The organism is Cupriavidus sp. SHE (assembly GCF_000812445.1).
Lineage (GTDB): Bacteria > Pseudomonadota > Gammaproteobacteria > Burkholderiales > Burkholderiaceae > Cupriavidus > Cupriavidus metallidurans.
In genome coordinates, this window is sequence record NZ_JWMB01000037.1 from 1 (window position 1) to 175,239 (window position 175,239).

At 65.1% G+C, this 175,239-nt stretch carries 172 protein-coding genes, 1 tRNA gene and 2 riboswitches; of the genes, 57 read left to right on the forward strand and 116 right to left on the reverse strand.

The genetic code is table 11. The features are described from left to right. Positions 1-195: 195 nt before the first annotated feature. Positions 196-1,596 carry a PLP-dependent aminotransferase family protein gene (locus RN01_RS18180; protein ID WP_017514974.1) on the forward strand — a complete coding sequence of 467 codons (1,401 nt, stop codon included), beginning with the start codon at positions 196-198 and terminating at the stop codon, positions 1,594-1,596. Here the strand turns inward: RN01_RS18180 and RN01_RS18185 are convergent, their stop codons facing one another. The 3 genes from RN01_RS18185 to RN01_RS18195 form a co-directional block, all read right to left on the reverse strand. Continuing rightward, positions 1,597-3,006, reverse strand: coding sequence for an amino acid permease (locus tag RN01_RS18185; protein ID WP_024569293.1), 1,410 nt, complete (start codon positions 3,004-3,006; stop codon positions 1,597-1,599). 197 nt (positions 3,007-3,203) lie between these two features. Continuing rightward, positions 3,204-4,721 (reverse strand): CoA-acylating methylmalonate-semialdehyde dehydrogenase, encoded by a 1,518-nt coding sequence (locus RN01_RS18190; protein ID WP_008641802.1) that lies wholly within the window; start codon positions 4,719-4,721, stop codon positions 3,204-3,206. 40 nt (positions 4,722-4,761) lie between these two features. Then, on the reverse strand, positions 4,762-6,093 hold the full coding sequence (locus tag RN01_RS18195) for an aspartate aminotransferase family protein (protein ID WP_017511920.1): 1,332 nt from the start codon (positions 6,091-6,093) through the stop codon (positions 4,762-4,764). 290 nt (positions 6,094-6,383) lie between these two features. On the opposite strand from RN01_RS18195, the gene RN01_RS18200 reads away from it, so the two are divergent. Beyond that, positions 6,384-7,829: a PLP-dependent aminotransferase family protein gene (locus RN01_RS18200; RefSeq protein ID WP_024569292.1), complete on the forward strand. Its 1,446-nt coding sequence runs from the start codon at positions 6,384-6,386 to the stop codon at positions 7,827-7,829. A gap of 17 nt (positions 7,830-7,846) precedes the next feature. On the opposite strand, the gene RN01_RS18205 is transcribed toward RN01_RS18200, so the two are convergent. The 4 genes from RN01_RS18205 to leuC all read right to left on the reverse strand — a co-directional run bounded on the left by RN01_RS18205 (position 7,847) and on the right by leuC (position 11,946). Continuing rightward, entirely contained in the window at positions 7,847-8,434 is a 588-nt protein-coding gene (locus RN01_RS18205) for an acyloxyacyl hydrolase (RefSeq protein WP_029699763.1), read from the reverse strand. A 555-nt stretch (positions 8,435-8,989) separates the two neighbouring features. Further along, entirely contained in the window at positions 8,990-9,868 is an 879-nt protein-coding gene (locus tag RN01_RS18210; protein ID WP_017511924.1) for an alpha/beta fold hydrolase, read from the reverse strand. Positions 9,869-9,881: 13 nt separating this feature from the next. After that, the gene (leuD, locus tag RN01_RS18215) at positions 9,882-10,535 is read right to left on the reverse strand and encodes a 3-isopropylmalate dehydratase small subunit (RefSeq protein WP_017511925.1); all 654 of its coding nucleotides are present in this window, start codon (positions 10,533-10,535) and stop codon (positions 9,882-9,884) included. Further along, on the reverse strand, positions 10,528-11,946 hold the full coding sequence (gene leuC / locus RN01_RS18220; protein WP_024569290.1) for a 3-isopropylmalate dehydratase large subunit: 1,419 nt from the start codon (positions 11,944-11,946) through the stop codon (positions 10,528-10,530). Before leuC ends, leuD begins: the two co-directional genes overlap by 8 nt. Before the next feature lie 134 nt (positions 11,947-12,080). Here leuC and RN01_RS18225 point away from each other — a divergent pair, with 134 nt between their 5' ends. Beyond that, positions 12,081-13,007, forward strand: coding sequence for a LysR family transcriptional regulator (locus tag RN01_RS18225; protein ID WP_017511927.1), 927 nt, complete (start codon positions 12,081-12,083; stop codon positions 13,005-13,007). Between the two features lie 130 nt (positions 13,008-13,137). Beyond that, positions 13,138-14,184 (forward strand): CDF family Co(II)/Ni(II) efflux transporter DmeF, encoded by a 1,047-nt coding sequence (gene dmeF / locus RN01_RS18230; protein WP_024569289.1) that lies wholly within the window; start codon positions 13,138-13,140, stop codon positions 14,182-14,184. A gap of 22 nt (positions 14,185-14,206) precedes the next feature. On the opposite strand, the gene RN01_RS18235 is transcribed toward dmeF, so the two are convergent. From RN01_RS18235 to ribA, 6 genes are all read right to left on the reverse strand, one after another. Continuing rightward, the gene (locus RN01_RS18235) at positions 14,207-15,190 is read right to left on the reverse strand and encodes a quinone oxidoreductase (RefSeq protein WP_017511929.1); all 984 of its coding nucleotides are present in this window, start codon (positions 15,188-15,190) and stop codon (positions 14,207-14,209) included. A gap of 80 nt (positions 15,191-15,270) precedes the next feature. Further along, entirely contained in the window at positions 15,271-15,714 is a 444-nt protein-coding gene (locus RN01_RS18240; protein ID WP_008641821.1) for a GNAT family N-acetyltransferase, read from the reverse strand. Positions 15,715-16,075: 361 nt separating this feature from the next. Beyond that, positions 16,076-16,150: transfer RNA gene (locus tag RN01_RS18245), tRNA-Cys, on the reverse strand. A gap of 84 nt (positions 16,151-16,234) precedes the next feature. Continuing rightward, on the reverse strand, positions 16,235-16,711 hold the full coding sequence (gene bfr / locus RN01_RS18250; protein ID WP_024569288.1) for a bacterioferritin: 477 nt from the start codon (positions 16,709-16,711) through the stop codon (positions 16,235-16,237). Positions 16,712-16,771: 60 nt separating this feature from the next. Beyond that, positions 16,772-16,900: a hypothetical protein gene (locus RN01_RS34920; RefSeq protein WP_255354632.1), complete on the reverse strand. Its 129-nt coding sequence runs from the start codon at positions 16,898-16,900 to the stop codon at positions 16,772-16,774. A gap of 25 nt (positions 16,901-16,925) precedes the next feature. Further along, positions 16,926-17,522 (reverse strand): GTP cyclohydrolase II, encoded by a 597-nt coding sequence (ribA, locus tag RN01_RS18255; RefSeq protein ID WP_008641823.1) that lies wholly within the window; start codon positions 17,520-17,522, stop codon positions 16,926-16,928. 319 nt (positions 17,523-17,841) lie between these two features. Between ribA and RN01_RS18260 the strand changes: the two genes are divergently transcribed. Beyond that, positions 17,842-19,074: a GGDEF domain-containing protein gene (locus RN01_RS18260; protein WP_024569287.1), complete on the forward strand. Its 1,233-nt coding sequence runs from the start codon at positions 17,842-17,844 to the stop codon at positions 19,072-19,074. A 37-nt stretch (positions 19,075-19,111) separates the two neighbouring features. Here RN01_RS18260 and RN01_RS33980 read toward each other — a convergent pair whose 3' ends face one another. The 9 genes from RN01_RS33980 to glmU form a co-directional block, all read right to left on the reverse strand. Then, positions 19,112-19,783 carry a hypothetical protein gene (locus RN01_RS33980; RefSeq protein WP_133258047.1) on the reverse strand — a complete coding sequence of 224 codons (672 nt, stop codon included), beginning with the start codon at positions 19,781-19,783 and terminating at the stop codon, positions 19,112-19,114. Positions 19,784-19,814: 31 nt separating this feature from the next. Next, the gene (locus tag RN01_RS18265; RefSeq protein ID WP_017514067.1) at positions 19,815-23,663 is read right to left on the reverse strand and encodes a pilus assembly protein; all 3,849 of its coding nucleotides are present in this window, start codon (positions 23,661-23,663) and stop codon (positions 19,815-19,817) included. 15 nt (positions 23,664-23,678) lie between these two features. Continuing rightward, positions 23,679-24,293: a hypothetical protein gene (locus RN01_RS18270; RefSeq protein WP_008641827.1), complete on the reverse strand. Its 615-nt coding sequence runs from the start codon at positions 24,291-24,293 to the stop codon at positions 23,679-23,681. Positions 24,294-24,295: 2 nt separating this feature from the next. Then, a complete protein-coding gene (locus RN01_RS18275) occupies positions 24,296-25,543 on the reverse strand; it encodes a PilW family protein (RefSeq protein WP_080672726.1) in 1,248 nt (415 codons plus the stop codon). Next, positions 25,540-26,025 carry a prepilin-type N-terminal cleavage/methylation domain-containing protein gene (locus tag RN01_RS18280; protein ID WP_024569286.1) on the reverse strand — a complete coding sequence of 162 codons (486 nt, stop codon included), beginning with the start codon at positions 26,023-26,025 and terminating at the stop codon, positions 25,540-25,542. Before RN01_RS18280 ends, RN01_RS18275 begins: the two co-directional genes overlap by 4 nt. Beyond that, positions 26,012-26,611: a GspH/FimT family pseudopilin gene (locus tag RN01_RS18285; RefSeq protein ID WP_029699753.1), complete on the reverse strand. Its 600-nt coding sequence runs from the start codon at positions 26,609-26,611 to the stop codon at positions 26,012-26,014. The genes RN01_RS18280 and RN01_RS18285 overlap by 14 nt, the downstream gene beginning before the upstream one ends. Next, entirely contained in the window at positions 26,611-27,036 is a 426-nt protein-coding gene (locus RN01_RS18290; protein WP_017515846.1) for a type IV pilin protein, read from the reverse strand. Before RN01_RS18290 ends, RN01_RS18285 begins: the two co-directional genes overlap by 1 nt. Positions 27,037-27,640: 604 nt before the next feature. Continuing rightward, positions 27,641-29,479 (reverse strand): glutamine--fructose-6-phosphate transaminase (isomerizing), encoded by a 1,839-nt coding sequence (gene glmS, locus RN01_RS18295; RefSeq protein WP_011515093.1) that lies wholly within the window; start codon positions 29,477-29,479, stop codon positions 27,641-27,643. A gap of 14 nt (positions 29,480-29,493) precedes the next feature. Next, positions 29,494-30,858 carry a bifunctional UDP-N-acetylglucosamine diphosphorylase/glucosamine-1-phosphate N-acetyltransferase GlmU gene (glmU, locus tag RN01_RS18300; protein WP_008641833.1) on the reverse strand — a complete coding sequence of 455 codons (1,365 nt, stop codon included), beginning with the start codon at positions 30,856-30,858 and terminating at the stop codon, positions 29,494-29,496. A 287-nt stretch (positions 30,859-31,145) separates the two neighbouring features. Between glmU and RN01_RS18305 the strand changes: the two genes are divergently transcribed. Next, positions 31,146-31,952, forward strand: a complete 807-nt coding sequence (locus RN01_RS18305) for a DUF6279 family lipoprotein (RefSeq protein WP_035834751.1) — start codon at positions 31,146-31,148, stop codon at positions 31,950-31,952. Between the two features lie 29 nt (positions 31,953-31,981). On the opposite strand, the gene ttcA is transcribed toward RN01_RS18305, so the two are convergent. The 3 genes from ttcA to RN01_RS18320 all read right to left on the reverse strand — a co-directional run bounded on the left by ttcA (position 31,982) and on the right by RN01_RS18320 (position 34,280). Continuing rightward, the gene (gene ttcA / locus RN01_RS18310) at positions 31,982-32,926 is read right to left on the reverse strand and encodes a tRNA 2-thiocytidine(32) synthetase TtcA (protein ID WP_024569284.1); all 945 of its coding nucleotides are present in this window, start codon (positions 32,924-32,926) and stop codon (positions 31,982-31,984) included. 115 nt (positions 32,927-33,041) lie between these two features. Beyond that, positions 33,042-33,440, reverse strand: a complete 399-nt coding sequence (locus RN01_RS18315; RefSeq protein WP_024569283.1) for a dihydroneopterin aldolase — start codon at positions 33,438-33,440, stop codon at positions 33,042-33,044. A 21-nt stretch (positions 33,441-33,461) separates the two neighbouring features. Beyond that, positions 33,462-34,280, reverse strand: a complete 819-nt coding sequence (locus RN01_RS18320) for an SDR family oxidoreductase (protein ID WP_024569282.1) — start codon at positions 34,278-34,280, stop codon at positions 33,462-33,464. 16 nt (positions 34,281-34,296) lie between these two features. Here RN01_RS18320 and RN01_RS18325 point away from each other — a divergent pair, with 16 nt between their 5' ends. Then, on the forward strand, positions 34,297-35,493 hold the full coding sequence (locus RN01_RS18325) for a class I SAM-dependent methyltransferase (RefSeq protein WP_024569281.1): 1,197 nt from the start codon (positions 34,297-34,299) through the stop codon (positions 35,491-35,493). Positions 35,494-35,509: 16 nt separating this feature from the next. Continuing rightward, positions 35,510-35,704, forward strand: coding sequence for a DUF2905 domain-containing protein (locus RN01_RS18330; RefSeq protein ID WP_008641842.1), 195 nt, complete (start codon positions 35,510-35,512; stop codon positions 35,702-35,704). 26 nt (positions 35,705-35,730) lie between these two features. On the opposite strand, the gene RN01_RS18335 is transcribed toward RN01_RS18330, so the two are convergent. The 4 genes from RN01_RS18335 to RN01_RS18350 form a co-directional block, all read right to left on the reverse strand. After that, positions 35,731-36,975: a multifunctional CCA addition/repair protein gene (locus RN01_RS18335; RefSeq protein WP_017513840.1), complete on the reverse strand. Its 1,245-nt coding sequence runs from the start codon at positions 36,973-36,975 to the stop codon at positions 35,731-35,733. Between the two features lie 3 nt (positions 36,976-36,978). After that, positions 36,979-37,668, reverse strand: a complete 690-nt coding sequence (locus RN01_RS18340) for a glutathione S-transferase family protein (protein ID WP_017513839.1) — start codon at positions 37,666-37,668, stop codon at positions 36,979-36,981. A gap of 168 nt (positions 37,669-37,836) precedes the next feature. Then, on the reverse strand, positions 37,837-38,859 hold the full coding sequence (locus RN01_RS18345) for a complex I NDUFA9 subunit family protein (protein ID WP_017513838.1): 1,023 nt from the start codon (positions 38,857-38,859) through the stop codon (positions 37,837-37,839). A gap of 100 nt (positions 38,860-38,959) precedes the next feature. Continuing rightward, a complete protein-coding gene (locus tag RN01_RS18350) occupies positions 38,960-40,927 on the reverse strand; it encodes a lytic transglycosylase domain-containing protein (protein ID WP_017513837.1) in 1,968 nt (655 codons plus the stop codon). A gap of 138 nt (positions 40,928-41,065) precedes the next feature. Here RN01_RS18350 and RN01_RS18355 point away from each other — a divergent pair, with 138 nt between their 5' ends. Further along, on the forward strand, positions 41,066-41,674 hold the full coding sequence (locus tag RN01_RS18355; RefSeq protein ID WP_024569280.1) for a 5-formyltetrahydrofolate cyclo-ligase: 609 nt from the start codon (positions 41,066-41,068) through the stop codon (positions 41,672-41,674). On the opposite strand, the gene RN01_RS18360 is transcribed toward RN01_RS18355, so the two are convergent. From RN01_RS18360 to ahcY, 5 genes are all read right to left on the reverse strand, one after another. Then, complete coding sequence (locus RN01_RS18360) at positions 41,671-42,489, reverse strand: Mut7-C RNAse domain-containing protein (RefSeq protein WP_017513900.1); 819 nt, start codon at positions 42,487-42,489, stop codon at positions 41,671-41,673. The genes RN01_RS18355 and RN01_RS18360 overlap by 4 nt on opposite strands. Before the next feature lie 51 nt (positions 42,490-42,540). Next, positions 42,541-42,903, reverse strand: coding sequence for a TfoX/Sxy family protein (locus RN01_RS18365; RefSeq protein ID WP_017513899.1), 363 nt, complete (start codon positions 42,901-42,903; stop codon positions 42,541-42,543). 6 nt (positions 42,904-42,909) lie between these two features. Continuing rightward, positions 42,910-43,740 (reverse strand): methylenetetrahydrofolate reductase [NAD(P)H], encoded by an 831-nt coding sequence (gene metF, locus RN01_RS18370; protein WP_017513898.1) that lies wholly within the window; start codon positions 43,738-43,740, stop codon positions 42,910-42,912. Between the two features lie 47 nt (positions 43,741-43,787). Then, a complete protein-coding gene (locus tag RN01_RS18375; RefSeq protein ID WP_011515080.1) occupies positions 43,788-44,135 on the reverse strand; it encodes a phage holin family protein in 348 nt (115 codons plus the stop codon). 146 nt (positions 44,136-44,281) lie between these two features. Further along, positions 44,282-45,700 carry an adenosylhomocysteinase gene (gene ahcY, locus RN01_RS18380; RefSeq protein ID WP_008641860.1) on the reverse strand — a complete coding sequence of 473 codons (1,419 nt, stop codon included), beginning with the start codon at positions 45,698-45,700 and terminating at the stop codon, positions 44,282-44,284. 138 nt (positions 45,701-45,838) lie between these two features. Continuing rightward, a riboswitch (S-adenosyl-L-homocysteine riboswitch) is annotated at positions 45,839-45,912 on the reverse strand. An 85-nt stretch (positions 45,913-45,997) separates the two neighbouring features. Between ahcY and thiD the strand changes: the two genes are divergently transcribed. Together thiD and RN01_RS18390 are read left to right on the forward strand one after the other, a co-directional pair. After that, positions 45,998-46,828 carry a bifunctional hydroxymethylpyrimidine kinase/phosphomethylpyrimidine kinase gene (gene thiD, locus RN01_RS18385; protein ID WP_024569278.1) on the forward strand — a complete coding sequence of 277 codons (831 nt, stop codon included), beginning with the start codon at positions 45,998-46,000 and terminating at the stop codon, positions 46,826-46,828. A gap of 20 nt (positions 46,829-46,848) precedes the next feature. After that, positions 46,849-47,292, forward strand: coding sequence for a PGDYG domain-containing protein (locus tag RN01_RS18390; RefSeq protein ID WP_017513896.1), 444 nt, complete (start codon positions 46,849-46,851; stop codon positions 47,290-47,292). Here the strand turns inward: RN01_RS18390 and RN01_RS18395 are convergent. The 6 genes from RN01_RS18395 to thiC all read right to left on the reverse strand — a co-directional run bounded on the left by RN01_RS18395 (position 47,289) and on the right by thiC (position 53,325). After that, positions 47,289-47,723 (reverse strand): PaaI family thioesterase, encoded by a 435-nt coding sequence (locus RN01_RS18395; RefSeq protein WP_008648494.1) that lies wholly within the window; start codon positions 47,721-47,723, stop codon positions 47,289-47,291. The two genes, RN01_RS18390 and RN01_RS18395, sit on opposite strands and share 4 nt — an antisense overlap. Positions 47,724-47,859: 136 nt before the next feature. Further along, positions 47,860-48,990, reverse strand: a complete 1,131-nt coding sequence (locus RN01_RS18400; protein ID WP_024569277.1) for a thiamine phosphate synthase — start codon at positions 48,988-48,990, stop codon at positions 47,860-47,862. Continuing rightward, positions 48,987-49,835 (reverse strand): thiazole synthase, encoded by an 849-nt coding sequence (locus RN01_RS18405; protein ID WP_008648498.1) that lies wholly within the window; start codon positions 49,833-49,835, stop codon positions 48,987-48,989. The genes RN01_RS18400 and RN01_RS18405 overlap by 4 nt, the downstream gene beginning before the upstream one ends. Before the next feature lie 7 nt (positions 49,836-49,842). Beyond that, a complete protein-coding gene (thiS, locus tag RN01_RS18410) occupies positions 49,843-50,040 on the reverse strand; it encodes a sulfur carrier protein ThiS (protein WP_017514031.1) in 198 nt (65 codons plus the stop codon). Positions 50,041-50,053: 13 nt separating this feature from the next. Further along, the gene (locus RN01_RS18415) at positions 50,054-51,265 is read right to left on the reverse strand and encodes an FAD-dependent oxidoreductase (RefSeq protein ID WP_223277301.1); all 1,212 of its coding nucleotides are present in this window, start codon (positions 51,263-51,265) and stop codon (positions 50,054-50,056) included. 176 nt (positions 51,266-51,441) lie between these two features. After that, positions 51,442-53,325, reverse strand: coding sequence for a phosphomethylpyrimidine synthase ThiC (gene thiC, locus RN01_RS18420; protein WP_175582377.1), 1,884 nt, complete (start codon positions 53,323-53,325; stop codon positions 51,442-51,444). A gap of 121 nt (positions 53,326-53,446) precedes the next feature. Then, a riboswitch (TPP riboswitch) is annotated at positions 53,447-53,548 on the reverse strand. Positions 53,549-53,777: 229 nt separating this feature from the next. Here thiC and RN01_RS18425 point away from each other — a divergent pair. Next, complete coding sequence (locus RN01_RS18425) at positions 53,778-55,463, forward strand: acyl-CoA dehydrogenase family protein (RefSeq protein WP_024569276.1); 1,686 nt, start codon at positions 53,778-53,780, stop codon at positions 55,461-55,463. A gap of 185 nt (positions 55,464-55,648) precedes the next feature. Further along, a complete protein-coding gene (locus RN01_RS18430) occupies positions 55,649-57,190 on the forward strand; it encodes a methyl-accepting chemotaxis protein (RefSeq protein ID WP_017515121.1) in 1,542 nt (513 codons plus the stop codon). A gap of 51 nt (positions 57,191-57,241) precedes the next feature. Here RN01_RS18430 and RN01_RS18435 read toward each other — a convergent pair whose 3' ends face one another. Then, positions 57,242-58,924, reverse strand: coding sequence for a GMC family oxidoreductase (locus RN01_RS18435; RefSeq protein WP_024569275.1), 1,683 nt, complete (start codon positions 58,922-58,924; stop codon positions 57,242-57,244). Between the two features lie 247 nt (positions 58,925-59,171). Between RN01_RS18435 and RN01_RS18440 the strand changes: the two genes are divergently transcribed. Further along, positions 59,172-60,575 (forward strand): coniferyl aldehyde dehydrogenase, encoded by a 1,404-nt coding sequence (locus RN01_RS18440; RefSeq protein WP_024569274.1) that lies wholly within the window; start codon positions 59,172-59,174, stop codon positions 60,573-60,575. Between the two features lie 45 nt (positions 60,576-60,620). On the opposite strand, the gene RN01_RS18445 is transcribed toward RN01_RS18440, so the two are convergent. After that, the gene (locus RN01_RS18445; protein ID WP_024569273.1) at positions 60,621-61,514 is read right to left on the reverse strand and encodes a Kdo hydroxylase family protein; all 894 of its coding nucleotides are present in this window, start codon (positions 61,512-61,514) and stop codon (positions 60,621-60,623) included. 142 nt (positions 61,515-61,656) lie between these two features. Beyond that, entirely contained in the window at positions 61,657-62,820 is a 1,164-nt protein-coding gene (gene metK / locus RN01_RS18450) for a methionine adenosyltransferase (RefSeq protein WP_008648556.1), read from the reverse strand. Positions 62,821-63,078: 258 nt separating this feature from the next. Between metK and RN01_RS18455 the strand changes: the two genes are divergently transcribed. The 4 genes from RN01_RS18455 to RN01_RS18470 are packed head-to-tail and all read left to right on the forward strand — an operon-like array spanning position 63,079 to position 66,635. Continuing rightward, positions 63,079-63,999, forward strand: a complete 921-nt coding sequence (locus tag RN01_RS18455; RefSeq protein WP_017511587.1) for a lysophospholipid acyltransferase family protein — start codon at positions 63,079-63,081, stop codon at positions 63,997-63,999. Then, positions 63,996-64,889, forward strand: coding sequence for a lipid A biosynthesis lauroyl acyltransferase (locus RN01_RS18460; RefSeq protein ID WP_011515067.1), 894 nt, complete (start codon positions 63,996-63,998; stop codon positions 64,887-64,889). Before RN01_RS18455 ends, RN01_RS18460 begins: the two co-directional genes overlap by 4 nt. 14 nt (positions 64,890-64,903) lie before the next feature. Further along, positions 64,904-65,770: a diaminopimelate epimerase gene (gene dapF / locus RN01_RS18465; protein ID WP_017511586.1), complete on the forward strand. Its 867-nt coding sequence runs from the start codon at positions 64,904-64,906 to the stop codon at positions 65,768-65,770. A gap of 55 nt (positions 65,771-65,825) precedes the next feature. Further along, complete coding sequence (locus tag RN01_RS18470; RefSeq protein ID WP_017511585.1) at positions 65,826-66,635, forward strand: polyphosphate kinase 2 family protein; 810 nt, start codon at positions 65,826-65,828, stop codon at positions 66,633-66,635. Between the two features lie 9 nt (positions 66,636-66,644). Here the strand turns inward: RN01_RS18470 and RN01_RS18475 are convergent, their stop codons facing one another. Both RN01_RS18475 and pyrE read right to left on the reverse strand, forming a co-directional pair. After that, positions 66,645-67,973: a patatin-like phospholipase family protein gene (locus RN01_RS18475; protein WP_011515064.1), complete on the reverse strand. Its 1,329-nt coding sequence runs from the start codon at positions 67,971-67,973 to the stop codon at positions 66,645-66,647. A 47-nt stretch (positions 67,974-68,020) separates the two neighbouring features. After that, positions 68,021-68,698 (reverse strand): orotate phosphoribosyltransferase, encoded by a 678-nt coding sequence (gene pyrE, locus RN01_RS18480; RefSeq protein WP_008647201.1) that lies wholly within the window; start codon positions 68,696-68,698, stop codon positions 68,021-68,023. A 30-nt stretch (positions 68,699-68,728) separates the two neighbouring features. On the opposite strand from pyrE, the gene RN01_RS18485 reads away from it, so the two are divergent. Together RN01_RS18485 and argC are read left to right on the forward strand one after the other, a co-directional pair. Then, entirely contained in the window at positions 68,729-69,505 is a 777-nt protein-coding gene (locus RN01_RS18485; RefSeq protein ID WP_017511584.1) for an exodeoxyribonuclease III, read from the forward strand. A gap of 225 nt (positions 69,506-69,730) precedes the next feature. Beyond that, positions 69,731-70,678 carry an N-acetyl-gamma-glutamyl-phosphate reductase gene (argC, locus tag RN01_RS18490; RefSeq protein WP_017511582.1) on the forward strand — a complete coding sequence of 316 codons (948 nt, stop codon included), beginning with the start codon at positions 69,731-69,733 and terminating at the stop codon, positions 70,676-70,678. 73 nt (positions 70,679-70,751) lie between these two features. Here argC and RN01_RS18495 read toward each other — a convergent pair whose 3' ends face one another. Further along, positions 70,752-71,717 (reverse strand): M48 family metallopeptidase, encoded by a 966-nt coding sequence (locus tag RN01_RS18495; RefSeq protein WP_223277300.1) that lies wholly within the window; start codon positions 71,715-71,717, stop codon positions 70,752-70,754. A gap of 107 nt (positions 71,718-71,824) precedes the next feature. Between RN01_RS18495 and RN01_RS18500 the strand changes: the two genes are divergently transcribed. Beyond that, positions 71,825-73,105, forward strand: a complete 1,281-nt coding sequence (locus RN01_RS18500; protein WP_017511580.1) for a muropeptide transporter — start codon at positions 71,825-71,827, stop codon at positions 73,103-73,105. Between the two features lies 1 nt (position 73,106). On the opposite strand, the gene RN01_RS18505 is transcribed toward RN01_RS18500, so the two are convergent. The 6 genes from RN01_RS18505 to argB form a co-directional block, all read right to left on the reverse strand. Further along, complete coding sequence (locus RN01_RS18505; RefSeq protein WP_017511579.1) at positions 73,107-73,925, reverse strand: acyl-CoA thioesterase II; 819 nt, start codon at positions 73,923-73,925, stop codon at positions 73,107-73,109. 92 nt (positions 73,926-74,017) lie between these two features. Continuing rightward, entirely contained in the window at positions 74,018-74,629 is a 612-nt protein-coding gene (gene metW / locus RN01_RS18510; RefSeq protein ID WP_008647215.1) for a methionine biosynthesis protein MetW, read from the reverse strand. Next, complete coding sequence (locus tag RN01_RS18515; RefSeq protein ID WP_008647216.1) at positions 74,626-75,798, reverse strand: homoserine O-acetyltransferase; 1,173 nt, start codon at positions 75,796-75,798, stop codon at positions 74,626-74,628. The genes metW and RN01_RS18515 overlap by 4 nt, the downstream gene beginning before the upstream one ends. A gap of 270 nt (positions 75,799-76,068) precedes the next feature. After that, a complete protein-coding gene (gene slmA, locus RN01_RS18520; RefSeq protein ID WP_011515058.1) occupies positions 76,069-76,719 on the reverse strand; it encodes a nucleoid occlusion factor SlmA in 651 nt (216 codons plus the stop codon). Beyond that, positions 76,716-77,720, reverse strand: coding sequence for a pyrimidine 5'-nucleotidase (locus RN01_RS18525; protein WP_024569272.1), 1,005 nt, complete (start codon positions 77,718-77,720; stop codon positions 76,716-76,718). Before RN01_RS18525 ends, slmA begins: the two co-directional genes overlap by 4 nt. A 64-nt stretch (positions 77,721-77,784) precedes the next feature. Continuing rightward, positions 77,785-78,714 (reverse strand): acetylglutamate kinase, encoded by a 930-nt coding sequence (gene argB / locus RN01_RS18530; RefSeq protein ID WP_024569271.1) that lies wholly within the window; start codon positions 78,712-78,714, stop codon positions 77,785-77,787. 197 nt (positions 78,715-78,911) lie between these two features. Between argB and RN01_RS18535 the strand changes: the two genes are divergently transcribed. After that, positions 78,912-79,142, forward strand: a complete 231-nt coding sequence (locus tag RN01_RS18535; protein WP_017510821.1) for a cysteine-rich CWC family protein — start codon at positions 78,912-78,914, stop codon at positions 79,140-79,142. 54 nt (positions 79,143-79,196) lie between these two features. Continuing rightward, positions 79,197-80,132 (forward strand): LysR substrate-binding domain-containing protein, encoded by a 936-nt coding sequence (locus tag RN01_RS18540; RefSeq protein ID WP_017510820.1) that lies wholly within the window; start codon positions 79,197-79,199, stop codon positions 80,130-80,132. An 85-nt stretch (positions 80,133-80,217) separates the two neighbouring features. Here RN01_RS18540 and RN01_RS18545 read toward each other — a convergent pair whose 3' ends face one another. Next, positions 80,218-80,706, reverse strand: coding sequence for a copper chaperone PCu(A)C (locus RN01_RS18545; RefSeq protein WP_017510819.1), 489 nt, complete (start codon positions 80,704-80,706; stop codon positions 80,218-80,220). 181 nt (positions 80,707-80,887) lie between these two features. Between RN01_RS18545 and RN01_RS18550 the strand changes: the two genes are divergently transcribed. After that, positions 80,888-82,267 carry an ATP-binding protein gene (locus RN01_RS18550; RefSeq protein WP_017510818.1) on the forward strand — a complete coding sequence of 460 codons (1,380 nt, stop codon included), beginning with the start codon at positions 80,888-80,890 and terminating at the stop codon, positions 82,265-82,267. Then, positions 82,267-82,860 (forward strand): response regulator transcription factor, encoded by a 594-nt coding sequence (locus tag RN01_RS18555; RefSeq protein WP_017510817.1) that lies wholly within the window; start codon positions 82,267-82,269, stop codon positions 82,858-82,860. The genes RN01_RS18550 and RN01_RS18555 overlap by 1 nt, the downstream gene beginning before the upstream one ends. 41 nt (positions 82,861-82,901) lie before the next feature. On the opposite strand, the gene RN01_RS18560 is transcribed toward RN01_RS18555, so the two are convergent. Next, positions 82,902-83,267: a hypothetical protein gene (locus tag RN01_RS18560; RefSeq protein WP_008642831.1), complete on the reverse strand. Its 366-nt coding sequence runs from the start codon at positions 83,265-83,267 to the stop codon at positions 82,902-82,904. A 247-nt stretch (positions 83,268-83,514) separates the two neighbouring features. On the opposite strand from RN01_RS18560, the gene RN01_RS18565 reads away from it, so the two are divergent. Then, positions 83,515-84,042: a YcnI family protein gene (locus RN01_RS18565; protein ID WP_011515050.1), complete on the forward strand. Its 528-nt coding sequence runs from the start codon at positions 83,515-83,517 to the stop codon at positions 84,040-84,042. 76 nt (positions 84,043-84,118) lie between these two features. Here RN01_RS18565 and hslU read toward each other — a convergent pair whose 3' ends face one another. The 4 genes from hslU to RN01_RS18585 form a co-directional block, all read right to left on the reverse strand. Then, the gene (gene hslU, locus RN01_RS18570; protein ID WP_008642835.1) at positions 84,119-85,450 is read right to left on the reverse strand and encodes an ATP-dependent protease ATPase subunit HslU; all 1,332 of its coding nucleotides are present in this window, start codon (positions 85,448-85,450) and stop codon (positions 84,119-84,121) included. Between the two features lie 18 nt (positions 85,451-85,468). Further along, positions 85,469-86,005, reverse strand: coding sequence for an ATP-dependent protease subunit HslV (gene hslV / locus RN01_RS18575; protein ID WP_008642837.1), 537 nt, complete (start codon positions 86,003-86,005; stop codon positions 85,469-85,471). Positions 86,006-86,200: 195 nt separating this feature from the next. Continuing rightward, entirely contained in the window at positions 86,201-87,187 is a 987-nt protein-coding gene (locus RN01_RS18580) for a tripartite tricarboxylate transporter substrate-binding protein (protein WP_011515048.1), read from the reverse strand. 251 nt (positions 87,188-87,438) lie between these two features. Beyond that, positions 87,439-88,338 (reverse strand): alpha/beta fold hydrolase, encoded by a 900-nt coding sequence (locus RN01_RS18585; protein ID WP_008642841.1) that lies wholly within the window; start codon positions 88,336-88,338, stop codon positions 87,439-87,441. A 132-nt stretch (positions 88,339-88,470) separates the two neighbouring features. On the opposite strand from RN01_RS18585, the gene RN01_RS18590 reads away from it, so the two are divergent. From RN01_RS18590 to RN01_RS18615, 6 genes are all read left to right on the forward strand, one after another. Then, positions 88,471-88,980: a Fur family transcriptional regulator gene (locus tag RN01_RS18590; RefSeq protein ID WP_011515046.1), complete on the forward strand. Its 510-nt coding sequence runs from the start codon at positions 88,471-88,473 to the stop codon at positions 88,978-88,980. Positions 88,981-89,030: 50 nt separating this feature from the next. Next, the gene (locus tag RN01_RS18595; RefSeq protein ID WP_017510815.1) at positions 89,031-90,122 is read left to right on the forward strand and encodes a GTP-binding protein; all 1,092 of its coding nucleotides are present in this window, start codon (positions 89,031-89,033) and stop codon (positions 90,120-90,122) included. A gap of 588 nt (positions 90,123-90,710) precedes the next feature. Next, positions 90,711-91,130 carry an RNA polymerase-binding protein DksA gene (dksA, locus tag RN01_RS18600; protein WP_008642844.1) on the forward strand — a complete coding sequence of 140 codons (420 nt, stop codon included), beginning with the start codon at positions 90,711-90,713 and terminating at the stop codon, positions 91,128-91,130. 192 nt (positions 91,131-91,322) lie between these two features. Beyond that, complete coding sequence (locus tag RN01_RS18605) at positions 91,323-92,504, forward strand: GTP-binding protein (RefSeq protein WP_017510814.1); 1,182 nt, start codon at positions 91,323-91,325, stop codon at positions 92,502-92,504. Then, positions 92,494-92,892, forward strand: coding sequence for a hypothetical protein (locus RN01_RS18610; protein ID WP_024569270.1), 399 nt, complete (start codon positions 92,494-92,496; stop codon positions 92,890-92,892). Before RN01_RS18605 ends, RN01_RS18610 begins: the two co-directional genes overlap by 11 nt. A gap of 114 nt (positions 92,893-93,006) precedes the next feature. Further along, complete coding sequence (locus RN01_RS18615) at positions 93,007-95,172, forward strand: TonB-dependent receptor (protein ID WP_017510812.1); 2,166 nt, start codon at positions 93,007-93,009, stop codon at positions 95,170-95,172. A gap of 54 nt (positions 95,173-95,226) precedes the next feature. On the opposite strand, the gene RN01_RS18620 is transcribed toward RN01_RS18615, so the two are convergent. The 21 genes from RN01_RS18620 to RN01_RS18720 all read right to left on the reverse strand — a co-directional run bounded on the left by RN01_RS18620 (position 95,227) and on the right by RN01_RS18720 (position 114,464). Beyond that, positions 95,227-95,778: a GNAT family N-acetyltransferase gene (locus tag RN01_RS18620; RefSeq protein ID WP_017510811.1), complete on the reverse strand. Its 552-nt coding sequence runs from the start codon at positions 95,776-95,778 to the stop codon at positions 95,227-95,229. Between the two features lie 2 nt (positions 95,779-95,780). Beyond that, positions 95,781-96,710 carry an MBL fold metallo-hydrolase gene (locus RN01_RS18625; protein WP_017510810.1) on the reverse strand — a complete coding sequence of 310 codons (930 nt, stop codon included), beginning with the start codon at positions 96,708-96,710 and terminating at the stop codon, positions 95,781-95,783. After that, the gene (locus RN01_RS18630; protein ID WP_008642854.1) at positions 96,707-96,961 is read right to left on the reverse strand and encodes a DUF1289 domain-containing protein; all 255 of its coding nucleotides are present in this window, start codon (positions 96,959-96,961) and stop codon (positions 96,707-96,709) included. Before RN01_RS18630 ends, RN01_RS18625 begins: the two co-directional genes overlap by 4 nt. Next, positions 96,958-97,455, reverse strand: a complete 498-nt coding sequence (locus RN01_RS18635; protein ID WP_008642855.1) for a YbaK/EbsC family protein — start codon at positions 97,453-97,455, stop codon at positions 96,958-96,960. Before RN01_RS18635 ends, RN01_RS18630 begins: the two co-directional genes overlap by 4 nt. Before the next feature lie 34 nt (positions 97,456-97,489). Beyond that, complete coding sequence (locus tag RN01_RS18640; protein WP_017510809.1) at positions 97,490-98,431, reverse strand: glyoxylate/hydroxypyruvate reductase A; 942 nt, start codon at positions 98,429-98,431, stop codon at positions 97,490-97,492. A gap of 149 nt (positions 98,432-98,580) precedes the next feature. Then, positions 98,581-99,618 (reverse strand): biotin synthase BioB, encoded by a 1,038-nt coding sequence (gene bioB / locus RN01_RS18645; protein WP_008642857.1) that lies wholly within the window; start codon positions 99,616-99,618, stop codon positions 98,581-98,583. 40 nt (positions 99,619-99,658) lie between these two features. Beyond that, the gene (gene bioD / locus RN01_RS18650) at positions 99,659-100,423 is read right to left on the reverse strand and encodes a dethiobiotin synthase (RefSeq protein WP_017510808.1); all 765 of its coding nucleotides are present in this window, start codon (positions 100,421-100,423) and stop codon (positions 99,659-99,661) included. Continuing rightward, entirely contained in the window at positions 100,420-101,640 is a 1,221-nt protein-coding gene (gene bioF / locus RN01_RS18655) for an 8-amino-7-oxononanoate synthase (protein WP_017510807.1), read from the reverse strand. Before bioF ends, bioD begins: the two co-directional genes overlap by 4 nt. Continuing rightward, positions 101,630-103,036: an adenosylmethionine--8-amino-7-oxononanoate transaminase gene (bioA, locus tag RN01_RS18660; RefSeq protein WP_052261186.1), complete on the reverse strand. Its 1,407-nt coding sequence runs from the start codon at positions 103,034-103,036 to the stop codon at positions 101,630-101,632. The genes bioF and bioA overlap by 11 nt, the downstream gene beginning before the upstream one ends. Positions 103,037-103,315: 279 nt before the next feature. Next, on the reverse strand, positions 103,316-104,104 hold the full coding sequence (locus RN01_RS18665) for an enoyl-CoA hydratase/isomerase family protein (RefSeq protein ID WP_017510806.1): 789 nt from the start codon (positions 104,102-104,104) through the stop codon (positions 103,316-103,318). Between the two features lie 60 nt (positions 104,105-104,164). Continuing rightward, the gene (locus RN01_RS18670) at positions 104,165-105,094 is read right to left on the reverse strand and encodes a dienelactone hydrolase family protein (protein ID WP_011515032.1); all 930 of its coding nucleotides are present in this window, start codon (positions 105,092-105,094) and stop codon (positions 104,165-104,167) included. 60 nt (positions 105,095-105,154) lie between these two features. Then, a complete protein-coding gene (locus RN01_RS18675; RefSeq protein ID WP_017510805.1) occupies positions 105,155-105,580 on the reverse strand; it encodes a YchJ family protein in 426 nt (141 codons plus the stop codon). Next, positions 105,577-106,260, reverse strand: coding sequence for an HAD family phosphatase (locus RN01_RS18680; RefSeq protein WP_017510804.1), 684 nt, complete (start codon positions 106,258-106,260; stop codon positions 105,577-105,579). The genes RN01_RS18675 and RN01_RS18680 overlap by 4 nt, the downstream gene beginning before the upstream one ends. Then, a complete protein-coding gene (locus RN01_RS18685; protein ID WP_017510803.1) occupies positions 106,257-106,916 on the reverse strand; it encodes a 2-hydroxychromene-2-carboxylate isomerase in 660 nt (219 codons plus the stop codon). Before RN01_RS18685 ends, RN01_RS18680 begins: the two co-directional genes overlap by 4 nt. Before the next feature lie 89 nt (positions 106,917-107,005). Further along, positions 107,006-108,136, reverse strand: coding sequence for an acyl-CoA dehydrogenase family protein (locus RN01_RS18690; protein WP_011515028.1), 1,131 nt, complete (start codon positions 108,134-108,136; stop codon positions 107,006-107,008). Positions 108,137-108,151: 15 nt separating this feature from the next. Beyond that, positions 108,152-108,832, reverse strand: coding sequence for an SDR family oxidoreductase (locus RN01_RS18695; protein WP_017512322.1), 681 nt, complete (start codon positions 108,830-108,832; stop codon positions 108,152-108,154). Between the two features lie 49 nt (positions 108,833-108,881). Then, positions 108,882-110,066: an acetyl-CoA C-acetyltransferase gene (locus tag RN01_RS18700; protein WP_011515026.1), complete on the reverse strand. Its 1,185-nt coding sequence runs from the start codon at positions 110,064-110,066 to the stop codon at positions 108,882-108,884. 41 nt (positions 110,067-110,107) lie between these two features. Continuing rightward, positions 110,108-110,779 carry a carbonate dehydratase gene (can, locus tag RN01_RS18705; protein ID WP_017512321.1) on the reverse strand — a complete coding sequence of 224 codons (672 nt, stop codon included), beginning with the start codon at positions 110,777-110,779 and terminating at the stop codon, positions 110,108-110,110. Beyond that, entirely contained in the window at positions 110,776-112,599 is a 1,824-nt protein-coding gene (aceK, locus tag RN01_RS18710) for a bifunctional isocitrate dehydrogenase kinase/phosphatase (protein WP_008642882.1), read from the reverse strand. The genes can and aceK overlap by 4 nt, the downstream gene beginning before the upstream one ends. Positions 112,600-112,725: 126 nt before the next feature. After that, the gene (locus tag RN01_RS18715) at positions 112,726-113,907 is read right to left on the reverse strand and encodes an isovaleryl-CoA dehydrogenase (protein ID WP_008642884.1); all 1,182 of its coding nucleotides are present in this window, start codon (positions 113,905-113,907) and stop codon (positions 112,726-112,728) included. Positions 113,908-114,029: 122 nt separating this feature from the next. Then, positions 114,030-114,464 carry a MerR family DNA-binding transcriptional regulator gene (locus tag RN01_RS18720; RefSeq protein WP_024569268.1) on the reverse strand — a complete coding sequence of 145 codons (435 nt, stop codon included), beginning with the start codon at positions 114,462-114,464 and terminating at the stop codon, positions 114,030-114,032. 132 nt (positions 114,465-114,596) lie between these two features. Between RN01_RS18720 and RN01_RS18725 the strand changes: the two genes are divergently transcribed. Further along, complete coding sequence (locus tag RN01_RS18725; RefSeq protein ID WP_024569267.1) at positions 114,597-115,676, forward strand: MBL fold metallo-hydrolase; 1,080 nt, start codon at positions 114,597-114,599, stop codon at positions 115,674-115,676. On the opposite strand, the gene RN01_RS18730 is transcribed toward RN01_RS18725, so the two are convergent. The 5 genes from RN01_RS18730 to argS all read right to left on the reverse strand — a co-directional run bounded on the left by RN01_RS18730 (position 115,677) and on the right by argS (position 120,880). Next, on the reverse strand, positions 115,677-116,519 hold the full coding sequence (locus RN01_RS18730; protein WP_017512318.1) for a helical backbone metal receptor: 843 nt from the start codon (positions 116,517-116,519) through the stop codon (positions 115,677-115,679). Beyond that, entirely contained in the window at positions 116,519-117,316 is a 798-nt protein-coding gene (locus tag RN01_RS18735; RefSeq protein ID WP_017512317.1) for an SDR family oxidoreductase, read from the reverse strand. Before RN01_RS18735 ends, RN01_RS18730 begins: the two co-directional genes overlap by 1 nt. Positions 117,317-117,407: 91 nt before the next feature. Next, complete coding sequence (locus RN01_RS18740) at positions 117,408-118,046, reverse strand: thiol:disulfide interchange protein DsbA/DsbL (protein ID WP_011515019.1); 639 nt, start codon at positions 118,044-118,046, stop codon at positions 117,408-117,410. Between the two features lie 145 nt (positions 118,047-118,191). Further along, positions 118,192-118,932 (reverse strand): SPOR domain-containing protein, encoded by a 741-nt coding sequence (locus tag RN01_RS18745; protein WP_011515018.1) that lies wholly within the window; start codon positions 118,930-118,932, stop codon positions 118,192-118,194. A 139-nt stretch (positions 118,933-119,071) separates the two neighbouring features. After that, complete coding sequence (gene argS / locus RN01_RS18750) at positions 119,072-120,880, reverse strand: arginine--tRNA ligase (RefSeq protein ID WP_024569266.1); 1,809 nt, start codon at positions 120,878-120,880, stop codon at positions 119,072-119,074. Positions 120,881-121,057: 177 nt separating this feature from the next. Between argS and RN01_RS18755 the strand changes: the two genes are divergently transcribed. Next, the gene (locus tag RN01_RS18755) at positions 121,058-121,378 is read left to right on the forward strand and encodes a DUF1840 domain-containing protein (RefSeq protein ID WP_008644542.1); all 321 of its coding nucleotides are present in this window, start codon (positions 121,058-121,060) and stop codon (positions 121,376-121,378) included. A gap of 377 nt (positions 121,379-121,755) precedes the next feature. Here the strand turns inward: RN01_RS18755 and RN01_RS18760 are convergent, their stop codons facing one another. Together RN01_RS18760 and RN01_RS33160 are read right to left on the reverse strand one after the other, a co-directional pair. Next, the gene (locus tag RN01_RS18760) at positions 121,756-122,190 is read right to left on the reverse strand and encodes a YqjD family protein (RefSeq protein WP_017513416.1); all 435 of its coding nucleotides are present in this window, start codon (positions 122,188-122,190) and stop codon (positions 121,756-121,758) included. Positions 122,191-122,220: 30 nt separating this feature from the next. Beyond that, complete coding sequence (locus RN01_RS33160; protein ID WP_008644540.1) at positions 122,221-122,385, reverse strand: DUF1328 domain-containing protein; 165 nt, start codon at positions 122,383-122,385, stop codon at positions 122,221-122,223. A 281-nt stretch (positions 122,386-122,666) separates the two neighbouring features. Here RN01_RS33160 and RN01_RS18770 point away from each other — a divergent pair, with 281 nt between their 5' ends. After that, positions 122,667-124,052, forward strand: a complete 1,386-nt coding sequence (locus tag RN01_RS18770) for a CHASE3 domain-containing protein (RefSeq protein ID WP_017513417.1) — start codon at positions 122,667-122,669, stop codon at positions 124,050-124,052. Between the two features lie 79 nt (positions 124,053-124,131). On the opposite strand, the gene RN01_RS18775 is transcribed toward RN01_RS18770, so the two are convergent. The 5 genes from RN01_RS18775 to RN01_RS18795 all read right to left on the reverse strand — a co-directional run bounded on the left by RN01_RS18775 (position 124,132) and on the right by RN01_RS18795 (position 130,055). Next, complete coding sequence (locus tag RN01_RS18775) at positions 124,132-124,539, reverse strand: response regulator (RefSeq protein ID WP_011515012.1); 408 nt, start codon at positions 124,537-124,539, stop codon at positions 124,132-124,134. 160 nt (positions 124,540-124,699) lie between these two features. Next, the gene (locus RN01_RS18780; RefSeq protein WP_011515011.1) at positions 124,700-125,332 is read right to left on the reverse strand and encodes a response regulator transcription factor; all 633 of its coding nucleotides are present in this window, start codon (positions 125,330-125,332) and stop codon (positions 124,700-124,702) included. A gap of 235 nt (positions 125,333-125,567) precedes the next feature. Continuing rightward, positions 125,568-125,906, reverse strand: coding sequence for a hypothetical protein (locus RN01_RS18785; RefSeq protein WP_017513418.1), 339 nt, complete (start codon positions 125,904-125,906; stop codon positions 125,568-125,570). A gap of 305 nt (positions 125,907-126,211) precedes the next feature. Beyond that, a complete protein-coding gene (gene metH, locus RN01_RS18790) occupies positions 126,212-128,959 on the reverse strand; it encodes a methionine synthase (RefSeq protein ID WP_024569265.1) in 2,748 nt (915 codons plus the stop codon). A gap of 28 nt (positions 128,960-128,987) precedes the next feature. Then, on the reverse strand, positions 128,988-130,055 hold the full coding sequence (locus tag RN01_RS18795) for a homocysteine S-methyltransferase family protein (protein ID WP_011515008.1): 1,068 nt from the start codon (positions 130,053-130,055) through the stop codon (positions 128,988-128,990). A 211-nt stretch (positions 130,056-130,266) separates the two neighbouring features. Here RN01_RS18795 and RN01_RS18800 point away from each other — a divergent pair, with 211 nt between their 5' ends. Next, positions 130,267-130,659, forward strand: coding sequence for a rhodanese-like domain-containing protein (locus RN01_RS18800; protein ID WP_017512116.1), 393 nt, complete (start codon positions 130,267-130,269; stop codon positions 130,657-130,659). Positions 130,660-130,777: 118 nt separating this feature from the next. On the opposite strand, the gene RN01_RS18805 is transcribed toward RN01_RS18800, so the two are convergent. The 4 genes from RN01_RS18805 to RN01_RS18820 all read right to left on the reverse strand — a co-directional run bounded on the left by RN01_RS18805 (position 130,778) and on the right by RN01_RS18820 (position 134,088). Next, on the reverse strand, positions 130,778-131,035 hold the full coding sequence (locus RN01_RS18805; RefSeq protein WP_008644526.1) for a DUF3567 domain-containing protein: 258 nt from the start codon (positions 131,033-131,035) through the stop codon (positions 130,778-130,780). A gap of 235 nt (positions 131,036-131,270) precedes the next feature. Continuing rightward, positions 131,271-132,119: a 3-oxoadipate enol-lactonase gene (gene pcaD / locus RN01_RS18810; RefSeq protein WP_017512115.1), complete on the reverse strand. Its 849-nt coding sequence runs from the start codon at positions 132,117-132,119 to the stop codon at positions 131,271-131,273. A 54-nt stretch (positions 132,120-132,173) separates the two neighbouring features. Beyond that, positions 132,174-133,178, reverse strand: a complete 1,005-nt coding sequence (locus RN01_RS18815; RefSeq protein WP_017512114.1) for a DUF3108 domain-containing protein — start codon at positions 133,176-133,178, stop codon at positions 132,174-132,176. A 52-nt stretch (positions 133,179-133,230) separates the two neighbouring features. Then, positions 133,231-134,088: an IclR family transcriptional regulator gene (locus RN01_RS18820; RefSeq protein ID WP_017512113.1), complete on the reverse strand. Its 858-nt coding sequence runs from the start codon at positions 134,086-134,088 to the stop codon at positions 133,231-133,233. 103 nt (positions 134,089-134,191) lie between these two features. Between RN01_RS18820 and RN01_RS18825 the strand changes: the two genes are divergently transcribed. The 6 genes from RN01_RS18825 to rfaE2 all read left to right on the forward strand — a co-directional run bounded on the left by RN01_RS18825 (position 134,192) and on the right by rfaE2 (position 140,129). Continuing rightward, positions 134,192-135,172, forward strand: coding sequence for a fumarylacetoacetate hydrolase family protein (locus tag RN01_RS18825; RefSeq protein ID WP_017512112.1), 981 nt, complete (start codon positions 134,192-134,194; stop codon positions 135,170-135,172). 381 nt (positions 135,173-135,553) lie between these two features. Beyond that, positions 135,554-136,381, forward strand: a complete 828-nt coding sequence (locus tag RN01_RS18830; protein ID WP_008648241.1) for an enoyl-CoA hydratase/isomerase family protein — start codon at positions 135,554-135,556, stop codon at positions 136,379-136,381. A gap of 54 nt (positions 136,382-136,435) precedes the next feature. Continuing rightward, the gene (locus tag RN01_RS18835; protein ID WP_017512111.1) at positions 136,436-137,317 is read left to right on the forward strand and encodes a PhaM family polyhydroxyalkanoate granule multifunctional regulatory protein; all 882 of its coding nucleotides are present in this window, start codon (positions 136,436-136,438) and stop codon (positions 137,315-137,317) included. Between the two features lie 68 nt (positions 137,318-137,385). Continuing rightward, the gene (locus tag RN01_RS18840; protein WP_223277363.1) at positions 137,386-138,570 is read left to right on the forward strand and encodes a patatin-like phospholipase family protein; all 1,185 of its coding nucleotides are present in this window, start codon (positions 137,386-137,388) and stop codon (positions 138,568-138,570) included. 129 nt (positions 138,571-138,699) lie between these two features. Further along, positions 138,700-139,560: a ferritin gene (locus RN01_RS18845; RefSeq protein ID WP_011515001.1), complete on the forward strand. Its 861-nt coding sequence runs from the start codon at positions 138,700-138,702 to the stop codon at positions 139,558-139,560. Between the two features lie 77 nt (positions 139,561-139,637). After that, the gene (rfaE2, locus tag RN01_RS18850; protein WP_008648234.1) at positions 139,638-140,129 is read left to right on the forward strand and encodes a D-glycero-beta-D-manno-heptose 1-phosphate adenylyltransferase; all 492 of its coding nucleotides are present in this window, start codon (positions 139,638-139,640) and stop codon (positions 140,127-140,129) included. 123 nt (positions 140,130-140,252) lie between these two features. Here the strand turns inward: rfaE2 and RN01_RS18855 are convergent, their stop codons facing one another. The 3 genes from RN01_RS18855 to RN01_RS18865 are packed head-to-tail and all read right to left on the reverse strand — an operon-like array spanning position 140,253 to position 142,783. Next, positions 140,253-141,053: an SPOR domain-containing protein gene (locus tag RN01_RS18855; protein WP_017512109.1), complete on the reverse strand. Its 801-nt coding sequence runs from the start codon at positions 141,051-141,053 to the stop codon at positions 140,253-140,255. A 42-nt stretch (positions 141,054-141,095) separates the two neighbouring features. Further along, complete coding sequence (locus RN01_RS18860; RefSeq protein ID WP_011514998.1) at positions 141,096-141,929, reverse strand: type III pantothenate kinase; 834 nt, start codon at positions 141,927-141,929, stop codon at positions 141,096-141,098. Beyond that, positions 141,926-142,783 carry a biotin--[acetyl-CoA-carboxylase] ligase gene (locus tag RN01_RS18865; RefSeq protein WP_017511243.1) on the reverse strand — a complete coding sequence of 286 codons (858 nt, stop codon included), beginning with the start codon at positions 142,781-142,783 and terminating at the stop codon, positions 141,926-141,928. Before RN01_RS18865 ends, RN01_RS18860 begins: the two co-directional genes overlap by 4 nt. 160 nt (positions 142,784-142,943) lie before the next feature. On the opposite strand from RN01_RS18865, the gene RN01_RS18870 reads away from it, so the two are divergent. The 5 genes from RN01_RS18870 to RN01_RS18890 are packed head-to-tail and all read left to right on the forward strand — an operon-like array spanning position 142,944 to position 147,908. Then, positions 142,944-144,074 carry an ABC transporter permease gene (locus RN01_RS18870; RefSeq protein WP_008648923.1) on the forward strand — a complete coding sequence of 377 codons (1,131 nt, stop codon included), beginning with the start codon at positions 142,944-142,946 and terminating at the stop codon, positions 144,072-144,074. Further along, positions 144,071-144,910 carry an ABC transporter ATP-binding protein gene (locus tag RN01_RS18875; protein ID WP_017511244.1) on the forward strand — a complete coding sequence of 280 codons (840 nt, stop codon included), beginning with the start codon at positions 144,071-144,073 and terminating at the stop codon, positions 144,908-144,910. Before RN01_RS18870 ends, RN01_RS18875 begins: the two co-directional genes overlap by 4 nt. Further along, positions 144,910-145,851, forward strand: coding sequence for an MlaD family protein (locus tag RN01_RS18880; protein ID WP_017511245.1), 942 nt, complete (start codon positions 144,910-144,912; stop codon positions 145,849-145,851). Before RN01_RS18875 ends, RN01_RS18880 begins: the two co-directional genes overlap by 1 nt. Before the next feature lie 44 nt (positions 145,852-145,895). Further along, complete coding sequence (locus RN01_RS18885) at positions 145,896-146,534, forward strand: ABC-type transport auxiliary lipoprotein family protein (RefSeq protein ID WP_017511246.1); 639 nt, start codon at positions 145,896-145,898, stop codon at positions 146,532-146,534. Positions 146,535-146,585: 51 nt separating this feature from the next. Next, positions 146,586-147,908, forward strand: coding sequence for a VanZ family protein (locus RN01_RS18890; RefSeq protein ID WP_017511247.1), 1,323 nt, complete (start codon positions 146,586-146,588; stop codon positions 147,906-147,908). A 16-nt stretch (positions 147,909-147,924) separates the two neighbouring features. On the opposite strand, the gene pcp is transcribed toward RN01_RS18890, so the two are convergent. The 6 genes from pcp to pxpB form a co-directional block, all read right to left on the reverse strand. Next, the gene (pcp, locus tag RN01_RS18895) at positions 147,925-148,590 is read right to left on the reverse strand and encodes a pyroglutamyl-peptidase I (protein WP_024569263.1); all 666 of its coding nucleotides are present in this window, start codon (positions 148,588-148,590) and stop codon (positions 147,925-147,927) included. 13 nt (positions 148,591-148,603) lie between these two features. Further along, entirely contained in the window at positions 148,604-149,554 is a 951-nt protein-coding gene (locus tag RN01_RS18900; RefSeq protein ID WP_017511248.1) for a DUF979 domain-containing protein, read from the reverse strand. A gap of 3 nt (positions 149,555-149,557) precedes the next feature. After that, positions 149,558-150,304 (reverse strand): DUF969 domain-containing protein, encoded by a 747-nt coding sequence (locus RN01_RS18905; RefSeq protein ID WP_017511249.1) that lies wholly within the window; start codon positions 150,302-150,304, stop codon positions 149,558-149,560. A 67-nt stretch (positions 150,305-150,371) separates the two neighbouring features. Further along, positions 150,372-151,112 (reverse strand): 5-oxoprolinase subunit PxpA, encoded by a 741-nt coding sequence (gene pxpA / locus RN01_RS18910; RefSeq protein ID WP_011514989.1) that lies wholly within the window; start codon positions 151,110-151,112, stop codon positions 150,372-150,374. 76 nt (positions 151,113-151,188) lie between these two features. Continuing rightward, a complete protein-coding gene (locus RN01_RS18915) occupies positions 151,189-152,208 on the reverse strand; it encodes a biotin-dependent carboxyltransferase family protein (protein ID WP_017511250.1) in 1,020 nt (339 codons plus the stop codon). Beyond that, entirely contained in the window at positions 152,205-152,855 is a 651-nt protein-coding gene (gene pxpB, locus RN01_RS18920; protein WP_017511251.1) for a 5-oxoprolinase subunit PxpB, read from the reverse strand. Before pxpB ends, RN01_RS18915 begins: the two co-directional genes overlap by 4 nt. A gap of 375 nt (positions 152,856-153,230) precedes the next feature. On the opposite strand from pxpB, the gene RN01_RS18925 reads away from it, so the two are divergent. The 4 genes from RN01_RS18925 (at position 153,231) to RN01_RS33985 (ending at position 155,428) form a co-directional block, all read left to right on the forward strand. Next, positions 153,231-153,776 carry a PAAR domain-containing protein gene (locus tag RN01_RS18925; RefSeq protein ID WP_223277298.1) on the forward strand — a complete coding sequence of 182 codons (546 nt, stop codon included), beginning with the start codon at positions 153,231-153,233 and terminating at the stop codon, positions 153,774-153,776. Then, on the forward strand, positions 153,776-154,426 hold the full coding sequence (locus tag RN01_RS18930) for a type VI secretion system amidase effector protein Tae4 (protein WP_017511253.1): 651 nt from the start codon (positions 153,776-153,778) through the stop codon (positions 154,424-154,426). The genes RN01_RS18925 and RN01_RS18930 overlap by 1 nt, the downstream gene beginning before the upstream one ends. After that, complete coding sequence (locus RN01_RS18935) at positions 154,423-155,031, forward strand: hypothetical protein (protein ID WP_017511254.1); 609 nt, start codon at positions 154,423-154,425, stop codon at positions 155,029-155,031. The genes RN01_RS18930 and RN01_RS18935 overlap by 4 nt, the downstream gene beginning before the upstream one ends. A 226-nt stretch (positions 155,032-155,257) precedes the next feature. Beyond that, positions 155,258-155,428, forward strand: a complete 171-nt coding sequence (locus RN01_RS33985) for a hypothetical protein (RefSeq protein ID WP_156149781.1) — start codon at positions 155,258-155,260, stop codon at positions 155,426-155,428. Between the two features lie 62 nt (positions 155,429-155,490). Here the strand turns inward: RN01_RS33985 and lipA are convergent, their stop codons facing one another. The 3 genes from lipA to RN01_RS18955 all read right to left on the reverse strand — a co-directional run bounded on the left by lipA (position 155,491) and on the right by RN01_RS18955 (position 157,795). After that, complete coding sequence (gene lipA, locus RN01_RS18945; protein ID WP_017511256.1) at positions 155,491-156,483, reverse strand: lipoyl synthase; 993 nt, start codon at positions 156,481-156,483, stop codon at positions 155,491-155,493. 76 nt (positions 156,484-156,559) lie between these two features. After that, complete coding sequence (gene lipB, locus RN01_RS18950; protein ID WP_017511257.1) at positions 156,560-157,288, reverse strand: lipoyl(octanoyl) transferase LipB; 729 nt, start codon at positions 157,286-157,288, stop codon at positions 156,560-156,562. 138 nt (positions 157,289-157,426) lie between these two features. Beyond that, complete coding sequence (locus tag RN01_RS18955; protein WP_024569261.1) at positions 157,427-157,795, reverse strand: DUF2917 domain-containing protein; 369 nt, start codon at positions 157,793-157,795, stop codon at positions 157,427-157,429. Between the two features lie 193 nt (positions 157,796-157,988). Between RN01_RS18955 and RN01_RS18960 the strand changes: the two genes are divergently transcribed. Next, positions 157,989-158,945, forward strand: coding sequence for a transcriptional regulator GcvA (locus RN01_RS18960; RefSeq protein ID WP_017511259.1), 957 nt, complete (start codon positions 157,989-157,991; stop codon positions 158,943-158,945). Here RN01_RS18960 and RN01_RS18965 read toward each other — a convergent pair. The 7 genes from RN01_RS18965 to RN01_RS18995 form a co-directional block, all read right to left on the reverse strand. Further along, positions 158,942-160,051, reverse strand: coding sequence for a tyrosine recombinase XerC (locus tag RN01_RS18965; RefSeq protein WP_017511260.1), 1,110 nt, complete (start codon positions 160,049-160,051; stop codon positions 158,942-158,944). The genes RN01_RS18960 and RN01_RS18965 overlap by 4 nt on opposite strands. Before the next feature lie 19 nt (positions 160,052-160,070). Then, the gene (locus RN01_RS18970; protein WP_011514981.1) at positions 160,071-160,742 is read right to left on the reverse strand and encodes a DUF484 family protein; all 672 of its coding nucleotides are present in this window, start codon (positions 160,740-160,742) and stop codon (positions 160,071-160,073) included. 52 nt (positions 160,743-160,794) lie between these two features. Continuing rightward, complete coding sequence (rodA, locus tag RN01_RS18975) at positions 160,795-161,937, reverse strand: rod shape-determining protein RodA (protein WP_017511261.1); 1,143 nt, start codon at positions 161,935-161,937, stop codon at positions 160,795-160,797. Between the two features lie 13 nt (positions 161,938-161,950). Beyond that, positions 161,951-164,332, reverse strand: a complete 2,382-nt coding sequence (gene mrdA, locus RN01_RS18980) for a penicillin-binding protein 2 (RefSeq protein WP_024569260.1) — start codon at positions 164,330-164,332, stop codon at positions 161,951-161,953. A gap of 43 nt (positions 164,333-164,375) precedes the next feature. Next, complete coding sequence (gene mreD, locus RN01_RS18985; protein ID WP_008640831.1) at positions 164,376-164,888, reverse strand: rod shape-determining protein MreD; 513 nt, start codon at positions 164,886-164,888, stop codon at positions 164,376-164,378. After that, the gene (gene mreC, locus RN01_RS18990; protein ID WP_024569259.1) at positions 164,885-165,883 is read right to left on the reverse strand and encodes a rod shape-determining protein MreC; all 999 of its coding nucleotides are present in this window, start codon (positions 165,881-165,883) and stop codon (positions 164,885-164,887) included. The genes mreD and mreC overlap by 4 nt, the downstream gene beginning before the upstream one ends. A gap of 142 nt (positions 165,884-166,025) precedes the next feature. After that, a complete protein-coding gene (locus RN01_RS18995; RefSeq protein WP_008648066.1) occupies positions 166,026-167,069 on the reverse strand; it encodes a rod shape-determining protein in 1,044 nt (347 codons plus the stop codon). A 965-nt stretch (positions 167,070-168,034) separates the two neighbouring features. Between RN01_RS18995 and gatC the strand changes: the two genes are divergently transcribed. The 5 genes from gatC to gatB are packed head-to-tail and all read left to right on the forward strand — an operon-like array spanning position 168,035 to position 173,004. Beyond that, positions 168,035-168,334, forward strand: coding sequence for an Asp-tRNA(Asn)/Glu-tRNA(Gln) amidotransferase subunit GatC (gene gatC, locus RN01_RS19000; RefSeq protein WP_008648047.1), 300 nt, complete (start codon positions 168,035-168,037; stop codon positions 168,332-168,334). A gap of 51 nt (positions 168,335-168,385) precedes the next feature. Beyond that, positions 168,386-169,885: an Asp-tRNA(Asn)/Glu-tRNA(Gln) amidotransferase subunit GatA gene (gatA, locus tag RN01_RS19005; RefSeq protein WP_011514976.1), complete on the forward strand. Its 1,500-nt coding sequence runs from the start codon at positions 168,386-168,388 to the stop codon at positions 169,883-169,885. A gap of 7 nt (positions 169,886-169,892) precedes the next feature. Next, positions 169,893-170,366, forward strand: coding sequence for a hypothetical protein (locus RN01_RS19010; RefSeq protein WP_024569258.1), 474 nt, complete (start codon positions 169,893-169,895; stop codon positions 170,364-170,366). A 33-nt stretch (positions 170,367-170,399) separates the two neighbouring features. Then, positions 170,400-171,470, forward strand: a complete 1,071-nt coding sequence (locus tag RN01_RS19015) for a dienelactone hydrolase family protein (RefSeq protein ID WP_017512891.1) — start codon at positions 170,400-170,402, stop codon at positions 171,468-171,470. A gap of 37 nt (positions 171,471-171,507) precedes the next feature. Then, entirely contained in the window at positions 171,508-173,004 is a 1,497-nt protein-coding gene (gene gatB / locus RN01_RS19020) for an Asp-tRNA(Asn)/Glu-tRNA(Gln) amidotransferase subunit GatB (protein ID WP_369799870.1), read from the forward strand. A 73-nt stretch (positions 173,005-173,077) separates the two neighbouring features. Here gatB and RN01_RS19025 read toward each other — a convergent pair whose 3' ends face one another. Together RN01_RS19025 and RN01_RS19030 are read right to left on the reverse strand one after the other, a co-directional pair. Then, positions 173,078-173,980 (reverse strand): transglutaminase family protein, encoded by a 903-nt coding sequence (locus RN01_RS19025; RefSeq protein ID WP_017512893.1) that lies wholly within the window; start codon positions 173,978-173,980, stop codon positions 173,078-173,080. Then, positions 173,977-175,239: alpha-E domain-containing protein (locus RN01_RS19030; RefSeq protein ID WP_039016714.1), on the reverse strand; the 1,263-nt coding region annotated here is incomplete at its 5' end. The genes RN01_RS19030 and RN01_RS19025, both read right to left, overlap by 4 nt.

Below are 175,239 nucleotides of genomic sequence, written 5' to 3' on the forward strand. Positions count from 1 at the left end.
CTTGGAGCGCTTCTTGGAGCCTCCCATCAACATCACTACACCGCCTTCGGAAGCCGGTTAGAAGTTCCCTTCATCAACCGGCTATTCCGAATACCCCATTATTCATGGCGCGGACTACAATCCCATGCACAGTTCCGAACAGTTTTCATTGAACTGTTCAGTAGTTTTTGCTGACAGTTGCCGCTGCCGCCTCCTATGAGACTCCTACTAGACCCCTCCACCGGCGTACCGCTGACCGAACAGATCGTGCTGGGCGTGAAGGCCTGGATCAGCTCGCGGGAAGCGCTGCCTGGCGCGCGTCTGCCGTCGATCCGGCAAATGGCCGCCGAGCACGGCATCAGCCGTTTCCCGGTTATCGAGGCATACGACCGACTGGTCTCGCAGGGATTGGTCGATTCGCGGCAAGGCTCGGGCTTCTACGTCGCGGACAGCACGCTGGCCGGGCGCAGTGGGCGCGGCTGGTCCGACCCGAGTCTGGCGGAAGACCTGTCGCTCCATATCATCGACCAGTTCCACCACCCCAGTGGCACGCTGAAGCTGGCTGGCGGCTTCGTGCCCGAGGAATGGCGCGACGTGGAGGGCCTGACGCAGGCCATTCGTCACATCACGCGCCACGACATCGACAGCGTGATCCACTACGCCACGCCGCTGGGTCATCCGGAACTGCGCAAGCAGGTGCTGACGCGCGTGCGGCAGGTCGGCATCCAGGCCGAGTTGTCTCAGATCCTGATCACGACGGGCGCAAGCCAGGCGCTCGACCTCGTGGCACGCCACCTGCTCAAGCCCGGCGATACCGTGTTCGTGGAAGACCCCGGCTACTACAACCTGTTTGGCTTGCTGCGCATGCAGGGCGTGCAGCTCGTGGGCGTGCCGCACACGCCGAACGGGCCTGACCCCGAGGCCTGCGAGCGCCTGCTGCGTGATTACAAGCCGAAGCTGTTCTTCACGAACAGCGTGCTGCAGAACCCCACCGGCTCGACGCTGGCGCCACCGGTGGCATTCCGGCTGCTCGAACTGGCGCGCAAGCACAACTTCCGTTTTGTGGAAGACGACATCTTCTCGGACTTCCAGCTCAACTTCACCGACCGGCTGGCCACGCTCGACCAGCTCGAGCACGTGATCTACGTTGGCGGGTTTTCGAAGACGGTGTCGGCGGCGCTGCGCGTGGGCTACATCGTCGCAGACAAGGCGCTGGTCAAGGATCTGATCGACGTGAAGGTGCTGACGAGCGTGGCGGGCTCCCATTTCGCCGAAGCCGTCACCGCGACGATGCTGGAGCGCGGCAACTACCGCAAGTACGTGGAGCGGCTACGCGTACGCACGCGCGAAGTCACGGCCGATGTGGTCAAGCTTCTGGGTCAGTACAACTGGGACGTGTTCTGCGAGCCGGCAGGCGGCAATTTCCTGTGGGCGCGTCCGCGCGGCATCGAGGACTCGCGCGAACTCGTCACGCTGGCCGAAAACCACGGCGTGGCGCTGGCGCCGGGACACTTCTTTCGCCCCGGCGGCGAGACCACGGCGTGGGTGCGCATCAACTCGGCCTACGCGGGCGATCCCCGCGCACGCGCGTTCCTCGAGGACGCCGGCAGCCGCTGATCAGCCCTCGGCGTCGCCGCCGTGGTTGTGCAGCACCGCGTTGCGGCGCGAGTAAGCGAAGTAAATGATCAGGCCCAGCCCGATCCAGCACAGGAATGCGATCCAGGTCAGCGCCTGCAGATGGGCCATCAGGAACAGGCAGAAGCCAACGGCCAGCAGCGGCACCACGGGCACGCCCGGGCAGCGGAAGCCGCGCCGCAAATCTGGGCGCGTGCGGCGCAACACAAGGATCGCGATCGAGATCAGCGTGAACGCGGCCAGCGTGCCGATGTTGATCAGTTCGGCCAGTACGTTCAGCGGCACGAAGGCGGCGATCGCCGCGAACACGATGCCGACGGTCCACGTGGCCGTGTACGGCGTGGCATGAACCGGGTGCACCGTCGATAACGCTTCCGGCAGCAGCCCGTCGCGCGACATGGCGAAGATGATCCGCGTCTGCCCGTAGGTCATCACCAGAATCACAGTGGTCATGCCGAGGATGGCGCCCAGATCAACAAACCCGGCCACCCAGTTCTGCCCTGCGTATTGCAGCGCCAGCGACACCGGATGGTCGACGCCCTCGAACTTCATGTACGGCACGATGCCGGTCATGATGGCCGCCACGGTCACGTAAAGGATGGTGCATACCGCCAGCGAGCCGATAATGCCGATCGGCAGGTCACGGCGCGGGTTGCGCACCTCCTCGGCGGCCGACGTCACCGCATCGAACCCGATAAACGCGAAGAAGACGAGCGCGGCGGCGTTGAAGACGCCGGTCATGCCGAACGGCGCGAACGGCTGCCAATTGGCGGGCTTCACGTGCCAGACGCCGACGGCGATGAACAGCAGCACGACGCTGATCTTGATTGCCACCATCACGTTGTTGAGTCGCGCCGACTCCTTGACGCCGTATGAAACGATCCAGGTGATCGCCAGCATGATCAGGCAGGCGGGCAGGTTGAACAGCGTGTGTTCACCGGGCACAGCGCCCGGCGCGGCAGTCAGCGCGGTCGGCAGATGGATGCCGAACCCGGCGATCAGCGACTGGAAGTAGCCGGACCACCCCACTGACACCGCCGATGTGGCCAGCCCGTATTCGAGCAGCAGGTCCCAGCCGATCATCCACGCCACGATCTCGCCGAGCGTCGCGTAGCTATAGGTGTAGATCGAGCCCGATACGGGGATCGCGGACGCGAACTCCGCATAGCACAGCGCCGCGAAGCCGCAAGCCATGGCCGCGATCACGAACGACACCGTCAGCGCGGGGCCCGCGGTCAGCGCCCCGGTGCCAGTCAGCACGAAAATCCCGGTGCCGATGATGGCCCCGATACCCATCAGCACCAGATCCACCGCCCCCAGCACCTTTCGCAATCCGTCGTGCTCGCTGACTTCCAGCATGGCGTCGATGTTTTTGGTGCGAAAGAGACTCATGGCGCGGCTCCGGCAGAAAGTCCGTGTAAGGACTATAGGTTGTGCGGAATCCGCCGGCGGTCTGGGCTGCGCATCTTTTGAACGGCAGTGGCGCCAGCGAAAGGGCGGCATGATACTCGCAAAAGAAACTCGCAAAAGAAAAGGGCGCCCCCTCAGGGACGCCCGATCCAACCGACCATCGCCGTGCGCTGACGCCGTTACTTCGCCACCGGCATCGTGAACTCCGCACCCTTGGCGATGCTGTCCGGCCAGCGTTGCATCACGCTCTTGTAGCGTGTGTAGAAGCGCACACCTTCCTCGCCGTAGGCGTGGTGATCGCCGAACAGCGAGCGCTTCCAGCCACCGAACGAGTGCCACGCCATCGGCACCGGAATCGGCACGTTGATGCCGACCATGCCCACCTGGATCTGACGCGCGAAAGCGCGTGCGATGCCACCGTCGCTGGTGTAGCACGACACGCCATTGCCAAACTCGTGGCGATTGATCAGGTCCACTGCCTCGGCAAAGTCGTGCACGCGTACCACTGACAGCACCGGACCGAAGATCTCTTCCTTGTAGATCGTCATGTCCGGCTTGACGTTGTCGAACAGCGTGCCACCGACGAAGAAGCCGTTCTCGTGACCGTCCACCTTGTGGCCGCGGCCATCGGTCACCAGCTTCGCGCCTTCGGCCACGCCCTTGGCGATATAGCCCTCGACCTTCGCCTTGTGCGCGGCGGTCACCAGCGGACCCATTTCGGCGTCGTCCTCCATGCCGTTGCGGATCTTCAGCGTGGCCGCGCGCTCGGCCAGACGCGGCACCAGACGGTCGGCCACGTCGCCAACGGCCACGGCCACCGAGATCGCCATGCAGCGCTCACCGGCGGAACCGTACGCCGCGCCAACCAGCGCGTCCACGGCCTGATCGAGATCGGCGTCGGGCATCACCACCAGGTGGTTCTTCGCGCCGCCCAGCGCCTGCACGCGCTTTCCGTGCTTCGTGCCTTCCGTGTAGATGTACTCGGCGATCGGCGTGGAGCCAACGAACGACAGTGCCTGCACGTCCGGGTGCGCCAGCAGCGCGTCGACGGCGACCTTGTCACCCTGCACCACGTTGAACACGCCATCGGGCAGACCGGCCTGCTTGAGCAGGTCGGCGATCAGCAGGCTCGGCGACGGATCGCGCTCGGACGGCTTCAGCACGAACGTGTTGCCGCACGCCAGGGCCACCGGGAACATCCACATCGGCACCATGACCGGGAAGTTGAACGGCGTGATGCCGGCCACCACGCCCAGCGGCTGGCGCAGGTTCCAGTTGTCGATGCCACCGCCGATGTTGTCGGTGAAGTCGGTCTTGAGCAGGTTGGGGATGCCGCAGGCGAATTCCACCACCTCGATACCGCGCGTCACTTCACCCTTGGCATCGGAAAACACCTTGCCGTGCTCACGCGTGATCAGCGCGGCCAGATCGTCGTGATGGCGGTCGAGCAGTTCCTTGAACTTGAACAGGATACGGGCGCGACGCAGCGGCGGCATCTCCGCCCATGCCGGGGCCGCGGCCTTGGCGGCTGCGACTGCTGCCGCTACGTCATCGGCTGAGCCCATGGCCACGCGCGCGGCCACTTCGCCCGTGGCGGGGTTGAACACATCGGCAAAGCGGTCCGTGCCCGCACGGCGCACGGTCCCGCCAACGTAGTGATGGATTTCGGCGATCTGCCGGTTTTCTGCAATGTTCACTGCGGTCTTCCTCGTTGTCTCTGGCGCTCTGGGGCGGGTCTTACTTGATGCTATGCAAGGCTTGGCGCACGGTGTCGAACATCTGGTCGATCTCGGCCTCCGAAATGATCAGCGGCGGCGAGAACGCCAGGATATCGCCCGTGTAGCGTACCAGCAGACCCAGCTCCAGGCATTTCAGGAATGCCTCGTAGGCACGTGCGCCCGGCGCGCCGGGACGCGACTCCAGTTCCACGCCCGCCACCAGGCCAAGGTTGCGGACGTCCTTCACATACGGCGCGCCACGCAAGCCGTGGACGGCCGACTCGAACTTCGGCGACATCTCGGCCGCGCGTTCGAACAGCTTGTCGCGCTTGTAGAGGTCGAGCGTGGCGATACAGGCCGCCATCGCCAGCGGATGGCCCGAGTACGTGTAACCGTGCGGCAGCTCGATGCCGCCTTGCGGCGTGGCGTTGATCACCGCGTCATGCACTTCGCGGCGCACGGCCACGGCGCCCATCGGCACGGCGGCGTTGTTGATGGCCTTGGCCATGGTGATCAGGTCCGGCGTCACCTTCAGACGCTCGGCGCCGGTTGCGGCGCCCAGGCGGCCGAACGCGGTGATCACTTCGTCGAAGATCAGCAGGATGCCGTGCTTGCTGGTGATCTCGCGCAGTTTTTCCAGATAGCCAACCGGCGGAATCAGCACGCCGGCCGAACCGGCCATCGGCTCCACGATCACAGCGGCGATGTTCGAGGCGTCGTGCAGCGCGACCAGCCGCTCGAGTTCATCGGCCAGATGGGCGCCCCATTGCGGCTGGCCCTTCGAGTACGCGGCCTCTGCGATGTTCAGCGTGGCCGGCAGGTGATCGGTGCCGGGCATCACATTGGCCGACCACATCTTGCGGTTCGGCCCGATACCGCCAACGCCCATGCCGCCGAAGCCCACGCCGTGGTAGCCGCGCTCGCGGCCGATGATGCGCGTGCGCTGGCCTTCGCCACGGGCACGGTGATAGGCCAGCGCGATCTTCAGCGCGGTATCGACCGATTCGGAACCGGAGTTCGTGAAGAAGATGCGGTCCAGCCCCTGCGGCATCAGCGACGCCACCTTGGTCGCCGCTTCGAATTCGAGCGGGTGGCCCATCTGGAACGGCGGCGCGTAGTCGAGCGTGGCGGCCTGTTGCGCGATCGCCTCGACGATTTCCTTGCGGGCGTGGCCCGCGGCCACGCACCAGAGGCCGGCGCAACCGTCCAGGATCTGGCGACCGTCATGGGTCGTGTAGTACATGCCGCTGGCCGATACCAGCAGGCGCGGCGCGGACTTGTACTGGCGATTGGCCGTAAAGGGCATCCACAGGGATTCGAGATCGGGGATCACGGTCTTGGCGGCGTCCATACATTCTCCTGATGGCGGTGTGAGGCGTTGTGGGGCGGAGCCGGGCTCATTTCGGGAGTTCGGCCACGGTTTCGGGCAACTCTACCGGCGAGGTCTGGCATCAAGAATATACGGTCGCGAGATCGACGCCGTACCGTACAGTTTAGGAAGCCCAAACCGTACAGGTACATCACATCACACGACACGAGCAAAAGACCCCGTACTGGCACTGGAATAAGGACTCACGCTGCAACGCATCAATCCGTCGTACCCGCTACACTGTACAGATTTCGTTCTCTTGCGGGCGTCGAATGCTCAACCTGAACCTTGTTCGCAGCCGCCGAGGCGGCGAGACGCTGACCGAACAGATCGTCGCCGGCATCGCGGCGCTCGTGGACAGCCGGGCCCTGCGGGCCGGCGCGTTGCTCCCGTCGGTGCGTCGCTTCGCCCAGCAGCACGATGTCAGCACCTTCACCGTCGCCGAAGCCTATGGCCGGCTGACAGCGCTCGGGTATCTCGCGGCCCGCCCCGGCTCCGGCTACACGGTGGCACACCGGCACGCCCCAGCCGGCCATGCGCGCGCGCCGCACTGGGAAGCCCCGGGACTCAACGCGGCCTGGCTGCTTTCCGACGTATTCGCCGACCACTCCGTGCCGATCAAGGCGGGGGCTGGCTGGCTGCCCGGCGATTGGCTCAACGAGGAAGGCTTGCATCAGGCCATGCGCAGCGCGGCGCGCGTGCCGGCCGCGCAGGTGTCTGGATACGGCCATCCCTATGGCTTTGGCGCGCTGCGCGAGCATATCGCCGCGCACCTGAGTCAGTACGGCATTCCGGCGCAATCGCAACAGGTGGTGTTGACCCAGGGCGCCACGCAGGCGCTGGATCTGGTCGTGCGCACACTGCTGCGCCCCGGCGACACGGTACTGGTGGAGTCGCCGTGCTACTGCAATCTGCTGCAGATCCTTCGGCTGGCGGGCCTGCGCGCGATCGGCGTGCCGCGCACGGCTGCGGGCCTCGACACGGACGCGCTCGAAGACGCCATTCGCCAGCACTCGCCGCGTGCGTTGTTCATCAACACGGTGCTGCAGAACCCCACCGGTGCGAGCCTGACCAGCATGAACGCGTTCCGCGTGTTGCAGATCGCGGAGCAGCACCGGCTACTGGTGGTGGAAGACGACATCTATCGCGAACTGGCGCCGGCCGGGTCGCCGATGCTCGCGGCGATGGACGGGCTCTCGCAGGTGGTCTATGTGAACGGTTTCTCGAAGACGATCGCGCCGTCGCTGCGCGTCGGCTATCTGGCCGCAAGCCCGGATCTGGCCAAGGCCTTCGCACGCACGAAGATGGCCGTGGGACTGACGTCCTCGGAAGTGACCGAGCGGCTCGTGTATTCGGTCCTGACCAGCGGGCACTATGGCCGGCACGTGGCGGCGCTCGCCGAGCGGCTACGCGCCCAGCAGGATCTGGTGACCGAGAAGATGGACGCGCACGGCCTGGAGGTCCTGCTGCGCCCCGAAGGCGGGATGTTCGCGTGGGCACGCATGCGAGAAGCCGACGGGCCCGCGCCGTCGGGCAACCGGCTGGCCACGCTTGCGCTGGAACACGGCATCTGGCTGGCGCCAGGCGCCTACTTCGAGCCCGGCGAAGCCGATTCGCCCTGGATTCGCTTCAATGTGGCGACCAGCGACGCACCGCAGCTGTGGGACTTCTTCGATGCGGTACGCACCGATCAGGGCGCGTTGGCGCGCGCCGCCTGATCAGCCGGCCGTTAGAATCAGAAGCGATAGCGCACGTACCCGGTGTACAGATTGGTGCCCGGGTTCGGTTCCTTGATGCCGGCGTTCGAGATGTGCTGGAAGCGCATGCCCACTTCGGTCGCGGCATTCTTGCCGAACCCCACACCCAAGCCGACCATGTCGCCAAACTGGAAGGCTGTGCTGAAATTGTGCTGGTCTGACGTCGACGTGTGCGTCAGCAGGCGCAAGCCCACGCCGGCCTCCAGGAACGGCACGAAGTAGCCGCCGCGCTTTTCCACACGCAGGATCGGCGTCAGGCCGAACTCCATCAGGTTCTGGCGATTGGTGCCGCTGCGCGCGTCCCAGTAGCCCATATTGGCTTCCGCCTGCAGCCTGAACAGCCATCCATCGGGATTGCCGTACTGGATTGGCGTGTTGAAGTTGACCGCGATTTCGTACTTGTTGATGCCATGGTCGGTATCGCGCGCGAACGCGGCCTGCACGGCCGGGTGCGCCCAACCGACCAGTTCCTCGGCGCTGGCCGCCGAACTGGCGCCCGCCACCAGTGCGGCAATGGCCAGAAGGCGTACGGAGGGTAGCTTGCGGGAGAGATTAGCGGGGGGCATGTGATGTTCTTGTTGTTCTGTCTTCTTGTTCATGGACATGGAAGAGAGATTGGCTCGGCAACGGACATCGAAGGGAACTGCATAGGCAGCCATGCCGGCTGAAGCACTCTACCGCTCAGATGGCGGTCAAGCCCAGAGTCGCTCCACCAACCAGCTCGCGGCGACACAAATTCCGAGCCAGACGGCAAGACAGCTTGCAATAAATCGGTACGTCATTGTGAAAACTAACAGCAGTAAAGGGGTCTTGGAATGAATTTTTGCTGCGCATTATACATCCATCCATGAATGTATGTTTGCGCAGGTTGTCGCGCATGTTGACACGACAACATCCGACTCATCAAAGAACCATCTGGCCGCCATCATGCCAGCGTAGGACATATGCTGCACAACAGCGGTTAAACATGAATATCAAAAAAATTGGAGATAGTGCGAGGCGGGATATGGTGGGGCCTACGCGGGCGCGATCGGCGCGAATCACACGCCGATGCCAATAATCCCTCTCCCGGCTGACTGCGGGAGAAGGATAAACATCGCGGAATCAACAGGTTGCCGCGCTCAGGCGCGCAGGAACGGGAGCACTTCCGCCAGCAGTTGCTCCGGGATTTCCTCGGCGATGTAGTGCCCGCATGGCAGTGCATGACCGGTCACACGACGGGCGACCTTGCGCCATTCTTCAAGTGGCTGAAAACACTTTCCGACAGCCCCGTCGGATCCCCACAACGCCAGCATCTCGCATTCGATCATGCGGCCAGCCTCGATATCGGCGCGGTCGTGATCGAGATCGATGCCAGCGCTGGCTCGATAGTCCTCGCACAGTCCATGCGCCGCGCCCGGCTGGCGCAGCCCACGCAGGTATTCGGCCAGCGCCTCGTCGGTGAACGGCGCCAGGCCGGCGCTGCGGCTACCCATGGTCTGGCGCAGGTAAAGCTCAGGGTCGGCCTCGATCAACGTCTCCGGGAACGGCGCGGGACGGATCAGGAAAAACCAGTGATAGTAGGCCCGGGCAAACGCCTCGTTGGTCTGCGCGTACATCGCCAGCGTCGGGGCGATATCGAGCGTCACGACCTTCTCCACGGCCTGCGGATGATCGACGGCCAGCCGGTGCGCCACGCGCGCGCCGCGGTCGTGAGCGAGCACGCGGAAACGCTCGAAGCCGAGTGCCCGCATCACCGCCATCTGATCGGCCGCCATCGTACGCTTGCTGTAGTTGCTGTGGTCCGGCAGACCCGCTGGCTTGTCGCTATCGCCGTAGCCACGCAGGTCGGTGGCCACCACCGTGAAATGCCGGGCCAGTTCACCGGCCACCTTGTGCCAGATCACATGCGTCTGCGGATGGCCGTGCAACAGCAGCAGCGGCGGACCGTCTCCGCCGACCACCGCGTGGATCGCCACGCCGTCGTGATCGATGCGGTGGGTCGTGAATCCTTCGAACATCGTGTCTCCTCCGTCAGCCAGCCATACGGCCGAGCCGTGCCATGGTAGTCGCGGCCACGTCGCGTAGCCAGGGGTTGTCCGCGTGGTGCCGGCTTGCGAATGCCGCAATCGCATCGGCGTGCGTCAACGACATGCCGATGACATCGAGGCCGAGCCGGAACATGTCGAGGTGGCGCGGAGAGAGCGAGAACGCCTTGGTGAATTCGCCGGCACGGACCGTCATGGTCGACAGGTCGATACGGATCGACGCCGGCGCCACGGGGTCACTCACGGCCGCCATGATCTGGTCGACATCCGCCTGCGGCAGCGCCACCAGCAACAACCGGTTGTTCATCGCGTTCGAGTAGAAGATCTCGCCGAAGCTCGGCGCGATGACCGCGCGGATGCCATATTGCTGCAGCCCCCAGACCGCATGCTCGCGGCTCGAACCGCAGCCGAAGTTCGGCCCGGCGACCAGCACGCGCGTGTCGCGCCACGCCGGCTGGTTCAGCACGAAGTCCGCGCGCGGGGCGCCGTTAGCGTCGAAACGCATGTCGTGAAGCAGCCCGCGGTCGAGCCCCGCCTTGTCGATGCCACGCAGGAATTGCTTCGGCATGATCTGGTCGGTATCCAGGTTCGGCAGCGGTAGTGGCGCGCCGACACCTTCGATCGTCGTGATGTCATTCATGTTGGATCTCCAGTTCCCGCACGTCGGTGATGCAGCCAGTAACGGCTGCGGCAGCTGCCATGGCCGGGCTCATCAGATGCGTGCGTCCGGCACGGCCCTGGCGGCCCTCGAAGTTTCGGTTGGTGGTCGACGCGCAGCGCTCGCCCGGCGCCAACACGTCGTCGTTCATCGCAAGGCACATCGAACAGCCGGGCTTGCGCCATTCGAATCCAGCATCGATCAGCAAGGCGGCGATGCCCTCGGCTTCAGCCTGATCGCGCACGGCGCCGGAGCCCGGCACCACCATTGCACGCACACCCGGCGCCACCCTGCGGCCGCGTACCACGGCGGCCACCTGGCGCAAGTCTTCGATGCGGCCGTTCGTGCAGGAGCCGATAAACACCCGTTGCACGGGCAGCCCCTGCAGCGAGGCTCCGGGCGTCACGCCGATGTATTCAAGCGCGCGCTCGGCAGAGACGCGGGCAATGCTGTCCCCGGCATCGCCCGGCTGCGGCACCGGGGCGCTCACAGGAATTGCCTGATCCGGGCTCGTGCCCCAAGTGACAAACGGCTCGACCGCGGCGGCATCGAATGCCAGTTCGAGATCGAAGCCGGCATCGGCATCTGACCGCAGCCCGGCCCATGCCCGGAGCGCGGTTTCGGCCATGTCGGCGTCGATGTCTGGCGCCCGGCGCAGGACATAGTCGATCGACGTGGCATCGGGCGCGATCAGTGCCCCGCGCGCGCCCGCCTCCACGGTCATGTTGCACAGGGTCATGCGCGCTTCCATCGACAACGCGCGGATCGTGCTGCCCGTGAACTCCACCACGTAGCCACGCGCGCCCTGCGCGCTGATGCGCGCGATGATGTGGAGGATCAGGTCTTTCGATGTCGTGCCCGATGGCAGCAGACCATCGACGCGGATACGCATGTCGCGCGCGAGCCGGTAGACCAGCGTCTGCGTAGCCAGCACGTGCTCCACCTCGGAGGTGCCGATACCGAAGCCCAGCGCGCCGAATGCGCCGTAGGTGGTGGTATGGCTGTCGCCGCAAAGCACGACCATGCCGGGCCGGATCATGCCGTGCTCGGGCGCGATGACATGCTCGATGCCCTGCAGTGGATCGTTGGTATCGAACAGCGGAATGCCGTGCAGGTCGCAATTACGTTTCAGGTTGCGGGCCTGCAGCGCCGAGGCGGGATCCTGGATCACGCGCGGGGATTCCGCGTGAGTCGGGATGATGTGATCGACCACGGCCAGGTTCTGGCCCGGCGCCGCCAGCTTGCGGCCCTGCTCGGCGAGCCCGGCGAACGCCTGCGGACTCGTGTACTCGTTCATGATGTGGAGATCCGCGTACAGCAGCACGTTGTCCGCATCGAGCGTGACGACCGTGTGCGAGTCCACGAGCTTCTGATATAGCGTGCGACCGGTCATGGCATTGGCTGGGTGAATGCAATTCGAATGAATGAATGCACGCAGTCTAATCGCGGAATCCATCGCTATAATTTCGCCAAATTACTTACATTCGTGCCTTTAATTCACGAATGCATCACCAATAACCGGCCGCCATGGATGCCTTCTCCGATCTCGCGTTCTTCGTGTTGCTGGTCAAGCGCGGCAGTCTTGCCGGCGCGGCGCAGCAGCTTGGCGTCACGCCGTCGGCGGCCAGCAAGCGGCTGGCGGCGCTCGAGGCACGCCTTGGGGTGCGGCTGCTGAATCGCACCACGCGGCGACTGTCGGTCACGCCGGAGGGCGAGGCATATCTGGCCCAGGGGGGAAGAATCCTGGCCGAGCTCGACGAACTGGAGCAGGGCTTGCGGGGCAGCCGCGTGGCGCCGCGCGGCCTGCTACGGGTCAATGGCACGCTCGGGTTCGGACGCCGCCATCTGGCACCCGCCATCGGTGATTTTCTCGTGGCCTGTCCCGATATCGAAGTGCAGCTTCAGTTGACTGACCGCGCGCTGAATCTGGCCGAGGAAGGCTACGACGTCGGCATCCTGGTGGGCGACCTGCCCGACGCCCGCCTCAACGCCCGACGGCTCGCGCTCAATAGCCGGCTCCTGTGCGCATCCCCCACCTACCTCGCCCGCCACGGCGAACCCGCCTCGCCACGCGCGCTGACGCAGCATCGCTGCATCGTGATCCGCGAGAGCGAGGCCGCATACGGCACCTGGCACCTCCAGCACCAGCAATCCACCGCACGGCAGGAGACGGTCAAGGTACGCGGCATGGCGGCGACCAACGATGGCGAGGTGGCCGTCAACTGGGCGCTGCAGGGCCACGGCATCGTGCTGAGATCCGAATGGGAGGTCGCGCCGCTGCTGCGCTCGGGACGGCTGCGGCAAGTGTTGCCGGAATGGTCCGCGCAGGCCGCCGACATCCATGCGGTGTTTCTGTCACGTGACAAGCTCTCGGCACGCGTACGTGCTTTCGTCGACTTCCTCGCGGAGCGCTTCGGTCACTACGACCCCGCCGCGCCATATCACGGCTGGTAGCTCACGGCTGGTAGCCGACTGCAGCCGGGCAGCCATGTCGACGGCAGGGATGAAGGCCCTGTCGACCGCCCATGCTGCTACCCTTCGCGCATACTTCAAACCCGATCCAACCCATCCGGACTGCACCGCCATGCACACGCAAAACCTCTCCGCGTGGACCCACTCCCACGTGTTCGACGCAGGCAACCAGGCGGCCGAACGCGGCACGCGGCTAGTCATGTGGATCACGCTGGCGATGATGATCGTCGAAATCGCCGCGGGTCTCGTCTTCAATTCGATGGCACTGCTGGCCGATGGCTGGCACATGAGCTCGCACGCGCTGGCCATCGGCCTGTCCGCGTTCGCCTATGCGGCGGCCCGCCGACTGTCGCAAGACGGCCGATTCTCTTTCGGGACCTGGAAGATCGAAGTTCTCGCCGCATTCGCCAGCGCCATCTTCCTGCTTGGCGTCGCTGGCCTGATGGTGTTTGGCTCGGTCGAGCGGCTGTTCACCCCCCAGCCGATTCACTATCAGGAGGCGATGGCGATCACCGTGATCGGCCTGATCGTCAACCTGGCCTGTGCGTTGATCCTCGGCGGCGCACACCACGGCCATGATCACGGGCACGGGCACGACCACGGCCATCAGGCGCACGGGCATGATCACCACGATCATGCTCATGGTCACGGCGATCACGGCCACCGCCATCACGACATCAACCTGCGTTCGGCGTATCTGCACGTGGTGGCCGATGCCGCCACCTCGGTATTGGCGATCGTTGCATTGGCGGGTGGCTGGTGGCTGGGATGGAGCTGGCTGGACCCGGTGATGGGTCTGGTCGGCGCGGTGTTGGTAGGCCGCTGGGCCGTCGGCCTGATGCGCCAGAGCGGGACGGTGCTGCTCGATCGCGAGATGGATCACCCGGTGGTCGAAGAAGTACGCGAAGTGCTGGCGCAGTTCTCGCACGGCGAGGACGGCACGCGCGTGGCCGACCTGCACGTCTGGCGCGTGGGCCGTGAGAAGTTCGCGTGCATCGCCAGCCTGGTCACCCACGACGCCAGCCTGACGCCGCAGCGCGTGCGGCACGCGCTATCGGTGCACAATGAACTCGTGCACGTGAGCGTCGAAATCAATCAATGCGACGATGGCCGAGACGGCCACGATGGCCACGCGGCGCATCGCGGCCACCGTCACTAGGCGGCAAACCCGCTCAGGTCACTCAGGGCAGCAGCAGGATCGCGCCGGTGGTCGCCCGGCCTTCGGCGGCCTCGTGCGCGCGCGCCACGTCCGCCAGCGGAAAGCGCGCGCCAATCTGGACCCTCACGTGACCGGCAGCGATGGCATCGAACAAGTCCTTCGCATTGGCGCGGAAACGTGTCGCATCGGCGTTGTGCGGGAACACCGAGGGCCGCGTCAGGTACAGGCAGCCCTTCTTGTTGAGCAACTCCGGCTCGATGGCAGGTGCCGGGCCGGACGCGCCGCCGTAGAGCACCACCATGCCGAAGGTCTGCGCGCAATCGAGCGAGCCGAGGAAGGTGTCCTTGCCCACGGCGTCATAGACTACGCTCACGCCGCGCCCATCGGTGGCGTCACGCACCTGCTTGACCCAATCGCCATGGCTGTAGTCGATCGCGACGTCGCATCCCACAGCGCGGGCAATTTCGCATTTCGCCGCTGACCCTGCCGTACCGATCACGCGGGCGCCCAGCGCCTTCGCCCAGCCGCTCAGGATCTGCCCGACGCCCCCTGCCGCCGCGTGCACGAGTACGGTGTCGCCCGGTTTCACCGCATAGGTATGGCGGACCAGGTACTGCGCGGTCATGCCCTTGAAGATCACGGCCGCGGCCTGCTCGTCGCTGATCCCATCGGGCAGCTTCACAAGCTTGTCCACGGGGATATTGCGCCCTTCGGCGTAGGCGCCGAGTCCGGCGTTCATGTAGGCCACGCGGTCACCGACCGCGACATCGGTCACACCATCGCCAATCGCCTCGACCACGCCGGCGGCCTCATGGCCCAGACCCGTGCCGACCGGCAGCGGATAGGTGCCGCGCCGCTGGTAGACGTCGATGAAATTGAAACCGATCGCGGTATGCCGCACGCGCGCCTCGCCCGCCGCTGGTGGCGGCAATTCGACGGACTCGAGCCGCATCACTTGCGGCAAACCAAATTCGTGAAGACGGACGGCGCGGACGGTGTTTGGCATGGGGGCTCCTCGATGCTCGTGCAAATTGCGGAGACCCGATTATTGACGCTTTTGCGGAATCCTGCCGACGCTCAAGTCACTCAGGCCAGCTCGCAGCACATGCAAAGCGCGCTGGTATTGCGCATCCGCTGGAACTCCTTGCTTTCGAGAATTTCCGGCGGCAGCTTCGATGCGTGAATCAGCGTGAAGCCATAACGCGCGAAGTAGCTCGGACAAGTCGACGTCAGCAGCACGGCGCGGCGGCTGCCGTTGGCACGGGCGCGCATCATCACGGCGTTGACGAGATGGCTCGCAATCCCCTGGTCGCGCCATTCGCGCAGTACCGCCACCGATCGCACGATGGCGGAGTCGCCGAACAGTTCGGCACACGCGCAACCGACGATCTGCGATTCGAGTACAGCCACATGGAACTCGCCGACGAGTCGCGCCAGGTCGTCCACGGGAAGACCACATCGCTCGAGCACCGCTCCGATTGCGGCGGCATCCGCCGGCTGCGCCGCGCGGATTCGCAAGTCCCTAATCATCTGGAGCCTCTGTATGTCTCATCACGTTGGACGGATACGCCATGGAAGCCCTGCATGGTCAGATAATGTCGCCGGCGGCTGGTACCAGAGCCGGACTTGTCGTACGACGAACGTGCGCCCTTGGCGAGCGGCGAGATGCTGACGTTTGGTGCACGCCCGGTTCGACAGTATCGCAATCGGGGCGGACTTACCAGAGGGAGATGGCCCGATGCGACGCACGCCACGCCTGACCACGCATGACGGTGCAAACCACCTGCCATGCTGCATGAAACGCGCCAGCTTTTATTCACGAACCGGAAGACACCGCAATGACGAAAATGCGTCCGGAGAATGAAAAGGGATTTCGGGGGGATTGGGGAATTGGAGGCGGGGATACGGAATCGAACCGTCGTAAACGGCTTTGCAGGCCGTCGCATAACCACTCTGCCACCCCGCCGTGGGATGCCGGTCCGCGTGTGGGACCGCTCCGAGGTGCGGGGCGCAGTGTATCCGATGTTGGAAAAACCTGCAGGCGATAGGCTTATTCGACGCCGCCCATCGCGCTTTGCTGGTAGTTCTGCAGGCCGATCTTGCCGATCAGCTCGAGCTGCGTCTGCAGCCAGTCGATATGATCCTCGGTATCGGAGAGGATCTCGCTCAGGATCCCGCGCGAGACATAGTCACCCACCGACTCGCAGTACTTGATCGCATCCTTGCTGGTGACCTGAGACGCGAGTTCGAGCTTGAGGTCGCAGCCAAGCATCTCTTCGGTGTTCTCGCCCAGCAGCAGCTTGTCCAGGTCCTGCAGATTGGGCAGACCGTCGAGCATCAGGATGCGTTCGATCAGCTTGTCCGCATGTTTCATCTCCTCGATCGACTCTTCGTACTCGTGCTTGCCGAGTTCCTTGAGCCCCCAGTGACGATACATGCGCGCGTGCAGGAAATACTGATTGATGGCGGTCAGCTCGTGCTTGAGCTGGCCATTCAGTAACTGGATAACCTTTTTGTCTGCCTTCATGACAAATCCCTCCGGAAGACTTTCGGCGTGATTTTCATGGTAATTCCCGACAGCGGAAGATCAAGCTCCGGCGCGGCTTTGCCCGAAAATATCATTGGCGCCAGCGATTATGCGACTGATTTTGATTTCGATTTCGACGCATAAAAGAAAAGGCGCTTCGTCATGCGAAGCGCCTTCGATGTCAGCCATCGGCCGCTTGCCTCAACGCAGTCGATCAGTCCAGCAGGTGCCCCATGCGCGACCGCTTGGTGGCCAGATACTTCTCGTTCTCGGCGTTCGCCGGCACCACATGGCGAACCTGCTCGGTCACCTTGATGCCTGCATCCTCGAGCGCCTTGATTTTGATCGGGTTGTTGCTCATCAGACGGACCGAACTCACACCCCACTGACGCAGAAAATCGGCCGCGAACGCATAGGTGCGCGAATCGATCGCCTGGCCCAGCGCCAGATTGGCATCAACCGTATCCAGTCCGCCATCCTGCAACGCATACGCGCGGATCTTGTTCGACAGGCCAATGCCGCGTCCCTCGTGACCACGCAGGTACAGCAGGATGCCGCGGCCCTCTTCGGCGATCCGCTTCATCGCGAGGTCGAGTTGCTCGCCGCAGTCGCAACGGCAGGAACCGAAGACGTCACCGGTCAGGCATTCCGAATGCAGGCGCACGAGCAGGTTCTCGCCCGAGATTTCGCCCATCGACAACGCTAGATGTTCAGTACCGGTATCAACGCCCTGGAAGGCGTGTGCGGTAAATTCTCCATAGCGGGTCGGCAGCCGGGCAGAGCCGATCAGCTCACTTTCTAGATCTTTCATAGGGTATGCAAAATGCTTGATGCGCCGTGGGGCCCGAGCGGCATGATACCGGGCCGGGGCAGGCGCGCCGGGCGGCGCCGGGCAGGCGGCGCGGACGTGGCACGCCGGCAAGGATACCGCGAAACGCAATTTCCTACCCTGCGCGGGGTTACCTGGGACGGGGCGGCACCACCCCTTGGCGGTTGGCGACCCGACTGAAGACTGTGACGGCGACAGCATGAAACGCTCGTAGAATCGCCCCCGGGCGACCAGCCGTCGCCATCACTTCGCCGGCCCGAACACCCTCGGGCGGCCTGGCTCAAAGCGCACCCCACCCCGCATGCCCGCCGATTTGATGCACACCCTGGATATCAGGACCAGCTATGTCTTTGCGTTCATGGCCCATGGACTGCTGGCCGGAGTACTGGCCAGCTTCTGGCGCGCCGGACGCGCCGAACGCGGCCTGGGCTGGTGGATTCTCGACGGGTTGCAACTCTCGATGGCCACGCTGCTGCTGTTGGCCGCCGGCAAGCTCCCGCCGTGGATGATCCTGGCCGGGTCGAACTTGCTGATCTTCTCGAATGTCGCCACGATCGAAACCGCCCTGCGCGTGTTCCTGCGCGACGCGGTCTGGCCCGGACTGGCGTTGCGCTGGCTTGTTGCGGCGCTGGCCTTTGGCGCATGGTGCCTGACCTGGCAAGGCGGATGGACCTACGCGCAGCGCGCGATCGTCTTCTCCACCGCGTTCCTGATCCAGCTGGCACTGCTGCTGACGTACGTCGTCAGCCTGCGCGACCATGGGCTGCGCTTCGTGCAACGGCTTCTGCTGCTCGCGATCCTGCTGGTGGCCGGTGCGCTATTCGCGCGCATGATCCACGTGCTGCGCCATATGGATACGATCGTGTCCTGGCAGCAGGACACGATGCTACCGCTGCTGACGTTCGCCGCCACCTTCTCGGCGTTCCTGCGCGCCTGCTGCGCGCTGTATCTGGTCCAGAGCCGTACCGAGCAACGGTTGCGCGCGGCAAACCAGGACATCGAGCGGCGCGCAAATTTCGATCTGCAGACCGGCGTCATGTCACGCTCGTTCTTCGAGATGCAGGCACCGGAGGCCATTGCCGCGGCGGGACGGAATGAGACGCCGATGGCATTCGTGCTGATCGACGTCGACCACTTCAAGTCGATCAACGATACGTTCGGCCACCTGCAAGGTGATGGCGTGCTGGCCAGCGTCGGCCAGGTCTTGCGTCACAACACGCGCGGCAGCGACCTCGTGGGACGTCTTGGTGGCGACGAATTCGCCATCGTGCTGCGCGATGTGACGGGCGTCGAAGCCGTGGCGCTGGCCGAACGGATTCGCGTGGAGGCTGGCGCGATCCTGATGCCGGACGGCAGCGCCGTTTCACTGAGCATCGGCCTGTGCGGCCTGCCGCCGGCACAGGGCTTCGAGGCGGCCTACCGCTGCGCCGACGCCGCACTCTATGTCGCCAAGCAGGAGGGCCGTGGACGCGTGGTGGCGCACGACCCGCTGGGTGTGCCGCCCGCGCGGCCGATGCTGCCGGCCGGCGCATGAATGAGCTACCAGCAGCAGAGGGACGTGGCGCCGTTCGTCATCCTGGTGTTGGATTGGCTGCTGGCCCGGCATCCGGACGCCAAGCGTCCCGAGTGACATCGCCGGAAGGTTCAATCTGGAATTCCAGATCCCTGACTGCCGCAACATCCATGCCGGAACGCTTCGCCGGGACGAAGCGCGTCTCCATGAGTATCAACGCTAATCGCGCTGCTGCGGCATGATTTCCTTCGCTGACTCGGATAACTTCGGCGCGCACAACGATGCCGTCACGGTCGACAAAAATACGCAGCATCATCGATGAAGAGTCTGCCACGAGTGCCGTGATGTCCGGGAGCTCGAGCGAGCTGGCGGGCAATGCTGGGCGATCGACTTCGGACGCGGTGTAGAACCGGACTCTTGGAAGATCAGCGGAAGATTGCACTTGATGCACCAGCGCCGCATCCCCTTGCGTCGCGCCGGCCGGCGCACCTATGCCATATGAATCGCTACGCAGCCGACTCGGGGCGGCGACGGATGGCGTCGCCCCCCCACCTTGCGTTGCCGCGGATGTTGCAGCTTCCTCTGGCGCCGGCAACAAATGGACGGACAGCACCTGGCGATCGTCCTGGAGGCCACCCTGTCCAGCTTGCGGCAGCCACAAGCCGGCGCCATACAGGATGGCCAGATGGCCCGCAGCGACCACTGCACACGCAATCCAGGTGCGCCGCATTCCGTCCGCTTCCCCGCCAGTCAGCGTCGCGTCAGTCCGCCGTCGGCACTTCACGCCAGTTGATCTGGCGGATCGCCTGTACCAGCGTCGGGATCAATGGGACGGAATTGATTGCGCTGTTGTCCATGCCTGCCTCAAGCCGGACAGATCCGTTCACATTGAGGTATGACAACTCCACCACCAACCCGCCACTGGTGTAGTAGGGTTGCGGCGTCCCTGTAATGCTGACCACGCGGCTGGCCCCGGTGCCGATATCCAGCGAGAACACGCGGCTGGTCCCCGACGGATTGCAGGCGTCGCCGTTGGGCAGGTTGGCGGCGAAGGAAACCGTGCCGTAGTTTGATACTGGCGACACATTCACCCGCTCTGCGACATTGTTGGTCGATTGGCCAAGGTCGATGTAGTACCCCATCAGTGATTTTGGCGCGCTGCCAATGCCGTTCAGCAGGTTGGTGTCCGCGTTGAGATTCGCACGCTTGATCGGGAACGACACACTGGTGGGCAGATCGGTGCTGCTGTTAAAACGCTGGACTACGCCGTCGTAGATGACGTAGAAGCTCTGCGTCTGGCTGCTGTTGACATCAGTGCTGCCGAGGAGCCGGCCGGTGCCGACCATGACGTAACGCTTGAGCGAGTTCGGTTGGATCTCGATCAACGGCGGGGTCGTAATGGGCTGCGCAGCGCCGTTCGGGTCGGTGAGCGTCGCAATCTTGGTGGCCGCCGGATAAGCCGTCGTTCCAGTCTGCGTCAGATCGAAGCGCCAGACATTGCCAAGCAGGTCGCCAGCGTAGATCGAGTCTGCGGTGTTGTCGGTATAGTCGGCAACGTATGCCGACGCATAGGCAAGACCTGCGGGATTGCTTACCGAGCCGGCCCCGGTCGGGATCGACTCCAGCAAGGCGCCGTTGACCGGATTCACGATGAAGAGCCACCCTTGACCATCGCTGTTGTTGTAGCCCGATGGAAATGCGACGATCCAGCCGTACTTCTTGGTCTTGACTACGATTGGGTCGCCGTAGCTGAAGCCCAGGCTTCCTGCCTGCGAACCAGACGGGCCGCCGAACTCCCACATCACCGCTGACGACAAGGCCTGTTCGGTCGTCAGCGCCGCGGGATTGGTGATATCCAGGGCATAGTAGCCTTTGCCGCCCTTGCCCAGACCTCCGATCAACATCGTGTGCCAGTCCGACGTGCTCGCCGAAGCAGGCTTGGCGCCGCCCGCGCGAGACAAATCGATATCGAACGCCTGCGGTGTGGCATCCACCATTGCATGATGGACAAAGCTGTTGCCAGGCAATCCCAACGAAGCCAGGCCATCCACCGTCGGTGTACAGCCCGAGTTGCAAGGCCCTTGGTAGAGAAAGCTCGGCACATAGGCAAACAACTCGTTGCCACCAGTGGTGGCCAGCGTGCCGTCGAAGGCGTGCATCATGCCGTCGTTGGCGCCGACGTAGACCACCGGATTGCGCGTGGCGTTATTGCTCTTGAATGCCGCATAGCCCGGGTTGGTTGCGCTGGACAGCACCGAGATCGGTGGGCCGACGGCGCTTACCTTCGAGCCAACGATATCGCCAAGCAGACTCGTGCGCTGACGATATACGGCCTTGCCATTCGAACCTTCGTTGCTGCGGTCGCCGCGCAGGTAGTTCAGGTAGTCCTGGTTGTTCCAGTTCTTCAGCGTCGAATTGTTCAACGCGGTCTGATTGGTCGCACTCAGGCTCGCCAGCCTGAACGGCGCGCCCTTCGCGGCCCCCACTGCGGTACTGGTGGCGATAATGCGTTTCTTGTCCCAGCCTGTATTGCTTCCCAAGGCAACCTGGCTCGCCAGTTGCGCCTGCGCGGACCAAGCCTGTTGCTGGATGGGCGTCCCTTTTGTGGGATCGAAACTGAGCGAACTGCCAATGACATCGCCGCTCCAGCTTGCCGAATTGTATGAAGCCGAATACCCGATGTTACCGGTCAGGCTCACGTTGGCCGACGACACCGCCAGCGCCGTGGTGGCGGCCTGAATGTCATTGGATATGTTAAGGAACGCTGAATTCAAACCCTTCACCATCAGGTCAGCCTGGCCGGCCAGATAGTAGTTGTCTGGCATCGGCTTGCCATTGGGGTCGGTATTGGTGCTCGCATTCCATAACGACTGCGCCAGCGCAGTCGTGTTGGTCGGGCTATAGCCGTTGGGGACATTGAAGCCGCCGTACTTCGCGGCCAGCCAGAACTGATTCTGGTAGTAGTAGCTCTGGTATTCCTGGACATCCAGCCAGTAGGTGGAGATGGTCTGGATTTTGGACTTGTTTCCGAGGCTGTCTTTGAAATCGTTCGGGCGAATATCCCGCACGTGCGAATCGTAGGCAAGCCCGGCCATCAGGAAGGTGTTGTTATCCCCACAGCACCACGAGGGCCCGGCCGTATTGAGATTGCCGATCCCTTCCATCTTGCCCACGAGCTTGGTCGCGGAATCAACGTTGACCGTGGAATCGCCCGAGACCTCCGGAGGCAGCGAGGGCTCATAGCTGCTGTTGATGATGGTGCTGCCCGGCAAATTGGCGTCGGCATGTGTATTGACGTCACCAATGCCAAGGATGTAGTTCTTCTGGCAAGAGTACTGGATGGGGTCATCCCACTTCTGTACCACCGGGAACCCATCAATGTAGGTAGCCGTGGTGCTGGCGCTGACGTTTTTGCCGTTCGCGTCCTGCGTCACATTGGAATACGCGGCCACGTTGCCCAGGTTCTTGAAGTAGCGGATGCCTGCGTAGTAGAGCTCGCCAACGGGATCGTACGTCTTGTAGGTCTGGGAAAGCGATCCGAATTTGTTGAGATAGTTCATCACCCCGCTGTTGCTGACACCGCTGGCAGTGGCGTCAGCAGTGTCCGGGTTGACCAACATGGTCCCGTCCGTTGCACTCCACTCCGCTTGCGTATTGCTCTTGGCACTTTGACCGGGAACCGGCTGGGTGGGGCCAATGAACTTCATCTTGGCGCGTAACACCCCCCCATCGCGCATGATGCTCGAGTCGTTGATGTAGCCGAACGCACCGAACCGGATGCGTTGCGAGTACTGCTGCATCAGCCCTTCCGGCTTGTAATTAGTCCCGTACTTGACGCAGTTGTCCTCCCGCTGCGTCGGGTCGCACACCTTGGCTCGCACGATGACTGACCACACACTGGAGGAGCTCACGGACGACGATCCGGGGTTGTAGACACTGACCGAGTCCTTATCCAGATTGCCGCTGTTGGTGAAGTAGAGCTTGTTGCCGGCGCCCCAGATCCGCACACTGATGTTCTTCCAGTTGAACGGTGTGACAGCCGCCACGGTGGTGCTACCGCTGATAGTACGATTCGGGGTTTCGCCAGAACCACCCTGGCCAGACGCCCAAGCCTTCTCGAGAACGGTCAGGGACGCCGTATCCGTGACACGATAGCCGCCCGTCAGCGCCCATCGAAACGGATCGATGGTCTGCATCGTCGCCCAGTTCAGAAACGAGCCGCTCCAATATTTGTTGCCACTGGCGCATTGGTAACTGCTGTCCGCAGCCGCAGCCGGGACAAAATAGTTATTGCTGTCGATCTTGCTGTCGTAGTTGTACGTATAGCACTTGAGCGGATCGAAGTAGCCCAGGTATTTGACCCCCGCCTGATAGGCGCCGACGTACGCAATGCTGTTGGCGGTCGGATACTCCACCGATAACGAGAGCAGCAGGTTGCCGGGAACGGATACGGAACTGAAGAGTGGCTGGTCCGCGAGGTCGGTTTGCGCCGCCGACCCCAGCAATGCAATCAACGATAGCGTGCTGGCAAGCAGGTAGCGCAGGAAAGTCGCGAGGGAAGGCTTCCGTGAAACGCTGGCCTTCCAACCTTGAGCGTGATTGGCGTGCATGGCAATTCGGGCAACTCAGAGAGAAACGGTTGTCTGCAGGAAGGTCTGGGTGCTGCGTGGTCCGTCCACACGTACACTGATGCGGTAGACAGGCACGGAAGGCGGTTGCGCCTGACCGCGATATGGCAAGGCCGTCCCACCCTTTGCGGAACCAATCGAACTGACCACGCAGCCGTTGGCCGGATCGGTCGATCCCGCTGTGGTACACAGGCGGTCGATCATGTAGTAGATCGTGATGCCGTCACCACCATTGATCTTCGTATTCGCTACCGCCGTGGCCAGGCTGACCAGATTGTTCGGTACGCCGTGCTTGTCCGTCGCCTGCATCGTGGCGTAGTAACCGCTGGCCGGCTGATCGCTCTGTCGCGTCGGCTCGGCGCTGAGCGCGCCACTGGTTAGCGCCGTCTTGGCCGCGGCAATCGCCATCTCGCCCCGATTGGTCAAATCCCGTTTGAATGCCAGGTTCCCGGCGTTGAACAGGGCAGCATCGGAAGAGCGAAGAAGCGCAACAGTGCCGATAGCCAGGATGACCATGGCGATCAACGTGACCAGCAGGACAATGCCTGACTGGCGCTGGCGCAATGGACCGCGAGAGCCACGAACCGGACGAACGTTTGGCTTGATCGGCATCGTCAGCGTTGCAACAACGTGTTGCGCAAGGGAATGGTGGTTTCGAAAACGCGGTAGCGATAGTTCTGTTCCGCGCCCTGCAGCGTGCGGGTATAGGACAGACCCGGCACATCGGCAAAAAGCACCAGCGGACCCGGGCTAACGACACCGGTCGCGGTAGCCGCACTGGCACTCCCAATCAACTCCTGCGCCCGCTCGGGCAGAGATGTCCGCAGTATCAGTCCAATACGTACGGCCTTGATCGCGTAGAGGTTCGCCGCGGCAGTCTGGCTGCCGTTCGACAACTGCGCGGCATCGAATGCCCCCGTCGGGGCCTGCCAGCTGATGGTGCCGTTGTTGTTCGGATCGATGCCATATAGCGCATGCATTTCCAGCACCCCATCTGCAAGCGGCACTGTGCCATAACCGTTGCCCCCCGACTGCAACAGGTCGTAGAACATCAGTGTCTGGTTTGCGCCAACCCCGTAGACAGCAAATCCCGGCAGGTTACCCGCGCCGACATTTCCCAAGTTCATGGCGATGCCCGTGGCGGAGATGCTGGTGGCGTCGCCATCCTTGCCAGCCGAAGCGTTGTAGGCCCCCGCAAGCGGAAGTTGTACCGCCACGCTGCCTGTGAAGCCGGTCTGCACCTGGCCTACATAGCAAGGCTGTACGTTGCCTTGTGCATCGTTGCGGTCCGCCACCAACACCAGATTGCCGTCGTTGAACGTCATGGTGTTGACCAGGCTGAGGTTCACCACATTCCCTGCGAGCGCCGGCGCCGTGCCCGAAAACTCGGCGGGAATTTCGCCAAAGCCGGCATTGCCCGCCATCGTGATAAGAACGTCGGAGCTTCCGGTCGCCAAGGGCGTGCCGTTCTGCACGATCAACACAGGTGCCAGCCGCAACCCGCCCAGTTGTGCCGGCAAGCCGGTGAATGGCGCAGCGATGGTCGCCGGCAGCGGCAAAATCTGGTCCCCGTTGAGGTTGACGTTGAGGCGGCAGCCGTAAGTGAGCGGCCAGTTCTGGGAGAATCCCGATCCGGCACTGCGTACCGCCTTGTCAAGCTGGTACAGGGCGAACATGCCACCCTGGTTGATGTCGTTGACGGACATGGTGGTGCGCTTCCGCCCCTCGGAGACACTCATCATGCCGAACACCGCGCCCACGATGATCATGCTGATCACCAATACCACCATGAGCTCGATCAGGCTGAGACCGGTCTGGCGAGCGGTACGCGATAACCTCGTCCGTGATCTTGGGGTAGTCATGGCAGCACCACCTGCGTGACGTACTGACTTGTGCCGCTCATGCCAGCCGCCGCGTTGATGCCACGTGACGGCGCCTGCCAGGTTATCGTGATGGTGGCCGTATTCGTCGCGGCATTGACGGAGACCGTGCCAGTACCATTGGGCAAGCCGCCCAGGCCACTGCCCACCGCGCTCGATGTCGTGGCACTCCTGTAGCTGACATTGGTGGCCACCATCGTTTGCCACGTGGAGACGACCGAGGCTGGCAGGCTGACAGTACGGTTCTGCCACATCATCGTCGCCAACTCGTTAGCCAGCATGGCGGCGCGGTTGCGGTCCTCGGCATCGGACGACATCTGCGACACGCGGGCCTGCGCGATCACCATCGACAACAAGGCAACGGTCAGCAGAATCATCGACACCAGCACCTCGATGAGTGTCATCCCGGACTGCCGGCACCGGGCGCGATGGATGCGGTATGCCTCGCGTCTACGAACACGCATCGGGTGCCCCCTGGGATAGCGACTTGGCGGGATCGCACATGCGAATCGAGCCGCCCAGGCTCACTGTCACATTGAGATTGCGAGCCGCGGTGGACTGGCTGCTGGTCACGCTATACGTCACCACGCCGGTTGCCGGGATGGTGCAGTTATAGGTGCCGTCGTTCAGCGTGGTGAGCCGACCCAGCGAATTGAAGCAAATTGCAGCCGGTCCGGTGATCTGCGCTGCCGGCGACACCGAGCCAAGCGCACCGCTTTGCACCAGCAATGCGGCGCTGCTGTCGGAGCCATCCCCGGCGAGCGTGTTGGCAATGACGTTGACGATCCAGTTCTTGCCATTGGCCTGGGGAGCAGCCCCGGCCGCTGTCGCGCCATTGGTCAGTACCAGTGCCACCTGGCGATGGCGCCGCGCGGCCTCGGCCTGAGCAACGCGCAGGCCGTTCTGCAACGCTTCCGCCGCGGTACGTACCTGCGCATCGCGGATCCAGCTCATGAAATTCGGTGCGGCCATGGCCAGCAGAATGCCGAACACGGAGACCGTGGTAATCAGTTCGATCAGCGTGAAGCCGCGCCGTGTGCCGGCGTACATCAGCACACCTGACCTCGTTTGGTGACCCAGCAGGTATTGGAAGTGTTCCAGCCTGTTCGCGCCGCGGTGGTCTGCTGCACGTTTGCTTCGTTCACCGTATAGGTGAAACCGGCCGTGGGCCCCGAGCCCGTGGCGGTCATGAGATAGCTGTTGCCGTTATTCGAAATCGTGCACGACAACGTGAACTGGGCAACCGCGGTAATCGACTGGCACGGGGGAGAGAACGTCCCGGAAGCCGCGTATGTGCGGTTGTCCTGATAGTACTGCTCCATCTGCGCCCGAATGCCCCCGAGTATGTTGGTAGCATTGGCGAGCTGGCCGCGCAGGACGTAGTCGCTGTAGTTTGGAATTGCAATCGCAGCCAGGATGGCGATGATGGCCACCGTCACCATGACTTCGATGAGCGTAAATCCAGATGCACGCACGATTACCGAACGAGGCCCCCCCCTCCTGATTGAGCGGGAAGCTGCTAAGTCGGAACGGTGCGGCGCGCTTGCGTTGCTGCAGAGCGGCGCGTGCATGCTAGTGTCGCCAGAGAATGATCGACTGCGGACACTGGACGAGTGTTGCCTTGACCCTGTTCATTTTGACCCCCGGTTTCTTCTGACAACAGGCCCCACTCTCTGGCGAGGCGCTGCTCCCAATAACCCGATTATGTTCTTTTGATTCTGTTGTCCGCGACTTCCGGCAAGTGCAATGCCGGGATTGGACGGCACGATAGTGGCCGATGTGACCTACGAGTGTCAATAGCCCCGGATCAACGCGCAACGCTCTTCTGTTGGGTCGATGCAACCATGCGAATGGCGAGCACTCCGGCCGGACACACCGCTGTCTGAATGGGAAATTCGAGGAAGAAAAGAGACGCCTAAGAAACTTCCCATGACTGCCGCAAGGCGGCCCAAAACCGGCCGCAGACGCCGTCCGGCATCTGCGGCTACCGCCCCGCCGTATGAGCGGCACTCATTTGCCCGCACAAAGCCAGACACGTCCGAGATCAAGCAACGATACGGCCTGCCGTCCAAACTGGACTTACTCCACCGTCACCGACTTGGCCAGGTTGCGCGGCTTGTCGACGTCGGTACCGCGTGCGCAGGCGGTGTGATACGCCAGCAGTTGCAGCGGCACCACATGCAGGATCGGGGACAGCGCACCATAGTGCTCCGGCAACCGGATCACCTGGATGCCATCCGACGACTGGATATGCGTATCCGAGTCGGCGAACACATAGAGACGGCCACCGCGGGCGCGCACTTCCTGGATGTTCGACTTCAGCTTCTCCAGCAGCGCGTCGTTCGGCGCCACGGTCACCACCGGCATCGCCTCGGTCACGAGCGCCAGCGGGCCGTGCTTGAGTTCGCCGGCCGGATAGGCTTCAGCGTGGATGTACGAGATTTCCTTGAGCTTGAGCGCGCCTTCCAGGGCGATCGGGTAATGCAGGCCACGCCCCAGGAACAGCGCATTCTCGCGGCGCGCGAAGTCTTCCGACCACGCGATGATCTGCGGCTCCAGCGCCAGCACGCCATGCAGCGCAGCCGGCAGGTGGCGGAGGTTGGTCAGGGCTTCGGCTTCCTGCGCATCGGTCAGGTAGCCGCGCACCTTGGCCAGCGCCAGCGTCAGCATGTACAGCGCGGCGAGTTGTGTCGTGAAGGCCTTGGTCGACGCCACGCCGATCTCGGTACCGGCGCGCGTCAGGAAGCTCAGTTCGGTCTCACGCACCATGGCGCTCGTCGCCACGTTGCAGACGGCCAGCGTGTGCGTGTGGCCCAGTGAGCGGGCATGACGCAGCGCGGCCATCGTGTCGGCCGTCTCGCCCGACTGCGAAATCACCACCACCAGCGCGCGCGGGTTCGGCACGGTGTCGCGATAGCGGTATTCGCTGGCCACTTCCACCTGGGTCGGGATCTTCGCGATCGATTCGAGCCAGTACTTGGCCGTGCAGCCCGAGTAGTAGCTCGTGCCGCAGGCCAGGATCAGCACACTGTCGATTTCCGAGAACACCTGCGCGGCGTTCTCACCGAACAGCTCGGGCGTGATCGCGGAGATGCCTTCCAGCGTATCGCCCAGCGCGCGCGGCTGCTCGAAGATTTCCTTCTGCATGAAGTGGCGGTACGGGCCCAGTTCCACCGCAGCGGCGTGGGCTTCCACCACGCGCGCCTCGCGCTCGACCTCGTGGTCGTGCACGTCGCGAATCCGCGCGCCACCGCGCGAGATCTCGACCACATCGCCCTCTTCCAGATAGATGATGCGGTTGGCGGTGCCGGCCACGGCCAGCGCGTCAGAGGCCAGGAACGATTCGTCCTCGCCCAGTGCCACCACCAGCGGCGAGCCGGCGCGCGCGCCGACCACCACGTCCGGCTGGTCCTTGGCCACCACGGCGATCGCGTAGGCGCCATGCAGGCGCTTGGTGACCGCGCGCACCGCGCCGAACAGGTCGCCTCGCGTGGCGCTGCTCGGGTACGTGTAAGCCTGGTGGATCAGGTGCGCCACCACTTCGGTATCAGTCTGCGATTCGAAACCGTACCCGACCGCGCGCAGTTCGTCGCGCAGCGGCTCGTAGTTCTCGATGATGCCGTTGTGAACGAGCGCGATGGTCTCGTCCGAGAAGTGCGGGTGGGCGTTGACGGTGTCCGGCTTGCCGTGCGTGGCCCAGCGCGTATGCGCGATGCCGATGTGGCCGGCCAGGCCAGACGACTGCGTCTGCGCGTCCAGTTCGGCCACGCGCGATACGGTACGGGCGCGCTCGAGAATACCGTCACGCACCACGGCCACGCCGCAGGAATCATAGCCACGGTACTCAAGGCGGCGCAGGCCTTCGATCAGGACAGGAACGATATTGCGGTGAGAGACCGCCCCAACGATGCCACACATGTTTTGAACCCCTCTTATTTCTTCGGTTGCTTGACCGGACGCTGCCACGCATCCAGGGTCATCTGCTTGGCGCGCGACAAAGTCAGCTTGTCAGCCGGCGCTTCCTTGGTCAGCGTGGTCCCCGCGCCAATCGTGGCGCCGCGGCGCACCGTCACCGGCGCCACCAGCTGGGTGTCGGAGCCGATGAACACATCGTCCTCGAGCACCGTGCGGTGCTTGTTCACGCCATCGTAATTGCAGGTAATGGTACCCGCGCCAATATTGACGCGCTGCCCCACCGTCGCGTCGCCCACGTAGGCCAGGTGATTGGCCTTGCTGTGGTCGGCGATCTGGCTGTTCTTGATCTCGACGAAATTGCCGATATGCACGTCCTGGCCGAGTTCCGTGCCCGGGCGCAGCCGCGCGTACGGTCCTATGCGTCCGTCCGGCCCGACCTTGGCGTCCTCGAAGTGGCAGAACGGCTGGATACGCGCGCCGGCGCCGATCGTCGTGTTGCGAACGACGCAGTGCGCGCCAACGGACACGCCATCTTCCAGGTGCACGCGGCCCTCGAACACGCAGCCCACGTCGATGGTGACGTCGCGCCCGCAGGTTAGCTCGCCGCGCACGTCGATGCGTGCCGGATCTAGCAGCGTGACGCCAGCCTCCAGCAACCGCTGGGCAATGTTGCGCTGGTGAATACGTTCGATCTCGGCGAGCTGGACCTTGCTGTTGACGCCGAGCGTCTCCCACAGCGCGGCCGGCTGGGCCGACACGACCTCCACGCCATCATTGACGGCGCGCTCGATCGTATCGGTCAGGTAGTACTCGCCCTGCGAGTTGTCGTTGCGCAGCGTGGCCAGCCACTGGCGCAGATGCGCCGTCGGGCAGACGATAATGCCGGTGTTGATCTCGCGAATCGCGCGGACGTCTTCGCTGGCATCCTTCTGCTCGACGATGCGCACGATATTGCCGGCGGCGTCACGAACGATCCGTCCATATCCGGTAGGATCGGGCATCTCGACAGTCAGCACGCCCAGGCGCTCGGCGCCGGCGGCCTGCACGAGGCCCTTCAGGGTGTCGACCGAGGTCAGCGGCACGTCGCCGTACAGCACCAGCGTGGGCTGGCTGTCGTCGAGCAGCGGCAGGGCCTGCATCACGGCGTGGCCGGTGCCCAGTTGCTGAGCCTGCTCGGCAAAGGCAACATCGTCCGCGCCAACGGCTTTGCGCACCAGTTCGGCACCATGACCCACCACCACCACGAGCCGCGACGGCGACAGCGTACGCGCGGTATCGAGGACGTGGGATAGCATTGGCTGGCCGGCCACCGGGTGCAGCACCTTGGGCAGAGCGGAGTTCATCCGCTTGCCCATGCCCGCGGCAAGAATGACGATATTCACAAGGAGGTCCCTAAGTGAGTGTGTCTGAGAATAAGCTGGAGAATCCGTGCCTGGGAGCGCCGCGTCCGGCCGTGCACCGAACTGGCTGGCCGCGCCCAAACCGTTGCCACGCTTGGGCTGGCGGGCGATCCGCCACCCCTGGAAACATGCGCGCAGATTCTAGCATGCCCCCCCGGACCGATCTGGCCCGATCACGTCGAGTTACCGTTGTTCACAATTGGTCACGTCGCGTGTTTGTGGCAATCACAACACTTACGTTCGTCGCGATACTTGGCGGTTGCAACGCCATGAAGCTGGGCTACGAGCAGGGGGACCGGCTCGCCTATTGGTGGGTGGACCGCTACGTGGATGTCTCGGATGCCCAGGAGGTACCGACACGCGACGCCATCGCCCGATTCTTCGCGTGGCACCGACGATCGCAGCTTCCGGAAGTCGCCAAGGTCCTTGCAAGGGTCAAGGGCGAGGTGGCCGGACCCGTCGATATCACGATGGTCCGGCAGGCCCAGCAGGACAGCCAGCGGCTGGGACGTCAGGCCTACGAGAACACGATTCCTGACCTTGCAGAATTGATGCTCACGCTATCGCCCGACCAGACCAAGCGGATGGAGACAAAGTTCGCCGAGAGCAATACGAAATATCGCAAGCAGTTCCTCGGCTCCGATGCCGACGCGCGCACCGATGCCCGCTTCGACAAGATCATGGACTATGCCAAGCTGGTCTATGGCAGCTTCTCGCGCGACCAGGAGAAGGCCATCCGCGATGCGATGGGGCCCTATATGCTGAACGCCGACGCCCGTTACAGCGAGCGCGTGCGCCGCCAGCAGGAATGGGTGGCGCTGGCGCGCGAAATCTCGACGACGCGCCCGCCCAAGGCCCAAGCCGAGGAGATGCTGCGCCACTATGCCGACGACTGGCAGCGCCCGGCCACGGGCCAGCAGCGGAGTACCGATGCGGGGATCAACCTGACGGTGACGATCGCCAACCTGACAACGCCGGAACAGAAGGCCCACGCGGTCAAGCGCTTCCAGGGATGGATCGAGGATGTGCAGGCGTTGATGCGCGAGCCCGGGCGCTCGACGCGGGCGTCACAGTAGCCAACCTTTGGGGGAGGCGGGGGGAGGCGTCAGGCCGACGGTTCCGAAGCCTGTTCCGGCGCCTCCTGGACCTTCTGGATTTTGTCGAAGCGCACGAACTCCATCCGGTTCGCCTCGACATTGCCCGTGAAGGTCAGCGCCTGCTGCGTGAACGTGGTCTCGCCGAACAGCGATGCCTCGTCGATCTTGCCCAACCCGGTAGCCAGCCCCGTGAACGGGAACAGGTCCGTATCAGCCAGGTGCGACGGCACCACGTTGCGTAGCGCCGAGAAGATGTTGTCGATCCGGCCCGGGTTCTCGCGCTCCCATGCCTGCAGCATTTCGCTCACCTTCTTGCGCTGCAGGTTTTCCTGCGAGCCGCACAGGTTGCACGGGATGATCGGGAACGCCATGGCACGCGCATACGACGCGATGTCCTTCTCCGCGCAGTACGCCAGCGGCCGGATCACGATGTGCTGGCCGTCGTCGGTGGCCAGCTTCGGCGGCATCGCCTTCATCTTGCCGCCGAAGAACATGTTCAGGAAGAACGTATTGACGATGTCGTCGCGGTGATGGCCCAGCGCGATCTTGTTGGCGCCCAGCTCCTTGGCCGTGCGATAGATCACGCCGCGGCGCAGGCGCGAGCACAACGAGCAGGTGGTCTTGCCCTCGGGCACCTTCTCCTTGACGATCGAGTAGGTGTCCGCCTCGACGATCACATACTCCACACCGAGTGACTTCAGGTATGCCGGCAGCACATGCTCGGGAAAGCCGGGCTGCTTCTGGTCCAGGTTCATCGCAATCAGCTTGAACTGGATCGGCGCCCGTTTCTGAAGCGCCGTCAGCACCGACAGCATCGTGTAGGAGTCCTTGCCGCCACTCATGCAGACCAGCACTGTGTCGCCGTCTTCGATCATGCCGAAGTCGCCGATGGCCTTGCCGGTCAGCGACTGCAGACGGGTTTCGAGACGATAGAAGTTAGCGGAGTGACTCATATGACATACCTGGATCAGTACGGGCGCTGAACAATGGCCCGGTTTCAACGGGCCAACATTCTACTGGAGCCCACCGCCCGGCGCTGCGCGGCCCCGCTCGGGCAGAGCGGCCAGATCAGGCGGGCTTGACGTGGAACACTTCCACGCCGACGGCATCGCAATCCGGGTAGACGTCCGGTTTTTCGGTCGACACGCGCACGGCGCGCACCTTCGGATGCTGCAGCATGGCACGCGCCACGTCGTCGCACAGCGTTTCCTGCAGGTGGATATGGCCATGCGCCATGCGCTCGGCCACGGTGTTGCGCATGAAGTCGTAGTCGACCACTTCCTCGAGCTTGTCGGCCTGCGGCGTGGTCTCGGCCAGCGACACGAACAGGTCGATATTGACGAGCACGCGCTGTTCGCCCTTCTTCTCGAATTCGTGCACGCCAATGTTGATCTGCACTTCATAGTTGCGCAGGAACATGCGACGGCAGTTTTGCAGGCTGGGATGGGAGAGGGCGGCAAAGGTCATGGCTGGCAAATCAGAAACAGCTTATTCAGTAAGGAACATCACGTCGCGGGCCAGCGGCATCAGGTGCTGGCCTCCGTCGACGTACAACGTGGTGCCGGTAACAGCGCGCGCCACGGCCAGGTAGGCCACGGCCTGCGCGATGTCTTCCGGCGTGGACGACTTGCCCAGCGGCGTCATCCCATGGGCGCGGACGAAGCCCGGGTCGGACTGGTCGCCGGACACCAGCGTGATGCCGGGCGCGACGCCCACCACACGCAGACGCGGCGCCAGTGCCTGCGCAAGCTGCACCGTGGCAGTCTGCAGCGCAGACTTCGACAGCGTGTACGACAGGAAATCTGGATTCAGGTTGTTCAGCTTCTGGTCGAGCAGGTTGATCACAACGCCGAGCTGCCCGGTCTCGTTGCCATCGGCGCCAAGCGCCTTGTGCATCTCACGCGCCAGCAGCAGCGGGGCCGCCACGTTGGTGCGCATGTGCGTGTCGAGCGACCCATAGGAGAAGCTCGTCGCCACGTCGTACTGGAACAGCGACGCGTTGTTGACCAGGCAGGCCGGCACGCCAAGGGCGTCGATGCAGGCGGGGATCAACCGGGCCGTGGCGGCTTCATCCGACAGGTCGGCCTGCAGCACGGCGGCGCGGCGACCGAGGCCGCGGATCTGGGTGGCCAGCGCGTCCGCTTCGTCGCGCGAGCGGTTGCAGTGAACGGCAACGTCCCAGCCTTGTGCGGCAAGTTCGAGGGCGATGGCACGGCCCAGGCGGCGCGCGCCGCCGGTGACCAGCGCCACGCCACGAGATTTGACGCCCGAAGCCTGTGAAGTGCCCGTAGTCTGAGAATCTGGCATTGCTACAATTCGCGGTATGCAGAAAGTCGCTAGTCTACCCCTTCCCTCCGCAGATGCGCTGGACGCCTCCGCGGCCCTTTCCATCTGTATTGCCGGCGCCATCGACGCAGCGGGCGGCTGGATCGGCTTCGACCGATTCATGTCGCTGGCACTCTACGCCCCCCGGCTGGGCTACTACAGCGGCGGTGCGGCCAAGTTCGGCCGCGACGTCAACGACGGTAGCGACTTCATCACCGCCCCCGAACTGACGCCGTTCTTCGCCCGCACGCTGGCACGCCAGTTCGCGCCGCTGGTCAGAATGAACCTGCCGCGCGTCATGGAATTCGGCGCAGGCACCGGCCGGCTGGCCGCCGACCTGCTGCTCGCGCTCGAAACCGAGGATGCGCTGCCAGACACCTACCAGATCGTTGAACTGTCCGGTGAACTGCGCGCGCGCCAGCAGGCCACGCTGGACCAGCGGGCCCCGCATCTGGCCGGGCGCGTCACCTGGCTGGACGCCCTGCCGGACCGCTTCGAGGGTGTGGTGGTCGGCAACGAAGTGCTCGATGCGATGCCGGTGCGGCTCTACGCGCGTACTGGCGGCCACTGGCACGAGCGTGGCGTGGTCTGCGCGAAGGATGGAAGGGCAGGCGCCGAGGCCTTCGCCTTCGAAGACCGGCCATTGGAGAACGACGCGATCCCCGCGGTACTGCTCGGGATTCCGGGCGACCACGACATCGTCACCGAGACCCATGCCGAAGCGGAAGGATTCACCCGCGCCGTGGGCGCGCTGCTGGCGCGCGGCGCAGCGTTCTTTATCGACTATGGTTTCCCGGCGTCCGAGTACTACCATCCACACCGTACCGGCGGCACGCTGATGTGCCATTACCGTCATCACGCCCACCCCGATCCGTTCCTCTACCCCGGACTGCAGGACATCACCGCGCACGTGAATTTCAGCGGAATCGCCCAGGCGGCCGTGGAGGCTGGCCTGCAAGTGTCCGGCTACGCCTCGCAGGCGCGCTTCCTGATGAATGCCGGCATCACGGATCTGATGATGTCGCTCGACCCGAGCGATGCCCGCGCGTTCCTGCCGCAGGCCAATGCGGTGCAGAAGCTGTTGTCGGAAGCCGAGATGGGCGAGCTGTTCAAGGTCATCGCCCTCACCCGCGGCATCGACGACGCCATGCCGCTAGACGGCTTCGCGCGCGGCGACCGCAGCTTCGCACTCTAAGGGAGCCCGGGTCGCCATGTTGCGCTGGACGTTCACCATCTTTCTCTGCGTGATCGTGCTGTCAGCCTCGCTGCCGTGGCTGCAGAAGATCGGGCTGGGACGCCTGCCGGGCGATGTCCGGTTCCGCTTGTTCGGCCGCGAGTACGTGCTGCCGTTCGCGTCGACGATCCTGCTGTCGCTGGCGGCGCTGGTGATCGGGAAGCTGCTGTAGGGGGCGGGCCCCCTATGTCTGGCCCCCTATTCCTCCGCCATTCCCAGCCGCTGCGCCACCGCCGCCACCCTGGCCTTGTGCACCCGGTCCTTGATCTGGTCGACGTTGTCCCCGCAAGCCTTGGCAATCGCGCCAGCGTCCACGGATGCCGCCGCGTCGCGCGCAGCCAGCAGGCGAGCCGCCTGCGGGTAGTCCTTATCCGCAAAACCCAGGCGTCCACGCGCATCGGCCTCGCAGGCCAGCAGCGCCTCGGCGAACCGCTCCGGCTTGCGCAGCGCGTCGCAACGCTCGACCAGCCGCGTCAGTGCCGCCGCGCCGAACTCAGTGCTGCGATGGATATTGCCGTGCTCGCGCGCCACCACCAGGGCCAGCTCGCGGCAATCGTTCGGCACGCGCAGGCGCTGGCAGATGGCTTCAAGCAACTTGACGCCACGTTGCTCGTGGCCGATGTGCCGGGGCAGCATGTCTTCGGGCGTGGTGCCCTTGCCGAGGTCGTGCGCCATCGCGGCAAAGCGCACCGGCAGTGATGCGCCGACGCTGGCCGCGTAGTCGATCACCATCATCACGTGCACGCCGGTATCGACTTCGGGATGATATTCCGGGCGCTGGGGCACGCCCCATAGGCGATCGAGTTCCGGCAACAGGTGGGCCAGCGCGCCGCATTCGCGCAGCACGTCGAACATGCGTGACGGCTTTGCCTCCATCAACCCGCGAGACAGTTCCTGCCAGACGCGCTCGGGCACCAGCGCATCCACCTCGCCCGCGTCGACGATCTTGCGCATCAGCGCGACGGTCTCCGGCGCCACCGTGAAATCGTGGAAGCGCGCCGCGAAACGCGCCACGCGCAGGATACGCACCGGATCCTCGGCGAAGGCGTCGGACACGTGGCGGAATTTGCGCGCGGCCAGGTCCTTCTGGCCGCCATAGGGGTCGATCACCGGGCCGACGAGGTTGTCATGCTCGTCCACCGCCTGGGCCATCGCGTTGATGGTCAGGTCGCGCCGCACGAGATCCTCTTCCAGGGTCACGTCGGCGCCGGTATAGAAGGCAAAGCCCTTGTAGCCGACCGCGGTCTTGCGTTCGGTCCGCGCCAGCGCGTACTCGGCCTTGGTCTGCGGATGGAGGAAGACGGGGAAATCCTTGCCCACCGGCTTGAAGCCGGCGGCCTCCATGTCCGCGGGCGTGGCGCCCACCACCACGTAGTCACGGTCCTGGCTCGGCTTTCCGAGCAACTGGTCGCGGACGGCGCCGCCCACTGCGTACACCTGCATGAATCAACCCAAAACGATGATCGCGTCCGGACGATCCGGCTCGGTGCGATACGGTTCATCGGCCGGGACAAAGTCCCGTTCCTCGCGTGCCGCCGCCGCCCATTCCTGCATCGCGGGCAGCGCCAGCACGAAGTCAGCGTACGCCTTGGCGGCTTCGGGCAGATGCACGCCGTAGGTGGCAAAGCGGCTGACTATCGGCGCGTAGAACGCGTCGGCAATCGTAAAGCCGCCGAACAGGAACGGACCCTCGGACGCGTAGCGCGTGCGCAGATCGGTCCAGATCGACGCGATGCGGTCGATGTCACGCTGCACGGCGACGTTCCAGCCCAGCCCCGGCAGCATTGCCGTCACGTTCATCGGCATCTGGCTGCGCAGGTTGCCAAACCCGGAATGCATCTCGGCGCAGATCGAACGCGCCAGCGCGCGCGCGGCGGCGTCCTTCGGCCACAGGGCCTTCTCCGGAAAGCGTTCGGCGACATACTCGCTGATCGACAGCGAATCCCATACCGTCACGTCGCCATCGATCAGCGCCGGTACCTTGCCAGCCGGCGAATAACGCGCGATCTCGGCCGCGAACTCCTTTGTGAACAGACGTACCGCGATTTCCTCGAAGGCAATGCCGGCGTGGCGCAGCAACAGCCACGGGCGCAGCGACCAGGAAGAGTAGTTCTTGTTGCCGATGACGAGCTTCATCGCAGATCCTTGGGGCGAGGGTCGAAAAGGTTTTCGGGCGGTGAACGTGCGGAAAGCGACGCGCGCGCCCCGAACCGGTCATTCTATCGACCTCGCCGGGCGCATTCCAAGCGAATTACGCTCGCAAGCGTGTGAGCCACAATCACATCGATCGGGCGCTAGCCCCGGTTATCGATGCACGCTGCCCCGCATGAACTGCAGCGCGCTGTCGCGATTGCGGCCGGACAGCACGTCGGTCATCACGACTTCCAGGCTGACCGGGCGCACGCCAAGCTCGGCCGCCATCGGGTGCGCCAGCACGTTGTCCAGCCGCATCGAGTCGAGATTGTCGCGCGACAGCACCGTGCCACCGGGCACGTGTTCGAGCACCGCCGCCTGCATCCGCGCGAGCGCGTCGGGTAGCGCGATGACGGGACGGGGATGCCCCGACGCGCGGCCGGCAAAGCGGACGAGTTCCTCGAGCGTGTAGACCTGCGGACCGCCAAGCTCGTAGACCTGCCCGATCGTTTCGGGATGGACCATCGCATTGACGAAGGCCTGCACCACGTCCAGCACGAACACCGGCTGGAACCGCGCATGGGCGCACGCCAGCGGCACCACCGGCGCCATCTGCTGCAACTGGGCGAACAGGTTCAGGAAATGGTCGTCGGGACCGAATACGACCGACGGACGGAAGATCGTCCAGTCGAGCCCGCTTTCGCGCACGATCCGCCCGCCATCGCCCTTGCTGCGCAGATACATCGACGGTCCTTGTGGATCGGCGCCGAGCGCGCTCATATGAAGCAGCCTGCGAACGCCAGTGCGCTTGCAGGACTCGACGACCTGGCGCGGCAGATCGACATGCGCGGCGGCGAACTGCGGCCCATACGGGTCGCCACGCTCGCCATGCAGGACGCCGACCAGATTGACGACGATACCGTCGACGCCAAGCGAGCCGATGGCGTCGTCGAGCACTGCGGCGTCGGCCAGGCCAAGTTCGATCACTTCGACGCGCGGCAGCAGCAGCAGGTGCTGGGCGTGCTCGACATTGCGCGTGCCGACGATGATGCGTTCGGGCGCGATGGGACTATCGGGATTGGAGGCCGGATCGAGCGGCGCGCCAGAGGCGGTGGCTGCGCCGGCAAGGCGGGAAATCAGGTGGCTGCCGATGAAACCGGCGCCCCCGATGACAAGAACATTGCTGGTCTGCATGGTGGGCTCCGTGACGAACACGTTACGCAGGCATCGATGCGCGCGTCCGTGGCCACGGGGCCCACCGCCCCCGTCTGAGTGCGAGAGTGCCTCGTCAGGCTCAGGGGAGGCTGGTCGTCGTGACCGCTGACGGCGCGACCATTCCCAGACGGTCTTTCAGGGACTGGGGCCGGCCACTCATTAAAGCAGCATAGTACGTGGCGTTCGAAAGCACATTCTTCACGTAGTTCCGCGTCTCGGTGAACGGGATCGTCTCTGCAAAGATCGCGCCTTCCACCGGTCGCGACAGGCTGGTACGCCACGCCTTGGGCCGTCCCGGACCGGCGTTGTAGCCGGCGGACGCCAGCGTCCAGGAGCTGTCCAGATCGGTCAGCACCATGCTCATGTAGTTGGTGCCGAGCATGATGTTGATGTTGGGGTCTCCCATCATCGAAGGCGAGAAATCGGTCATGCCGATCTTGCGCGCGACGTACTTGGCCGTGGCCGGCATCACCTGCATCAGGCCATGCGCGCCCGCCGACGAACGCGCATTCATGATGAAGCGCGATTCCTGACGGATCAGGCCATAGGCCCATGCCATGTCGAGGCCGACATCGTCCGTGGCACGCTGCATGATGTCCCGGTACGGCATCGGGAAGCGCTGCGTGAAATCGTGCTCGGCCTTGGTGCGATCGGACGTATTGACGGTACGGTCGAGCAGTTCGATCTTGCGCGCGTACTCGGCCGCGGCCAGCAGGTCACGATCGTTCATGCCGCGCAGTTCCCAGTTCCACTCGCGGTTGCCTTCGAAGCGCAGGTTCAGGTCATAGAACTTCTTGGCGCGCGTGAAGCCGGCGCGCGAGCGCATCGCCATCGCCTCGGCATCGGTGACCGTGGTCCGCGTCGGAATCGTGATGCGGTTGCCCAGTTCCTCGCTGGCCAGCTGGCCATAGAAATTGAACTGGCCGGCGATCGACTGGAACTGCTGCTGGGCATCGCTGCCACGGCCATCGGCCTTGAGCGCGCGCGCGTACCAGTACGTCCATGCCGGATCCTTGGCACGCAGCTCGGGACGCATCGATTCGATGGACTGGCGCACCTGCTTCCAGTCGCCCTGACGCAACGCGGCCCGCACGCGCCATTCCTGCGACTCATCGGACAGCCACTGGTTACCGCCCAGGTCCATCTGGCGACGGTAGTAGCCGGCAGCCTCCGGCATCAGCTTCTTGGCCGCGAACTGGCCAATCACGCCCCAGGCCGCGCCCTGCTCGTCGCGCGACAGGTTGCCCGAGATCGTGCCCATGTATGCGGCCGCCTGCGAGGGATCATTACGTGCCATCTTGACCACGGTGGCCAGCGAATCGCCATCCACGCGCGCATCGGGCAACGCTGCGGCGATCTTGCCGGCCAGCGTCGTGTAGTTCTGCTCCAGCGCCTGGCGTGCCTGGAAAGCCACGTCGCCGCGCTGGATCTGCTGGCTCTGCGCCATGTAGCTGATCAGGTCGACACAGCCGTCGCCGTAGTAGCGCGGATCGACCAGCATCGCACGCGCATCGGCGGCCACGATCTGGCCCTTGAGCGCGCGCGACAGCAGCGCGTAGCACTCCACCTGCGTATCGTCCTTCAATACGAACTGCGGATACTGGACATCGAAGTTGGCCCAGTCGCGCTTCTTGCCCAGCACCAGCAGCCAGTCATTGCGCATCCGGTCGGCAATCGCCTCGCCCTGGTAGCGTTGCAGGAACGCACTGATCTCGGCATCCGGCGTATCGATCAGGGGCTGGCCGCTCGAGTCGAACATCTGCGACTTGATGCGGAAGTATTCGACGTACGACGGAATCGGATAGTCGACCAGCGTGGCCGAGATGGCCGCGGCGCGGTCCGCGTCATTCTTGCGGGCGGCCTCGCGCAGCGCGACGAAGGCATCGTCCGGGTCCGACGGAATCGTCAGGGCGGCCGGTTGCTGCTGTACCGCTTTCTGGGGCGTCGCCGTACGTTTCTGCGCGTAGACTGGGGTAGCCAGCAGCGCACCTGCGAACGCAAGCCAGGCGAAGCGCCCGGCACGGCGCAGATATACTCCCTTCGGCATTCTTGGTATTCCTTGTTGGGTGCGCGCCTGTCACGCGACAGGCACGCAGGATTCGTGATTCATACCACCGGCGCGCATCTTCATTTGCGCGTCCAGCATTGTTTTCAAATGTCTGTTCGATGGCCATTATTGCACGCCATGCCGCCAAACCAAGCACCGGACAACGGGCCGGACAGCCTTTATTTCACGGCCCCTGAGGACCGTCGCGCCTTGCGCCGCCGGCTGCTCGCGCTGCGCGCCGCGCTACCCGATCGAGAGACGGCGGATGCACAGATCGCGGCAGCGCTCGCGCCACTGCTCGAACGTCTCGGCGTGCAACGACTGGGGTTCTACTGGCCGATCCAGCAGGAATTCGACGCACGCGACACCGTGGCCCGATGGCTGGCCGCCATGCCCGGCCGCATGGCCGCCCTGCCCGTCGTGAGCCGGCCCGCCGCACCGCTCGATTTCCATGCGTGGACGCCGGACACAACAATGCGCGCAGGCCAGTACGGCATTCCGGTGCCCGATGGCACCGGCGCCGTGACGCCCGACGCGCTGCTCATTCCATGTGTCGGATTCAGCGCCGATAAGTTCCGCCTCGGATACGGCGGCGGCTTCTACGACCGCACGCTGGCGGCCATGGCTGCCGCGAACGCCACGCCGATAGCGATCGGGATCGGCTTTGCCGCGTGCGAGGTGCCGCTGCAGGCAGCGTCGCATGACCTGCCGATGGACTGGCTGGTCACGGAACTAGGGGCGCGCTAGCTATTGCTACCTGAGCTACCTGAGCTACCTGAGCTACCTGAGCTACCTGAGCCAGCTGGGGCCACCTGGTCGGCCTGGGCGCTCATCAGTTCCTCCACCAGCGTCCGCATCTTGCGCCAGTGCGATCCTTCCCAGAACACGCGCTGGCAATGCGGGCAGGTGACGAAATGCTCATGGCGCTCGAACACCCCTTCCGGCACGCGCCCATCCACATCGGTCTTGCCAATACGACGCAGGGGCACGTTGCAATCGAGGCAGAGCGAGAATGGCCTGGCGCTGCGAGCCAGGTCCAGTCTGGAAAAGATCTCCCTGACCTGCAATGACGACCGGATCGCCCGCACGTAGCAGCCGTGGGTGATGCCGCGACGCTTGAGCAGTTCGCGGTCGCGCGTCAGTACGATGCGCTTCTCGTCCGAGGCGATGCGGGCGATCTCGCTGTCTTCGAAGTGGTTGTCATAGAGCGTATCGAAGCCGGTCATGCGCAGCAGATGCGCCAGGCCGCCGAGATGGGCGTCCGCCACGAAGCGGATTTCGCGCAGCGGTTGCTCGCGGACACGTAGCAGCGGCGCGATATCGAACGATTCGAATTTTGGGTAAACCGCGATGCGGTCGCCGTCGCACACGATGCGCTCGAACGGCGACGACTCACCGTTGACGAGAATCAGCTCCACCTCGGTATGCGGCACGCCCAGCGCTTCGATCATGTGCTTGACCGTGGCGGCGCGCGCGCAGGGGCACGACAGATCCCGGCGACGTTGTGCCGGCGCCAGGAAGTCGTTCAGTTCCTCGTAGAAACGGAATGTGGCGGTGACCATGCCGCCGAGTATGACACCAACGGCCACGCCAGTGACCAGGTGGCCAGCTGGTCAGCGCGCGTTACCCAGACGTAACGCGGCTTCCACGGCCATGCGCGCCCAAGGTGTCATCGCTGCGGGCGATTCCAGGCACGCGGCTGGCAGGCTCAGGTAGTGACGCATCGTCACCTCGCGGCGCGCGGACTGATACCGGAACGGCTCGCTGCCCTCGGCCTCGAAGCGCGCCAGCGTGACGTCATCGGCCTTCAGGAAACACTGGCCGTCACTGATGAGCGCGAACATCAGGCCGTCGTAGAACAGGCCATGCCCGCCGAACATCCGCTTGGCCGTGATGGCCCCGATGTTGGCCGCCAGTGGCGTCATCAGCTCGAGCAGGTGCTCGACGAATGGGTCCGGGCGGCGCGCGGCGGGCATCGGGAATTACAGCTTCAGGCGCTGCCAGATCGCCTTGGTCGCGCCGGCGGCGTTGAGCGTGTAGAAGTGCAGGCCCGGCACGCCTGCATCGAGCAGGCGCGTGCACAGGTCGGTCACCACGTCCAGGCCGAAGGCGCGGATTGCTTCCTTGTCATCGCCGAACGACTCGAGCCGCTTGGCCACCCAGCGCGGCACTTCGGCGCCACACATCTCGGAAAAGCGCATCAGCTGAGAGTGGTTCGTGATCGGCATGATGCCGGGCACGATCGGCACTTCCACGCCCATCGCGCGCACGTCGTCGACGAAGCGGAAGTACGCATCGGCGTTGAAGAAGTACTGCGTGATCGCCGAATCCGCGCCGGCCTTGACCTTGCGCACGAAGTTTTCCAGGTCGTGACGCGGCGAACGGGCCTGCGGGTGGTACTCGGGATAGGCGGCCACTTCGATGTTGAACCAGTCACCGGTTTCCGCGCGGATGAACTCGACGAGTTCGTTGGCATAGCGGAACTCGCCGATCTCGCCCATGCCCGACGGCATGTCGCCGCGCAGGGCCACGATGTGGCGGATGCCGCCATCGCGATAGGTCTGGAGAATCTGCCGGATGCTGTCGCGCGTGGAGCCCACGCAGGACAAGTGCGGCGCGGCCTCGATACCTTCGCGCTGGATCTCCAGCACGGCATCGAGCGTGCCCTGCTGCGTGGTACCGCCGGCGCCGAACGTCACCGAGATGTACTTGGGCTGCAGCGGCGCAAGCTGCGCGCGCGTATTGCGCAGTTTCTCCGCGCCCTCCGCCGTCTTGGGCGGGAAGAATTCGAAGCTGAAGTAACGATCAGTCATGGTTGGCACGCCGCCGTGGCGGCGCCCAGAAAAAGAGTCTCAACGCGTCAGTTGCGCTCGCCCAGCAGCACGCTGGCCAGGATCCACGCAATCACGCTGTACAAGATCGAGCCGAGCAGCGCCGGACCAAAGCCGTCCACGACGAATCCCTGCAGCAGGTTGCCCACGAACAGGAACAGCAGCGCGTTGATGACGAAGATGAACAGGCCCAGCGTCAGCAGCGTGACCGGAAGCGTCAGGATGACGAGGATCGGTCGAATCAGCGCATTGACGAGGCCCAGCACCAGCGCGGCAATCATGGCGGAGCCGAAGCTGCCAAGATGGACCCCGCTGATCAGGTAACCCACCAGGAACAACGCTGCGGCATTGATGATCCATACGGCCAACAGTCTCATTGCAACTCCTTTGTTTTTGGTTGGATGACACTAATTGTGCACGGTCTTGATGACGCCGTGTCGCACGGCCAGCGCGGCGCCCTCTCCCCCGGCGCCGCTCCCGCGCGGGAGCGGGGAGCCGCGCCGGGGGCGAGAGCCGTGGCCGATCAGTAGCGGTAGTGGTCGGCCTTGTACGGGCCTTCCTTCTTCACGCCGATGTAGGCCGCCTGCTGCTCGGTCAGCTCGGTCAGTTGCGCGTTCAGCTTCCGGAGCTGCAGGCGCGCGACCTTTTCGTCCAGGTGCTTCGGCAGCACGTACACGCCAACCGGGTACTTGCCGCTGTCACGTTCGGCCCACAGTTCGATCTGGGCGATCGTCTGGTTGGCGAACGAGCTGCTCATCACGTACGACGGGTGGCCCGTGGCGCAGCCCAGGTTCACCAGACGGCCCTTGGCCAGGATGATGATCTTCTTGCCGTCCGGGAACTTGACGTGGTCAACCTGCGGCTTGATCTCGTCCCATTCGTACTTCTCGACCGATGCGATGTCGATCTCGTTGTCGAAGTGGCCGATGTTGCAGACGATGGCCTGGTCCTTCATCTTGGCCATGTGGTCGTGCGTGATCACATGGTAGTTGCCGGTGCAGGTCACGAAGATGTCACCGTGCTCGGCGGCGTAGTCCATCGTCACCACGCGGTAGCCTTCCATGGCGGCCTGCAGCGCGCAGATCGGATCGATCTCGGTCACCCACACTTGCGCGGACAGCGCGCGCAGGGCCTGGGCGCTGCCCTTGCCCACGTCGCCGTAGCCGGCAACCACGGCGATCTTGCCGGCGATCATCACGTCGGTGGCGCGCTTGATGCCGTCCACCAGCGATTCGCGGCAGCCGTAGAGGTTGTCGAACTTGCTCTTGGTCACCGAGTCGTTGACGTTGATGGCCGGGAACTTCAGTTCACCCTTTTGCGCCATCTGGTACAGACGGTGCACGCCGGTGGTCGTTTCCTCGGTCACGCCGCGAATGGCGGCCAGGTTGCGGCTGTACCAGGTCGAATCCTTGGCCAGCTTTTCCTTGATGGCCGCGAACAGGAAGGTTTCTTCCTCGCTGGTCGGCTTGGCGATCAGCGACGCATCCTTCTCGGCGCGGGCACCCAGGTGCAGCAGCAGCGTGGCGTCGCCGCCATCGTCCAGGATCATGTTCGGCGTGCCGCCGTCGGCCCAGTCGAAGATGCGGTGCGTGAAGTCCCAGTATTCCTTCAGCGATTCGCCCTTGAAGGCGAACACGGGCGTGCCCGACGCGGCGATGGCGGCGGCGGCGTGATCCTGCGTCGAGAAGATGTTGCACGAGGCCCAGCGCACGTCGGCGCCCAGTGCCTTGAGGGTTTCGATCAGCACGGCGGTCTGGATCGTCATGTGCAGCGAACCGGCGATGCGCGCGCCCTTGAGCGGCTGCGCGGCGGCGAATTCGTCGCGAATGGCCATCAGACCGGGCATTTCGGTCTCGGCGATGGCGATTTCCTTGCGGCCCCAGCCGGCCAGGCCGATATCGGCCACGATGTAGTCTTGCTTCAGGTCGGTCACTGCGTTCATACGTCACTCCGTAGTTGAAGTGGTTACGCAAGAAACGGGAGGGCGACAAGATGACGGCTGCCCCGATGGGGTGCCGATGGCCGCGCCAGCACTTGGCATGGCGGGCGGACAGGTCGACTCGCGTCCGTGCGAACCACGGAACTGCGAGCGCCGTTGAAACATTCCGAGCCTGGCGGAAGGCGAGGCCATCCGTTGCAACGCTCCTCGGAGTGGCGGTATTGTAGCGTGCCTGTCCGCGCCTTGCGGCGTGAACAGGCACATTTTTCCGGTCTTTCTCCGTCTCTCCTCACCTTGCACATGCTCCCCACGCCACCCCGCACCCTGACCATCGCCGGATCCGACTCCGGAGGCGGGGCCGGTATCCAGGCCGATCTGAAGACGTTCGCGGCACTGGGATGTTTCGGCATGAGCGCGATCACCGCGATCACGGCTCAGAACACGCTCGGCGTGACCGGCGTCCACGCCATACCGGCCGAGATGGTGGCCGCGCAGATCGACGCCGTGGCCAGCGACATCGGCGTGGACGCGGCCAAGACCGGCATGCTGGGAACCGCGGCCATCGTCGAGGCCGTGGCCGGGGCGGTGGATCGGCACGGCATCCGCAAGCTCGTGGTGGACCCGGTGATGATTTCGACCTCGGGCGCCACGCTGTCCGACGACGCGACCAGCCAGGCGATGGTGAAACTGCTGTTTCCGCGCGCGATGCTGGTCACGCCGAATCTGCCTGAGGCGTCATACCTGCTGGGCCGCCGCATCACGCGCCGCGCCGAAATGGAGGCGGCCGCAGCGGACCTGCTTGCGCTCGGTTGCAAGGCGGTGCTGCTCAAGGGCGGCCACCTGGAAGACGACGGCCCCGGCAGCCTGGGCCTGGACGACCTGCTGATGCTGGCCGACGGCACCGTGCGCGTCTACACCCATCCGCGCGTCGATACGCCGAACCTGCACGGCACCGGCTGCACGCTGGCCGCCGCCATCGCGGCGCAGCTCGCCCGGGACGACGCGCTGCCCGATGCAGTCGCCGCCGCGCTCGACTTCGTCGCGCAAGCCATCAGCTCGGGCGCCCGGCTGCGCCTTGGCGGCGGCAACGGCCCCCTCAATCACAGCTTCGCGCCACGGGCGCTGGGCTGATCGCGAGAATCGCGAAAACCATGCAGACACTGACCAACATCGACCTGCGCGAAGACCGCGCCGCCAACTGGTACGTCAAGGATGAAACGGTGCAGGTGGCCTTTGCCACCGAGCCGGGAGAACTGATTAGCCGCGAGGGCCCAAACCGCTATCAGCCGGGCGACGCGATCGTGACCGGCGCCACCGGCGATCGCTGGGTGGTTTCGCGCGGGCGCTTCGACCCGCGGTATGTGGCGGTGGGGCCGAACGCCCATGGCGAGTCCGGCCCCTATCGCAACAAGCCGGTGCCGGTGCTGGCCAAGGAGATGCCGCACGCATTCGCGATTGCGCGTTCGACCGGCGGCGATGTGCTGACCGGCAAGCCGGGCGACTGGCTGATGCAATACGCGCCCGGCGACTATGGCATCACCGAGCGCGCGCGATTTGAAGCGGTGTACCGTCCGGCGGACGGTCCGAAAGATTAATCGCCGCCTACCAGCTTCACGAGCTTGAACGATGCGCGGGCCACGCAGCAGAGCGTGCCCGTCGCGTCGCGTGCCTCACCTTCGCAGAAGGCGATCTTGGCGCCACGACGCATGATGCGCGCCTCGAACGTCAGCTCGCCGCGTGCGGCGGACAGGAAATGCGTGGACATGTCGATCGTGATGACGCCGGTCTCCAGCGGGGCATGAGACCGTGCCGCACCGCTCAGCGTGAAGTCGAGCACCGCCATCAGGGTGCCGCCATGCACATCGCCCCGGCTGTTCACCACGTTTGGATTGGCCGGCAGACGCGTGCGGCACAGACCCTCTTCCATATGCACGGGCTGCAGGCCCAGCAGGCGCATCAACGGAATGTCGATGCCGAAGTAAGGCTTATCGGGGGTGCCCGGTGCGGCGGGGATGATCTCGTTCACTGCTGTTTCCTCTCTGCAGGGTTCCGTTCCGTAGTGCGGAACCTCAGTCCTTTAATGGTGAGCGAAAGAGGATATGCGCAATTGCCGGGCGCCACCAGCCGGGCTGGCCGGTCAGCGCCCAAAGTCTACGTCCGGGTCAGGCAAACAAGGCGTTGAGCCCCGCCACCGCCGCCGGCACATCGCTGGCTTCCGTGATCGCACGCACCACGGCGGCGCTGCCGACGCCCACCGCCAGCACTTCCCCCATGTTGCCTGCGTTCACCCCGCCTATGCCAACCAGCGACGGGATCACGGGCTGCATCAACGCCACGTAGGACTGGAAGCGGCCCATGCCCTGCGGCTGGGTCGGCATGACCTTGGTGGTGGTCGGGAAGATCGCGCCAAGCGCGAGGTAGCTCGGCGAGATCGCGGCCACGCGCAGCATTTCCGCATAGCCGTGCGTGGACACCCCGAGGCGCAGGCCCGACGCGCGGATCGCGTCGAGGTCGGCGTCGTCCAGATCCTCCTGCCCGAGATGAATCCCGTAGATGCCGCTGTCGCCACCGCAAGCTGCGTGGTGATCGATCGCCACACGCCAGTGATCGTTGATGAACAGGCGCGACTGCGAACCCTTGGCGGCCTTCGCCGCGCGCGCCACTTCATGCTTCACCGCGTCGGCATCGTCTGACTTGAAGCGCAACTGCACGGTCGGCACGGCCAGCGGCACGAGCGTCTCGATCCATGCCGCGCTGGGCATCACGGCATAGAGACCGAGATCGGGCGGACAAGGCGCGAAGGGCTGCGCGGTCTGGCCCGGCGGCACCAGCGCGGCATGTCGCACCTGCGGAAAGCGTGCGAAATCGTTCGGCCAGGCCGTGGCGCCCGGTTGCCAGGCGCGGGCGATGCACAGGGCGTCGTGCGCCGGAAAGTGCAGCGACAACGCGGCACGCAGCACGGCCACGAACGCGGGCGAATGCGGCGTGTCGTCGTCGGCCCGCACGTCGAGCACCCAGGTACCCATCGGTGAGCGCACGGTGTCGATCCAGCGGCCGCCTTCGCGCTCCGATTCGATCAGCACAGCATCGGCGGCCACCACGCGATCGATCAGATCCCCCGTGGCCTCGCCATCGGACAGCACCACGTCATGGCGATCGAGCGCGGCGGGAGCATTCGCCGCCGACCAGATGCGCCATGGCGTTTCGTCACGGCCAAACATCGCGGCGTAACGCGCCATCAAGTCATCGAACAGCGCGGCGTCGATGGCCGCGGCAACACCCTGACGTGTCATGCGCGGTCCTCCGCGCCTTCGGCGTGCCAGAACGGCATCCCCACCACGGGCGTGCTGGCCTGGGCCACCTCGCGCTCGGGCATCGGGCCGGCCAGGTAGGCGGTGCGCCCGGCTTCCACGGCCAGCGCGAACGCGCGCGCCATGTTCACCGGATACGCGGACTGGGCCACGGCCGTATTGAGCAGCACACCGTCGTAGCCCCACTCCAGCACCTGCGCCGCATGCGACGGCAGGCCGAGGCCGGCATCGACGATCAGCGGGGTGTCGGGCAGACGGTCGCGCAGCGTGCGCATCGCGTGCGGGTTCACTGCGCCACGGCCAGTGCCGATCGGGGCAGCCCACGGCATCAGCGCCTGGCAACCGACGTCTAGCAGGCGGCGACACAGCACGAGGTCCTCGGTGCAGTACGGCAGCACCTTGAAGCCTTCCTTGACCAGCGTTTCGGCCACGGCCGGCATGTTGAGCGTGTCGGGCTGCAGCGTGTAGTCGTCGCCGATCAGTTCCAGCTTGATCCAGTCGGTCTCGAATACCTCGCGGGCCATCATCGCCGTGGTGATCACTTCCTGCGCCGTGAAGCAGCCGGCGGTATTGGGCAGCACCGGCACGCCCAGCGTGCGCAGCATCTGCCAGAAGGTCTCGCCGCCGAGCGTCTGGCCATCACCGCTGCCCACGGCGGTCTGACGGCGCAGCGCCACCGTGATCATGGCCGGACGCGAGGCTTCCACGGCCGCCTGCAGCGTGGCGGGGGACGGGTAGCGTGCCGTGCCGAGCAGCAGGCGCGACGCAAACGATTCCCCGTACAGCACGAACGGGTCGCGCAGGGTTTCAGTTGGTTCGAATGTCATAAGGGACTTAGCCTCCCGTCACGGGTTGCACGAGATCGATCTGGTCGCCCGCGGCCAACGGCGTGGCCGCATGGCGGGTGCGCGGGACGAACTGGCCGTTCACCGCGGCGGCGAACGGCGGCGCGATGGCCGCCGCCGTCACCGCGTCCGCCAGCGTGGCGGCTTCGGGCAACTCGGTCGGTCGGCCATTGAGCAGGATTTCCATGGTGTCTGTCTGATTAGTGCAGCAGGCCGCTGCCGGCCCCGGCCCCGGCCGATAGCATCGCGGTGCCACGCTCCTGCACGGCTTCGATCATGCCGGGCCAGCGCAACGCGGCGGGCACCGCGTGCGCGGCGGGGTCACCGCCGAGCATCGCGCGCACGACGGCACACGCAGCCTCCGTCACGGCCGGCGCGATCAGCCAGCCATGCCGATAGAGACCGTTGACGCGCACGACGCGTGCCTGCTGGTCGACGCGAATCGCCGGCAGATGGTCGGGGCGGGTTGGCCGGCGCTGGACATTGAGTTCGAGTACGCGCGCCTCGCCGAACGCCGGATGCAGCGAATGCGCGGCCGAGAGCAGTTCGAGCGCGGAACGCACGCTCATTGGCGATTCGTCCTCGCTTTCGAGTTCCGTGGCGCCGATCACGTAGAGATCGTTCGGCTTCGGAGCGATATAGATCGGGTAGCGCGGATGCAGCAGTCGCACCGGGCGATGCAGCTTCACATCCGGAGCGTGGACGCGCACCACTTCGCCACGCAGGCCGCGCAGGCCGGGCAGCGACGTCTCGCCGCCCACAGACGCATTGGTCCATGCGGCGCGCGCGCCCAGGCCGCGGCAGTCGAGCACCACGCCAGCGCGAATACCCAGCGCGGGCAAGGCGTCGGCATCGATGTCACCGGCCTCCCAGACGCAGTGCAAGCCCTCGGTCACGGCGCAGCTCAGCAGCGCGTGCAGCGCGCCTCGGTTGTCGAGCTGCCCTTCGCCCTGCAGCAGCAGGCCTTGCGGAAAGCGCCCCGCCAAGGCCGGCTCGATCTGGCCTACGCCTTCGCCGTCGAGCGCGCGCAGGCGTTGCTGCACCAGATCGGGCGGCGCCACGGCACGCATACGCCCCGTGAACAGCGACACCTCGCTGCGGTCACGCGCGTGCCAGACCACCAGCGTGCCGTCCTCCTGGAAGAACACGGGCTCCGGCAATTCGCCGATCCAGGTACGCCAGAGATCGACGCTGGCCATGCCGAGATCGACGATGCGACGCTCGGCAATCGCCGATTCGGCCAGCGGCGCCAGCATGGCTGCCGCCACATGCGCGGCCGAGCCGCTGCCGTCGGGTCCGCCACGCTCGATCAGCGCCACGCGGGCGCCGGCGCGCACGAGCTGCCAGGCGGACAACCGCCCGGCCAGGCCGGCACCGAGGATGGCGACATCGAAGGACTGTACTGCTGTCATGAGATTGTTTGCCGGCGGCATGAGAAAGGTATGTGCCGTCCGGCCTCCGGTTGGGTGAATACCGCCGCGCCGCGTGGGGGCGCCGCGCGCGGGACTCAGGTGCTACGGGTACTGCGGATACTGCCGGGCGCGGCCACAAGGGCCGCACCCGTCTGCACGTCGGCGCAGATAGCGGCTTACGAGTAGATCTTCGAGCCCGTCTTCACGAACTCGATCGACTTCTCCTGCATTCCGCGTTCGGCTTCCGGCAGCGATGCCGCGTAGTCGCGCACTTCCTGCGTGATCTTCATCGAGCAGAACTTCGGCCCGCACATCGAGCAGAAGTGAGCGATCTTGGCGCCTTCGGCCGGCAGCGTGGCGTCGTGGAACGAACGCGCGCGCTCGGGATCGAGACCGAGGTTGAACTGGTCTTCCCAGCGGAACTCGAAGCGCGCCTTGGACAGCGCGTTGTCGCGGAGCTGCGCGCCGGGCCAGCCCTTGGCCAGATCGGCGGCGTGCGCGGCGATCTTGTACGTGATGATGCCCTCGCGCACGTCTTCCTTGTCCGGCAGGCCCAGATGCTCCTTCGGCGTGACGTAGCACAGCATCGCGGTGCCCATCCAGCCGATGTTGGCGGCGCCAATGCCGCTGGTGATGTGGTCATAGCCCGGCGCGATGTCGGTGACCAGCGGTCCCAGCGTGTAGAACGGCGCTTCGTAGCAGTGCTTGAGCTCTTCGTCCATGTTGGCCTGGATGCGCTGCAGCGGCACGTGGCCCGGGCCTTCGATCATCACCTGCACGTCGTGCTCCCACGCCTTGGCGGTCAGTTCGCCAAGCGTGCGCAGTTCGCCGAACTGGGCGTCATCATTCGAATCGGCGATACAGCCCGGACGCAGACCATCACCCAGGCTGAACGACACGTCGTACGCCTTCATGATTTCGCAGATCTCGTCGAAGTGCGTGTACAGGAAGTTTTCCTTGTGGTGCGCCAGGCACCACTTGGCCATGATCGAACCACCGCGCGAGACGATGCCTGTCACGCGGTCGGCCGTCATCGGCACGTAGCGCAGCAGCACGCCGGCGTGGATCGTGAAGTAGTCCACGCCCTGCTCCGCCTGCTCGATCAGCGTGTCGCGGAACATTTCCCAGGTCAGGTCCTCGGCGATACCGCCGGTCTTGTCCAGCGCCTGGTAGATGGGCACCGTGCCGATGGGCACCGGCGAGTTGCGCAGGATCCACTCGCGCGTTTCGTGGATGTGCTTGCCGGTGGACAGATCCATGATGGTGTCGGCGCCCCAGCGGATCGACCACACCATCTTTTCCACTTCCTCGGCCAGCGACGACGTCACTGCCGAATTGCCCAGGTTGCCGTTGATCTTGACGCGGAAGTTGCGGCCGATCGCCATCGGCTCCAGTTCCGTGTGGTTGATGTTGGCCGGAATGATGGCGCGGCCGGCGGCCACTTCGCGGCGCACGAATTCCGGCGTCATGTCTTCCGGACGCAGCGGCAGAGCGGCGCCCAGGGCGTTGCCCGGATGCTGTCGCAGCAGCGCCTTGTACTCGGGCTTGTCGTAGAGCGCCTGCAGGTTCAGCGATTCGCGCAGCGCCACGTATTCCATTTCGGGCGTGATGATGCCCTTGCGTGCGTAGTGCATCTGCGACACGTTCGCGCCGGCCTTGGCGCGACGCGGGTTCGTCAGCTGCGCGAAGCGCAGGTGTGCCGTGGCGGGGTCATTGGCGCGTGCCAGGCCGTACTCCGACGACAGGCCAGTCAGCACCTCGGTGTCGTTGCGCTCTTCGATCCACTTGGCGCGGACGGGCGGCAGGCCGGCCTTCAGGTCGATATGCACGTCCGGATCGCTGTACGGGCCCGAGGTGTCATAGACGGGAATCGGCGGGTTCGCCATCTCGCCCTTCTCGGTGCGCGTGGCGGTCTGCAGGATCGTGCGCAGCGGCACTCGGATGTCCGGCCGGCTGCCGGTGATATAGGTCTTGCTGGAAGCCGGGTAGGCGAATTTCTGGTCGAGATCGCTTTCGAGCGATTCAAACGAAGCAGCGGGGGCAGTACGGGCCATGGGTATCGTCCTCTCTCATGCGGGGATGGACGAAACCAGGAGCCCTGTGAGGTCCGTCGCGAGGCATGGCCGGCGGCGGTGTCCCGTTTGTGCGGATCCATGTGGAAATCCGCGGGACTAGAGCAATTCGGTTCTAGTTGAAACTTCCCACGCCGGTACTAGCCGGATCGGGTTCGAAGGGACTCTCTCAGCCGCCCGGCCCATCCGAACGGCACCCCTGTTTCATCCAACGGGGTGAATTTAAGCACAAGCCCCTGCCTGACGCCAGCCAAAGATCGGTTGCATCTGTCATGCATCACAGTATCGGAATCGACATGTTGCGGTGCACGATAACGGCGGATGCAAGCAGGCTGGCGGGTCTTGTGGCGGGATTCGGCAGTGTTGCGCGCGCCGTTGTTGCCGTACCATGAACCGCATCAGGCCGCCCCCTCGATCGAATTCCGCACGCAGGAGATGCCATGGACGCCACATCCTTTCCCGATGCCGGCAGTGCGCAAACTCATACGGTGTTCAACCAGGTGCCCGATCTGGCGCACTACAACCTGTTCGAGTCGGACCCCGGCCTGCGTGCCGCGCTGGATCGCCTGGGCGGCGCGTGGCACGCCGATACGCTCACCGCATTCGGCGCGCGGCTGGGCGATCCGGAGGTGCAGGCATGGGCCGCGGACGCCAACCGATTCCCCCCCGAGTTGCATACGCACAGCCGCACTGGCGAGCGGATCGACCAGGTGGAATTCCACCCGTCGTGGCACAACCTGCTGGTGCTGCTACGCAGCCAGCAACTTCAGGCCCTGCCCTTCGCCCAACCGCGTCCCGGCGTCTGGGCCGCGCGCACGGTGGGCTACTTCCTGCAGGCCCAGGTTGAATCCGGCTCGCTGTGTCCCACCACGATGACGCTCGCAAGCATTCCGGTCCTGCGCAAGGAACCCGCGTTGTTCTGCGATCTCGAACCGCGCCTCTACGCCACCGAACACGATGCGCGCGACCTGCCGTGGCGCGACAAGACCGCTGTGATGATCGGCATGGGCATGACCGAGAAACAGGGCGGCTCAGACGTGCGCGCCAACACCACGGTGGCGCTGCCCGTGCGCGGCGACGGCCGGGGCGCGGAATACGCGCTGACGGGCCACAAGTGGTTTTTCTCGGCGCCGATGTGCGACGCGCATCTGGTGGTAGCCCGCATGGGCGCGGCCGACGGGCCGCTCTCGTGCTTCTTCGTGCCGCGCTTCCGCGACGACGGCAGCAAGAATCCGATCCTGATCCAGCGGCTCAAGGACAAGCTCGGCAACCGCTCCAACTCGAGCAGCGAAGTCGAGTTCCGCGGCACCACCGGCATCCTGATCGGCGAGGAAGGCCGGGGCATCCCCACGATCATCGAGATGGCCACCAACACGCGGCTCGACTGCGTGATCGGCAGCGCGGCGCTGCTACGGGCCGGCCTGGTGCAGGCACTCCACCATGCGCGGCACCGCATGGCGTTCGGCAGGCTGCTGGCGGACCAGCCGCTGATGCGCAACGTGCTGGCCGACCTGACGCTCGAATCCGAGGCCGCCACACTGATGATGATGGCGCTGGCACATGCCTTCGAACATGCCGACGACGATCCGCTGGCCGCCACCTGGAAGCGCGTGATGACCCCGGCGGCCAAATTCTGGATCTGCAAGCGCGCGCTGGAGGCCACCGGCGAGACGATGGAGGTCTGGGGCGGCAACGGCTACGTGGAGGACGGCCCGATGGCGCGGCTGTATCGCGAAGCGCCGGTCAACTCGATCTGGGAAGGCTCGGGCAACATCATGTGCCTGGATGTCCTGCGCGCGCTCCAGCGTGACCCCGGCGATGGCGCGCGCATCCTGCAGGATCTGGCGCGGCTGTCGAATGGTGACGCCGCCGTGCGCGCGGAGCTGGCGTCGCTGCAGGCGATGCTGCGAGAGCCCGCTGAACAGCTCGAAACCAGCGCGCGACGTTTCGCGCAAGGACTGGTGCTGACCGCGCAGGCTGCGCTGATGATCGCGCACGGCAATGCCGAATCGGCGGCGCTATTCGTTGCAAGCCGGCTTGGCCGCCAGCACGGCCGCGTGTTCGGCACGCTCGACGCCGACGCCAACATGCTGGCGCGCATCGCGGCACGCGCCTGGCCCGCCTGAGGCCACCGAAAAGCAACGACAGTCCGTGCGGAGAGATCGCACGAAAGTTGATGTGCCGCAATTCACTCATCTTCATGGGGATGCGTGCACTCCGTAAATGTTGAGGTGACGGGCAGTCGGCCCGCTGCGAAATCCAAGTCACCCAACGGACGACGCTTGCCTTGCGGCGTGCGTCGAATAGCCCCATGACTATCAGCAAACGTCTGTTACTTACGCTCTCCATTGCACTGCTCGCGCTGCTCTTTGTCGGCATCGGCGGCATCTGGCAAATGAACGAATCGGAGAAACGCCTCGAGTACTTCAACGACAACACGCTCGGCAGCGTCCATGATCTGAATACCGTCGCCGAATCGGTCGCCGCAATGCGTATCGAGTTGTATCGCCACGGCCTCAGCGACGACGCCAAGGGTATGGCCGAGGTCGAGCAACAGTTCGACGAAGCCAGCAAGCGCTTTGACAGGATGATCGACAAGTACGAGCGCGATGACATCTCGGACGAGACGGACCGCGCATTGCTTGCGGCCGATCGCGCCGCGGTCAAACACTATCGTGACCAGGTCCCGGCCTTCTTCGAGCGCTCCCGGACCGGCGACTATGCCGCGGCGAGGCAGATGCTGACGGCCGGCGAGCTGTTCAAGGCCTCCCTGGCGCTGCGTAAAACGGTGGCCGAGCACCTCGAGTACAACACCAAGCAGGGCGGGATCGCCGTGGAGAACAACAAGGCCCAACATGCACGGTCTGTCAGCATTTCCCTGAGCGTGATCGTCATTACCGTCGCCCTTACGGCCATCATGGCGCTGATGCTGTTCCGGCGGATCCGAGGCAGCCTGGCGCAGATCCAGGGCTCGCTCGAATACGTCAGCCGCACGCTCGACCTCGATCATCGTGCCGCCGTGGACCGGCTCGACGAAATCGGCCTTACCGCGCAATCGTTCAACACGCTGCTCGAGCGCGTGGCAGGTACGTTGCGCGACGTACGTCGATCGACCGATTCTGTCGGCGTCGCGGCCGCGCAGATTGCCGCCGGGAACACCGACCTGTCCTCGCGCACGGAACAACAGGCGGCCTCGCTCGAGGAGACCGCCTCGAGCATGGAGCAATTGAGCACGACTGTCCGCCAGAACGCCGACAACGCCCAGCAGGCATCGTCGCTGGCCGGCAACGCCGCGCAGGTGGCAGATCAAGGCAACCAGGCGGTCAATCAGATGGTGGAGACGATGGGCGCGATCAGCACCAGTTCCGGGCGCATCGCCGAGATCACGAACATGATCGAGGGCATTGCGTTCCAGACCAACATCCTCGCGCTCAATGCCGCCGTGGAAGCCGCACGCGCCGGGGAACAGGGCCGCGGATTCGCCGTGGTGGCGGGCGAAGTGCGCAGCCTCGCGCAACGCTCTTCCAGCGCGGCCAAGGAAATCAAGGATCTGATCGAAGCCTCGGCGGAAACCGTGCGTGCCGGCTCCGAGCAGGCGCATGGCGTGGGCAGCACGATGACGGAGATCCAGCAAGCCGTGAGGCGTGTGTCGGACATCATCACGGAGATCTCGGCGGCCTCGCAGGAGCAGAGCACCGGCATCGAGCAGGTGGGACACGCAGTGGGCCAGATGGACCAGGTCACGCAGCAGAACGCGGCGCTGGTCGAAGAAGCCGCCGCCGCCGCGCAGTCGCTTGACGAGCAAGCCAGCAAGCTGCGCGAGATGGTGGGCCAGTTCAGGATGAACGTCTGAGTACGCCGTCCACGGCGGTCACCCGGTACGCCGCCAACGCGGCGGCCTGCGTCAATCGGCCGCCACGGTTTCGAGAATCCGCAACGTCACATGCGGCGCGTAGCGAATCAGGTCGTGGGCGCGCTCGCCGATCATGATTGCCGGCGCGTTTGCGTCACCGCCGATCAGCGTCGGCATGATCGATGCATCCACCACCCGCAGGCCCTCGATGCCGCGCACGCGCAGTTGAGGGTCCACCACCGCCAGCGGGTCCATGCCCATGCGGCAGGTGCCCACCGGCTGACAGGCCGATTGCGCGTGCGCGCGAATCCAGGCCCGCGCGGCTTCGTCATTGCCGCCATCGTCACGCAGTTGGCCCAGCCGCAGATCCTGCCCGCCGAATGCCGCAAGCGGCGCCTGCGCCAGGATACGTCGCGCGATACGCAACCCGTCGAGCAGGCCGTCCATGTCCTGCGGGTCCGACAGATAATGCGGATCGATCAGCGGCGCCTTGCGCGAGTCCGGTGACGCCAGCCGCACCACGCCACGGCTGCGCGGGCGCAGCACACTGGCATGGCACGCGTAGCCATGCCCCAGGCGCAGGCGGCGCGTCTCGTCGTCGACGAGCCCCACCACGAAACGCAATTGCAAGTCGGGCTCGGCCAGCCCGGGGCGGCTGCGCACGAAGGCGCCTGCTTCGGCCAGGTTCGATGTCAGCATGCCCGATCGCCCGCGCCGATAGCGCAGGCTTTCACCAATCAGCCGGAATGCGCTGCCCAGCGAGATGCCGAACAGCTCGGACGCACGCACGCGTCTTTGCACCGAGACATCCACGTGATCCTGCAGATTGGCGCCAACGCCTGGCAGGTCGTGGACCACCGGAATGCCAAGCTCGCGCAGATGCATCATCGGCCCCACGCCGGAAGCCATCAGTAGTTGCGGAGACCCGAACGCGCCCGCGGCAAGGATCACCTCCCGGCGCGCGCGGATTTCCAGTTCCTTGCCGTCGCGCCACGCAACGACGCCCACCGCACGCCTGCGCTCGAACAGCACGCGCAGCACCTGCACCCCCGTCAGCACGTGCAGGTGGCTGCGTCCGCCGTTGCTGGTCCGGTTGCGGGCATTTCCGCCGTGCAGATAGGCACGCGCGGCATTCCATCGCTCGCCATTGTGCTGGGTCACCTGATACCAGCCCACGCCTTCCTGCTCATCACCGTTGAAGTCGCCGTTGCGCACGATGCCGGCACGCTGTGCTGCGTCGATGAAATGGTGCGCGAACGGGTTCGGCGAGCGCAGGTCGCTGACGTGCAGCGGCCCGGTGCCGCCGTGAAGCGGATCGTCGTCCTCGCCGGCCAGACGCGCGTTGCACTCGGCGCGGCGGAAATACGGCAGCACGTCGTCCCACGACCAGCCGTCGCAGCCGGCATCGGCCCAGGCGTCGTAGTCGGCCGGGCGGCCGCGCGTGTAAATCATGGCGGAGATCAAGGATGAGCCGCCGAGGCCGCGTCCACGCGGCTGGCTGACTCGCCTGCCGTCCAGCCCTTCCTGCGGAACGGTCCGGTATCCGACGTTGCGCGAGCCGGCCCGTGGCAGGAACGCAGCGCCCGCAGCGGGTGTGCGTACCAGCACATGGTGATCGTGGCCGCCTGCCTCGAGCAGCGCGATACTGTCGTTGCCACTGTCGGCCAGCCGCCCGGCCAGCGCGCATCCGGCCGAGCCGGCGCCCACGACGAGATAGTCAAAGGTCGCTTCCATCTGTCTCCTCGCGTGTCGGTGTCCGTACTGCCAGTCCCCAGCGGACGCGTGTCGCGAGAATCCAGTGTAGGCGCTGGCGCGGGGGGTCGTGAAGCGCGGCGATGTCACTCCCCCAAACCCGGTCGCCGCGCGGTGTTTGGTAGTCGCCCTCCATTGCGATAACCGCGCGGCTGGCTTATGGTGGCCGATGGCCTGCGGGCTGCCGCCCCGCCCCGGAACCAAACCGTGTCCCAGAAGGAGACCGCCAATGAGAGAAGTGCCCGCCATGTCGTCCTTGTTTGATGCAATGCGCGCAGCCTCGCGGCACGACCAGACACCACCATGGGATGTGCGGGCCGACCGGCTGCGCCGCTTGCGCAGGCTCGTGCAGGCCAATCATGAAGCCATCGCCGCAGCCATCAGCGCGGACTTCACCAACCGTCCGCGTCAGGAGACCGCTCTGCTGGAAGTGTTTCCGAGCATGGCCGGGATCGATGACGCATTGCGGCACGGCAAGCGCTGGATGCGCGTGCGCCGCGCCAGCACCGGCCTCTGGTTCAAGCCTGGCCGCTCGCGCCTGATGCCGCAGCCGCTTGGCGTGGTTGGTATCGTGGTGCCGTGGAACTACCCGCTGTACCTGACCATCGGGCCGCTGACCGGCGCGCTGGCGGCCGGCAATCGCGCTATGGTCAAGCTGTCGGAGTACACGCCGCGCTTCTCCGCGTTGTTCGCGCAACTGGTGCAGGCGGCCTTCGCGCCCGACGAGGTGGCCGTGATCAACGGCGACGCCGAAGTGGCCGCCGCCTTCAGCACCCTGCCGTTCGACCACCTGCTGTTCACGGGCTCAACCAATGTCGGCCACCATGTGATGCGGGCCGCTGCGGCGAACCTCACGCCGGTCACGCTGGAACTGGGCGGCAAGTCACCCGCGATCATCGGGCCGCACGCGGATTTCGAGCGGGCCGTGGAGCGGATCCTGGTGGGCAAGCTGCTGAACGCGGGCCAGACCTGCATCGCGCCCGACTACGTGCTGGTGCAAGCCGACCAACGCGACCGCTTCGCCGAGGCGGCTCGCCGCTGCGTCAGCCGGCTTTATCCCGATATCGCGCGCAACCCCGACTACACCAGCATCATCAGCCCACGTCACTTCGACCGGCTGGAGTCGATGATCGCCGCCGCTACCGCGGCGGGGGCGCAGGCAGTGCCGCTGACCGACGCCACGCCGGACGCCGCCGCGCGCCGCCTGCCGCCGGTGCTGCTGACGGATGTGCCGGACAACGTGATGGCGATGCAGGAGGAGATCTTCGGGCCGGTACTGCCCGTGGTGACGTATCGCAGCATCGAGGACGCGATCGGCTTCGTGAACGCGCGCCCACGCCCGCTGGCGCTTTATGTGTTCGATAAGTCGGGGGATGTGGTGGACCGTGTGATGCGCCAGACCGTAGCCGGCGGCGTGACCGTCAACGACACGCTATTCCATATCGCCCAGGACGACCTGCCATTTGGCGGCGTCGGCCCGAGCGGCATGGGCGTCTATCACGGCAAGGCCGGCTTCGAGACGTTCTCGAAGCTCAAGCCGATCTTCCATCAGGCCGGCCTCAATGGCGCCGGGCTGCTCAAGCCGCCCTATGGCAAGCGGTTCGAGTCGATGTTGAAGCTGCTGCTGCGCTGACAACGCCCCGCTCCCGCGCTACGGGAACGGGCGTATTTCCCACCTTCAAGCCGCCAGCATCGGCTTGCCCAGCATCTTCGACAACACAGCCTCGGGCGAGTGCGTGCGGTCACCAATGGCGGCGGGGTCCAGGTAGATGGTCTGTTCCATCATGGCCTTGCCGCGCATGGCCGCATGGAGAAGCTGGTCGCTGAACACGATCCAGGTCGAACCCGGCGGGAACTGGAATTCCTGTTGCGGCACCGACTTCTGGTAGTCGAGATCGGCCTTGGCCAGATCATGCAGTTGCAGCATGCGATGGTCGTACTCGCTGCGCGCGCGCTTGGTGATGTGCAGCGTCTTCATCAGCCAGGATTGACCGGGCCACATCCCGTGGGTCTTCGGCACGAAGTGGCCCGCGAAATCGGCGAATGGCTCGCCCACGCGCCAGACGCGCGGTGCCTCCGGATCGATGTTGTGGAACACGCGCAGCAGGCGCTTGCCAAGCAGCGGATTCGAAGGGAATGCATCGACGTGCAGGCGCGTATCGTCCTTGCGCCAGCTCACCGGGCGTCCGGCGATCTCGCTCGGCCGCAGCGAGGTACCCGCGCGCGTCATGTGCGGCCCATACTCGGGGAACAGCGCGTGGATCAGCGACTCAGTCGATTCGGCGTACCGACGGATCAGGTTGTAGAGATCGGTCAGGTCCTGCTGGGTACCCGCCGCGCCGCGCACGGCGCCTTCGTTGGCACGCAGGTTGATGTTCTTCGACTTGCCGTCCGAGTAGCGGCTATCGAGAAAACGCTCTTCTCCCGGCGCAAATCGGAAATGCAGGTTCGGGAAATACAGCACGGCGCCCTGTTCCAGTTCACGGCGCAGCTTCGCTTGCGTCTCCGGCGAGACTTCGGGCGACCAGTCGGTGTAGGGCTGAGTACGGATCAGATCCAGAGACATAGCCATTCCATTAAGTTCGGATTGGACCGGATTTTACCCCTACTGGGCCCGAGGTCTTGTGCAGCAAGATCAACAAAAAACCCCGCTCGCTCCCGAGGGACCGGCGGGGGCTTGATCCGGCAGAACGCCCGGACGCAGCAGCAGGCGCTTACAGGCCGGCGGCAGCGCGCAGAATCGCGGCCTTGTCCGTGGCTTCCCACGAGAACTCCGGCTCCTCGCGGCCGAAGTGGCCGTAGGCGGCAGTCTTCTCGTAGATCGGACGCAGCAGGTCCAGCATCTGGACGATGCCCTTCGGACGCAGGTCGAAATGCTCCTGAACCAGCGCGGCGATCTTCTCGTCGGAGATCTTGCCGGTGCCTTCGGTGTACACGGTCACGTTGATCGGGCGGGCCACGCCGATCGCGTAGCTGACCTGCACCTGGCACTGGCGCGCCAGGCCGGCGGCCACGACGTTCTTGGCCACGTAGCGCGCGGCGTAGGCGGCCGAACGATCCACCTTCGACGGATCCTTGCCCGAGAACGCACCGCCACCGTGCGGCGAAGCGCCACCATAGGTATCGACGATGATCTTGCGGCCGGTCAGGCCGCAATCGCCTTGCGGGCCACCGATTACGAAACGGCCGGTCGGGTTCACCAGGTACTTGGTTTCCTTGAGCATCTCGGCCGGCAGCACCGGCTTGATGATCTCTTCGATCACGGCTTCACGGATCTGTGCCTGCGAGATGTCCGGCGCGTGCTGGGTTGACAGCACCACGGTATCCACGCTGTGCGGACGGCCGTCCACGTAGCGCACGGTCACCTGCGACTTGGCGTCGGGACGCAGCCAGGGCAGGCGGCCGTCACGGCGCAGCAGCGACTGGCGCTCCACCAGGCGGTGCGAGTAGTAGATCGGGAACGGCATCAGTTCCGGCGTTTCGTCGCAGGCATAGCCGAACATCAGGCCCTGGTCGCCAGCGCCCTGGTTCAGGTAGTCGTCCGACGCGCGGTCGACGCCCTGGGCGATGTCGGGCGATTGCTTGTCGTAGGCCACCAGCACGGCGCAGCCCTTGTAGTCGATGCCGTACTCGGTGTTGTCGTAACCGATGCGCTTGATGGTTTCGCGCGCGACCTGGATGTAGTCGACGTTGGCGGTCGTGGTGATTTCACCCGCCAGCACGACAAGTCCCGTATTGCAAAGCGTCTCGGCCGCCACGCGGGCGTACTTGTCCTGGGCAAGGATCGCGTCCAGGACAGCATCCGAAATCTGGTCGGCTACTTTATCGGGATGGCCTTCGGAGACAGATTCCGAAGTAAAGAGGAAATCGTTCGACACGATCTGGTTTCTCCAAGTTGGCTATTGCGTGCCAGCCTCGGGAAACGATGCGGCGACGCTTTAGCGGTATTTTCAGGCCCCTCGGGTAGAGCGGCATCGCCCCGCAAGTTGTCAGTTAACTCGGCGATGCAGCTATTATACGCGCCTGCCGGCCTCGCTGCAGCGTGCCATGTTGGGTATGCCACAGGCAGCGGCCGACGCGAACCCGATATTGTTATTCTCGGCCGGCACGCTGCCGAATTTAGCCCTGACGGCGTCATGACATTTATTTTCTGGCTGATTTCCCGCTTACCACTGCGCGCGCTCCACGCGATCGGCGGCGCCCTGGGACTGCTGGCGGCGCGGCTGCCTGGCCGCTATGGACGCAGACTGGAGGAGAACTTCCGCCACGCCTATCCGGATGCATCCGACGCCATGCTGGCGGAAGCCGCGCGCCATTCGGGCCGGCTGATCATGGAAATGCCGTACTTCTGGAGCCGCAAGTCCATCACGGTCCGCACGGACAACTTCGACGATCATCTCTGGCCAGAACTGGCCCGCCTGGAGTCGGCCGGCAATGGCGTGATCGTCCTGACGCCGCATCTGGGCTGCTTCGAGGTGCTGCCCCAGTCGTACGCGCGCCTGCGCCGTGTCACCGCGATGTTCAAGCCGCCGCACCAGGCATGGCTGCGCGAGTTCGTCGAACGGATGCGCAGCCGGCCCAACATGGCGATGGCCCCGGCCAATCCACGCGGCGTGCGGATGCTGGTCAAGGCCCTGAAGCGCGGCGAAGCGGTCGGCATCCTGCCCGATCAGGTGCCAAGCGGCGGCGAGGGCACCTGGGCGCCATTCTTCGACAAGCCAGCCTATTCGATGACGCTGGTGCACCGGCTGCAGCAATTGACAAAGGCCCCAGTGGTGATGGTCTATGCCGAACGCCTGCCGAAGGGCGCGGGCTATCGCGGCCACCTGCGCATCCTGAGCGATGGCGGGATGCTGCCCGAGGATCCCGCTGCGGCGTCGGCCGTGATCAATGCGGCTATCGAAGACTTGATCACTATCGACCCGACCCAGTACCTGTGGGGGTATAACCGCTACAAGTGTCCAAGCGGCGCGGAATTGCCGCCGGACACGATCGCCACCACACAGGCCACTACACGTGCCACTACACAGGCCACAACCAACAACAACATTCAATGAGCCGGATCTTCACGTGGCTCGGCATCGGTCTGCTGACGGTGCTGGGCAAACTCCCCTACCCGTTCGTGGCCCGCTTCGGCGAGGCGCTGGGCAGCATTCTGTTCATGATCCCAAACCCGCGCCGCGAAGTGGTGCGGGCCAACCTTCGGCTGTGCTTCCCGGACAAGACCGATGCGGAAATCGAGGCGATGTCGCGCGAGACCTACCGCAAGGTCTTCCGCAGCTTTGCCGAGGGCGGCATCTTCTGGACCTGCAACGAGAAAAAGATGCGCCAGCTGGTGCAGATCAACGACCAGGGCAACCTGCCCTCGCTCGACGGCTCGCCCCATATCCTGGTGACACTGCACCTGTCCGGCCTGGAAGCCGGCGCGATTCGCCTGACGATGCACCTGCGCGACACCGTGGGCCGCTCGGGCGCCTCGCTCTACACGGTGCAGAAAAACGCGCTGTTCGATGACTTCCTGAAGGTCGCGCGCGGCCGCTTTGGCGCCAACATGATTTCGCGCAACGACAGCGTGCGCAACATCCTCCGCGTGCTGAAGAAGGGCGAGGCCCTGCAGTTGATCTCCGACATGGACTTCGGCGAGCGCGACTCCGAGTTCGTGCCGTTCTTCGGTGTGGAGGCGCTGACCCTGACATCGGTCTCCCGGCTGGCCCGGCTTGCGGGTGCCAAGGTCGTACCCATCTACACCGAGCAGTTGCCGGACTACAAGGGGTATGTACTGCACATCCTGCCGCCTTGGGACGACTATCCCGGCGAAAGCGTCACCGACGATACACGGCGCATGAACGCGTTCTTCGAGGACGCCATCCGTCCGCGCGTGCCCGACTACTACTGGGTGCACAAACGCTTCAAGCACCGCCCGCCCGGCGAACCTGACATCTACTGATTACAATTCCGGACATGAAACTCCAGTTCACCAAGATGCACGGCGCCGGCAACGATTTCATCGTGCTGGACGGCATTCACCAGAAGCTCGACCTGACCGACGCGCAATGGCGCGCGCTGGCGAATCGCCATTTCGGCATCGGCGCCGACCAGATCCTGATCGTCGAAAAATCTTCGCGCGACGATGTGGATTTCCGCTACCGGATCGTCAACGCGGACGGCGGCGAAGTCGAACACTGCGGCAACGGCGCCCGTTGCTTCGTCCGCTTCGTCACGGACCGTGGCATGACCGACAAGCAGTCGGTCCGCGTGGAAGTCATGAACGGCGTCATCACGCTGAAGCTGCAGGACGACGGTCAGGTGACGGTGGACATGGGCGAGCCCGAACTCACGCCCGCCCGCGTGCCATTCATCGCCGACGGCCTGCCGACGCGCACCGAAGCCCAGGACACGCTCTATGGTCTCGAAGTCAACGGCCGCACCGAGTGGATCTCGCCCGTGTCGATGGGCAATCCGCACGCGGTGCAGATCGTGGACGACGTAGAGCAATTCCCGGTGCTTCAGGACGGCCCGGTCATCGAGCACCACAAGTCGTTCCCGAACCGGGTCAATGCCGGATTCATGCAGATCGTCGACCGCAACACGGTGCGGCTGCGCGTGTTCGAACGCGGCGCGGGCGAAACGCTGGCGTGCGGCACGGGCGCCTGCGCGGCCGTGGTGGCTGGCATCCGCCGCGGCTTGCTGGACTCTCCGGTCAAGGTGCACACCCACGGCGGCGACCTGACCATCGCGTGGCAAGGCACTGGCCAGCCCGTGCAGATGACGGGCCCCGCGACGACCGTGTTCGAAGGCACTATTGACCTCTCCACGCTGCCTGCCTGACCATTGAGGCTCGCAGACACACGGGGCCGACCCGGCCCCGTCTTCGGGAGCACCAATGAAGCTGGACGATTTCTGCATCACCTCGGGCAAGGGGTTCAAGCTTGCCGCCTTCGACCCGGAGAGCAAGCCGTTCTCCTTGGGGGAAAAGGACGCTGACGTTGCGCATGTTGCCGACCTGTCGGCACGACTCGATGCGGAGCAGGACATTTTCTACGCTGAGCACCGTCGCAAACTGTTGTTCATCCTGCAGGGCATGGACACCAGCGGCAAGGACGGCACCGTGCGCTCGGTCTTCCGGAATTTCGACCCACTAGGCGTGCGTGTCGCCAGCTTCAAGGCCCCTACGGCAGAGGAACTGGCGCGCGACTATTTGTGGCGCGTGCACCTGCAGGTTCCACGCCAGGGCGAGATCGCCATCTTCAACCGCAGCCACTATGAAGACGTGCTGATCACGCGCGTGCATGGCTGGATCGACGACGAGGAATGCGAGCGCCGCTTCCGCCAGATCCGCGCGTTCGAGGAGATGTTGACGGAGACCGGGACGACGATCATCAAATGCTTCCTGCACATTTCGAAAGCCGAGCAGAAGCGGCGACTCGAGGACCGCATCGCCGATCCGCAGAAGCACTGGAAGTTCGACATGCAGGATCTGGCTGAGCGCAAGTACTGGAAGGAGTACCAGCAGAGCTACGAGGCCGCAATCGCCGCCACGGCCACGCCGGCGTGTCCCTGGTACATCGTGCCCGCCGATTCTAAAAGCCACCGCAACCTGATGGTCGCGGAGATCCTTGCGGATGTGTTCCACAAACTCAAGCCAAGCTATCCGCCGCCCAAACCCGAGCTGGCAAAGGTGACCGTGGAATAGGCGACCGGATCAGTCGTTGCCGCCGTTGCCACGATGCACGTCGTGGGTAACGAACGGGTGGTCCGGCCCCGGCATGGCCAGCCACTTCGGGTGCTTGAGCGTTTCGCGAATGTCCTCGAGGCCGCTGGCCCAATGCTCGTGCATCGTCAGCACGCCGAACTGGTAATCCTTCGCGCTGCCCTCGAACGACTTGTCACGATAGATCAGTTGAATCACGTTGCGCCGTGCGTCGCAGGCATGGTCCGCTGCCCGCTGATACCACGGGTCGTTGCGCTTTGACTGTGGCACCAGCGCCAGCACTTCGCCAAGCATCCGGCGATAGTTCTGCTGCTCGCGCATGTAGTCGGTGATGGCCCGCGTGCGGCTGGAGTACTGGATATCTTTCTGGCGCTCGACCACGTCCTGCAGATTGTGCGGCAGCCCGCCACGGGCGCTCCACAGGTCCACCTGGAAAATCAGCGCATCGCGTCGCGGCTGGGCGGTCAGCACCTCTTGCAGGGGCGTGTTCGATACGAGCCCGCCGTCCCAGTAGTACTCGCCATCGATCTCGATCGCCGGGAATCCCGGCGGCAGCGCGCCCGATGCCATGAAATGCTCGGGACGCAGCGTGGTGCGCGTGTTGTCGAAGTAGGCGAAGTTGCCCGTGTGGACGTTGACGGCGCCCACCGACACGCGCATCCCCTTTGGATGATTGATCCGGTCGAAATCGGCAAACCGCTCGAGCGTGGATTTCAACGGCGCGGTGTCGTAGTAGCTGACCCGCGTGGGGTCTTCGAAATGCGCCCAGAGGTCGGTCACCGCGCGCGGCGAGAAGAAGCCGCGTTGTCCCTCCACGATCGCACGCGCGGCGTTGAAGCTGTCGAACCAGATTCGCATCGGCTCGGGCCACGTCGGCGCGGAGTCGCTGAGCATCTCCAGTGGCAGCCCGGGCAACCACGGCTGGGCGCAGATGTATTCCCAGAACGCGCGCAGTTGCGCCACGCGCGTCTCGGGAGGATTGCCGGCAATGACGGCCGCGTTGAGCGCGCCGATCGAGATGCCCGCGATCCAGTTGGGATGGATGCCCCCTTCGGCCAGCCCCTGGTAGACGCCGGCCTGATAGGAACCAAGCGCGCCACCGCCCTGCAGCACCAGCGCGCGGATCGCGTAGGCCTCGTGCGGCGGCCCGTCCCCGGGCTCGACCGGCTGGCCGCAATGCTCGCTGAGCACCGAGCCACGCGCACTGGCGCCGCGTTTCGCCCGCTCCGGTGTGGCCGGTGACGATGAATCCTGCGGCGGACCACCCTGTTCGCCGATTTCCCTTTGGATCGCTTCCTTGTTTCGCCGCTTGACCGCCACGCCATGCTCCCAAAAAGAAACGGCCCCATCCGGGGCCGTGTTCGTTGTCAGACGCCGTACTTCTGACGATAGGCTGCCACAGCCTCCCGGGAGTTCCCGAGCGACGGGTCTTTCGACGCATCCAGATACGCCAGCAGGTCCTTGAGCGTGGCGATCGCGATCACCGGAATGCCGTACTCGCGCTGCACATCCTGCACCGCCGAATGCGTGCCGATGTTGTCGGCCGTGCCGCTCTTTTCCATGCGGTCCAGCGCGATCAGCACGGCAGCAGGCTCGGCGCCCGCGGCGCGAATCAGTTGCATCGACTCGCGCACCGAGGTACCGGCGGAGATCACGTCGTCGATGATCACGACCTTGCCCTGAAGCTTGGCGCCGACCAGTGTGCCGCCTTCGCCATGGTCCTTCGCTTCCTTGCGGTTGTAGGAGAAGCCGACGTCACGTCCCATGCCGGCCAGCGCCACCGCCGTGGCGGATGCCAGGGTGATGCCCTTGTAGGCCGGCCCGAACAGCACGTCGAACTGCACGCCCGATTCCAGCAGGGTCTTCGCGTAGAATTGCGCCACCTGGCCCAGCATCGCGCCCTGGTTGAACAGACCGGCGTTGAAGAAGTACGGCGACTTGCGGCCAGCCTTGGTCACGAACTCGCCGAAGGACAGTACGCCTGCGTCCAGTGCAAAGCGGATGAAGGACTGACTGAGGTCGTCCGGCGTCGTCTGCTGCGTCATCTTTTCTCTCTGAATTCAAAATTTCCCGAGATGTTACGGATTATCAGCGCCAACCTCAACGGCATCCGCTCCGCCTCCAAGAAGGGCTTCTTCGAGTGGATGGGCAAGCAGGAAGCAGACATGGTCTGCGTTCAGGAACTCAAGGCCCAGGAAGCCGACATGACCGAAGCGTTCCTGGCGCCACACGGCTATCACGGCTACTTCCACTATGCCGAGAAAAAAGGCTACAGCGGCGTGGGCGTCTATACCCGCCACAAGCCGGAGCGCGTGATCATCGGCTTCGGCAATACGGAGTTCGATGCTGAGGGCCGCTACGTCGAAGTGCAGTATCCGCACCTCGCCGTGATCTCGGTCTACGTGCCTTCCGGCTCAAGCTCGGAGGAACGCCAGCAGGCCAAGTTCCGTTTTATGGAAGCCTTCCTGCCGCACCTGCTGGAGCTGAAAGCCAGCGGCCGCGAGATCGTGCTGTGCGGTGACGTGAACATTGCCCACAAGGAAATCGACATCAAGAACTGGAAGGGCAACCTGAAAAACTCCGGCTTCCTGCCCGAGGAGCGCGCCTGGATCGGCGAACTGTTCGACAACCACGGCTATGTCGACGTATTCCGCCAGCTGGACCCGCGCCCCGAACAGTACACATGGTGGAGCAACCGCGGTCAGGCGTACGCGAAGAACGTGGGGTGGCGCATCGATTACCACCTGACCACGGCGAAAATCGCGGCTACCGCCAAGGCTACGTCGATCTACAAGGACGAGAAGTTCAGCGACCACGCCCCGCTGTCGATCGATTACGATTTTCCGTTGTGATGTGCGCATCCCCCGGTGCAACGCCGGGGGTGCCGTCCGCTTTCAGATGGCGCGCATCTCGTCGAGCAGGTTCGGGTGACGGTCCCGCAGCTTCAGCCGACTGATCGGATGGCAGCGGCCGCCACTCTCGCGTAAACCCTGCACCGGACACCCAACCTCGTTACAATGCTGGTTCTCCGCCCCCAAGGACGCGAGACTTTTCGCATTTTTCAGAGTGAGTCCGCCATGGTTTTCAAAGTGTTCGTCGATGGTCAGGAAGGCACTACCGGTCTCCGGCTGCTTGACTATCTCTCGGGTCGCACCGATGTGGAACTGCTGCGCATTGCCGATGACAAGCGCAAGGACCCGCAGGAGCGAGCACGATTCCTGAACGCCTCGGACGTCTCTTTCCTGTGCCTGCCGGACGTGGCCTCGCGCGAGGCCGTGTCGCTGGTGACCAACCCCGACACCTGCGTGATCGACGCCAGCACGGCGTTCCGCACGGCTGACAACTGGGCCTACGGCCTGCCGGAACTGACCCGTGGCCAGCGCGAGAAGGTGCGCGGCAGCAAGCGCATCGCCGTGCCGGGCTGCCACGCCAGCGCGTTCGTGCTGGCCGTGCGTCCGCTGGTGGAAGCCGGCCTGATGCCTGCCGACTATCCGGCTTCGGCGTTCTCGCTGACCGGTTACAGCGGCGGCGGCAAGTCGATGATCGCGGAGTTCGAAGCCGGCGGAAATCCGAAGCTGATGAGCCCGCGTCCGTACGCGCTGGGTCTGGCGCACAAGCACCTGCCGGAAATGCGTGTGCAGACCGGCCTGTCGCAGGCGCCGATCTTCAACCCGATCGTCGGCAACTTCCTGAAGGGTCTGGCCGTGACGGTGCCGGTGTATCCGGGGCTGCTGTCGCGCAAGGCCGATGCGGAAGCCATCCTCGACATCTACCGCAAGCACTACGAAGGCGAGCAGTTCGTGCGCGTCCATCCGTTCAACAGCGACGCCAATCTGGACAACGGCTTCTTCGACGTCCAGGCGAACAACGACACCAACCGCGTGGACCTGTTCGTCTTCGGCAACGAAGAACGCCTGAACCTGGTGGCGCGCCTGGACAACCTCGGCAAGGGTGCGGCCGGCGCGGCCGTGCAATGCATGAACGTCCATATCGGCGCCGACGAAGCCACGGGGCTCGTTGCCTGACGTCTCGCCCGCTTCAAAAGAAAAACCGGCTCGATCTGAGCCGGTTTTTTTTCGCCCGTCCGGGCCACCGCCGCTACTTTTTCAGCGGATGCTGGAGATCCTCGTCACCCGCGTCGACCGGCGCGTCGTGCAGGTCAGTCATATTGGCCTTGTAAGGCGGCAGCTTTTCCATCGGCATATTCATGGCCTTGGCATAGAGCGGCAACACTTCATTCATATGCGCCTGAAGCACGGCGATCCGGCTGCGGCCGGACGGATGGGTCGAGGTGAACTCGTCGCCGGCCTTGAGCACCGCGCCCATCTTCTGCCAGAGCGTGATGGCCGCGCGGGGGTCATACCCGGCGCGCGCGGCGATATCCATGCCGATCAGGTCGGCTTCGGTCTCTTCCTGGCGCGAAAAGCGCAGCGACAGCATCTTGGCATTGGAACCGATATCCATATTGCCGAGGTTGCCGAAACCGGTCAGTTGCGACACCACGTTCGCGCCCAGGTTCGAGATCTCGGCCTGCGCCGCGCGCTGGCGGGCGTGTTCTTCCAATGCGTGCGAGATCTCGTGGCCCATGACCACGGCCACTTCGTCGTCGGTCAGATTGAGTTCCTCGAGCAGGCCCGAATAGACTGCCATCTTGCCGCCCGGCATGCAGAAGGCGTTGACCTGCTTGGACCGGATCAGGTTGATTTCCCAGGCCCAGCGCCCGGCGCGCGGATTCCAGAGCACGGTCTGCGGCAGCAGCCGGATGCCGATCTCGCGCAGGCGCTTCACCTGCGGATCGTCTTCGTCGGCCAGCGTGTGCTTGGCGATCGCTTCCTGCTTGACCTGTTCGTACTCGCGCGCGGCCTGCTGGTCGATCACCTCCATTGGCACGATTTCCCGCACCTTCGAATAGCGACGATCGACCCGCACGCCATCGTCGGGCGCGGAAACCACGGCAACTCCCTGCGCCCGCGCGGGAAGCGGATGCGCGGCGCCCAGCGCGGCAGCCAGTACGACGGCTGCGGCCACGGCCTGCTGGCGCAACCGGCACGATGTGTCGGACACGTTCGGGTTCAAGGCAGGGCTCGCTGGGTAGAAAGTTTCGACTTGTTCGGGGGCGCGGAATTGGTGATGCAATAATACACAGCCAGCCGCGCGCCGTCCTCGCCATCATGACTTTTCAAGACTATCTCGACATCTTCCGCAATCGCCGCATCGGGGCCATGCTGACGCTCGGTTTTGCCTCCGGACTCCCCCTGGCGCTGACCTCGGGCACGCTGCAGGCGTGGATGACGGTCGAAGGGCTGGACATCAAGACGATCGGCTTTTTCTCGCTGGTCGGCCAGGCCTATATCTTCAAGTTCCTCTGGGCCCCTCTGATGGACCGCTTCACGCCGCCGCTACTGGGCCGTCGGCGCGGTTGGCTGCTGGTCACGCAGCTCGGGCTGGTGGGCAGCATCGCGGCGATGGCGTTTTGTCCGCCCCACGAGGCACTGTGGGCGCTGGCCGCGCTGGCCACACTGGTCGCCTTCCTGTCGGCTTCACAGGACATCGTGTTCGATGCCTACAGCACCGACGTGCTGCGCCCGACCGAGCGCGGCGCCGGCGCGGCGGTCAAGGTGCTCGGCTACCGGCTGGCGATGCTGGTCTCAGGAGGGCTGGCGCTCTATCTGGCGGATCGCGTGCTGGGGTGGTCACACATGTACCTGCTGATGGCGGCGCTGATGAGCGTTGGGCTGGTCACGCTGATCTGGGCGCCGGAGCCGGACGTCCCGGCGCGCGCGCCGCGCTCGCTGGAAGAAGCGATAGTCGGGCCGCTGCGCGATTTCTTTGGCCGCCAGGGCGCGTGGTGGCTGCTGCTGCTGATCGTGCTGTACAAGCTCGGCGATGCCTTCGCGGGCAGCCTGTCGACCACGTTCCTGATTCGCGGCCTGGACTTCGATCCGGGCGAGGTCGGCATCGTCAACAAGACGCTGGGGCTGGCTGCGACGATCATCGGCGCACTGTTCGGCGGTTCGCTGATGGTGCGCCTTGGCCTGTACCGTTCGCTGATGCTGTTCGGCATCCTGCAGGGCGTGTCGAATCTGGGCTACTGGATCCTGTCCGTCACGCCGCCGCACCTGTGGACGATGGGTGCGACGATCGCCGTCGAAAACCTCTGCGGCGGCATGGGCACTGCGGCCTTCGTGGCGCTGCTGATGACGCTGTGCAACCGGTCATTCTCTGCCACCCAGTACGCGCTGCTATCTGCGCTGGCGTCGATCGGACGCGTCTACGTGGGGCCGACCTCCGGCTACATGGTCGAAGCCTGGGGATGGGCGCCGTTCTACCTTGGCACCGTCATCGCGGCCGTGCCCGGCGTTGCGCTGCTCTGGGCCATGCGCAACACCGTCCACCGCTACGAAGCGCAGGCGCGGGAACCGGCCGAACCTGCCGTGCCGCGCCCGGCGTAACTTATTCCTTGTAGTAGACGATCTGGTGCGAGGTGGCGAGCAATTCGCCGCTCGCGCTCCAGATCTCCGCGCTCTGGTCGAAGAAGCCCTGGCGGAACACGCGCGCCTGCGCGCAGCCCAGCACATGGCTGTCCCCAACTGCCGCCAGCGTGGCGGCATCGGCATGGAAATATGTGGTCAGGGATACCGTGCCCGCCGGCACGAAGCCCGCGCGCTTGAGGAAGATGCGCGGATAGAACGCGTCGCACCATGCCGCCATCGACGCATAGTCGGGCGTGCGTGCCGGTTCGTCCCGAATCCAGAACTGGGACAGGCTGTCAGGGTTCTCGGTCCCGGGGGCCGTGGTCGGCTTGGCGCCGCGGACTGCCCGAATGTCATAGCTGCCCAGCCACTTCACCGGCGCGAAACCGCTCATGACCGGCAGCGATTCGGCGGCGGGCACCTGCGGCATCACGGCCTCGCCCGAATTCCAGGTTTGGCGACGCACGGCAAACACGGCGCTGCCGGTGGTCGTCACCTCGCCGTTCTGGCGCAGTTCCAGATGCCAGTGCTGGGTCGAGCGATTGGTGCGCGACGGCCGGGCCTCGACCTCGAAGTCACCTTCCCCAATCGGCCCCGCAAAGTTGACGGTGAGCGCAATCGGGTCGCCCAGACGCTCGGGATGCACCAGGGCGGCCTGCAGCATCACGGCCGCGGTAGCTCCGCCGAACGGGCCGATCATGTTCCAGTAAGCCTGGCTGGTATGGCCCACATAGCGATGTTCGCCAGCGGGTTCGAGCTTCAGTGCTAGATCGAGTGGATGCAGGGGCGCTTGCGTCATGGCAGGAAATAGTACGATCGTTCGGTAACTCACGTACGGTATGCCTGCCAGAGGCTTGCGTCAAGCTATCGACTCGCCGGACCGATACCCCATCAGACCGCGCAGACTCGGTACACCGCCAGGCTGCCGCGCCAGTTGACGCCCCAGTTCACCGTCACACCCTCGTGCATCACCACGCGATCGAGCACGCGCAGGCCCACCTTGGGCGCCAGCGCCTCGAAATCGCTGATCGTCAGCACACGCACGTTCGGCGTGTTGTACCACTGGTACGGCAGCGACTCGGACACCGGCATCCGGCCACGAAACACTGACAGCCGGTGCGGCCAGTAGCCGAAGTTCGGGAACGAGACGATGCACTCGCGGCCCACGCGCAGGGTGTCGCGCAGCACCTGGGCCGTGTTGTGGATGGTCTGCAGCGTCTGGGACAGGATCACCGTGTCAAAGCTCTGGTCCTCGAACAGCGCCAGCCCCCCTTCCAGGTTCTGCTGGATGACATGCACCCCCTTCTGGGCGCAAGCCAGCACCTCTTCATCGCGGATCTCAATGCCGTAGGCCTGGACGTCCAGTTCGTCCTGCAGCACGCGCAGCAGGCTGCCGTCGCCGCAGCCTGCGTCGAGCACGGTGGAGTTCGGTTCGATCCAGCGCGCGATAGCGCGGAAGTCCGGACGCAGCGCGAGGATATTCGGATTGGAAGCCGCGTTCATGCGCCGATCTCCTCTGCGATGCGGTCGTAGTAGGCGCGCATCAGGTTGTGATAGCGGGCGTCGTCGAGCAGGAAGGCGTCGTGGCCGTGCGGAGCGTCGATCTCCGCGTACGACACCGGTCGCTTGTTGTCGAGCAGCGCCTTGACGATCTCGCGGCTGCGGTTCGGCGCAAAGCGCCAGTCCGTGGTGAAGCTGACCACCAGGAAGCCGGCCTGCGTCTGCGCCATGGCGCGCGTCAGGTCGCCGCCGTGGGCCAGCGCCGGATCAAAGTAGTCGAGCGCGCGCGTAATCAGCAGGTAGGTATTCGCGTCGAAATACTCGGCGAACTTGTCGCCCTGGTAACGCAGGTAGCTTTCCACCTGGAACTCGACGTCAAACGAGAAGCGGATGTCCTCGGCCTTCAGCGAGCGGCCGAATTTCTCGGCCATGTCCTCGTCGGACAGATAGGTGATATGGCCGATCATCCGCGCCACGCGCAGGCCGCGCTTCGGCTTGACGTTGTGCGCGTAGTAGTTGCCGCCGTGGAAATCCGGGTCCGACAGGATGGAACTGCGCGCGACCTCGTTGAACGCGATGTTCTGCGCGGACAGTTTCGGCGTGGAAGCGACCACGATACAGTGGCGCAGCCGCTCCGGATACATCAGGCTCCAGGCCAGCGCCTGCATGCCGCCCAGACTGCCGCCCATCACGGCGGCGAACTGCTGAATGCCGAATATGTCGGCCACGCGCGCCTGCGCGTTGACCCAGTCTTCCACCGTCACCACCGGGAACAACGCGCCATACGGCGCCCCGGTCGACGGATTGGTGCTCATCGGCCCGGTCGATCCGAAGCACGAGCCGAGGTTGTTCACGCCGATCACGAAGAAGCGGTTGGTGTCGAGCGGCTTGCCGGGGCCCACCATGTTGTCCCACCAGCCGATATCGCGCGGATTGTCCGCGGCGATGCCGGCGACGTGGTGCGAGGCGTTGAGCGCGTGACAAACCAGCACGGCATTGGTCCGCGCGGCGTTCAGCGTGCCGTAGGTTTCGACCATCAGGTCGTAGTCGGCGATCTGGCTGCCGTTGCGGAGCTGCAGCGGCTCCGAAAAATGCATGCGCTGGGGCGTAACGACACCGACGGAATCGGTCGGCACGTCGAGCACACCAGCGGGAGGAGCGACATCGGTCATGAGCGGGGCCCGCGAGTGAGGCAGGCATAAAAAAACCCGACTGGCAGTGCGTGTGATGCTTCGCAGCCAAGTCGGGCGTTCGCGGTGTCCCGCGTGCCGGTGCCATGCATGAATCTTCCGCGAGGCACCGACCCAACCTCTTTAGCCGCATTTATATTGGCAACCGGAAGACTTCCCTTCCCATCGCCGCGCGCCCGCAAGCCAGTCATCAAATCGGCGCGACCCGCACATTATAGTGCAAACCGTTTTTTGTGCCCGCTCCTGTTCGGATCAGCCCAGCAGGATGCGCAGTTGCGCATCGATATTCTCGGTCGGCGCCTTGCGGAAACCGCTCTTCACGAAGCGATGCCAGTGCCCCTGCACGGCCGCCGTGATCAGCGCCACGCGCAACGGAATATCGGCATCGGGCGGAAACGCCGCCTGACTGACGGCCACCTTCAGACACTGACGCAGCGACGCCTCGATACGGTCGATCATCTGGTTGATGCGCTCCTGCAAGCGCTCGTGTTCGCCGACGAGCGCCTCGCCAGTCAGCACACGCGTCATGCCGGGGTTCTTCTCGGCGAACGACAGCAGCATGCGCACGATCGCCTGCGCCTGGCGCAGCCCATGCTCTTCCTGCGTGGTGATCTGGTTGATCAGGCCGAAGACGGTCTGCTCGATGAAGCCGATCAGGCCTTCGAACATCTGCGCCTTGCTGGCGAAGTGCCGGTACAGCGCGGCCTCGGATACCGAGAGCTTCGCAGCCAGCGCCGCGGTGGTGATCTTTTCCCCGCGCGGATGTTCGAGCATCCCTGCCAGCGTCTGGAGGATCTGGATACGGCGTTCACCCGGGCGCGGACGCTTGCGCGCGGGCGCCGCTTCCGGCGAGTGGCCAGCGGGCGTGTCCGCCTCTGCCTGGCTTGAAATGGTTTGAGTCATGACCCGGTTCTCCACATTCGTCGTAGGAGTTGATGCATCGATTGTACTTTTATGTCCACATAGCCGGGCCGATTCGTCACGCGTGCCCGCACACGCGGCAAATGATCGGGCTGCGACTGTGGCGTGGTTGCCGCACGGGTGGGGTCCTGGCTCTCGGCCGCCACCAGCGTCACCGACCGTTCCTGCGCCAGATGCGCCACACGCTGGCGGTCTTCGGCGGCCAGCGTCGAGCGCGTGACCGCGTCGCGCGCCGCGCCGGGCACGCTGGCGTCCTGAGCCGGCACCACCACGTGCGGCCGTGACGGTGCGATCGTGCGCAGGTAGCCGGTCACCCAGGCCCTGCGGATACCCGACCCCGCATAGTGCTTGAGGTGCGACAGCGTATCTTCCACCAGCACCGCCCGGTGCGGCGCCACGCCGATCTGCGCCAGCAACCGCAGCATCATGCGGCGGTCCGGCTTCGGACGCAGGTGTCCGTGCACCCACATGTCCTCGATGGCCACGACCCGCTCGAAGCATCGATCGATGCCAGCGATCGCCATCACGCTGCGCGCGTAGTTGCGCGGTGCGTTCGTGACCAGGATCTTCCGCCCCGGCAACTGGCGCAGTGCGGCCACCAGACCTCGTCGCACGCGCACCATGTCCGCCAGCTCGGGGAAATCATGCGCGGCGCGCAGGAAGTCTGCCGGATCGACCTGATGGTGACGGACCATGCCGAGCAGCGTGGCGCCGTAGCGCTGCCAGTAGTCGACGCGCACCCGGCTGGCCGTAGTGTCGTCGCAACCAAGCACACGCGCCACGTAAGCCGTCATCAGTCGGTTGATCGCCGGAAAGATGGCGTGCGAGGCATCGTGCAGCGTGTTGTCGAGGTCGAACAACCAGACGGTGTCGCCAGACGTGTTGCCGGCCACGCCGCGGACCAGATGGCGCCGCGGCCGGTGGGAGGAATGCAGGCGAGCGCGTTCTACGCCGCGACGCTGGGTGGGCTGACGAATGAACACGCGGGTATCTGGAGATGGAGGAAGAGGCGGGAACCCGCACGCGGCGGATTCCCATATGACGCGCTCAGTGCGAGCGGATCATTGTGCCGAAGGCCTGTTCGGTCAGGATTTCGAGCAGCAGCGAGTGTTCGATGCGGCCATCGATGATGTGCACCGAGTGCACACCGCTCTTGGCCGCGTCGAGCGCCGACGAGATCTTCGGCAGCATGCCGCCCGAGATCGTACCGTCGGCGAACAGTTCCTCGATCTCGCGCGCGGACAGGTCGGTCAGCAGGTTGCCCTTCTTGTCCATCACGCCCGGGATGTTCGTCATCATGACGAGCTTCTCGGCCTTGAGGATCTCGGCCATCTTGCCAGCCACCACATCGGCGTTGATGTTGTAGGCCTGGCCATCGTCGGAGAAACCGATCGGCGAGATCACGGGGATGAAGGCATCGTCCTGCAGCGCCTTCACCACGGCCGGGTTGATCGCCTCGATATCGCCCACGTAGCCGATGTCGATGAAGGTGCCCGGGTTCTCGCGGTCCGGCATTTGCAAACGCTTGGCGCGGATCAGGCCGCCGTCCTTGCCGGTCAGGCCCACGGCCTGGCCGCCGTACTGGTTGATCAGCATGACGATGTCCTGCTGGACTTCGCCGCCGAGCACCCATTCGACCACTTCCATCGTCTCTTCGTCGGTCACGCGCATCCCCTGGATGAACGTGCCGACCTTGCCGACCTTCTTGAGCGCCTCGTCGATCTGCGGGCCACCGCCGTGCACAACCACCGGGTTCATGCCGACGAGCTTCAGCAGGATCACGTCGCGCGCGAAACCGTGCTTGAGTTTCTCTTCCGTCATCGCGTTGCCACCGTACTTGACCACGATGGTCTTGCCGTGGAACTTCCGGATATAAGGCAGCGCCTCGGCAAGGATTTCAGCCTTGAGGGAGGGAGCGATGGCCGCAACCGACTTGGTAGCAGGCTCAGGATTGTCAGCGTTCATGGCTTTGGACATTCCGTGTGATGTGGAGCAGGTATCATGACTAATCGTCCGCCGGACAGGCAAAGGACGCGCGAGGCCGGCGTTGCGGCAATAGCCGTCTGGGAAGCGGCGCGTCACAGGGATCCCCCCGGGTGCGCCATCCGGCCACGGCAGGCGCCGATTTTACAAGAAACCCGCGACCACATTGCAATCCGGATGAGTGGCATACGATGACCGATCCGTCGACGATCCATACAGGCCAGTTGCGGCCGGTCGAACATTGCAGCCGTTGCGGCGCCGCGTTCGTCTGTGGCTACGTGGCCGGGCTGCCCGAATGCTGGTGCGCCAGCCTGCCGCTGCTGCCGTCGCGCAAGATCGTGGCGGGCCAGCATTGCCTGTGTCCGACCTGCCTTCGGCAGCGGCAGGACGACGTCCCCCAGGACGCCGTTGCTCCAGATTGAATTTTTAGAGCAGCGAATGCCCAAACACCCCAAGTTCGGTTTAACATTCGCGGCATGAATAGCCTTCGTGGAATCGACCTCAACCTTCTGGTGGTGCTGGAAGCGCTGCTGGCGGAACGCCATATTTCGCGCGCCGCACTGCGCCTGCAGCTCAGTCAGCCCGCCGTGAGCCACTCGCTGGCGCGGCTGCGCCAGTTGCTCGACGATCCCTTGCTGGTACGCGGCCAGGGCGGCCTGGTGCTGACCGCGCGCGCCCACGAACTGGCCGCGCCGCTGGCCGAGGCGCTCGCGCAGGTCCGCATCCTGCTGGGGCCCGGTGGCTTCCAGCCCGCCACGGCCCGGCGGACGTTCAAGCTGGCGATGTCCGACTATGGTTCGCTGGTGGTGTTGCCGCGCCTGCTGCGCACGGTGCGCAAGGCCGCGCCCAATATTGACCTCACCGTCACGCAGGGCAGTCTGGAAACGATGACCGCTCAAGTGGCAGATGGCCAGATCGACCTGGCATTCGGCGCCTTCGCGTTCGAGCCGGAAGGCGTGCGCACCGCGGTGCTGTTCGACGACGATTTTGCATGTGCCGTGGACGCCGCAACGGTCCGCGATACGGGCCGGCTAGATCACGTGGCCTATCTGGCGCGCTCGCACGTGCTGGTGACCGCAGCCACCGAGCGCGGGGACGCCATCGACGCGGCCGTGACCCGACTGGGCGGGCGACGCAAGATCGCCTGCACCGTGCCGCACTGGAGCGTGGCGCCCGGCCTGATCTTTGGCACCAACATGGTCCTGACCACCGCGCGCCGCTCGCTCGAAGCGCTGGCAGACGACCGTCTGGCGATCTTCGAGGCGCCGTTCACAATCCCCGGCTTCGCGTTCTGCATGATCTGGCCGGCGAAAGCCGACGCGGACCCGGGACTGACCTGGCTGCGCGAACGGGTACTGCAAGCGGTCGCGCCGGAAGCGGAAAGCTCAGACGCGATCAGCCTGCGCGGCTGACCACCCCGTCCGATGACCCCTGACGGGGTCCGGTGCCGACGCTCAACGTACCCGGATCAGCACCGGAAATCTGCGCATCAGCGCTTCAGTGCTTGTGATCGCCGTGGCCGCCACCCTGCGCGGAAGCGGTCATGTCGCGAACCTGCGCGTTCACCTGCTGCTCGACCACCTTGCCGTTCTGCTCGAACTTCAGCGTGATGGGCACCGTGTCGCCCGCCTTGAGCTGCTGCTTCAGGCCCATCAGCATCACGTGATAGCCGCCCGGCTTCAGTTGCACGTCCTGCATCTTCGGCAGATCCAGCGAGGGAATCTGGCGCATCCGCATGACGTTGTTTTCCATCTTCATTTCATGCAGTTCGGCGGTGCCCACGGGCGACGACACGCCGACCAGCTTGGCGTCCTGATGCGCGTGCAGCGTCATGAACGCGCCAGACGCGGTCTGCGCCGGCACGGTGCCGCGCACCCAGGCGTCGCTGACGTCGACTTGCGCCATGGCCTGGGCGCTGGCCAGCAGACCGGCCAGGGCGAGGGTTGCGATCGATGCGGCGCGGGCCGCGCGGAACTTGGCTTGCATAGGGAACATCTCCACGATTCAGCACGAATTGGGTGTTGAGGGCGGTCATTAGATCACGCAGCACCCCGCGTGTCTTGCCGCGATCTGAACCTCGCAGTCTGGCAGCGCCGCCCGCCGTTCAGAATGCGGCACTGTGTCGCACGTTGCAAGCGCCGATCCGCGGCATTGCTACACTCGCGCCATGCATCCCCCGATCGTCATGTCCACCCTACCGCCCTCCGTCGCCCCGCCCATCGGCACGGCGCCGCAGCGTCACAGCCTGGTGAGCCTGCGCCGCCTTAGCTGGCTGCGCTGGGCGCTGCTGGCAGGCCAGGCCATGTTGCTGGTGTCATGCGAGTCGCTGGCCGGCATCGCCCTGCCCTACAAGCCGCTGCTGTTCCTGTTCGCCGTCCAGACCGTGTTCAACGTGTTCACCGTGGCACGCCTGCACTGGCACACGCGCCACAGCACGGTGCCGTCCGACGCCGAGCTGATGGTGCAGATGATGGTCGACCTGACCGCGCTGTCGGCCATCTTGTTCTACACGGGCGGCGCAACCAATCCATTCGTGTCGTTCTACCTGCCCGGACTGGCGATTGCCTCGGCCATCCTGCCGTGGCGGCTGGTGGTAACGCTCGCGGCGTACGCGCTGGCCTGCTATTCGATGCTGCTGCTCGAGTACATACCGCTCGATCTGCACAACCCCGACAACGCGGTGAACTATCACCTGGCCGGGATGTGGCTCAACTTCGTGGCCAGTGCGGTGATGATCGCGTTCTTCGTGGCGCGGCTGTCCAATGCGCTGCGCCAGCGCGACGCGCAACTGAACGAGGCACGCGAGCTGCTGCTGCGCGAGGCGCGCGTGGAGGCGCTCAATGACCAGGCCGCCGCCGTGGCGCACGAGATCGGCACCCCGCTGGCCACGCTGGCCGTGATCGCCGGGGAACTGCGTGCCGACGCCGAGAACACGAATCGCAGCGACACACCGGTGGCCGACTACCAGGCCGACCTCCGCACGATGGAGCAGCAGCTTGAACTCTGCCGTTCGATCCTGGCCCGGCTGCGCGCCGACCATGAAACACTGGCACCGCAGCGAATCGATGCGTGGCTGGCGCCGTTCGTCGAACGCTGGCAACTGCGTCATCCGCAGGCAAGCCTGCAGGCCAGTGCCGCGCCCGATGCGGCCGCGCAGGCCGTGGACACGGCACGCATCAGCCAGATCCTGACGATCGCGCTCGACAATGCCGCGCGCAGCCAGCAGGCCGCCGGGCATGACCATCGCCAGGGGCCACCGCTGCGGCTGGACATCGCGCGCGAGGCCGATGCGCTGGTGTACCGCGTCACCGATCACGGCCACGGCCTTCCGCCGGGGCTGCGCGCAAGGCTGGGCGAATCGCCGGTGGCCAGCGCCCATGGTGGCCAGGGCATCGGCCTGTACCTCGCGCAGAGCGCCGCGCGCCAGCTCGGTGGCCAGATCTCGTGGCATGACAATCCGGCGGGCGGCACGGTGCTCGAACTTCGCCTTCCACTCACGGCCGTATCCGAACGCGCCATCGCCGCACAACCCGACTTCCAACCGTGATGACCGACGTCTCTGCCTCCAACGACGCCATGCCCTTCCTCGTCATCGATGACGACGAAGTATTTTCCGGCACCCTGGCCCGCGCCCTCACGCGCCGCGGCTATGCCGTGCAGGTCGCCCATAACGGCGCCGAAGCGCTGGCCCTGGCCGGCAGGACACCATTCGCCTACGTCACGCTGGATCTGCATCTGGGACCGCCGCCGGAGTCGGGCGGCACGTCAGCCTCGGAATCGGGATTGCATCTGGTGGCGCCGCTGCGCGCGGCGTTGCCCGATGCGCGCATCCTGGTGCTGACCGGCTACGCAAGCATCGCCACGGCCGTGGCCGCGGTCAAACAAGGGGCTGATGAGTATCTGGCCAAGCCGGCCAATGTCGACTCGATCCTGACCGCGCTGATGGCGGGTGTTTCCGAGGATGCGGCCGAGGCCGCGCTGGAGGAACCGGTGCCGCTATCGGTGGCACGGCTCGAATGGGAGCATATTCAACGTGTGCTCACCGAGCATGGGGGCAATATCTCGGCCACGGCGCGCGCGCTGAACATGCATCGGCGCACCTTGCAGCGCAAGCTGGGCAAGCGGCCGGTTTCACGCTGAATCCGGCCGGCTCGCGCCAGCCGCGCGGCCATCGCACTGGCTCACAGGCGCAGCTGGACGTAATCCCAACCAAGATCGTCGGCATCCGCCGACGCAGACGCATCGGCAATGCGCACGGCATCAGTCGCATGGCGATCGGCCAGCGTCACCATCGCGCCGGACGCCATCGCCAGGGCCGCCACCGCGGCCTGACCTTCGTGCATGGCGCGACGTTCAGGCTGGTCGGCGTGGGCCGAATCTGTCACCGGCAATGCGGCGACACCCTGCTGCGCCATCGTCGGACGGACACACAGGAACAACGTTGCCGCGGTAATGCCGGCCATAACGCCAACAGTGGCCATCGCCACTCGGCGCTTGCGCACCTGGTTGCGATGGAAAAAGGGGGTTCGCGAAATGTTCTGCGACATGGGCAGACTCCCAGGACCATCAAGATGCGCAAGGGTCTCATTTCCCGATAGAACCGCGCCAGTGTGCTTACCAATGCTTACCAACCTTACCGGCGTGAGCAGAGGCAATACATCGCGCTGACATCAACGCTCAGCCGAGGACGTGAACGACCTCACGCCATGTGCTGCGTCACCAGGTCGCACGGCGCAAGGGTGCTTTGGCGCTAGACTGACGCGCTATCACGGCTCGCCATCCTGACCTTTTCCCATGAACATCCGCACCCTGCTGGCATCGTTGCTTATCGTTGCCGCCCCCATGGCTTCGGCCCATATCGTTTTCGAGCAGAAGCAGGCGCCCGCGGGCAGCTACTACAAGGGCACGCTGCTGGTCGGCCATGGCTGCAACGGCAGCGCGACGCGCGCGGTTACGGTGACGATCCCGGATGGCGTGCAGGGCGTGCATCCGCAACCGAAGCCGGGCTGGCAACTCGAGATCAAACGGGCGAAGCTCGCCAAGCCCTATACCTCGCACGGCAAGACCATCGACGAGGACGTGCATACGATCCGGTGGTTTGGCAACACGCTCGCCGACGAACACTTCGACGAATTCCGCATGCTGATGAAGCTGCCCGAACAGGGCGGCAAGCTCTACTTCCCGGTGCTGCAGGAATGCGAGAGCGGCAAGTCCGAGTGGACCCAGATTCCCGCCGATGGCCAGACCACCCGGGACCTGAAGACCCCGGCAGCGGAGCTTGAGGTGTTGCCACCTGCCGGCGGCCACGTGCACTCGCACTGAGTAACCGGGCGCCCGACGCACCCCAAACGAAAAGAGCCGGTCACCCGGCTCTTTTACTTTCAGACTTCGGCCTGCGTTACAGCACGTAGCGCGACAGATCCTCGTTGCCCGCCAGGTCACCCAGGCGCGCATCGACGTATGCCGCATCGACTGTCACGGTTTCCCCCGACGACTTCGTTGCGTGGAAAGACAGGTCCTCGAGCAGGCGCTCCATCACCGTGTACAGACGGCGCGCGCCGATGTTCTCGACCTTCTCGTTGACCGAGAACGCGATCTCGGCCAGGCGGCGGATGCCATCCGGCGAGAACTGCAGTTCCACTTCCTCGGTCTTCAGCAGCGCCTGGTACTGCTTGGTCAGGCTGGCATCGGTCTGCGTGAGGATGGCCTCGAAGTCCTGCACCGACAGCGATTCGAGTTCCACGCGGATCGGGAAGCGACCCTGCAGTTCCGGAATCAGGTCACTCGGCTTCGACAGATGGAACGCGCCGGACGCGATGAACAGGATGTGGTCGGTCTTGATCATCCCGTACTTCGTGTTCACCGTGGTGCCTTCCACCAGCGGCAGCAGGTCTCGCTGCACGCCCTGGCGCGATACTTCGCCGCCGCCCACTTCGCTGCGGCTGGCGATCTTGTCGATCTCGTCCAGGAACACGATGCCGTTCTGCTCGACGTTGGCGATGGCCTTGTGCTTGAGCTCTTCTTCATTGACGAGCTTGGCGGCCTCTTCATCGATCAGCAGCTTGAATGCGTCCTTGACCTTCATCTTGCGGCGCGCCTTCTTGCCCTGGCCCAGACCCGCGAACATCGAGCGGATCTGCTCGGTCATGTCTTCCATGCCCGGGGGACCCATGATGTCCATGTTCGGCATCCCGGCGGAGACCTCGAGCTCGATGTCCTTCTCGTCGAGCTCGCCCTCGCGCAGTTTCTTGCGGAAGACCTGGCGCGTGTTCGAGTCTTTCTCCTCGTGCTGGGCAAAGCCGATGTCGCGCGGCGGCGGCAGCAGCACGTCCAGCAGGCGGTCCTCGGCTGCTTCCTCGGCCTTGGTGCGCACCTTCTTCATTTCCGATTCGCGCGTCTGCTTGACGGCCATTTCGGCCAGATCACGCACGATCGTGTCCACGTCGCGGCCGACGTAGCCGACTTCAGTGAACTTGGTTGCCTCGATCTTGATGAACGGCGCATCGGCCAGCTTGGCCAGACGGCGCGCGATTTCGGTCTTGCCGACGCCAGTCGGCCCGATCATCAGGATGTTCTTCGGCGTGATTTCCTGGCGCAGCGGCTCGGCCACCTGCTGGCGGCGCCAGCGGTTGCGCAGCGCCACGGCCACGGCCTTCTTGGCCTTGTTCTGGCCGATGATGTGCTTGTCGAGTTCGGAAACGATTTCCGACGGGGTCATGGTGTGCGACATGGGAATCCGTTCAGCGCGTCAGTCGAGGGTTTCGATAACGAAATTGGTGTTCGTGTAGATGCAGAGCTCGCCCGCGATGGTCAGGGCCTTTTCGACCACGTCCTTCGGCGGCAGCTCCGTGTTCTCCACGAGTGCCTTGGCCGCGGACTGCGCGTAGGCGCCGCCCGAGCCGATCGCGGCGATGCCGCCTTCGGGGTCGAGCACATCACCGTTGCCAGTGATGACCAGCGTGGTGTCCTTGTCTGCCGTGATCAGCATGGCTTCCAGGCGGCGCAGCGCGCGATCCGAACGCCAGTCCTTGGCGAGATCCACCGCGGCGCGGGTCAGGTTGCCCTGGTACTTCTCGAGCTTGGCTTCGAAGCGGTCGAGCAGTGAGAAAGCATCGGCCGTGCTGCCGGCAAACCCGACCAGCACCTTGCCGTTGTAGATGCGGCGTACCTTGCGCGCGGTGCCCTTCATCACGATATTGCCCAGCGTGACCTGGCCGTCACCGCCCAGTGCGACCTGATTGCCGCGACGGACGCTGACGATGGTGGTGCCGTGATACTGTTCCATGGTGCCTTCCGTGATAGGTGTCAGCCGCGTAGGTGGCGCCGGCTCGGCAGCTTTCAAGAGCCCGGCGCCGATACGGTTCTCCAATATAGGAAATCGCCCGTTCTCCCGCCGCCATCCCTATCTGCGGGCGGGACGGACAATAAAAAAGGCCACGCGATACGCGTGGCCTTTGCGGCACGGAGCAGCGATTGCCGATCAGTCCGCGTAGACACCCGCCTTCTTGATCACCGGCGTCCACTTGTTGATTTCCGACGCCAGGAACACGCGCAGCGAATCCGGCGTGGCGCGCTGGGCCGGCACGGCCTCGGCACCGAGTTCAGCCATCTTGGCGCGGAAGTTCGGGTCGGCCACCGATTTCTGCAGCGCGGCCGACAGCTTGTCGATCACCGGCTTCGGCGTGCCCTTCGGCGCGTACATCGCGTGCCAGATCTTCACTTCCACACCCGGCAGACCCTGCTCGGCGGCGGTCGGGATGTCCTTGAATGCTTCCACGCGACGCGGCTGCATTGCCGCGTACGGCTTGAGCGCGCCCGCCTTGAGCTGGCCGGCGATGTTGGTGGTCTGGTCGCACATCAGGTTCACCTGGCCGCCGAGGATGTCGGTCAGCGCCGGCGCAGTACCCTTGTACGGCACGGTGGTCAGTTCGGTCTGGATGGCGCTCTGGAACAGCAGGCCGCACAGGTGCGAGGCCGAGCCGATACCGGCGTTGGCCAGCGACAGCTTGCTGGAATTGGCCTTGATGTACGGCACCAGCTCCTTGAAGCTGGCCGGCGGCAGTTGCTTGTTACCCACCAGCACCATCGGCACGTCGGCGATCTCGCCGACCATCTCGAAGTCCTTGAGCGGATCAAAGCCCAGGTTGCGGTACAGCGCCGGGGCGGTGGACATGCCGATGTGGTGGATCAGGATCGTGTAGCCGTCACCCTTGGACTGAGCCACCTTCTTGGCGCCGATCGTGCCGCCGGCGCCACCCAGGTTTTCGATCACGATCGTGGTGCCCAGATGCTTGGACATCACCATCGTCAGTTCACGCGCGACCTTGTCGGTCGGGCCGCCAGCAGCAAACGGCACCACCGCCTGCACGGGCTTGCCGGCAGGATATTCCTGCGCCTGTGCTCCCGAGAAAACGCCCACGCCAGCAACAGCCAGCACGGCCGCGAATTTCAATGCAACTCGTTTCATATACGTCTCTCCTGATTCCCTCTTTACCCCGTACCAACGCCGCGTATGCCGCCGGGCAGGCCAGTCTTCATGGCACGCCCGAACATGGCGATCCGGGTGGAATCGCCACGATGACCATCGGCATCTATCTATGTAAGTGGTGATATGCGGCAGCGAACCCCGCCGACAGGCGGAGCCGGAGGTGGATGTTAGCAACCCCGGACAATTGCGAGGTATAGGGGCTAACCCGTGAGAATGTGACCCACTATTATCTAGCGGAAGAATTCGAGCATTTCCTCAAGCAGCGGCTCGGGCACCTCTTCCGGAACATAGTGGCCACACGGCAGCGTCGCGCCGCTGACTGCGTCGCCCAGGGCCTGCCAGAGCGCCAGCGGCTCGAAGCAGCGCGCCACCACGCCGTGTTCGCCCCATAGCACGCGCACAGGCATGGCCAGCTTGCGCCCGGCCTCGCGGTCGGCGCGGTCGTGGTCCAGATCGATGGTAGCGGCGGCGCGATAGTCCTCGCACATCGCATGGACGCGCGCCGGGTCCTGCATCGCGGCGACATACGCAGCCATCGCATCGGGGGCGAATGGGCTCGGGCCCGCGTGGCGCAAGCCCAGCAGCTTGTCGATGAAGAACGCGGGCTCGGCGTTGATCAGGGTCTCCGGGAACGGCGCCGGCTGAATCAGGAAGAACCAGTGCCAGTAGGCGGCGGCAAAGGCCATGCTGGTGGCCTCGTACATTGCCAGTGTCGGCGCGATATCGAGCAGCATCGCGCGGCTGACCGCCTCGGGGTGGTCGATGCAGAGCCGATGCGCCACACGCGCGCCACGGTCGTGGGCGCACAGCGCGAAACGGGAAAAACCAAGCTGGCGCATGACCTCTACCTGGTCCCGCGCCATCTCGCGCTTGCTGTAGGCCTCGTGCCCAGGGCTGGCCGGTGGCGCGCTGCTGCTGCCATATCCGCGCAGGTCGGTGGCAATCACCGTGAAGCGGTCGGCCAGCGCCGGGGCCACCTTGTGCCAGATCAGGTGGCTTTGCGGAAACCCGTGCAGCAACAGCAGCGGCGGGCCGGAACCGCCACGCACGCCAGCGATCTCCACCTCGTCCACCTTCAGCCGGAACCACTCGAAATTGGGAAACAGCAACGCACTGGCATCGTTCTGCATGACTTTGTCTCCGGGCCTCTTTTCTGGCGCTTTGTGCCGATCATAGGCGGAATCCCGGCGCACCGCCGTCACGAAGACCCTGTTGGTGCAACTGAATTGCATCGGGTAGGGGCCTATGGTTAAATCCTTCGCATGACACGCACCACCCCACATGCGGCTGCGTCCGATGACGCAGTCATGCCCGGAGATCCGCTGGCCACGGCGCAATTGCGTCTGCGCCAGCTTGGCGCACGTGTGACGCAACCGCGCCTGGCAATTCTGGCCTGCCTGATCGAAGCACCCGAGCCACTCACCCACCAGGCCGTGATCGATCACCTGCCGGCCGAAGGCGACGTGGATCGCGTGACCGTGTACCGCGTGCTGGACTGGCTGGTGGACCAAGGCCTGGCACAGAAACGCGCCGGCAACGACCGCGTGTTCCGCTTCTCGCTTGTGGAGCACGAAGCGGCACGCGCCGAAGTCCATCGACAGCACAGCCACTTTCACTGCACACGCTGCGATCGCACGTTCTGCCTCGAGTCGGCCGGGAAATCCGTGGCCCCCCGGGTACCCAACGGATTTGCGGTCGAACACGTGGAACTGACGGTCAACGGCATCTGCGCCGAATGCGGCCGATCGCACGGCGACGCATCCGCGCACTGACACCTCCACACACCTTTAGACGGCGAGCCCTTTTCTCGGAGTACAACAACATGTCCAAACTGATTCCGGTCACGATCCTTACCGGCTTCCTCGGCAGCGGCAAGACCACGCTGCTCAAGCGTATCCTCAACGAGCAGCACGGCATGAAGATCGCCGTGATCGAGAACGAGTTCGGCGAAGAAAACATCGACAACGAGATCCTGGTGCAGGACGGCCGCGAGCAGATCGTGCAGATGAGCAACGGCTGCATTTGCTGCACGATCCGCGGCGATCTGGTGCAGGCGCTGTCCGATCTGGTCACCCAGCGCGATGAGGGCAAGATCGCGTTCGATCGCGTGGTGATCGAAACCACGGGCGTGGCCAATCCGGGCCCGGTGGCGCAGACGTTCTTCATGGACGAGGAAATCGCCTCGCGCTACCTGCTGGACGCCGTGATCACGCTTGTCGATGCCAAGCACGCCAACCTGCAGCTCGACAAGCAGGAAGAAGCACAGCGCCAGGTGGGCTTTGCCGACGCCATCTTCATCACCAAAGCCGACCTGGTGAGCGAAGCCGAGGTGGCGGATCTGCGTCATCGCCTGCTGCACATGAACCCGCGCGCGCCGATCAACGCCGCGCACTTCGGCGAAGCGCCGATCGACCTGATCTTTGACCTGCGCGGCTTCAACCTGAACGAAAAGCTCGAGATCGACCCCGATTTCCTGCGCGCCGACGAGCACGACCACGAACATGACCACGAGCACGGCGAACACTGCGGCGCCGATTGCGGTCACGACCACGGCCATGAGCATGGCCACGATCACGGGCACGGCCACGCGCATGACCACCACCACCACCATCATCACACCGACCGGATCGCGTCGTTCGTCTTCCGCAGCGACAAGCCGTTCCATTACGGCAAGCTAGAGGAATTCCTGTCGGGCATCCTGTCCGTGTACGGCGAGAAGCTGCTGCGCTACAAAGGCGTGCTCTATATGGAAGGCGTGGACCGCAAGGTGGTGTTCCAGGGCGTGCACCAGCTCATGGGCAGCGATATCGGCGCCAAGTGGGAAGATGAACAACCGGGCACGAAGATGGTCTTCATTGGCGTGGACCTGCCGCGCGACGCAATTCTGAAGGGACTTGCGGCCTGCCTCGCCTGACTTTACGTTTAGTGCATCATCAGACACCTGCGTAAATCCGGTCCGATAATCCCTCCCGAAAGGGGGTACAGGGAAAACTCGTGGCTTTTGTCCGGTTTTCTCCCATATCTACCGGAAAGTTGTTCAAGTACAATAGGCCGGATTTGATACGGACGGCGCACGTTTTGGCCGCATCCGTATCCGCAGGGCGGCAGTCGTCGTCAGCATGAGGCGGGGCCGCCAGCAGGCGCGGTCGTGGGCTTTGTGCGGAGACCGCCCTCCGCCTGGGGTCGCCTCGACAATGCGCCGTCACTCTTCGACGCGTAGAGAGGTGTCCCCATGACAGCCGCAACAAAGACGAAGGAAAGCCGCAGCAAGACTGGTAGCGCTGCGGTGGAGACGCGCAAGGCAGCGCCTGCAAAGGCGACGCCAGCTCCTCGCGGCAGTACGGCGGCGCACGCCGATGCGGGCGAGGCCAAGGGAGGCACGCGAAGCAGCAAGACTGCAGCCAGCCAGAGTGAAACAGCCGCCCCGCGCAAGCGGACGGCCACTGCACCCGAGCGGACGACGACGCCGCCGGTCGCATCAACAAGAGAATCAGCAGGGACCATGAGCAGCAACAAACTTCTGACTGAAGCTGAAATCCTGAAGATGAGCGACAAGGATTACATGAACGAGGCGCAACTTGCCTTCTTCAAGAATCGCCTTGAGCAGCTTCGCGACGAGATCCTCAAGAATGCGGACCAGACGACGGAACACCTGCGCGAAACGGTCATCGTGCCGGATCCGGCTGACCGCGCCACGATCGAGGAAGAACACGCCCTGGAACTGCGCACGCGCGACCGCGAGCGCAAGCTGCTGAAGAAGGTCGAGCAATCGCTGCAGCGCATCGAATCCGGCGACTATGGCTGGTGCGAGGAAACTGGCGAGCCGATCGGCGTGCCGCGCCTGCTGGCCCGTCCGACCGCCACGCTGTCGCTGGAAGCGCAACAGCGCCGCGAACTGCGCCAGAAGCTGTTCGGGGACTGATTCGATCCTTCGAGAGGCGGAAAACTCGGCGGCCCGGTGATCCGGGCCGCTTTTTCTTTTCCGGAGTCGTATTTGCCTTGATGGTGTAACGATTGCGACACTACCATTGCAGAATGATTTCAGAATGACCGCCTGTCCCCGGGGCAGGCTTTCTGCTACAGTCGCAACTTTGTTGCATCAACATCGATCATCATGGCCGTTCGTCTGCCCGTCACCGTGCTGTCCGGATTTACCGGCGCCGGTAAGACCACCGTGCTGCGCCACCTGGAAACCCAGGCCGGCGTGCGCGTGGCCGTGGTCGACAGCCATGGCAACCTGCTTGCCGAAGTCGAACGGCTGGCCCAGACCGGCCAGTACGACCATGTAGTGATCGAAGCCGGCGCCACCGATGAACCGCTGGGCCTGGCCGAGGGCTTCGCCTTCGAGGACGAGCACGGCGAGTCCACAAGCGTGGCGCACCTCGACACGCTGGTTACGGTGATCGACGCCAGCCGCTTCTTGCAGGACTACCACGATGCCGACTTTCTGTCGGCCCGCGGGCTGGCCGCGCACGATGACGACGACCGTACGGTCGTCGACGTGCTGATCGACCAGGTCGAGGTATGCGACGTCCTCGTCGTCAACAAGATCGACCTCGTTGATGCCGGCCAGCTTGGGCGCCTGCACGTGATGCTCCATGCGCTCAATCCGCGCGCCGACATCGTCGATGCGAGCCACGGCCAGGTGCCCGCCGCACGCGTACTGGATACCGGACGCTTCGACATCGACGCCACACCGAACGCCGCCGGCTGGCAAGCCGCGCTGCAGGGCGAGACGGTGCCCGATGCCGCCGGCGTGTCGACGCTGGTCTACCGCCGGCGCCGCCCGTTCCACCCGCAGCGTTTCGCGGACCTGATCCATACCGAATGGATGCGCGAGCATGGCGACGTGCTGCGTTCGAAAGGCCTGTTCTGGCTCGCCAGCCGCATGGACATCGCCGGCGACTGGAGCCAGGCAGGCGGCGTGTGCCGTCCCGGCGCCGCCGGTGCATGGTGGGCGGCGATCGACGCCGAAGAGTGGCCGCCCGAAGGTCCGGCACGCGCCGCCATCGAGGCTGACCTGATCGAGGACGGCCTGCCCGCAGAGTACGGCGACCGTCGCCAGGAACTGGTGCTGATCGGCCTGGATCTCGACGCGCGCGCGCTGGAAGCTCAACTCGATGCGTGCCTGCTCACCGACGACGAAATGGCCGCCGGCCCCGAGGCATGGGCGGCCTACCCCGATCCGTTCCCCGACTGGGGCAACGCGTTCGACGACGACCACGACCACGACCATGATCACGGGCACGACCACGATCATGGCGACGGGCCGTGCGATTGCGGACATGCACACTGAGTCCTGCACCCTCTCTCGCTTGCGCGCGCGCGGCCCGAGCCTTTGGGCCGTGCTGTGGCTGGTCGCGTGCCTGCTGCTCGCCCAGCACGCGGGTCTGGTCCACCGCGTGTTGCATGGCGGCCTGCCCAATGCCTCGCAGCCGGCGCTGACGGTGACGTCCGACGATGCAACGCACACCGAACCGTTTTCCCTGAAGCTCGGCCTTCACTCCTGCGTACTGTTCGACGGCGCAACCGTGGCCGACATTCACGTCGGCAGCTTCCATCTGCCGCTGCTCGCCTTCGGCAAGCCGGTCAAGCCAGCCAACCTGGCCTGGCGCTGGCCGGACCTGCCGTCCGCGCAACCATTCCGCTCGCGCGCCCCACCGGCCGCATTCGCTTTCGCCTGATTGGCCGGGGGCGCGGTATCTTGCCGCGCGCTCGCGCCTGCCTCACGGCGCGGTGCCGGGCATCTCGCCCGCGCAGCACCGCGCACGCATGAACGAAAACGAAAATCGCGAGCCATGTTCTCGAACAACACCCGTATTCCGGCGGTGCGTCGCACCCCGCTGGCGGCGCTTGCCGCCCTGATCGTCACTTCCGGCGTTGCCTCGCACGCGATGGCCCAGGCCCAGGACAACGCTGCAGCCGCAGCCGCGCCGGCCGCGCCGCAAACGCAACCGCAACCGCAAACGCTGAAGGAAGTGGTGGTCACGGCCAATCCGCTCGGCAGCGACCTGAACGAGATGGTCGCCCCCGTCTCCACGCTCGGTGGCGACGCGCTGACCGTGCGCCAGACCAGCACGCTTGGCGAGACGCTGAACGGCATGCCCGGCGTCACCTCCACCTACTTCGGTCCAAACGCGAGCCGTCCTTCCATCCGCGGCCTCGATGGCGACCGCATCAAGTTGCTGCAGAGCGGCGGCTCCACGCTCGACGCATCGTCGCTGTCCTATGACCACGCGGTGCCGATCGACCCGCTGGTTGCCGAGAAAGTGGAAGTGGTGCGCGGCCCCGCGGCGCTGATGTACGGCGGCAATGCACTGGGCGGCGTGGTCAATGTGATCGACAACCGCATCCCGCGCGACCCCGTCACCGGGGTATCCGGCGCGGCCGATGTCAGTGGCACGATCGGTGGTGACAAGGGGCGCAACGCCAGCGGCCTGCTGGAAGCGGGCAATGGCACTTTCGCCGTGCACGCCGACGCCTTTGTCCGCCAGACCAGCGACCTGCGCATCCCCGGATTCGCGCGCAGCGCCAACCTGCGTGCCACGCAGCCGCTGCCCGCAGGAGAGAGCGAGGCCTACGGCACGCTGCCGAACACAAGCTCCCATCAGGAAGGCGGCTCGATGGGCGGCTCCTACACCTGGGCGGACGGCTTCCTCGGCGCCAATTACTCGACCTACCGCAACGATTACGGCACCCCGGCCGAAGCCGACGCCCGCATCAAGATGCGACAGGACCGCATCGGCCTGGCGGGCGAGGCGCGCAATCTGGCCGGCAATACCAACGGCATCATCGAATCGGTGAAGGGCAGCTTCAACTACACCGACTACGAACACCGCGAACTCGAAAACGGCGTGACCGGCACGACGTTCAAAAACCGTGGCTGGGATACGCGCATCGAGGCCACGCACGGCAAGATCGGCAACATGAGCGGCGTGATCGGCACGCAGTTCGGCCATTCCGATTTCTCGGCGCTGGGAGAGGAAGCCTTCGTCCCGAGCACCACCACCGACAACGCGGCGCTCTTCGTCTTCGAGGAACTGCCGCTGATTTCGTCGGGCGATCTCAAGCTCAACCTTGGCGGCCGCATCGACCACAGCAGCGTCAAGGCCAGCGCCAACGGCAACGATCGCTTCACCGACGACAACCGCAGCTTCAACGCGGGCAGCGCGTCGGCCGGGCTGCTGTACAAGCTCAATCCGATCTGGACGGTCACGTCGAACCTGTCGTACACCGAGCGCGCGCCAACGTTCTACGAGCTGTACGCCAACGGTCCGCACCTGGCCACCAACGCTTACGAAATCGGCGACCCGAATGCGAACAAGGAACGCGCCACGTCGATCGACCTCGGCATGCGCTTCAAGCAAGGGGATCACAGCGGCAGCGTGTCGGGCTACTACAGCCGCTTCCAGAACTACCTTGCGCTGCTGAACACGGGCACGTTCCGCGATGCCGAAGGCAATGTGGTGACGGCCGGCAGCGACGGCGCGCTGCCTGTCCTGCAATACGCGGGCGTGCCGGCCACGCTGTATGGCTTCGAGGCGGAAGGCAAGACGCGCCTGCTGCAGAAGATGCTGACCACCGGCGACACCCTCGACTTCGAGGCCCGCGCCGACTACGTGCATGGCGAAAACCGCAACAACGGCGAGCCGCTGCCGCGACTGGCACCGCTGCGCCTGGGTGGATCGCTGGTCTATGCGGCCGGCCCGTGGGGCGCGCGCATCAATGTGGACTGGAACGCGCGCCAGACCCGCGTGCCGACCGGCGACACGCCGACCGACGCATACACGATGCTGGGCGTATCGCTGACATACAAGCTCAAGGTGTCGGGTACCCAGACGCTGCTCTACCTCCGCGGCGACAACCTGACCAATACGGAAGCCCGCAGCGCCACGTCGATCCTGCGCGACATCGCGCCGCTGCCGGGTCGCAGCGTCAAGATCGGAATGCGGACGATGTTCTGACGTTCTGGAAACGCCCCTCTCCTTCTCACGGGGGAGGGGCGCGCCTAACGACGGCTATCGGCTGAAATCAAATGACTCGGGCACGAGCGAATACACGGCGGCCGCCACGGGCCGGCCGCCCAGGATCAGGCGGTTACGGGCGATGCATTCGAACGCTGCACCGATCTTCTCGGCGACGCCGCGGCTTGCGAGGTTGGTCTCGGCTGCCACGATCTCGATCCGCGTGAGGCCCAGCGCGTGGAATCCGTGGCAAGCCATCATCGTTGCCGCGCCCGACGCCAGGCCCTGCCGCTGATGGCTCTGGCGAATCCAGTAACCGAGATTGCCAAGGTTGTCCTCGCGACGGATCTGGTTGATGGCCACGCCACCGTACAGCGTGCGCCCGTCGGCCGAGAACACGCCGACGTCATACGCGGTGCCCTCGTCCATGCACGTCGCGCAGCGCGCGAACCACTCCTGCGCATCGAGCGTGTTGTAGTCCGGGTGCGCCCACGGCATCCACGCGCCCACGGTGCCCATCGACTCCCGCACGGCGGCAACGAACGGGTCCACGTCGCTGGCGCGGAACGGTCGCAACAGGAAGTCATTGCCCCGCAGCGGCTGCATTCTCAGTCCTGGTTGCGGACCTGATCGCCTTCGGTCGTCAGCGCACCCGCCTTGGCCAGCGCGCGCAACGCCTGGTCGAACACATCCTCGATGGATTGCCCCGCCATGAAGCGTGCGTGAATGCGCTGCATCAGCGGCGTGTCGCGCATCCACGCGAACAGCGCCTCGCGCGAGACCGCCTGCAGTTCCAGCAGCTTGAATTTCACGAGCACGCGCACGGCGTGGGTGGCATTGCGCACGCCATCGCCTTGCAGGTAGTCGAGCCGGCTTCTGGCGTGCGAGATGGCGCCCGTCACATCGTCAAACGGCCGCCCGTGTCCGGGGATCACGATGCGCGCATCGAGCGTCGCGATGCGCTCGAGCACGGCGGCTTGCTCGATGAAGCCGCTCTCGCCATCGAGCTCCGGAAAGATCACGCCGAAGCCGCTTTCCCAGAGCGCATCGCCAGAAATCAGGATGCCGTGCGACGGCGCAAACAGCATCACCGCGTGTGGATCATGGCCCGGAGCAGCCACCACGTCCCAGTCGAGCCCACCGAGCCGCAGACGGTCCCCATCGTGCAGCACGGCATCGAAGCCGAAGCGCGCGCACTGCTGGCCCGTGGCATCGAACGACAGCGCGACATGGTCCCAGGAAGCGACCGCCGCTGCCTCCGCCGCCGGAATCGCCGTGCGGGGCTGCCAGCGTGCCTGCAATGCCGCGTTGCCACCGCAATGGTCGGAGTGCAGATGCGTGTTGATGATATGGGTCAGCGGCCGGCCATCGAGCGCCGCCGCCACGAGCGCCTCGGTCTGCGCCGCGTGTGTGACGTAGCCCGTATCGACGAGCGCCGACTCCCCGGCGGCATCGTCAATAAACAGGATGTTGTTTGCCGATAGCCAGCCGCGTTCGAACACGCGCATCGTCGATGGCAGCAGTGGAGGCGTGCTCATGCTTCGCTCCCCGCGGCGCACAGGCGCGGCACGCGCGCGGGCAGCAGGGCCCAGATGCGGCGGCGTTCCTCGTCATCGGCCTTCGACCAACCCGCGATCTCCGGAATCGTGCGGAGGCAACCTTCGCAATAGCCGCTGGCCGCGTCCATCTTGCAGACGTTTCGGCAGGGCGACGGCACCGGCGCGACGATCTGTGCCGCGGCAGCGCCACGTACCAGATCGGCCAGCAAACGGCGTTGCGCGGCGGTCATGCCGAAGTCACCTGGGCCACGTCCGCGACTTCCGCTCCGGTCATCGCCTGAAGCTGTTGCGGCGTCAGGTTGAAGACGGCATGCGGATGTCCCGCGGCCGCCCACACGCTGTCGTACTGGAACAGATCCTGATCGAGCAACATCACGGGTGCGACGGCGTGCCCGATCGGGCAGACACCGCCAATCGCGTAGCCGGTCTTCTCGCGCACGAACTTCGCGTCGGCCTTGCCCAGCGCGCCCACGCGTGCCGCCACCTTGGCCTCGTCGACGCGATTGCTGCCGCTGGCGATCACCAGCACCGGCACATCGTCTTCCACGCGGCGGAAGATGATGGACTTCGCGATCTCGGCCACGGTGCAGCCCAGGCCGGCGGCCGCTTCCGCCGAGGTCTTGCCGGTGGCCGGCAGCATCACCACGGGGCGGTCGTGGCCGATGCCGACCAACAGATCGGCCACGCGTTGCGCGGCATCGGGAAGCGTGGGGCTCTCGCTCATGGATCGTGTCTCCTTTGTCTGGGCGCGTCGCGGTCTAGTAGCCGCGCTGCAGGTCCACCACGCCGGCGATCGGCTTGCCCGACTCAAGCAGGCGAATCTTGCCGGCGATCTGCGCAATGCTGTCCTCGCGCAGCGTCAGCGCCGAGATGTGCGGCGTGATCGTGATGCGCGGCTCCTGCCAGTATGGATGATCGGCAGGCAGCGGCTCGGTGCGGAACACGTCGAGCGTGGCACCGGCGATCTGTCCTTCACGCACGGCGGCGAGCAGATCCTCTTCCACGAGGTGCTGGCCGCGCGCCACGTTGACCAGGTAGGCGCCGTGCGCCAGGCGATGCAGCAGGCCCGTGTCGATGATGTCCTGGGTCTCGGGCGTCAGCGGCAGCACGTTGACCAGCACGCGCAAGCCATCGAGGAAGGCGGCCTGCCCGTCTTCACCGTGGAACGATTGCACGCCGTCCACCGTCTTCGGCGAGCGGCTCCATCCGCGCACCGGGAAGCCAAAGCCAGCCAGCGTGCGGGCGATATGGGCGCCGAGCGTGCCAACACCCATCACGCCGATCGTGAAATCGGCACGACGATGCGGTTTCTGGAATTTCCACGTGCCGGCGCGTTCCTGCGCGTCGTACACATCGAGCCGGCGGAAGTAACGCAGCGCGGCGGCCGTGACGTACTCGGCCATCTGGGCCGCCATGCCGGCGTCATCGAGCCGGATGATCGGCACGCCGGCCGGCAGGGCATCGGGATGCTGGGCATTCAGCTTCAGGATGCCGTCGACACCGGCGCCGAGATTGAAGATGGCCTTGAGATCGGTACGGCCGCGCAGCATTTCCACCGGCGGACGCCACACCACTGCGTAGTCCACGGACTGGCCCTGGCTGTCTTCCCAGGTCACGCACTGCGCTTCCGGCAGTACTTCGGCGAAACCATCGATCCACGGGGCATAGCGGCCATCCGGCACGTACAGCTGCAACTTCATCTCGACTCCAGTTTTCTTTTTGGGGGATGGGATGAAGTATTTTGGCAGAGGTCGCGGGCCAGCGGTTGGATTGCGGAAGCGCGTTCCGCATGGCGGATCGATGGGAGGCACCTGTTTCCCACAACGTGGGAAACAGGTGCCAGGACGGCTTACCCCGCGTAGCCCTCGGCGCGGATATCCAGGCGCGCCAGCAGCGCGCGGTCGCGGTCAGCCTGAGGATTGCCGGTGGTCAGCAGCTTCTCGCCGTAGAAGATCGAGTTCGCGCCCGCCATGAAGCACAGTGCCTGCAGCGCCTCATCCATGGCCTCGCGGCCGGCGGACAGACGCACCATCGCGCGCGGCATCGTGATACGCGCCACCGCGATCGTGCGGACAAACTCGAACGGGTCCAGCGCCTCGGTGCCCGCCAGCGGCGTTCCTTCCACCTGCACCAGGTTGTTGATGGGCACCGACTCCGGGTACGGGTCCATATTGGCCAGTTGCGCGATCAGGCCGGCACGCGCCTCACGGGCTTCGCCCATGCCGACGATGCCGCCACAGCAGACGTTGATGCCGGCTTCGCGCACATGGCCGATGGTGTCCAGGCGATCCTGGTACGTGCGCGTGGTGATGATCTTGCCGTAGAACTCTGGCGAGGTATCGAGGTTGTGGTTGTAGTAGTCGAGGCCCGCGTCCTTCAGACGCTGCGCCTGTTCGGCCTTGAGCATCCCCAGCGTCACGCAGGTTTCCAGGCCCATCGCCTTGACCTCGCGCACCATGTCGATCACGGGCTCGAGGTGACGCTCCTTCGGCTCGCGCCATGCCGCGCCCATGCAGAAGCGCGTGGCGCCGTTGGCCTTGGCCGCCTTGGCGGCGTCGAGCACGGCCTCCAGGTCCATCAATTTCTCAGCCTTCACGCCCGCATCGTGGTGGGCGCTCTGCGGGCAGTAGCCGCAGTCCTCCTCGCAACCACCGGTCTTGATCGACAGCAGCGTGGAAAGCTGCACGGTATTGGCATCGAAGTGCTCGCGATGCACTTGCTGGGCGCGGAACAGCAGGTCGTTGAACGGCAGTGCGAAGAGTGCGGCGACATCGTCGACACGCCATGCATCGCCCTCCTTCGGCGCGGCGGCCGCGATATTGCGGGCCGACTGGCGCAGGGCTTCGGCGGAAATGGTGGCGACGGTCTGGTTGGCTTGTTGCGTCATGATCGGTATGGGGTTCGGTAGTGGATTCGGTTTGGCCACTTCACGCGCGATGCGTCGCGGCACTGTGATGGGGGACAACGGACGGCGCGGCCGACAGCAGCGGCGCGAGGTCGAGGTACTGGGCTGCCACGGCGGGTGCAACCTGCCACGGCAGTTCGCCCAGCAGCGGTGCGTCAAGCGCGCCCAGCGCATCCTGCAGCGTGACGATGTTCTCGCTTGGCAGCAGCATGTCGGGGTCGATACGGTTGGCGATCCAGCCGGCCAGCCTGAGGCCGCGTGCGCGAATCGCTTCGGCGGTCAGCATGGCGTGACTGAGGCAACCCAGGCGGATGCCGACCACCATGATCACCGGCAGGTCGAGCATTACGGCCAGGTCCGCCGTGTTCCAGCGCGCGGCGCCCATGTCGAGCGGCACGATGAAGCCGCCCACACCTTCGATCACCACGGCCTCGGCGCGCTGACGCAACGACTCGAATGCATCGCGAATCGGCTCGGGCGTAATGCGCGCGCCTTCGAGCGCGGCGGCCAGGTGCGGCGATACCGGCGTGCGAAAGAAGAACGGGCACATCTCTTCCTGCGGCACGATCACGGAGCCGGCCGCGCGAAGCTGATCGACGTCGTCGTTCTGCCACTGGTCGTCGAGCCATTCTCCGCCCGCGGCGATAGGCTTCATGCCCACCGTGCTGTAACCCGCGCCATGCAGCGCGTGCAGCAGCGTGGCGGTCGCATGCGTCTTGCCCACGCCGGTATCGGTACCGGTGATGAAGCAGGCGAAGCGCTCTGGCCGGTCTGCGATGCCGGTCATGCGGCCTCCTTGTGCAGTTGAGGCACGGCGCGCGCGATTGTCTCGAGCAGCCGCGCCACGTCGGCTGCCGAGTGCGATGCCGACAGCGTGATGCGCAGCCGCGCGGTACCGGCAGGCACCGTCGGCGGGCGAATCGCCCCCACGCGAATGCCTTCGGCTTCGAGCGCGGCCGACAGCGCCAGCGCGGCGGCATTGTCGCCAACGATCAGCGGCTGGATGGCGGTCTCGCTCTCACCGAGCGACCACCCCGCCTGGGCGGCCAGCACCGCGAGCCCCGCGCGCAGTTGCGCGATCAGCCCGGTCAGATGCGCCCGGCGGGAGCGCCCCTCCTCGCCAGCGATGATTTCCAGGCTCGTCAGCAACGCGTGGGCCACCGCTGGCGGTGCTGCCGTGGTGTAGATGTACGGGCGCGCCGTGTTGATCAGGTGTTCGACGATCGTCTCGTGCGCAGCGACGAATGCGCCCGCCACGCCAGCGGCCTTGCCGAGCGTGCCGATATAGATCAGCCGCTCCGAACGCAGGCCCAGGTGTTCGAGCACACCATGGCCGTTCTCGCCGAGCACGCCAAAGCCGTGCGCGTCGTCGACGATGATCCATGCATCGTGGCGTTCGGCGACGTCCAGCAGCGCCGCCAGCGGTGCGATATCGCCATCCATGCTGAAGACGCTATCGGTCACGATCAGCTTCAGCGCGGTCGTGCTGGCCGCCAGCAGCGCGTCAAGCGCCCCGGTATCACCATGGGGGTAGCGCTGGACATCAGCACGCGCCAGACGCGCGCCGTCGATCAGCGAGGCATGGTTGAGCGATTCGCAGAACAGCGTCGCACCAGCCGCGCCGAGCGACGTCAGCACCGCCAGGTTCGCCATGTAGCCAGTGCAGAAATACAGCGCCTGCGCCTGTGGGATGTAAGGCGCCAGCCAGCGCGCCAGTTCGTGCTCGAGCTGCGCATGCGCCAGCGAATGTCCGCTGACCAGGTGCGATGCCCCGCTGCCCGCACCGTAGCGATGCGCGCCTTCGGCCAGCGCGTGCGCGATCGAGCCGTGATTGGCCAGGCCCAGGTAGTCGTTGCTGCAGAACGTGAGCAGCGGCGTGGGCGTGGCGTCGATCCCGCCCACCGACTGGTGCGGCGCGCAGGCCGTGTGAGCAATGCGGCGACGGCGCGTCAGCGACTGGGCATCGCGTTCCGCGGCCGCGCGTTTCAGGTGATCAAGCAGCATGGCGTGCCTCCTCCGCCGGATCGAGCACTGCCTGCAGCGTGTCCAGCAATTGTTCACCGAGCCAGTTGGCCAGCCCGGCATCGAAAACATACGGCGGCATCACGTAGAGCGTGTGCCCGATCGGGCGCGCCAGCACGCCGCGTTCGCGCGCGGCCAGATGGAAGCGTCCGGCAAAGTTCGCCCCCGCTGCCTGCGGGTCGATGTCGGCGGCCCAGATCATGCCGCGCTGGCGCACGTGGCTGACACGCGGGTCGGCGGCAATACCGGCCATCGCCGTGCCAAGCCATTGCGCGCGCTCGCGGTTGCCGGCGAGCACATCTTCGGATTCGAACAGGTCCAGCGTGGCCAGCGCGGCCCGGCAGGCCAGCGGATTGCCGGTGTACGAATGCGAATGCAGGAAGCTGCGTGCGATATCGTCGGCCACGAACGCACGCTGGATCTCGGGACGCGACAGCACCAGCGACAGCGGCAGGTAGCCGCCGGTAATGCCCTTCGACAGACACAGGAAGTCCGGCCAGGCATGCGCGGGCACGGCGTCGCCGCCGCGTGCCTGCTCCCAGGCGAAGAACGTCCCGGTGCGGCCACAGCCCACGGCGATCTCGTCGGCGATCAGGTGCACGCGATAGCGATCGCACAACGCGCGCGCGCCTTCGAGATACGACGGGTCGTACATCGCCATGCCGGCCGCGCCCTGCACCAGCGGCTCGACGATCAGCGCCGCGATCTGGCCGGCACGCTCGCGCAGCAGTGCTTCAAGTTCGGCCAGCGCCCGGGTGGCCACATCGGCGGCGGATTCGCTACGCGCGGCCTGGCGTGCATCGGGAGACATCACCACGTGGGCGCGGCGCGTCAGCGGATCGTAGGCATCGCGGAAGATCTCCACGTCGGTCACGGCCAGTGCGCCCACGGTTTCGCCGTGATAGCCATGGCGCAGACAGACAAACTCGCGCTTGGCCGGGAGGCCGGTGTTGCGCCAGTAGTGGAAGCTCATCTTGAGCGCGATCTCGACGGCAGAGGCGCCATCAGACGCATAGAACGCGTTGCCGAGCGCGCCACCGGTAAGCGCCGTCAGCCGCTCGGCCAGTTCCACGGCCGGTGCGTGCGTGCAGCCGGCCAGCATCACGTGTTCCAGTGTCTGCAGTTGTTCGCCGATGGCGGCGTTGATGGCCGGGTTGGCATGCCCGAACAGATTGACCCACCAGGAGCTGATGGCATCGAAGTAGCGCTTGTCGCCAGCATCGATCAGCCAGGGCCCTTCGCCACGCACAATGGCGAGCGGCGGCTCGTTGGCGCTGGCGTCGGGACGCAGGCGCGTGCACGGATGCCACACGGCGCGCTGGCTGCGTGCCGCGAGCGACGTGTCACCGCCTCCGGAATCGAGGACAGGATGTGTCAAAGGGACTCTCCTATGAGTGTCCGCCCGCGCATCGCGCGCGGCCGGATGTGGGAAGCTCATGGTAGGAAGGTCCCCGCCGGATTGGCAAACCGGCTGCACTCGGCCAGTTGAGTGCAATTTCACAGACGTTGGACGATCTTGCTGCCCGCAGTGCCGTGCACTTCGCCCTGCTACCTGCTACGCGCCGATAACATCGGCTAACGCACTACAAAAAAAATCTCTCGATGTGGCGGGGCCGCGCCCTCCCGCGAGCGCGAGAGGGCTGGCGCCCGATTGCCGTTACTGCGGCTTCCACGCAGGCGCGCGCTTTTCCAGGAACGAACGCACGCCTTCGCGGCCCTCCTCCGACGCGCGGATGACGGCGATCCGGTCCGCGGTATCGGTCAGCAGGTCCTTGTCGATGGGGCGGCCGGCCACGTCCTGCACCAGCCGCTTGCTTTCGCGCACGGCGTTCGGGCTGTTGCCGACCAGCGTCGCGGCCAGTTCGGCCACCTTGGCGTCGAGCCCCGCCGCCGGCACCGTGGCATGGACGAAGCCGATGCGCAGCGCTTCCGCCGCGTCGAACCGCTCGGCGGTGATGAAGTAGCGGCGCGCGGCCTGTTCGCCCATCGCGCGAATCACATACGGGCTGATCGTCGCCGGCAACAGGCCCAGGCGCGCTTCGGACAGGCAGAAGTTCACGCCCTCGGCCGCTACCGCCACATCGCATGCCGCCACCAGACCCACGCCGCCGGCATAAGTATCGCCATGCACACGCGCGATCACGGGCTTCGGGCAGGACCAGATCGTGTGCAGCATCTGCGCCAGCGTCAGCGCGTCGGCGCGGTTCTCGTCATTCGAGTAACCGGCCATCTTCTTCATCCAGTTCAGGTCCGCGCCGGCGCAGAAGGCCGGGCCGTTGCCCGCCAGCACGATCGCGCGCACGTCGGGCGTATCGCCAAGCGCACGGAACGCGCCGGTCAGTTCCGCGATGACCGTCTCGTTGAATGCATTGCGGACGTCGGGCCGATTGAGCGTGACCGTCGCAACGTGGCGTTCAGCGGTAACCGTAAGCGTGGTGAATTGCATGTCTCCTCCGAGAAACGGATGTGTAATGGACGGGGCCGAATTCCGTCGAATGCGGCCAATTCAGGATTTCTGGCGCCGGTTGCTGGTCACGCCGCGCGTGACGGGCTCTGCCTCCGGCGGCTCCACGTCGAAAGGCAGGCCGTGGTCGCGGAAGAAGGTTTCCACCTCTGGCAGCCATACGGCGATGCCCGCGCTATCGCTGAAAAGCTGGTGTGAATCGCCATCGAACTCGCCGACGTCGACAAAGTGGGTGTCCTTTGCCGCGCCGCTCACGTTGGCCTTGTAGCTGTTGAACATCCGCTCCGGCAACGGCCACGGCCAGAAGCGATCGTTGTCGCCATAGATCCAGAGCGACGGATAGCGCGCGCCGCGGCCGTAGTCGCCGAACACATCAACCAGATTGTTTTCCCAGCCGCTGCAGCTTTCATTGCGCAGCCCGCCAGCGAAGTTGATCACGCCGACCACGCCCGGATAGCCGATCGTGGACAGCGCCATGGTCGACAGGCCGCCAAACGACTGGCCGATCACGACGATGCGTGTCGGGTCCACGTAGGGCTGCTGCACTAGGTAATCAAGCGCGGCGATCACATCCTCCGCCTGCGCCATGCCGTTCGCGCCGACATCGCAGCTTCCGCCGACATACTTGCCGCCAGACTTGGAAAAGCCTTGCCGCATCGGCAGTGCCACCACAAAACCGCGCCGCACGAATTCGGCGGTCTGCGCGGCAAAGCGCGCACGTCGCTGAAACGCCGGTTTGCCCGGCGTCTTGCCGTGGTTGATCACCACGAGCGGCCGGCGTCCTTCGCCGGGTGGCCGGAAGATCGTCGTTTCCAGGTCCACCGTGTCCTCCGCGCCGACCTTCGGCACCATCACGACCTGCTCGATCGTATGCGCGGGCAGAGCCACCTGCGCGATGGCCGTCGCGCACCAGACCAGGCCAGCGAGCGCGGCGGCGATGCCGCAGATGGAGGAGACGACGCGAGACTTCACAACCAACCTTCTTCAGAAAACGTTACTGGCGCAATTCGCCAGGATGTATTGCAGCGCCGGTCAGGCCGGTTCGCGCAGGTCACCATCCACGTAGAGCCAGCGCGACGCTTCGCCCGGCTCACGCGACTCGAATACAAAACGGCTCAGCTCATGCAGCCGGTGCGCGCGGCCACCCACCTTGTAACGCGCGACGAACTCGACTGTGGCGTGCGTGGCATCCTGCTGCGCGTGGGACTTCACGGTCAGCCCGAGCCAGTTCGTGCCGGGATCGGCCGAGAGGTCCGGCGGGCAGGTCGACGCGTGCCACGTCTGCCGCAGCCAGCTCACGTCACCCAGCACATAGGCGCTGTAACGCGAGCGCATCAGCGCCTCCGCCGTGGGTGGCGATGCCTCGCCACGATGGAAGCGGCCGCAGCACGTGTCATAGGCGCCGTTGCCGCAGGGGCACGGTGCCGGGCCGGCGCCGGCCCGACGCTTGTTCGTCATCCGATCAGCCCCGGCAACTCGCGCATGTCAGTGAAGATCGTCGTCACGCCAACCGCGCGCAAGGCGTCGGCGTTGGTGCTCGCGGCGTAGCCAAACACCGTCATGCCGGCAGCCACGCCCGCCGTGGCGCCGGTGGGACTGTCCTCAATCACCGCGCAGCGCGACGGATCGACGCCCATCGTGCGCGCAGCCAGCAGGTACACGTCGGGCGCGGGCTTGCTGTGCTCCACTTCGGTAGCCGAGAAGATGTGCTCGCGCGCGGCATCGTCGGTGAACAGTTCCACCAGCTGCGTGTGGTTCAACTGCAGCTTGACCTTGATGCGGTCGGCGCCGGACGCCACGCACACCGGCAGGCCACGTGCCTTGATGGCTTCGATCGCCTGACGGACGTGCGGCACGGCTTCCAGTTCCTCGATGAGCGCCGCGTCGCGACGCACGAACCACTCGGACAGGAAATTCCTGGGCAATGGCTTGCCCAGGCGCGCCTCGATATTGCCAAGCTCGTCACGCACCGCGCGTCCGAGGAACCACTTCATGGATTCCTCGAGCGTGATCTCGATGCCAATCTCGTTCAGCACGCGATTCAGCACGCGATGCACGATCGGTTCGCTATCGACGAGCACGCCGTCACAATCGAAAATCACGCAGTCGAAGCGTGCGGCCTGGTTTGCTGCGGTCATGCGGGTTTCTTTTCCTTGTTGAGTTCGTTACCGCCGACGGCGCGCAGTTCGGTCTGCCGCCGGCTCTTCAGATAGGCCTCGACCTGGTCGAAGCGGTCGAAGCCCCAGAACGGTTCGCCGTCGACGATCACGAACGGCGAGCCGAACACACCCTTGGCCATTGCCACGTCGATCTCGGCCTTGAGCTGGTCCTTGATCTGGTAGTTGTTGGCACCTTCGTTCATGGCGATCGCGTCGACGCCGAGCGGCTCGGCCAGCTTCGCCAGCTCGGCGGGTTCGGCAATGTTGATGTCGTCGACAAACAGCGCGCGATACACGGCCTTGGCAAACGCCGTGGCCACATCCGCACCGTGGTTGTTCTGCAGCCATAGCATCGCGCGCGCTGCATGTTGCGTCGGCAGTGGGAAATGCGTGGGCCGCTTGTAGTCGATATGGTTGAATTCCGAGGTCCGCTCGAAATCACGCCAGCAGTAATCACCCTTGAGCGGAATGCTGGGAAGCGGCGACGAGCCGGTTGTCTTGAACACCACGCCGAGCAGGATCGGATGCCAGATCACATAGCGGCCGTACTTCTGGGCAATATCGTCGATGCGCGTGCTGGCGAAGTAGCCATAGGGCGAGGAGAAATCGAAGTAGAAGTCGATGGGGGCGGTCATCGCAAAGGCTCCGGTTCACGGACAACAGTTGAGGAAAGTGCGGATACTCGTGTTCGTACTTGTGTTCGTATTCGTATTCGAGATGCCTGTCAGCCAAGCGCGCGGGCGATCAGGATCTTCTGGATATCGCTGGTCCCTTCATAGATCTGGCACACGCGCACATCGCGATAGATGCGCTCGACGGGGAAATCGGTCACGTAGCCGTAGCCGCCGAACACCTGGATGGCATCCGAGCATACCCGCTCGGCCATCTCGCTGGCGAAAAGCTTGGCCATGGCCGCTTCCTTCAGGCAGGGCCGGCCGGCATCCTTGAGCGATGCGGCATGCCACACCATCTGGCGCGCCACGTCGATCTGCGTCGCCATATCGGCAAGCCGGAACTGCACGGCCTGGTGCTGGAACAGCGGCTGCCCGAAGCTCTCGCGCTCCTTGGCGTAGGCCAGCGCCGCCTCGAATGCCGCGCGCGCCATGCCGATGCTTTGCGACGCGATACCAATGCGACCGCCTTCGAGACCGGAGAGCGCCATCTTGTAGCCCGCGCCCTCCTCGCCAAGCATGTTCGCGGCCGGAATCCGGCAGTTCTCGAACACGATCTGCGCGGTGTCGGAAGAGTGCTGGCCCAGCTTTTCCTCCAGACGCGCGACGATATAGCCGGGCGTTGACGTCGGCACCAGGAATGCGCTGATGCCGCGTTTGCCCGCGGCCTTGTCGGTCACGGCCATCACGATCGCCACGTCGGCATGTTTGCCACTGGTGATGAACTGCTTCACGCCGTTGAGCACGTAGTGGTCGCCATCGCGCGTGGCCGTGGTGCGCAACGCCGATGCGTCGGAGCCGACGTGCGGCTCGGTCAGGCAGAACGCGCCGAGCATGTCACCTTGCGCCAGCGGCACCAGCCACTGCTGCTTCTGCGCATCGCTGGCGAAGGCCATCAACATGCTGCACACCGGGCAGTTGTTGACGCTGATGACAGTGGAGGTGCCGCCGTCTCCGGCCGCGATCTCTTCCAGGATCAGCGCGAGCGACAGATAGTCGAGCCCGGCGCCGCCCAGGGCTTCTGGCACGGCCACGCCGTAGGCACCCAGACGCGCCAGTTCCTTGTGCACGTCCTTCGGGAACGTCTTGTCGCGATCCCATCGGGCGGCCTGCGGCGCGATGACGTCCTGCGCGAACTGCCGCACGGCGTCACGGATCATTTCCTGTTCAGGGGTCAGCAGCATGTTGTACCGGGTCTCTTACCAGGGAATCGACGTACCGTCGTAGTTGTGGAAGCTGCCGTTATCGTGACGCGCTACGCCGGCCAGCACGCGGCGCATACCCGTCACGCTCTGCTGCGGCGTGAGGTCGGCCTTCGCGCCACCCATGTCGGTCTGGACCCAGCCCGGATGCAGTGCCACGCAGATCGCATGGCGCGCATCGAGCGAAACGGACTTCAGCGCGGCGTTCACCGATGCCTTGCTCACGCGATAGAGCCAGCTACGGTTGCTGTCCATCGCGCCGATGCTGCCCATGCGCGACGACAGCACCGCCAGCACGCCACCGCGGCCATGATTGCCGGATTCGACGAACGGCAGCAGCACCGGCAGCGCCATCATCGGACCGAGCACGTTGGTGTGCATCACCGCGTCGAATTCCTCGCGGGTCACCGGCTCCGCCGTTTCCGAACGCGGGCCGATCACGCCGGCGTTGTAGATCGCCACGTCCAGCGTCTCGCCATCGAGCTTCCAGGCGAGCCCCGCCACGGCGGCCGCGTCGGTCAGGTCAAGCTTGTGCGCTTCCGCGCCGAGCGCCGTGAGCGCGGCAACGCCCTCGTCGCTACGCGCGGCGGCGATGACGCGCCATCCATCAGCGCGGTACTGCCGGACAAATTCGAGACCCAGGCCGCGCGAGGCGCCGAGGACGAGAGCGGTGGGCATGTTCAGCCTCCTGTGGATGATTGCGAGCGCGTCAGTAACGTCCGTAACTTCAGTAGAGTTCGATGCCGACCGCCGTGGCTTCACCGCCGCCGATGCAGAGGCTGGCCACGCCGCGCTTGCCGCCGGTCTTGCGCAATGCGCCGATCAGCGTGGTCATGATACGTGCGCCGGAAGCGCCGATCGGATGGCCCAGCGCGCATGCGCCGCCATGGATGTTGACCTTGTCGCGCGGAATGTCGAGATCGTGCATCGCGGCCATCGGGACCACGGCAAAGGCCTCGTTGATTTCGAACAGATCGACGCTGCCAGTGTTCCAGTCGAGCTTGCGATACAGCTTGGCGATGGCCTCCACCGGCGCGGTGGTGAACCAGCCCGGCGCCTGTGCGTGGGAGGTATGGCCGAGCATTCTGGCGATTGGCTGCAACCCGAGCGATTTCGCGGTGGATTCGCGCATCATCACCAGCGCCGAGGCGCCGTCATTGATCGACGACGACGACGCAGCGGTAATCGTGCCGTCCTTGGCAAACGCCGGCTTCAGCGACGGGATCTTGTCGACCTTGATGCGGCGCGGCCCCTCGTCGGTGTCGATGACGGTATCGCCACCCTTGCCCGACACCGTCACCGGCACGATCTCCCAGCGGAAGTCGCCCTGCTCGGTGGCACGCTGGGCGCGGCGCACCGACTCCATCGCGAACGCATCCTGCTGTTCGCGCGTGAAGTGGTACTTGGCGGCGCAGTCCTCGCCGAAGGTGCCCATGGCCCGGCCCTTGTCGTACGCGTCCTCCAGGCCGTCCAGCATCATGTGGTCGTAGATCATGCCGTGGCCGATGCGATAGCCACCACGCGCCTTCGGCACCAGGTATGGCGCGTTGGTCATGCTTTCCATGCCGCCGGCCACGGCGATATCGAACGATCCGGCCAGCAGGCCGTCGTAGACGCTCATCGCCGCACGCATGCCGGAGCCGCACATCTTGTTGACGGTGGTACACGCCACGTCGAGCGGCAGGCCCGCGCCAAGCGCGGCCTGTCGGGCGGGCGCCTGCCCCTGTCCGGCTGGCAGCACGCAGCCGAACACCACCTCCTGCACCTGCTCAGGCTTGATGCCCGCGCGCTCGACCGCCGCGCGGATCGCGGCGGCGCCAAGCTGTGGCGCCATCAGACTGCTCAGTTCACTCTGGAACGCACCCATCGGGGTACGCACCGCGGAAACGATAACGACTGGGTCCTTCTGCATGTCTGTCTCCTGAAGCAGGGGTGGAGCTTCGTGGGTTGAAATCAGCGAATCGATGCTTGTGGCGGATCGCCGTACTGGCGCAGCGCGGCTGCAATCTGCGCGTGCAGTTCGTCATTGTTGCTGGCGGCCATGCCGAGGTCGCGCAGCAGGCCGTCGGACACGCCGTAGACCCAGCCATGCACCGTGACGGTCTGACCGCGCGCCCAGGCATCCTGGAGCACGGTGGTCTGGCAGACGTTGTTGACCTGCTCGATCACGTTCAGCTCGCACAGGCGGGTATGCGCGTCGTCCTCGCGCAGCACGGTGCCCAGATAGCCCGCGTGCTTGTCGGCCACATCCTGCACGTGGCGCAGCCAGTTGTCGGCCAGGCCGACGCGCTCTCGCTTGAGCGCCACCTTCACGCCGCCGCAGCCGTAGTGGCCCACCACGGTCACGTGGCGAACCTTGAGCACATCGACGGCGAATTGCAGCACCGACAGCGCGTTCAGATCGCTGTGCGAAATCACGTTGGCGATATTGCGATGGACGAAGACCTCGCCCGGCGCCAGGCCAAGAATCTGGTTAGCCGGCACGCGCGAATCGGAACAACCGATCCACAGGTACTCGGGGGCCTGCTGGTTGGCCAGGCGCGTGAAGAAGGCCGGGTCTTCCGCGTTGACGCGGTCTACCCATTCGCGGTTGTTGCGGAACAGCTGGGCGATGGCGTCACTCATGCTGCCCTCCTTGGTTCTTCAGTTGCGGGGCCGGTTGCGCCGGACCCGTAGCGGTGAATAAAGCGTTCTTGGCTGTGGTACGCAAAAAAGTCATGGACATGGCCGGCCAGGAGCCGGTCTTTGTGGTGCTGCCACATCGCAGCGTCAAAGAAATCGGGGTGATGCCGCATGAAAGCGGCGCGCACACGCGGATCGCCCAGCAGGAATGTGCCGTAGGTCTCCGGAAAAATGTCGTGCGGACGTACGGTGTACCACACCTCGCCGGACATTTCCTCTTCCTCGTTGCGCGGGGCGGGTACGCGGCGGACGTTGCAATCGGTCAGGTACTCGATCTCGTCGTAGTCGTAGAAGACCACGCGGCCGTGGCGGGTTACGCCGAAGTTCTTGTAAAGCATGTCGCCGGGGAAGATGTTCGCGGCGATCAGTTCCTTGACGGCATTGCCGTATTCGAGGATGCCGTGATCCACCTGCTCGTCCGTTCCTTCCTGAAGCCAGATGTTCAGCGGCGTCATGCGGCGTTCGATATAGACATGGCGCACGACGATCTCGTCCTCGCCCTGCTTGCTGCGCTGGTACTCGATCATCGACGGCGCGTGCTGCTCCAGCTCGCGCACCAGCGCGTCGTCGAAGCGGGACAGCGGGAACGCCACATCGGAGTACTCGAGCGTATCGGCCATGCGGCCCACGCGGTCATGCTGCTTGACGAGCTGGTATTTCGATTTCACCAGTTCGCGCGTGGTCTCCTTCGGCGCCGGGAAGAAATCGCGGATCACCTTGAACACGTATGGGAACGACGGCAGCGTGAACACCAGCATCACCAGCCCCTTGATGCCCGGCGCGCTGATGAATTTATCCGACGAATGCTGCAGATGATGCAGGAAGTCGCGATAGAACAGGTTCTTGCCCTGCTTCTGCAAACCCAGCGAGGTGTAGATCTCCGCGCGCGACTTGCGCGGCAGCAGGTCTCGCAGGAAAGTCACGTAGGCCGACGGGATCTCCATGTCGACCATGAAGTAGGCGTGCGCGAACGAGAACAGAATCAGGATCTGCTCCCGGTGCAGCAGCACCGTGTCCAGCACGAGCTTGCCCGATGCCGCGTGAATGATCGGCACCACCAGCGGATAGGTATGGTCGCCGTTGATGACCCGGCCGATGACGAACGCGGTCTTGTTGCGGAAGAACAGCGACGACAGCGTATGCACCTGGAAATTCGGCGCAATGCGGAATTCGCCAAAGTGCTCGGTGATCGCGCGGGCCACATAGCCGGCATCCCGCTTGAGATCCTCGAACGGACGCTCGAGCTGAAAGTTGTTCACGATCCGCTCGAAGCAGGCCGCCATGCCCTCGCGGCTGCCCGGGTAGTAGGCGCGGTAGGTCGGCTTGATCGGCGACTCCTCGTTCTCGATGTACTCGGTCGAGATCGCGGGACGCACGAAGATGAAATCGTTGTTGAAGTACGAGCGGTGCTGGATCCGCGTGAAGACCGAGTTGAAGAACGTCTCGGCCAGTTCGGGCTGGTGATGGTTCGTCAGCAGGCCGATGTAGTGCAGCTTGATCTGCTGCCAGATCTCGTCCTCGATGTCCTCCGCGTCGTACTCGTCCTGGAGCGTCACGATGGTTTCGTGCACGCGCTGGTTGTAGAACGCGATGCGGTCCCGCTGCAGTTGCTGCAGGCCATGCCAGTCGCCGGCCTCGAAGCGCGCCTTGGCCTCGATGCTGACTTCGCGGAACAGCCGGTAGTGCTTGTCGAAGCCATCCAGCATGGTCCGCGCCACATCGTAGGCAATCTGCGACGAGAGCAGCTTGGGGAAGTGGGACATGGCTCGGAGGGCTCGAAGACTGTGGGAATCGGGCAGGCGGCGATGTTGAGATTGTAAAGGCGTTCGGTGCCGGCCCAATGACGGCACCGAGCGCCTCATGAAGCACTTTTCTGTCGGCTGGGCGGATTACATCGTTTCGGAGAACAATTCGCGGCCAATCAGCATGCGGCGGATCTCCGAAGTGCCCGCGCCGATCTCGTACAGCTTGGCATCACGCCACAGGCGGCCGACCGGGTATTCGTTGATGTATCCGTTACCGCCCAGGATCTGCACCGACTCGCCCGCCATCCACGTGGCCTTCTCCGCGGTGTACAGAATCACGGCGGCGCAGTCCTTGCGGACCTGGCGCACGTGGTCCGTGCCCAGCGAGTCCAGGTTCTTGCCCACGGTGTACAGATAGCTGCGCGCGGCCTGCAGCGTGGTGTACATGTCGGCCACCTTGCCCTGGATCAGCTGGAACTCGCCGATGCTCTGGCCAAACTGCTTGCGATCGTGGATGTACGGCGTGATCACGTCCATGCAGGCCTGCATGATGCCGACCGGGCCGCCCGACAGCACGGCGCGCTCGTAGTCCAGGCCGCTCATCAGCACCTTGGCGCCACCGTTCTCGGCCCCGAGGATGTTCTCGACCGGCACTTCCACGTCCTGGAACACCAGTTCGCCGGTGTGCGAACCGCGCATGCCGAGCTTGTCCAGCTTCTGGGCTACCGAGAAGCCCTTCATGCCCTTCTCGACGATGAAGGCGGTCATGCCGCGCGCGCCCAGGTCCGGCTCGGTCTTGGCGTAGACCACCAGCACGTCGCAGTCCGGCCCGTTCGTGATCCACATCTTGGTGCCGTTGAGCACGTAGCGGTCACCCTTGAAATCGGCGCGCAGCTTCATGCTGACCACGTCCGATCCGGCGTTCGGCTCGCTCATGGCCAGCGCGCCGATCCATTCGCCCGAAACCAGCTTCGGCAGGTACTTCGCCTTCTGGGCCGCCGTGCCGTTGCGGTGGATCTGGTTCACGCACAGGTTCGAATGGGCGCCGTACGACAGGCCGACCGACGCCGATGCGCGGCTGATCTCCTCCATCGCGATCATATGGGCCAGGTAGCCCATGTTGGCGCCGCCGTATTCCTCGGCCACCGTGATGCCCAGCACGCCCAGGTCGCCCATCTTCCGCCAGGCATCCATCGGAAACTGGTCGGTCCGGTCGATCTCTGCGGCGCGCGGCGCCAGTTCGGCCTGCGCCCAGTTGCGCACCGATTCGCGCAGCATCTCGATGTCTTCGCCAAGGTCGAATTTCAGGCCGGGTAGTTCGGTCATGGTGGTGTCTCCTGTTAGTTCGATGGGTTCGATGGGTTCGATGAAGTCGGTGTCGGCTATTTTATTGACGTTTACGTAAACGTCAATTAGAAGTCGTATGGTGTGCCGCCGGGGCGGCAATCTCAGGCAGTGGGGGTCTTGTCGCCAGCGTTCTTGGCATGTTGGGCAGCCAGCAGTGCCTGGCACTGACGCTCGTGCTGATCGATCTCGGCAAGCTGCGCCTGCAGGTCTTCCAGCTGGCGCTCGAGCGTGCCACGATGGCCGGCCAGGAGATGCAAGAAGCGCTCGAGTTGGGGAGCCGTATCGCGCGGGGACTCGTACAAATCCAGAATTTCGCGGATTTCATTGAGAGTAAGCCCTAACCTCTTGCCGCGCAGCGTCAACTTCAACCGGGTGCGCTCACGGCTGTTGTAGACACGCCGCCGGCCGCTTGGCCCTTCGCGATCAGGCGCCAACAGGCCCTGGTCCTCGTAGAATCGGATCGCTCGCGGTGTAATGTCGAACTCGCGCGCGAGATCGGTAATCGTGTAGGTAACGGTTGATGGCTGAGCCGACATGGTGCGTCCGGAAAAAGTGAACGATCGTTCGTTGCGCAATCAAGTTTTCGTCTAAGATGACGAACAAGCAGAGCGAATTGACGTTAACGTTAGCGTCAAGTCTAGCGCCTTATAACGACCAGAGACAGCCCCATGAACGCACTCGAACACCAGCTCCAATACCCGTTTGGCGAAACCATGCCCGAACCGGGCACCCGGCAGGAAGTCGCACCTGGCGTGTACTGGCTGCGCATGCCGCTACCGTTCGCGCTGGACCACATCAACCTCTGGCTGCTGCGTGACCGCATCGACGGACGCGACGGCTGGACGATCGTGGACTGCGGCATCACCAACGACACCATCAAGGCGCACTGGGAAACCATTTTCGCCAACGAACTCGAAGGCCTGCCCGTGCTGCGCGTGCTGGTCACGCACTGCCACCCCGACCACGTCGGCCTGGCGCACTGGCTCTGCAAGCACTGGGATGTGCGGCTGTGGATGAGCCTCGGTGACTACATGTCGGCGCGCGTAATGGCCGGCGGCTCGGGCGTCGGATCGAACGCGGGCGGCGACTTCGCGGCCAGCCACTTCGCCCGTCACGGCATGGTCGATCCCGACAACCTCGAGAAGCTGCGGGCCCGCAAGAGCTACTACCCGTCGCTGGTGCCGGACCTGCCCACCCAGTACCGCAGGCTGATGGATGGCGACACGGTCCAGATCGGATCGGACCCGGCCACCGCGTCGTGGCGCGTGATCACCGGTTACGGCCATGCGCCGGAACACGTTGCGTTGTTCAACCCGGCCACCAACGTGTTGATTTCCGGTGACATGGTGCTGCCGCGTATCTCGACCAACGTCAGCGTGTTCGACATGGAGCCGGAAGCCAATCCGCTGCAGCTCTACCTGGACTCGCTCGGCAAGTACGAAGGCCTGCCGAAGGATGTGCTGATCCTGCCGTCGCACGGTCGTCCGTTCCGCAATCTCCACACTCGTATCAACCAGCTTCGCGAACACCACGTCGATCGTCTGGCCGAAACGCTGGCCGCGTGCGCGGAAAAGCCCTGCAACGCGCACGACATCGTCAGCGTGATCTTCCGTCGCCAGTTCGACATTCACCAGCTCACGTTCGCGATCGGCGAGGCGCTGGCCCACCTGCACGCCCTGTGGCACCGCGGCGAACTGGTGCGCGTGGTAGGTGACGATGGGGTGATCCGGTTCAAGAAGGCGGGCTGATCAGAAGCCCTGTGCCAATGACCTGAGGTAGCGCGCGCCGGCCACGGCGCGGCTACCGTACCACGACAGCATCTCTCCATCGACCAGCAATACCGGCTTGCCGATCTGCCGCTCCAGCGCGTCGGCATGATCCTCGGTAAAGCGATAGGGTTCGGTCGACAACAGCACGGCATCCAGCTCGCGCACTAGCGCGTCGCTCCAGCGGAAGGTCGGATAGCGCTCGCCCGGCGCGTTCGGGCGGCTGCAGTCGCCGTCAACGCAGGCGGCCGGCGTGTCCGACGTATCCGCGTCATCGGGCCACGTCGCCCAGTTCACCAGCGCCAGCATCCGGCTGATATAGGTCGCGCGCGACACCGTCATCCAGGGGTCCTGCCAGATCGCATAGAGCACGCGCCGGGCCGGCCAGGTTTGTGCCTGGATGGCATCGAGTTCACCGCGTAACTGCCCCACCAGCGCTTCGGCCTGCGGCCGGCGGCCGAAGATGCCGCCCAGCAGCCGGTAAAGCGCGAAGTTGTCTTCTGGCGCACACGGATGGGTGACGATCACGTGCGGCACGAAGGTGCGGATTTCGTCGACGGTCTCCCGGCGGTTTTCATCGATATTGACCACCACGTGCGTCGGAGCCAGCGCGCGCAGGCGATCGAGCTTCACATCCTTGGTGCCGCCGACCTTGGCAACGGCGCGCACTCCCGGCTCAGGATGGATGCAGAAGCCGGTACGCGCCACAAGCTGGTCAGCCAAGCCGAGATCGAACAGCAGTTCGGTAATCGAGGGCACGAGCGATGCGATGCGGACATCGCCGGATGCCGCCTCATGTACCTGCCCGCCTGCGTCGGTCCACATCATGCGTCCCGGGGGCGGCGCGGCTTGCGCGGCGCGCGCGTGAACAGCGCGTCGTAGAGCCAGCGCGGCATCAGGTGCAGCAGCGAAGCCACGACACCCATCTGCCAGGGGATCACCGCGAAGCGGCTGCCTGCGGCAATTCGCCGCACCGCCTTTTGGGCGAACACCTCGGCATCCATCAGGAATGGCATCCGGTACGGGTTGTGCGACGTCATTGGCGTGCGGATGTAACCCGGCGCAATCGTCACCACGCGAATCTTCTCGCGCGCCTGTTCGAGCCGCAGGCTCTCCAGCAGCTTGATCACCGCCGATTTCGATGCACTGTAGGCCCCGCCGCCGGGCAATCCCCGCACCCCGGCCACGCTGGCGATGCCGACCAGCGTGCCGCGCCATCCGTCGGCACCGGGTGGCTGCTCGCGCATCGGCCCGAGGAATGGCTGGAACGTAGTCAGCGTGCCGAACCAGTTGGTGTCCATGACCGTGCGGAACACCTCCAGGTCCTCGCGCTCGCTGGCCACCGTACCCACCGAGACGCCCGCGTTGGCGATCACGACGTCGGGACAGCCCACGTTCGCAAGGAAATCAGCGGCCGCGGCCCCCATGGCGTCGACGTCGCGGACGTCCACGGCATAGACGCGCGCGGCGCCGGGATTGGGCAGCGTGCCCGCGAAAGCCCTTAGCGCATCCTCGCGCCGGCCGACCAGGCCAAGCGTGGCGCCCTGCTCCGCGTATGCGCGTGCCAGCGCCTGGCCAATGCCGCTGGAGGCGCCGGTGATAAAGATTTTCTGTGGTCGCATCGCGTCAATATAGCGAAGTCGGAGATTCCAAAACAGAACGGCCCGGCGCACCACACGGTACGCCGGGCCGTCGTCGGTCAGGTCGCGGCGATCAGAGCTTCTTGTCGCGCACGCCCGTGACCAGGAAGTCCATGGCCTGGATGGCGCCAGGCTTGGTGCCGGCGATCGAAGGCGAGGTCTCGTACTTGCCCTGCACCACCACGGTCGGCACGCCGTCGATCTTGTAGGCGTCGGCGATCTTGTTGGCACGTTGCGAGTTGGTGGTCACCGAGAACGAGTTGTAGGTGTCCAGCCACTGCTTCTTGTCGATGCCGTTCTGGGCCATGAAATCGGCGATTTCATCGGTGGTCAGCAGGCGCTTGCGCTGCTTGTGGATCGCGTCGAACACCTTGGTGTGCATCGCGTCCAGCTTGCCCATGGCTTCCAGCGCATAGAAGATCTTCGTGTGGGGCAGCAGGTCGTCGCGGAACGCCACCGGCACGCGCTTGAACACCACGTCCTTACCCTGCTTCTTGACCCACGCCTCAAGCTCGGGCTCGAAGTCGTAGCAGTGCGGGCAGCCGTACCAGAAGAACTCGGTCACCTCGATCTTGCCGGCCGGCACGGGCTGCGGCGATTTCAGGACCGTGTAGTCCTTGCCTTCCGTCGGCGCGGCCATGGCGGCGGGCGCGGTCATCAGCAGGCCGCTGACAGCGGCAACGGTGGCAAGCAGTGCGGCGATTTTCTTCATGTTCGAGGGGCCTTCCGGTTTATCGAGGGTGTGCAAGGGTACAGCGAAGCAGCGGATTGCGTTGTCCAGCGCCCTGCCGGGCCCCGGATCTCAGGCTATGACCACGGCGGCGGCGCGCGGTTCACCGCCTGCCGCCGCGAACCTGTTACTGCTTGGTAAAGCGGATCACCGAGGCTTCGAAACCGGCCGATTGCAGGCGGTCACGTGCGCGGTTCATGTCGTCGATGCGGTTGAACGGTCCCAGTCGAACGCGATACATCTTCACGCCGTTGACATCGCGATCCGTCACCTTGGCCTCGAAACCCTGCATGGCCAGGTTGGCTTTCTGACGATCGGCGTCATCCTGCGACCGGAACGCCCCTACCTGCAGCAGGTATCCCACCTTGTTGGCATCGGCCTGGGCAATCTCCGCGATCGGGTCGGCCACCGGCTTCTCGGCCGGGCGCGCGGCTGGCTTCTCCGGGGTCTTGCCGGCAACGGTGGAACTGGCGGAGTTGGTGCCAGCATCGGCCGGACGGGTGGTCGCCACCGGGGCCTGCGGCGCGGGCTGGCCGGGCTGCGCCTGTTCGGGCTGGCCCACCGGCTTGGCCGGCGTCTTGCTCCAGAGCGGCCGGTTCGGGTCCGACGGCTCCTCGGGCTGCTGCGCCTGTTGCGTCGGGCTCGGCAAGGTGCTGACCACGTTGCCAGGCTCGCTGGGACGCGGGGCCGGGGCACTACTGCCGCCCTTCTGCTGGAACGGCGCAGGAGACTTGGTGATGTACAGCGCCACCACCACGGCAATGGCCAGGCCGACGATCAACCCGAGCACTAGGCCCAGGAACGTGCCGCCACGCTGCGTCTTGGTATGGCGGACGGTGCGCGGGGCGCGCTTGGCAATCTGTTGCATGAAGTCCTCTTCGGTGATGCCGGGGATTATAGAGCCAGACCCATGACGCACGGCTTCAGATTCGTCTCAAATTGTCGACTGCCGGCCGCCGATGCCATGGGCTGGCGGATGGTGCGTCAACCCACCACCCGTACCACGATCAGGCCGGAGCCGCTTCGCGGTCCATGCGCTGCGGTGCCGAAACACCGATCACCGCCAGGCCGTTCTTGAGCACCTGGCGCGTGGCAGCCAGCAGTGCCAGCCGCGCGCGCTTGACCGTCTCGTCGTCCACCAGGACGCGGTCGGCGTTGTAGAACGCGTGGAAATCGCCAGCCAGGTCGCGCAGGTAGAAGGCCACCGCGTGCGGGGCCAGTTCGCTGGAGGCAGCGGCCAGCATGTCGGGGAACTCGGCCAGACGGCGGCCCAGCGCGATCGCCTGCGGGCTCACGTCAGCAGCCGTCACGGCGGCCAGGTCCACGCTGGCCAGCTCGCCCAGCCGCGCTTCCCAGTCCGCGCCGCCCCATGCCTCGAAAATCGAGCAGATGCGGGCGTGCGCGTACTGGACGTAGTACACCGGGTTCTCGTCGTTCTGCTTCAGTGCCAGGTCCACATCGAACACGAACTCGGTGTCGGCCTTGCGCGACAGCAGGAAGAAGCGCACCGCGTCACGGCCGCGCGTGAAGTGCGCGGGCCAGTCGGCCACGCCTGCTTCCAGGCAACCGCGGATCGTCTCTTCGCCGCCGTTGCTCCATTCGATCAGGTCGCGCACGGTCACGTACGAACCAGCGCGCTTGGAGATCTTCACCTCCTCGCCGTTCTTCATGACGGTGACCATCTTGTGCAGCACGTAGTCGGGGTAGCCCTGCGGAATGCCGATGTCCAGGCCCTGCAGGCCGGCACGCACGCGGGCGATGGTGCCGTGGTGGTCGCTGCCCTGCACGTTGATGACCTTCGAGAAGCCGCGTTCCCACTTGGTGGTGTGGTACGCCACATCCGGCACGAAGTACGTGTACGTGCCGTCGCCCTTCTTCATGACGCGGTCCTTGTCGTCGCCGTCGTCGGTGGTGCGCAGCCACAGCGCGCCTTCGCTCTCGTAGGTCTTGCCCTTGGCGATCAGCGACTGCACGGCGGCTTCCACGCGGCCATCGCTGTACAGCGACGATTCCAGGTAGTACCGGTCGAACTTGACGCCAAACGCCTGGAGGTCGATGTCCTGCTCGTTGCGCAGGTAGGTCACCGCGAACTTGCGGATCGACTCCAGATCCTCGATGTTGCCCGAGGCCGTCACCGGCTCGCCGTCCGAGGCGGACACGGTCTTGCCGGCCAGGAAATCGGCTGCGATATCGGCGATGTAGTCACCGTTGTAGGCGGACTCGGGCCAGCCGACGTCACCTGGCTTCAGGCCGCGCGCGCGCGCCTGTACCGAGATGGCCAGCGTATGGATCTGCACGCCGGCGTCGTTGTAGTAGAACTCGCGATGGACCGACCAGCCCTGCCAGGCCAGCAGGTTCGCCAGCGCATCGCCCAGGGCGGCCTGGCGGCCGTGGCCCACGTGCAGCGGGCCGGTCGGGTTGGCGGAGACAAACTCCACCAGCACCTGGCCATGCTCGCCGACCGGACGCGCGCCGTAGCGGTCGCCATCGGCCAGCACGGCACGCAGGACTTCCGCGCGGGCCTCGGGGCTCAGGCGCAGGTTGATGAAGCCCGGGCCGGCGATCTCGAGCGCGGCCACGAGCGCGGTCGCGCGCGGATCGGCCTTGACCGCATCGACGACCTTCTGCGCCAGTTCACGCGGGTTGGTCTTGAGCGACTTGGCCACCTGCATGGCGATGTTGCAGGCCAGGTCGCCGTGGGCGGCCGCCTTGGGTCGCTCGAATGTCACCGCAGGCAGGTTGGCATCGGCGGGGGCGAGCGCACGCACGGCATCCGTGAACGCGGCGGCAAGTTGGGAGGTCTGAACAGGCAGCATGGATATCTGGGCCCTGAGGCTGGGGTGCTTCCGGCCATGCGTCGGCAAGTGAACGCCGCGCCGCGTGACCGGCAGTGGAAATCGGGAAACGCGGAATTTTATCAGGTGCTATGCTGACATCATGCGGATGGCCTGTACGCCCTGCGCCAGACACCGCCACTCGTGAAAGGAACCACTATGTTGATCACCTTCAAATCCCACGCGGCGCAAGACCTGATCATGATGAAGGATCTTGCCATTACGCTGCTTGGCATCATCGGCAAGCATCTGGGCGAGCGCGGGGTGATCAAGGCCGACGAAATGCCGGCGGCAATCCGAAAGCTCGAAGCCGCCGTCCAGGACGCCAAGAAAGTCCACCCGGCCGAAGCCACCGTTCACCCCGGCAAGGATGACGAGCGCGAAGAGGAACCGCTCCATCTGGGCCAGCGCGCCTATCCGTTCCTCGACATGCTGCGTGAGTCCGTCAAGGAAGGCGCGGATGTGATGTGGGGCGTCTGACCCACTGACGCCCCCTCGGGGCGCCACCATCGCTGGCGCCCTGCTCCACCTTCGTCCGGCGACACCGTGCCGCCGGTCTCCACACGCCATGCCACAGAAAGCCGTTTGAAAGGTTCTGCGACATCCGGTCGTCGCACACGAAAAAGCGCCCGGCTGCCACAGGGCGACCGGGCGACCCGGACCAGGGATTGGTCTCCGGGAAGGGGGGTTACTGCGGATAAGCGCACGACAGCGGCCGGCCGCGCGCCTTCCGGCTTTGTTTCCTTAGCAGCTGCTTCAACATGAAGCGAAGCGGTTCTGGCCAGGGTGAAGCAGGGGTTTCGGCTCGCATGCGAGCCGCCTGCGGAACGACGCCAGAATCTCTTTGAAACAGCTTCTTAGTCGTCGCTACGTCGGCCCCCGGCCAGCAGCAGGCCGACGAACGCGCCAACCAGCGCGGCAATCCCCACCGCCATCAGCGGGGATTCCACCACGCGCTGACGGCTGTGGTCGACGGCATCGTCAACATGCACACGCGCCCAGTCCACGCCGTCCCGGCCACGTTCGCGCAGCCGTTCGGCCAGCTCCTGCGCACGGTCACGCAGACGGCGCCCCGCCGCCAGGCTTTCCGCCGAACCCTCACGCGCCAGCACGTCGATCGTTTGCTGAAGCTGCCCGATCAGTGCCTTGACGTCCTCCGACACCGGGCCGGCGGCATCGCGTGCCGCGTCGCGGGTGTCGCGCGCGGCATGGCGGATCTGCCGGACCGCTGCGTCAGCGCTGTCGTGCAGGTGGTTGATTTCCTTGCGAACCTTGGGGTTTTGCGTGAGCATGGGATCTCCTGTTTCCGGACATGGGGCGACTTACCGTCGGCGCACCAGGCCCATTACAAACGTTACGATTGCCACCACCAGGAATATCAAGAACAGGATCTTGGCAATTTCTACCGCGCCGGCGGCAATGCCGCCGAATCCGAAGATCGCCGCGATCAGGGCAACAATAAAGAAGACGAGTGCGTAGTACAGCATGTCCAGCCTCCCTCGGATGATGGGCGAGCCGAAAGTGGCGCGTCCGGCTTGCACCACGGCGCGCAAGCTCATAGCCTCATCGTAGGGTTCGCTCGCCAGAGCAGGCACCGAATCCAGACCGATTCCCATGTCAGCCAAGTCCTACAGCGCACCGAGCGCCACACCGGGTGCGAGACCGGCCGGGCCACGGCTACGATTGACCCCGCCCCCTCAATGTGATGCGATGGTCGCCCATCGGGCCGCCGCGCACCTGGAAACGGTCTTCTAACCGGTAATTCTCAATGGCCAAGCATTCCCTACTCGTGCGAAACACACTGCTGCTGGTCAGCGGCATCATGCTGACGCTGGCCGTGCTGATCGCATCCGAAACCGGCAACCAGCGCCTGCGCGAGGGATACATCGAGGCAATCCGTTCGCAGCAGCTTCAGAACGACCTGGGCGACCTGATCGCCGAACTCGTCAATGCCGAGGGCGGCCAGCGCGGCTTCCTGCTGACCGGGAAGGACAGCTACCTCGACCCGTACTACAAGGCGCTGCCGCGCATCAACGAACTGATGTCGCGCATTCGCCAGCACTACGCGAACGATCCGGAAGGCCTGCGCCAATTCGGCGACGCGTCCCAATTCGTGACGCGCAAACTCAACGAGATGGCACTGACGCTGGTCTACGGCAAGCGCGACTTCGACGTGGCGCTCGACATGGTCCGCACCGACTTCGGCAAGCAGACCATGGAGAACGCCCGGCGCGGTCTCGAACATCTGCAGGTGCGCGAGTCAGGCACGGTCACGCACAATCTCGAAGCGGCCGAGCATGACCTGCAACTGTCGCGCTACGGCATTGGGCTGCTCACGGCAATCAACATCGTATTGATGGTGACGCTCGGCATGGGCCACGCGCGCCGCATGGCAATGGCCGATGCCACCCGGGCCGAACTGGAAGAGGAAAGCGCGCGGCTCGACCGCAAGGTGCGCGCCCGCACGCGCCAGCTGTCCGCCCTGGCCGCTCACCTGCAACGCGTGACCGAAGACGAGAAGACGCGCCTGGCGCGCGAGCTACACGACGAACTCGGCGCCATCCTCACCGCCATCAAGCTGGATCTGCACTGGGTGCGGATGCGCGTGCAAGACACGCATCCGGAGGCGCGCGACAAGCTGACGCGCGTGATGCAGCACGCGGACCAGGCCATTCAGATCAAGCGGCAACTGATCGAGGACCTGCGTCCGACCGTGCTGCTGAACCTGGGTCTGCGCGAAGCCATCGTGCAACTGGTGGAAGACGTCGGCACGCGCAACCAGTGGGATACCGCACTGGACCTGCCCGAGACGCTGCCAAGACTGAATGACCCTGCGGCGATCGCGCTGTACCGCATCGTGCAGGAATCGCTAACGAATGCCAGCAAGTACGCAGAGGCCAAGCAGGTGTCAGTGACCCTGGCGTGCACGACCGAACATCTGGTGCTGACCGTGCGCGACGACGGCCGTGGCTTGCCGCCCGATTTCGACGCTGGCAGCATTGCCGGCCATCACGGCCTGCTCGGCATGGAGCAGCGCGTACTGGCGCTGGGCGGCACGATGGAAGTGGATTCATCGCCGGGACACGGTGTGACGATCGGGATCGAGGTGCCGCTGACCGCGGCGGTGCTGGCGCAGGAAGAGCCGGCCGAGTGAGGGGAAGGCATGGAGGCGCCGATCCGGGGGCGCCGATCCAAGGGCCTCGGAACAGGTGACGCAGCAAGGGACGTCAACGTCAGGGCGTCGACATTGCGTAGTCCTCGATCACCCGGAACACCTGCTCCATTTCGAGTGACTTGTCGAAGAAATAGTCCGCGCCGGCTTCGGCGCACTGGCGCCGGTACATCGATACCTGCGCATGGTTCGTGTAGACGATGCGGATGCCCGGGAACCGCGCCTTCTGCATCTCGCGCAGCACATTGATGCCGTTGCCCTGACGCAGTTGCAGATCGACGATCGCCACGTGATAGGCCCCGGCTGCGGCCAGCCCCACCGCCTTGCTTTCCGTATCGGCCCAATCCACGGCTTCCACGAACGGGAACGCGGTCAGGTACTCCATCAACATGCTCCGAATCACGGCCGAGTCCTCGATCAGGAGGACGCGCAGTGGTCGGGGTATGGAGGCAGTGGGCTGCTCCGGCATGGTGCGATGATGGTTCCGAAAATTGAGCGATTTATGGAAGCCTGCTTGGAGGCGCTATCAAAATGAAGCGAAGCGGTTCTGGCCAGGCGGGGGGCCGCAGACAGTACAAGTAGTACGGCAAGGCCCCGCAACGACGCCAGAATCTTTTTGATAGCGCCTCTTACTCCACCAGGCCGTTCTTGATGGCGTAGTACGTCAGATCGGCATTGGTCTTCATCCCCATCTTCTCCAGGATGCGTGAACGATAGGTACTCACCGTCTTGACACTCAGGAACAGTTCGTCAGCGATGACCGAGACGGATTGCCCGCGTGACAGCTTGCAGAAGATCTGGAACTCGCGCTCGGAGAGCGTGCGGTGCACGGGCTGATCGGTGGGCTTGTCCAGTCCGCCGATCAGCAGGTCGGCCACGGTCGGACTCACGTAACGTCGTCCCTGGGCAACGGTGCGGATCGCCTTGACGAGGTCGTCCGGCGCCGACTCCTTGGTCAGGTAACCGGAGGCTCCCGCGCGTATCAGGTTGATGGCGTACTGGTCTTCCGGATAGGTCGACAGGATCAGCACCGGCAAGGCGGGCAGTCTCTGTCGGATCAGCTTCAGCACGTCGATGCCATTCCGATCCGGCATGGAAATGTCGAGCACGAGCACGTCGAACTCGCTGTCGCGCAACTGCGCCATCACTTCGTCGCCGCTGCCAGCTTCGCCCGTCACCTCGATGTCAGGCTCCTCGGCAATGAACTGGCGCAGACCTGCACGCACGATCTCGTGATCGTCGGCGATCAGGACGCGAATCATCTGTGTCTCCACGGTGAAGGATGGCCCGGCTTCGGGTGGACCGGGCCGGCTTTTTTGCATTGTAGTGCTGCCGCGCGGCCAAATATGTCAGTCTCAGGCTGACATGTCCGGAAGGATACCTGCCCCCACACGCGCTGTCGGAAATGCACAACGGGCGCACAAGGCGCCCGTTGCCGGTCTGTCGAAAGTGGGAGCTGGGGCGGTCTGGAGGGGCCCGCCCCGGCGCCTGACAGGATTACTGCATCTTCGTACCGGCCTGACCACCCGCGCTGGCACTGGATTCGCTGGTTTCGCCCTTCTTGGACTTGCCCTTGGCTTGCTTGCCCTGATGGCCCTTCGGCGCGTCCATCTGGGCACTGGTACCGCCGTCAGCCGAGGCCCCCGGCGTCACCGCACCACCGGAAGCGTTGACCGATGCGCCAGTGCCGGTTTGCAGCGACGGCGCGTTCACAGCGGCACCGACGCCGGCCTGTGTGCCGGCAGTTCCGGCGGTGGCTCCAGTGCCTTGCGCCATCGCAAGCGACGAGGCGGCGGCAATCGACAGGGCGGACAGGGAGATCAGCAGCTTGTTCATGGAAGACTCCTTTACTGGAATGCCCCGCAGCGAAACATTCGCCGCGGCATTCACGCGGTGTCACGTGAACTGAGGCTCAGTCTATGGACTCGCTCCACTCGCTTCTGTGAGGACTTGTAATGCCCTGTAAGCAGAGGTGAGGACATCGCCGCTACAGATCGGCACGATTCGACGCGATTCAACACAGCGCACCATACGACGGCATCGCGGGCCTGCCCCCAACCATCAACGGCTGCCGCCGAATATGAAAAAGCCGGGATGCCACGCGCGCGCGGCATCCCGGCTCTTGCACCTGGTTACAGCTTCTACAGGTTCGGCGCCAGTGCGCGCTCGAGCGTAAGGCGGTCCTCGCCGCGACGGGCCACCATATCGTCGAGCTGGTCCTGGCCGATCTTGCCGATGCTGAAGTAGGTCGAGTCCGGATGCGACAGGTAGAAGCCGCTCACCGATGCCGCCGGCGTCATGGCCAGCCCCTCGGTGATGCCCATGCCGATGTCGGCCGCATCGATGAACGCGAACATCGGCGCCTTGACCGTGTGCTCCGGGCACGCCGGATAGCCGGGTGCCGGACGAATGCCGCGATACGCCTCGGCGACGAGCTGATCATTGCTCAGCGACTCTGCGGCATCGTAGCCCCAGAGATCCTTGCGCACACGCTCGTGCAGGCATTCGGCGAACGCCTCGGCCAGACGATCGGCCAGCGCCTTGAGCATGATGGCGCTGTAGTCATCGTGGTCGGCCTCGAACTGCGCCTCCTTCTTGTCCACGCCGATCCCGGCCGTGACCGCGAACAGGCCAATGTAGTCGGCCACGCCGCTCGACTTCGGCGCGATGAAATCGGCCAGGCAGCGGTTCGGGCGACGCACGCCATCCACCACCGGGCGCTCGCTCTGCTGGCGCAGGTTGTTCCAGGTCAGCGCAACCTTGCTGCGCGACTCGTCGGTATAGATCTCGATGTCGTCGTCATTGACCGTGTTGGCCGGCAGCAGCGCCATCACGCCGTTGGCCGTCAGCCAGCGTCCCTGGATCAGGCGAGCCAGCATGCTCTTGCCATCCGAGAAGACGCGTCGCGCCGATTCGCCAACGATCTCGTCGTTGAGGATGTCCGGGAATTTTCCGGCCAGGTCCCAGGTCTGGAAGAACGGGCCCCAGTCGATGTAGTTGGCCAGTTCGGACAGATCGTAATTACGGAACACGCGGCGGCCGATGAACTTCGGCTTCGGCGGCACATAGGCGCTCCAGTCGATCGGCGTCTTGTTGGCGCGCGCCTGGGCCAGCGACACCATCGGCGTGGCCTTCTTGTTGGCGTGCTGCGTGCGAATGCGGTCGTAGTCGGACTTCAGCTCGTCCAGGTACTTCGCCGCGCCTTCGTCAGACAAGAGGTTCGACGCCACGCTGACCGAGCGCGAGGCATCGGGCACGTAGACCACCGGACCTTCATAGTTCGGCGCGATCTTGACCGCGGTATGCACGCGCGATGTGGTGGCGCCGCCAATCAGCAGCGGAATCTTCTTCACGCGGAAGTAGTCGTCGCGCTGCATCTCCGAGGCAACGTAGGCCATTTCCTCGAGCGACGGCGTGATCAGGCCGGACAGCCCGACGATGTCCGCGCCCTCGACCTTGGCGCGCGCCAGGATCTCGTTGCACGGCACCATCACGCCCATGTTGACCACTTCGAAGTTGTTGCACTGGAGCACCACCGACACGATGTTCTTGCCGATGTCGTGCACGTCGCCCTTCACGGTGGCGATCACGATCTTGCCGCGCGCGCGCACGTCGCCGCCGGCCTCGGCCACCAGGCGCTTTTCTTCCTCGATGAACGGCAGCAGATGCGCCACGGCCTGCTTCATCACACGAGCGCTCTTCACCACCTGCGGCAGGAACATCTTGCCCGCGCCAAACAGGTCGCCGACGATGTTCATGCCATCCATCAGCGGTCCCTCGATCACCTCGATGGGGCGGCCACCGCGCGCCGCGATCTGCTGGCGCACTTCCTCGGTGTCCTCGACGATGAACGTGGTGATACCGTGCACCAGCGCGTGCGCCAGGCGATCGCCCACCGGCACCGGTTGCTCGGGCGTGCCGCGCCAGGCCAGATTCTCTTCCCGCTTCGTGCCACCGCCCTTGAAGCGGTCGGCGATCTCCAGCAGGCGATCGGTGGCGTCGTCGCGACGGTTCAGCACCACGTCTTCCACGCGCTCGCGCAATTCCGGGTCGAGCTGGTCGTACACGCCAAGCTGGCCGGCGTTGACGATGCCCATGTCCATGCCCGCCGCGATCGCGTGGTACAGGAACACGGTGTGGATCGCCTCGCGCACCACGTCGTTGCCGCGGAACGAGAACGACACGTTCGACACCCCGCCGCTGACCTTGGCGTACGGCAGGTTCTGCTTGATCCAGCGCGTGGCTTCGATGAAGTCCACCGCGTAGTTGTTGTGCTCCTCGATACCGGTGGCCACCGCGAAGATGTTCGGATCGAAGATGATGTCCTCGGGCGGGAAGCCCACTTCGTTCACGAGGAAGTCGTAGCTGCGCTTGCAGATCTCGGTCTTGCGCTCGAACGTGTCCGCCTGGCCCTTCTCGTCGAATGCCATCACCACGCTGGCCGCGCCATAACGGCGGATCTGCGTGGCGTGGTGGCGAAACTGTTCCTCGCCTTCCTTGAGCGAGATCGAGTTCACCACGGCCTTGCCCTGCACGCAGCGCAGGCCCGCCTCGATCACGTCCCACTTCGACGAATCGATCATGATCGGCACGCGCGCGATGTCCGGCTCAGACGCGATCAGATTCAGGAAGCGCACCATCGCCGCCTTCGAATCGAGCATCGCTTCGTCCATGTTGATGTCGATGATCTGCGCGCCGTTCTCCACCTGCTGGCGGGCCACCGCCAGGGCTTCGTCGAACTGGCCGTTCAGGATCATGCGGGCGAATGCCTTCGAACCGGTGACGTTGGTACGCTCGCCAACGTTGACGAACAGCGTGTCGTCGTCGATCGTGAACGGTTCCAGACCGGACAGGCGCATCGGACGCGGGGGCAGGTTTTGCTGGCTCATGATTTCTGTTCTCTTGCGTGCGATGGCTTCAGGCGGCGGATTGTGCGGTGTCTTCGCGATACTGGCCGGGCCAGGTGCGTGGCGTCTTGTTGGCCACGCTCTTGGCGATGGCAGCGATGTGATCGGGCGTGGTGCCACAGCAGCCGCCCACCAGGTTCACCAGGCCGGATGCCGCGAACTCTTCCACCAGCGCGGAAGTGACCTCGGGCGTTTCATCAAAACCGGTATCGCTCATCGGATTGGGCAGGCCGGCGTTCGGGTAGCACGACACCGCGGCATCGCACACCTTGGCCAGTTCGGCGATGTACGGGCGCATCAGCGTGGCGCCAAGCGCGCAGTTCAGGCCGAACGTGACAGGCTTCGCGTGGCGCAGGCTGTTCCAGAACGCCTCCACGGTCTGACCGGAGAGAATGCGGCCCGAGGCATCGGTCACGGTGCCCGAGATCATCACCGGCACGCGCTCGCCGGTGTCCTCGAACAACTGGTCGATCGCGAACAGCGCGGCCTTGGCGTTGAGCGTGTCGAAAATTGTCTCGACCAGGAACACATCGGCCCCGCCTTCGAGCAGGGCCTTGCCCTGTTCGTAGTACGAATCGCGCAGTTCCTCGAAGGTGACATTGCGCGCGCCCGGGTCGTTGACGTCCGGGCTGATGCTGGCCGTCTTCGGCGTCGGGCCGAACGCGCCGGCCACGAAGCGCGGCTTGTCCGGCGTGCTGTACTTGTCGCACGCGGCGCGCGCCAGGCGGGCAGCCTCGACGTTCATCTCGTACGCGAGGTCGGCCATCTTGTAGTCTTCCTGCGCCACGCGCGTGGCGCCGAACGTGTTCGTCTCGATCAGGTCGGCGCCGGCGGCCAGGTACTGCTCATGAATCTCCGTGATGACCTGCGGACGGGTCAGGAGCAACAATTCGTTATTGCCCTTCACGTCGATCCGATGGTCAGCGAAGCGCGTGCCCCGATAGTCAGCTTCCGTGAGCTTGTAACGCTGGATCATCGTGCCCATCGCGCCGTCGAGAATCAGAATGCGGTCGCGCAGCAGCTTCGGCAGGCTGGCGGCCCGGGTGTAGGGGCGTGGTTGGGATTGGGCGGCGCTCATGGTGGGGCTCGATCTTCGATGCGACGGCGGAGCCGCGCAGTTTGTGACAATTCAGAACCGGCGATTTTATCAGGTAGATCAAGGCATTGCGGCGGTCAGGGACTTGCCATGCCACTTTGATGGCCGGGTGTCGGGCCGGGTGTCTGGCCAGTTGTCAGCAACCGGCCGCGCGCCTACACTGAGAGACGCATTCGTCACGCTTATCCGCACCATGCAAACCCTCAGCCCCAACGACGCCCGGACCTTGCTCGAAGGCGAGCCCGATGCACTGTTCATCGACTGCCGCAGCGAGATGGAATACCTGTTCGTCGGTCATCCCCGCGGGGCGCACAACGTTCCCTGGAACGACGGCCCCGACTGGGAAGTCAACCCGCACTTCGTGCAGGCGGTGAAAAAACTGGCCGGGCAAGCCTCGGCCCGCCCGGTCGTGCTGATCTGCCGCAGCGGCAACCGGTCGTCCGCAGCCGCTCGCGCGCTGGAAGGCGCCGGATTCGCCACTATCTACTGCGTACTGCATGGATTCGAAGGCGACCTCGACGCCCAGCGCCATCGCAACGCCGTCAACGGTTGGCGTCACGACGGACTGCCCTGGGAACAATATTGATCTGATTTCGCGACTTCTGAGAAGACAGCAACGCCCGCATAAGCGGGCGTTTGTTTTTGGAAGCGGACAAACGGTCTACCGCTGCCGCGCCTCCCGGTGTGATGCGACGCGCCAGTGGTCAGTGCATGACCAGCGGATTGTTCATCACCGTATCGAATTTGCCGAGAAACTCATCGACTTCTTCCACGGAGGGTTCGCTCTCGATCAAACGCGTCACATCGGCGCGGAAGGTCTCGGCCATCAGGCCACCGAGGAAAATTTCGCGTTTCAGATTCTTGTCGACGATCTCGTAACCGCCCGAGGCAAGGGTCGCATGCTCGACGTCTGCTCCAAACTCGACAATGCAGTAATTGTCGCTGTTGTAGATCATTTGCATCGCACTTTCCTCCTGGCATAGTTAGCGGCAACTCCGCGCATTGCTGCGCTCCCGGCACAAGGCCTATGGAATTGACGCGATTTCCTCTCCAAGCTGAGGGTAGTCGCCCGTAATTCAAGTTGTACGACCGGGCGGACCTTGTCGTGCCATTGCTGCCCTCTTACATTGGGCATCGGCGCAGCCTGCAAGTTTCTTGAGCGCCGTGCACTACTGTGTTGCGATATTTCCAATGGCGTTACGGAATATCACACTGGCCGCCACAAGCCGCGTGTCCCAGGAACGCGTCGAAGATTGCATGGAAGCGTTCCGGTTGTTCGATGAATGACAGGTGCGCCGCGTCCGGCAGCACTTCCAGCCTTGAACCGTGAATCTCACGGGCGATGGCTTCGGCGATCGACACCGGCGAGCCCTCGTCCTTGTCGCCGACCACCACCAGCGTCGGGCAGTGAATCCGGGAGATCGCGCGGGCCAGATCGAAGGCTTCGATGGCCTGCGCTACACCAACATAGCCGCGTACTGGTGTTTCCAGCAACATTTTCCTGATTCGCTCGACGATTTCTGGGTGCCGCTCGCGGAACGGTGCGGTCAGCCACCGATTCAGCGTCGACTCGACGGTCCCGCGCATGCCATGCGCTTCCACCTGTCCGATCCGGTCCGCCCACATCGCCCGGGCTTCCAGCGGCGTGTGGTGAATCGTGTCCACCAGCGTCAGCGACAACAGCCGCTCCGGATGGCGCACGCCCAACGTCTGCGCCACCATGCCGCCCACCGACACCCCACAGAAGTGGGCCTGCGCGATATCGAGTTCGTCCATCAGCGCCACCACGTCGTCGGCCAGCCGCGTCATCGTGTAGGCGCCCACCGGCGCATCGCTACCACCATGGCCCCGCATGTCGAAACGCAGCACGCGGTAGCGTGCGGCAAGGTGCCGCGCGGTGTCATCCCACAAAGTCAGATTCGCACCGAGCGCATGGGCCAGGATCACCCAAGGGCCTTCGGTACCATCGACGCGCACTTGCAAATGCACATCCCCGACCCGAAGCCGGTTCGTTTGCGACGCGGTCGATGCGGAAGTGTCAGACATGTGTCAGTCTCCGTACGGTCATGGCGCCACCCACCGGCTCCCAAGGCGCATTCGTCAATGTGTCTCACTACTACGATAGACGAGATCGATCTGAGTGCCATCAGGCTCCGTCTGACGCAGACGCGCCGGCATCCAGTTCAGGGACGGCGCCAGCCAGATTTCCACCTTGCGTTTGTCGTTCGGGTGGCGCGGCAGGCGCACGAAGTGCTTCGTGCGCACCCTGTCGATACCGATATCAATGTCCTGTTCGCCAACGTACTGCACCTGCATGACTTCCACTTCCCGCGTGTCGGACACGTTGAACGTCTCCGTCACGCCCGGGGTCGCGTAGCGCTGCGGATCGCCCCGCGCCCACCCAACCAGTTGCAGGAACACGCTGAAGCGGTCCTGGAATGCTGACGGCATTGGCACCTGTCCGCCACGCGTTTCAAACACCACTGTGCCTGCCGTGCGATCAAAGCGGGCGACTTCAACCTTGCTGCGCCGGGCTTCCTCGTAACGCGTGGGATTCAGCCCCCCGCCGTTCATGTCGCCCGAGCTCTGGAACGCGAAGCGGAACCAGAGCACGCGGGTTTCCACCGCCAGCCGGTAGTGCTGACCGTCCTGCTGCCACGTGATCCGGCCATCGGGGTTCTGCACGCCATTGACAAAACTGGCATAGCGCAGCACCACCGACGGCGGTGCGTCGTACTTGGGCGCGGGCGGGCTCGGTGGGGCGGCTGGGGCTGCCGGCGTCGCTGCGGGCGGCGCAGCCGCCGCCGATCCCTCTCCGCCTGATCCGGTGGTTGTCGTGGTCTGGCCGCTTTCCGCCGTGGCGACTGCCGGCGCGGATTCCGGCGGCGCAGGTTTTGGCGGTGGTGAAGGGGCTGGCGGCTGTGGCGCCGGTCGTGGCGCGGGCACGGGCGGAGGAGGCGCCGGCGGAGCCGGTGGCTTGGGCGGCGGCAGCAGGATGGCGTCGAGCGTTGGGGTCGGCTCGATATCGGGCAGGCTCGGCGCCGGCGCATGAACCAGACGCAGCAGCGCCAGCAAATGGGCGGCCACCACCAGCAGAATGACCACAACCCATCTGCGACGGCGCTGCCACCAGCTCAGCGTGCCGCCCCGCGACCGACTACGAGGTTTGACCGGTTTGTCCGGCCCGTTGGTTGCCATCTAGGTAACCGAGTTCCGAAGAGATTTGCCGGGCGATATCGCGCACGCGCCGATCCACCGTACCGCCCCATTCTGCATCGAATACGCTCTGCGCGCCGAGCACGATCAGCGCCATCGCCAGATGGCCATTCGCGTCGAACACGGGCGTGGAGATCGCATTGATGCCCGGCAACACCCCGCCGCGCGTGCGTGCCGCGCCGTGCTCTCGCACGTCCGCGCAGATCGCGTCATATTCGTCCAGCGATACGGGCACGTCAGGCAGTGGGACGGTGCCACGCGTGGCCAGTTCCCGCTCGATCAGCGGCAGCGTCTGGCGGCGCGACAGATAAGCCCCATAAAGGCGGCCCGTGGCCGAGTTAAGCATCGGCATGACGTCACCGAGCCGCAGGCTGGCGCTGACCGGATGGCTCGATTCCTCCCAGTGGACGATGGTCGGCCCGTGGTTGCCCCACACGGCGATACCGGCGGTCTGGTCGATCTCGTCACGCAGCTGCGACAGGATCGGGCGCGCCTTGCGCACCGGGTCGAGCCGGTTCAGCCCGGCCAGACCAAGCTGCAGCGCGAACGGGCCAAGGTCGTAGCGCTGGCTCACGGCGTCCTGCGTCACGGCGCCCAGCCGCTGGAAGCTAACCAGATAGCGATGCGCCTTGGCCGGACTCATGTCCGCCGCCGCGGCCAGGTCGCGCAGCATCATCGCGCGCGGCGATGCGGCCAGCGCCTGCAGCAACCGGAATCCCACCTCGATGGACTGGATGCCGGCACGCCTGGTGTCGTCGGCAATTTCGTCCCGGGTATCGTCGTCTTCGGCTGCGGTCATGCGTTCCTGGCAAGCGTATCGGTATTGCCGGCCATTCTATACGGTGCGCCCGCGCCGCTCCGGTAGACTGTGGCCCATCCGATTTGCCTATGTTCGACTCCGCATGAAACTCGCCACCCTGAAGGATGGTTCGCGCGACGGCCAGCTCGTCGTTGTCTCGCGCGACTTGAAAACCGCGCACTTCGCCACCGATATCGCAGGCAAGCTCCAGACCGTGCTCGACGACTGGGCCTTCTACGCGCCGCAGCTCCAGGACCTGTATGACGCGCTGAACGCCGGCCGGTCACGCCACCCGTTCCCGTTCCAGACCAAGGACTGCATGGCGCCGCTGCCGCGCGCGTACCAGTGGGCCGACGGCTCGGCCTACGTGAACCACGTGGAACTGGTGCGCAAGGCGCGCGGCGCGGAGATGCCGCCCGAGTTCTGGACCGACCCGCTGATGTACCAGGGCGGCTCCGACGACTTCATCGGCCCGCAGGACGACATCGTCTGCGCAAACGAGGCCTTCGGCATCGATTTCGAGGCCGAAGTGGCCGTGATCACCGGCGACGTGCGCATGGGCGCCACCCCCGACCAGGCCGGGGAGGCCATCCGGCTGGTGATGCTGGCCAACGATGTTTCGCTACGCAACCTGATCCCGGCCGAACTCGGCAAGGGCTTCGGCTTCTTCCAGAGCAAGCCGGCCACGGCGTTTTCGCCGGTGGCGGTCACGCCGGACGAGCTCGGCGACGCCTGGCGCGAGCGCCGTGTGCATCGCCCGATGGTGGTCCACTGGAACAGCAAGAAGGTGGGCTCGCCCGACTGCGGTACCGATATGGTGTTCGACTTCGGCCAGCTGATTGCCCACATCTGCAGGACGCGCAACGTGCGCGCGGGCAGCATCGTCGGCTCGGGCACGATTTCGAACGTCGATCGCAGCAAGGGGTACTGCTGTATCGCCGAAAAACGCATGATCGAGACGATCGACAGCGGCAAGCCCGAGACCGAGTTCATGAAGTACGGCGATGCCGTCCGTATCGAGATGTTCGACGCCGAACACAAGTCGATCTTCGGCGCGATCGACCAAGTGGTGGCCGCACCATAACGGGCACCGGCCCATAAGAGGCGCTATCAAAATGAAGCGAAGCGGTTCTGGCTACGGTGACGCAGGGGTTTCGGCTCGTATGCGAGCCGCCTGCGGAACGGCACGTGCCTGCGAGCACATGCGCGCCCTGCAAGGGCGCGGCCGCAGACAGTACAAGTGGACTGGCCAAGGCCGCGCAACAACGCCAGAATCTTTTTGATAGCGCCTCTAAGGCATGCAAGCCTTGCCGCGCCAGGCGTTCCTGGGCCTATAATTCCCCGACCAGCCGGTCGGGGAATTGCATTCGACGCGCCTTCCTTGCGTCCCTTCGCGCTCCTTCGCCTCTTTCGGACATCCAGTTCCCCTGCCCGGCGGCCCGAAACTTCTTCGATACCCGCCCAAATGACCACTTCCGACGCCAATACCCTGCCCCCGCGCCTTGCGCGCTATCGCGCCCTGACCCTGCGCCGCCACGGCCCCATCCTTGAGGTGATCATGGGCGCGGCCCAATCGGCCAACCAGAAACTGGCCACCGCCGACGCCTCCATGCACCGCGAACTGGCCGAGATCTGGCGTGATATTTCGGCGGAACCCGAAATCCGTGTGGCGCTGATCCGTGGCGAAGGCAAGGGCTTCTCGGCCGGCGGCGACCTCGGGCTGGTCGAGGAGATGGCTAACGATTTCGAGACGCGCACCCGCGTCTGGCATGAGGCACGCGACCTGGTCTACAACGTCATCAACTGCGACAAGCCGATCGTCTCCGCGATGCATGGCCCGGCCGTTGGCGCGGGGCTGGTAGCCGGGCTGCTGGCCGACATCTCGATCGCGGCAAAGACCGCGCGCATCGTGGATGGCCATACCCGGCTGGGTGTGGCCGCTGGCGATCATGCCGCCATCGTCTGGCCGTTGCTGTGCGGAATGGCCAAGGCCAAGTACTATCTGATGCTGTGCGAGTCGGTCAGCGGTGAGGAAGCTGAGCGGATCGGCCTGGTATCGCTGGCGGTGGAGGAAGACGAACTGGTCGCGAAGGCGTTCGAGGTGGCCAACCGGCTTGCGGCCGGATCGCAGACCGCCATCCGCTGGACCAAGTACGCGCTCAACAACTGGCTGCGCATGGCCGGACCCGCGTTCGATACCTCGCTGGCGCTCGAATTCATGGGCTTTGCCGGCCCCGACGTGCACGAAGGCATGGCGAGCCTGCGTCAGAAGCGGCCGCCCGAATTCAAGTAACCGGTCGTCCTGCTCACGTTTCGGGACGACCATGTCAGACGGAGTTGCGCGACCATGTTCGGACAGTTACCCGATTTCACCAACAGCTACGAGTTCCTTCGCAAGCTCTGGGCTTCCGGCAGCGGGATGCCCAGCGGGCTGATGCCCGGCCTGAGCGCGATGACACCCCCGATGGATCTCGAGGGCATCGACAAGCGGATTCACGACCTCAAGGCAGTGGAAAGCTGGCTGCAGCTCAACTCGAGCCTGCTGCGCACGACCATCCAGGGCCTTGAAGTGCAACGGGCCACGCTGGTAGCGCTGCAGACGTTTGGCAGCGCGCTCTCCCCCGATGCCATGCAGAGCGCGATGGAAAACGTGGCGCGGGCCGCCAGCGCCCCGAGCGCCGCGCCGCATCACCAGTACGGCGCTGCCGAGACGGTCTCGGAAGCACAAGCCGATGCGGAAAATGACGAGCCCGCCGATGACGACATCGACGCGCCGCCCGAATCCGGCGCCGAAGCCTCGGCCACTTCCACCGGACCCGCCCCGGTGCCGCCCAATGCATCGCTGTGGTGGGACCTGATGCAGCAACAGTTCAACCAGATCGCCAGCAGCGCGGCGGCGGCGGCCAATGTCACGCCGTTCAGCAACCTTGGAGGCTTCGGCGCCAGCCCGGCAGGCAGCGAGTCTGCTACGAGCGCCACGAGCACCAAGAGCGCCGGCGATAACAAGTCCGGCCCTGCGCCCAAGGGGGCGAAGACGTCCGGGACGAAGAAGGCGGGAGCAAAGACCGTAGCCAAGAAATCCGCAAAATCGGCGACAAAGCCGGCGGCGAAGACATCGGGCAAGTCGGCTGCAAAGAAACCCGCAGCCCGAAAGGCATCGGCCGGGAAATCGACGGCCAAGCCTGAGACCCCGCCCGCGCCCGGCACGCCGGAGGACACGTTCGAGTGAGCGCGCTCTCCGCACATTCGGCGGAGGCCTCGGCCCGCGCCCGCCAGCGCCAGAGCACCGCTCTGGTGATGATGGGCGGTGGCGCGCGGGCCGCGTACCAGGCCGGTGTGCTGTCCGGCATCGCGAAGATCGCCGCGCGTCTTGGGCTGGCGCATTGCCCGCTGCCGTTCGGCATCATCGCCGGGACATCCGCGGGTGCGATCAATGGCGCGGGCCTGGCGGTCGGCGCCGCCGACTTCCGCGCGGCCACGGACAAGCTGTCAGCGCTCTGGCACAGCTTGCACGCCGACGACGTCTACCGGACCGACGTGCTGCGAGTGGGCGTTTCCGGCGCGCGATGGCTGTCCTCGCTGGCCTTCGGCTGGGTCACGCGGCGATCATCGCCACGCGCGCTGTTCGACAATGCACCGCTCGGCAGCTTCCTGACCGAGCTGTTCGAGCCGGAGCGCGTCCAGGCCAGTCTGGACGCCGGCGTGCTGCAAGCCTTCGCGGTCACGGCGCTGTCGTACAGCACCGGCCGCCATGTCACGTTCTATCAGTCTCACCGCCGTATCCACGGATGGCAACGCAGCCAGCGCATGGCCGTGGAGTCCGCGATTGGCGTCGATCACCTGCTGGCATCGGCCTCGATTCCGTTCCTGTTCCCGGCCATACCGCTCGAACTCGAAGGCCATCACGAATGGTTCGGCGACGGCACGATGCGGCAGATGTCGCCGCTGTCGCCCGCGATTCACCTTGGCGCGTCGCGCATCCTGGCCATCGGCGCCGCGTCGCGCCAGCGGGCCGGCTGGTTCGACACCGTGCCATCGGGCGGCTATCCGTCGCTGGCGCAGGTCGGCGGCCAAGCCCTGGCCAGCATCTTCCTGGATGGCCTGCAGGCCGACATCGAGCGACTCATGCACATCAACCGGCTGCTGTCGCGGATGCCCGAGATGGCCAACGACACCGAAGGCTGGCGCCCGGTGCAGGTCATGACGATTTCACCCAGCGAGCCGATCGAGGCCATCGCGGCCGAGCACCTGAATCGCCTGCCACGCACCGTGCGCGCGTTCCTGTCGCCACTGGGCGGCACCGAGGCGCGCGGCGCCGCGTTCGCAAGCTATCTGTTGTTCGAACCCGAGTTCACCCAGGCCTTGCTGGCGCTGGGCGAACGTGACGCGGCCGCCCAGGGCGACCAGATCGCCGCTTTCCTCTATGGAGTGGTGCCGGAAACCACGCCGACCAAAAAAGAAGTGACAGAAGTGTCGCAATAGCGCCACTTTTTGCGACAACAACCGGCAATCTGATTGAAATCGCTACGATCCGGGCTACAACGGAGTAGAGAAATCATTCGAGAATAATTCTTGTCTGGTAGAATCCGCCCGTAATTTCAAAGGCTTAGCATGCTCTACCCCGAACTGTTCAAATCGTTGGAGGCGGTCCGCTGGCATATGGACAAGGACATCCCCTGGGATACCTTCGACGCCAGCCTGCTCACTGATGACCAGGCGAAAACCATCCGCATGAATGCGATCACCGAATGGTCGGCCCTGCCCGCCACGGAGATGTTCCTGCGCGACAACCGCCACGACTCCGACTTTTCGGCGTTCATGAGCATCTGGTTCTTCGAGGAACAGAAGCACTCGCTGGTGCTGATGGAGTACCTGCGCCGTTTCCGTCCGGACCTGGTGCCGACCGAGGAAGAGCTGCACGCCGTGCGCTTCGAGTTCGATCCGGCCCCGCCGCTGGAAACGCTGATGCTGCATTTCTGCGGCGAGATCCGCCTGAACCACTGGTACCGCCGTGCCGCCGAATGGCACTCGGAACCGGTGATCAAGCATATCTACCGCACGCTGTCGCAGGACGAGGCACGCCATGGCGGCGCCTACCTGCGCTACATGAAGAAGTACCTGAACCAGTTTGGCGACAACGCGCGTGCCGCGTTCGCCAAGATCGGCGTGCTGATGGCGTCGGCCCGTCGCACGGAAAAGCCGCTGCACCCGACCAACCTGCACGTGAACAAGGCGCTGTTCCCGAACGACACGGTGCAGTCCCGCCTGCCCGATCCGGACTGGCTCGAGCACTGGCTCGACGAACAGATCCGCTTCGACGAGATCTGGGAAAAGAAGGTCATCGAGCGGATTCTGCACAACATGTCGCTGCTGTTCGAGCGCACGTTCGACACGGTGCAGGACCTGAACCGCTACCGCAAGGAACTGAACATCAGCCTGCAGAGCGGCGGTGCCCAACCTGCCCAGGCCTGAGCGTTCCGGCCCCGCTTGAGCACCTGAGCATGCCAAACCCCATCGGATACGATGGGGTTTTTCTTTCTCCACGACCCATGAACGCACCCGCCTTCGAATCCAAGCTGGTCCCCGCCGACGATGTCGCGGCCCTGCACGCCGCAGTGGCAAAGCTGCCGCGCCCGCTGGTCTTCACCAACGGCGTGTTCGACATCCTCCATCGCGGCCACGCCACGTATCTGGCGCAGGCGCGCGCAATGGGCGCCAGCCTGGTGGTCGGGGTGAACAGCGACGCTTCGGTGAAGATGCTCGGCAAGGGCGACGATCGCCCGCTCAATCACGATGCCGATCGCATGGCGCTGCTGGCCGCGCTCGCGTCCGTGGATCTGGTGGCGATGTTCCGCGAGAAGACGCCGGTGGAACTGATCCGGCTGGTGCGGCCGGACGTTTATGTGAAGGGCGGCGACTACGACATCGACACGCTGGAGGAAACGCGGCTGGTGCGTAGCTGGGGCGGACAGGCGTACGCGATCCAGTTCCTGCACGACCGCTCGACCACCAAGCTGCTGACGAAGGTACGCGGCGGCTGAGCCGGGTTTTAGAAACCGTTTCAAAAAGATTCTGGCGTCGTTGCGTGGCCTTGCCGTACTACTGGTACTGTCTGCGGCCCCTCGCCTAGCCAGAACCGCTTCGCGTCATTTTGAGACCGCCTCTTAACCCTCGGCACGCGTCGCGACTGGCTCGCCGCGCGCCTGGGTCACCGGGCGGCAGTCCTGCAGCACATCGCCGCCATAGCGCAGCCTCACTTCGTCCATCCGCGCGCGCACGGCATCGTCGGCGTGCGCCACGCGCAGCCACTGCCGCGCGATCGCCCTCGGCGCATCGCTGATCTGCGCGGTGCGCACCCCCTGCCCGCGCAATACTTCCAGGAATTTGTCGGCACGCTCGCGGTCACGGAACAGTCCGAGCGAAACCGTGTACGACTCGGGATTCTCGCCCGCCACCACCGATACGTCGGTGACCTTGCGGCGACGCAGCTCCGCCAGCTTTCGATCGGCGTTCTCGCGCGTCGGCTGGGCCGGCAGATGAACCCACCAACGCACCTGCTCCGATCGTTCGAACTGCTCCATGGGCAGGGGTGCGGTCACGGCAATCGCCTTCAGGTCCTCGATCGCGCGCTGCACGTTCTGCGCCGTGAAGCCGCCCACCTCCATGCAACTATCGGCGGATGCGCGCGCGGTGCTGGAGATGGCCGCCGGCTGGGTCGCGCGTGGCACGGCCGGGGACGGGGACGATGCCGGCGCCACTGCCTCCTCTGCGGCCTCCGCCGCCCTCGGCGGCTGGATCTGCATCCGCTCCACCCGCGCCTGTTGCCCCAGGCGTTGCGGCTCGCGCGGGCTTTCTGCCCAGCCGGCCAGTGGTTCCGGACCGAACTTGCCGGCCACGGCCGCCGCAAGCCAAAGGTTGACGAGCAGCAGGATCAGCAGCAGGGCGTTGAAACCTTTGCGGAGCATGGTGACGAATGACAGGCGACGGATAGGGGTTGCGCAGGTATGTCAGGCAGGCAGCGCCATGGCGTGCAACCCGAGCAGCACGAGATTATCGTGCATCTCGAACGGCATCGCGAGCGCGCCAGCCACCGCGTGCCGCGCGCCGCCCGAGAGCAGGCAGCGGACCGGGCCGCGGCCCGCGAGCGCACGCCAGGAACGCTCAATGGCACCGGCCTGCGCGGCCAGACAGCCCGCCGCGATCGCATCGTGAGTGTTGTCCGCGCCCAACGCCCGAACGGCTCGTTCGGCGCCCGCGCCGGTGTCGAGCACATCGAGTTCTGGCAATTGCGCAGTATTGCGGGCCAGCGTGCCAAGCATCAGTTCGAGGCCGGGCAGGATCAGTCCGCCCTCGAAGCGGGCGCCATCCGCCGTGGCCGTGACGATATCGAGTGTGGTGGCCGTGCCCGCCGTCACGATCAGCAGGGTCTCGCCGGGCAACCACCGGTGCGCCCCGATACTGCCGACCCAGCGGTCCACGCCAAGCTGCGTGGGCTCACGATAGCCGTTGACGAGGTCGCCGTGCGCGGCCGTGGTGCGCACCCAATGTGGCGACACCGCGCCAAATGCATCCTCCATCACGGCCTCCATGGCCGCCGCGATGGTCGGGCCGGCCACGTTGGCGATCCAGATCTCGGGCGTGGTCCCGGCGGCGAGTTGCCGCCATGTGCCGACCAGCGCCGAGCGCTCGGCCGGCACGGCGTGCGCCGCCGCGCCGCCGTGTCGCCAAGGCGAGGGCAGAACCGCTCCACCCTCGACGACATGCTCCGCAGCCACGGGCGCGTCATCGCACCACGCCCATTTGAGGCGTGTGTTGCCGATGTCGATCAGGAGCCGACTCATGCACCGGCTCCGCGCAGCGAGACTTCGCCACTGGCGATGCGCTGCAGCCCCTCGGGCGTGTGCAGCAGCAGGTAGCCTTCGCCATCCACACCGCGCGCCAGCCCTTCGGCCTGCACCACGCCATCGTGCAGCAGGCGTACCGGCTCATCGCGGAATGCATCCCGCGCAGACCAGCGCGACGCCATCGGCGCGAAGCCATCCACCAGAAATGCCTCGCGCATCCGCGCCAGCCGGTTCGCGATCGCAGCCAGGATGCGCGTCGGGTCCCGCTGCGGATCGAACGTCGTCATGGCCTCGGCCACGCCGGCCAGATCGCGGCCCAGGGCGGCTTCCATCGCCGGGTCACGCACCAGATTCAGGCCAATGCCGATCACCGCCCAGACCCGCTCCGGCCCGGCAGGCACCGATTCGATCAGGATGCCCGACAGCTTGCGGCCGTCGATCTGGAGATCGTTCGGCCATTTCAGGCCAACGCGCGCGCCAAGCGCCGCGTCCACGTCCTCCAGCGCCTCGGCCAGCGCCAGTCCCACGGCAAGACTCAGTCCGCTCAGGCGCGCCGGCGACAGCGCCAGCGGCATCGCCACCGAGAAAGTCAGGCCGGCTTGCCCCCGCCACGGGCGGCCATGCCGACCACGGCCTGCTGTCTGGCGATAGGCCACCCGCACGCTGCACGCATCGTCCGACCAAGGCGCGGCACGGCAGGCCAGGGTCAGGTCGGCATTGGTCGAGCCGGTTTCCTCGACCACCTCGACGGCCCAGGCGTGCGCGGCACCCGCTCCAAGCTCGCGATGCAGGAAATCGGCATCGATGCGCCAGTCGGGGGCGGATGGGGAACGGTCGGGGGCTTCTGACATGTCGAAAGCAAAGAACTCGGAATTCGGGGAGTTTCAGGGAATCAAACCCGCGCGGCGCGGTCTGGCGAGATTGTAGCCGCCACCGTGTCAGAAGGTGTCTGATCGCCATGCCGGCGGCCAGTAGCATAGAATCGAGACTCGCCCATCACATCAGCCTCATTTGGAACGCCAGCCGACACCCGTCATCGAGATATCGCGCCAGGACACCGACTTCCGCGTGCAGTTGCAGGGAGAGTGGACGGCCGTTGCGCTAGCCGGATGCCATGAAGCACGTGGCCTGCGCGCGCAACTGCACGAACTGTCCGAGGCGCCGCGCCACGCCGAGTGGTCCCTCGATGGCATCACGCGCCTCGACCATATCGGCGCACAACTGATCTGGCAGGCCTGGAATGGCCACATGCCTGACAACGTGTCGCTCAATGACGGCCAGAAGCGCGTGTTCGCGCGCATCGCCGGCCTGCGCACCGAGGGCTGGAAGAAGCACATGGTCGAACGCTTCAACCCGGTGACGATCGTCGGTGCGAGCGTGCTGTCGTTTCTGGCCCAGCTCGGCGTCGGCGTCACGATGCTCGGGCAACTGGTGTTCGACCTGCTGCGCTTCCTGCGCGCGCCGCATCGCGGCCCCTGGCGCGAAATCTCCGCGAATATCTACAACGTCGGCTACAAGGCGCTCGGCATCACGGCGCTGGTCGCCTTCCTGATCGGCATCGTGCTGTCCTACCTGTCGGCCAATCAGTTGCGGATATTTGGCGCCAGCACGTTCATCGTCAATATTCTCGGCATGGCCGTTATCCGCGAGCTCGGTCCGGTGCTGGCCGCGATCCTGATCGCCGGCCGCTCCGGCTCGGCCATCACCGCGCAGATCGGCGTGATGCGGGTGACCGAGGAACTCGACGCGATGTCCGTGATGGGGATTTCCCATGGCTTCCGGCTGGTCATGCCGCGCGTGATCGCACTGGCCATCTCCATGCCACTGCTCGTCGCCTGGACCGACCTGCTGGCACTGTTCGGCGGCATGGTCGCCGCGCGCCTGCAGCTCGACATCAGCTACGTGTACTTCCTGCGCCAGTTGCCCGATGCAGTGCCGGTTGCCAACCTGTGGTTCGGCCTGTGCAAGGGCGTGGTCTTCGGCATGCTGATCGCGCTGACGGCCTGCCACTTCGGCCTGCGCGTCAAACCCAATACGCAGAGCCTGGGCCAGGGCACGACCGCGTCAGTGGTGACGTCGATCACCGTGGTCATCATCGCCGACGCCGTATTCGCGATCCTGTTCAAGGACATCGGCATATGAGTGCAACCATTGAACGCGGCACCCCGCGCGAGACGATCATCGAGGTGCGCAACCTCGAGAAGCGCTTCGGCGACAACGTGGTTCACAAGGATCTGAACCTCGAGGTCTATCGCGGCGAGGTGCTGTCGATCGTTGGCGGGTCTGGCTCGGGCAAGACCGTGCTGCTGCGCCAGATCGTCGGCCTGGACCGTCCGACCTCGGGCACGATCCGGGTCTTCGGCGAGAATCCCGCGGAACTGTCCGCTGACCAGTTGCAGGCCCTGCGCAGCCGCTGGGGGCTGCAGTTCCAGCGTGGCGCGCTGTTCTCCGCGCTGTCGGTGATCGACAATGTCGCGCTGCCGCTGCGCGAAATGCGCGCGCTGCCGGACGACCTCATCTGCCGGGCATCGCTGCTCAAGCTGCAACTGGTGGGGCTCTCCGCCAAGGACGCCGACAAGATGCCGTCCGACCTGTCCGGCGGCATGATCAAGCGCGTCGGGCTGGCCCGCGCGCTGGCGCTGGAGCCGGAGTTAGTGTTTCTGGACGAACCGACCGCCGGCCTCGACCCGATGGCCTCGGACGACTATGTGGCCCTGATCCGCGAACTGCGCCGTGAGCTCGGCCTGACCGTGGTCATGATCACGCACGACCTCGACACGCTGGTGGCGCTGTCCGATCGCGTGGCCGTGCTGGCCGACCATCGAGTGCTGGCCGCTGCGCCAATTCCCGAGGTGATCAAGGTCGACCACCCATTCATTCGCGAATATTTCCTGGGCGAACGCGCCCAGCGCGCGCTGCAGGCGCTGCCGGCTCCCAAGAGCCCCGGCGCGACCGGCGCGCATCCTGGAGAAGTCTGATGGAAAACAAGTCAAACGCCTTCCTGGCCGGCGCGTTCACCATCGGCCTTGCCATCCTGGTATCGGTTTCCCTGTTCTGGTTCAGCAGCGATCACACCGTGCGCGTGCCGTACGACCTGATCACGCGATCGACGGTGAACGGACTGGGGCCGCAGGCCGACGTGAAGTATCGCGGACTCGAGGTCGGCAAGGTCTTGTCGATCAAGTTCGATCCGCAGGTGCCGGGCCAGATCATTGTCCGCATCAGCATCAACCATGACACGCCAATCACGCGTACCACATATGCCACGCTAGGCTTTCAGGGCGTGACCGGCATTGCCTACGTACAGCTCGACGATTCCGAGCGCACTGAGGGCGACACGAAGAGCTCGCCGCCGCTGGCGACGTCGGCACGCGAGCCCGCGCGCATCGTGATGCGGCCCGGTTTCTTCGAGGAACTGGAAAAGCGCGGCGATTCACTGCTGACGCAGGCCGAAACACTGATGGCATCGCTCGACAGCATGTTCCAGCCCGCCAACCGCGACGAGTTGATGGCGGCCATCCGGGCCGTGCACAAGACCGCTGACGACTACTCGCATCTGAAGTCGACCCTGCAGCCGGCCGCCGAGAAGCTGCCCAAGGCCGTGGACAACCTGAACGCGGCGCTGGTGTCGACGAAGCGGCTAACCGATGAGATCGGCAACCCCGACGGCACGGTCATGCGCACGGTCAACCGCGTTGGCAATGACCTGCAGGTGGCCGCCGATTCGGTACAGTCCACCACCACCATCGTGAACCAGGAAACGCTGCCACAGATCAACGGACTTGCACGCGAGTCACGCCAGGCGGTGCGCAGCATCGACCGCGCCGCTAGCCAGTTCAACGACAAGCCAAGCAGCGTGCTGTTCGGTGGACCATCGCTCACGCCTGGCCCGGGCGAGCCGGGTTTCAAGGCTCCCTGATCCGCAGGGCCCCATATTTGACGGTAACTCGACGGAAATTCACCATGACCATCGCCTCCGCTCTCCGATTCACCGCGCTGGGCCTGCTGATCGCACTGTCGGGCTGCAGCGTGCTGTCCTCGCAGCCGCCTTCGACCGCCTATGACTTCGGCCCGCTGGCAGCGGCGCCATCTCAGCCGCCCGCTCCGTTGCCAAAGCTGCGCATCACGCAGACCGACGGGCCGGTCTGGATGGACGGCAGCGGCATCTACTACCGGCTCCAGTACACGCAGGCGCAGCGGCTGCAGGCTTACTCGACGCAGCGTTGGGTAGACTCCCCGCAGCACCTGTTCAACGATCGCCTCCGCGACGCGGTGGCCGCTCGCGGCCCGCTGTCATGGTCGGGCGATACGACGATCCCGGCGCTCAAGGTCGACCTGCTCGCCTTCGAACAGGTCTTCGACTCCCCGACCAGCAGCCGCGGCGTGGTTCGAGCCCGCGCGACGGTCTACCACAAGGGATTGATCGGACAAAAAACGTTCGTCGCCGAACAGCCAGCGCCAAGCGCGGACGGCCAGGGTGGCGTCAAGGCGCTTTCGGCCGGCGTCGATGCCGTGATCGCCGCGATCCTCGACTGGACCGCGACGCTCCCGCTCGATGGCACGCAGGCATCGACCGCGCCGCCGGCCCCGCAGCGCCGATGAGCGTAGAGTGGTAGCCGTGTCGGTCACATTGCTCGCCGTCTTACCGTAGTCATGGCACAGGCAACGCCCCCGCCCTCTCCCCACTCCCCCGCGCCTCCGGAGCCGCAGCGGAGCCAACCGGAGGACACGCGCCAGTCCGAGCTCGACGTCGCGCTGCTGCCGCGTCACTCGCCGGTGGCGCGCGTGGGGCTGCTCTGCTTCACACTGCTCGTGGTGTACGCGAGCCTCTATCCGTTCACCGGATGGGTCAACAACGGCGTCTCGGCATTCGCCTTCCTGACCGCGCCGAAGCCGCGCTACATCACCGAGTTCGACCTGCTGACCAATGTGCTCGGCTACTGCCCGTTCGGCGCGCTCGTTGTGCTGTCTCTGCATCCGCGCGTGTCCGGCGCGCGGGCCACGCTGATCGCGCTGGTGGCCGGCGCGCTGCTGTCCGGCTCGATGGAGGCGCTGCAGACCTGGCTGCCAACGCGCATCTCCTCGAACATTGACCTGATCACGAATGCGCTGGGCTCACTGCTCGGCGCGGCCGTGGTGGCGCCGTTCACCAGTGCGCTGGTGGACCGCGGCACCCTGACGCGACTGCGCTACGCGTGGTTCGAGCCGTACGCGAGCTTCGCGATCATCCTGATCCTGCTCTGGCCGTTCGCGCAGATCTTCCCGCAGGAGCATCTGTTCGGCATGGGCGGGATCGTGCGGGAATGGCTGACCGACCCGGACTCGTGGCCGATGGAGCTGGTGCAGGCCTACTTCCCTTCGCTGATCGCATGGCAGGACAACATCGGCCTGCGCCCTGACGATATGCAGGGCCAGTTGATGCTGGAGACGATGGTCACAGCATCGAGCTGGATCGGCACCGGCCTGTTCGCCTCGATCGCCATGCGGCGCACCGCGCCGATGCTGCGCATCCTGGCGGGCCTGCTGACTGCCGCGCTCATCATCAAGGCCGCGGTAGCCGAGCTGCAGTTCCCGGACGACAACGCCTTCAACTGGCTGTCCGAGGGGGGCCGCTTCGCGTTGCTGACGAGTTCGCTGGTGCTGGTGCTGCTGTTGCGCCTGCCGCGCTGGCTGCGGGCGATCCTCGCCACGCTGGCGCTGGCGACGCTGATCGTGCTGACCAACGTGCTGCCGTCGAACCCGTACGCGTGGATTTCGGAACAAGGCTGGCGCATGGGCCGCTTCATCCATTTCAACAGCCTCGCGCAATGGCTGGGCTGGCTATGGCCGCTCCTGGCGTTCTTCTACATCATCTGGCGATTCGAGCAGGCCAGCGTGCGACGCCGGCTGGTGCGGCGCGCGAGGCGCCGCGCCACCGAGCGCGCGGTGGCGGCCGCGACGGAAGCGCAGCAGGAATCGAAGCGGCCGCAATCCTGAGGCCGCTCCGCTCCTGCTAGTGCAGTTGCCCGCCGCCCTCGCGAATATCCGCGTCCGTCGATAGCGACGTGGCCACCGCCACGCGCAACCCCGCGATCAGCGTATCAAGTGCGAGGCTCGGCGCCCCCGGATGACGCGCGGCCTGTTCGGGCAGATAGGGAATGTGGATGAATCCCCCGCGCGTGGGCGCGGCGCTGCCTGCCTTGCGATGGGCAAGCACGTGCATCAGCCCATAGAACACATGGTTGCAGACGAAGGTACCTGCGGTCTGCGAGACCATCGCAGGCACGCCGGCCGCGCGCATGTCGCGCACGATCGCCTTGATCGGCAGGGTCGAGAAATACGCGACCGGGCCATCCTTGGCGATCGGCGCGTCGATCGGCTGGGCCCCGGCGTTGTCGGCGATGCGGGCATCGTCGACATTGATCGCCACGCGCTCGATCGACAGCTCGGTGCGGCCGCCAGCCTGCCCGACGGCGATCACCACGTCAGGGCGTAGCGTATCGACCAGCGCGTCCATTGCCTCGATGGCCTTGCCGAAGACGCAGGGCAACTGCCGCGCAACGATCAAGGCATCGCCCACGCGCTCGCCATCAAGCGCCCGCACCGCCTCCCAGGACGGATTCACCGGTTCATTCTCGAACGGCTCGAAGCCGGTCAGCAGGACAGTACGGGTGGTCATGGCCAGGCTCCGGTTACATCAGGAAGTACAGCAGGATGATATTGGCGACCAGGACGCACAGCGCGGTAGGCACCTGCGCGCGGATCACGGCGTTCTTGTCTTCCAGTTCCAGCAACGCGGCGGGCACGATGTTGAAGTTCGCGGCCATCGGCGTCATCAGCGTGCCGCAGTAGCCGGAGAACATGCCGATCGCCGCCATCACGGCCGGATTCGCATTGAACATGCCGACCAGGATCGGCACGCCAACACCACCGGTCATCACCGGGAACGCAGCAAAGCCGTTGCCCATGATGATCGTGAACAGCGCCATACCCACGCAGTACACCGCCACGGCCACGAGCTTGTAGTCCATGTTGATGTACGCCGTGGTCAGGTGCGCCACGGCCTTGCCCACGCCGGCATCGGCAAACACCAGACCCAGCATCGCCAGCATCTGCGGCAGCACCAGCGCCCAGCCGAGCGACTCGATCAGGCGACGCGATTCACGCATGCTCTGCGTCACCGTGTCGCGTGTGAGCCAACAGACCACGATCAGCGAGACGATACAGCCGATACCCAGCGACACGAACGTGACGTTCTTCGGATCGAGCAGCGCCAGTCCGGCGATCTTCACATCCTTGAACAGCACGGTACCGAGCACCGTGACCAGCGGGATCAGCAGCGCAGGAATGAACAGCTTGTTGCCCAGGCGGCGCGCGCTGGCGCGACGCTCTTCGTCGGGCAGGCTGCCATGCTTGCCCTGCCCCACGCCGCCGAATCCGGCGATCAGCGCCATCACCACCGCGCCCACGCCGACGATCGCGGGAGGGATCTTGTCGCCGATGAGAAAGATGACCGCGTACAGCAGCCAGAACAGCCCCGTGGACAGCCGACGCGGGTGCGTCTTGTCCGTGAACGTCATCAGGGCCGTGATCAGCAGGACGAAGCCGGCCAGCCAGTAGAGATAGTCGATCGAGACAATCATGGCTTACTCCCCTTTCGCTGCGTTCGCTACAGCAGTGGCCGGCGTGCCGGCGGCTTGTTGCTTGCCACCGAGTTCGCGCTCGAGCCAGCCATCGAGGCGCTTCAGGCGCACGGCATGGATCAGGAACGCGCAGATGGCGGTGGGGATGCCCCAGACGGCAATGTGCAGCGGCTCGACGTCGATGTTCGATGACAGCAGGAACGTGTGCATCAGCGCGATGGCGCCGAAGGCCACGAAGATGTCCTCACCGAAGAACAGGCCAACGTTGTCGGTAGCGGCACAGAACGCCAGGATGCGTTGGCGCACTGGCTCGGGCAGATGACCGAACCGGTTCTCGGCCGCGCCTTCGGCCATCGGCGCCAGCAGCGGGCGCACCATCTGCGGATGGCCGCCCAGGCTTGTCAGCCCCACCGCGGCGGTGAGTTCACGTACACCCAGGTAGACGATCAGCAGACGGCCAACGGTAGCCGATGCGATTCGCGAGATCCACGCCTGGGCATGCTCGCGCAGCCCATGGCGCTCCAGCAGACCAATCACCGCCAGCGGCAGCAGGATGATCAGCGGCAGGTTGCGCGCCTTGACGAATGCCGTGCCGATCGCCGTGAAGATCTGCATGACAGGCATCGACGCGGCCAATCCGGTGACGATAGCAGCCGCGGCCACCACCATCATGGGATTGAACCGCAGAACAAAGCCAAGGATGATGACGCCGACCCCTAGCAGGGGCCAAAGATTGAGTGCGGTTTCCATGGAGTGCACCGGATAAGGTTTGGGGGGAGCAAAACCAGCGCGTGAGTGAGCCTGTCGTGATGGCCCGTCAGTTGCCGGCACGGATGGCAATGCCTTCCGCGCCGAGCCGTTCCCGGATGCGGCGCGCGAAGGCAAGCGCGTGAGCACCGTCGCCGTGCAGACACACGGTTTCGGCGCGAATCGGTACCCAGGTGCCATCGATCGCGCGCACCTGCTTGTCGCGGACCATCGACAGCGTCTGGTTCAGGGCCACGTCTTCGTCCTCGTGCAACGCGCCCGGCGTGCCACGCTTGACCAGCGTGCCATCGGGGTTATAGCCGCGGTCGGCGAAGACTTCTTCTTTCACGCGCAGGCCCGCCGCGCGTGCGATGTCGATCATCTGGCTGTTGGCCAGGCCAAAGAAGACCAGGTCGGAGTCGTAGTCACGCACGGCGCGCACGATCGCCTCGCACAGCTTTGCGTCGCGCACGGCCATGTTGTACAGCGCGCCGTGCGGCTTCACGTGGGCGAGTTCGCCGCCCTGCGCGCGCACCATCGCATCGAGCGCGCCGATCTGGTACAGCACATCGGCATAGACCGCCTCGGGATCGCGCTGCATCTCGGTGCGGCCGAAGTTCTCGCGATCCGGGAAGCTCGGATGCGCGCCGATCGACACCTTGTTGGCCAACGCCCATTTCACGGTCTGCAGCATCGTGGCGGCATCGCCCGCGTGCCAGCCGCAGGCGATGTTGGCGGAGCTGATCAGCGCCAGCAGGGCTTCGTCGTTGCCGCAGCCTTCGCCGAGGTCGGCATTCAGATCGATTTGCATGTGCGTTCTCCGGGGATATGTAGGGGCAGGCGATTTGAATTCGTTGTTTCGTTGCGTCGTTGCATCGTCTGGGCGTTCAGGCGACAAAGCGCGTGGTCGCGCGGCGCCGCGCTGCGATCTGCATGCCTTCGCGCTGCCATGCCAGTGCCTGGTCGATCTGGCGCAGGTAGCGGTCCACCTCGGCCTGCGCGGCGGCGGCTTCCTCGAGCGTGACCTGGCGGAAGCGCACGGTCGCGCCCAGCGGCACCTGCGCCAGTCGCCACAGGTCCGCGCCAATCACGGTGCCGATCTTCGGATAGCCGCCCGTGGTCTGCGCATCGCTCATCAGGGCGATAGGCTGGCCTGACGGCGGCACCTGCATCACGCCCGGCACCACGCCGTGCGACAACAGATCGGCCGAGCGCTCGGCTCGGCGTGCCAACGCCGGGCCTTGCAGGCGAAGGCCCATGCGGTTGCTCTGCGGCGTGATGGTCCATTCGGACTGCCATAGCGCGGCTTGCGACGCCGGCTCGAAGTCGGCGTACTCGGGGCCGGGCAGCAGGCGGATTGCAATGGCATTGCCACCGTCTTGTCCGGGCAGCGCCCAACCCGGCGCGGCCACGCCCACCCAGTCCTGCCCCTGCTCGATGCCGGGCCGGCCCACGGGCAGGCGATCGCCTTCACGCAGCACGCGGCCTTCAAAGCCGCCAAAGCCGGACTTGAGATCGGTGCTGCGCGAATTCATGACCAGGGGCACGTCGATGCCACCGGCCACGCAGAGATAGGTGCGCGTGCCGCCGCGCGGCGACGGCAGCGTGAGCGTCTCGCCACGGCGCACGTCGAACGCGTGCCACGACCAGACCGGGACACCGTCGAGGTTCGCGTTGCATTCGGCGCCCGTCAGCGCCACGCGCATGTCGGCCTCGAAACGCACGGCGGCGCGGCCCAGTGTGAACTCGATCGCCGCCGCGCCGGGATCGTTGCCGAGCAGGCGATTGCCCACGCGCAGCGCCAGGTCGTCAGCCGCGCCAGAGCGGCCCACGCCGAAGCGGCGGAAACCCACACGGCCGAGGTCCTGCACCGATGCCTGTGCGCCAGGTCGAATGATCTCGATCACAGCAGGATCTCCTCGGCAACAAAACGCACGGTATCGCCGGGCGCGAACAACGACGGCGGATCGCGATCGGCCACGAACAACTGGGCGTCGGTACGCCCGATCAGTTGCCAGCCACCCGGCAGCACGGCCGGGTAGATGCCGGTCTGCTCGCCACCAATACCCACCGCGCCGGCGGGCACGGCCAGACGCGGCTCGCGGCGGCGCGGCGTGGCCAATTCGGGCGCAAGCCCACCCATGTAGGTAAAGCCGGGCTGGAATCCAAGGAAATAGACCACGTACTCGCCAGCGGCATGGCGGCGCACCACCTCCGCGGGCGTCAGGCCCGTGTGGGCGGCCACATCGGCCAGATCGGGCCCGAACTCGCCGCCGTAGCGAACCGGAACTTCCACAAGCCTGCCCGTCGCATTGCGTGCCTCTCCCGAAGCCCAGGCGAGCTTCAGGTTTCGCTCCAGCGCCACCACGTCCGCCGTGCCATCGAAGGTCACGGTGAGGTTGTTCATGCCCGGCACCACATCGACCACGCCCCGCCAGTCGGCGGCACGCGCGGCCATCGCCCAGATACGTCGCTGGACATCGAGCGACGCCGGCGGCTCGACGCTGTAAAGCAGCGCCTGTTCAGCCAGACGATGGACAGTGCATTGAGGCATTTGGAACTCACGAGGTAACTGCAGCCCGCAATCTCAGGCAGTGTAGGCGCCACAAGACCACGGTGCTGACTCGCCGATGAAGCCGGCGCGACTCAATCGAATTTCATCGACGATTTATCGATAAATTCATGGTATCGAAACTTACCCGTGCACGGCACTCGGTGTTGACCCTAAGTAGTTATGCACCGTTAGCGACAAGAACACGCCGAAATGGTGACAAAGCTGTCCATAAATCACCTTTGGCGTCGGCCTACAACAACGTGCGATTTGACGATGGGCAAGCGCCAGCGAACTGGAAATGCGCGACGAATTCGCGATGCTATGTTGAGCGCCTCTTTATCCACATAGCGGGTCCATATGATTCGATGCAATCTGGTGAAAGGTGACAAGTCAGCCTTGGGGGGCGAGGCGCTCGATGGAATCGCGCTGTGCACCATCATGGGTCGGGAAATGACCTTCCTGGGCGCAAGTGTCTATTGCCCCGCCTGCAAGACGACAGGCCAGATCGTCGGTGTCGGCCCACGCCATCGCAATGACTGGATGGGCAAGCAGGATGCATTGGAAGGCGATATCTGCGTCTGCCGATGCGATCCCCCTCCCGTCATGATCGCGTCCCAGCGAGCGATGTTTCACAGCTTCGATGCGGCGGCACTCGCAGCCATGGGGTTCGACGTGTTCGGCAAGCCGTTGGAGCAATCTGAACATCGAAGTGATGATCAGATGCCATTTGATGAGCAGGTGAGACTGACTGCCGCCGCAGGACGCTCAATGGCAGGAATGCGATACCGGATCGAGGGGCCCGATGGCCCGATCAAGGAAGGCCGAGTACCCGCCAATGGAGAGCTACCGCGAGTTACCACACAATTGGAATCGGCTTACGTCGTTCTCTGGGGCGATGAGGCCGTCGACGAGGAGGAATAGTGTCCGAGATCACTCGCCACAATGTTCCCGCGACTGGCAGGTTCAAAGTCCGCACAACCCGACTGCCGAACTCCCAAGTCTGCCTCAACGTCGAGCCCATCACGTTTAGGGAGCTATGGAAGAACTATGTGGGCGGAAGCCCACACCTCAACCAGAACTACAAGAATCAATGCGCCATTCGGCTGAGCGTAACCCTTCACAGGGTAGGCGTTTCGATGAAGTCTTTCTCGCAAAAGTACGTCCCAAAGATGCCAGGAAAGAAAACTCTCGGACGCGACCTGTTAGACGGCAAACCAGTCGCGCTGCGCGCCTATGAGATGGCCACATGGCTGAAGCAGGAGCGGCCATTTTGCGGATTGCCGGCAGAACCGCGGAACATTACCGGCGAGAACTGGGAAGCGAAAGTCCGCGGCCGAACCGGCATCATTTACTTCTATGGCTACTGGCGACAGGACGGAGATAGCGATGGCACGCTGACCGGTGGACACATCGACCTCTGGAACGGCGCCCGACTCACTATTAGCAGCATTTCCGGCGCGTTCTCCACGCTTGGGCGATGGGCAGGATATCCGTCAATGCTCTCCGACAGATCGTTCGGCTACTCAAACTTGGCCGATTCAAGTGAGATTCTGTTTTGGGAGGTGAAATGAGAATCCTGCAAATGACTGAAAGAGTGGCGACAGCCTGTGCGCTCATCGGGATAACGACCGCACCGATCTATCTTTTGCGAGAGTTTGGGCACAACCACGTTGGTGGAAGGCACACCATTGCGGTGTTCTTTCTGCTCGCGCTTGCCGGTTGCGCTGCGCTCGCATTGATCTATCTGCTGCTGTACTGGCGAGTTATCTTTCGCAGTCGATCAATCTTCATCGCGCTTGCCATATTCTCGCTCCTGATCACGATGGCATTGGGAGCGTTTTATTTTGTTGAGTCGATCAAGTACTTGGCCGAAGTGGATCAAACGAGATCGGTACAGACCGACTTGGCACATCGACACATGCTCATTGCGACCAGGGATATCGACAGCACCTATTCCGAGGGGAGCTACTCTGAAAGCGTTCCAATTGCTCAGTGGGAACGCTGCGCGCTGAATGCCGTTGCTTGCTCGGGCGAACCACGGACGGCCTACATGAAATGCAAGTCCAACATGCTTCTTGCCGTGAACGAACGCGATTGGCCGAGCTTCGCATTGGTGCCAAGGGAAAACGCAATCGGCGCCAGTCCACTCAAGTCCATGAGATTGTGCGACGAATAATGAAGCCGAGACCTCGATCATTGCGCAAATCCCCAGACACCCCTCCCACTGCCTTTTGAGAAACAGAACGATCCGCCTGCTTGTCGTCGTAGGGGTCGCCATTTTCGGTTTGGCGTGGACGTTGGCATGCGACAGCCTTGTCCGCATGATCGACTGGCCCGTGAATCCCAACCGCGCGTGGGAATGCAGGGAGATCGATCATTGCGATCTCCATTGGACAGCAATAGTGCAACTACTGCTCTTCCTCTTCGGTCCTGCGCTTGCGTTTTCGGCGATCGTCTACTGGGGAATGCGCCGTGGATGGCGAGCGTGGCAGTGGGTAAAGGCTTGCCTGGGCGCGCCGGCGCTCACGCTGGCGTTGTATTTCGCGGTCGCGGCCTACTACGCGTTCGTCTGATTCCGATTGGGAGAATCAGGAAGCCGCCCTCCGCTTCGAAGCGCAAAGGGCGGCCAATCCGATCAGGCAAACCCCGCCTGATGCGCCTGCTGATCAGCGTGATACGAGCTGCGGACCATTGCGCCGACGGCGGCGTGGGTGAAGCCCATCTTGTACGCCTCTTCCTCGAACATCTTGAAGGTGTCCGGGTGGACGTAGCGCGTAACCGGCAGGTGGTGGTTCGACGGTGCCAGGTACTGGCCGATCGTCAGCATGTCGATGTCGTGGGCGCGCATGTCGCGCATGACTTCGAGGATTTCCTCGTCAGTTTCGCCCAGGCCCACCATCAGGCCCGACTTGGTCGGCACATTGGGGTTGCGGCGCTTGAAATCCTGCAGCAGCTTCAGCGAATGCGCGTAATCAGCGCCGGGGCGGGCCTGCTTGTACAGGCGCGGCACGGTTTCCATGTTGTGGTTCATCACGTCGGGCGGGCATGCCTGCAGGATGTCCAGCGCGCGGCCCAGGCGGCCGCGGAAGTCCGGCACCAGCACTTCGATACGCGTGTTCGGCGACAGCTCGCGCGTTTGCGAGATGCAATCGACATAGTGCTGGGCGCCACCGTCACGCAGGTCATCGCGGTCGACGCTGGTGATCACCACGTAGTTGAGCTTGAGCTGGGCGATCGTGCGCGCCAGATTGCCGGGCTCGTTCACGTCGAGCGGGTCCGGGCGGCCGTGGCCCACGTCACAGAACGGGCAGCGACGCGTGCACTTGTCACCCATGATCATGAACGTGGCCGTGCCCTTGCCGAAGCATTCACCGATGTTCGGGCAGCTGGCTTCCTCGCACACGGTCACGAGATTGTTGGCACGCAGGATGTCCTTGATCTCATAGAAGCGCGAATTGCCAGTGGCAGCCTTGACGCGAATCCAGTCCGGCTTCTTGAGCTTTTCCGCCGGCACGATCTTGATGGGGATGCGAGCGGTCTTCTCAGCCGACTTCTGCTTCTTGGTCGGATCGTAGTCGGCAGGGGATTGCGTGACTTCGCTGGACGTGGCGATCGGGGCGTCGCTCATACTGTTCTCCGCACGCGCGTCAGCGTGCAATGTAGGCTGTAAATATAGGCTGTGATTCGGGCCGGGCTAGCCATGCTCAGGCGGCCTCGGCAGCGGCTTGTCCCGGCACCGGGGCACGCGCTTCGCGTGCCGCCAGTACCTCGCACAGGGCCGCCGCCAGGCGTTGTGCGATCTCGGGTTGTTGTGTCGCGGTGACGGGCCGATGCACCGTGCCGCCGGCCTCGTCCGCCGCCGTGAAGGCGGCGCCCGCGGTAGCCATGTCGACCGTTTCCAGTCCGGCATAGCCGCAGGGATTGATGCGCAGGAACGGCGACAGGTCCATCTGCACGTTGAGGCTGACGCCGTGATAGCTGCAACCGTTGCGGATCTTGAGACCAAGCGCGGCGATCTTGGCACCCTGGTGCGTACCGTCGGACAGGTAGATACCCGGGGCGCCGGCCTTGCGTTCGGCTGCGAGATTATACGCCGCGAGCGTGTCCAGTACCGCCTGCTCGATGTCGTGCACAAGCTCGCGCACCATCAGGTGACGCCGGCGCAAATCGAGCAGCAGGTAGGCCACGACCTGTCCCGGTCCGTGGTATGTGATCTGGCCGCCACGATCGATCTGCACGACCGGAATCGTGTCGTCGGGGGCGAGCAGATGCGCGGGGTCGCCAGCCTGGCCAAGCGTGTAGACCGGCGGATGCTCGACCAGCCAGATCTGGTCGGGCGTCTCGGGCGTGCGGGTGGCGGTGAAGTCCCGCATGGCGTCGAAACAGGGCTGATACGGCTGGCGGCCCCGGTCGATGACGTGAATCGGATGCATGGGCAAGAGTGTAACGAAAAGGGCCGGCCTACGCAGAGCGCGGGCCGGCCCGATTTGCTTCGTCATACCGTTGTTCAGGGTTCGTCGCGCGGCGGTCAGACGAGTCTGAGCCGCCGCTCCGGCACCACCCCATCGGCATCAGGAGGCGGTGATCTTGTCTTCCGCGGGCGTCCACTCCGTGCCTCGAACCAGCCGCCTCACGGCGCGATATGCAAGATGCGGCACATCGGCCAGCGTCAGCGCCGGACGGCGCGCTTCGGCGATCAGCGCCAGCCGTACCGTGCCGGCGGCACGCGGGTCCACGCTGAGCACGATCTCATCGCCACGCCGAAGCATCAGGCTTGAGCCACAGCGCAGCCAGTAGTCCTCCGAGTCGTTTTCGCGGGTCACCCATACATCCATGCCTTTCGCATCTTCCACGAACAGACGCTGTGCCGCGTGCAGCGACAGCGCGGTAACTTCCCCGGGGGCGAGGGTGAAGACGGTCGTTGTGAGCAGGGCTTTCATGATGACTCTCCGTGAGTCCGGGTTCCAGCTGTCTTGGCGGGGGTCCTGAAACTGGCTTGGCATTTGGACCGGGCCAGTTATTCATTGCATTCAGCGGTGTCCGGTGAAGTGAATTCTAGTGATTGCCCTGCCACTATCAAAACGATATATATTCTTGTGTCTTGTTAGCCAACCTCACATAGCCGAGAGCACCATGGTCTGGACCGGAGCCTGGAATCCCGACGAACCGCGTAGCTGGAAGCGCGAGTTTCCGCGCCTGCCCGCGCTGGCCGCGCTGCGCACCTTCGAGGCCGCGGCGCGCCACGAGAGCTTTTCGCGAGCCGCCACCGAATTGTTCGTCACGCACGGCGCGGTCAGCCACCAGATCCGCGCGCTGGAAGAGGAGCTGGGGCAGCAACTGTTCGAGCGCCGGGGCAAGCGCGTGATGCTGACCACCAACGGGCGTCTCTATGCCGAGCGCGTGCGTGACGCGCTGTTGCAGATCGCCGACGCCACGCGCGTGTTGCAGGCGGGCAATCGCGACAAGCGCCTGACCATCAGCACCATGCCGTCCTTTGCGGCGCGCTGGCTGACGCCCCGCATCGGCAGCTTCATCGAGCAGCATCCGGAACTGGACGTCGAACTGCTGTCGTCGAACTCGCTCGTCGACTTCGCCAGCGAGGAGGTCGATATCGCGCTGCGCATGGGCACCGGCCACTACCCGGGCCTCTACGTGGAGAGGCTGCTCGACGATGTGTTCTTCCCCGTCTGCAGCCCGAACTACAACGGTGGCCGCCTGCCCGAGCAGCCGGCCCACATGGCCGGCATGCCGTTGCTGCGGGGTGAAGGCGATCCGTGGAAACCGTGGTTCGAAGCGGCCGGGCTCGACTGGCCCGAGCCGATGAAGGGCCTGCTGCTGCAGGATTCGTCGCTGCTGCTGCAGGCTGCGGCCGAGGGACAGGGCGTGGCGCTGATCCGCTCGTCGCTGGCCTACAACGACCTGCTGTCCGGCCGGGTGGTGCGATTGTTCGACGTCAGCATTCCATGCCCATGGCTGCTCCACTTCGTCTGTACGCACGCCAGTCTGGAGACACCCAAAGTCCAGGCCTTCCGGCACTGGCTGCTGCCCGAGATGGAGCGATTCCGCAACATCCTCTCGCAGTGGAACTAGTCTTCGCCTGAATCGTCCGGCTCGGCCAACTCGTCCGATTCGTCCGACTTGCCGGGCTTCACGCTGGATGCCTTGGGCGGCTTGCTTGCCCGACCGGCGCGCGGGTGGGCCTGATCGTAGACCTTGGCCAGGTGCTGAAAATCGAGCGAGGTGTATATCTGCGTGGTGGAGATGCTGGCGTGGCCCAGCATTTCCTGCACCGCCCGCAGGTCGCCGGACGACTGCAGCATATGCGTGGCGAACGAGTGGCGCAGCATGTGCGGATGGACATCGCTTGGCACACCCGCGGCCAGCGCCTGGCGTTTGATGCGCTGCTGCACCGTACTGATCGGCAACCGCCGGCCGCGCGTGCCAAGAAACAGCGCGTGGGCATCCTCGGGCAGCGCGCCGGGCCGCAACATCGCCTCGCGCACATGAATCCAGGCTTTCAGCGCCTGGATCGCCTTGCTGCCCACCGGCACGGTGCGCCGGCGCGAACCCTTGCCGAGCACGGTCACTTCGGCGCCATCGAGATCGAGCCAGCCGGACGAGCGATAGTCGCCGTCCTCCGTATAGCGGACGTCGAGCTGGATCAGCTCCGACAGCCGCAGGCCGCTCGAATAGAACAGCTCGAAAACGGCCTGATCACGTAGCGATTCGTTGGTGTCGTCCTGGCGATGGGCGACCAGCGCCACCGCATGTTCGACCGAGAGCGCCTTGGGCAGCGGCCTGCCACGCTTGGGGGCGCGCACGCCGTCGACGGGATTGGACTGCACGCCGTGACCATGCCGCGCCACCCAGAGATAGAAGCCGCGCCACGCCGACAGCGTGCGCGCGATGGTGCGGGCCGACAGGCCATTGCCATGCAGCCGCGCCGCAAACGAACGAATGTGGCGGGTCTCCAGCGCCAGCAACGCCACGCCGGGCGCCAGGCGAATGGCTTGTGACTGCAACACGGAAAGGTCGTGCCCGTAGCTGGTCAGCGTGTGCGCCGCGAGCTTTCGGCTCGTTGCCAGCCAGTCGAGATAGCGCACCACCAGCGGGTCTGGGGCCGGCTTCTCGGCCGACGCCTCATCGGCCCCATCGACCGCATGGGCCCTGTTGCGTGCCGGCTGGCGCGTGCGCATAGGGGAGTGTTTGCCCCGCTTAGTCGCGCAGGCGATTCAGCGCCGCGCCGGCGACTTCGCCGATCTGGGCCAGATAGGCGGTGCCCATGCCTTCATGGAAGCGGCGCGCGTCGGGCGAGCCCAGCACCAGCAGGCCGAACGCCGCGCCCGGGCCGTCCTCGTCGGGCTTGGCCGGCACGCGCAGCGCCACCATCGCCAGCGATGCGACGTCGTCGCGCTCCAGCAGTTGAGCGGCCTCGAAACCGGCGTTCGCGCCGCAGAACGGCGCGCGCAGACCTTCGGCGAACAGGCGCAGGTCATCGCTGGCACCCTGCGCCACCTCCATGTGGGCATAGGTCTCACCGACGCTCCACAGGCGCAGCCCCACGGCGGGCACGTCGAACACCTGCTGCAGGCCGTCGCGCACCGCATAGGGCAGCGCGTGGGAATCGGCCTCGGCCAGCAGGCGCATCTGCCAGTCATGCATACGCTGCTGCGTGCGATCGTTCTCGTGGCCGTGCCGGACGAGATCGGCCAGCTTGAGTTCCAGGCCCTTGTTCTTCTCGCGCAGGATTTCCATCTGGCGCTCCTGCAGCGACACCGCCCGATGGCTGTGTGGGCTGGTCAGTTGCACCGTCGCCAGCAGTTCGGCGTGATCTTCGAAAAACTGCGGATGGCTCTGCAGATAAGCGGCAACGTCTTGAGCGTTCATGGGCTTCCACCGGAACAAATTTTGGATGGCAGTGTAGCAAAGACGCCATCCACTACGTTTGTATCAACCTTTTCTGTCTGGAAATGCTCATCAGAATGCCGATGCCCATTCCCAGCGTCACCAGCGCGGTTCCCCCGTAGCTCATCAGCGGCAGCGGCACGCCCACCACCGGCAGGATCCCGCTCACCATGCCCATGTTCACGAAGGCGTAGGTGAAGAAGATCAGCGTGATGGAGCCGGCCAGCAGACGCGAGAACAGCGTTGGTGCATTCGCCGCGATATAAAGCCCGCGGAAGATCAGCAGCAGGTACAGGACCAGTAGCACCGCATTACCGATCAGCCCGAACTCCTCGGAGAACACGGCGAAGATGAAGTCGGTGTGCTTCTCGGGGATGAATTCGAGGTGCGTCTGCGTGCCCTTGAGCCAGCCCTTGCCGGTCACCCCGCCCGAGCCAATCGCGATGATCGACTGGATCGTGTGGAAGCCCTTGCCGAGCGGATCAGTGGTCGGGTCGAGCAGCGTGCAGACACGGTGCTGCTGGTAGTCGTGCAGGATCGGCCAGTTCACGCCCGGCGCACAGATCTGGTTCTGGTAAGTCACGATCAGCGTGATCACGACCACGCCCGCACCGAGAATCGGCAGGATGATCTTCCACGTCAGGCCCGCGAAGTAGATCACGTAGATGCCGGCGGCCAGCACCAGCAGCGCGGTGCCCAGGTCAGGCTGCTTGGCGATCAGGCCGACCGGAATACCGAGCATGATCAGCGCCACGACAAAGTCGAACCATTTGATCACCCCCTCGCGTTTCTGGAAGTACCACGCCAGCATCAGTGGCATCGCGATCTTCATGATCTCGGAGGGCTGAATCACCATCCCCACGTTCAGCCAGCGCCGCGCGCCCTTGCGGATCAGGCCGAACATCGCCACGGCAATCAGCAGCGCTACCCCCACGGTGTAGAGCGGCACGGCAATCCGCATCAACAGCTGGGTCGGCATGTAGGCGATCACCAGCATCACCACGTACGACAGCAGGATATTGCGCAGCTGGTCCTCGACCCGGCCCGGCATGTCGATCGCGGCCGAGTACAGCGCGATGATGCCGGTGGCGAACAGCAGAAAGACGATCAAGGCCAGCGGCTTGTCGAAGCCGGTCAGGGCAGACTTGATGATCGATACGACGCGGCGTCGGTCCATGCGCGTCTCCTTATTACTCTGAAACGTTGTTGCGGGCCGACGAGCCCGAGGCCGGGCCCGCGACATTGGCGGGCTTTGGCCGGGCGGGCTGCGTCTTCGGCTTGGCGGGTGCCGGGGCCGAGGCGGGCGTTGCGCGCGACGGCGTGGCGGGTGGCGTCGGCGCTGGCTTGCTGTGGCCAAGCGCCTGCAGCATCCGCGCATCAAGCGTCACTTCGGCCGAGGCCGGGGCGATGGCATCCGGGTCGAGCTGGCCGGCAATCGTGTCGGATGCCGACCGTGCCGCCGGCACCGATGCGGAAGCCCCCGCCGCGCTCGCGCCTGCGGCATTGGCCGCGCCCGTCGCGGCATCCGACGCGGCGGCCGGTGCCGTCTGCATCACCGTGGAACTGGCGGCATTGGCAGTCTGGCCGGTCGTGAACACGCTCGGCGTGTCGACGGGCGGCTTGCCGCCAGCGCGCTCGCGCTCCGCGGGCGGCGGGGCCGTCGCGGCCAGTTCCTCCGGCCACTTGCCCAGCAGGTAGTAGTCCATCACCTTGCGCGCGATCGGCGCGGCCACGGCGGCGCCGAAACCCGCGTTCTCGACGATCAGCGCCAGCGCGATCTTCGGATGATCGGCCGGGGCGAACGCGGTGTAGAGCGAGTGGTCGCGCTTGCGCTCGTCCAGCGCGTGGTGGTTGTACTTCTCGTTCTTGCCCAGCGTGTAGGTCTGCGCCGTACCGGTCTTGCCCGCCGACTCATAGGCAGCGCCGGCGAACACCCGGGCGGCGGTACCGGAGTGCGTCACGGCAACCATCGCACGCTTGATCACATCGATATCGCCCTGCTTGAGCGGGATGCGATAGCTTTCCTTGGGCACGGTCAGCGTGCGCTTGCGCGAGACCGAATCCTCCACCGCCTTGACCAGGTGGGGCTTCATCGCCACGCCGTTGTTGACCAGGATCGACACCGCGTTGGCCAACTGCAGGATCGTGAAGCTGTTGTAGCCCTGCCCAATGCCCAGCGAAATGGTTTCGCCGTCATACCATTTCTGCTGCTCGGGGCGGCGGTACGCCTTTCGCTTCCAGTCCGTGGATGGCAGGATGCCGCGGTTTTCGCCCTCGATATCGATGCCAGTGACCTGGCCGAAGCCGAGCGGCTTCATGAAATCGTGGATCGCGTTGACGCCCATGTCACGTGCCAGCATGTAGTAATAGGTGTCGCACGACTGCACGATCGACGCCTGCATGTCCACCCAGCCGTGGCCGCCGGGCTTGTCGTCGCGGAACGTGTGATTGCCAAGCGTGAAGAACCCCGGATCATGCATCCCCCAGGCGGCGGTGCGCTTGCCCGTGGTCAGCGCGGCCAGCGCCATGAACGGCTTGTACGTCGAGCCCGGCGGATAGGTGCCACGCAACGGTCGGTTCAGCAGCGGCTTGTCGGGCGAGTTGTTCAGTTCGTCCCAAGTCTTGGAGTCGATGCCTTCGACGAACAGGTTCGGATCGAAGGTCGGCTTGGACACGAAGGCCAGGATGTCGCCCGTTTCGGGCTCGATCGCCACCAGCGCTCCACGACGGTCGCCGAACAGCTGCTCGGCCAGTTGCTGCAGGCGGATGTCGAGCGACAGGATCAGGTTGTTGCCCGGCGTGGCCGGCGACGTGGACAGGGTGCGAATCGGCCGCCCACCCGCGCTGACCTCCACCTCCTCGAAGCCCGTCAGGCCGTGCAGCTCGGTCTCGTAGCTCTGTTCCAGCCCGATCTTGCCGATGTAGTTGGAGCCCTTGTAGTTGTCGGCGTCCTTGCGCGGATCGTACTTGTCGCCATCGGCGGCGTCGTTGGCCTCGTCCATGGCCTCGATCCGCTCCTGGTCACGCTGCGAGATGCGACCCAGGTAGCCGACCACGTGGCTGGCCGCTTCGCCCATCGGATACTGGCGGAACAACCGCGCGCGCACGTCGACGCCTGGAAAGCGGAAGCGCTGCGCCGAGAACCGGGCCACTTCCTCGTCGGTGAGCTGGCTGCGTATCGGCAGGCTTTCGAAGCTGCGCGACTCCTCCAGCAGCCGCTTGAAGCGGCGACGGTCGCGCGGTTGGATATCGACGAGCGTGGCCAGCTCCTCGATCGTGTTGTCGAGCGTGTCGGTCAGCTTGGACGGCGTGATTTCAAGCGTGTACGCAGAGTAGTTGCGCGCCAGCACCACCCCGTTGCGGTCCATGATGATGCCGCGGTTCGGCTCGATCGGCGCCACGGAGATGCGGTTGTCCTCGGCCTTGGCCGAGTACTGGTCGTGCTTGTACCACTGCAGCCACAGAAAGCGGGAGAACAGCAGGCCAAAGCAAACGACCGTGAACAGGGCGGCGGCCGCCACGCGGATGCGGAAGCGGCCGATTTCCAGTTCGACGTTGCGAATTTCGGTCATGGCGGTACTGCGGGCGGCGTGGTGAGCGCGTCAGGGATTGGGACTAGATCGGACGCGTCTCATCGACTTCGTTCGATCTGCGTTGCGGCGCCAGCAGCAGGCTGGTGGCCATCGGCCACAGCACCGCCTCGATCACCGGGGCCAGCAGCAATTGCCAGCCGGGCAGCGGCGCGCCCATGGCCAGGCGGATAACCACCGGCACCGCGTGCGCGATGAACAACAACGGCAGCACGTGCAGCGCCTGCGCGTAGACCGAAAACCACAGTACCCGGCGATGGATCGTGATCGCGAAGTAGGCCAGCAGCGTGTAGGCAAGCGCATGTTCGCCGAGCAGGCGGGCGTCATGCACATCCATCAGCAAACCCAGCAGGAACGCCACGCCCATGCCGACCTTGCGCGGCTGGTGGATGTTCCAGAACACCAGCACCAGCGCCACGACGTCCGGAATCCAGAGTGTCTCGCCCCAGGGCATCAGGTTGATCAGGAACGCCAGCACAAAGGTCAGCGCGATGAACGCGGGATTGACCGGGCGCAGCAGGTATTGGGATGTCGTCACCGTGCGGGCTCCGAGGGTTTCTGCGCCGGCGTGTCCGCGGGCTTGTCTGCCGGCGTGGCCGCCTTGTCTGCCTTCTGCTCGGCGCCAGCGCGTGCCGCCGCCGACCGCGCGCCGCGCTCGGCCTTCTGCGACGTGGCTGCCTCCGGCGGGCGCGGGGCAAGGCCCGACTCATAGCGCACCACTAGCAACTGGCGGTGCGAACGCACACCGGCCACGGGCTCGCAATACACGCGGGAGAACGCCGTATCGGCTTTGCGTTCGATCTGGACAATCTTCGCCACCGGCAGGCCCGGCGGATAGGTGCCATCGAGGCCCGACGTCACCAACAGGTCGCCTTGCTGCAGATCGGCCGATGCCGCCATGAAGCGCAGGTCCAGCAGACCGGCGCGTGAGCCGCCGAAGGCCACGCTGCGCAGACCGTTGCGCACCACCTGGACCGGGATCGCCTGCTCCTTGTCGGTCAGCAACGTCACTTCCGACTGGAACGGGGAAACGCGCGTCACCTGGCCGATCACGCCGCGCTCGTCGATGACCGGATAGCCGGCGCGCAGGCCCTGCATGCTGCCGCGATCGATCACGATACGCTGGCTGTAGGGGTCCCGGGCGTCGTAGAGGATTTCCGCCGGGGTCACCGGCGTGGTCGATTGCTGCGTCAGGTTCAGCAGCTTTCGAAGCTGGCTGTTCTCGGATTCGAGCTGGGCCTGGCGTACCGAGGCGTTGGCCTGTTCGAGCGCCGCACGCCGCAGCTCGCGGTTCTCGTTGGCCAGTTCGACGGAAGACTGGGCGTAGTCGAAGACGCCACGGATGGCGTCGCGCGGTACCAGCACCAGACGCTCCACCGGCATCAGCACGGTGGCAGCCACCTGGCGCACATTGCGCATGGCGTCAAAGCGCGCGTCGACGATCAGCAGCACCAGAGCGATCGTCACGAAGATAACCAGACGCGCAACGGCGGACGTGCCTTGCTTGAAGAGCGGCGGTGGAGAGTAATCCATTTACCCGTGCGCAGGCGATGCCAATCCGCCAGCGCGACGCCCCGTCCCTTGCGGGACGGGGCGGGCCGGGCTGGCGGAGAAAACGTTCAAGATGGAGGAGGATCCGGCGACGCGACTCACCACGTTGCCGGGTCCGGTTGCATTACTCGTACGAGAAGATGCTGCCGAGCTTGTCCATACGCTCCAGCGCCATGCCGGAGCCGCGTACCACGCAGGTCAGCGGGTCTTCGGCCACCAGCACCGGCAGGCCGGTTTCCTCGGCCAGCAGACGGTCCAGATCACGCAGCAGCGCGCCGCCGCCGGTCAGCATCATGCCGCGCTCGGCGATGTCGGCGCCCAGTTCCGGCGGGGTCTGTTCCAGCGCGATCTTCACGGCCGACACGATCTGGTTCAGCGGATCGGTCAGCGCTTCGAGGATTTCGTTCGACGACACCGTGAACGCGCGCGGAATGCCTTCGGACAGGTTACGGCCCTTGACTTCCATTTCGCGGACTTCCGAACCCGGGAAGGCCGAGCCGATTTCCTTCTTGATCGCTTCGGCGGTCTGCTCGCCGATCAGCATGCCGTAGTTGCGGCGGATGTAGTTGACGATCGCCTCGTCGAACTTGTCGCCGCCCACGCGCACCGAACCCTTGTAGACCATGCCGCCCAGCGAGATGATGCCCACCTCGGTGGTACCGCCGCCGATATCGACGACCATCGAGCCCGACGGCTCCGACACGGGCAGGCCCGCGCCGATCGCCGCCGACATCGGCTCCTCGATCAGGTACACCTGGCTGGCGCCGGCGCCCAGGGCCGATTCACGGATGGCGCGGCGTTCCACCTGGGTGGAACCGCACGGCACGCAGATGATGATGCGCGGGCTCGGACGCAGCAGCTTCGAGTCGTGCACCATCTTGATGAACTGCTTGAGCATCTGCTCGGTCACGGTGAAGTCGGCAATGACGCCATCCTTCATCGGGCGGATGGCCTCGATGTTGCCCGGGACCTTGCCCAGCATCTGCTTGGCTTCCTTGCCCACCGCGGTAATCGTCTTCTTGGCGTTGGGGCCACCTTCCTGACGGATAGCCACGACCGACGGTTCGTCCAGGACGATGCCCTTGTCGCGCATGTAAATCAGGGTGTTGGCGGTGCCCAGGTCGATGGCCAGGTCGTTGGAGAAATAGCTGCGGAGAAATCCGAACATCAGGAATCCTGTCTTCTGTTGTTTCGCGGGTATGCGAAGCGGCCGGCGCCGCCTGCGGCCCGGCCACGAATCGTTTGCAAGGGTGATGGTTCACGGTTCCCCGGTGCGTGCGGCCCGCGCCAGTCATGCTGGCACGCCCCGATGCCGCTGACACGCCGGATCGGCAGCCCACGGCGCTCCGCAACCGGCGCAGACCTGCACGCGCCGAACCGAGAGGTGCTAACAAAACGACTCTGGCAATTCTGGCAGCGCGGTGACGGACAAACGCCTTCGCCGCGCCCGGCCAGACCCACCAGGCTTCGCTTTGTTAGCACCCCTTACGGGAACCTTTGATTAGACTCTGCGCGAAAGTTCGCCGCCAGATGCGCCGGACAGGTCAAATACACCTGACGTGTGGCAGTAGCCTAATCGGAGGAACCTGATTGTTACGACTGAAAATGCGATGATTTCCCTCTGCATATCGCAGGATGGTCACCGCGCAACCCCGTGTCCAATACGCGCCGGACTTCCACGCCGTACCGGATAGTGCGTCCCCCTTTTGTATGGCGCCGACGGCTATCATGCGCCGCCAGTGTTGCACGGCTGCGACGGCCGACGCTCGGAACTGGTCCGTTCCGGGTCCCGGGGCCGTTCTGGTCGACCGCGAAAACCGTCCGGACTGTGCCGACGGCGTCACCATCGGGCATCCCTGCCCATCCGAAGTGGAGCGCGCGTTGCGGGGAATCTGCAACGCATAATCATACCTTATAATTCTCGCTGTTTCGGGGCGTTTGGCCCCGGAAAAACTTGTAACTTCGACGATCCTGGGGCGCCTCCCCGGGCGCACCAGTCCGGCACGCCCTGGCCACCCCGCCGCCGTGCCACCCGAAGCGCCCTTCCGGCCCCCAGATGGCCGGCACCCCCGAATCCGGCCAAGATACTTCCAGTCCAACGGACCGAACCCGGCGCACGCGCCGCATCACGCCATGGCTCTCGCACTCTCCGACGTCAAGCGCATCGCGCATCTGGCCCGCATCGAAACTAGCGATGCCGAGGCCGAGCAAACGCTTGCGCAACTGAACAATTTCTTCTCGCTCGTGGAGCAGATGCAGGCGGTGGACACCACCGGCATCGAGCCGCTGGCGCACCCGCTGTCCGCCGTGCGCGACATCGCCCAGCGCCTGCGCGAGGACGCCGTCACGGAATCCGACCGCCGCGCCGATTACCAGCGCCCCGCGCCAGCCACCGAAAACGGCCTCTACCTGGTGCCGAAGGTCATCGAGTGACAACGCGGTCTCCGATACCACGTTGCCCACCACCCAGACGCCATCATCGACATGCCCTTCTCAGCTGATTCCGTGACTTCCCTGCGCCAGATCGCCGATGCCCTGGCGGCGCGCTCCGTTTCCGCCGAGGAACTCGCCCGCGAGTACCTGGCCCGCATCGAGGCCGGCCGCGCCCTCAATGCGTTCGTTGCCGTTGACCCCGAACTGACCCTGGCCCAGGCCCGCGCCGCCGACGAGCGCCGCGCCCAGGGCCAGGCCACGCCGCTGACCGGCGTGCCCATCGCCCACAAGGACGTCTTCGTGACGCGCGGCTGGAAGTCCACCGCCGGCTCGAAGATGCTGGCCAACTACGAAAGCCCGTTTGACGCCACCGTGGTCGAACGCCTGGCCGCCGCCGGCATGGTCACGCTGGGCAAGACCAACATGGACGAGTTCGCGATGGGCTCGTCGAACGAGAACTCGTTCTTCGGCCCGGTGAGCAACCCGTGGGACACCAGCCGCGTGCCGGGTGGCTCCTCTGGCGGTTCCGCCGCCGCCGTGGCCGCCGGCCTTGCACCTGCCGCCACCGGCACGGACACCGGTGGCTCGATTCGCCAGCCGGCCTCGTTCTCGGGCATCACCGGCATCAAGCCGACCTATGGCCGCGTGTCGCGGTACGGCATGATTGCGTTCGCGTCGTCGCTGGACCAGGGCGGCCCGATGGCCCATTCGGCAGAGGACTGCGCGCTGCTGCTCAACGGCATGGCCGGTTTCGACCCGAAGGATTCGACCAGCCTGACCCCGGAACTGGGCGGCGTCACCGAGGACTTCACGCGCCTGCTGGGCCAGCCCCGCGCCGGCGCCACCGCCAGCCAGCCGCTGGCCGGCCTGCGCATCGGCCTGCCGCGCGAGTATTTCGGCAAGGGCCTCTCGGCCGACGTCGAACAGGCCTTGCGCGCCGCGCTGGCCGAGTACGAGAAGCTGGGCGCGACGCTGGTCGACGTGACCCTGCCGAAGACCGAACTGTCGATCCCCGTCTACTACATCATCGCGCCGGCCGAGGCATCGTCGAACCTGTCCCGCTTCGATGGCGTGCGCTACGGCCATCGCGCCGCGCAGTATGGCGACCTGCTCGACATGTACAAGAAGAGCCGTGCCGAAGGGTTCGGCCCCGAGGTCAAGCGCCGCATCATGGTGGGCACGTACGTGCTGTCGCACGGCTACTACGACGCCTACTACCTGCAGGCTCAGAAGATCCGCCGCATCATCGCCGACGACTTCCAGCGCGCGTTCACCCAGTGCGACGTGATCATGGGCCCGGTGGCGCCCACGGTGGCATGGAAGCTCGGCGAGAAGACTGCCGATCCGGTCCAGATGTACCTGGCGGACATCTTCACGCTGTCCACCAGCCTGGCGGGCCTGCCCGGCATGAGCGTGCCGTGCGGCTTTGGCGAAGGCAACATGCCTGTTGGCCTGCAGCTTATCGGCAACTATTTCGATGAAGCGCAATTGCTGCAGACGGCCCATGCGTTCCAGCAGGCCACCGACTGGCACCTGCGCCGCCCGGCCTGACAACGCCATGCAAACACGCCCCCTGCCCATCGTCAGCATGCGCGCCGCTGCGGCCCTGGCCCTGGCGGCGACGCTGGCCGGCTGCATTCCGCTGCCGTTCGGCGGCCGCTCGACGCCGATCGCCGCGCGCGATATCGACCTCGTCGGCGATTGCCGCCGCACCGAGGAGGATGGCTTCCGCGAGGACGCGCAGTTGCGCGTGTCCAACAACACCGTGCAGCAGCTCCAGTGGAAGCTCTGGGTGGGCAAGCGCGGCTCTTGCAGCTTCAATCTGGCCGACTTCCGTCAGGTCAAGAAAACGCCGCATATCGAACTGCGCGCCAACGACGGCAGCGCCTGCGAGCTGATGGTCTGGCAGGACCCGCGCCGCATCACGCTGGCGCACGCGAATTGCCAGGCACACTGCACGCCGGGCATCTATGAGCAGGCATGGCCGGTGATGTTCGAACCGGGTTCGGGCGACTGCGCCCGCACGCGCTAACACGCACGAAGCGACACCGTCCATCGACCGATCATGAGGCGCCGACCGCACCTTTCCACGCTGACCCCCACGCTGCTGGTTCCGACCATGGCGGGGCGCTGGCTGCGCGCGAGCGTGGCGGCGTTGGCGATCGGCATGGCGCTCCTGCAGGCCGCGCCCGCGCAGCCTGCTGTGTCATCGGCAGTACCGTCGGCGGCGCCGGCCGCTTCCGCCAGCGCACCCATGACATCAGCAGCGGCGGCCATGGAACCAGCGGCCCAGCGGGTGCGCATTCCCGGCGATGGCGGCTCGCCGGAGCTGACCGGATACTGGTTCACACCCCGCGATGGTGGCCTGCCGCGTTCGCAGCCACTGCCCGTGGTAGTGGCACTGCACGGTTGCAATGGTCTGATCGACATGCGTGTGGCCGCGAAGCGCGCGGGCACGATCGAGGAAGTCATCGATCCGGCCGGCGCGCTGCAGAGCCGCTACCGCGAGTACGCGCACTGGCTTGCCGAGCGCGGCTATGCGGTGCTGATGCCGGACAGCTACAGCGTGCGCGGCAGGGCACAGGGCACCTGCGGCGACGCCCTCGAATCGCGCGCGATCGACGACCGGACACGCCGCGGCGACGCGCTGGCCGCAATGCGATGGGTATCCCGGCAACCTGGCATCGATGCCCGCCGCATCGTGCTGCTGGGCTGGTCCAACGGAGCGCAAGCGGTGCTGGCCACGATCGACGCCAGCCGGCCCTGGCCCGGCGGCACGCCCACGGTGGACCGTGCGGTGGCGTTCTATCCGGGATGCAAGCGCGCGGTGCAACAGCACAACTTCCGGCTGCGCTCGCCGCTGCTGCTGCTGATCGGCGGCGCGGACGACTGGACGCCCGCCACGCGCTGCGCGATGTTGCAGAACGCCGTGCAATCGCGGCAGCCGGGGGCGCGCTTCCGGCTGGAGATCTATCCGGGCGCGTACCATGGCTTCGACGGCACGAGCGAACTGCATGTGCGGCGCGATGTGATCGCAGCGCGGCGCAACGGCGGCGTCACGGTGGGCGGCGATGCCGTGGCCCGCGTGGCAGCGCTGGGACAACTCGATTCATGGCTTGCGAGCCCGGATCCCTGATACAACCGGGACCCGGCTCGACGAGCACCGAACACAGATACAGAAAGACTCAAATCAGGCTTACGAAGGAACAACCGCCATGCAATGGGAAGTGGTGATCGGCCTGGAGACGCACACGCAGCTCTCCACGGCCTCCAAGATTTTCTCCGGCACCTCCACCGCGTTCGGAGCCGAGCCCAATACGCAAGCCTCGCCCGTGGACCTGGCGCTGCCGGGCGTGCTGCCCGTGCTGAACCGCGGCGCCGTGGAGCGCGCCATCCAGTTCGGCCTGTCCATTGGCGCGACGATTGCGCCACGCAGCATCTTCGCGCGCAAGAACTACTTCTATCCTGACCTGCCGAAGGGCTACCAGATCAGCCAGTACGAGATCCCCGTCGTGCAAGGCGGCCAGATCACGGTTCAGGTGGAAGGCAAGCAGGGCGTGTACGAGAAGACCGTCAACCTGACCCGCGCCCACCTCGAGGAGGACGCCGGCAAGTCGCTGCACGAGGACTTCGCGGGCATGACCGGCATCGACCTGAACCGCGCGGGCACGCCGCTGCTGGAAATCGTGACCGAGCCCGACATGCGCAGCTCGGCCGAGGCCGTGGCCTATGCCAAGGCCCTGCATTCGCTGGTGGTGTGGCTTGGCATCTGCGACGGCAACATGCAGGAAGGCAGCTTCCGCTGCGACGCCAATGTGTCCGTGCGCCCGCTGGGCCAGGAAAAATTCGGCACGCGCCGCGAGATCAAGAACCTGAACTCGTTCCGCTTCCTGCAACAGGCCATCGACTACGAGGTGCAGTGGCAGATCGCCGAGATCGAGGATGGCCGCGAGATCGTGCAGGCCACCGTGCTGTTCGACCCGGACACTGGCGAGACGCGCGCGATGCGCACCAAGGAAGACGCGCATGACTACCGCTACTTCCCCGATCCGGACCTGATGCCACTGGAGATCGACGCGGCGTGGGTCGAGCGCGTGAAGAGCGAACTGCCCGAGTTGCCGGCCACGATGCAGGCCCGTTTCGTGTCGCAGTACGGCCTGTCGGCGTACGACGCAAGCACCATCACGGCGACGAAGTCGCTGGCGGCGTACTACGAGGCCGTCGTGACCAACGTTGGCGCAGCCAGCGCCAAGCCGGCGGCGAACTGGGTGATGGGCGAGATCGCGTCGCAACTGAACCGCGAAGGCATCTCAATCGACGAAGCGCCCGTGCGCCCGGCGCAACTGGCCAAGCTGCTGGCACGCATTACGGACGGCACGGTGTCGAACAACACCGCCAAGAAGGACGTGTTCCCGGCGATGTGGGCTGGCGAGTCCGACGGCGACGCCGACGCGATCATCGCGGCCAAGGGCCTGAAGCAGATGTCCGACACTGGCGAGCTGGAGAAGATCATCGACGACGTGCTGGCCGCCAACGCCAAGTCAGTCGAGGAATTCCGCGCCGGCAAGGAGAAGGCGTTCAACGCACTGGTCGGCCAGGCCATGAAGGCCACCAAGGGCAAGGCTAACCCGGCGCAGGTCAATGAACTGCTGAAGAAGAAGCTGGGCTGATATCGGCGCCCCGGAAGTGAAGAGGCCGGCCATGCATCAAGCGTGGCCGGCTTTTTTTTGCGCCTGGCGTTCGCTATGCCGATACCACTGGCACCACGCTGACCTCCACCCCCACCGTATGCTCCCCGCCCCCCACGATCACTCCATGCAGCAGCGGCACATCGCTATAGTCGCGTGCGATGGCCAGCGTCACGTGTCGCGTGTCGGCCAGCATTGCATTGGTGGGATCGAGATCGATCCAGCCGTTCTCCGGGCACCAGACGCCGGCCCACGCATGTGAGGCATCTGCGCCCAGCAACCTCGGCTCGCCTGGCGGTGGATCGGTGCACAGGTAACCGCTGACGTAGCGTGCCGGCAGGCCGATCGAGCGCAGACAGCCGATCATCACCTGCGCGAAGTCCTGGCAGACGCCGCTGCGCAGCGCGAACGCTTCCAGCGCCGGCGTATGCACCTCCGTGATCTCGCTGTGATAGTCGAAGTCGGCGTGAATGCGATGCATCAGATCGATCGCGCCAGCCGCGACCGTCACGCCGGGCGCGAAGCTCCGGAGCGCGTAGTCGCGCAGGCTGTCATGCAATGCGACGTTGGGCGACGCATACACAAACTCCGTCTCGGGATGAAAGGGCTGGCCTGCGCGATAGCGTAGCCGCTCCGCGGCGTCTTCCCAGCGCGGACTGCGGACGATATCGAGCGCCTGCCAGCGCGGCTTCAGTGTGACGGTGCTGTTAGCTGTCAGCCACATCGTCTCGTGCGGCACGTCGAGCATGAAATGCAGCACGTTGTTGCCGAACCCGTCGGTGCGCATGTGCTGGTGGGACGGGGCGGGGTCCACCTCGATCGAATGGGCCCCGACGGTCTGCCACGCACAGGAGGGTGGTATCACCACGGCACGCTGCTGCGCAAGCTCGACCGGCCATGCGTAATGGTAGGTGGTGGTGTGGTGCACGCTGAGCGTGGTCGTGCCGATGTCGCTCATGGCAGTTCGGTTTCGATTGTCACGCCGGCATGACTGAAGTAGCGGCCGCCGATCTCTTCGGACAACTTTGCCATGCGCGCGCCAAGCTGATCGCACAGCGCCCCGAGCGTGACGTGGCGTCCCTGCCGGTTGCTCGCGCACAGCAACGTGCGCGAAGGTAGCGCGCTAGCTGGCGGCAGCATCTCCGCCAGCGGCACACGCGCCTGCCCCGTGGCACCGGTGGGCAGTTGCACGAGCTTGGCGCGCAAGCGATCCAGCACACCATAGATGCCGCGCGGATTGGTCGGATCGAGCACGAGCAGATCGACCAGCGCAGGCACATCGGCGCGGCCCGGAAACAGCGATCGGAACGACAACGTGCTGTCGAACAGATGCAGCAGCAGGTCCACGCCACTGCGCGAATACAGCGCGCCGCTGCGCTCGGCCACTTCCAGGAACAGCGCCAGCGTGCCGAGCCGTTCAATATGGCGGCCGATGAATACCAGCCGCCACGCCGCGTCGCGCGCCATGCGGTCGCCCTGCGCGCCGCTAATCGCGCCAAGCTGCATCGACAGGTGCTCGAGCGCTGCCAGCACCTTCGAGCGATCGTAAGCGCCCTCCCCCGCCGATGGACCATCCGGGCAGGCTGCCTGCATCGCATCGCGAAAGTCATTACGCGCGGCCAATATCGTGCGCCAGTGATCGTTCGAGAGCCGGTTGCGGATCTCGTTGGCGGCGCCGGCATGGCTGGCGAGCGTCGGGCCCAGCCCTGAACCCGCATCGGGGTTGGCCAGCGTGGAAACGAGGGCATATTCGAACGCTCGCAACGATGCTCGCGGCGATGGCGTCTGCGGCGGCACCAGCCCGAACCATGTTGCCAGGTCACCGATCATCGTCAGCGTGCCGTCGTCGGTTTCGTCGTTCGATTCGATCGAACCAAGGATTTGCCGGCACAAACGCACAAGATTCTCGGCACGCTCGGCGTAGCGGCCCGCCCAGTACAGGTTCTCGGCCGCGCGGCTCGACACCGTCAGTTGCCGGGCAAGCGCCGATCCCGCCGTTGCGCTCATCGCCGCCAACCCGGCACGCGCCGAGATCAGCGGCACCGCGTGCGTCGGCTGGCTCGACAACACCCACGTGTCGGCACTGGTGCCGCCGATCTGCATCGATACCGCCTCGCGATGCGGCGGGGCCAGACGCGTGAATCCGCCCGGCATCACCTGCCAGCCGCCATTGCCATCGGCAATCGCAAAAACCCGCAGCATGGCCGGGCGCGAGCC

What these genes read in the sequence shown, in the direction of transcription:
- RN01_RS18180 (WP_017514974.1), top strand. Translation starts at nt 196, where the DNA reads ATGAGACTCCTACTAGACCCCTCCACCGGCGTACCGCTGACCGAACAG.
- RN01_RS18185 (WP_024569293.1), bottom strand. Translation starts at nt 3,006, where the DNA reads ATGAGTCTCTTTCGCACCAAAAACATCGACGCCATGCTGGAAGTCAGC.
- RN01_RS18195 (WP_017511920.1), bottom strand. Translation starts at nt 6,093, where the DNA reads ATGGACGCCGCCAAGACCGTGATCCCCGATCTCGAATCCCTGTGGATG.
- RN01_RS18200 (WP_024569292.1), top strand. Translation starts at nt 6,384, where the DNA reads ATGCTCAACCTGAACCTTGTTCGCAGCCGCCGAGGCGGCGAGACGCTG.
- RN01_RS18205 (WP_029699763.1), bottom strand. Translation starts at nt 8,434, where the DNA reads ATGCCCCCCGCTAATCTCTCCCGCAAGCTACCCTCCGTACGCCTTCTG.
- RN01_RS18210 (WP_017511924.1), bottom strand. Translation starts at nt 9,868, where the DNA reads ATGTTCGAAGGATTCACGACCCACCGCATCGATCACGACGGCGTGGCG.
- leuD (WP_017511925.1), bottom strand. Translation starts at nt 10,535, where the DNA reads ATGAATGACATCACGACGATCGAAGGTGTCGGCGCGCCACTACCGCTG.
- leuC (WP_024569290.1), bottom strand. Translation starts at nt 11,946, where the DNA reads ATGACCGGTCGCACGCTATATCAGAAGCTCGTGGACTCGCACACGGTC.
- RN01_RS18225 (WP_017511927.1), top strand. Translation starts at nt 12,081, where the DNA reads ATGGATGCCTTCTCCGATCTCGCGTTCTTCGTGTTGCTGGTCAAGCGC.
- dmeF (WP_024569289.1), top strand. Translation starts at nt 13,138, where the DNA reads ATGCACACGCAAAACCTCTCCGCGTGGACCCACTCCCACGTGTTCGAC.
- RN01_RS18235 (WP_017511929.1), bottom strand. Translation starts at nt 15,190, where the DNA reads ATGCCAAACACCGTCCGCGCCGTCCGTCTTCACGAATTTGGTTTGCCG.
- RN01_RS18240 (WP_008641821.1), bottom strand. Translation starts at nt 15,714, where the DNA reads ATGATTAGGGACTTGCGAATCCGCGCGGCGCAGCCGGCGGATGCCGCC.
- bfr (WP_024569288.1), bottom strand. Translation starts at nt 16,711, where the DNA reads ATGAAGGCAGACAAAAAGGTTATCCAGTTACTGAATGGCCAGCTCAAG.
- RN01_RS34920 (WP_255354632.1), bottom strand. Translation starts at nt 16,900, where the DNA reads ATGGCTGACATCGAAGGCGCTTCGCATGACGAAGCGCCTTTTCTTTTA.
- ribA (WP_008641823.1), bottom strand. Translation starts at nt 17,522, where the DNA reads ATGAAAGATCTAGAAAGTGAGCTGATCGGCTCTGCCCGGCTGCCGACC.
- RN01_RS18260 (WP_024569287.1), top strand. Translation starts at nt 17,842, where the DNA reads ATGCCCGCCGATTTGATGCACACCCTGGATATCAGGACCAGCTATGTC.
- RN01_RS33980 (WP_133258047.1), bottom strand. Translation starts at nt 19,783, where the DNA reads ATGCGGCGCACCTGGATTGCGTGTGCAGTGGTCGCTGCGGGCCATCTG.
- RN01_RS18265 (WP_017514067.1), bottom strand. Translation starts at nt 23,663, where the DNA reads ATGCACGCCAATCACGCTCAAGGTTGGAAGGCCAGCGTTTCACGGAAG.
- RN01_RS18270 (WP_008641827.1), bottom strand. Translation starts at nt 24,293, where the DNA reads ATGCCGATCAAGCCAAACGTTCGTCCGGTTCGTGGCTCTCGCGGTCCA.
- RN01_RS18275 (WP_080672726.1), bottom strand. Translation starts at nt 25,543, where the DNA reads ATGACTACCCCAAGATCACGGACGAGGTTATCGCGTACCGCTCGCCAG.
- RN01_RS18280 (WP_024569286.1), bottom strand. Translation starts at nt 26,025, where the DNA reads ATGCGTGTTCGTAGACGCGAGGCATACCGCATCCATCGCGCCCGGTGC.
- RN01_RS18285 (WP_029699753.1), bottom strand. Translation starts at nt 26,611, where the DNA reads ATGTACGCCGGCACACGGCGCGGCTTCACGCTGATCGAACTGATTACC.
- glmS (WP_011515093.1), bottom strand. Translation starts at nt 29,479, where the DNA reads ATGTGTGGCATCGTTGGGGCGGTCTCTCACCGCAATATCGTTCCTGTC.
- RN01_RS18305 (WP_035834751.1), top strand. Translation starts at nt 31,146, where the DNA reads ATGAAGCTGGGCTACGAGCAGGGGGACCGGCTCGCCTATTGGTGGGTG.
- ttcA (WP_024569284.1), bottom strand. Translation starts at nt 32,926, where the DNA reads ATGAGTCACTCCGCTAACTTCTATCGTCTCGAAACCCGTCTGCAGTCG.
- RN01_RS18315 (WP_024569283.1), bottom strand. Translation starts at nt 33,440, where the DNA reads ATGACCTTTGCCGCCCTCTCCCATCCCAGCCTGCAAAACTGCCGTCGC.
- RN01_RS18320 (WP_024569282.1), bottom strand. Translation starts at nt 34,280, where the DNA reads ATGCCAGATTCTCAGACTACGGGCACTTCACAGGCTTCGGGCGTCAAA.
- RN01_RS18325 (WP_024569281.1), top strand. Translation starts at nt 34,297, where the DNA reads ATGCAGAAAGTCGCTAGTCTACCCCTTCCCTCCGCAGATGCGCTGGAC.
- RN01_RS18330 (WP_008641842.1), top strand. Translation starts at nt 35,510, where the DNA reads ATGTTGCGCTGGACGTTCACCATCTTTCTCTGCGTGATCGTGCTGTCA.
- RN01_RS18335 (WP_017513840.1), bottom strand. Translation starts at nt 36,975, where the DNA reads ATGCAGGTGTACGCAGTGGGCGGCGCCGTCCGCGACCAGTTGCTCGGA.
- RN01_RS18340 (WP_017513839.1), bottom strand. Translation starts at nt 37,668, where the DNA reads ATGAAGCTCGTCATCGGCAACAAGAACTACTCTTCCTGGTCGCTGCGC.
- RN01_RS18345 (WP_017513838.1), bottom strand. Translation starts at nt 38,859, where the DNA reads ATGCAGACCAGCAATGTTCTTGTCATCGGGGGCGCCGGTTTCATCGGC.
- RN01_RS18350 (WP_017513837.1), bottom strand. Translation starts at nt 40,927, where the DNA reads ATGCCGAAGGGAGTATATCTGCGCCGTGCCGGGCGCTTCGCCTGGCTT.
- RN01_RS18355 (WP_024569280.1), top strand. Translation starts at nt 41,066, where the DNA reads ATGCCGCCAAACCAAGCACCGGACAACGGGCCGGACAGCCTTTATTTC.
- RN01_RS18360 (WP_017513900.1), bottom strand. Translation starts at nt 42,489, where the DNA reads ATGGTCACCGCCACATTCCGTTTCTACGAGGAACTGAACGACTTCCTG.
- RN01_RS18365 (WP_017513899.1), bottom strand. Translation starts at nt 42,903, where the DNA reads ATGCCCGCCGCGCGCCGCCCGGACCCATTCGTCGAGCACCTGCTCGAG.
- metF (WP_017513898.1), bottom strand. Translation starts at nt 43,740, where the DNA reads ATGACTGATCGTTACTTCAGCTTCGAATTCTTCCCGCCCAAGACGGCG.
- RN01_RS18375 (WP_011515080.1), bottom strand. Translation starts at nt 44,135, where the DNA reads ATGAGACTGTTGGCCGTATGGATCATCAATGCCGCAGCGTTGTTCCTG.
- ahcY (WP_008641860.1), bottom strand. Translation starts at nt 45,700, where the DNA reads ATGAACGCAGTGACCGACCTGAAGCAAGACTACATCGTGGCCGATATC.
- thiD (WP_024569278.1), top strand. Translation starts at nt 45,998, where the DNA reads ATGCTCCCCACGCCACCCCGCACCCTGACCATCGCCGGATCCGACTCC.
- RN01_RS18390 (WP_017513896.1), top strand. Translation starts at nt 46,849, where the DNA reads ATGCAGACACTGACCAACATCGACCTGCGCGAAGACCGCGCCGCCAAC.
- RN01_RS18400 (WP_024569277.1), bottom strand. Translation starts at nt 48,990, where the DNA reads ATGACACGTCAGGGTGTTGCCGCGGCCATCGACGCCGCGCTGTTCGAT.
- RN01_RS18405 (WP_008648498.1), bottom strand. Translation starts at nt 49,835, where the DNA reads ATGACATTCGAACCAACTGAAACCCTGCGCGACCCGTTCGTGCTGTAC.
- thiS (WP_017514031.1), bottom strand. Translation starts at nt 50,040, where the DNA reads ATGGAAATCCTGCTCAATGGCCGACCGACCGAGTTGCCCGAAGCCGCC.
- RN01_RS18415 (WP_223277301.1), bottom strand. Translation starts at nt 51,265, where the DNA reads ATGACAGCAGTACAGTCCTTCGATGTCGCCATCCTCGGTGCCGGCCTG.
- RN01_RS18425 (WP_024569276.1), top strand. Translation starts at nt 53,778, where the DNA reads ATGGACGCCACATCCTTTCCCGATGCCGGCAGTGCGCAAACTCATACG.
- RN01_RS18430 (WP_017515121.1), top strand. Translation starts at nt 55,649, where the DNA reads ATGACTATCAGCAAACGTCTGTTACTTACGCTCTCCATTGCACTGCTC.
- RN01_RS18435 (WP_024569275.1), bottom strand. Translation starts at nt 58,924, where the DNA reads ATGGAAGCGACCTTTGACTATCTCGTCGTGGGCGCCGGCTCGGCCGGA.
- RN01_RS18440 (WP_024569274.1), top strand. Translation starts at nt 59,172, where the DNA reads ATGAGAGAAGTGCCCGCCATGTCGTCCTTGTTTGATGCAATGCGCGCA.
- RN01_RS18445 (WP_024569273.1), bottom strand. Translation starts at nt 61,514, where the DNA reads ATGGCTATGTCTCTGGATCTGATCCGTACTCAGCCCTACACCGACTGG.
- RN01_RS18455 (WP_017511587.1), top strand. Translation starts at nt 63,079, where the DNA reads ATGACATTTATTTTCTGGCTGATTTCCCGCTTACCACTGCGCGCGCTC.
- RN01_RS18460 (WP_011515067.1), top strand. Translation starts at nt 63,996, where the DNA reads ATGAGCCGGATCTTCACGTGGCTCGGCATCGGTCTGCTGACGGTGCTG.
- dapF (WP_017511586.1), top strand. Translation starts at nt 64,904, where the DNA reads ATGAAACTCCAGTTCACCAAGATGCACGGCGCCGGCAACGATTTCATC.
- RN01_RS18470 (WP_017511585.1), top strand. Translation starts at nt 65,826, where the DNA reads ATGAAGCTGGACGATTTCTGCATCACCTCGGGCAAGGGGTTCAAGCTT.
- pyrE (WP_008647201.1), bottom strand. Translation starts at nt 68,698, where the DNA reads ATGACGCAGCAGACGACGCCGGACGACCTCAGTCAGTCCTTCATCCGC.
- RN01_RS18485 (WP_017511584.1), top strand. Translation starts at nt 68,729, where the DNA reads ATGTTACGGATTATCAGCGCCAACCTCAACGGCATCCGCTCCGCCTCC.
- argC (WP_017511582.1), top strand. Translation starts at nt 69,731, where the DNA reads ATGGTTTTCAAAGTGTTCGTCGATGGTCAGGAAGGCACTACCGGTCTC.
- RN01_RS18500 (WP_017511580.1), top strand. Translation starts at nt 71,825, where the DNA reads ATGACTTTTCAAGACTATCTCGACATCTTCCGCAATCGCCGCATCGGG.
- RN01_RS18505 (WP_017511579.1), bottom strand. Translation starts at nt 73,925, where the DNA reads ATGACGCAAGCGCCCCTGCATCCACTCGATCTAGCACTGAAGCTCGAA.
- metW (WP_008647215.1), bottom strand. Translation starts at nt 74,629, where the DNA reads ATGAACGCGGCTTCCAATCCGAATATCCTCGCGCTGCGTCCGGACTTC.
- RN01_RS18515 (WP_008647216.1), bottom strand. Translation starts at nt 75,798, where the DNA reads ATGACCGATGTCGCTCCTCCCGCTGGTGTGCTCGACGTGCCGACCGAT.
- slmA (WP_011515058.1), bottom strand. Translation starts at nt 76,719, where the DNA reads ATGACTCAAACCATTTCAAGCCAGGCAGAGGCGGACACGCCCGCTGGC.
- argB (WP_024569271.1), bottom strand. Translation starts at nt 78,714, where the DNA reads ATGTCCAAAGCCATGAACGCTGACAATCCTGAGCCTGCTACCAAGTCG.
- RN01_RS18535 (WP_017510821.1), top strand. Translation starts at nt 78,912, where the DNA reads ATGACCGATCCGTCGACGATCCATACAGGCCAGTTGCGGCCGGTCGAA.
- RN01_RS18540 (WP_017510820.1), top strand. Translation starts at nt 79,197, where the DNA reads ATGAATAGCCTTCGTGGAATCGACCTCAACCTTCTGGTGGTGCTGGAA.
- RN01_RS18545 (WP_017510819.1), bottom strand. Translation starts at nt 80,706, where the DNA reads ATGCAAGCCAAGTTCCGCGCGGCCCGCGCCGCATCGATCGCAACCCTC.
- RN01_RS18550 (WP_017510818.1), top strand. Translation starts at nt 80,888, where the DNA reads ATGCATCCCCCGATCGTCATGTCCACCCTACCGCCCTCCGTCGCCCCG.
- RN01_RS18555 (WP_017510817.1), top strand. Translation starts at nt 82,267, where the DNA reads ATGACCGACGTCTCTGCCTCCAACGACGCCATGCCCTTCCTCGTCATC.
- RN01_RS18560 (WP_008642831.1), bottom strand. Translation starts at nt 83,267, where the DNA reads ATGTCGCAGAACATTTCGCGAACCCCCTTTTTCCATCGCAACCAGGTG.
- RN01_RS18565 (WP_011515050.1), top strand. Translation starts at nt 83,515, where the DNA reads ATGAACATCCGCACCCTGCTGGCATCGTTGCTTATCGTTGCCGCCCCC.
- hslU (WP_008642835.1), bottom strand. Translation starts at nt 85,450, where the DNA reads ATGTCGCACACCATGACCCCGTCGGAAATCGTTTCCGAACTCGACAAG.
- hslV (WP_008642837.1), bottom strand. Translation starts at nt 86,005, where the DNA reads ATGGAACAGTATCACGGCACCACCATCGTCAGCGTCCGTCGCGGCAAT.
- RN01_RS18580 (WP_011515048.1), bottom strand. Translation starts at nt 87,187, where the DNA reads ATGAAACGAGTTGCATTGAAATTCGCGGCCGTGCTGGCTGTTGCTGGC.
- RN01_RS18585 (WP_008642841.1), bottom strand. Translation starts at nt 88,338, where the DNA reads ATGCAGAACGATGCCAGTGCGTTGCTGTTTCCCAATTTCGAGTGGTTC.
- RN01_RS18590 (WP_011515046.1), top strand. Translation starts at nt 88,471, where the DNA reads ATGACACGCACCACCCCACATGCGGCTGCGTCCGATGACGCAGTCATG.
- RN01_RS18595 (WP_017510815.1), top strand. Translation starts at nt 89,031, where the DNA reads ATGTCCAAACTGATTCCGGTCACGATCCTTACCGGCTTCCTCGGCAGC.
- dksA (WP_008642844.1), top strand. Translation starts at nt 90,711, where the DNA reads ATGAGCAGCAACAAACTTCTGACTGAAGCTGAAATCCTGAAGATGAGC.
- RN01_RS18605 (WP_017510814.1), top strand. Translation starts at nt 91,323, where the DNA reads ATGGCCGTTCGTCTGCCCGTCACCGTGCTGTCCGGATTTACCGGCGCC.
- RN01_RS18610 (WP_024569270.1), top strand. Translation starts at nt 92,494, where the DNA reads ATGCACACTGAGTCCTGCACCCTCTCTCGCTTGCGCGCGCGCGGCCCG.
- RN01_RS18615 (WP_017510812.1), top strand. Translation starts at nt 93,007, where the DNA reads ATGTTCTCGAACAACACCCGTATTCCGGCGGTGCGTCGCACCCCGCTG.
- RN01_RS18620 (WP_017510811.1), bottom strand. Translation starts at nt 95,778, where the DNA reads ATGCAGCCGCTGCGGGGCAATGACTTCCTGTTGCGACCGTTCCGCGCC.
- RN01_RS18625 (WP_017510810.1), bottom strand. Translation starts at nt 96,710, where the DNA reads ATGAGCACGCCTCCACTGCTGCCATCGACGATGCGCGTGTTCGAACGC.
- RN01_RS18630 (WP_008642854.1), bottom strand. Translation starts at nt 96,961, where the DNA reads ATGACCGCCGCGCAACGCCGTTTGCTGGCCGATCTGGTACGTGGCGCT.
- RN01_RS18635 (WP_008642855.1), bottom strand. Translation starts at nt 97,455, where the DNA reads ATGAGCGAGAGCCCCACGCTTCCCGATGCCGCGCAACGCGTGGCCGAT.
- RN01_RS18640 (WP_017510809.1), bottom strand. Translation starts at nt 98,431, where the DNA reads ATGAAGTTGCAGCTGTACGTGCCGGATGGCCGCTATGCCCCGTGGATC.
- bioB (WP_008642857.1), bottom strand. Translation starts at nt 99,618, where the DNA reads ATGACGCAACAAGCCAACCAGACCGTCGCCACCATTTCCGCCGAAGCC.
- bioD (WP_017510808.1), bottom strand. Translation starts at nt 100,423, where the DNA reads ATGACCGGCATCGCAGACCGGCCAGAGCGCTTCGCCTGCTTCATCACC.
- bioF (WP_017510807.1), bottom strand. Translation starts at nt 101,640, where the DNA reads ATGCTGCTTGATCACCTGAAACGCGCGGCCGCGGAACGCGATGCCCAG.
- RN01_RS18665 (WP_017510806.1), bottom strand. Translation starts at nt 104,104, where the DNA reads ATGCAATTCACCACGCTTACGGTTACCGCTGAACGCCACGTTGCGACG.
- RN01_RS18675 (WP_017510805.1), bottom strand. Translation starts at nt 105,580, where the DNA reads ATGACGAACAAGCGTCGGGCCGGCGCCGGCCCGGCACCGTGCCCCTGC.
- RN01_RS18680 (WP_017510804.1), bottom strand. Translation starts at nt 106,260, where the DNA reads ATGACCGCAGCAAACCAGGCCGCACGCTTCGACTGCGTGATTTTCGAT.
- RN01_RS18685 (WP_017510803.1), bottom strand. Translation starts at nt 106,916, where the DNA reads ATGACCGCCCCCATCGACTTCTACTTCGATTTCTCCTCGCCCTATGGC.
- RN01_RS18690 (WP_011515028.1), bottom strand. Translation starts at nt 108,136, where the DNA reads ATGCTGCTGACCCCTGAACAGGAAATGATCCGTGACGCCGTGCGGCAG.
- RN01_RS18695 (WP_017512322.1), bottom strand. Translation starts at nt 108,832, where the DNA reads ATGCCCACCGCTCTCGTCCTCGGCGCCTCGCGCGGCCTGGGTCTCGAA.
- RN01_RS18700 (WP_011515026.1), bottom strand. Translation starts at nt 110,066, where the DNA reads ATGCAGAAGGACCCAGTCGTTATCGTTTCCGCGGTGCGTACCCCGATG.
- can (WP_017512321.1), bottom strand. Translation starts at nt 110,779, where the DNA reads ATGAGTGACGCCATCGCCCAGCTGTTCCGCAACAACCGCGAATGGGTA.
- aceK (WP_008642882.1), bottom strand. Translation starts at nt 112,599, where the DNA reads ATGTCCCACTTCCCCAAGCTGCTCTCGTCGCAGATTGCCTACGATGTG.
- RN01_RS18715 (WP_008642884.1), bottom strand. Translation starts at nt 113,907, where the DNA reads ATGACCGAACTACCCGGCCTGAAATTCGACCTTGGCGAAGACATCGAG.
- RN01_RS18720 (WP_024569268.1), bottom strand. Translation starts at nt 114,464, where the DNA reads ATGTCGGCTCAGCCATCAACCGTTACCTACACGATTACCGATCTCGCG.
- RN01_RS18725 (WP_024569267.1), top strand. Translation starts at nt 114,597, where the DNA reads ATGAACGCACTCGAACACCAGCTCCAATACCCGTTTGGCGAAACCATG.
- RN01_RS18730 (WP_017512318.1), bottom strand. Translation starts at nt 116,519, where the DNA reads ATGTGGACCGACGCAGGCGGGCAGGTACATGAGGCGGCATCCGGCGAT.
- RN01_RS18735 (WP_017512317.1), bottom strand. Translation starts at nt 117,316, where the DNA reads ATGCGACCACAGAAAATCTTTATCACCGGCGCCTCCAGCGGCATTGGC.
- RN01_RS18740 (WP_011515019.1), bottom strand. Translation starts at nt 118,046, where the DNA reads ATGAAGAAAATCGCCGCACTGCTTGCCACCGTTGCCGCTGTCAGCGGC.
- RN01_RS18745 (WP_011515018.1), bottom strand. Translation starts at nt 118,932, where the DNA reads ATGCAACAGATTGCCAAGCGCGCCCCGCGCACCGTCCGCCATACCAAG.
- argS (WP_024569266.1), bottom strand. Translation starts at nt 120,880, where the DNA reads ATGCTGCCTGTTCAGACCTCCCAACTTGCCGCCGCGTTCACGGATGCC.
- RN01_RS18755 (WP_008644542.1), top strand. Translation starts at nt 121,058, where the DNA reads ATGTTGATCACCTTCAAATCCCACGCGGCGCAAGACCTGATCATGATG.
- RN01_RS18760 (WP_017513416.1), bottom strand. Translation starts at nt 122,190, where the DNA reads ATGCTCACGCAAAACCCCAAGGTTCGCAAGGAAATCAACCACCTGCAC.
- RN01_RS33160 (WP_008644540.1), bottom strand. Translation starts at nt 122,385, where the DNA reads ATGCTGTACTACGCACTCGTCTTCTTTATTGTTGCCCTGATCGCGGCG.
- RN01_RS18770 (WP_017513417.1), top strand. Translation starts at nt 122,667, where the DNA reads ATGGCCAAGCATTCCCTACTCGTGCGAAACACACTGCTGCTGGTCAGC.
- RN01_RS18775 (WP_011515012.1), bottom strand. Translation starts at nt 124,539, where the DNA reads ATGCCGGAGCAGCCCACTGCCTCCATACCCCGACCACTGCGCGTCCTC.
- RN01_RS18780 (WP_011515011.1), bottom strand. Translation starts at nt 125,332, where the DNA reads ATGATTCGCGTCCTGATCGCCGACGATCACGAGATCGTGCGTGCAGGT.
- RN01_RS18785 (WP_017513418.1), bottom strand. Translation starts at nt 125,906, where the DNA reads ATGAACAAGCTGCTGATCTCCCTGTCCGCCCTGTCGATTGCCGCCGCC.
- metH (WP_024569265.1), bottom strand. Translation starts at nt 128,959, where the DNA reads ATGAGCCAGCAAAACCTGCCCCCGCGTCCGATGCGCCTGTCCGGTCTG.
- RN01_RS18795 (WP_011515008.1), bottom strand. Translation starts at nt 130,055, where the DNA reads ATGAGCGCCGCCCAATCCCAACCACGCCCCTACACCCGGGCCGCCAGC.
- RN01_RS18800 (WP_017512116.1), top strand. Translation starts at nt 130,267, where the DNA reads ATGCAAACCCTCAGCCCCAACGACGCCCGGACCTTGCTCGAAGGCGAG.
- RN01_RS18805 (WP_008644526.1), bottom strand. Translation starts at nt 131,035, where the DNA reads ATGCAAATGATCTACAACAGCGACAATTACTGCATTGTCGAGTTTGGA.
- pcaD (WP_017512115.1), bottom strand. Translation starts at nt 132,119, where the DNA reads ATGTCTGACACTTCCGCATCGACCGCGTCGCAAACGAACCGGCTTCGG.
- RN01_RS18820 (WP_017512113.1), bottom strand. Translation starts at nt 134,088, where the DNA reads ATGACCGCAGCCGAAGACGACGATACCCGGGACGAAATTGCCGACGAC.
- RN01_RS18825 (WP_017512112.1), top strand. Translation starts at nt 134,192, where the DNA reads ATGAAACTCGCCACCCTGAAGGATGGTTCGCGCGACGGCCAGCTCGTC.
- RN01_RS18830 (WP_008648241.1), top strand. Translation starts at nt 135,554, where the DNA reads ATGACCACTTCCGACGCCAATACCCTGCCCCCGCGCCTTGCGCGCTAT.
- RN01_RS18835 (WP_017512111.1), top strand. Translation starts at nt 136,436, where the DNA reads ATGTTCGGACAGTTACCCGATTTCACCAACAGCTACGAGTTCCTTCGC.
- RN01_RS18840 (WP_223277363.1), top strand. Translation starts at nt 137,386, where the DNA reads ATGATGGGCGGTGGCGCGCGGGCCGCGTACCAGGCCGGTGTGCTGTCC.
- RN01_RS18845 (WP_011515001.1), top strand. Translation starts at nt 138,700, where the DNA reads ATGCTCTACCCCGAACTGTTCAAATCGTTGGAGGCGGTCCGCTGGCAT.
- rfaE2 (WP_008648234.1), top strand. Translation starts at nt 139,638, where the DNA reads ATGAACGCACCCGCCTTCGAATCCAAGCTGGTCCCCGCCGACGATGTC.
- RN01_RS18855 (WP_017512109.1), bottom strand. Translation starts at nt 141,053, where the DNA reads ATGCTCCGCAAAGGTTTCAACGCCCTGCTGCTGATCCTGCTGCTCGTC.
- RN01_RS18860 (WP_011514998.1), bottom strand. Translation starts at nt 141,929, where the DNA reads ATGAGTCGGCTCCTGATCGACATCGGCAACACACGCCTCAAATGGGCG.
- RN01_RS18865 (WP_017511243.1), bottom strand. Translation starts at nt 142,783, where the DNA reads ATGTCAGAAGCCCCCGACCGTTCCCCATCCGCCCCCGACTGGCGCATC.
- RN01_RS18875 (WP_017511244.1), top strand. Translation starts at nt 144,071, where the DNA reads ATGAGTGCAACCATTGAACGCGGCACCCCGCGCGAGACGATCATCGAG.
- RN01_RS18880 (WP_017511245.1), top strand. Translation starts at nt 144,910, where the DNA reads ATGGAAAACAAGTCAAACGCCTTCCTGGCCGGCGCGTTCACCATCGGC.
- RN01_RS18885 (WP_017511246.1), top strand. Translation starts at nt 145,896, where the DNA reads ATGACCATCGCCTCCGCTCTCCGATTCACCGCGCTGGGCCTGCTGATC.
- RN01_RS18890 (WP_017511247.1), top strand. Translation starts at nt 146,586, where the DNA reads ATGGCACAGGCAACGCCCCCGCCCTCTCCCCACTCCCCCGCGCCTCCG.
- pcp (WP_024569263.1), bottom strand. Translation starts at nt 148,590, where the DNA reads ATGACCACCCGTACTGTCCTGCTGACCGGCTTCGAGCCGTTCGAGAAT.
- RN01_RS18900 (WP_017511248.1), bottom strand. Translation starts at nt 149,554, where the DNA reads ATGATTGTCTCGATCGACTATCTCTACTGGCTGGCCGGCTTCGTCCTG.
- RN01_RS18905 (WP_017511249.1), bottom strand. Translation starts at nt 150,304, where the DNA reads ATGGAAACCGCACTCAATCTTTGGCCCCTGCTAGGGGTCGGCGTCATC.
- pxpA (WP_011514989.1), bottom strand. Translation starts at nt 151,112, where the DNA reads ATGCAAATCGATCTGAATGCCGACCTCGGCGAAGGCTGCGGCAACGAC.
- pxpB (WP_017511251.1), bottom strand. Translation starts at nt 152,855, where the DNA reads ATGCCTCAATGCACTGTCCATCGTCTGGCTGAACAGGCGCTGCTTTAC.
- RN01_RS18935 (WP_017511254.1), top strand. Translation starts at nt 154,423, where the DNA reads ATGAGAATCCTGCAAATGACTGAAAGAGTGGCGACAGCCTGTGCGCTC.
- lipA (WP_017511256.1), bottom strand. Translation starts at nt 156,483, where the DNA reads ATGAGCGACGCCCCGATCGCCACGTCCAGCGAAGTCACGCAATCCCCT.
- lipB (WP_017511257.1), bottom strand. Translation starts at nt 157,288, where the DNA reads ATGCATCCGATTCACGTCATCGACCGGGGCCGCCAGCCGTATCAGCCC.
- RN01_RS18955 (WP_024569261.1), bottom strand. Translation starts at nt 157,795, where the DNA reads ATGAAAGCCCTGCTCACAACGACCGTCTTCACCCTCGCCCCCGGGGAA.
- RN01_RS18960 (WP_017511259.1), top strand. Translation starts at nt 157,989, where the DNA reads ATGGTCTGGACCGGAGCCTGGAATCCCGACGAACCGCGTAGCTGGAAG.
- RN01_RS18965 (WP_017511260.1), bottom strand. Translation starts at nt 160,051, where the DNA reads ATGCGCACGCGCCAGCCGGCACGCAACAGGGCCCATGCGGTCGATGGG.
- RN01_RS18970 (WP_011514981.1), bottom strand. Translation starts at nt 160,742, where the DNA reads ATGAACGCTCAAGACGTTGCCGCTTATCTGCAGAGCCATCCGCAGTTT.
- rodA (WP_017511261.1), bottom strand. Translation starts at nt 161,937, where the DNA reads ATGGACCGACGCCGCGTCGTATCGATCATCAAGTCTGCCCTGACCGGC.
- mrdA (WP_024569260.1), bottom strand. Translation starts at nt 164,332, where the DNA reads ATGACCGAAATTCGCAACGTCGAACTGGAAATCGGCCGCTTCCGCATC.
- mreC (WP_024569259.1), bottom strand. Translation starts at nt 165,883, where the DNA reads ATGGATTACTCTCCACCGCCGCTCTTCAAGCAAGGCACGTCCGCCGTT.
- RN01_RS18995 (WP_008648066.1), bottom strand. Translation starts at nt 167,069, where the DNA reads ATGTTCGGATTTCTCCGCAGCTATTTCTCCAACGACCTGGCCATCGAC.
- gatC (WP_008648047.1), top strand. Translation starts at nt 168,035, where the DNA reads ATGGCTCTCGCACTCTCCGACGTCAAGCGCATCGCGCATCTGGCCCGC.
- gatA (WP_011514976.1), top strand. Translation starts at nt 168,386, where the DNA reads ATGCCCTTCTCAGCTGATTCCGTGACTTCCCTGCGCCAGATCGCCGAT.
- RN01_RS19010 (WP_024569258.1), top strand. Translation starts at nt 169,893, where the DNA reads ATGCAAACACGCCCCCTGCCCATCGTCAGCATGCGCGCCGCTGCGGCC.
- RN01_RS19015 (WP_017512891.1), top strand. Translation starts at nt 170,400, where the DNA reads ATGAGGCGCCGACCGCACCTTTCCACGCTGACCCCCACGCTGCTGGTT.
- RN01_RS19025 (WP_017512893.1), bottom strand. Translation starts at nt 173,980, where the DNA reads ATGAGCGACATCGGCACGACCACGCTCAGCGTGCACCACACCACCACC.